Here is a 228,476-nt window from a genome sequence, read left to right as displayed (position 1 = left end):
CTCGAGCATGACGAGAGCGAGCAGCCATTGCGCAATCCGCAGGTTTACCAGATCTTCGAACCGCGTGACGGTGGCCAGTTCAAGCCGAAGATGATCCTGGCTCACTGAACCTTCTGCAGCCTGAATAGAACAAAAGCCCGGCATGACCGGGCTTTTTTGATAGCCGCATATCGCAGCCAGCGGCAGGAAAACGGCTTGCCGCTTATGCGATTTACTGGCCGAAGATTTCCCGGCTAAGGAGCTTCCAGCTTTCCTCGTCGGTTGCCAGTAGCAGGCCGCCTTCAACATGGTGAGGGAGATAGGCGGAGCCATCCAGCCTGCGGATGTAACCGCCCGCTTCCGTACCAATCAATGTCCCTGCAAGGTGATCCCAGGGCATCAGCTTGTTATAGATTGCGAACTGGACGTGCCCGCCTGCAAAGGTGCGGTATTCATGGGCGGCGCAACGATAGCTGGCAAACAGGCGAACTTTGGCGAGATTGGCCAGAACCTTCTCACGCTCATGGCCGAAGAAATAACCGGCCGATGCCATTCCGATCATCTCGCCGAGCGGCTGGGGTGCTGCGACCGAAAGCTTTATCGCTTCGCCATCCGGGCGACGCAGGAAGGCGCCTGCCCCCTTTTCCGCCATGACCCAGTCGTCACCCATCGGATCATAGATGATGCCGGCAACCGTTTCACCCTTATAGACCACCGCCGCCATGACACCGAAGGCTGGAATGCCGGAAGCGAAATTGAAGGTGCCGTCGATCGGATCGACGACGACGGCCAGTTCCGCATCGGCCAGTTTTCCCAGCAGAGACGGATCAGCAGCAACGGATTCTTCGCCGACAAACAGCGCGCCCGGCACAACATTGTCGATTTCCCGGCGGATCATGCGTTCTGCCGCTTCGTCCGCCTCCGTCACCAGATCCGACGGTTCGCTCTTGGAGCGAATGTCATCGCCGCCCAAGCGACGGAATCGCGGCAATATTTCGGCTTTTGCGGCAGCTTTCAGGAGGTCAGCAAGCTTCAGGACGTCGAGCGGCAAAGTCATTTGAAATCCAATCTGCGTTTTAAGATGGCAAGATCAGTCGCCGGCCGAGGCCGACAGGCCGGTAAAGTCAAAAAGTTTCGGGTCGAGAAGGTGGGACGGGTTCACATGGGCAAGCGCGCGCAGCATCGTGTCCTTGCGGCCCGGCATGCGCGTCTCGATATCGGCAAGCATCTGCTTCATCGCATTGCGCTGCAAGCCATCCTGCGAGCCGCAAAGGTCGCAGGGGATGATCGGGAACTGCATCGCCGCCGAAAACTTCGCCAGATCGTCCTCGGCGCAATAGGCCAGAGGCCGCAGCACCATAAGGTCACCCTCGTCGTTCAAAAGCTTGGCCGGCATGCCGGCAAGACGGCCACCGTGAAAGAAGTTCATGAAAAAGGTTTCAAGAATGTCCTCGCGGTGATGACCAAGGACCAGAGCCTGACAGCCCTCCTCCCTCGCCACGCGGTAGAGATTGCCGCGGCGCAGCCTGGAACAGAGCGAACAATAGGTGGCGCCCGAAGGCACCTTTTCCTTCACGATCGAATAGGTATCGCGATATTCGATGCGATGTTTCACACCGATCGAGGTCAGATAATCCGGCAGAATGTGTTTGGGAAAATTCGGCTGTCCCTGATCGAGATTGCAGGCGATCAGTTCGACCGGCAACAGTCCACGCCACTGCAGATCGAGCAGAACGGCGAGCAGCGCATAACTGTCCTTGCCGCCGGACAACCCAACCAGCCAGCGCTGCTGATCCTTCAGCATGCCAAAATCTTCGAATGCCTGGCGAACCTGGCGCAGCAAGCGCTTACGCAGCTTGTTGAACGAAACCGAGTTCGGCGCATCGCGAAACAATGCAGGCGCAAGACCGGTTACGGCCTCGTCCATCTCGTCTTCGATGACAGCGTTCAATCCCATGGCAAACCTCATGCAAGACGGGCGGCCAGAAGCCGCCCGGTCGTTTCTTTCAATCAGGCGCCAAGTGCGGCCGCAACCGCCTCGATCGCCTCGTCTGCCTTGGCGCCATCCGGGCCACCAGCCTGGGCCATGTCCGGGCGACCACCGCCACCCTTGCCGCCGAGAGCGGCGGACGCGATGCGGACCAGATCGACTGCGCTGAACCGGCCAACCAGATCTTCGGTCACAGCGACAACCGCGCTTGCCTTGCCGTCTTCGGACACGCCGATCAGCGTGACGACGCCTGAACCGAGCGATGCCTTGCCTTCGTCGGCCAGGCCCTTCAGGTCCTTGGCGTCGATACCGGCCAGCACGCGGCCCATGAACTTGGTGCCGGCGATTTCGCGGGCATCCGAGCCAGTGCCGCCTTCACCTCCGCCCATGGCGAGACGACGCTTGGCATCGGCCAGTTCCTTTTCGAGCTTGCGGCGCTCCTCGAGTAGAGCCTCGACGCGAGACACGACGTCCGAAGGCTGAACCTTCAGCGCGCCGGCCAGAGTCTTCACACGATCGTCCTGTTCCGACAGATAGGCGCGGGCCGCTTCACCGGTTACGGCTTCGACACGGCGAACGCCGGCGCCGACGGCGCTTTCCGACAGAACGCGGACCAGACCGATATCGCCGGTCGCATTGACATGTGTGCCGCCGCAAAGCTCGATCGAATAAGGCTTGCCGGCCTTCGGTCCATCGATTGCCGTTCCCATGGAGACGACGCGAACTTCATCGCCGTATTTTTCGCCGAACAGCGCCATCGCGCCTTCGGTAATCGCGTCATCGACGCTCATCAGGCGGGTGGTGACCTTGGCATTTTGGATGATGATGGCATTGGCCATTTCTTCAACGCGCTGCAGTTCCTCCGCCGACATCGGCTTCGGATGCGATACGTCGAACCGCAGGCGCTCGGGCGCTACCAGCGAGCCCTTCTGGGCGACATGGGTGCCGAGCACTTCACGCAGCGCCTCATGTAGCAGATGGGTTGCCGAGTGGTTGGAGCGCAGGCGCGAACGGCGGGCGTGATCCACTGTCAGTATGACGGCGTCACCGACCTTCAGCTTGCCTTCCGAAACCTTGGCAATGTGAACAAACAGTCCCTCGCCCTTCTTCTGCGTGTCAGAAACAGCAACCTTGCCATTATCGCTGAAGATGACACCTGCATCGCCCATCTGACCACCGGATTCGCCGTAGAACGGCGTCTGGCTAACGACGATCTGGACGTCTTCGCCGGCAGCAGCGGTATCAACCGCCTTGCCGTCCCTGACGATCGCCTGGATTACACCTTCGGCCTTCTCGGTGTCGTAACCGAGGAATTCGGTAGCACCGTGCTTTTCCTTCAGCTCGAACCAGATCGTTTCGGTCGCCTTGTCGCCGGAGCCTGCCCAGTGCGACCGGGCTTCCGCCTTTTGGCGCTCCATTGCATCGGTAAAGCCGGCGATATCGACGCCGATTTCGCGGGCGCGCAATGCGTCCTGTGTCAGATCGAGCGGGAAGCCGTAGGTGTCGTAAAGCTTGAAAGCGGTCTCGCCGTCGAGCATGTCGCCCTTATCGAGATCGGTCGTCGCATCGGAAAGGAGCGTAAGGCCGCGCTCCAGCGTCTTGCGGAAGCGGGTTTCTTCCAGCTTCAGCGTTTCGGACGTGAGCGCCTCGGCACGAACCAGCTCCGGATAGGCGCGTCCCATTTCCTGGATGAGCGTCGGCAAGAGCTTGTACATGACCGGCTCCTTCGCACCCAGAAGCTGGGCGTGACGCATGGCGCGGCGCATAATGCGGCGAAGGACGTAACCGCGACCTTCATTCGACGGCAGGACACCATCGGCAATCAGGAAGGCTGAAGAGCGAAGATGATCGGCGATGACGCGGTGGCTGGCGCTACCTTCCGCCTTGACGCCCATGACATCCTCGATCGTGCCGATCAGGGTGCGGAACAGGTCAGTGTCGAAAACGCTTTGCTTGCCCTGCAGCACGCAGGCCATACGCTCGAGGCCCATGCCGGTATCGATCGACGGACGCGGCAACAACGAGCGCTCGCCCGGTGCGGTCTGCTCGAACTGCATGAAAACGAGGTTCCAGAATTCAAGGAAACGATCGCCATCCTCTTCCGGCGAACCGGGAGGACCGCCCCAGACGTTTTCGCCCTGGTCGATGAAGATTTCCGAGCACGGACCGCAGGGACCGGTATCGCCCATCTGCCAGAAATTGTCGGAGGTCGGGATGCGGATGATCTTGTCGTCGGAGAAACCGGCGATCTTCTTCCACAGGGTCGCAGCTTCCTCGTCCTCGGAATAGACGGTTACCAACAGCCGGTTCTTCGGCAGGTCAAAACCTTCGGTGACGAGCTTCCAGGCAAGCTCGATCGCATTCTCCTTGAAATAGTCGCCGAAGGAGAAGTTGCCGAGCATTTCGAAGAAGGTCAGGTGGCGGGCGGTATAACCGACATTGTCGAGGTCGTTGTGCTTGCCGCCGGCGCGCACGCATTTCTGTGAGGTGGTCGCGGTGGAATAAGGCCGCTTTTCAAGACCGGTGAAGACGTTCTTGAACTGCACCATGCCGGCATTGGTGAACATCAGCGTCGGGTCGTTGCGCGGAACGAGCGGGCTCGAATCCACAACCTCGTGGCCGTTCTTCTTAAAGTAGTCGAGGAAGGTCGACCGGATGTCATTCACGCCGCTCATGCTACGCCCTTTTCAACCGCCGATGCGGTACCAGTATTTGAAGTCAAAAGGCTTGTATCGTCCACATAAGCGACTGTCCAGCCGAACAGAAAACCGGCCGCACATCTTGCGATGGCGGCCGGTAAAAAGTGACATCAGGTAAACAGAAGAGGTGTCCTGCCTGCGGCGGAATGCCCCTCACCCAATCAAATCAGTCATCGGCGGATCCGTCACCGTCATTGGCGTCCGGACCACCGTTCTGCAGGAAACGATCTGCGATCAGGCCGGCATTCTGGCGCAGCGAAGTTTCGATCTCGCGCGCAAGTTCCGGATTTTCGCGCAGGAAGGTTTTGGCGTTTTCGCGCCCCTGGCCGAGACGCTGGCTGTTATAGGAGAACCAGGCGCCCGACTTCTCGACAATACCGGCCTTGACTCCAAGATCGACAAGTTCGCCGGTCTTCGAAACACCTTCGCCATACATAATGTCGAACTCGACCTGCTTGAAGGGAGGCGCCATCTTGTTCTTGACGACCTTGACGCGGGTCTGGTTGCCCACGACTTCCTCGCGCTCCTTCACCTGGCCGATACGACGGATATCGAGACGAACAGAGGCGTAGAATTTCAGGGCGTTACCGCCGGTCGTCGTTTCCGGCGAACCAAACATCACGCCGATCTTCATACGGATCTGGTTGATGAAGATCACCATCGTGTTCGACTTGGAGATCGACGCGGTCAGCTTGCGCAGCGCCTGGCTCATCAGACGAGCCTGAAGACCCGGCAGGCTGTCCCCCATCTCGCCTTCGATTTCGGCGCGCGGCGTCAGCGCCGCAACCGAGTCAACGACCAGAACATCGACAGCGCCGGAACGAACCAGTGTGTCGGTGATTTCCAAAGCCTGCTCACCGGTATCCGGCTGCGAAATCAGGAGGTTCTGCAGGTCGACACCGAGCTTGCGGGCATAGACCGGATCAAGCGCGTGTTCAGCATCGACGAAGGCGCAGATGCCGCCCTTCTTCTGGGCTTCTGCAATCGTCTGCAGCGCGAGTGTCGTCTTACCCGAACTTTCCGGGCCGTAAATTTCGATGATACGGCCCTTGGGGAGGCCGCCAATGCCGAGCGCAATATCGAGGCTGAGAGAGCCGGTAGAAACCGTCTCGATCTCGACGATATTTTCGTTCGAACCGAGCTTCATGATCGAGCCTTTGCCGAAGGATCGTTCAATCTGCGAGAGTGCTGCTTCGAGCGCCTTACTCTTGTCCACGCCTTTTTCCTCTACGAGCCGCAATGTGTTCTGTGCCATGAGATCCCACCTTTAGGTTATTGCCGCCGCGCAAGCAATGAAGCAGCCGATGGGATATTCGTACTCATTTTGTTCTCATTTTGCAAGCCCCGCCCAAGTGCCTGCAACAAAAACATTATTTCACCTTTGTTCCATTAATGTTCACGCCATCCTCCGGCTGTGGAAATATCGATTGGAATCAACAGCTTCGGCAACCGGATACCAAGGTCGATCCGCTCTCGGAAAGACCGTTGGGCACTATTCCGAATCAAGCATCTCGCGCACGGCGACAGCCAGTTGCTTGAGCGAAAACGGCTTCGGCAGAAAGCCGAATTTCGCATCCGCTGGCAGGTTGCGGGCAAAGGCGTCTTCCGCATATCCAGATACGAAGATGAACTTCAGGTCGGGATAGGTCTTGCGCAATTCGCCGAGCAGCGTCGGGCCGTCCATCTCGGGCATCACGACGTCGGACACCACGATATCCACCTTGCCTTCAAGCTCTTCCATGATGTCGAGCGCTTCAGTGCCTGAGCCGGCCTCGTGGACAGTGTAGCCACGTGTCTCCAGCATGCGCTTGCCGCCGCGACGGACTGCTTCCTCATCTTCTACAAGAAGAACGACGGCAGATTTTCCCGTCAAATCCACATGCTCGGCGGTGGCTGCTGCGGTCGTCTCGGCCTTCACAACATTATCAGTCACCCCTGCGATAGCGGCCGGCGCATGAGAGACCTGCTGAACTTCAGGGATATGGCGTGGCAGGAACATACGGAAGCTCGTTCCTTTGCCCATCTCCGATTCCGGATAGATATAGCCGCCGGACTGCTTGACGATGCCATAGACCATCGCCAGGCCGAGGCCTGTTCCCTTGCCCACTTCCTTGGTGGTGAAGAACGGTTCGAAGATCTTGTCCATGATTTCCGGCGCAATACCCGTGCCGCTGTCGGAGACCTCGATCATGACGAAATCTTCGGACGGCAGATCAGCCTGCTGGAAGCTTGCGGCATCGCTGGCCGTCACGTTGCGAGTTTTGATCAGAATGGTGCCGCCGCTGGGCATCGCATCGCGCGCGTTGACGCAGAGATTGATCAGTACCTGCTCGAACTGCGAGAGGTCCGTGCGCACCGGCCAGAGATCCCGACCATAGTCGACCTCCAGTTTGACATTGGTGCCGGAAATCAGGCGATCGACCAGCATGCGCAGGTCGCCCACCACATCGGTCAGGTTGAGCACAGCCGGGCGCATCGTCTGCTTGCGCGAGAAGGCCAGCAGCTGGCGCACCAGCACGGCCGCCCTGTTGGCGTTGCGCTTGATCTCCATCAGATCGGCAAAGCTGGCATCGGAAGGCCGCGCCTGCAACAGGAGGTGATCGGAAGACAGCAGGATCGCCGTCAGCACATTGTTGAAATCGTGCGCGATACCACCCGCCAGCGTGCCGACCGCATTCAGCTTCTGTGTCTGCGCCATCTGTGTTTCGAGCGCCTTCTGCTCGGTCGTCTCGACAGCATAGACGATCGCCACTTCCTCGGGTGCCTCGTCGCTTTCGTCGATCACCGCATTGACGTAAAAGCGCACATAGCGGTTTTCGTCACCCGGATGCCGCGATTCGAGCGGCAAGATATCGCCCTGCCTGTCCTTGGCAGCGGCAAGCGCCTCCATCAATGTTTCCCGGGCGCTCTCGTGGACGATGCGCTCCAGTTCTGCGGCACCGGCATCAACGTCGTCGCGAGACACGACGCCGGCGAAAAGCCTCAGGAACGGCGCATTGATGCGCAGTATCTTGCCATTCCCGTCCACCGAGGCGATCGCCATCGGCGTGTTGTTGAAAAACCGGGTAAATCGCATGGCGGAGGCGGACTGGTCGGTTTCCGTGCCTTTCGCCCGCATCAGAACGACAGTGCGGCTTTCGCCCGGCGCTCCATCGCGCATGGCGCTGACATTGTGAACCAGTTTCGCCGGAAGACTCTGACCGTTTGCGCGGCGAAGGTCGAGTTCCAGTGTTTCCGTGCGCTTCAGCCCGGGCGCTGCCTGCACGGATTGGATGAGAGCCATACCCTCACCTGCAACCAGATCCGAAATCCTCATGGATTGCGGCGTGAACTTGGTCAGGTCCAGCCCAAGCCACTCGGCAAGCGTCGCGTTCAGATAGAAGATCTCGCCCTTCCTGCCGGCAGAGAAGAACCCTACAGGCGCGTGATCGAGATAGTCGATCGCATTCTGCAATTCGCGGAAGAAGCGCTCCTGATCGTCCCGCTCCGAGGTGATGTCGGTTATTTCCCATATGTCGAGCGCGTTACGACCGCCCGTGCCGAGCAGACGGGCCTTGAGGCGATACCAGTGCGCATCCGAACCGTTGCCAGTCAGCCGGCCGAGCGGCTGCAACAAGCGAAATTCCTCGTGTCCCTCCCGCCCTTCGCGAAGGGCGGCCGTCAGGCGATAAAGAGCTTCGGTCGATTCGCGCGTTTTCGACAGCAGGGTTTCCAGCGATTGGACGTTGTGGCTGCCCGAAGCACCAGTCATCCGCCCATAGGCGGCGTTGGCATAAACAATCCGCCCCTTGGCATCGGTCACGACAATTCCATCGGGATGACTGGCCAGAAAGCTGCGGGCCAGTTCATCGGAGCGCGACTGCGGCATGACCTCGACAAGGCCGATCAGTGACGAAACGATGAAGAAGATTCCCACCATCGCCAGGATGCCCAGAATGCCGAGAACGACCTCGTTATCCAGCGCCCGCTGAAACACGATAAACGCGATGGCGACTCCCAGAAGCACCATCGCCAGAAGCACGATCCTGACAGCCGTACCACCGCGGCTGCCGCGATCAACCAATGGCGCTTCGTCGTTGCCGGCTTTCGGCGAACTGGTCATCGATACCTCTTGCTCCGATGCATGCACCGGCGTCACAAATGCACCCCGTGGCGCTTGCGATTCTCTCTTAGCAATTTGAAGATGAAGCAAAAAGCTCCTGAAAGCCACAAAAGGCGGGACAGCGCAGCACCCTGCCCTATGTGAGATGCGAATGAGACACATTTTAGCGTTGACGGGCAGGCCCGACACTTGCCTCGCGGGGCAAAAAATCGTCTGTGTCAGAAGCATAGATCGCATAAGGAGTTACATAAATGGTCGCAGAACTGTGGGGCGAATACGGTCGCAACCTCCTCGTGGCGGTCATTGGCGTAGGTTTGGCCCTTGTCTGCCTCGTCGGAATTCTGTGGATAGTGCGCGGACGCCGGGGGCCATCGCCTTTCGTGCGTGGCGGGCGCAACCGTCAACCGCGATTGCAGGTGCTCGACGCAGCCGCCGTCGATGCGCGACGTCGGCTGGTTCTTGTCAGACGTGACGATGTCGAACATCTGATCATGATCGGTGGACCGACCGACGTGGTCATCGAAAGCCGGATTGTCAGTTCAAGCCAAAGCGCCGAACCTTCGGAACAGGAAGTGCAGCCTGCTCCACGGTCAGCCATCCCTGTGTCCGCCACCGCAAGACCATCCGCAGCCGAGCCGGCAAGACGACCGGTCCCGGCCTCCGCTCAAAGGGTGGAAATGATCAACGCGCGTGACACCAATATTCACTCGCGAGAAAACCGAGGCGCAGTATCACCGCCGCAACCTGCCGCCACTGTCGCGGCAAACACCATTCCGGCGCAGCGCCTGGAGCCAGTTGCGGCAACTCCAACCGTCAATCCGGCTCGCATTGACAATTTGCCTTCTGAGCCGCGCGTGGAACCAAAGGCGTCCGCGCAGCCGTCGCTCGACGATGCCGCCCGTTTTCTTGACAGTCAGCGCGAGCGCGTATTTGTCGATCGCAATCCGCCAGCATCCGCTTCGGCACCTGCAGTACAGGCGATATCTCAGCCCGCCCCGGCTGCTGTTGCGAAGCCCACAGGCCTCGGAAGCGATTTCGAGAAAATTCTTGAAGAGGAAATGGCGCAGAACATGGCTGCCCGCGAACCATCCCTCGCCAATCGGTCAAATCGCCCGTCGCAGCCAGCAGGCTCGGCCATCGCCGTGCCGGTCGTCGCTGCGCCCGGCAACGTCTCGCGGGACGAGCCGTCGCTGCAAAGCGAGGTTGCCCGCATATTCGGTGAAATGTCCGCCAGCCGCGAAAAGTAACGGCGCTCACGAACAGTAAGATGCAAACAAAAAAGGCACGTCAAAACGTGCCTTTTTTGTTTTCTATACTGACCCGGCGAACATTATTCGTCGCGATAGACCTTTTCACGTCGCTCGTGACGCTCCTGCGCCTCGATCGACAACGTTGCGATGGGACGGGCGTCCAGTCGCTTCAGGCCGATCGGTTCGCCGGTTTCTTCGCAATAGCCATAAGTCCCATCATCGATACGCTGCATGGCGGCATCGATCTTGGATATAAGCTTGCGCTGCCGGTCACGAGCGCGCAATTCGATTGCACGGTCCGTTTCCGATGAAGCGCGGTCTGCGAGGTCCGGATGGTTTGCACTCTCCTCAGCCAAGTGCCCGAGCGTTTCTCGCGCCTCTCTGAGGATGTCATTCTTCCATGCGATCAGTTTGGCCCTGAAGTATGCCTTCTGATTTGCATTCATGAACTCTTCGTTTTCCGAGAGCACATAGTTACTAAGATCGATCTTCTCACTCAACGCGATTCTCCTGAAGAACATCTCATGAGGCCCCTATACTCCATTAACCAGTCCTCATTCAAGCCTTTCGCCCAGATTTGCAGCAGTTTTAAATTTGTCACAAAATTCGGCTAAGTGACTAATTTTTATGCTTTTCCCATAATCGCATGGGTAGCCGGCTTCAAAACACCTCAACCGGCGGCACATGATCCGGTTGACCAATCGACCAAAGCAACGTTACGCCTTTTACTCAGCGTTTCATTTTGGCGAGCCGAAGATGATCGAACCTGAACCATTCCGTATTTATCTGATGCGCCATGCTCAGGCGGCCTCGGCAGTGCCGGGCGGACGGGATTTCGACCGTGTGCTCGACGAACGCGGTTATGCACAGGCTGAGATGGTGGCCGATCGCGCGGCAGACCTCGGATATGTGCCGGATCGCCTTATCAGCTCGACGGCAGAGCGCTGCCGGCAGACTGCGGAAATCGTGCGCAGGGCGGTTCGGGAAACGCTGGAGATCACGTTCGTCGACGAACTCTATAACGGCACGCCGGATCTTTATGCGACGATAATTGCCGGGCAGCGCCCTGCCCGATCCGTCATGCTGATCGGGCACAACCCGAGCATAGACCTGTTGCTGGAAGGACTGATAGGCAAGGCAGAGCGGCGGGCCGCCATGCCGGGAGGATATCCGACGGCGGGACTTGCCGTGCTCGACTATGGCGCGCAGGCAGATTCCGGCGGTTGGACGCTGACCAACCTGCTCAGCATCTGATCCGGTCGACATTGCGGGCCGGCATCCCACGCCTATATAGGGGAAAACACTTTTTCGGGATCCCGCCTTGGCGCCTTCGCTGACCAGTTTTACCGACGACGCTCGAATTGCCCTCGACAACATCGCCGACCGCGCGTCGGGGCTCGTCAACCCGACGATACGACTCGGCGTGACCGGCCTTTCCCGCGCCGGCAAGACGGTGCTGATTTCGTCGATCGTGCAGAATTTGCTGAATGGGGGTCGTTTGCCACTGTTCGAAGCGGTTCGCTCCGGCCGGGTTTCGGGTATCCGGCTCGAAGAGCAGCCGGACGACGCCATTCCGCGGTTTCAATACGAAGATCACATCCAGGCGCTCGTTCGCGATCGCATATGGCCTGATTCGACGCGCGCCATTTCCGAATTACGGCTGACAATCGACTATCAGAGCGCCAGCGGCTGGAACCGCCTGTTTTCGCCCGGCAGGCTTTCCCTCGATATCGTCGATTATCCGGGCGAGTGGCTCCTCGATCTGCCACTTCTTGCGCAGGATTATCGCGAATTCAGCAATACCACTGCGGAGCTGGCGCAGACGGGCATCCGCAAGGAACTCGCCCAAGACTGGATGCAGCTTGCAACCACGATCGATATGGACGCGCCAGCCGACGAAATGAAGGCTCGGCGTCTTTTTGAGGTGTTTTCCGCCTATCTCAAAGCCTGCAAGTCCGACGAGCGGTCGCTATCGACGCTGCCTCCGGGGCGTTTCCTGATGCCCGGAGATCTCGAAGGCTCGCCGGCGCTGACATTCGCGCCGTTGCCCGGCATTGCCGAGACATCTGCGATAAAGGGTTCATTGCGGGCAATGATGGAGCGCCGCTTCGAGGCTTACAAGACCGTGGTCGTGAAACCTTTCTTCCGGCATCACTTTGCGCGGCTAGACCGGCAGATCGTGCTCGTCGATGCGCTTCAGGCGATCAATCGCGGTCCGGAAGCGCTTGAGGATCTCGAACGGGCGCTTGGCGATGTTCTCGGCTGTTTCCGCCCGGGACATAACAGCTTCTTCTCATCGTTCGTCACACGCCGGATCGACAAGGTTCTGATCGCTGCCACCAAGGCAGACCATTTGCACCACGAGAGCCATGACCGGCTTGAGCGGCTGACCGGTCGCCTGGTGGACCGCGCCATTCAGCGCATCGGTTTGTCGGGTGCCGGTTTCGAGGTTATGGCGATTGCCTCGGTGCGCGCCACACGCGAAGCCAGTATCAAGGAAGGCAATCACATGCTTCCGGTGATCGTCGGCACGCCGATGGCGGGCGAAACGATCAATGGCGAGCGATTTGACGGCACGAAGACGACGGCGATTTTTCCCGGCGACCTGCCGGCAGATCCGACTCATATGTTTAACACGCTTGATAGCGACAGCCCTGATCTGCCGGACATCAACTTTGTCCGTTTCCGGCCTCCAGCGCTGGAGGGGCGTCCGGGCAGCCTCAATCTCGCAGTGCCGCATATCCGGCTCGACCGTGCCCTGCAGTTCCTGCTCGGAGACCGCCTCGCATGAGACCGCCCTACACCAACGATCCGTCCCGACGCCGTCCGGCTGCATTTCAGGTGGAGGATGATGCCTCACGGGAGACCGAAACGCCTTCCTCCGTGCGCCGTCCCAAAAGTTTCAACCAGCCCGTTACCGTGGTGCCGGACGAAGACGATCCGTTTTCCGGTGCGGATCTCGATGCAGCAAGCCTTCCGGTTGCGGAACCACGCCCGCGCAGAGGTTTCTCGTTTGTCGGATTGGCTACGGCGGCACTCGGCACATTCCTGTCGCTCGCCTTCGGGCTCTGGGCGGATCAGATCGTTCGCGATCTTTTCGCGCGCGCAGATTGGCTCGGTTATGCTGCGATCACGGCGCTGGCGCTGACACTTTTCGGATTGCTGGTCGTTGTCGGGCGCGAGATCATGGGGATAGCCCGGCTCGCCGCCGTGCAGAGCCTGAAGACCGAAGCGGAAGAGGCGGCAGCGTCCGTGCCGGCCCATCCTGCGCGCAAGGTGGTGGAACGCCTGACATCTCTCCTCAGCCATCGGGCAGAGACGGCTAAGGGACGTAGTGTTCTCGAAGGCACCAAGGACGATATTATCGACGGCCCGCACCTTCTCGATCTGGCCGAGCGCGAATTGCTGACGCCGCTCGACCGTAAAGCCCGCGGCCTCATCCTGAACTCCTCGAAACGAGTCGCGGTCGTTACCGCCATCAGCCCTCGCGCGATCGTCGACCTTGCCTATGTGCTGTTCGAGGTCACCCGCCTTGTCCGCGCCATGGCGGAACTTTATGGCGCAAGGCCCGGAAAATTTGGGCTTTTGCGGCTGATCCGCGATGTCATCGCGCATCTGGCAGTCACAGGCTCCATCGCCGTCGGCGACGGTCTGGCCCAGCAGGTTCTCGGTCACGGACTTGCCTCGCGATTGTCGCGGCGGCTTGGTGAAGGCGTCATCAACGGGCTGCTCACAGCTCGTATCGGGATCGCCGCCATGGACCTGTGCAGACCGCTGCCGTTCCGTGCCTTGCCCCGGCCGGGGATCGGCGATTTCATGTCCGATATCGTTGCGGCGGGTCGCACCGACGAGAAAGATTAGCCCCCTTCCGGGACGCCCTGCGGACACCGAAAGATACGAAGCGTTAACCATTCTCGCTTAATTTCAGCCCCACTAAACATTGCCGCTGACAGCGGAACGTCCCAAGGGGAAAGCCTCATGTATTCGCGCTTCTTTTCGCTTTTCGGCGGGCTTGCCGCTTTGACTTTGGTCACCGCGGTCCCGGCATTTGCCCCGCAGGCAGAAGCGGCCTCCAGGGATCAGGTCTTTTTCCAGTCCGTTGCAGGCGCATGGAAGGGACCGGGCGAAATCGTTGCCGGCAAGTACAAGGGCACAAAGTTCAACTGCAGCCTCACGGGATCGCCATCTCCCGAAGGCGACACAGGCATCAAGCTCGACGGCACCTGCCGGGTCGGTGTATTTCAGCAGCCAATGACTGCGGTCATCACCCAGAGCGGACGTGGTTATACAGGCAAATTCCTTGATGGCGCCGAAGGCAAAGGCCTGGATATCGTTTCCGGCTCGGTCAACGGCGACAAGGTCGTGATGGGCATCAACCGCGCCAAACTCAACGGCGCAATGGTTGCAAGCCTGCGTGGTGACAACAAGATGAACATCACCATTTCGGTGAAGGTAGAAGACCAGATGGTACCCGTGATCGGCCTGTCGCTTGATCGTGATGTCGATTCGATCGCCGTAGGCGCGATCAAGGAATAATCAAGACCTCAGGCATCCAAGCCAATATTCTGCATTAATTTTGCTAAGTATATCGTTGCCTGAAAACGTATTTTCGTTTTCAGGCAAAAATGTTTATTCAACCGTGGAAATCTGCCGCCACCAGAGGCCGTCAGGTTTTGCTATGCTGATCCCGGTCGAATTCAGGCTCCCCGCCCAGCTTTCTGCCTTGCGTCCATTGATGATCATATGCGGCGCGAGGTCTGCAAGCGGCAACATCACAAAGGCGCGTTCCGTCATGCGCGGATGCGGTAATTCCAGCGCCGGCGTCTTCTCAACGCGGTCGCCATAAGTCAATATATCGATGTCCAGCGTTCTCGGCCCCCAACGCTCCGCCCTCACGCGCTTGCTTTCTCGCTCAAGGGCAAGACAGAGATCAAGCAGTTCCTCCGGCTCAAGCTCGGTGTCGATCAGCGCGCAGCAATTGAAGAAATCGGCCTGGTTCGTATTGCCCCATGGCGGGGTAAGGTAAAGCCGCGAAACAGCCAGAACCCGACAATCTTTTCGCGCATCAAGCGCCTGCAACGCGTGCGCCATGGCAGCGGCCGGATCGCCGATATTGCCGCCAAGTCCGAGTGCAGCGGTTTCCCAAGGACGATCAATTCCGATGCTCAACACGCACCTCCACATAATCCAGAATGCCGGCGATCGGTGCGCTCGGCTTTCTGATCGCCACCTCGACCCGGCGGATCATCGGCGACCATGCGACGAGGCCGAGAGCCACGTCATTGGCAAGTGTTTCGATCAGGTTACGACGGCTACCCGTCACGATGTTTTCGACCAGTTCATAGGCCAGCCCGTAGTGAACGGTCTGCTCGATATCATCGGACACGAGGGCATCCCCCGCCTCGACATCCATGACGACGTCGACGAAAAAGCGCTGACCAAGCGCCTTTTCCTGCTCGAAAACCCCATGATGCGCGTAAAAGGCACAGTTCTTGAGCGTGACCTGAAAGATCGTCATCAGTGTGCGTCTCCTGCCTGTCGAGTTGACCGTCGCGCCTCCAGAACTGCGTCAGCCATGCGCAACGCATCCAGATTTGCCGCCACATTATGAACCCTGAAGATCGACGCACCGGCCAGCCGCAGCATTGCGGTTGTTGCAGCGGTGGCGAAATCTCGCTCCGTCGCCGCGTCACGCGAGGTTATCGCGCCGACGAAACGTTTTCTCGATGTCCCGACAAGCAACGGAAAACCGAGCGAGTGGAGCTCACCGCTGCGCGCCATCAATTCATTGTCCTGTTCTCGCTTCTGAACGAAACCGAACCCGGGATCGAGCACGATTGCATCGTCTGCAATGCCAGAAACCTTCGCCCTATCCAGTGATTGGCCGAAAAACATCACCTCGTCTTCGATAATGTCTTCAAGAAGGTCGTCACGCCCACGTGCGGTATACATGATGCAGAGCCCGGCTCCGCTTTCGGAAACGACATCGGCCATCTGGCGATCGTGCCGCAAACCGTAAACATCGTTGACGATATGGGCGCCGGCAGAAATGGCGAGCCTTGCGGTCTCGGCGCGGTATGTGTCTACGGAAATCAACGTATCCGTTTCCCGCGCCAGCCTTTCGATGACCGGCAGGATGCGATCCTGCTCCTCGGCAGCTGTCACCATTGCGGCGCCCGGCCGCGTGGATTCACCACCGACGTCAAGGATGGACGCACCGTCGGAGATACACGAAAGCCCATGCCTCACAGCACTTTCGACATCGATGTAACAACCGCCATCGGAAAAACTGTCGGGCGTCACATTCAAGATCGCCATGATGTGACCGCCTGCATCAAGCGCAAGACTGCGTCCATGGGCAAGACGCCAGACGTTGTTGCACGACGATGTCACAGGTGATCCATCTTTTTGAAAGTAACGCAAATTTTCATGCCTTCGTGTTGCACTTGCGTTGGCTATGCCCCAAGCTCGTTTCAACTTCAACGTACCAGGCCAGAGAATGTTTTTGATGCGCAGAGTCCACCGGCTTTTCGGTGCAGCCTTCCTCCTCTGCGTGATCTCTATCCCGGCGCGGGCGGAACCTGTCATCTCAAAATCCTATTCCTATTTCCGCATCGGCGGCCGTACCGCCGAGGACCTCGACAAGGAACTGGAGCGCCATGGCCCGGTCACCAGGACCAGCGGACACCGGCATCCCGGCGCGACCGAGATCAAGTTCGGCGGAGAGGTGACCTATGTGGAGCGCGGCGGCCGCTGCTCCGTCGGCGGCGCCAAGGTGACGCTGCGGACCCACATCATCCTGCCGCGATGGAATAATGGCGGTAAGGCCGAGAAAGATCTGCGCTTCATCTGGGCGACCCTGTCGGCAGATATCAAGCGGCACGAAGAACGGCACGCAGAAATCGCCCGAAATTATGCCCGCATGCTGCAGAATGAGCTGCTTGCCCTGCCTGCCCGCAAAACCTGCGACGGTGTTGAGGCTCTCGTCACGGAAACCACGCGGCGCGTGCTTGCCGAACACGACAAGCAGCAAGCCCTTTTCGACCGCGTCGAAGCCAAAAATTTCGACGCTCGCATGACGAGGCTTCTGCAATACCGCATCGACCAGCGTCAGCGATAGATACGATCATAAACGAGCCGTTACCCGGCCTTGCGCCAGGCTTGCGGAGACACTGGTGAATAAAGGGTAATTTATTGCGGTGGCTTGGTGAAAGCCATTCCTGTATATTAGGCAGCAATTACCTATATATGTATCGGACAAGCATCCAACATTATTCGCTGCATGAAGCATGGCCTACTTCAACTCAATCCGAGAGCAAGGTCGTCGGTCAGCGTCCATTTTCGTGTTGTTTCAGTTTTCCGTGTTCCCTGGCGCGTAACCGAGCCGCAGGTGTCACCTCCCTCGCCTGCCGGCCTTGCGCCCACCTCGCCTCGCTCGACTCTGTGGAGCGAGGCTATTTTTTGGCGCCGCAAACTGTCTTTTTTCAGGCCTGACGCTCAGGAATATTGACGATGAGGCCGTCGAAATCAGCCTTCATCTTGATCTGACAGGAAAGACGTGAAGTCGGGCGAACATCGAAGGCAAAGTCCAGCATGTCTTCTTCCATCGGCGCTGGCGCGCCAACCTTTTCCGTCCATTCCTCGTCGACATAGACATGACAGGTGGCGCAGGCGCAGGCGCCGCCGCATTCCGCATCGATGCCGGGAACAGAATTGCGTACAGCATTCTCCATCACCGTCGAACCGTTGTCCGCGTCGATCTCGAAGCGTGTGCCGTCGAAGGCTACGATGGTCAATTTCGTCATTTTTGGAAGATCCGGGTTTTCGGGCATTGCCCTTTGGAAGCCTTGGGTAGACCCCGTCTGTGCCACCAAACTGCCGGTTCAGTCAATCTCACGGACGACGCCGGCTTTGCTGCCGGCGTCCACGTGATGCAAGGTAGTGTCAGCGGCAGAGGCCGGTGATGAAGTTTTCAGCCTCTATGACCGCCGCGTAAAGCGAGGCCAACGCCGCCGCCTCGCCGGGCTCTGCTTCCAGACGTGCGGCTGCAACCGATACACCGAAGGCGCCGACGGCATTTGCTGACCCCTTGAGCCGGTGCGCAAGCGCGGTCACCGTTGCAGCCTCGGCACTAGCGATTTCCTGTACAAGCGCGCGTGCCTGTCGTGCGAACATCTGCAGGATTTCGGCCTCTAGCGCCTTATCGCCCATCGTCTGTTTCGCCAGATGGACTAGGTCAACCGGACGATCCTTCGACGGGCATGCCGTCTTGTGATTGTCGGGAGATTCAAAAGCGATACGCGCGGCCGTTGCCATCTGCTTGGTTCCTTGCTTTATAATGATCTCAACTCCGGATTGTCCGTCGGAGCCATGGCTATCCCGTTAAATTTCGGCACAAACGCGGCGCAAATCTTCGCAAATGGTTAATTTGCATTAAAGTGCCGTGATTGCAGGGGTTTCACTCTGAGACGTGGTTTAAATCCTGTTAACAAGACGATGATGCCGGTATCATGATGACGCGTTTCGTTTGTGCGAAAAGGCTGATTGTGCCACTACAATACGGTTCAATGGCTCACTGGAACATTGCAGTGACCGATGTGGGACGGTCGGTAAGCTTTCATTATCATCCATTTGAAAGAACGGCCGTCGAATGAATTTGTAATAGGCGATCCAAAGCTCTAGGGCTGGCGATCTCCGGCATGAGTATTCCGCTCATCGATCTGCAGGCGGCAGCAAGTCGAGTGGGATGCCGGGCGTGTATGTAACGAGGCGTAACCGCATGGCGAAGAACACTAATAATGAATCCATCGATGAAACGGCATTCCAGGCATTGGAAGATGCGCTGAAGATCGACTTCAACGATGAACCGCCCCGCGATAAGCCCGCCTCGGAGGCCAGAGTGTCAGACAAGCCGCGATCCCGCCCTGCCCCGTCTCAATCAGCGTCGCCCCGCCGCGAGGCGACCGCGGAAGCACCGCGCCAATCTTCGAATGAGACGTCGCCGCGCCAACCCGCCTTTGAGCCTGCCAACGATGCCGGACGCAGGAACACGGCGTCTATTATGCGCGCGCTGGACGGCGGCTCTGTTCGTGGCGCAATCCGCAATGCTCTGATCGTCTCCGTTCTCTGGGCGGTGGCCGGTATCGGCCTTGGTCAATTAATCTATGGTGGAGCGCTGTGGGAGATCACATCGGTTGCCGGCGTTCTGGCCGCTCCGGGTCTGGTCGCGCTTGCCGTCGGCATCCTGGTCCCCATCCTCCTTTTCTTCGCTTTCGCCATTATGATGGCCCGTGCGCAGGATCTCAGGAACGCTGCCCGCTCCATGGCTGAGGTCGCCCTGCGCCTGTCCGAGCCGGAAACCATCGCATCTGAACGGATCATGAGCGTCGGCCAGGCCGTACGCCGCGAAGTCTCGGCCATGAACGAGGGCATCGAGCGTACGATCGCGCGTGCAGCCGAGCTGGAAGTGCTCGTCCACTCGGAAGTCAACGCACTCGAACGCAGCTACAGCGACAACGAGATGCGTGTTCGCGGCCTCGTTCAGGAACTGGGTTCCGAGCGCGAAGCGATCGTCAATCACGCAGAGCGCATTCGCTCCTCTATGGTCGGAGCGCACGACCAGCTCAAGGAAGAACTGGCGCTCGCGACCGAGGAAATCTCTATCCGTCTCGCGACATCCGGCGAAGCCTTCGCCTCGATGATCGATACGCGGGCCGCAGCCCTGATGGAGAAGTCGGATGCAGCCGGCGAAGCACTCGCCTCATTGCTCGCAACCAAGACCGAAAATCTGATCGACACGCTGACGACCTCAGGCATTGCGCTGTCGACCGAGTTCGATATCCGTCTGGAAATGCTCAGCTCGACCTTGTCAGACAAGGGCGATGCGATCCTGTCCAATTTCGAAACCCGCGCATCGAGCCTCGATGCCAATACCGAAAAGCTCAACGCAGCACTTGCCGACCGCACGCGACAGCTGAACGAAACCCTGATCGCCCGCACGCGGGAAATTACCGAAGGGCTGACGAACAGCGAAAAGACGATCACCGGTTCGCTCGACGGCGTGCTCACGGCCCTCAATCGTTCACTTGACGACAAGAGCAGCTCCTTCCGCCAGAGCCTGCAGTCCGCGGCAGACGATGCGGTCATGGATTTGGACCTGCGCACCGGCTTCTTCGAGGAACGCCTTCACACCACGATCGGCCACCTCAGCACCTCTTTCGACGAGGGCCTGTCGCAGTTCACCACGGCCTTTGACCAGCGTGCCGGTAGCCTCGACAGCAAGCTGATGGACAGCCTTGCACGCATTAACGAGACCGTTGCCGGTGGCCACGAGGCGATCGACGGCATCCTGTCGTCGAGCATCGAACGGATCGGCAATGCGCTGACCGACCAGCAGCTGGCGCTCGCCACGACGCTTGGAACGGGTCAGGAAGTTCTTGATTCGATGTTGGAAAGCCGCTCGAAGGAGTTTTCCGACGCACTCGCCGCACGCAGCAGCGAGATCAGCGGCGCCTTTGGCGATGCACACAACAAGATAGACATGATCATGGCAGCGCGTGGCGGGGAAATTTCCGCCAGCCTTGCCGATAGCCAGAAGCGGTTCGAAGACAGCATTTCCAGCCGCACCTCCGCGATCATCGAATCGGTCACGGAAAGCCACGAGCGCTTCGCTGGTGCTGTCGACGAAAAGGCTGGTGCATTGCAGGCGCTGATGGCGGAAACGCCGGATCGCCTTGCCTCCATTCTCGACCAGAAGAGCGAAGCGATCACGCGCGCACTGTCTGAAAGCGAATTGCGCCTGACCGACGAGATGGACAAGCGGGCGGCTGCGCTCGACACCACGCTCGCCTCCAGCCGCGATCGCATGTCGGAAATGCTCGACGACAAGTCCATGGAAATCGCAACCTCGCTGTCGCTGCACGAGGATCGCCTGACGACTACTCTGACAGACCATACGTCGAATGTCGTCAACAGCGTTGCAGATGCGGATATCCGCCTCGAACAGGCGTTTGCAAAGCGCGCCGAGGCCATCCGCGAGGCGTTTGCCGACAACCAGCTCAATCTCGACATCTCGCTGGAAAGCCGCACGTCCGAGCTTGCCAGCCTTCTACAGAGCGGCAGCGATCGTCTCGAACAGACTGTCGGCGGCGCGGCAGGCCGGATCGAAACGGCTTTGTCCGAAGGCACGGGGCGCTTCGATGCGACGATGAGCGATGGACTGCAGCGCATGGATACGTCGCTTGCCGCATCCCACGAACAGCTCACCACCTCGTTCACCGCTGCGCATGAACAGATTACATCGTCTCTTGGAAACGCCCATGAGCAGATGGCGTCTTCTCTTGGAAGCGCCCATGAGCAGATGAAGTCTTCTCTGGGCACCGCTCACGAACGGATGGCCTCATCGCTCGACGCCGGCCATGAACGGATTTCCGGAACGCTCGATACGGCTGCGCGCCAGATCGGCGATACGCTTTCTATCAGCGGCGACCAGCTTACCGATGCCGTCGGTTCCGCTCATCTGCGCATGGCGGATGTGCTCGGCCAGGCGAGCCGTGACATGTCGGACGCACTTGACTCCGGCCATGACCGCCTGCGCACGACGCTTGACGAACGTGCAGCAACGATCGCCGGCACGCTGACCGACGCCCGCGACCAGATCGACAACCTGATGATGGATCAGGCGACCTCGATCGGCACAACGATTGCCACCAGCGCCGGCATGCTCGAAATGTCGCTCGAAAGCCAGCAGGAAGCCCTGCGCGCTGCGATCGATACCGCAGGTGAAACACTGGACACCCGCCTTCGCGAGAATGTCGGCTCGATTGCCGGCCAGATCAGCGATGCGGCTCGCGAAATCAGCCAGTCTACCGACGCCTTCACATCACGCGTAGAACAGACTGTCGGCGGTGTTTCGACCGCGCTGGATAGTGCCGGAAGCCGCATCGAAGTGACCTTCGGCGGACTGGAAGACCGTATCCGCAACGAAGTCTTGAGTGTCAGCTCGATCGTCGACACGGCCGGCAGCAGCCTGGCGGATGCTCTCGGTGCCCGTACAGCCGAGCTCGAGCGTATTTCGAACGCTGCCGCTGACCGGGTCTCCGATGCAGTCAACAGCCGCGGTATCGAAATTGAACGTGCGACAGGTGAAGCAGCCGAACGCATCGCCCGCACCATCGACGAGCGCACCATCGCACTCGAACAGACAAGCACCGATGCCGCCGCCCGTATCGCCGAAACACTTGATGGTCGCACAGCCCATATCGAGGAACGTTTCGGCACCATGGACCGGGCACTGTCCTATGGTCTTGAAAACGTCGCCAAGACGATCGAAGGCAAGGCCGTAGGTTTCGCCTCCTCGCTTCGCGAAGCAGTCGTTGAAGCCGGTCAGGGCATGAATGACGAAGCCAGCCGGTCGGCAGAAACGCTGTCTCGCGCCGGCTCCGAATTCACCCAGGAACTCAGCAGTCGCAACGAGGAATTCACTCGCTCGATCGAGGAGCGCTCCAACGAAATCGTCGGACGCATCTCCGAGACGCAGAGCCGTCTCGCCGGCCAGGCTGCGACTGTCGCCCAGGCGTTCTCCGATGCCGGCAGCGCGATCGTCAACAAGGTGGCCGAAGCCGACAAGCTGGTAAAACAGCAAGTCGAGGCGATTTCGACCGCGCTCGGCGACGCCGAACAAGCGCTCGATAGCCGTGGCCAGTCTATCCGCTCGACCCTGTCGGACGCGGCAGGCGAGCTCGATGTCGCACTGGATGCCGTCGATCGCGCACTGGCCGCTCGTGGTGATGCCATCCGCACCGCGCTCGACACCCGTTCCCGCGACCTCAACTCGATGCTTGCAAGTCGTTCGGAGGAACTGTCCCGCCTGCTCGACGAGAAGGCAAAACCGATGGTGGAGGCCTATGCCGAAACCGGCAGGACCGCAGCCGAGCGCATGGAAGCGGCAGCGCAGCAGAGCGCAGAACGCCTGACCTCTGCCACGCAGCAGAGTGCCGAGTGGTTGACATCTGCGTCCCAGCAGAGCGCCGAACGTCTCGCCTCCGCTGCCAAGGAAACCAGCGCCCGTATCCGCGAAGAGAACGCCGCCCTGGTCGACGCCATCGCAGCCCGTACCAACGAGACGCTTGCGGCACTCAATCAGCGGACGGAAGCTGCCGCCCATGTTGTTCGTGGTGCCGAGCAGAGCCTGCTTGCGAATGTCGAAGGCATTATCGAGCGGCTGTCGAGCAGCAATGTCAACATAGCCTCTCTCGTCGAAACTGCAGCCGAGCAGCTGGCCGCAACGGACCAGAAGCTTGACCAGACTGCTTCGCGCTTCGCCCATTCGGCGGGTTCGGCGGCTGATCTGGTTGCAGGCTCCACCCGCCTGCTCGAAAACAACATCGACCGCCTCGTCAACATCTCCGGCCAGACGCTGAGCCAGGTCGGCGGCATTGTCGGTCGGTTCGAGGATCACTCCAAGGTTCTCGCCCAGGCTTCGGAGCTTCTTGGTGCAGCCCAGTCGAACCTCGTCAGCACGCTCGACGAACGCCAGGATGCTCTGCGCAACCTGTCCGTCGGCCTGGTAAAGCGCTCGGATGAGATCGAAGCAACGCTTCGCAACCTCACCGCGCTCGTCGACGGCGCCTTCGAACGTGCCGAGGAGCGGACAGCCCATGTCGGCGACAAGCTGCGCGAAGGCCTGCATGCCTCGTTTGTTGATATCGGTCGTCGTCTTGGCGAGACCCAGCAGCGTGCCGAGCAGACAGCGCAGGTCATGCGCGCCGCCCTTCTCGACGCAGGCGAGGAAGCCAACCGCACGATCGAAACGACACTCTCCGACGCCGAAAAGCGTGCCCGCGAACTGGCCGAGCAGATGCGCGGCAATATTTCCGGTTCGCTCACCGATGTCGAACGCCTGATGGGTGAAGCCTCGCAACGATCCGATACAGCTGCCAAGCACCTGCGTGAGACGCTGCGCCAGTCTGTCGAGGAAGCTGTCGGCCGCTTCTCCGGTGCCACCGACGAAATCCGCCGCTCGGCGCAGGATATCCGTCAGGAACTCGATGCCACCCGCTCGGAACTGAAGCGCGGTGCCTTCGACCTGCCGGAAGAAGCCAAGGAAAGCGCGGCAGCCATGCGACGCGCCGTATCCGAGCAGATCAAGGCGCTTCAGGAGATCTCCCAGCTCGTCGGCCGCTCGTCGCAGCAGCTCGAAGTCGCCGAGGCTGGTCAGCCCAAGGTATCGCTAGCACAGAGCGGGCCGACGGCTCCGATCCGGCCGCAGCAGCAGATCACTCAGCAGCCGGCTCCAGCGCCGGTCTCGGCCCCGGCAACACCGCGCAACGATGCCTATTCAGCTGGCGTGCTTCGAGGCAGCCTGCCCGCGAGCAAGCCGGCTCCGGCGGCAGCACCCGCTGCGCGTCAGGCAGACACTTCGGCCCCTGCCGGCCAGGGTGGCTGGATCAGCGACCTCCTGCGTGGCGCGTCCCGCGATGAAACCGTGGGACCGGCCCCGGCGCGTGCGCCTGCTGCCCGTCCGGCAGAACCGGCCCAGGCGCCGCGGACCGCCAATGGTGACAATCGAAACCCGCGCCACATGGTGGAATCGCTCAACTCGCTGTCCGTCGATATCGCCCGCGCTATCGATCATGATGCCTCTGTCGATCTGTGGCGTCGTTACCAGCGCGGCGAGCGCGATGTCTTCACCCGCAGACTCTACACGCTGAAGGGCCAGCAGACATTCGACGATATCAAGCGCAAGTATGATCGCGAGCCGGAATTCCGCACCGCCGTCGACCGCTACATATCGGACTTCGAAAAGCTTCTTGCAGACGTCGCCCGCACCGATCGCGACCGCACGGTTACCCAGAGCTATCTGACTTCGGATACCGGCAAGGTCTACACGATGCTGGCCCATGCTGCCGGTCGTTTCGGCTGAGCCGGAGCGTAATCGACGAGACGAACAAAAAAGGCCGCCTTATCTGGGCGGCCTTTTGTTTGATAGAGCCGGTAAGGCTTACGGCTCTTCCTGAACCGCGATAAAATCCTGATCGATCTGCAATGCCGAGATCAAATCTACAACGGTCTGCTCCGGCGATCTGCCAGCTGTATCGATGACCAGCGGCTCGGTCTCCCAGTCCTCGAAAATACGCGCCTCGGTGGAGGTCCAGCCTGGCTTGATCAGACCTGGAACATCACTCACGCGTGTCTCGACACGATGGCGATGTTCGACCTTGTCCGAACACTTGACCCAGATTTCAGAGGCCGGCACACCTTGCCGTTCCGCGACGGCCCGCCATGCCCTGCGAGTTATTGTCAGGCTGTTCACCGAATCCGCGATAACGATATGTCCGAGCGATAGATTATCCTCTGCCACACCATAGGCTACCATATATCCAGCAGGGCCGACTTCGACCCCGGCATTGCGGATATTCTGCTCGATTGTATCGACGCGCACATGAACGGCGCCAAGACGGCGCGCCAAAGCTTTTGCGAGGGTCGTCTTTCCGCTACCGGGCAAGCCAGCAAGAATAATCAGCATCGGCATCTTTCCCCAATTGTCGCGAACGATTCGGACCTGAGAAAGTTTACCGCGCCGGCTGCAAAATCACATCGATTTCAAAGCCCAGTCGACGATCTCGCCACCGACCTTCGCATAGGCCCGGTCAAGCGCTTCGATAAAGTCGCTATTCTCTGTCCCGCGAACCGGCGAGCTTCCCTTGAACACTGACTGAGCTCGGACGCTGCCATTTCTATCGTTGAGAATCTTTGCCGAAATCTCGACATTGGCAACTCGGCTGCCGCCTGTCGTAACCTCGAAAGCCCGGATATCGGTGACGACCTGATAATCAATCGCCAGCCCCTGCCCCGGTTTGCCGACGCCGCCGACTCGGCCTGAGTTTTCAAAAGCCTCGACCAGCTTCGACTGAACCAGCCGCGGCAGGCGATCACCCCAGCGGGAATTGGCAAGATACTGCACCTCGGACGGAGACACGCGGACCACGACCTGCTCGCTATCCAGCATTTTTACCGCAGTCGGTTCCGGTACGAGGATCTGCCGGTTCTTCACCGAAGGACCATCGGTTGCAGGTGTCAGCGACAGATCGAAGGTGTCGTTGTTCGCCTTTGTGCCGCAACCGCTGACCAGGACGGCCAGCAAGGGCAAGGTCAACAGCAAGGAACGATGCGGAAACTTGGATGCACTCATAAACGTCCTACCCTTGGCCTTTTGCCTTAGCGTCTCGTTCTGCCGTCATATTCCTTGACGGTCTCGCCGCCGAAGATAAGCCGTTGCGGATTCTGATCAAAATTGGTGATGGTCTGGTTGAGCGAATTCACCGTACGGCGCGTATCATCCACGAGAGCCTTCACGTCACCGAGGCCGCTAGACGAAAAACGCTGCAGGTTATCCGCAATAGGCCCCACGCGCGCATTGATGTTGTCAGCCACGGTGCGGAAGGATTCGAGCGTCTTGCGTGCCTCTGCAAACAGGCCTTGCGAGTCGTCGCTCGACACGAGGCCATCAACCTTTGCGAGGATGCCATCGACGCGGCTGGACGCGTTGTTGAGCTTGGTCGCCAGTTCGGTGAAATCGGTGATCGCCTTGTTGATGTCTTCGGAGCGGTGCGAAACATCGTCGACAACGCTGCGAGCCGAAGCCAGCGTCTGGCGGGCATCTTCCGAGGCCGCCGAGATGTTCTGGATCGCCGTACCCACCTGGCTCGGATCGACGGCCGCAAGCAGGCTGTCAGCCCGTGACAGAACCCCCTGTGCGTCGTTGCCGACCTGCGCAAAGCTCGTCGCTGCCGTCCTTACGGTCTCGACGAGCGGGCCGAAATTGTCGGACGCATTGGCGACGTTGCGCGTCACCCGCTCGGTATTGCCGACGATCTGGTTGATGCGTTCGGCATCGATTGCGCGGACCAGCTGGTCGGCCGCCTCAAGCGTCGAATTGAGCGTGCCGGACACACGATCGACGGTCGCAGACAGGGTCGAAAGGCTGTGCAAAAACTCGTCGATATTGCCGGAATTGTTGCTGAGCGCGGCCGTAAACGTCTCGACGTTGCGGATCGTTTGCGTCAATGGCCCACGCGCATCACCGACGAATCCCTGGATGTCGCCGATTGCCTGATCAGCTCGCTCAAGAATCTTGTCGGCCGTTGCCAGAAGGTTTGTCACGCTCGACTGGTCTGCGATCAGCACGGCGGGTCGCCCCGCCTCCATCGACTTCTGAAGGATGTTTTCCTCGCCCTTGGCGCCGCCGGAAAGCTCGATATAGGCAGCACCCGTCAGGCCCTGCACTTCCAGCACCGCCTTCGTAGACTGGTAGACCGGCGCATCGGCGCGCACTTCGGTAAAGGCGATCGAATAACGCGGATCGTCCGGATCGATCGTCAGGCCGCGCACAGAACCGACCGCAATACCGTTGAAACGCACCGGAGATCCGACCGAAAGACCGTTTGCAGAGCCGGGAATGCGAATCGCAAGCTCGGCCATAGGCCCGCCGCGACCGGATTGCGCCATCCAGTAGACGAAACCGAAGGCGGCCGCGATGACCAGCAGTGTGAAGAAACCCACCAGGGCGTAATTTGCTTTGGTTTCCATGGGTTGGATCACTTCCCTGCGTCTGTCGGGCCTGCGTCTGCCGGCGGCTGGTTTTCATTGGTCACGACGGTGCGCGCACGCTTGCCGCGGAAATAGGACTGGACCCACGGATCATCGAACTCGAACATATCCTGCAGCGTACCTTCCACCAATACCCGTTTCTGTCCGAGCACGGCAATACGGTCACAGACCGAAAACAGGCTGTCCAGATCGTGGGTGACCATATAGACGGTCAGGCCGAGCGCGTCGCGAAGCTTGGCGATCAGCGCGTCGAAATCAGCGGCACCAATCGGATCGAGACCCGATGTCGGTTCGTCAAGGAAGACGAGATCGGGATCGAGCGCCAGAGCGCGTGCAAGTGCTGCACGCTTGATCATGCCGCCGGAAAGCTCCGACGGATACTTGTCTGCAGCATCTGGCGGCAGACCAACCATTTCGAGCTTCACGTAGGCGAGCTCATCCATCAGCGACTGCGGAAGATCGAGATATTCCCGCATCGGCAGCTGGATGTTTTCCTTCACCGTCAGAGCAGAAAACAGTGCGCCGTGCTGGAAAAGCACACCCAGCCGGGTGTCGAGCGCCATACGCTCCTCGTCCGACGCCTCCTCGTAATTGGCGCCCAGGATTTCGATCGTGCCGGAGCGGTGCGGGAGAAGGCGCAGCACGGTGCGCATCAGCACCGACTTGCCGGTACCGGATGCTCCAACGAATCCGAGAATTTCGCCGCGATAGATATCGAGGTTGAGATTGTCGAGCACGATCTTGTCGCCGAAGCCGACGGTCAGATCCCGCACGGAAAGTACGACCCGCCGGTCGTCCTTTGCTGTCCTCTCCATGGTCTGCTGCTGGTCTGACAAATCCATGCCCCTTAGAAATCGATCGCGGAGTAGAAGATGGCAAAAAGCGCATCGATGAGAATGACGGCGAAGATGGCTTTGACGACCGATGCGGTGACATGTTGGCCAAGAGATTCAGCGCTGCCGCCGACCTTCATGCCCTCAACAGCAGCAACGATACCGATGGCCAGCGCCATGAACGGCGCCTTGATCATGCCCGACGCGATCGAGGTATGGTCGATCGCCTCATGCAGGCGAGAAAGATAAGTGTCGAAGGTAATGCCGGAATAGAGCAGCGCGACGATCGCCGCACCATAAAGAGCGGCAAAATTGGCGATGATGGTCAGCAGCGGCAGCGCGATGGTCAGCGCCACGAGACGCGGAAAAATGAGAACGCCGATCGGATTGAGGCCGATCACGGTCAACGCATCGATCTCCTCACGCATCTTCATCGAGCCGATTTCCGCCGTAATCGCACTGCCCGAGCGGCCGGCGATCATGATCGCAGTCAAAAGCACCCCGATTTCGCGAAGCTGCAGGATACCGACAAGATCGACGACGAAGATTTCCGCCCCGAAATAGCGCAGCTGGAAGGCCCCCTGCTGCGCGATTATCGCGCCGATCAGGAAAGACATCAGCACGATGATCGGCACGGCACGTACGCCCATGCGGTCGATATGGGTAACAACGGAAGCCGGAGAGACACCGGCGCCGCGACCGAATTTAAGCTGGGCGCCACGGACCGCCGAGCCGAGAATGTTCATCGCGGCGTAAAAATCGCGGCCGACTTCATAGACAAGCTTTCCGGGCGGCGTGAAAACGCGCTCGAAAAAACTGCGCTTGTCGGCGGCGGGAGCAGGCGGCGCAGGTGTTGTCTCGGGCAGCGCACCGATCAGTTCCTCGATCGTGCCATTGCCGCCGGAAAGCGATGCCTCTCGCCCCTCGCCGCTTTTCGCCGTCATCAGACGACGAATCAGCCAGGCGCCTGCAGTGTCGATTTCGGAGATGCCGGAGAGGTCGATTTCGACCTTGCCCTGTCCTCCGGACTTCTCGAACTGGTCGAGATCCTTGAGCACCGGGGCCACGGAATGATTGCGCCAATCACCCGTCAGAACATACCGTTCACCGCCATCCGGCAAGGCTTCACTATTGATTTTTGCCAGATTGGAACTCACGGGGTGCGGGTGCTCGCTTCAAATGGTCTCTGCCGCAATGCATTGATTGCGCTTCGGGAAAACGCAATATAGCCGCATCGGCCGGATTTGCCACAACAGGACGCTTAAAACCATGCCCCGTCACCTTGAAGCAACAATCGAGGCTTTCCCGATCGCAGGCACATTCACCATTTCGCGCGGGTCAAAGACCGAGGCGGATGTCATCGTCTGCACCATTTCGAAAGACGGAGTTTCCGGCCGCGGCGAATGTGTTCCCTATCGCCGTTACGGCGAGACGATGGACGGCGTGATGGCCGATATACTGGCGGTTTCAAAGGCGATCGAGGCTGGGCTGACGCGGAATGAACTGCAATCTGCGATGAAACCCGGCGCTGCCCGCAACGCCGTTGACTGTGCTTTGTGGGACCTCGAAGCGAAGCAATCCGGCCGCAGCGTCGCAGCATCGATCGGCGCAACAGGTCAGGATCCGATCGTCACCGCCTTCACATTATCGCTATCGGATGCGGCGGCGATGGGTGCGGATGCCAGGAGGAACCGCGAACGACCGCTCCTGAAGATAAAGCTCGGCACGGCGGACGACGAATCGAGGTTGCGAGCCGTGCGCGATTCGGCCCCGGATGCGCGGATCATCGTCGATGCCAATGAGGGCTGGACCGGGGATAACATAGAGCGGCATCTGACCATTGCCGCCGAGTTGGACATATCACTGATCGAGCAGCCGCTTCCCGCCGGCAAGGACGAGATGCTTTCTCGGATAAAGCGGCTCGTACCGATCTGCGCCGACGAGAGCGTCCACTCGACTGCCGATCTATCCTCCCTGCGCGACCGGTATGACGCAGTAAACATCAAACTCGACAAGACCGGCGGACTGACGGAAGCGCTGGTGATGAAGGCGGAAGCCCAACGGTTGGGGTTTCAGATCATGGTCGGCTGCATGGTTGGAACATCGCTTGCCATGGCGCCAGCCGTGCTTCTTGCGCAGGATACAAATTATGCCGATCTCGACGGGCCGCTGCTTCTTGCCCGCGACCGTCCGGGCGGGCTTCGTTATGAAGGCTCGCTCGTCTATCCTCCGCTTGCCGAACTCTGGGGCTGAGAACGGGTCGCGAGCACCAGAACGACAAGGCCCATCACGGCCAGTAGAGCCATGGCGAAATAACCATAGATTTCCAGCTGCCGGTAGATGACGCCGGCAAGCAGGGTCGAGATCGCCAGAAATGCCCCGTTATAGGCGACATAGACGCCCTGCGCCGATGCCTGCTGATCCTCCGCCACCATTTCAGACAGACGGTATTGCAGCCCCAAATGAACGCAGGCGAAGCTGAATGCGTGAAAGATCTGCAGTATCCCGTAATACCAGACATCCGAGCCGAACGGAAAGAAGACCCAGCGCAGGATCGCCATCAGGCAACCGAAACGCAGTAGCCCCAAGGGTGTCAGGCGTCTTGCAAGGCTGCCGGAGATGAAAAAGATACCGATCTCGGCAATCACGCCGATACACCAGAGAGCGGAGATCACGGCATTCGAAAAGCCCATGCCCTGCCACTGGATCGTGCTGAAACCGTAAAACATCCCGTGGCTCGACTGGATGAGCGATGCACCGATCAAGAGGAGATGGACGGAGGCGCCGAGCGGACGACGTGATGCCCGTGGAGACGCTGCGACCGTGCGCCTGCCGATCTCCTGGTCGAGCCGGGGCGCGATGAAGGCGACGGCAAATGAGGTCAGGAGGACCGCAACCAGCATGAGCGGGATCGCGATATTGCCGATGGCCGTCGAGAGACTTCCGGCGATCAGCGTCGTCACCACAAACCCGACCGATCCCCAGACCCGCATCTTTCCGTAATGAAATCCCCAGCGCTTGACGCCGGAGATCGAGATCGATTCGACGATTGGCGTATAGGGGGCAAACAACGCTGCCTGTACGGCCACGGCGGCGAGCACGACCCAGAAATCGCCGCTGACGATCAGGCCGAGGATGGAGAATATCGATGTCGCCGCGGACCATGCGAGAATATGGCGTGGATCGCGAGCACGGGCACTGAGAGAGCCCGTCCCCATGGCGACAAAAACGCGAAACACCACCTGGGCCGCGAGGATCGCGCCGATCTGCATTGCGCTGAAGTTCAGGCCATGAAGCCATACGGGCAGATAAGGCACGAGAATGCCGTTGAGCGACATCGGTGCGGCATAGGCGAGCGAGCAGCGAAGCTGAAACTGCGGCGGAGCGGCAGACGATTTTGCGGCAATATTCACGGAATCACAAACGGCGATGAAAGTCTGCGAAGACTATCATCGCCGTTTGCAATGAAAACCGGATTACACGTTTTATGCGAAAACAAAGTGTATCGGTCGTGAAGATTTCGTCAGGTCAGGCAGCCTGCATGTTCTTCGTCTTCGCCGGTGCCGGCAGGGCATGCAACTCGGCTGTCACCTTGATGTCGCGCCAGGTAATCAGTTCCAGCGTTCCGTCATGATGTTCGGCAATTGCCGTGCAGCTTTCCACCCAGTCACCGGTATTGACGTAATGGATGCCGTCGATATCGGTCATCACCGCGTGGTGAATATGACCGCAGATGACGCCATCGACCTTGTTGCGCCTTGCCTCGTCGGCGACGACCTTCTGGAACTCACCGATGAAATTGACCGCATGCTTGACCTGCAGCTTCGCCCAGGCAGAAAAAGACCAGTAAGGCATGCCGAGACGACGGCGGGCCGCCGCCAGCACGACGTTGATGGCGATTGCCGCGTCATAGGCCCAGTCGCCCAGATAGGCGAGAAGGCGAGCGTTGCGCACGACCACGTCGAATTCGTCGCCGTGAAGCACGAGATATTTCTTGCCGTCAGCCATTTCGTGGATGGCGCGATCCGCAACTTCGATGCCGCCGAAATGGGTGCCGGGAAAATCCCGCAGGAACTCATCGTGATTGCCGGGGATATAGACGATGCGGGCGCCCTTGCGCGCCTTGCGCAACAACTTCTGAACCACGTCGTTGCAGCCTTGCGGCCAGAACCAGCTGCGCTTCAGTCGCCAGCCGTCGACAATGTCACCGACTAGGAACACCGTATCCGCTTCATGATATTTGAGAAAATCCAGCAGGAGTTCCGTCCGCGCCGCCTTCGAGCCGAGATGCACGTCGGAGATGAACAAGGTCCTGAAATTCCTGGTCTCACCTGTCGCTGTCACGGAAATCGTCCTTTCATAGCCAGCCCCGCCGCCTGAAAACCAGAGTCTTGTTTCAGGATGATGACAGGAGGTCTTTTCGGTGTGACAGCTGCCCTCGCGAATTCCTTACATCGATCAAATTAGCTGCTGTTACGCGCCGCTGTTTGATGTAATGAGGGGCCGCATTCTCCCCATATGGACCGGGAAAACAGACTAAAGCAGGAGCGAGCATGGACGCGCAGGATAAATCAAAGTCGGCCCCACCGAGCAGTGCGGATCTTGACGAACAGGCGCTGTTCTTCCACCGACATCCGCGTCCGGGCAAGCTGGAAATCCAGGCGACCAAGCCGCTCGGAAACCAGCGCGACCTGGCGCTCGCCTATTCTCCGGGTGTTGCAGCCCCCTGCCTCGCAATCCGCGACAATCCGGAAGCCGCTGCCGATTATACGGCGCGCGCCAATCTCGTCGCCGTCATTTCCAACGGCACGGCAGTCCTCGGTCTCGGCAATATCGGCCCGCTTGCATCCAAGCCGGTGATGGAGGGCAAGGCTGTCCTGTTCAAGAAGTTCGCTGGCATCGACGTGTTCGACATCGAGATCGATGCCGCCGGCATCGACGAGATGGTCTCGACCGTCTCTGCGCTCGAGCCGACCTTCGGCGGCATCAACCTTGAAGACATCAAGGCGCCGGAATGTTTCGAAGTCGAGCGCCAGCTGCGCGAGAAGATGAATATCCCGGTCTTCCATGACGACCAGCACGGTACCGCGATCATCGTTGCAGCCGCGATCCTGAATGGCCTGGAGCTGGCCGGCAAGTCGATCACCAACGTCAAGATCGTCACGTCGGGCGCCGGCGCGGCAGCGCTTGCCTGCCTCAATCTCCTCGTATCGCTCGGCGCGAAGAAGGAGAACATCTGGGTCCACGATATCGAAGGCCTCGTCTATGAGGGCCGTACAGAGCTGATGGACGAGTGGAAATCCGTCTACGTGCAGAAGAGTGACAATCGGGTTCTGGCCGACAGCATTGACGGCGCCGACGTCTTCCTCGGCCTCTCTGCTCCGGGCGTCCTGAAGCCGGAACTGCTTGTGCGCATGGCGGAAAAGCCGTTGATCATGGCGCTTGCCAATCCGACGCCGGAAATCATGCCGGAACTCGCCCGCCAGGCGCGCCCCGACGCGATGATCTGCACCGGTCGGTCCGACTTCCCGAACCAGGTGAACAACGTTCTCTGTTTCCCGTATATCTTCCGCGGTGCGCTCGATTGCGGCGCGAGCACGATCAACGAGGAAATGAAGATGGCCGCAGTCAAGGCCATCGCAGCGCTTGCCCGTGAAGAAGTATCGGACGTTGCAGCAAAGGCCTATTCCGGCGAGACGCCGATCTTCGGCCCGACCTATCTTATCCCGTCACCCTTCGATCCGCGCCTCATCCTGCGCATTGCCCCGGCAGTGGCGCGTGCCGCTGCCGAAAGCGGTGTTGCTGCCCGTCCGATCCAGGATTTCGAAGCCTATCTCGACCAGCTGAACCGTTTCGTCTGGCGTTCAGGCTTTGTGATGAAGCCGATCTTCGCGACAGCCAAGGCGTCTGAAAAGAAGCGCGTGATCTTTGCCGAAGGCGAAGACGAGCGTGTACTGCGCGCGGCCCAGGTTCTGCTCGAGGAAGAGATTGCCCGCCCAATCCTGATCGGCCGTCCTTCCGTCATCGAAGCGCGTCTGGAACGCTTCGGCATCCGCATCCGCCCGAATGTCGATTTCGGCGTGGTTAATCCGGAAGACGATCCGCGTTACCGCGAATATGTCGAGGATTATTTTGCACTGGTTGGCCGGAACGGCATCAATCCGGAAGCCGCCCGCACGATCGTGCGTACCAACAACACCGTGATCGGCGCGCTGTCGGTCAAGCGTGGCGAAGCCGATGCGCTGATCTGTGGCGTTGAAGGCCGTTATGATCGCCACCTGCGCGACGTCAACCAGATCATCGGCAAGCGCGCCGGTGCCTGCACCAATGCCGGCCTCAGCCTCCTGATCTCCCAGCGTGGCGCGATGTTCTTCACCGACACGTTCGTGAACTACAATCCGACCGCCGAGGAGATTGCTGAAATCACCATCCTCGCCGCTCAGGAAGTTCGCCGCTTCGGCATCGTGCCGAAGGCCGCGCTGATCTGCCATTCGAATTTCGGTTCCCGCGATTCGGAAAGCGCCCGCAAGATGCGTGCGGCTCTGGAAATCATCCGCAAGGATGCGCCGGAACTCGAAGTCGATGGCGAAATGCAGGGTGGTTCAGCGCTGGACGAGGCGCTGCGCAAGCGCGCCATGCCGAACAGCACACTAACCGGCGAAGCCAATCTTCTGGTCTTCCCGAACCTCGATGCTGCCAGCATTTCGCTCGGTCTCGTGCGGACGATGATGGACGGACTGCATGTCGGTCCGATCCTGCTCGGCACAGCCAAACCGGCGCATATCCTGTCGCAGACCGTAACATCCCGCGGCGTCGTCAACATGGCGGCCCTGGCCGTCGTCGAGGCGTCCCAGGCGGAACCGCTTGCGCTGGTGAAATGACAAGAGATGCGGGAAGCTTCAAGGCAAGCTTCCCGCATGCTCGACATGCCAGGTTGATCCCCGCAGAGCCATGCGACAGGTGAGACATGACATTTTCCAAGCCGCAGATGCTGACATCGCTGATGCTTGCCTCGCTGCTTGCGCCTCAGGCGGCCTTTTCGCGCGATGTCGAGGTCTGCGCCAATCTCTATCGCCGCCTCAACAGCACCCCGCAGATCATCGGCACGAGCAGCAATGTGCGTCGCTACGCTCAGGATCTGAGCGCGCTCAACGCGGATATCCGGCAACTCAGGATCGACATGCGCAGGCAAGGTTGCGACAGCGGCAGCATCGTGACGTTTGGAGCGCCTTCCGACGGCGATGATGAATGCGGTTACATGCAGGACACGCTGCAACGGCTGGAAGACGAGCGCGCGGCAATCACCGAGCAACGCAACAATACCCGCTCGCTACTGCAGCCATCGGAAGAGCGCGTTGCGATCTTGTCGGCGATCCGCTCCAACAATTGCACGCCCACTGACCTCGATACCCAGACGGAACTTGACGATAAAGAACGCCTGCGGATCCGGGGGCTGGCACTGCCAAGGCCGGGAGAGGAGACGCAGACTGGGCCAAAGGTGGACGATCCGAATTCCAGCATCACCCATCTCGGCAGCGCCTCACCTGCGCCAGCAAGAGAAGCACCCGTCCAGTTCCCGCCGGATCGTCCCTATGATCCCGGCAAAAAGATTCGCTCCGTCGGGCCGCAATTCTTCCCCGAAGAAGACATCGACCTCGCCAATCCGAAATCCAGCGGCCCCCAGCAGCTGCAGCCTTGATTATTTCTGACCCCAACCGTCCTGAAAGACGAGATCTTCCAGAGGCAGACGCTGGCGCCAGCCCTTTATCGCCAGTTCGGGTTCTCCATACAACTGATCGACATAACCGAGGCACAGCCAGGCTACGATCTCGACGCGGTCCGGAATGCCGAGGAGCGCTCGAACATCTTCATCATGAAAGATACTGACCCAGCCGACGCCGATCCCTTCCGCGCGGGCTGCGAGCCAGAGGTTCTGGATGGCACAGACGGTCGAATAGCTGTCCATGCGGCTGTTGTGTGTACGCCCCAGAACCACCGGACCGGCACGATCCGGATCGCTGGTGACGCAGATCGACAGCGGCGCCTTTCTGATGCCTTCGAGCTTAAGGCTCCTGTAGGTGCTGCGCTTCTCTTCCGGAAACATCGCCTCGGCTTCTTCATTGGCGCGCGAAAACGCCTCCCAAGCGGACTGGCGAACCGCCTCGTCACGGATGAGGATAAAGTTCCACGGCTGCATGAAACCAACCGACGGGGCGGCATGGGCGGCGTCCAGTAGTCTGCGCAGCACATCATCCGGGATCGTATTGGAGAGAAACTGATCGCGCACGTCGCGGCGCGTTTCGATGGCGCGATAAACGGCGGCACGCTCGTCATCGGTAAAAGCTTCGGCGGCCACCAGGCCATTGTTCAAATCATCAGGTCGCATCGTCTTTCCCCAACAACGCCTGCGGATTGCTGCCGCCGTCACGGCGTGGCGCAATCCACCCAACCTGCCCGCCGTCCGCGCGGATCGGTCCATCTCGTCAGGCCGGTCTTCTGACTGGGCTTCATCCGCTCATCGCCGCCTTCCCGGAGAAATCCAGTGGCATGAATAGGATAAGCGTCAGCCTCACAGCGTTGGGCACGTGCCGGAATTTCACCGGCTTCCCGATTCTCCCATCAAGGATGGGCACCTGACGGAGGCTCTTATGCTGACTGAACCCGGCCGAAGCAAGGCCGTTCACGCCGCAGGGAAATAACGCACATAGGTAAATTCATCACCATCCGGTGACCAGTTGGGCGAGTTCATCGTGCCCTGCCCGCCAAAAAGCTCGAATAGCGTTTCGACATTGCCCCCATCGGCATCCATAAGCCGGATGCGAACATTCTGATCACGCGGATGATCGAAGACTTCGGCGTCATAGGATACGAAAACGACCTTGTCACCTTTGGGTGACGGATGCGGAAACCAGTCGCCATAGTTACTGTCGGTGATGCGTTCGGCAGCGCCGCCGGTCGCCGGAACACGCCAGATCTGCATCAGCCCTGTGCGGCTGGAGTTGAAATAGATCCAACGACCGTCCGGCGAATAATCCGGCCCGTCATTGCGGCCCTCGCCGAAGGTCAGCCGGGTCTCGTTCTTTCCGTCGATGCCGATCGTATAGATATCGAAGACCTGATCACGGATACCGCAATAAGCGAACGTCTTTCCGTCCGGCGACCAGCCATGCCAGTAGGATGGCAGGCTTTCGGTGACGAGCTTCGGCGTGCCGCCCCTGGCCGGCAGAACATAGATCGCCGACTTACCGAACTCGACCTTGTCGGAGATCGCAATCAGCGCGCCGTCTGGCGAGATGCCATGGTCGTTGTTGCAGAGTGTCGCGAAGTCCGTATCGACCCGAATAGGACCGGAATCACCATCCGGAGACAAACGATAGATCAGACCATCGGCATTGAGCATCAGATAGTCACCGTCCGGCGACCAGTTCGGCGCTTCGAACAATTCCTCCGTCTGCCAGACAACTCGGTTCTGGCGGGTTCGAACATTGTAGATCTCGATGGAGCTTCGCAGTGCCAAGGGCGCCTCCCTCTCAACGATCCCGGAAACGGTTGGTGATCGGGTAACGGCGATCGCGGCCAAAATTCTTCTTGGTGATCTTCACGCCAGGAGCCGATTGACGCCGCTTGTATTCGGCGAGATAGAGCAGATGCTCGATGCGGTGGACGGTTGCGACGTCGTGGCCGCGGGCCACTATGTCTTCGGTGCCCATTTCCATTTCGACGAGGCATTCGAGGATATCGTCCAGCACCGGATAGGGCGGTAGCGAATCCTGGTCCTTCTGGTCTGGCCGAAGCTCGGCCGAAGGGGCCTTGGAAATGATGTTTTTCGGGATTACCTCGCCGGACGGGCCGAGAGCGCCTGCCGGCACATTTTCATTGCGCCATTCGGCCAGCGCATAGACCTGCATCTTGTAGAGGTCCTTGATCGGGTTGAAGCCGCCGTTCATGTCGCCATAAAGCGTCGCGTAGCCGACCGACATTTCCGACTTGTTGCCGGTCGTCACAACCATCGAGCCGAACTTGTTGGAGATCGCCATCAGGATAGTGCCGCGCGTACGGCTCTGCAGGTTCTCTTCGGTAATGCCCTGGTCGGTGCCTTCGAACATGTCGGACAACGATGCCAGGAACCCTTCGACCGGATCGGAAATCGGCACGATATCGTAGCGGCAGCCGAGCGCCTTCGCGCAGTCCGCGGCGTCCTTGAACGAGTCTTCGGACGTGTAGCGATAGGGCAGCATGATGGTGCGCACCCTCTCCTCGCCGAGCGCATCAACGGCGATCGCGGCGCAGACAGCCGAATCGATGCCACCGGAGAGGCCCAGCACGACCGACTTGAAACCGTTCTTGTTCACATAATCGCGGAAGCCGAGCAGGCAGGCGTGGTAATCGGCCTCTTCCTTTTCGGGAATACGGACCATCGGGCCGGGCTGGCAGCGCCAGCCATCCTCTTCACGTCTCCATTCGGTGACGACGAACGCCGTCTCGAATTGCGAAAGCTGGAAGGCCAGCGACTTGTCGGCGTTGAAGGCGAAGCTTGCGCCGTCAAAGACAAGCTCATCCTGGCCACCGAGCTGGTTTGCAAAGATCAGCGGCAGACCGCTTTCGATGACCTGGCGCAAGGCCACCTGATAACGGACATCCAGCTTGCCGCGATAATAAGGCGAACCGTTCGGCACGAGCAGGATTTCCGCACCACTCTCGGCCAGGGTCTCGCAGACGCCCATGTCGTTCCAGATTTCCTCGCAGATCGGAACGCCGATGCGAATCCCTCTGAAATTGTAGGGGCCTGAAATCGATCCTTCGGTAAAGACGCGCTTTTCGTCGAACTCACCGTAGTTCGGCAGATCGATCTTGTCGCGGATGGCGATGATCTTGCCGGCATCGAGCAGCGCGACGGAATTATGCCGTCCGGTCTCGCCCTGGCGCGGAAAACCGATCAGCACACCCGGCCCACCATCCGCCGTCTCTGCCGCCAGCGTCTCCACAGCCTTGAGGCAGGCCTTGAGGAAGGAAGGCTTGAGCACCAGGTCTTCCGGTGGATAGCCAGAAATGAAAAGCTCCGTCAGCATCAGCAGATCGGCACCCTCGCGGGCGGCGTCACGGCGAGCCTCGCGGGCCAGGGCAAGATTGCCGGCGACATCGCCGACCGTCGGATTGAGCTGGGCAACAGCGATACGCAATGTCTTGGGATCGGTCTGGGTCATGACCGAGATTTAATGCGGTGACGCAAATGCCGCAACGGTCTTTGGCGGCAATTTTCCACAAGGATTGCCAGCTTGTACTCGATCGTCGAATCCTGTCGTCACAACTTCAGGTCACTTTACTATATTCAATGCATCTATTTTAGTGATGCCTTAATTGATGATGCCGATAATCCGACAAAAAAGCTCGGAGGAGACGGATGCGTATCCGGCGGTTCATCACCAACAGTTCAGGTGCGGCGGCGGTCGAATTCGCCATCGTCTCACCTCTTTTCTTTATCGCCCTGCTCAGCATGATCGCCTACGGCATCTACCTGTCCGCTGCCCATTCAGTTCAGCAACTGGCGGCGGACGCTGCGCGCACCGCCGTTGCCGGTCTGAGCGATACAGAGCGCAAAACCCTCGCTACCGATTTTATCAATCGCTCGATGATAGACAGCACGCTGCTCGACAAATCAAAGCTGACACTGATCGCACAGGCCGACCCCGGCAATCCGAACCAGTTCACCGTCGCCCTCACCTATGACGCCAGCAACCTGCCGATTTTCAATCTGTTCACCTATGCGATGCCGAGCAACCAGATAAAACGGTTCGCAACGGTTCGTGTCGGAGGCATCTGATGCAACAGATCAAACGATGGTTCGGTGACCGTCGCGGCAACGTCGCCATCACGGCCGCCTTGTCCCTGCCGATCATGATCAGCGCACTGGCACTCGGCGTCGACTATGGCTACCTGACGCTGCAACAGCGCGAGTTGCAGACGACTGCCGACCTTTCGGCAATTTCAGCCGCGGCGAACCCCAGCAGCCCTGAAACCGGGGTCGTGGACTATATGGCCCTCAACAACAAGAACGTCGCCGTCCTGAAGAACGGCCAGTTATTGAACAAGGGGGCACCGGTCGCCTTCAGCCTGGAAACCGTGTTCGACAAGTTCGAGGCTTATGCCGAAGTGATCGCCGGAAAATATCAGGCCGATTCCTCCGTTGCCGTCGGCACCCGATTCCAGTCCGGTGTCGCCCCCTATGACGCGGTCCGCGTCACCGTCTATCAGAAGGGGGGCCTCTTCTTTGGCGGTTCACTGGCGAAGGCGCCTATGCTGAACGCCAGCGGAACGGCCGCGATCGACAAGATGGCGGCATTTTCTGTCGGCTCGCGGCTTGCGAGCCTCAATGGCGGCGTGGTCAACGCCTTGCTCGGCAATCTCCTCGGCACCACCTTGTCGTTGTCGGTTATGGACTATCAATCGCTGGCCAGTGCCAATGTCGACCTGCTCAAGGTCTTTGATCAGCTGGCGATCAAGCTGAACCTGACGGCCGGCACCTATAATGATCTGCTCAACACCGACATTTCTTACGGTACCCTTCTGAATGCCATCGGCCAGACGACGGGAGTGACGCCTGCCGTCGCAGCGACCGTCAAGTCGCTGGAGAAGACGCTCGGCACCACCAAACTTACCGTCAAGCTAAAGGACATCATGGATATCGGTCCGCTCGGATCCCGGCTGATCGGCAAGAGCGATGGCCTGGCGGTTCAGACCGACATATTCAACGTTATCAGCGCCACGGCAAACGCCGCAAACGGCGGCACCAACCAGATCGATCTCGATCTCGGCGCTACAATTCCCGGCCTCGGCGGCCTGACCTTGTCGGTTGCGATCGGCGAGCCGCCGGTCGGATCCAAGGCTTTGGGAATAGGCCGGACCGGCTCGATCGTAAGAACTGCCCAGACCCGCATCTCGCTGACGACCACGGTCGACGGCATTACCGGCCTGCTGGGCATCAGGATCAAGGTGCCGCTTTATCTCGAAGTCGCGCATGCGGAAGGTCGCATGGCGTCGATCAGTTGCCCCAGCGGATCGACAGGCGCGACGGTGAATGTGGAAGCGGTTCCCGGAGTGCTGGAACTGTCGCTCGGCGATGTGGACAAATCCGCCTTCGCCAATTTCGGCAAGGACCCGCGAGTGACCAAGACCAAGATGGTTGCCACGCCTGCACTAAACCTGACGGCGCTTGCTTATGCCAATGCAACGAATGTCAACGCAACGCAGCTGTCTTTCTCTCCGTCTGACATATCGAGTCAGAAGATAAAACAGGCATCGACGAAAAATACCGTCTCTACGCTTGTGGATTCGTTGCTCAAGAACCTGCAGCTCGAAGTCGAAATCCTGGGACTGAGGGTCGAGGTGCCATCCGCATTGCTCGGTGGCCTCGCAGATACGTTGAGGCTGCTGACCACGCCACTCGATCAGGTTCTCTACAGCGTGTTGTCCACCATCGGCGTCAAGGTCGGGGAAGTCGACGTGCGGGTCGGTGGTGCCTCATGCCGCAACCCGGTCCTCGTCCAGTAGGTCAGTCGCTGAACCTTATCCCAATTCGCTTGCGTCATATTTCGCACGTGCAGCCTTTACGGCAGCGTGGTTTTCTCCGGCCCAGGCGAGCACTTTCGATAAGGGCGCAAACAACGAATGGCCGAGGTCGGTCATGCGATATTCGACGCTCGGCGGTTTGGTCGGAAAAACCTGCCGATCAATATAACCGTCGCGCTGGAGATCGCGTAAAGTCTGTGTCAGCATTCTCTGGGAAATATCCGGCACAAGCCGTCGCAACTCTCCGAACCTGTATGGCCGCTGCGCAAGTGCCTCAAGAAGAAGGGTCGACCACTTGCCGGCAATCTGGTTCATCACGTCGCGAACCGGACAGTTGCCCGCATCCCAGGTGGACATATCACACGGCTCGCCCGCAAGCGTGTTCACTCGTGCTATGTTGTCCATTCTGGTAGTTCCCTTTTGGTAACGATCTCCCGGAAATGTGCCTCCTTTACAGAGGCGCGTCAATTCCTATTCTAGTGCTAGTCTCTTTTTGAGACCAACAATTATGCCGGGATAATCCGGCGGCATTGCAAGAGGAAACGACATGACCAAACTTCTCGTCACCGGCGCCGCAGGCCAGCTCGGCCGCGCAGTCCTCAATCACCTTCTGGAGACATCGAAGGTTTCGCCAGGCGACATCGTCGCGGCAAGCCGCGACACGTCCAAGCTGGCCGATCTTGCCGCCAAGGGCGTCGAAACCCGCAAAGCGGATTTCACCGATGAGGCGGGCCTTGCAGCAGCCTTCGCCGGCATCGATCGCGTCCTGATCATCTCCACCGATGACCTCGCCACCCCGGGCAATCGCCTGAAGCAGCACAAGACGGCAGTCGCCGCCGCCACCAAGGCCGGCGTCAAGCACATCCTCTACACGTCCATGCCGAACCCGGACAAGTCGCTGGTAAGTTTCGCACCCGATCACCTGGGCACCGAAGAAGCCATTAAGGCAACCGGCATTGCCTACACGATCCTGCGCAACGCCTGGTATGACGACAACTATCTGATGTCGATGCCGCACAATCTGGAAACCGGCACCTGGTACACGGCCTATGGCGCAGGCAAGGTCTCCAATATCAGCCGTGACGATTGCGCCCGCGCCGCAGCCGCCGCCCTTGCAAATCCGCCGGCCGGTAGCACCACCCTCACCCTGACAGGATCAGAAAGCCTGAATGCCGAAGAGATCGCGGCGCTTGTCTCCAAGGCCTCTGGCAAGCAGCTCAATGTCGTGCATGTGACCGACGAACAACTGGCTGGCGGATTGACCTCGGCCGGCCTGCCTGATTTTCTGGTCAAGATGCTGGTATCTGCCGACGCCAACATCCGGGCCGGAAATTTCGATCTGGTAACGAGCGATTTTGAAAAGCTCACGGGCAGCAAGCCGCAGCCTCTCTCCGGTTATCTTGCCAATAACAAGGATGCGCTTCTGAGCGCACACTGAGCATAACAAGGGCATAAAAACAGCAACGCCGGCAAGCAATCTCACGCCCTGCCGGTGTTGCGGGATCTACGCCTCCGATCCGCTTAATGAGCAGCGACCGCAAACGTATGATCGGAGACGACTTGATTGCGGCCGGACATTTTTGCCATGAACAGAAACTGTTCCGCCGCATTGAGATAATTATCGAACGTTTCAGGCCCGTAGACTTCGGCAACGCCGACCGAAACGGTGACATTGATCATCTCGCCCTTCCAGCCGATGGGCCGTAGCGACAGCTCATACCGCAGGCGATCAAACGCCTCCGTCGCCCTATCGGAGTTCAACCCGACGAGAAGAAGGCCGAACTGGTCCTGCCCGAGATGGGCGACGGATATGTCTAAATCAGAGGAGAGCTGGATAAGATTGCTGCCGAATTCCTGAAGCACGTAATCGGCACAATCTGGACCGTGCTGCTCGGAAATCCTGAACAGCCGGTCTATGTCGATGATCGCGATAGAGCACGCCCGCTCCCCCTCGATGCAATCGGACACGATCGGCGCCCCCAGCCGATAGAAGTCCTCTATAGACAACATTGTACGACCTGCAGCAACGTTAGGGCGATACGCTCCGTCAATCGCTTCGATGGCGCCTTGCACCGTAAAGCTATTAGGATCTGACCGTTGACGTTTTTGGCTTACAATGTAGGGCATGCGGCACCTGTCTCAGCGTTCAGGCGACATTCTTGATATCGCCGACGCTTCGAGCCGACCGCATCGAACGGATCTGTATGAGCGTGTCGAGGTTCTGGTTGACACGGCAATAGAACTCTTCGTCGATGAACGGTCGCAACATGAAATCGTTGCCGCCAGCTTTCAGGAAGCGGGCGGACAGATGCCGGTCGGAAGACGACGACACGCCGATGATCCGCAACTCGTGTGAGCCGCGAACCGACCGAATGCGGCGGGTGAGTTCGAAGCCGTCGATATCGGGCATGTTGTAATCGGTGATGACCAGGCCGATATCGCTGTTCTTCTTGAGTATTTCGAGCGCCTTGGCACCGTTTTCGGCTGTGCTGACGCGGAAATTGTACCGCTTCAGGCGGCTGGAAAGAAGCGCCCGCGCAGTTGGACTGTCATCGACGATCAATACATGATGGCGATGATTGGTAAGGAACCTGCATACGGACTCGGCCAGCATCTCGACGGCGAACACGTTGTCCTTGAGAATGTAGTCGACAATGTCCTTTGTGAGCAGCTTGTCGCGCGTTTCCTGATGAAACGTACCGGTGAATACGATCGTCGGAATAGATAGATCGATCAGGTATTCCAGCGCCTCTCCGTTTTCCGCTCCGGGCAGATTGATATTGGAGATCGCAAGCATGATCGGATCGGTCGACCGATCATATGCGAGCTGAAGATCCTCGAAATTACGACATATCTCGATGTCGATGTCGAACAGCTCCTTGAGCCGCATGCCGATCATCGAAGTGAAGACATTGGAGTCCTCGGCCAGAAGAATGCGGGATTTACCAAGCGATTCACCGGAATACTGCATCCCGGAAATACCAAGGAATGTCATTGTCGACCCTTACAAATAAAATCATGCCCCTAAACACGGTTTTATTCGGCGTGATTTGCGGAACGGTTAACTCGCCGGCTCAATTCAAAACAAATCGAGCCGGGAGAACGATCTCGTTATCAATTAGGTCAATGAATCATGGCGATGTATGCTTAACCGGAAGAAAAGTCGGTGGTTAAAGCAAACTCTCGTTACGCTCCGCCCCGTACGTCAGGCTCATCCGGAAGAATAGGAAGACCGCGGTGATAGACGACTTCCGACCGAGGGAACGGTATCTCCACGCCCTGCTCGCGGAAGCGTTTTAATATCTCGATGCGTATAGCGTTGCGAATACGCAGCCCTTCGGACATGTCGGCCAGATGGAAGCGCAGTTCGAAATCCAGCGACGATCCGCCAAATGCCAGAAACTCGACATGCGGCCCAGGATTCCGAAGGATCTCCGGCACTTCCGAAACGATATCCAGCAGAATCGCCATTACCTTTTCCGGGTCGCTTTCGTAGCTGGTCGAAACCTTGATTTCGGATCTTTGTATCCGGTTCTTCAGCGTCCAGTTGCCCACGGCCGCATTGATGAGGTCGGAATTCGGAACGATGATAGCCTGCTGGCGAAACGTCTCGATTTCCGTGGCGCGAACGGAAATTCGTTTCACGATGCCTTCCGTTGTTCCCGTCACGACATGGTCACCGACCTTGAAAGGTCGTTCGACCAGCAGGATCAGGCCGGACACGAAGTTCGACACGATGTTCTGCAAGCCGAAACCGATACCGACGGAAAGCGCCGAAGCAACGAGAGCGAGGTTTGAAAGGTTGATACCGGCCGCCGAAACGCCGACGATTACCGCGAGCCCGACACCCAGATAACCGATACCCGTCTTTACCGAGTTCCGGACGCCTATATCGACATGGCTGCGGGCAAGAACGTTTCCGTCGATCCATTTCTGCGCCCAACGGGTAAGGATGTAGCCCAGCGCGAACAGAAGCAAGCCGCCGAATATGCCGACGATCGAAATCGAGATGCTGCCGATCCGGAATTCCGTGAAGAAGCTGACGACCCAGGACTCGATATCCGTGATCTGGAAACCCCAGGTAATCAGGATCAGCGGAATGCCGAGCGCCAACGCGATGGCGTAGATTCCGAGACCGACCAGCAGCCCCGCCTGGTCAAGCCCGACGTCACCGAAGCGATGCCGCTCCACCAGCCGCCGTCCAAGGGCAGTATCATTGAATGCGCCGCGCTTCGAAATCGCCTTGCCTGACAGAAGACCGATATAGATGAGCGCAAGCACCGCTCCGGTTAGAACGATCTGCGTTGAGGCGAAGCGCGCAAGCCCGACATATCCCGCAATCACGCATAACAGCAGCAGCCCGCCCATGACACGCAAGGTGACCGAGAAATAACGAGGCCAGGGACGCCCCTGCCCCGTAGCATCCTCGCCCTCGGCCATGACCGGGCGGATGAACGATATTGCGATAAGAATGAAACCGATAACGACCGAGGCGATCAGGCTTTTTGCGATCGTCAGCACCAGCGGCGAACCGAGCGCCACGCTGACGGCACCCAACAGGTAGTCCAGTCCGTTTGTCACCGCCATGGCGATGATCGCCAGACTGAGCAGGCGCGCGCCCCTGTCCGTGATCCTGACCAGCCTCCAGCCCGTCTCGTGCGGAGCAAGCGCCGCATAGGTCAGCTTCCAGACGAAATGCACGAACCAGATAAAGCCGAAGAATGTCGCGATCATGGGCGCCACATCCGGGCGCAGCACGTTGAATCCTTCAAGGAAAAGATAGGAGGTTACCAGAAATGCCGCGAAGGTGATGCTGTGCATGACCGTCGACCAGAACGTATAGGAAAGGCGCTTGATATAAGCGGGGTTATCGCTGTTGCTGCGCTGAAGAAAACGGCCGAAGAGCCGATATCCGCCAGCGAGGAAAAGGAACGCCGCCCCGACGGAGAGTGCGATCGCACCAAGCAGCGAAAAAGCCTTGAACCTGAAGACGAAACTTCCCCAGCTTCCGATTGTCGAATAAAAATTTCGCATTTCGGTGACGAACGCATTGCCCGCATCGACAAAAGCGTCGGGCGTCAACTCCGTATGCCGGAACAATGTCTGCGCAAATAGCGTTCGGCGCAGATTGGTGATCATGTTGGCGAGTTGCGTCGCGCTGTTTGACAGGCTGCCCGCATCATCGACGATCAGGTTGAGCTGAGACCGCTCGTTCTCCAGTTTGCTTCTCTCCTCCGCGACTGCCGGCGCTTCTGCCGGCTGACCCGCGGCAGGCGGCTCCCCGAGGCTGGTCAGGCGCCCCTGGATCTGTTCGACGCGCACCTTCATCGCATCCGAAGCGACGCGCATCTCCTCGACGATCGCTTCCGCCTTCACTCTTATGTCCGCAAGCTTTGCATCGTCATCCGGCGTGCTTTGCACGCTTTCGCGAAACGCGTTGAGCTGCTGCCTCAAGCCATCCAGCTTGTCCTTCATCTCGATATTGATGGAGTCACTCGTGACATCGGTCGGCGTGGACTGATCCCCTTGGGCCTGCACCGATGACTGCGCCTCAGGCGAAGACTGAGCCGCTGCATTGTGAACAGAGATCGAAGAAACGGCGAGCAACAGGGTCAGGACAATCGGCAGGCGCCCGTGGCGGCGATCAAAAGCTGTGCCGAAAAGGCGTCCGAGGAAAAAGGATGGGGTCACTGGTCTCTCGTCTTGCTAACCGAATCGGCTGGCAAAATAGGGGCTGTTCAAGGCGAAGAAAAGGAATGTTGCCTTTCAAAAAAAGCGAATGGGAACTCTGGAACATTTTGGCGCGTTACCTGCCGCACCCCAAGGACAGGATTAAAGAAAGGGTAAGGACATGGAAGACGCAGGTATCGGCTGGATCGCAGCCATTATCATCGGCGGCATCGCCGGCTGGCTCGCCGAAAAATTCATGAAGAGCGACATGGGCATCTTCATGAACATCATACTGGGCATTGTTGGTGCAATTGTTGCGAATGCCATCCTTAGCGTGTTCGGCGTCGTCCTGGGCGGATGGATCGGATATCTGATCGCCGGCTTTATCGGCGCCTGCATTCTGATCGCCATTGCCCGCGTCTTCAGACGCTGAGAAGCGCAATCGCCATGTCGGCCGGCATTACCCCCGGCCGACAGAGGCCTTTCAGGCCGCAAGAGCGATTTTCAACGCATCGTGACCCAGTATCTCGGCGAGAACCTCGACCACGAGATTATGATCCTCCCGTTGCGGCAAGCCCGAGACAGTTACCGCGCCAATACAGCCGGTACCGGCAACGGTAATCGGAAAACTCCCCCCATGGGCGGCATAATCCGTATCTGAGAGACTGAACTTGTCTTCCAGTGTCGCACCCTGCAGCTCGAGCTTGCGTCCGACAGAGTAGCTCGAACGGAGAAAATGCAAGGCGACATTTCGCTTGCGGCGTATCCAGCGTGCATTGTCGGCAGTCGATCCCGCCAGGGCGCTGTAAAACAGGGGCATGGCATGCAGCGTGACATCGATCGCAACCGGCAGAGCACGTTCGCTTGCGACAAGCCTCAACCGCTCCCCAAGCCTCCAGCCGGCATCACAATCGAACCTGTCGAACACCAGCAGTCTTTCCTGCTCGGCGATTGCCCTTATGTCGTTTTCCAATGACATTTCGTTCCCTCCCTGACCTGCCTGATAATTGAGGTCGAATAGCGCTCTGGTGCAGAGCTAATCGCCTATCGGCCCGCTCTTACGGGAAACGAAGGCCGCGAGTTCGTCGATAGCAAAACCGATCCGTTCCAGCAGCGCGGAGGAGACGATCTCATGACCGGAAAAATCCCGGTTGGATGCATAGATCGCCGTCGGGATGGTGTGCGCCATGAAAAATCCGAACAACGGGCGCAGTTGATGTTCGACCATCAGTGCATGCCGCTCACCACCACCCGTGGCAGCAATGAGAACTGGCTTGCCGCGCAATTGCTCGGGATCGATCAGATCTATGAAATGTTTGAACATCCCGGGATAGCTGCCCTTGTATGTCGGCGAACCGATGACAAGCAGGTCAGACTCGACGACCGCCTTCAGAACAGCCGCGGCATCTGCGTCGAGATCATTCTGTGATTTCGCCAGACCCAGCGTATCCCCGACATCCGTAAGATCGAAGACGGATCTGGTGAGGTTGTACCGATCGCAAGCAAGGTCGGCGATATACTCCACAAGTGCAGATGTCTTGGACGGCCGACCGTAACTTCCCGAGAACCCAACAAGTTTCAACTGCGTCATTCAATTATCCAGTTACAAATCTCCGCAAGGACAGGACATATCACCCGACCTACCCTTTCAACAACCATCCGCAAGAGTGAGATGCTGTTGTAGCCCTGACACCTCGTTTCCGGGATGATTGTTACCCCATCGTCCCGTGAAGGAACCGGAAAAATTGACTTAACCGGGAGGACTTTGGGACAAAATTATAGTCGCGGGCGGCAGGCAGCAAGCCACTGAAGTTGATGTAGACACTCGTTTGGCCGCCAAAAGCTCTCGGGTTCGTTAGCACCTCGCAGCGTCGGCACATCATCAGCAAGCTTGTCCGGGAAAGCGAAGGTTACAAATCGAATCATCGGCCTGCCGTGAATGATGACACAAACGACAGTTAAGCCCCCTCCGCCTCCTCTAACGGCTCTAAAGTGCGACAAATTATGAAATCTTCACATCGAAAATTCGAAATATCCGAGCCGATAGAAAGGGCAGCTCCATGATCAAAAAAGCAGATCGGCAACCAGCACGTTATCTGGATAGGGAAAACGCGCGCCGAGTCCGATCATCACAACCATAAGGAGAATTAGCCATTGGAAACCTGAGCATAAATCACCCTAAGGTGCGACGGGTAATGCGCTTGCCATGCCCTCATTAGGCGAATAATTGCCGATGTCGTTGACGAGCACTCGCTATTCGCTTGCCGGGAGCCCATCCGACACTCCTGCTGCAATCTCATGTCAAAACGATAACGGGCATAAAAGGTAACGCCTCATGATGGAACTGTTCACGGCCGCCGGATTCATGGCGCTACTAGAAGTCATCGCGATCAATCTTGTTCTTTCCGGTGACAACGCAATCGTTATCGGGCTTGCCGCCGCCGGGCTTCCTGCACATCTGCGGCAGAAGGCTATTCTCTTCGGCATTATCGCTGCCACCGTCTTGCGGCTCATCTTCGCGGTCATCACCACATATCTGCTCGGCATTCCGGGGCTGCAGCTCATCGGCGGCCTTCTCCTCGGTTGGGTGTGCTGGAAGATGTGGTCGGAACTTCGCGTCGCGCAGCACGACGGCTCTCCCGAAACCGCAGATGGAGCCGCATCGCGCGCGCCGGAAAAGACATTTTTCCAGGCAGCCATGCAGATCGTGCTCGCCGACGTCTCGATGTCGCTGGACAACGTCCTCGCTGTGGCGGGCGCTGCACAGGGCCACTCCACGGTCCTGGTCATCGGCCTGATCGTGTCGATCGCGCTGATGGGCGTCGCCGCGAATTTTGTCGCAAAGCTTCTCTCCCGTTACCGCTGGATCGCCTATCTCGGCCTGATCATCATCGTCTACGTGGCCCTGAGCATGATTTATCACGGTTTCGACGAGGTTCTGCCGATGGTCTACAGCTACGTTTCCGGCGCCTGAACACGTCGCCTGAAAAGTTGGCCCGGCAGTTCTTGCCGGGCCAATTTGCGTTACAACGCCTTCACCGCCGCCAGAACATCTTCTGCGTGACCGGCAACTTTCACCTTCGGCCAGATCCGGGCAACCTTGCCTGCAGGATCGATCAGGAAGGTTGTACGTTCGATCCCCATATACGTCTTTCCGTACATGCTCTTCTCTTTCCACACGCCATAAGCCTGCGAGACCGCCGTGTCCTCGTCGGATCCCAACGCGATGGTCAATTCGCGTTTGCTGACGAAATTGTCATGCTTCTTCACGCTGTCGGCGGATACCCCGACAATCGCCGCGCCAGCTTTGTCGAACTCTGGCAGGAGTTGCGAAAACGAGATCGCTTCGGTCGTGCAGGCCGTTGTGTCATCCTTGGGGTAAAAATAGAGCACCAGCCGCTTGCCGCGAAAACTCGCCAGAGAAATGGTCTGGGCGCCATTTCCGGGCAGCGTGAAATCCGGTGCATCATCGCCGATATTCAGGTTCGCCATGGTTTTCCTTTCTTTTGCCAGCATCTTGAGTGAATGTTGCGGCCATGGGTATATACAGCCCGAAGAGGCGTCCAGATCAGCTTGGATGTGAAAAGAACGAGTTCTTCACTGAATGGCGGAAATACGTGGCGAGAAGATCGATTTCAGCAGGAAGGACATTGTCCCGCTGCATGAGCTTCCGTCCGCCCAGGCTGAAGACCCGATCATCGTTCACTGCCCTCCGCACAGCACGAGAACCTGGCGTTTCTGCAAGTCCATAGTGCTTTTCGCCGTCTTGATTATGGTCGCCATCGGCAGCGCTGTGTTTGCCATCGAAGGTGGCATAGTCGACGGTACGCTGACCAGCCGCGCTCAGTCTGCCCTGAACAATGCGATCGGTCCCCGCTACGTTTCCAACGTCGGCTCCGCGGCGATCCGTTTTGATTCGGATTTCCGTCTGGCGATCGAAGCACGCGACGTCGACATCGTTGAACGCGCAACCGGTCAGCACTTGAGCCGTGCAGGCGCCCTGCGAATGGCCGTGGATCCACTCGCGCTGCTCGGGGGGCGCATATCGATCAACAGCATATCGGCGCAGTCGATCCGCCTCGAAACGGCGCAGCTGCCGGAAGGCGACCCAATCGCGCTCGCCAAGGTTCGGGTCGACGCGGTTCCGCAGCTGCTTGAGCAAGCATTCCAGAGGCTCGATGAGGCACGGGGCCTGATCGAGCGAACGGGTACCGCCTCCATCCGCCTCGCAGGCATCGAGATCGTCCTTCCGGCAGCCCCCGGCCGCAAACCAACGGTCGTCAAGGTCAACGATCTCGAGCTTGCGCGCAATGCAACGGGCGAGATCGGTATTGACGGCACCGTCAGCATCAACGACCGGGAAGCGAAGCTCACGGCCGCATCAAAGACGGTCGATGGCGTAACTGCCGCCCTGTCCGCGCGCCTGTCCGGGCTGGAGGTAACCCCATTCCTGTTGCAGCGAACAGAAGATGGTCAGCCGCGTGAAGGCCTCGAGAGCTCAGTCGATTTCGACATGTCCGCAGAGCGCTCCCGCGGTGATGCCCAAAAGCCGGCGATGACGGCAACCTTGACCAATTCGCCAGGCAATTTCTACTTCGATGGCATCCAGCAGACATTCAGCGGCGCCACCATCAATGTCGCCTATGACTTCGCCAAGAACTCGATCGAAATCATGAATTCGGAGGCAAGTTTCGGTCCGACTGTCGTGCCGTTCACTGGTGCGGTTATAGATCTTAATCGCTTGAATGAGAGCGACAAGCGTTTCGGCTTCGGCCTCGATCTCCTCGTTCGCGGAGGTAGAGCGATCGGCGCTTCTCAGGGAGAGAAGCCGGCCGATTTCGACCTTAAGGCAACCGGGCGTTATCTGTCTGCCGACCGCCAGCTTGAATTCGACGAGATGACAGTGGCAAGCCCACTCGGTCATATGGCCGCCGCCCTCAAGGTCCGCTTTGGCAAACAGTCTCCCGAGATCAGCTTTGGGGGCCAGATCCCCCAGATGCAGGTGACAGGCGTAAAACAGCTCTGGCCCTTCTGGATGGCGCGCAAGCCGCGCGACTGGGTTATGGCGAATATGTTTGGCGGTAACGTCACGAATGGCACGATCGCTGTCTTCATCCCCGCGGGGCGCATGAAGGGTCCGGGTATTCCCATGGAGCTCGATGCGAACGAATTGCAGATCGGATTCGGGGTTACCGACACACGTCTCAACCTGCCGGGTGAAGTCCCGCCTCTGCGCGATCTTGCGGGAAAATTCTCTCTGAAAGGCCAGGAGATGCTCGTCGATGTCAGCAAGGCGGCATCCTATGCGCCTTCCGGTCGGGTCGTCACCGTCGAGAGCGGACGCTTCGCCATCCCGTCAACATATGCCAAGCCATTGATGGCAGATCTGACGCTGAAGATTTCTGGACAGGCTGACGCGATCACCGAGCTTGCCAACTTCAAGCCGATGAATGCCTTGAAGGGCACCAGCTTCAAGCCTGAAGATTTTTCGGGAAATGCCAAGGCAGATATTCATGCTCGTTTCGGACTGATCTCGGATCATAATCCGCCCAAACCTACCTGGAATGCCCAAATCCGCCTTGATGGAGTTAATCTCGCGACACAGATGGAAGGGCACAAGATCGGCGCACTGACCGGGCTTTTGACCGTAGACAACCAGTCTGCAAAACTGACCGCGAACGGGACCGTGGACGACATTCCAGCCGAATTCGCCGTTACCGAACCTGTCGATCAGAACTCTGGCGTAAAGCGCGAGCGCGTTATCAAGGCGACGCTCAATAATGCCCAGCGCGATAAGCTCGTGCCCGGCCTCTCGGACATGGTAGAAGGCCAGATCGTTGCCGAACTCACGCGCATCGATGAAAAGCATCAAGCAGTTACGCTCGATCTCAGCCGCGCCGAGCTAACTGTGCCATGGATTGGCTGGACCAAGGGTAGCGGCATCGGCGCCAAGGCCCAGTTCGAGGTATCCAGTGATGCCGGAAAGCAGACGACCTTAAGCGGCTTTCAGCTCACCGGTGAGAGTTTTGGCGTCAGGGGCGACGTGCAACTGGCCGATGGGGCCTTGACGACGGCATCGTTCTCCCACGTGCAGCTGTCGCCGGCTGATAATTACAGCCTTAGCGTCAAGCGCTCGAAAGGTGCCTACGAAATCTCGATCGGCGGAAACGCCGTAGACATGCGGCCAATCATCACCATGATGCGCGCCAACAATGGCAATGCAGCGGCCGGCAGCAATGAGGGCAGCAGCACAATCTTGCGCGCACAGGTTGATCGCGTTGTCGGTTTCAACGATGAGCAGCTTTCGAATGTCGCATTGAATTTCTCCTCACGGGGGTCAAACATCGTCCGTGCTGATTTGAGCGCCATAACAGGAAGCGGACAAGCACTCGTCAGCCAGATGTCCCGCGGCGATACCATCTCGGTCACGAGCGGCGATGCAGGTTCGGTAGCACGCTTTGCCGACCTCTATGACAACATGAGCGCGGGATTGCTTAATCTGAAACTGAAAGCGCGAGGAAGCGATTGGGTTGGCTCGCTGGACATCCGCAATTTCCAGCTGCGCAATGAAGAGCGCCTGCAGTCCCTCGTGTCGACACCCGTCGGCGAAGATGGCCAGAGCCTCAACTCCGCGGTAAAAAAGGATATTGACGTCAGTTCGGCACGTTTCCAGCGCGGCTTCGCTGCATTGGTCTACCGCGACGGCGCGTTATCAGTCGCCAATGGCGTTGTGCGCGGAGAACAGATCGGTGCCACTTTCCAGGGCAAATTGCGGGACGCCAATGGCAATATGGAGATGACCGGTACGTTCATGCCTGCTTACGGCTTGAACAGGCTTTTCGGTGAACTTCCGCTGATTGGCGCGATCCTTGGAAATGGCCGGGATCGCGGCCTTCTGGGCATCACCTTCAAGCTCGAAGGTGCGTTCGACAAGCCGCGACTGACGATAAACCCACTTTCGCTCATAGCCCCCGGCGTGTTCCGCCAGATCTTCGAATTCCAGTGACGAAAAAGGCCGCTCGAAAGCGGCCTTTGATCTTCTGTTTCCGAGGTCTATCTCAGGCCGGACGAACCAGGATATGCTTCTTCTTGCCGAGCGACAGCTTGATCACGCCATCGGCAGTCACTTCGCCGGAACCGATCACCTTGCGCTCGTCGGAAACCGCCACGTCATTGATCCGCACCGCACCGCCCTGAACGTGACGACGGGCTTCACCGTTCGATGCGGCAAGACCAGCCTTGACGATCAGCGCCAGCAGGCCGACCCCGGCTTCCAGCTCGCCCTTTGCAACATCGATCGACGGCAGATTGTCGGCAAGCGCACCCTCCTCGAAGGTCTTGCGAGCCGTTTCTGCCGCCTGCTCGGCATTTTCGCGACCGTGCAGCATGGCCGTCACTTCGGTCGCGAGAATCTTCTTGACTTCGTTGATCTCAGAACCAGCCAGCGCCGAAAGCCGTGCGATCTCGTCCATCGGCAACGTCGTGTAAAGCTTGAGGAAGCGCGAAACGTCGGCATCCTCGGTATTGCGCCAGTACTGCCAGAAATCATAGGCCGACAACATGTCGGGATTCAGCCAGACAGCGCCGTTCAGCGACTTGCCCATCTTGGCGCCTGAAGCGGTCGTCAGAAGTGGCGAGGTCAGCGCGTAGAGCTGCGGCGTGCCCATCCGGTGACCGAGATCGATGCCGTTGACGATATTGCCCCACTGATCCGAGCCGCCCATCTGCAGACGGCAGTCGTAACGCTTGTTCAACTCTACGAAGTCGTAAGCCTGCAGGATCATGTAGTTGAATTCGAGGAAGGACAGCGACTGCTCCCGGTCAAGGCGCGTCTTGACGCTGTCGAAGGACAGCATGCGGTTGACCGAGAAATGGCGACCGACATCCCGCAGGAATTCAAGGTAGTTGATCTCGCGCAGCCAGTCGCCGTTGTTGATCATCATGGCATCCTTCGCGCCCTCCCCGTAGGAAAGGTAATTGGCGAAGACGCGCTTGATCGAGGCGATGTTGCTTTCGATCGTGTCGATCGTCATCAGCTGGCGGGCATCGTCCTTGAACGACGGATCGCCGACCATGCCGGTGCCGCCGCCCATCAGCGAGATCGGCCGGTGACCGGTCTGCTGCATCCAGTGCAGCATCATGATCTGGATAAGTCCGCCGGCATGAAGAGAAGGCGCTGTCGGGTCAAAGCCGATATAGGCCGTCACGGTTTCCTTGGCGAACAGTTCGTCGAGACCTGCCTCGTCGGAGATCTGGTGAATGAAGCCGCGCTCATCGAGCGTGCGAAGGAAATCGGACTTGAACCTGGACATCTCTCTACTCTGTGGATGTGTTTTTAAGTTGCGAAACGGCATCTAGCACCGTTCTTTGGCATAATCACTTTAAAAGTGATCCCCTTGCCCCAACGGCATCGCGCGATCGCTAACCAATTCCCGATACACAAGACTTCATTAACCTTAAGGATGTGTAATCCCCTCAAGCAAGCATCGGATTTGATTCAGCCTTTTCAGGAGCAATACGTGACGCACCGAGCCGAAAACAAGGTTTTTGGAAAACGGGCAGCGAATCATGTCCTCATTCTCGCAAGTGGCGAGAAAATCCGTCATATGACCATCCGCCCCTGGATGATCGCCTTGACCGTATGTTTTGCAAGCATTCTGACGATAGGTTACCTCGGGGCTACATCTTATCTGGTAATCCGCGATGACCTGATCGGAGCAACGATCGCCCGCCAGGCCCGCATGCAGCATGACTATGAAGACCGTATTGCAGCCCTGCGTGCGCAGCTGGACCGCATTACCTCGCGCCAGCTGCTCGATCAGCAAGTCGTGGAAAAGAAAGTCGAAAAACTGCTTGAGCAACAGGACGCGCTGTTCTCCCGCCACACCAAGCTCGGCTCACTTCTGGATCGCGCCGAAGAAACAGGCCTTCAGCCGGGGGCAGAGCCCCCTGCCGCTGAAATCCCTGCCTTCGCTCCCACCGGTGACGGACGCAGGGCTTCCTTGTCCGGAGGCTCTGCCGCAATCGCCAAGATACTGCAAGGCGGCGAAACTGAAACCAGACTGGCAGTCCTCTCCCCCGTGACCGGCACCGGCTTGCGTGAAGGCGCAGCCGATCGTGCCGACCGGATTTTTTCCAAGGTCACTCTGTCCCTCAAGACGCTCGAAAGCCAACAGCTGACGAAGATCGCGAGCCTGACGACGGGAGCCTCCAAAGCGGCAAATGCCATCACCACAATCCTGCTGCGAAGCGGCGTTGATCTGGATCCGTCAACAGTTAGACAAAATGGCATCGGCGGGCCATATGTCGAACCTCGCCTTCCCGGCAATCGCTTCGACGCGTCGCTAGACGATCTTGATGCGGCGCTGACGCGGCTGGAAAGCGTGCGCGAAACAGCGCGCGACCTTCCGTTTTCCAGTCCGGCCCCCGGACAACCGGTCACCAGCCGGTTTGGAAACAGGGTCGATCCTTTCCTTGGTCGTCTCGCATTGCATGCAGGTATAGATTTTGCTGCCCAGACCGGCGACGAAGTGAAGAGCACCGGCGCCGGCAAGGTCGTCGCAGCAGGCGCCGCTGGTGGTTACGGCAACATGGTCGAGATTGACCATGGTTACGGCATTTCGACCCGTTTCGGCCACCTTTCGAAAATCCTGGTCAATGTCGGAGACGAGATAAAGACGGGCGATGTAATCGGTCGCGCCGGGTCGACCGGACGTTCGACCGGTCCCCATGTTCACTACGAAGTGCGCCGAAATGGACAGGCAGTTGATCCGATGCATTTCCTCAATGCCGGCATGAAGCTCACAACGTATCTCGAGTAGCAAGGTCAGCCATTCACGCGGCGTATCGCCGCGCGGTTGCTTTCATTCACCAAAACCACTGCCACCCTGGCGGGTTTTCTTGACTTTCCAGCATTTTGGTCATATGTCGCGCCCTGTTGTCGCCCCATTTGAGCGTAGCGACGGATCATGTTCTTCTTGAACGGAACGGAATAGTATTTCCATTGACCACTTTTGCTGATCTTGGCCTGAGCCAGAAAGTTCTTAACGCCGTCACCGACGCCGGCTACACGATACCCACGCCTATCCAAGCCGGAGCCATCCCGCATGCGCTGCAGCGCAGGGACATTTGCGGTATCGCACAGACAGGAACGGGCAAGACAGCTTCCTTCGTCCTGCCGATGCTGACGCTTCTGGAAAAGGGTCGGGCACGGGCTCGCATGCCGCGAACCCTCATTCTGGAGCCGACCCGGGAACTCGCAGCCCAGGTTGCGGAAAACTTCGAAAAATACGGCAAGAATCACAAACTCAACGTCGCCCTGCTGATCGGCGGCGTTTCCTTCGAGGAACAGGATCGCAAGCTTGAGCGCGGCGCCGATGTTCTGATCTGCACGCCCGGCCGCCTGCTCGACCATTGCGAGCGCGGCAAGCTGCTGATGACCGGCGTCGAAATCCTCGTCATCGACGAAGCCGACCGTATGCTCGACATGGGCTTCATCCCGGATATCGAACGGATCGCAAAGATGATCCCGTTCACCCGCCAGACGCTGTTCTTCTCGGCCACGATGCCGCCGGAAATTCAGAAACTGGCAGATCGTTTCCTGCAGAACCCGGAACGTATCGAAGTCGCCAAGCCGTCTTCGACTGCCAAGACCGTGACGCAGCGCCTCGTTGCTGCACACAACAAGGATTACGAGAAGCGCGCCGTCTTGCGCGAACTCATCAAGGCTCAGGACGACCTGAAGAACGCGATCATCTTCTGCAACCGCAAGAAGGACGTCGCCGACCTGTTCCGCTCGCTGGAGCGCCACGGCTTCTCGGTGGGCGCTCTGCATGGCGACATGGACCAGCGCTCGCGCACGACGATGCTGGCAGGCTTCAAGGACAACCAGATCACCCTGCTCGTCGCATCCGACGTGGCCGCCCGTGGGCTGGATATTCCTGATGTCAGCCACGTCTTCAATTTCGACGTTCCGATCCATTCGGAAGACTACGTTCACCGCATCGGCCGTACCGGCCGTGCTGGCCGTTCGGGTCGCGCGTTCACCATCGTCACCAAATCCGACTCGAAATATCTCGATGCGATCGAAAAGCTGATCGGCGAAAAGATCGAGTGGGAGAACGGTGATCTTTCCGCACTGCCAGCCGCCATGGAAAGCCATGACAGCGATCGCGGCGGACGCAAGGGCGGCCGGGATCGCGGTGGTAAAGACCGCAACCGTGGCAGCCGTCACGAACAACCGGCAGCCGTTGCAGCAGCACCGCAACAGCAGGAAAAGCAAATCGTCACTGAAGAGGCAAGCGTGGAAGCAGTTCTGGAAAATACGAAGTCGGAACGTCGTTCTGACAAGAAAAATCAGCCTGCGAACAACCGCGGCCGCGAGCGCCGTGTCAATCCTGCCAATGACGACAACCGTGATCGCCGCCGTTATCGCGACCATGATGACGGCCCGACCCCGGTCGGCTTCGGCGACGATATCCCAGCCTTCATGCTGATCGTCGCAAACGCAGCGAAGTAATGTCCGCCTTAGCAAAACCGGGCCAGGATTTTCCTGGCCTTGGAGTAGGCCTGGTGATCCGCCGCGCCGATGGGAAAGTGCTGGTCTGTCGTCGCCTGAAGGCGCCCGAAGCGGGTCACTGGAACATCGTCGGCGGCAAGGTCGACATGATGGAACAGGCAGAAGACGCTGCGCGTCGGGAAGCCGAGGAAGAGACCGGGCTGAAGATCGGAAAGATCAGCTTTCTCTGCGTGATCGAAGGCATTCTTGAAGAGGAAGGTCAGCACTGGCTCTCGCTGATCTACGTGACTGACGATTTTTCCGGCGAGCCGGTTCTCACCGAACCTGAAAAACATGAGGATCTGATGTGGATCGACATGAATGAGCCACCGGCGCCTCTGTCGATATTCTCCTCACAAGCCTTTGCGCTGCTCAAATCTCACTAAAAAAGCCGTCCCGGTTGTCCAGGACGGCTCTCTTGATTGAAAATTTTGCAGTATCATCGGATGCTGTCGTCGGCTCGGGCTTGCCCGAACCACATCCCCCATTACCCGACAAGAATATCCTCTGGGTCTTGCAAGCCGCAATACGTTAATTCTCGCACTTGCGAAGAAAATACGATCACGTATCGCGATTGGCTCGAAGCGCTGCTTCAAAGGCCATACGCACCCAGTCTCGCAGCTCGTCAGGATCGTCCAGCGCCGCATTCGGTATGGACCAATAGGGCATGAGAACGGGTTTCCCCTTTTTACCTTCATAGGACCATTGGACCGCACCTGCAGCTCGGAAAGCCGGAGCGCTCGTCTCATCCGCCTTTAACAGTATTTCATCTCGCAGATCGAGGGCGATGATCAGACCCTGATGATAGATCCCCTTGCCGCCGAACATGCGTCGGATGGAAACCGGTCCGAGACCCTCGAACATTTCCTCGATCGCTGCATTGTCCATGCCCCACCCTTCCTTTTGGCTCGGTACAGTCGAAAGACCGTGCCGGCCAGACGACGCCGATGTCCTGTCACACGAATAGCAAGATTCCACTCACGATCATGCTAGATTTCGCCCGTGAACTGCCAAAAACGGGAAAAAGCTTGGACGCTCATGCCCTTGCGGGTTAAAGCTGCAGCGAACACGGACTTAAGGAAAAGCATGCCTTCCCTGCGTTTCGATATCGCGATCCTGCTGACTGCAGCGGCTTTCGGATATGTTGCCACGGCAACGACGGTCTCGGCCGCCACCATCGGTGTCGTCGCGCCAAAGACGGGACCTTATGCGTTGCTCGGCATGCAGGTTTTTGAAGGGGCCAGAGCCGCCGCACAAGTCACAGGCGACAGACTTGTCGAAATCGACGAGACCTGCAACGAGACCGGCGGCGTGGAAGCAGCAAAGACGCTTGCCGACGCCAAGGCCTCTATCGCGATCGGGTTTCTATGCGTCGAAACGCTGGCCTCCGCCTTGCCGGCGCTGGCCGACAGCAAGATTGCAGCAATCACCATTTCCGTCCGTTCCCGGATCCTGATGGAAGACGCCTTGCGCAATGGCTGGCCGCTTTTCCGCATGGCTCCATCGGAAACTGCCGAGTCCGATCAGATCGCGGCGGTGATCGTCGATCGCTGGAAAGCCGAGCCGATTGCCCTTGTCGACGACGGCACCATCTACGGGCGCGAACTCGTCAGCGCTGTCCGCCAGAAACTCGAACCGATCGGCATCGCGCCGGTGTTCACCGATACGCTTCGGCCGGGCCAGGAGCAGCAGATAGCCCTCATCAGACGGCTGCAGAAAGCCGGCGCAACCCATATACTCGTCGGCGCGGACCGTAACGATGTCGCCGTCATTGCCCGCGATGCCGAAAGAGAAAACATTCCCCTCACCATACTCGGCGGCGATGTCATGAAGGCTGCCAACCGGCCAGTCGCGCTTCGCGACGGCACGCTGGCTGTCACGCTGCCACCTTACCGGACACTCCAGACTGCCGCCAACGCTGCAACATCGCTCGAAAGCCGCCAGATCGAGCCTGAAGGCAACACGCTTCCCGCCTATGCCGCAACCCAACTGGCCAGCCAGACAGCAGCATCCGCAGGCAATGACTGGGGAAAACTCCTGTCCTCCCTAAAAACCGGCACCTTCCAGACCGCAATCGGACAGATCCGCTTCGATTCTGCGCACGAACTGGCGGACAATCCCTATCGTCTTCTGGAATGGCGCAGCAGCGAGTTTTTGCCGCCCGCCTCCGCGACCGAGTAACGATTGCGGCAATCGCCCCGGAATGCTAGTCGGCAGACGACACAGGAGATCCGTCCATGACCTTGCCGCTTCGCATCGCCCCCTCCATTCTAGCTTCCGATTTTTCGAAACTCGGCCAGGAGGTCGCAGACGTCGTCGAGGCAGGCGCAGACTGGGTTCACCTCGATGTCATGGACGGCCATTTCGTCCCCAATATCTCCTTCGGTCCCGATGTCATCAAGTCTCTGCGCCGCTATACGGACGCCTTCTTCGATTGCCATCTGATGATTGCCCCGGTCGACCCCTATCTCGAAGCCTTCGCCAAGGCCGGATGCGACGGCATTACCGTCCATGCCGAGGCCGGCCCGCATCTGCACCGTTCGCTGCAGACGATCCGGTCGCTGGGCAAGAAGGTTGGCGTGACGCTCAATCCAGCTACTCCGGTCTCGGTGCTTGAAGACGTTCTGGACGACGTCGACCTCATCCTCGTCATGAGCGTCAACCCCGGCTTTGGCGGTCAAAAGCTAATTCCATCCGCGCTCGACAAGATCTCCCGTATCAAGTCTCTGATCGGTGACAGACCTATCGAGATTGAAGTCGACGGAGGCATCACGGCTGAAACCATCGGCGCAGCCCGCAAGGCAGGCGCCAATGTCTTCGTCGCCGGATCGGCGGTCTACAAGGGCGCGAACAAGAATGCGTATCGCGACAACATCTCGGCGCTTTTGAAGGCCGCCGAGGCCTGAAAAGCCTTAAACACGGGGCAACGCCCCAAAAAGATTGAGCTTCGCCGTTCTTCTTGATAGAGCGGCGGCAATTCTATCCAAGCAAGCGAGCTGCCCATGATCCCCCGTTATTCCCGACCGGAAATGGTCGCCATCTGGTCGCCGGAAACAAAGTTTCGCATCTGGTTCGAAATCGAGGCCCACGCCTGCGACGCGCTCGCGGCAATCGGCGTCATTCCGAAATCCGCGGCAGAAACGATCTGGGAAAAGGGCGGCAAGGCCGAATTCGATGTCGCCCGCATCGATGAGATCGAAGCCGTCACCAAACATGACGTCATCGCCTTCCTCACTCATCTGGCGGAATTCGTCGGCCCGGATAGCCGCTTCATCCACCAGGGCATGACATCTTCGGACGTGCTCGACACGACGCTCAACGTCCAGCTAGTGCGCGCCACCGACATTCTGCTTGCAGACATAGATCGTGTTCTGGCTGCTCTCAAGGCTCGCGCCTTCGAACACAAGGATACGGTCCGCATCGGCCGCAGCCACGGCATCCATGCCGAACCGACGACGATGGGCCTGACCTTTGCCCGCTTCTACGCCGAAATGAACCGCAACAAGACACGCCTTCTCGAAGCCCGCGAAGAGATCGCCACCTGCGCCATCTCCGGCGCCGTCGGCACCTTCGCCAACATCGACCCGCGCGTCGAGGAACATGTCGCAGCAGCCCTGGGCCTGAAGCCGGAGCCGGTCTCCACCCAGGTCATTCCGCGCGATCGCCACGCGATGTATTTCGCCATCCTCGGCGTCATTGCCTCTTCGATCGAAAACGTTGCGATCGAAATCCGCCACATGCAGCGCACTGAAGTTCTGGAAGCGGAAGAGTTCTTCTCGCCGGGCCAGAAGGGTTCGTCAGCCATGCCGCACAAGCGCAACCCGGTGCTTACCGAGAACCTCACCGGCCTTTCCCGTCTCGTGCGCATGTCAGTCGTTCCGGCAATGGAAAACGTTGCCCTCTGGCACGAACGCGACATCAGCCATTCCAGCGTCGAGCGCGCCATTGGCCCGGACACGACCGTTACTCTCGATTTCGCCCTCAACCGCTTGGCCGGCGTCATCGAAAAGCTCGTCATCTACCCTGAGAACATGTTGAAGAACATGAACAAGTTCAAAGGTCTGGTCATGAGCCAGCGGGTACTTCTGGCACTCACCCAGGCGGGCGTTTCGCGCGAGGACTCCTATCGTCTCGTTCAGCGCAATGCGATGAAGGTCTGGGAGCGCGGTGCAGACTTCCTTGAAGAACTGCTTGCTGACGAAGAAGTCCGCACAGCGCTCTCCGAGGAGGAGATCCGCGAAAAATTCGATCTCGGTTATCACACCAAGCATGTCGACACGATTTTCAATCGTGTCTTCGGCGAAGCTTGATATAGAAATCGGGAAGGCCCAGATAGGCGGCATGAAAGCATCAGAAGCCGATATCCTCATCATCCCCGGTTACACCAATTCCGGTCCTGACCATTGGCAGACCCGTTGGGAGCAGAAGCTCGCGACGGCCCGCCGGGTGGAACAGGCCGAATGGTCGAAGCCGGTAAAGGAAGACTGGATCCAGCGTCTCGTCGAGGAGGTCAACGCCTCGACGAAACCGGTTGTGCTGGTCGCTCATTCGCTCGGCGTTCCGACGGCGATCCATGCCATCCCGCATTTCAAAAAGCCGGTGGCCGGCGCATTCTTCGTGGCGCCGCCGGATGTGCAGAACCCGAAGATCAGGCCGAAACACCTGATGACATTCGGCCCTTATCCGCGTGATCCGCTTCCTTTTCCCGCCGTTACGATTGCCAGCCGAAACGACCCCTTCGGCTCCTATGATCACGCCGGCGACATTACCAACGCCTGGGGTTCGCTCCTGATCGACGCAGGCGAATCTGGCCACATCAATTCCGAGTCGGGCCACGGCCCGTGGCCTGAAGGCACAATGGTGTTTGCCCAGTTCCTGAGCCGACTGAAAGCCTGACCTCTGGCGATGTGCAGCGCACAACCCGACGTCGTAATTTCGCTTTCGATAAACAATTTTAAAGTTGCCTTAATTCGAATTCACTAACATTGCGCAATTCCTGCGAATGTAGGCGAACAGATGTCATCCAAACCAGTCTTCTATGCCGGCCCGACGATATCACCTTCGAGAGACGCCGGCTCGCTGACCGACCTCTTTGACGCCATTCCCCTTCCCGTAGCACTGCTCGATTGGCAGGCGCGACTGCACCATGCGAACAAGGCCCTCAAGGCGAACTGGTGCCCCTTCGAGGTGGAGTTTTTCACCGATCTGATCGATATCGAAGACCGTTCGGATTTTCTCGCCGGGCTTCGCCGCTGCAAGGCTGCCGCTGATGGTCAGATGGAACTGCGCCTGCCGCAGCCGGACGGTACGCTGCGATGGGCTCTCGTCCATCTTGCTCCGGCACCGACAGGGCTGGACACGCCTTATCTCGTCGCAGCCTCGTTCGTCGACATAACGGCTTTGAAGACAAGGCTTGCGAATCTCGACATCTGGGAAAGCCGCTGGAACAAGGCGCTCGTCGGGTCGTCGACAGGCGTCTGGGACCATGATTGGAAACGCGGAGAGAAATACTATTCGCCGACATGGCGGCGGATCCGTGGCATGACCGAGGATGATCCTCTTCCCGAAAGCACTCAGGCGTGGCTCGATCTCCTCCATCCGGATGATCGGGATCACGTAATCCACTGCATCGACCGGCAGAATGAAGGCGATCCGGACTATACGGTGTTTGAATATCGCGAGCGCCACAAAGACGGCCATTGGGTCTGGATCGAGTGCCGCGGCGATTGCGTCGAATGGGACGCCGACGGCAAGCCGACGCGCATCGTTGGGACGGACACGGATATCACGGCCCGCAAGCAGGCCGAGGAAGCCACGGCGCGCATGGCAAGACGCCTGGACATGGCTCTCGAAATATCAGGCATCGGCACTTACGAATGTGACCTCACAACCGGTGTCGTCGACTGGGATGACCGCATGTATCGCATCTATGGAGTCGGTCGGCGCGAAGATGTCAGGGTCGGCGGATTGTGGGAAACCTTTTTGCATCCGGCCGATCGCGAACGTGTCTTGAAAAACGTCGATGAACATATGCGAAACGGCGACCGCTTTTCGGATCAGTACCGCGCCGTTCTCCGCGATGGCTCCGATCGCATCATTCGCGCGCGCACCATGACCTTTCAGGACGGGAACGGCCACAAGATGACGGTTGGTGCGAACTGGGATGTCACCGATGATGTCGGGCTGCATCACGAACTGGAGCGTGCCAGAATTCTGGCCGAAGCCAGAAACATCGAACTGGAGGCAGCCAAGGACCGGATCGAGCACAGTGCCATGCATGATTACCTGACCGAACTCCCGAACCGCCGTTATCTTGACGAGGTGCTCGACCGGATGGCAACGCAATACAGCGGCAGCGAGGCAGGCATCGCGATCCTCCATGTCGACCTTGATCGCTTCAAGCAGATCAATGACCGGCTCGGTCACGACGCGGGAGATGCGATGCTGGTCCATACTGCTCGCACGCTGCGCAGAACACTGAGCGAAGATGACTTCATTGCCCGTGTCGGCGGCGACGAATTCGTCGTTGTGTCGCAGCTGAGCGCCGTCGAGGAGCCGGCATCATCTGTGGCCACCCGCATGATCGACGCCCTGCGCGAGCCGATGATCTATGAGGGGCATCGCTGCCGTGTTGGCGCCAGTATCGGCATCGCCTCCCAGCGCGGCGACGCAATCGACGTACGCCAGTTGCTGCGCAACTCCGATATCGCGCTTTATGAAGCCAAGCGGCAGGGGCGAAACCGCTACGTCTGGTTCACGGCCGTCGCCTGATGCGCTACTGGTTCTCCACCTGGGCAGAAGCTTCAGTCAGCAGATCGAGCATCTTCATGCGTATCTCCGCATCCGACACCGCAATCCCGGCTGCATCAAAATCCTGCCTCAGCTTGCGAAAGACGTCCTCATGTCCGGCTTCCGCAAAATCCGCAACGATCACTTCCCTTGCATAGGCATCCCGGTCCGGCCTTCCGAGCATTTCCGCCGCCCAGAGCCCGGCCAGTTTGTTACGCCGCGACAATGCCCTGAATTTCAACTCCTCATCGTGCGCGAACTTGTTTTCGAACGCCTTTTCACGATCACTCATGCCACTCATGTTTTCCTCCCACGGCAACATTAGAATAGTTAAATAAGAGCATTCCCCCCTTTTGCAATCGGTAGCCCTGGAGTCCCCGCAGGACGCTTGATTGGAACCCAACCGATTGCAGCGCTATGGAAAGATGGAGTTCGACAACCTATCTGCCGTGGAAAGTCGGTGGTGCCAGAAAAAAGCCGGTCAAACCGATATAGTATGTTGGCAGTGATTCTTCGCATGCCGAATACAGGGCAAATCGCCTGCCAGCGGACGTCTGCATTGTGAAAAGGAAACTTTTCCGATATGGGACCGCTTCAAATATGATTGCAGCCGCTCAGGCCGCCTTAGAACGAGATAAGAATACCATGAATCGTCGCCGCCGTATTTACGAGGGCAAGGCCAAGATCCTTTATGAAGGACCCGAGCCCGGCACGCTGATCCAGTTCTTCAAAGACGACGCCACAGCCTTCAACAAGAAGAAGCATGATGTCATCGACGGCAAGGGCGTGCTCAACAACCGCATTTCCGAATACCTGTTCACCCACCTGAACAAGATCGGCATCCCGACCCATTTCATCCGCCGGATGAACATGCGCGAGCAGCTGATCAAGGAAGTCGAGATGATCCCGCTTGAGATCGTCGTGCGCAATGTCGCCGCCGGCTCGCTGTCGGAGCGCCTTGGTATCGAGGAAGGCACCGTACTGCCCCGCTCGATCATCGAGTTCTATTACAAGTCTGACCAGCTCGCCGACCCGATGGTTTCCGAGGAGCATATCACCGCCTTCGGATGGGCCAATCCGGCCGAGCTTGACGACATCATGGCGCTCGCCATCCGCGTCAACGACTTCCTCTCGGGCCTCTTCCTCGGCGTTGGTATCCAGCTCGTCGATTTCAAGATCGAATGCGGCCGCCTTTACGAGGGCGATATGATGCGCATCATCCTTGCCGACGAGATTTCCCCCGATAGCTGCCGCCTCTGGGACATCGAGACGAAGGAAAAGATGGACAAGGATCGTTTCCGCCGCGATCTCGGCGGCCTTCTCGAAGCCTATTCCGAAGTCGCCCGCCGTCTGGGCATCATCAATGAAAACGAACCGATCCGCGGAACGGGTCCGGTTCTGGTCAAGTAATCAGGGGTATTTTGCAGTGATCAAGGCACGTGTAACAGTCACGCTCAAGAACGGCGTTCTCGACCCCCAGGGCAAGGCCATCGAAGGTGCCCTCGGCAGCCTCGGCTTCGAAGGCGTTCACCAGGCCCGCCAGGGCAAGGTCTTCGATCTTGAGCTGGACACAGCCGACAAGGCCAAGGCGGAAGCCGACCTCAAGGCCATGTGCGAAAAGCTTCTGGCTAACACGGTGATTGAGAACTACACTATCGCAATCGACTAAAGGTTGCGGAGCGTGTGATGGCCGAAGTCACCAGTGAACTCATGTATGAACTTATGAAGCGCATTCATGCAGACCTGGGTGATCTCAAGCTAGGCCAGCGAGAGTTGAAAGCAGAGATAAATGCGATGCGGGGAACGATGGTTCCGCTGCATCAGGATATTCTCAACATAAATACAACTTTGGCGCGGCATGAGTTGCGCCTCGACCGTATCGAAAACCGCCTGGAACTGCGGGAGTTCCAGGAAGCCCAAGCAAGGTTTGAACCACAGCCATGAAGTCAGCCGTCGTCCAGCTCCCAGGCCTCAACCGCGATCGCGACATGATCGCCGCCCTCACCAAGATTTCCGGCAAGGCGCCGATCACCGTCTGGCAGACGGAGACGAGCATTCCCGATGACGTCGACCTGATCGTCATTCCGGGTGGTTTCTCCTACGGCGACTATCTGCGCTGCGGCGCAATCGCTGCCCGTATGCCGGTCATGCAGGCGATCAAGGAAAAGGCGGAAAAGGGCATCAAGGTTCTCGGCGTCTGCAACGGCTTCCAGATCCTCGTCGAGGCAGGCCTGCTTCCCGGCGCGCTGATGATGAATTCCTCGCTGAAATTCGTCTGCAAAGAAGTGAAGCTCGAAATCATCAATGCCGAGACCGACTTCACCCGCGCCTATGAAAAGGGCCAGGTCATCCGCTGCCCTGTCGCGCACCATGAGGGCAATTATTTCGTCGATCAGGAAACTCTGAAGTCGATGAACGGCAATGGCCAGGTCGTCTTCCGCTACGCCGAAGGCACAAACCCCAACGGCGCGATCGAAGATATTGCCGGTGTCGTCAATGCCCGCGGCAACGTTCTCGGCATGATGCCCCATCCGGAAAACCTGATCGAAGCCGCCCATGGCGGCAGCGACGGTCGCGGTATCTTCGCATCCGCGCTGGACGTCATCGCAGCCTGATCCTTACACGGGCGTCGGCAAAAAAGGCCGACGCTTGCTTTATCAGCCATTTTTGGGAACGCACGCAGATGGCCTGCCGCATTTCGACTGCAATTTCTGTAACCGTTCTCGCCGCAGCGCTGGCTGCGTGTCAGGCCAAGCCCGTTGTGCAATCCAGCCCTTCGGCGCTGGACATCATGGAAAAGGTTGCTGTTGCCGCAAACCGCTGCTGGTTCAAGTCAGGTGACGCTGCCTTCAAGTCCTACGCCTTCGCGCCGGAACTGTCGTCCTTCTCGGGACGTCCGCGCATCCTCCTGACCCGCAAGGGCTCATCCGACATTCGCCCGCTCCTCGTCGTCCAGGCGGAGGGCAAACCTGCGCGCCTCAGCGCCTTCGGCCCTGTAATGAACGAACAGCTCGGTACACGCGTTGGTGCCGACGTCAAGCGTTGGGCGGCCGGCAACAGCAATTGCTGACGTAAAAAGGCCCGTCCGGCGGTTGGGATGCCGGACAGGCCGCTTGCACCTGCTACAGGTGCCCGGTGCAATTCGCGCGAATGAGGGGACCAAGTTCGCGTTCGAAATTGCACTGAATATTTCAAGCCCGCATTCTCAGCCCAGGAACCAGGATTTCCCGGCTTCGCGCTTGGCTGCAATCCGCGTCACGCCGATATCCCGTAGCTGGCTTTCGTCCATATCAAGGAGAGCCGCCCGTCCTGAGCGCCGCGTCAACGCATTCTTCAGCGCATCGATCAATCCGGCAATGACACCCAATCGAACCGTCATGGTCGCTTCCGGTAGCAGATCCTTGGCGACATAGAAGGCCGCCTCGCGTTCGTAGCGATCGGGATAAATTGTATCTATTGTAACGAGATATTCGTCATACTTGCGCATTTCGCACCTGTTGGCGTTTCGTTGCATTGCCTGCATTGTGGATACATTGACTCAAAAAGCACCGCAATGTAATCATTGTCACTATGACAAAATGGCTTCCAGATCTTCAGGAGGGCTCCGGCCCGCTCTACACCCGATTGGCCGACCAGATGGAAAAGGCCATCGAAACCGGTGACTTGCCGTCGGGCAGCAAGCTTCCGCCACAACGAAACCTCGCCTACGATGTTGGGGTGACAATCGGCACGGTCAGCCGCGCCTATTCGCTTCTGCATGAACGCGGGCTGGTCAATGGCGAGGTCGGGCGCGGCACCTACGTCTTGAAGCGCGACGATGAAGGCGCGCAGGATGATCAATATCCCGTATCCACAAGCATTGCCGGCACACGGCCGCTGCAGGCTCCGTCGGGCAAGATCCGTTTCGACAGCACGGCCGCCCCCGATCTCGGCCAAAGCGAGACAATCGCGGAGATAACATCAGAAATCATGCGCGAGTGCCCGCACGACGTTGCCGGCTACACCCGCACCTCCCCGGATCATTGGCAGCAGGCCGGCGTTCGCTGGCTGAGCTATGGTGACTGGGCTCCCGCGCCAGACTCAATTGTCCCGACACTGGGCGCTCATGCCGGGATCATGTCGATCATTGCCGTCCTGACCAACCCGGGAGACAGGATCGCTTTCGAGCACCATACATATTCCCAGGTAAGCCGCGCCGCCGGCCTCGTCGGTCGACGAATATCGCTGGTCAATTCGGACGCACACGGCGTCATTCCGGACGATTTCGAGCGAGCCTGCGTGCAGGAGCATCCGAAGATCGCCTTCTTCATGTCCTCGGTGCAGAACCCGACCTTGGCAACCATGCCGCTCGAGCGGAGAGAAGCCATCGCTGCCATCGCACGCAAATACAATGTCTGGCTGATCGAGGACAATCTTTACGGCGCCATGGACAAGGGAGACATTCCACTGATCGCGACGCTCGCACCGGAGCGGACATTCGTTGTTGATGGCCTGTCGAAATCGGTATCCGCCGGCATCCGTGGCGGGTGGGTCGCCTGCCCGCCTCACTTAGCCCAGCGTGTACGGGTCGCGCACAAAATGACGACGGGCGGCATGCCTTTCCTCCTCGCCGAACTGAGTGCCCGCCTCGTGCTCAGCGGCGCGGCCGATGTGATCTGGGAGCGCTGTCGCGCGGAGATCAACGTCCGTGAAGCCATGGCCCGCGAAATTCTCGCCGGTTACGACCTCAACTCCAATCCCGACATTCCCTTCTTCTGGCTTAAGCTGCCGGATCCCTGGCTTTCCGCCACATTCAAGAATGCCGCTTATGCCGACGGCCTGTTGCTCGACGACGAAGCGGAATTCAAGGCAGGCAGGTCGGAAAAGATAATCCATCGCGTCCGCATCGGCTTTTCCTCGCCAAGCTCCAGGCAGGAAGTCAATGATGGCCTCAGGATCGTGCGAAGCCTGCTGGACAATGGCTCCGGCGGTTATGACAGCCTCGCCTAGAAGCAACCATCTGCGATTTCGAAACATAGCACGTAGCAATCCCCGGCCTTCATCCGGCCGGGCCGATTTTCCTGTCGCACTCGCGCGATAGTTAGGTTAAAGAGGCGCCAAAAGCCCCCGACCGGCAGCCATTCCAGGATAAAAGATGACGATCTCCAATTCCCGCCAGATCACCCCGGAACTCATCGCCTCTCACGGCCTCAAGCCGGATGAGTACCAGCGCATCCTTGATCTGATCGGACGCGAACCGAGCTTCACCGAGCTTGGCATTTTCTCTGCCATGTGGAACGAGCACTGCTCCTACAAGTCTTCCAAGAAGTGGCTGCGCACGCTGCCCACCAAGGGCCGTCGCGTCATCCAGGGACCGGGCGAAAACGCCGGTGTCGTCGATATCGATGATGGCGATGTCGTCGTCTTCAAGATGGAGAGCCACAACCACCCGTCCTATATCGAACCCTATCAGGGTGCGGCGACCGGCGTCGGCGGCATCCTGCGCGACGTCTTCACCATGGGCGCGCGTCCGATTGCAGCGATGAACGCCCTACGTTTCGGCGCTCCCGACCATGCCAAGACCAAGCATCTCGTCTCGGGCGTTGTTGCCGGTGTGGGCGGTTACGGCAATTCCTTCGGCGTACCGACCGTTGGCGGTGAAGTCGAGTTCGATCCGCGCTACAACGGCAACATCCTCGTCAACGCCTTTGCGGCAGGCCTTGCAAAGTCCGACGGCATCTTCCTCTCCGAAGCCAAGGGCGTCGGCCTGCCGGTCGTTTATCTCGGTGCAAAGACCGGCCGCGACGGCGTCGGCGGAGCCACCATGGCATCGGCCGAATTCGACGAGTCGATCGAAGAAAAGCGCCCGACGGTTCAGGTCGGCGACCCATTCACCGAAAAGTGCCTGCTCGAAGCCTGCCTCGAACTGATGAAGACCGGCGCGGTCATCGCCATCCAGGATATGGGTGCCGCCGGCCTCACCTGCTCGGCCGTCGAAATGGGCGCCAAGGGCGACCTCGGCATCGAGCTCTACCTCGACAAGGTCCCGGTCCGCGAAGAGCAGATGACCGCCTATGAAATGATGCTCTCGGAAAGCCAGGAGCGCATGCTCATGGTTCTCGAGCCGTCCAAGGAAGAAGTCGCCAAGGCGATCTTCGTTAAGTGGGGTCTCGACTTCGCAATCGTCGGCAAAACCACCGACGACCTGCGTTTCCGCGTCATTCATCAGGGCGAAGAAGTTGCCGACTTGCCGATCAAGGATCTCGGCGATCAGGCACCGGAATATGACCGTCCATGGATCCAGCACACCGTCCGCGACGCCCTGCCCGCTTCGCAGGTCGCAGAACCTTCCGATTACAACGACACACTCCTCAAGCTCGTCGGCTCGCCGAACCAGTCCAGCCGTCGCTGGGTCTGGGAACAGTATGACACGCTGATCCAGGGCAACTCGCTGCAGCTTCCGGGCGGCGATGCCGGTGTCGTGCGCGTCGAAGGCCATGCGTCGAAGGCGCTCGCCTTCTCCTCCGACGTTACCCCGCGTTACGTCGAAGCCGATCCGTATGAAGGCGGCAAGCAGGCGGTTGCCGAATGCTGGCGCAACATCGTTGCCACCGGCGCAGAGCCGCTGGCGGCCACCGACAACCTCAATTTCGGCAATCCTGAAAAGCCGGAAATCATGGGCCAGCTCGTCGGCGCCATCAAGGGCATCGGCGAAGCCTGCACCGCGCTCGACTTCCCGATCGTCTCCGGCAACGTCTCGCTCTACAACGAGACCAACGGCGTTGCCATTCTTCCGACCCCGACCATTGCCGGCGTCGGCCTGATGGGCGACTGGCAGAAGATGGCCCGTGTCGGTTCGGCAAAGGATGGCGACGTGCTGATCATGATCGGCACCGACGGCAGCCACCTCGGCTCGTCGATCTACCTGCGCGACGTGCTCGATTCGACTGATGGCCCTGCCCCGACGGTCGATCTCGTCGCCGAACGCCGCAACGGCGAATTCGTCCGTGCCGTCATCCGCAATGCTCAGGTCACCGCCTGCCACGACATTTCCTCGGGCGGCCTTGGCCTCGCTCTTGCCGAAATGGCAATGGCGTCGAACAAGGGCATGACGGTAAGCCTCGCCGACCAGCAGGGACCGGCACATGCGCTTCTCTTCGGCGAAGACCAGGCTCGTTATGTCATCGCCGTTTCGGCCGACCTTGCAAACTTCGTCCAGGCCAGCGCCGAAAGCGCCGGTGTTCCGTTCCGCACGCTCGGCAAGGTCGGCGGTGAAGCGCTGGTTGTCGAAGGCGTCGTCAACGTCGCCGTCAGCGACCTGACCGCAGCGCACGAAAAGTGGTTCCCATCCTTCATGGCCTAAACGCCTTCATGGCATAATTGCCTCGCAAGGTTCTGTGAATTGATGACAATGCCGGCGAAGAGTAATCTTCGCCGGCATTGTCGCTTTGACCGGGCCGAAAGTTTGAGGCAGTGTTCAAACGGACAAGCACCCGGCAGCGATTCCGGGAGAAACAAGAAGGACATAACTGCATGCCCATGCGACCCGGCGAAATCGAAGACATGATCAAGGCGGGCATTCCCGGCGCCAAGGTCACCATCAGGGATCTTGCAGGCGACGGTGATCATTACGCAGCCGAAGTCGTGGCGGAAGCCTTCCGCGGCAAGAGCCGTGTGCAGCAGCACCAGATGGTCTACGATGCGCTGAAGGGCAATATGGGCGGCGTGCTGCACGCGCTCGCGCTTCAAACCTCGGCTCCTGCGGATTGACGTCATGAACAGCCTCGTCAACCAGATCGTCACCGGCGTCGTCGAAAGCCTGGTCAAGGAACTGCTCGGCAAGTCGCACGGGAAGACGGCAAGCAAGCGCAAGAAACGCGCCGCAAAGCCAGCATCGACGACGACGAGTGCGACCAAGCGGAAGGCGGCAACCACGCGCAACGCCAAACCCGCTCGCAAGCAGGTTAGCAAACGCCGGACGACGGCCAGCCGTAGCAGGCAACGCAGCCGCTAGGTTTGCATCTTTTGCGCCGGGCATTTGGCATTCAGCGCTGGAATTAATAAGGCTGCCTTGCTATTTAAGGGCAACGCGCAGCGCAGCGGTCCTTGAAACCGCATGTGAAAGGATATGATATGAGCGGCATTAACGATCTCATCGACAACGAAATCAAGACCAACGACGTCGTGCTTTTCATGAAGGGCACACCGCAGTTTCCCCAGTGTGGTTTTTCCGGCCAGGTCGTCCAGATCCTCGACTACCTCGGCGTCGACTACAAGGGCATCAACGTTCTTGCAGACGCGGAAATCCGTCAGGGCATCAAGGACTATTCCAACTGGCCGACCATTCCGCAGCTCTACGTCAAGGGTGAGTTCATCGGCGGCTGCGATATCGTCCGCGAAATGTTCCAGTCCGGCGAACTCAAGAGCCATTTTGAAGGCCAGGGCGTAAACGTACGCGCAGCCTGAACGGTCAATCCGGACGACCAAGATTTTTAGGAAGGCGCCGCCCCCGCGGCGCCTTTCCCATTCTTAAGGAAATGGTTGTGACAAATCCTTCACAAAATCCGTCTGCGCGCCTTCAAGGCGTCGTCAAAACTGAATTCATTGCAATGATGGCGGCGCTGATGGCGCTGAATGCACTCGCCATCGACATCATGCTTCCCGGCCTGCAGCAGATCGGCGAATCGCTCGGCGTCGAAGACCCCAACCATCGCCAGTATGTGGTCTCTGCCTATCTGTTCGGCTTCGGCGTCGCACAACTGCTCTACGGGCCGCTTTCCGACCGGTTCGGTCGCCGCAAGCCGCTCCTGGCGGGCCTCGGGATCTATATCGTCTCCGCCATCGCCGTCGTTTTTATCCCAAGCTTTGCCGGCCTGCTGATCCTTCGCTTCATCCAGGGCCTCGGATCGGCCGCCACACGCGTGATTTCGGTTTCCATCGTTCGCGACGTCTATGGCGGCCGCGCCATGGCCGAAGTCATGTCGCTGATCATGATGGTCTTCATGATCGTCCCCATCATTGCCCCGGGAACCGGCCAGGTCGTCCTGTTCTTCGGCAACTGGCACCTGATCTTCGCGTTTATCGCCGTGGTCGGCATTATCGTCACCTGGTGGGTGGCAAGGCGGTTGCCCGAAACGCTGCATGAGGATGATGTGCGCCCGTTCACCGCTTCATCCGTGCTGGCCGGCTTCATCATCGTGCTGACCAACCGGGTGGCGCTCTGCTACACGCTCGCAAGCACGTTTATTTTGGGCGCCCTTTTCGGCTTCATCAACTCCGCAGAGCAGGTCTACAATCAAATCTACGGTCTTGGCGTCTGGTTCCCCGTGGCATTTGCAGCCGTCGCGGTCTTCATGTCCCTGTCGGCATTCCTCAACTCGCGGCTTGTCGGGCGCTTCGGCATGCGCCGCCTGTCGCATGGCGCGCTGATCGGCTTCATCACCACCACACTGATCTGGCTTCTCATCCAGATTTTTGGCCCGCAGCCCATGCCCTTCCCTCTGTTCCTGCTGCTTTTCGCGCTCACCATGTTCCAGTTCGGCTGGATAGCCTCGAACTTCAACTCGCTGGCAATGGAACCTTTGGGACATGTCGCCGGCACGGCATCGTCGGTGCTCGGCTTCATGGGAACCGTCGGCGGTGCTGCAATCGGCGCCTTGATCGGCCAGTCCTTCAACGATACGGCGCTGCCGATGGTCGCGGGCTTTTTCACCGTCTCGATTATCGGTCTCGTCTTCGTGCTGATCGGCGAAAAGGGCAAGCTGTTCCATCCGCACAATCCCAAGGTCTGAACAAGCTCAGCTCGCCTTTCCTGATGAACGGAGCGATTTTAGGACACACCGACAATTGAAAAGACCGCGGCGCTGATGGTGCCGCGGTCTTTTGCTGTTCACGGCTCGCCACGAAAAGGGAGCAGGCATCAGCACAAACAGAAAGGGCGCCCCGAAGGAGCGCCCTTTCCTTGAAAAATCGTCTGTCAAAAAGGTCTTACTGACCCTGCTTGGCGGCAGACTGAGCTTCTTCCAGCTTCTTGCGGGCTTCTTCAGCCTTCTTCTGCATGCCTTCTTCCAGCGAACGCTGGCTTTCAGCCAGCTGCGACTGGGTGATTGCCGGGCCGTCGAACGCGCCGGTAAAGCCACCGAGCGAAACCTTGATCGGATTCGGAGCGCGACGGAAGTTCATCGAGGTGAAGACGACCTCGTTGCCCTTCTTCAGGCTGGCGATCATGGCGTCGGTCAGCGGAACTTCAGCCGTGCACTTGTCCGGCAGGCAGACGGTGTAGTCGAGCTTCTGGCCCTTGCCGCCATCGATCTGCATGACGACGCCAGGAGGAACGAGACGCGCGGTCGGTACAGACACCTGAAGGATCTTGCGGTTGACCTTGCCTTCGAGCGTGATCAGGCCGACAGCGGTGATCAGCTGGCCGTTCTGTGCAAGGATAACGTTCTGCACCACGCAAAGGTCGCTATCTTCCTGCTTGGTGCAGGTCTTGAACCAACCGAGCGGAGGAGCGCCAGGCGCCGCCGGTGCTGCGGCCTGCTGCGCCGATGCCGCGAACGGCATGGCAGCCGTGCCAACGGTAAGAGCCAGAGCGGACATAGCCGTCCGCAGAACTTTGGTAGCCTTAAGATTCATAACGAGATCCGTCTCCTGAAAACCCTAGGACGCGGCAAAGCCTTCAATCCCTCGGGGCGTCGTTCTGATGTGTCACCTGAGGTTCAAATGAGGCTTTTGAATGACCCCATCTCTTGTGCCTCTGTTACATCGCGGCCGCTCCGATATCCAGCCCCTGCCGTGATTTTTGAACACACGTAAGCGGTAAACACCGCTGTTTTATGGAATGCACGAGGTTGGTCGCAGGGCAAGACTGGTCTATTTTGCGGCGAATCGGCGATACCTATCGGGGTTCTTATGCGGCACTATCTTATATTGTTGATTGCGGTCTTTCTGCCGTTACCGCTGGCAGCAGCCCCGGTTCACGGTATTGCCATGCACGGCGCGCCGAACCTGCCCGCAGACTATCGCAATTTCGACTACGTCAACCCCGAGGTAAAGAAGGGCGGTTCGGTTCGTTATGGCGTGGTCGGCACCTATGACAGCCTCAATCCCTTCAACCTCAAGAGCATCCGCACCACGGCCCGTGGCATCTGGGATCCGGCTTTCGGCAACCTGATTTACGAAACGCTGATGACCCGCTCGGGCAACGAACCCTTCACGCTTTACGGCTTGCTGGCGGAATCGGTCGAATGGGACGATCAGCGCACATTCATCCAGTTCAACCTGAACCCCAAGGCCCGCTGGTCGGACGGCCAGCCGGTAACGCCGGATGATGTGATCTTCTCGCTCGAAGTGCTGCGCGACAAGGGTCGCGTTCCCTTCTCATCGCGGCTCGACCGGATTTCAAAAATGGAAAAGGTCGGAGAGCACGGCGTGCGCTTCACCTTCAACGAAAAGGCCGACCGCGAATTTCCGCTGATCCTTGCAAGTTCCACCCCTATCCTGCCGAAACACGCGATCGACGCCGATTCGTTCGACCAGTCGACGCTGAAGCCGCCGATCGGTTCCGGCCCTTATCTGATCAGGACCGTCGCCCCCGGCGAACGCATCGTTTACGGGCGCAATCCGGATTACTGGGGAAAGGATATTCCGTCCAAGGTTGGCTTCGATAATTACGACCGGATCTCGGTCGAATATTTCCTGCAGGAATCGACAATGTTCGAAGCCTTCAAGAAAGGCGCAGTCGACGTCTACCTCGAAGGCAGCCCCACCCACTGGGAGCGCGCCTATGATTTCCCGGCCGCCCATAACGGTGACGTCATCAAGGATACGTTCACCCCGCAGCTGCCGACCGGCATGCTCGGCTTCGTCTTTAATACGCGGAGAGTTCTTTTTTCCGACGTTAATGTCCGCGCCGGCCTCTCTCTCGTCTTCGATTTCGAATGGGCAAACCGCAACCTGTTCGAAAATGCCTATACCCGCACCGAAAGCTTCTGGCAGGGCTCGCCGCTCTCCTCGCTCGGCAGACCGGCCGATGAGCGCGAACTGAACATCCTCGGTGCCGCGAAAGACCGAATCGAACAGGAAATGCTCGACGGCACCTATCACCTGCCGAAAACCGACGGCTCCGGCGCCGACCGCGTCATTCTCAAAAAGGCGGTCGATCTCCTGGCAATGGGCGGCTACACGATCAAGGACGGCAGGATGTCGGATGAGCGCGGCCGTCAGCTCTCCTTCGAAGTCATGGCGCAGACCGTGGACCAGGAAAAGCTCGCCATCACCTACCAGCGCAGTCTCAGGCTGATCGGTATCGACATGCGCATCCGCACCGTCGATGATTCGCAATATCAGGCCCGCTCGTCGAGCTTCGACTACGACGTGATCATCAAGTCCTATCCGTCCTCCCTGTCCCCCGGTATCGAGCAGATCGGCCGCTGGGGATCAACTGCGCGCGACGCTCAGGGCAGCTTCAATTTCGCTGGAACGGCAGACCCGGACATCGACCGCCTGATCGAGGCCATGCTGACGGCCCGCTCGAAGGAGGATTTCCAGGCATCGGTGCGGGCCTATGACCGGCTGCTGCTTTCCGGTCACTATATCGTGCCGCTCTATCATGTACCCAATCAATGGGTAGCGCGACGCAAGCATATAAGTTATCCCGAAATCTTGCCGCTCTATGGCTACCAGCTCAACACCTGGTGGGATAACCGGGCGCAATAAGTTTTCATATTTAGAGGATAGCGCCATGGAGCGTGTCACAATCGACCTCGTCTCGGATGTCGTCTGCCCCTGGTGTTATCTGGGCAAGGCGAGGCTCGAACTCGCCATCGCCGAAGTGCAGGGCGAAGTCGGCATTGACATCAACTGGCGCCCCTACCGGCTGAACCCGGACATCCCGCCGGAAGGCGTTGACCAGAAGGCCTATCTCGAAGCAAAACTCGGCGGCGCGGAAGCAGTCGCCCGTGGCCACGAGATGCTCACCAAGCTCGGCCTGGAAGTGGGCATTCGTTATAATTTCGAAGCGATAAAAATCGGACCGAATACGCTCGATGCCCATCGCCTGATCCATTGGGCCTCACTGGAAAGCCGAGAAATTCAGGATCGCGTTGTCACCGCTCTGTTCAAGGCGAATTTCGAAGACGGAAGAAATGTCGGTGACCACACCGTTCTTGCCGAAATCGCCGAAAGCTGCAGCATGAACCGCAAGCTCATCGAAAACCTGCTGGAGTCCGATGCAGACAAGGATGTCATTCTCGGCGAAATTGATGCAGCACAGAAGATGGGCGTCAATGGCGTTCCTTTCTTCATCATGGACGGGCAATATGCCATCAGCGGCGCCCAGACGCCCGACGTGCTTGCAGACGCGTTCCGCGACATCGCGAGACTCAAGGCCGAAGCCCGCAAGGGCATGATCTGATTTTCGAGAAAGACACGTTCGTGCAGAAAGATCAGACCCTCAAGGGTGTCCTCCTCGCCTTTGCGGCATTCGCCGCCTATGCCTTTAGCGACGCCAGCGTCAAGCTGATCGAGGGGCAGCTCAGCCCCTATCAGTCGTCGTTCCTCGGAGCGGCGTTCTGCCTGGTAGGCCTGCCCTTCATCATGAAGAAGGGAGATCGCTGGGCCGATATCTTCAATACGACCAACCGACCGCTCTGGTTCTTGCGCTTTGTTGCACAGGCTGGCGGCACCATCGGCAGCGTCACCGCATTCACCCATCTTTCGATGGCGGAAGCCTTTGCGCTGATCTTCCTCCTTCCTTCCTTCGTCACCATCATGTCGGTAATCTTTTTGAAGGAGAAGGTCGGCGTAAAACGTTGGTCCGCCGTCGTCATCGGCTTTATCGGCGTCATGGTGGTCCTTCGTCCAGGCTTCCGCGAATTGTCGATCGGCCATCTCGGCGCCGTCTTCGGCGGATTGAGCGGCGCCATCTCGATCGTCGTTTTCCGCGCCATGGGCCCGTCGGAAAAGAACATATCGCTTTACGGCGCAGGCGTGCTCGGAACGCTGGTCGTCTGCGGCGCCCTTGCCGTCCCCGGTTTTATGGCTCCGACCGCGATACAATGGCTCTGGCTCGCCGGTTACGGCCTGCTCGCAGCGCTTGCCGCCATCCTTCTCATGTATGCGGCAAATTACGCCCCTGCCACGCTGATCGGACCGACCCAATATAGTCAGATGATCTGGGCCGTAATCTTCGGCTATCTTGTCTTCGGCGACCATATCGATCTGCCCATGGTCATCGGCATCGTCCTGATCATCGGCTCTGGTCTTTTGACCCTGATGCGCGAGAAAGTCCGCGGCACGCCGCTTCCGCCCGCCGTTGCCCCCAACGCTCAGGCTGCAGCAATGATTGCGCCGGATGGCGGAGACAAGAAGTCCTGACGAGGCCGGGGATGATCCCGGCCCCGCTTCACGGTATTTCAGTCACTTAGCCATTTTTCCATCCCCGCCCTCTCGCCTCATGCCTACAATCCCCCCGTTCCGTCACGGATACACCGGCAGGCGTGCCGGCGAGGCGGGATCGGCGCTGGTGGTGAAGAGACGACGTAAATCTCCACCACCGGGGTCCGCGGAAAATGGTCCCCCTCCGGCGACACGGGGGAAGCGGCAAGGTTTTCGGACCGGCCTGCCGCTTCCGATGCCCGAACGGCGCGTCGGACGTGCCTGTGCGGCACACATGGTGGCCTAAAGGATGGTTTCGCCGGGCGTTCAAGTCCGCTCGTGAAAGCGGGAAACCCGGCGGCGGCGACATGGAGGGTTGGCGATAAGTCGTTTCGCCCGTTTTCCATCAAGCCAGACGAACACCATCCGGCAAGGCAACGGCAGAGGGACCGGAGTCGTGGATAAAAACTGCCGAACGGGACGCTGAGAGGTGTCACTTACAAACTAACCTACGAGGCAGCTTTCAGCGCCCCGTCCGTTCAATCACTCGTCCTCCTCGGGCGAACGAAGTGAGACCCGAGGATCGCCAAGGGAGTATAGTGTCAATACCGGGGCAGATGTCTTCAGCCCCGGCACAGGCTCACCCCTTCGCCAGCTCCGCAAACTGCGTCATGATCTGCGCCGCAGCCGTCAGGCGCTTGGTCGGCGTCGGCAGGTCGCGGTTGAGGAAGATGCTCTGGTCGGGCCTGATCTTGGCGAGCGAACCCTGCTTGGCGATATAACCGACGAGATTTGCCGGGTTGGGGAACTGCTTGTCGCGGAAGACGATGACAACGCCCTTCGGACCGGCATCCACCTTCTCGACATTCGCCTTGCGGCAGAGCGTCTTGATATAGACGACCTTCAAGAGGTTCTGCACCTCGGGCGGCATTGGTCCAAACCGGTCGACCATTTCCGCGCCGAAACCATCGATTTCAGACAGATCCTGCACTTCGCCGAGACGACGATAGAGACCCATGCGCAGATGCAGGTCCGGCACGTAGTTTTCGGGGATCATCGTGGTGATGCCGACGGAAATCTGCGGCGACCAACCGGTATCGACGATCTCGTCCTCACCCTTCACCTCAGCGACCGCCTCCTCCAGCATCTGCTGGTAAAGCTCGAAACCGACCTCCTTGATATGGCCGGACTGTTCCTCGCCGAGCAGATTGCCCGCGCCGCGAATATCCAGATCGTGGCTCGCCAGCTGGAAGCCCGCGCCAAGCGTGTCGAGCGACTGCAGCACCTTGAGGCGGCGATCCGCCATCTGCGTCAGCGTCTTGTTGACCGGCAGGGTGAACAGCGCAAACGCCCTCACCTTCGAGCGTCCGACACGGCCACGCAGCTGGTAGAGCTGCGCCAGACCGAACATGTCGGCGCGGTGGACGATCAGCGTATTGGCCGTCGGCACGTCGAGACCGGATTCGACGATCGTCGTCGACAGAAGCACATCATATTTGCCGTCATAGAAAGCATTCATGATGTCTTCCAGCTCACCCGCCGCCATCTGGCCATGCGCCACCGCAACCTTGAGCTCCGGTACGTCCGACTGCAGGAAGGCCTGGATATCGGCGAGATCCGCCAAACGCGGGCAGACGTAAAAACTCTGGCCACCGCGATAATGCTCGCGCATCAGCGTCTCGCGGATCACCAGCGGATCGAACGGCGAGATGAAAGTGCGCACCGCCATGCGGTCGACCGGCGGCGTCGTGATCAGCGACAGTTCGCGAACACCGGTCATCGCCAGCTGCAGCGTGCGCGGGATCGGCGTGGCAGACAGCGTCAGCACATGCACGTCGGTCTTCAGGTCCTTCAGCCGCTCCTTGTGCTTGACGCCAAAATGCTGCTCCTCGTCGATGATGAGCAGGGAAAGGTTGGCGAACTGGATACCCGCGCCAAGCAGCGCATGAGTGCCGACAACGATATCGACCTTGCCCTCTGCGATGTCCTTCTTCGTTTGCGCCAGTTCCTTGGCCGAGACGAGGCGAGACGCCTGTGCGATCCTTATCGGCAACCCGCGGAACCGTTCGGAAAACGTCTTGAAATGCTGGCGCGACAGAAGCGTCGTCGGCACGACCACGGCCACCTGCGCCCCGTTCATCGCCGCGAAGAAAGCGGCGCGCAAGGCCACTTCCGTCTTGCCGAAACCGACATCGCCGCAGACGAGGCGATCCATCGGACGACCGGCCGCCAGATCCTCGCGCACGGATTCGATCGCGTTTTCCTGATCTTCCGTCTCGTCATAGGGGAAGCGGGCGGCGAACTCGTCATAAAGCCCTTCGGGCGTTGCCAGAACCGGCGCCCGGCGCACCATGCGGGTGGCGGCGATGCGGATCAGATCACCCGCCATGTCGAGCAGGCGTTTCTTGAGTTTCGCCTTGCGCGCCTGCCATGCTCCACCGCCGAGACGATCGAGATTGGCTTCCGCCGCATCAGAACCATAGCGAGAAAGCAGGTCGATATTTTCGACCGGCAGGAACAGCTTTGCCTGATCGGCATAATGCAGTTCGAGACACGCACGCGGCGCACCGGCCGCTTCGATAGTAACCAGCCCGACGAACTTGCCGATACCATGTTCGGCATGAACGACGAGCGAGCCTTCGTCGAGGCCGGCGACTTCGGTGAGGAAATCCGCACCACGTTTGCGCCTCTTGCCGCGGCGAACCATGCGGTCGCCGAGAATATCCTGCTCGCCGATCACGGCAATATCGCCCGTCTCGAAACCGGCCTCGAGGCTCATCACGGCAGATGCCGCCTCGCCCTTTTCGAGCCTGTCGAGATCGGCAAGTTTCTCGATCTGCTTGATCCGCTTCAGCCCGCGCTCGTCCAGCACCTGCAAAAGACGATCGAGCGAACCTGCCGACCAGCCGGTGACGAGAACCTTCGTGCCCTCGGCCCGCTTGTCTGCGATATGCTTGACGACGAGGTCGAAGACATTGACGCGGCCTTCGTCATTGGCATCACGGTCCTGCGTCTCGGAACTCGCTTCCGCCTGACTTTTTGCCCAGCGCGGACCGGTATGCGCATCAAGTGTCACCACCGGGCGACCCGACGCATCCATCTCGTTGAACGGCGTCAGGCGAAGCGCTGCAACCTCGTCCAGAGCCGAGGCAAACGCCTTGCCGTCGAGATAAAGCTGGCCGGGCGAAACCGGCTTGTAGGGCGTGGAATGCGCTGCCGCACCCTTGCCCTGAGATCCCTGATCACGGCGAGCCTCAAAGTAGTCGATGACCAGCTTCGAACGTTCCGCCGCCGCCTCACGCGCCGTGTGGTCGGTGACGATGCGGAAGCCTGCGAGATAATCGAAAGCCGTTTCCAACTTCTCGTAAAACAGCGGCAGCCAGTGTTCCATGCCGGCATAACGGCGGCCTTCCGAGACAGCCTGATAAAGCGCGTCATCACGGGTCGCAGCGCCGAACAGCGACAGGTAATTGGTGCGGAACCGGCTGATTGTATCAGGCGTCAGCGTCACCTCGCTCATCGGGTTGAGATCGAGCGAGCGCGCCTGCCCGGTCGTACGCTGGCTTGCCGGATCGAACGAGCGGATGCTTTCCAAGGTATCGCCGAAGAAATCGAGCCGCACCGGCTCTTCCGTTCCCGGCACGAAGACGTCGAGAATGCCGCCGCGCACCGCAAATTCACCGACTTCACGCACGGTCGACACGCGGTCGAAGCCATTACGCTCAAGACGAGCCGCAATATCGTCCATGCGGATCTGGTTGCCGGGTTTTGCCGAGAATGCAAGGCTTTCGATGATCTCCGCCGGCGCGATCTTCTGCAGCATCGCATTGACGGTGACGAGCACGATCGCCGGATGCGGCTTCTTCGCGTGCGCAATCAGACCCGACAGCGCCGCCAGTCTCCGTGCGGAGACATCGGCGCTAGGAGAAACGCGGTCGTAAGGCAGGCAGTCCCAGGCCGGCAGGGTCAGGACGGGAATTTCCGGCGCGACGAAGGAGAGCATCTGCTCCAGATCCGGCATGCGCTGACCATCGGACAGCACATAGGCCACCGACTGGCCGGAACGTGCCAGTTCCGCCAGCACCATCGGCTCCATGCCGGGCGGCACATTACCGATCGTCAGCGGCTGGGAAGCGGCCGCGATCTTCTTCGCGTCAAAACCGGAAATCATTGGCCGAGTTTCTCTTTCAGCGACTCTTTCGTGACGGGATCGAAATCCGGCTTGTAGGCGGCGACACGCGCAAACAGCGGCGTGTTGCGATCTTCGGGAAGAACCATAGCCCCGGTGATCCAGGCATGCAGGTCGTGATCGTCCTCGCCCATGATCTGTTCGAACTCGTCGAGTTCCGTGTCCGAAAGCTTGGCTATCTCCGCCTCGGCAAAAGAGCCGAAAACGAGATCCATCTCGCGAATACCTCGATGCCAGCAACGATAGAGAATACGCCTGCGGCGCGGGTCGAGGTCGGCGCTCGTGCGTGCCAATCCGGTCATGTGCAAATCCCTGTTTTGCGGTTCATATAGGATCAAAATGCGCGCGCGTCACCTTGCCAAATGGCCAAAACTTGCCCCATTTAACCGCCCATGCGCCCAGCCATACTCGATCCCCTCTTTGCTTCCGCCTCGTCGCTGCCCGGTGTCGGGCCGAAGATCGCCGACCTGATCGCCAAAGTGACGGGCCGCGAGGACGCCGAAGACTGCCGCGTCGTCGATCTTCTTTTCCACGCACCCTTCTCGCTGATCGACCGGCGCAACCGCCCGGGCATCGCGCTTGCACCGCAGGGAACGATTGTCACCATCGAGGGACGTGTAGACCGTCACCAGCCGCCGGCCCGCGGCACCAACCAGCCCTACCGTGTGTTTCTTCACGACGATACCGGCGAACTGGCGCTGACCTTCTTCCGCGCCAAGGGCGACTGGTTGTCGAAGTCACTGCCCATAGACGAACAGGTCATGGTCAGCGGCAAGGTTGACTGGTTCAACGGCCGCGCTTCGATGGTGCACCCGGATTTCATGGTGAAAGTCTCGGAAGCGCAGAACCTGGCTCTGGTCGAGCCGGTCTATCCACTGACGGCCGGCCTGTCACCGAAAACGCTGCGCAAAGTGATCGAAGGCGCAGTCGAGCGCCTGCCGGCCTTTCCCGAATGGGTCGATGCGCCACTGACGCAAAAACAGAATTTTCCGGATGTCGCAGATGCCTTCCGCAACCTGCATCACCCGGAGGACGAAAAGGACATAGACCCCAACGCACCGGCCCGTCGGCGTCTGGCCTATGACGAATTCCTCGCCGGACAGGTCTCGCTCGCTCTGGTGCGCCAGAAGATACGCAAGGTGCCGGGCCAACCGATCCGCGTGAAGGGCGATCTCGCCGCAAAAATCGTCCACGCCCTGCCCTTCTCGCTGACCCCGAGCCAGAAGGCGGCGGTCGACGACATCATCAGGGATATGGCCGGCGAAGACCGGATGCTGCGCCTGCTGCAGGGCGATGTCGGCGCCGGCAAGACGCTGGTGGCGCTTCTTTCCATGGCGGCCGCCATCGAGGCCGGCGGTCAGGCCGTGTTGATGGCCCCGACCGAAATCCTCGCCCGCCAGCATTTTGCCACCATCTCGAAACTCGCAGGTTCTGCCGGTGTCACCGTCGAACTTTTGACCGGCCGCACCAAGGGCCGCGAGCGCGACGCGATCGTCGAGCGCATAGCATCGGGCGAAGCACAGATCGTCATCGGCACCCATGCGCTGTTTCAGGATACGGTGAGCTACGCCAACCTGATGATGGCTGTGGTCGACGAACAGCACCGTTTCGGCGTCCACCAGCGCCTGCGCCTCACCGCCAAGGGCATTTCACCCCATATGCTGGTGATGACGGCCACGCCCATTCCCCGCACGCTGGTGCTTGCCGCCTTCGGCGATATGGACGTCTCGAAACTCACCGAAAAACCCGCTGGCCGCAAACCGATTCAGACCGTCACCGTGCCCACCGAACGTATCGCAGATGTGGTCGGACGACTGAAAAGCGCGATTGCCGAGGGCAAGAAAGCCTACTGGATCTGCCCGCTGGTGGAAGAATCCGATGTCTCCGAACTGATGTCGGCGGAGGAACGCCACGCCGTTCTCGCCCGTGAGCTCGGCGCAAAAAATGTCGGCCTCGTCCATGGCCGCATGGCGGGTCCGGAAAAAGACGCCGTGATGGCCGCTTTCAAGGCCGGCGAGATCCGCGTGCTGGTGGCAACCACGGTGGTCGAAGTGGGCGTCGATGTCCCAGATGCGACGATCATGGTCATCGAACATGCCGAGCGTTTCGGCCTGGCCCAGCTTCACCAGCTGCGCGGCCGTGTCGGCCGAGGCGACGAGGCCTCCACCTGCATTCTACTCTACAAGGGACCCTTGAGCGAAACCGGCCACGCACGCCTGTCGATCCTGCGCGACAGCGAGGACGGGTTCCTGATCGCCGAGGAGGACCTGAAACTGCGTGGCGAAGGTGAGCTTCTCGGCACCCGCCAGTCCGGCACGCCGGGTTTCCGCATTGCCAGCCTTGCGGCCCATGCCGATCTTCTGGAAATCGCCCGCAAGGACGCGACCTATCTGCTCGATCGCGACCCGGACCTGACCAGCGAACGCGGTGAGGCCGTGCGGGTGCTGCTCTACCTGCATCGCCGCGACGAGGCGATCAGGTTTCTGCGGGCGGGATAACGGTGGTTTCTTCGCCACCCTTGCGGCGCGCCTTGGCTGCCTTCTTGCGCGGTGCAGGCAATGCCGGAACCACAGCTCCATCCGGATTATAATCCGGAGCGATCAGGCCGCCGGAAATCAGCAGCTTGGCGCCCTCTTCCGGCGTCATGTCGAGCATGACGATCTTGCTTTTCGGCACGAACATGAGGAAGCCTGCAGTCGGAACCGGCGTTGGCGGCATGAACACCGCGACCATCTCTTCGCCATTCTCGTTCAGCTTCGCCGCGATTTCACCTTGTGCGTCGCCCGCGATGAACACCAGCGCCCACATGCCGGGGCTGGGAAACTCGATCAGTCCGCATTTCTTGAACGAGGTGGACTGTTCGCGCAGGACCGTCTCGAAGATCTGCTTGATGCTCTTGTAGACACTGCGGATCAGCGGCATTCGCTGCAGGATCGACTCACCGAAATTGACGATCGATCGGCCGATCAGGTTCTTGCCGAGAAAACCGACAATGGTGATGAACAGGACGGCGATCAGCAGCCCGGTGCCGGGGATCGTCACATCGAAATAATACTGCGGATTGTAGCGCTGCGGCAGATAGGGCGTCACCCAGCTGTCGGCCCAGTCGATGAAGGTGAAAGTCAGCCAGACGGTGATGGCAAGCGGCGCGCAGATGATCAGACCGGTAAGGAAATTATTCCTGAGCCGACCCGCCATCGAAATGCGCTCGGGGCTTTCACTCATCTGATCTTCCTAGGAAATTTCGGCCCGAATCATGATTGGGCATTGCCGCATCGATATGACGCGACAATGCAGGATGGTTTGCTGCGATGCAAGGAAACCCTTAAATCACCGACATCACTCAACTGTGACGGACTTGGCAAGGTTCCGCGGCTGGTCCACATCGGTGCCCATGAACACGGCCGTGTGATAGGCGAGCAACTGGATCGGCAGCGAGAAGATCATCGGCGCGATAATCTCGTCGACATTCGGCAGCGTGATCGTCGCCATGGTTTCGAGCTTGGAGGCGGCCGCCCCCTTCTCGTCGGTGATGAAGATGATCTTGCCGCCGCGGGCCGCCACTTCCTGCATGTTCGATACGGTCTTTTCGAAGAACCGGTCATGCGGAGCAATGACGATGACCGGCATGTTCTCGTCGATCAGCGCGATCGGCCCGTGCTTCAATTCGCCCGCTGCATAACCCTCGGCATGGATATAGGAGATTTCCTTGAGCTTCAGCGCGCCTTCCATGGCGAGCGGATAGCTGGTGCCGCGGCCGAGATAAAGCACGTCCTTGAAGCGCGACAGATCACGCGACAGGGCTTCAATCTGCGGCTGGATCTCGTTCAAGACCTTGCTCATGATCCGCGGCATCTCGGCAAGATGTTTGACCATCGCCTTTTCGTCCGCCTCGGAGACCGTCCCGCGCGCACGACCGGCGGCGATCGAAAGGCTCGCGAGCACCGCCAGCTGGCAGGTGAATGCCTTGGTCGAGGCAACACCGATTTCAGGACCGGCAAGGATCGGGAAGATCGCGTCGGATTCCCGTGCAATCGTCGATTCCTTCACATTGACGATCGCGCCGATCTTCAGCCCCTCATCTTTGCAATAGCGCAGCGAGGCGAGCGTATCGGCCGTCTCGCCCGATTGCGAGATAAACAGCGCGGCCTGCGTCGGCGACAGCGGCAGTTCGCGATAGCGGAACTCGGATGCCACGTCGATCTCGACCGGCAGTCGGGCATAACGCTCGAACCAGTATTTGCCGACGAGGCCGGCGAGATAGGCCGTGCCGCAGGCGGAAATCGCAAGGCCCGACAGTTTTGAGAAGTCGATCGCCTTATCCGTGGACTTCACCGTGTGGCTGGCGAAATCGATGTAATGACCGAGCGCATGGGAAATGATCTCCGGCTGCTCGTAGATTTCCTTCTCCATGAAGTGGCGGTGATTGCCCTTGTCGACCATGAAGGCAGTCGCCTGGGAAATCTGGCTTTTGCGCGTAACCGGCTTGCCTTCATAATCCATCACCTCGAGACCCTTGTGGGTGATGATGGCGCAGTCGCCATCGACCAGATAGGTGATCTCGTTGGTGAACGGCGACAGCGCGATCGCGTCGGAGCCCAAAAACATCTCGCCCTTGCCGTGGCCGATGGCGAGCGGCGGTCCGAAACGGGCAGACAGGATCGTGCCCGGATCATCCTGGAACATCACCACCAGCGCATAGGCGCCGGAGACACGGTTGAGCATGGCGAGCATCGCCTCGCGATGGTTCTTGCCCTCACGAGTGTAGTTGGCCAAGAGATGGGCGACGACTTCCGTATCCGTCTGGCTGGTAAAAACCGCGCCGTCAGCAATCAGCTCGTCCTTCAGTTCGGAAAAGTTCTCGATAATGCCGTTATGAACGACCGCCACACCATCGACGAAATGTGGGTGGGCATTGGTCTCGTTCGGCACGCCATGGGTCGCCCAGCGCGTGTGTGCGATACCGATTGTGCCCGGTAATGGTTCGCCATCGAGCTTCTTTTCCAGATTGAACAGCTTGCCTTCCGCGCGACGACGGTCGAGCCTGCCTTCATGGATCGTCGCAACACCGGCGGAATCATAACCGCGATATTCAAGCCTGCGCAGCGCATCCACCAGACGCGCAGCCACCGGCTCTCGACCAACGATCCCAACAATTCCGCACATGCAAAAAACCTTTCGATAAATCAGCTGGACGCAAGTCCTAGACGATTGCTGCACTTGCGCAATCGCCGCATTCGTCACTTTCGGTATCGGCGCGTAACGCGCCGCAATCTCTATTTTGCAGGCTTCCTGGCAGCCTTTATCGCCAGCGCCCGTTCACGAATCAGCTTTGCCCGCTCAGGCTTCACTTCTTGCCTAGCTCGCCCCAATGCCAAAGCATCGGCCGGCACATTTTCCGTGATGACACTGCCCGACGCGACATAGGCGCCGTCGCCAATCGAAACCGGTGCCACAAGCGACGAATTGGAACCGACAAAACTGTTTGCGCCGATTACCGTCTGGTGCTTGTTCACGCCGTCATAATTGCAGGTGATCGTGCCCGCGCCGATATTGGCATGCGCACCGACCACTGCATCACCGATATAGGTCAGATGGTTGACCTTCGCGCCCTCGCCGATCTTGCCGTTTTTTACCTCGCAGAAATTGCCAACCTTGGAACCTTCGGCCAGGTCAGCGCCCGGACGAAGCCGCGCAAATGGGCCGACGGTTGCGCCGGCGCTCACATGGGCGCCCTCGATATGCGAGAAGGCATGGATGACCGCGCCGCCATCGATCGTCACGCCGGGGCCGAAAACGACATTCGGCTCGATCAGCGCATCCTGGCCGATCTCGGTATCAAACGAGAGGAACACGGTTTCCGGCGCAATCATCGAAACGCCCGAAACCATCAGCTCATGACGGCGACGCTCCTGCCAGAGCTTTTCGATGACTGCGAGTTCGGCGCGGTTGTTGCAGCCGGTCAGTTCCGTTTCCGGCGCATCGACCGCGACCACTTTGCCGCCTTCGGCGCGGGCGATCTCGACGAGGTCGGTGAGGTAATATTCGCCCTTGGCATTGCTGTTACCGATCTTGTCGAGCAGCGCGAGCGCCTTCTTCCCATTGATCGCCATCAGCCCGCTATTGCACCATGTGACCTTGCGCTCTTCGTCGGTAGCATCCTTTTCTTCGCGGATGGCGACGAGTTCGCCGTTCTCGACCAGCAACCGGCCGTAGCCGAAAGGCTTGTCGGTGTGGAAACCGATGACGACGACATCGGCGCCCTCGGCCAGTTTTTCACGCGCGGCAGCAAAGGGAGCGGCGGTGATCAGCGGCACATCGCCATAGGCCACCAGCACATCGTCAAAACCTTCGGCAATCGCCTCACGCGCGGCAAGCACTGCATGCCCGGTCCCGAGCCGTTCAGTCTGCAGAAAGCTCTTCACCGAAATCCCCTCGAGCGATCCGGCCTTGGCGACCTTTTCGGCATCACGGCCGACGACCAGCGCAGCGTCGGTCATTCCCGCAGAAGCCACCGCCGCCATAACATGCGCGATCATCGGGCGGTTTGCGACCGGATGCAGCACTTTCGACATCGACGACTTCATCCGCGTGCTGTCGCCCGCAGCGAGAATGACGGCAAGGCAGGAACGGCTCATTTAGGGAATCTCCTTCGGCATTTGCTCGCTATCTAGCAGCAACAATCTTGCAGGGCGATAAACGGCTTGTGTCTCAACGACATAAAAAGAAAGGGCGCCCGAAGACGCCCTTTCGATCTGTAACGCGGAAAAGGTCACTTCGGCAGCTTGTCGTCCACGCCTTCGATGTAGAAGTTCATGCCGAGCAGAACGCCGTCTTCGGCCTTTTCGCCGGCCTTCAGCCATTCCGAACCGTCCTGCTTGTTGATCGGGCCGGTGAACGGATGCAACTCGCCCGACTTGATCTTGGCTTCGGTCTCTTCCGCCATCGCCTTCACGTCGTCCGGCATGTTGGTGTAGGGCGCCATGGTCAGGATGCCGTCCTTCAGGCCGTCCCAGATCTGTTCAGACTTCCACGAGCCGTCGAGAACCGCCTTGGTGCGCTTGATGTAATAAGCGCCCCAGGTGTCGACGATTGCCGTCAGCTGCGTCTTCGGGCCGGCCGCGATCATATCGGAGGCTTGACCGAAGGCGAGAATGCCGCGCTCGGCAGCAACCTGCATCGGAGCCGTGGTGTCGGTATGCTGGGTGAGGATATCAACGCCCTGGTCGATCAGCGCCTTGGCGGCATCGGCTTCCTTGCCCGGGTCGAACCAGGTATTGGCCCAGACAACCTTCAGCTTGAAGTTCGGATTGACAGACTTCGCGCCGAGTTCGAAGGCGTTGATGCCCATGACGACTTCAGGAATCGGGAAGGATGCGATGTAGCCGGCGACGCCCTTCTTCGACATCTTGGCGGCGATCTGGCCCTGGATGTAGCGGCCTTCGTAGAAGCGCGAATTGTAGGTCGCGAGGTTTTCGGCGGACTTAAAACCGGTTGCGTGCTCGAACTTCACGTTCGGGAATTTCGCGGCAACCTTGACCGTTGCGTCCATGAAGCCAAACGAGGTCGTGTAGATCAGGGCGCAGCCAGAGCGAGCCATGCGCTCGATGGCGCGCTCGGCATCCGGGCCTTCCGGCACGCTTTCCAGGAACGGCGTCTCGATCTTGTCGTCGAGAGCCTTCTGCAGCGCCTGGCGACCGATGTCGTGCGCCTGGGTCCAGCCACCGTCGGTCTTGGAACCGACATAGATGAAGCAGATCTTCTTCTTTTCCTGAGCCGACGCGCTACCGGCAAAACCGCCGAGCACGGCAGCAGTAGCAGCCAGCGCAATGATGAGTTTTTTCATTTTCCAACCTCTGATGGAGTATGACATGAACGTTAACGTGGTCACCGATCGGGGACAAATGGTTTTCCGAGGGATGCCGGCGTATTGATGAGCGTCGTGCGGCGATTATGCGAAATGATGATCAGCACGACAATAGTTGCGACATAAGGCAATGCGGATAGAAGCTGCGACGGAATGGCTATCCCGCCACTTTGCGCCAGCAACTGCGCATGCAATTGTCCGATGCCGACGGCACCGAAGAGATAACCGCCGGCGAGAACCCTGAGCGGCCGCCAGGATGCGAAGACGACGAGCGCCAGCGCGATCCAGCCACGGCCGGCCGTCATGTTCTCCACCCATTGCGGCGTGTAGACGAGCGAAAGCTGTGCGCCTGCAAGACCGGCACAGGCCCCGCCGAACAGGACGGCGAGATAACGTGTGCGAACCACGTTGATCCCGAGCGCGTGCGCCGACCCGTGACTGTCGCCGATCGCCCGCATCTTCAGGCCTGCGCGGCTCTTGAACAGGAACCAGCTGATACCGAAGACCAAAGCCACCGACATGTAGAAGATCAGGTCCTGGGAAAACAGCACGCGCCCGAAGAACGGGATATCGGACAGGAGCGGAATGACGATTGGCTGCAGTCGAACGCCCGGCATACCGACAAAGGCTTCACCAAGCTGTCCCGACAGACCGAGGCCGAGGATTGTCAGCGCCAGACCGGTCGCCACCTGATTGGCAACGAGCGTCAGCGTCAGGAAACCGAAGAGCAGCGAGAAAATGCCGCCGCCGATGATGCCGCCGAGAATACCCAGATAGGCGGAACCGGTCAGCTGCGCCGTGGCAAACGCGGCAACCGCACCCATGATCATCATGCCTTCGACGCCGAGATTGAGCACGCCCGATCGCTCGGTCACCAGTTCGCCGAGAGCGGCAATGACCAGCGGTGTCGATGCGGTGATGACGGTCAGAAGGATAGCTTCGAACATCAGCTTTTTCCTTCCTGAGCGGCGGATGGATTGACGATCAGACGGATCCGATAATGGATCAGCGTATCGCAGGACAGTACGAAGAACAGGATGAGCCCCTGGAAAACACGGCTGACCTTGTCGGAAATGCCGAGAGAAAGCTGCGCCGCCTCCCCACCGAGATAGGTGAGCGCCAGCACGAAACCCGAGGCGATGATACCGAGCGGATTGAGCCTTCCGAGAAACGCGACGATGATCGCGGTAAAGCCGTAGCCCGGCGAAATCACCGGCTGCACATGGCCGATCGAACCGGAGACTTCCGAAATCCCGGCAAGCCCGGCGAGTGCGCCGGAAAGCAGCATCGAGAACCACACCATCCGGCGCGCCGAAAAACCGGCGAACCGCCCTGCCCGCTCCGACTGCCCGAGCACCGAGACCTGAAAGCCTTTCAGCATGAAGCGCATCATGAACCACAGCGCCACGGCAGCGATCAGCGCGAAGACGATGCCGAGATGCGCGCGACCCGAATCGAGGATTTCCGGCAGAACCGCTTCCGGCTGGAAGCTTTTGGTCTGAGGGAAATTATAACCCTGCGGATCGCGCCACGGACCACGCACCAGCCAGTCTAGAAACAGTTGCGCAATATAGACCAGCATAAGACTGGTCAGGATCTCGTTGGTATTAAACCGGGTCTTCAGAAGCGCCGGAATACCCGCGTAAAGCGCCCCGCCGATCATTCCCATGATCAACATCAGCGGCAGGATCAGCGGCGAATGCCATTCGGGGTTCAGCACCGGCAGGATCGAACCGGTGATCGCACCGATGGTGAACTGCCCTTCCGCGCCGATATTCCAGTTGTTCGACCGGAAGCAGACCGACAGACCGACCGCGATCAAAATCAGCGGTGCCGCCTTGATCGCCAGTTCATGTAGCGACCAGACGTCGAGCAGCGGCTCGACAAAATAGATGTAGAGCGAATTGAGCGGGCTTTTGCCCAGAAGACCGAACATGATTGCGCCGGCAATCAGCGTCAGCGCCAGCGCCAGAAGCGGCGACAGGATCGAAAACAGCACGGATGTGTTGGCGCGTTTCTGAAGTTCAATGCGCATGCGCAGCCTCCATTCCGGCCCGGTCTTCTCCAGAAGACTTTTCCCCGGAATGACTGTCATGAATACCGCCCATCAGCAGGCCGATCTGTTCAAGTGTAAGCTCTCCCGCAGGATAGGGTTCTGAAAGCCTGCCATCCGAAATCACGGCAATTGTTGTGGCAATCTCGAAAATCTCGTCGAGATCCTGGCTGATGACGATGACGGCGGATCCCGCTTTTGCCAGATCGACTAGCGCCTGACGAATGCGGCTCGCAGCGCCCGCATCGACACCCCAGGTCGGCTGGTTGACGACCAGCACGGAAGGCTGGCGATCAAGTTCACGGCCAACGATGAATTTCTGCAGGTTTCCACCCGAAAGCGAGCCGGCCGCAGGGTCTTCGCCACTCTTGCGCACATCCATCATCGAACAGATGCGCCGTGCGGCAGACAGGATCGCATCCCGCTTGACGATGGCGAGAGGTCCGCCGGCCAGAAATGCCTTTTTATCGGACCGGCTTCGCGCCAGAAGCAGATTGTCGGAAAGCGAAAGCGCCGAGACCGCTGCGTGGCCATGCCGCTCTTCCGGCACGAACCCCGCTCCGAGCAGACGGCGCCCGTTGATCCTAAGACGACCAACAGGTTTTCCGCGCAGGACAATGCCATCATTGTCAGCAATCGGATATTCGCCGGAAATGGCATCAAACAGTTCCGACTGGCCATTGCCGGCGATGCCGGCAATGGCAAGCACCTCGCCCGCCCGAACCTTCAGCGAGATATCCTTGAGCGCAACCGCAAACGGCGTACGCGAGGCGACCGAAACCTTGTTCACCTGCAGCAGAATATCGCCAAGCGTGTTGGCGCTATCGCGTTTCACCTCAGCCACTTCGGTCCCGACCATCATCCGTGCAAGCGAGGCAGGCGTTTCATGCTTGGGGTCGCAAGCACCGGTAACCTTGCCGTGGCGCAGAACGGTGGCGCGATCACAGATGCGCTGCACCTCTTCCAGCCGGTGACTGATATAAAGAACCGAACGGCCTTCGGCCTTCAGCCGCATCAGCGTCTCGAACAGCCGCTCGGCCTCCTGCGGCGTCAGAACCGATGTCGGCTCGTCGAGAATGATCAACTTGGGGTTCTGCAACAGCGCCCGGACGATCTCGATGCGCTGGCGTTCACCGACGGAAAGATCGGCGACATGGGCTGACGGATCGAGCGGCAGGCCATAAGCCTTGGAGATGGTTGCGGTCTCTTCCGCGATCTTCGCCAAAGGCGTCCTCGGGTCGAGCGACAGTGCGATGTTCTCCGCCACCGTCAACGCTTCGAACAGAGAGAAATGCTGGAAAACCATGCCTATGCCGAGACGGCGCGCCTCGCCGGGTGATGGAATCACCACCGGCTTTCCTTCCAGTGAAACGGTCCCGGAACTCGGCTGCAACACGCCGAAGAGCATCTTCACCAGCGTCGATTTACCAGCGCCGTTTTCGCCCAGCAGCGCATGGATTTCCCCATGGCCGATATCGAGATCGATGGCATCGCACGCTGCGAAACTGCCGAAGAGCTTTGTCAGCCCCCGGACAGACAGAAGCGGGCCTGCCTCAACGCCCTCGGAAGAAGTCACGGAACCCCCTTTTATCATGCAGAGCCGTCCGTTGAACCGCTGCATCGTTTACGTCTTTAAAAATGAAGTGGCCACCTTCCGCAGTCAGAAGGCAGCCGCCTGATATTGATACCGGTTTTGCAGACTTCCACAACATGAAAGAACGGCTCGCCGGTCACCTTGGCCTATTTTCCAAGGTTCGGAAAAAGCTGCAATATTCCACCGATGCAATAGAGGTAAATGCCGCTGATCACCACACCCCAGACAACCCAGTCCGGCGACTGGAAATGTAGGAGCAGCGAATAGCCTCCAAGCGCGCACCAGATGGCCCCCACAGTCAGATTGAGCGAGCGCAAGCGCTTGACGCGCACCGGATGCAGAAAGTTGATCGGCAGGAAAGTCAGTACGACCGAAACCGTCACCACGATCATTGCGGTCGTCGCACTCGCATCGATGACGAAGAGCGTGAATACCACCATGTTCCAGACGACCGGGAAGCCGGAGAAGAAATACTCATCCGTCTTCATACCCATATCGGCATAATAGATCGCGCTCGAAACCACGATCATGCCTGCCGCCACGAAGGACCACGGTTCGCCGATCATGCCGCTCTGGTAGAGCGCAAAGGCCGGCAGGAGAACATAGGTCACGTAGTCGATCACATTGTCCAGCATGTCGCCGGACCAGTTCGGCAGCACTTCCTTGACGTTCAGTTTGCGGGCAATCGGTCCGTCGACGCCATCGACAAGCAACGCCAGACCGAGCCACCAGAACATGTCGATGAAACGGTGCTCAGCCGCAGCAACAACACCGAGAAAGGCGAGAAAGGAACCGGAAGCGGTAAAGATATGGACGCAGAAGGCGCGAATTTCCGCATAGGGCACTGCACGATAATTGAAGATTCGTCTGAACACGCGCGCCCCGTTTTCTTACTTCCCGTCTCTAGCTTTATCTTCGGGTATGCTGCCAATTCAGGCGCATTGCAACCGCCAGCCGCCTTTATCATGGGTTTTACACCACTTAGCGCCGATGAGAGAGCAATCGTCGATACCCCATGGATTGAAGCCTCCAGAAGCTCTACATAGAGCGCGACAGAGAATTGGAAGCGGACAATGCAGCATTACGAGATCGCGATCGTCGGTGGCGGCCTGGCAGGCCAGGTGGCAGCTCTAGCGCTCGGGCGCGCGGGTCGAAAAGTCTGCCTCGTCGCCGCAGCGCCGAAACACGACGATGGACGCACGACTGCGTTGATGGACCAGTCCGTGCGCTATCTTGAGCGTCTCGGCGTATGGGAGAAAATCGCGACCGCCGCGGCCGCACTCTCCGTGATGCAGATCCTCGACGGCACCAACCGCCTGCTGCGCGCGCCGCCGGCGCAATTCCGCGCCAGCGATATCGGTCTTCATGCCTTCGGCTACAATATCCCCAACAAGGCGCTGGCCGAGGTTCTCGACGGCGCCCTGGCTGCAGAACCGAACCTGACCCGCATAGAAACGAATGTCGAGACTGTCGCTATAACGGCTGACAAGGTGACGATCGCGATCGATGGCGGCGAGGTCATCGAGGCCGACTTTGTCATCGGCGCCGACGGCCGCAAGTCGATCACCCGCGAAGCGGCGGGCATTGATGTGCGCAAATGGTCTTACCGGCAGTCCGCCGTGGTGCTGAATTTCGCCCACACCCTGCCGCATGGCTATGTATCGACCGAATTTCACACCGAAAGCGGGCCGTTCACTCAGGTTCCGCTGCCCGGCTCGCGCTCCAGCCTCGTCTGGGTCGTTCGGCCGGAAGAAGCCGCCCATTTGACGAACCTGCCGACGGAAGAGCTGTCGACGATCGTCGAAGCGCGCATGCAGTCGATCCTCGGAAAGGTGACCGTCGAAGGCAAGGCACAGGCCTGGCCGCTGTCGAGCATGATGGCCGAGCGTTTTGGCGCCGGGCGCGTCGCGTTGATCGGTGAAGCCGCTCACGCCTTTCCGCCCATCGGCGCACAAGGGCTGAACCTGTCGCTGCGCGATAGCATGACGCTGGCGGATCTGTTGTCCGCCCAGCACGACCAGCCGATCCCGGCCGATGCCGGGGACCGCTACCATCGACGCCGGCGCCCGGACGTGATGAGCCGCACTGTCAGCGTCGACCTTCTCAACCGCTCACTGCTGACCGATCTGATACCGGTCCAGATGGTGCGGGCAGCCGGCATGCACGTGCTCAACGCCGTCTCTCCCCTGCGCAACGCACTGATGCAGGAAGGTGTAGAGCCGGGACGCAGCCTAAAGAATTTCGTTCGCGAATTAGGGAAACAGATCCGGCGGTAAAATCCCGCTGGAGATGATATATAGCCATATCGGCAGCGTCACGATCGATCCGACGGTGATGAGCAGGATGCTTGCAGAAGCTCTCTCCTGCCACACGCCATATTGCTGGCTGATGACGAAGACATTGGCAGCTGTTGGAAGTGCCGCCAGCAGCATTGCCGCATGCATCCACACCGGATCGAAGTCACCGACCAGCGACAGCACCACATAGACGCTGAGCGGCAGAAACACGAGCTTCAATACTGCGAGATAACCGAGCTCGGCCGGAACGCGTTTTACCGGCCGCAAGGCCAGCGTCACGCCCATGGCAAACAGCGCGCAGGGAGCAGCGGCCTGCGCCAGGTAATCGACGAGTTTCAAGGCCGGTTCGGGCAATTGATGGCCGGAAGCTGCCGCAGCAAAGCCGAGCGCCGTGGACAGGATGAACGGATGCAGCGCGACCTTCTTTGCGATCGAGCCGACGATCAGGTGTAGCTGCCGCTTGTCGTCTCCGGCCAACGCCATCATGGCCGGCGCCATGATGAAATGGGCAGCGTTTTCCAGGCAGACGATCAGCGCCACCGGCACCGCGGCTTTGTCCCCGAAGGCAAGCAGCGCCAGCCCCGGCCCCATATAACCGATATTGCCATAGGCGGCAGTAAACCCCTGGATCGTGCAGTCCTCGAACGAATTGCGGCGAACCACATACCCGACCACAAAGGCGACTGTAAAAACGAGGTAGACGGCCGCGATCTCCCCCAGGATAAAGTCGATGCGCGTGAGTTCCTCGATCGGCGTGCGCGACACGAGCTTGAAGAAAAGCGCCGGCAGCGCCGCATAGATGATGAATGTATTGAGCCAGCCGAGCGCTTCGAGTGGCTGTCCCGTTACTCTCGCCGCCACATAGCCGATCAGGATCAGGCCGAAGAAGGGCAGAAGCAGCGCTACGACATCGACCATGATTGATCCGCTATTTCAGCAGATCGATCAGCCGATCTGCATCAGGATTGGAAACGTTTCCTGGAACCAGATCGCCGCCGAGCTGACGAAGCCGAAGATGAAGGCAAGGCCAGTGACGATCAGGAACACGCCCATCGCTTTCTCGACCAATCCGAGATGGCGACGAAAACGGGTCATAAAACGCATGAAAACGCCTGAAAAGGCCGCCGCGATCCAGAACGGTACGGCAAGCCCGAGCGAATAGATGCCGAGCAGCGCCGCGCCCTCACCAACCGTATCGCGCGATGCCGCCACGCCGAGGATGGCGCCGAGAACCGGACCGATACAGGGCGTCCAGCCGAAGGCGAACGCGAGCCCCATCAGATAGGCGCCCGAAAGCGTCGCAGGCTGACCTGATGCCTGGAACCGCGCCTCACGCGACAGAAAACCTATCCGCAGCACACCGAGAAAATTCAGCCCCATGATGATGATGATCAGCCCGCCGATCTTCGACAAAAGGTCCAGATGCTGGCGCAAAAGCACGCCGACCGTGGACGCACCGGCCCCGAGCATGACGAAAACGGTGGCAAAACCGAGCGTGAAAAAGAAAGCTGACGTGAGCACCGCCTTGCGTGCCGGCGATGCGGCCTGAGAATCCTGGTCGCGGAACTGATCGACAGAAATGCCGGCCATGTAACAGAGATAGGGCGGAACCAGCGGCAGGACGCAGGGCGAAAGGAATGACAGTGTCCCGGCCAGAAGCGCGGTAAAGATGGATATTTCGGCAATGGACACTGGATTGCTCCGCTTATCAGATGTGGCAGAGGCGCTACCGCCGATTGCCGCTTAATGCCAATCACCTTTTATGCATCGACAGAAATCGATGGAAAAAGCGTCGAACAGCGATTTTTTTGAACGTTTTGCGGGTTGACCGCAAGATGTGACCTGCATATGTATCGCGCACTTTCGAAAGGCGCTGAGGCGCAATGGTGAGAGAGCATAGCTCAGCCGGTAGAGCAACTGACTTTTAATCAGTAGGTCCAGGGTTCGAATCCCTGTGCTCTCACCACTCGAAAGACTTCCATTGCCCTGTCTTTGGTAACATTCCCACCGTTCGCGATACAATTCTTCAATACGATATGCCGCCTTCCGGCCTTACTCGACGGAACAAGTCTTTCGTTGTGGTGTTATTGCCGCCGAAGGAGACTTCCATGCGGATTATTTTCGTCGTTCTTATTGCCTCTGTTCTGAGCATCCTCGGTTTCAAGTATATGGATCGCTCGATCGGCGAGCAGCAGATCATGGCAACGCCGGCCGAAATGTCGGCAAGCAGCTAGCAGGCAGATCGAAAGCCGCCAGGAACAGGACCGACAGCACGTAATCATCCGCAAGGCATCTCTTTCCTCCCGATCCCGGACGCAGCCGCCAATCTGCTTTGTCGTGAGGGAGCTATATTTCGATGCCTCGTTTTCCTTTTGACCAAGGAGAAATCCAGATGAGACGCAGCACCGAGTTGATCGTCCTGGCGACCCTTATTGCCGGCAGCCTGGCGATCTTCTCTGCGTTGATACCGCCCCGGCCCGGAAATCCGGTAAAAACCGACCGGCTGAGCGGAGAACAGACGCAGACGGCATTCCTGCCCGAACGTTTTGGCGTAGCGAGCAGCAGGCAATAGACATGCACAAAGAAAGACTATGGCCGGCGCTCCGCAAGAGCCCGGCCATAGTGATTCTGGACCAGCCTGATCCAGGTCATTTGAGCGACACCAACCGACAACTTACGGTTATTTAATTTCTCCCGAAGCGTGTTTCATGGCATGGAGCGCGTAAGATTCTGCGCCCGCAGGTAGGTCACACGGCTCGCCCGTCGCAGATGAAACAGACAGACCGATGAAAAACGAGGCCCACGAGTGAACGCCCCTACCGATCCCCTCACCTCCGGCAAGCCGGACGCTCTGGATCTCGCCGCGATCCTCGCAACCTCTGGCCAGAAACAAAAACGCGGGCGTGGCAAGTGGCTGCTTGTGCTCTGTCTTCTGCTGATAGGCGGTGGCCTCGGTTTCTATCTTTACGGCTCCGGCGACGGCCAGCAGTTCGACTACACGACGCAAGCTGCAAAGACCGGTGACCTGCAGGTGATCGTCACCGCCACAGGCTCGATCCAGCCGACCGACCAGGTCGACATATCGAGCGAACTGTCTGGCACGGTGCGCAAGGTCAATGTCAGCTATAACAGCCCCGTCAAGGCGGGCGAGGTGCTGCTGGAACTCGATACCAACAGGCAGGAAGCCGATGTCCAGAGCGCGAGAGCCCAGCTTGCCTCCGCAAGGGCCAACGTTCTGAAGGCCAAGGCCGAGGCCGCCTCCGCAAAGATCAGCTTCGATCGGCTGACCTCGCTGGTCAGCAACCGAATCTCCAGCCAGCAGGATCTCGACGCCGCCAAATATGCCTATGATTCCGCGGTCGCATCGACGGATATCAACGAGGCAGCCGTCCTTTCCGCGGAAGCCAGCCTGCGCTTGGCCGAAATCAATCTCTCCAAGCTCAAGATCGTCTCGCCGATCGACGGCGTCGTTCTCACCCGCGACGTCGATCCGGGCGCGACCGTTGCCTCTTCGCTCAATGCACCGGTGCTCTTTACCATAGCGGGCGACCTGAAACACATGGAGCTGCAGGTCGCCGTCGACGAGGCCGATGTCGGCCAGGTCCGCGAAGGGCAGGAAGCGCGTTTTTCGGTCGATGCTTATCCCAACCGGCATTTCCCGGCAAAGATCGAATCCGTCCGCTTCGCCTCCGAAACCGTCAACAATGTCGTGACCTACAAGGCGATCCTGACGGTCGATAACGAGGACCTGCTCCTGCGCCCCGGCATGACGGCAACTTCGGATATCACCGTGCAATCGGTGACCGGCGCGTTGCTCGTGCCCAATGCGGCTTTGCGCTATTCGCCGCCGTCGACCATGCAGCCGCGCGGCAGCTTTCTGTCGCGCCTGTTCTCCCCGCCCCGCCCACGCGGCAATCGCGGCGCCCGCAACGATGCCTCTGCCGCAAGCCGTTCCGTCTGGGTTCTGCGCAACGGCTCACCTGAGCGCGTCTCCGTCGAAATGGGCGCAACCGATGGCCAGTTCACCGTCGTCAAATCACCGGACCTGAAGGACGGCGACCTGTTGATCACCGAAGCAACGGCGCGTGGCCGCTGACGGGAGATCGACGATGACTGCACCCCTCATCGCATTCAGGCAGGTCTCGAAGGTCTATGGCCGAGGCGAAGCGACCATCCGCGCGCTCGACAACATAGACCTGACCATTGCACAGGGTGAATTCGTCTCGATCATGGGCCCGTCCGGCTCCGGCAAGTCGACGGCGATGAACATCATCGGCGGCCTCGATCTGCCGTCTTCTGGCGAATACCTCTTCCAGGGCATCCCGACGAGCGGCTTCAGCCGCGCGCAACTGACTTTGCTACGCCGGCACATGCTTGGTTTCGTCTTCCAGGGTTTCAATCTTCTCGCCCGCACCTCGGCCGTAGAAAATGTCGAACTGCCGCTGGTCTATCGCGGCATGGACCATGCGGAACGCCGACGCCGAGCAATGGCGGCGCTGGAACAGGTCGGCCTGCGCGGACGCGAGGGCCACACGACCCAGGAGCTTTCCGGTGGCCAGCAACAGCGCGTCGCAATCGCCAGAGCCATCGTCACCGACCCGGCCGTGCTCCTCGCCGACGAGCCGACCGGCAATCTGGACACAAAGACCAGCGGCGAGATCATGGATCTCATCACCAGGCTCAATCGCGAAAACGGCATCACTGTGATCATGGTCACCCATGAAGAGGATATCGCCGCCTATGCGAGACGCCTGCTGCGCTTCGTCGACGGCCATCTCGTCAGCGACGAAATCCAGGCAAGGGAGCAAGCTCATGTGGTTTGAGACGGCAAAACTTGCCTGGCGCGCCATCAGCCGCAACATGCTGCGCTCCTTCCTCACCGTGCTCGGCGTCGTCATCGGCGTTGCCGCCGTCATCGCCATGGTCACGATCGGAAATGGCACGACCGCCAAGGTGCGCGACGAACTCTCGAGGCTCGGCACCAATACGCTTTTCGTCCGCCCTGGCCAATGGGGACCGGGCCGGGCAAGCACCGAGGCCAAGCGCTTCACCGATGGCGATATCGCGGCAATCCGCGATCAGGTGAGCGGCCTGCGCGCCGTGGCACCGGTCAATCGCGGCACCGCGACCGTGATCGCCGGCGGCGCCAACCGCTCCACCAGCGTCATCGGCACGACCGCCGATTATCTGATTGCGCAGGATTGGGAACTGGCGCTCGGTCGGGATTTCTCAGCCACCGAAGATCGTGGCAGCCAGGCCGCCTGCATCATAGGCGAGACGACACGCCGGGAACTGTTCGGCGCGGCAGACCCCGTCGGTCAGAGCATCCGCGTCAGCAATGTCTCCTGCCCGGTCGTCGGTGTTCTTGCCGTCAAGGGCCAGTCGGGCATGGGCGACGATCAGGACGACACGGTAATAATGCCGTTGAAGCTGCATCAACGCCGGATCGGCGGCACGACGACCATATCGAGCATCGTTCTTTCCGCCCAGGATGGCGTATCGACGGCAAAGGTCCAAGTGGATGTGGAAAGCCTGCTGAGAGAGCGCCGCCGCATCGCGATCGGCCGCGACGACGATTTTTCCGTCAACGACATGTCGCAGATCGCCGCCGCCATGACCGGCACGACGATGCTTCTCACCGGTCTTCTCGGCGCGGTCGCCGCCGTCAGCCTGCTTGTCGGCGGCATCGGCATCATGAATATCATGCTCGTCTCGGTCACCGAGCGCACCCGCGAAATCGGCATCAGGCTTGCGATCGGCGCGCTGGAAAAGCAGGTGCTCACGCAGTTTCTCGTGGAGGCCGTGATGTTGTCGATCTTCGGTGGCGTCACCGGCATCGTCACCGGTCTGGCGCTGGCCTATGGCGTCGTCAGTTTTCTGGAAGTGCCGTTTGTCGCGAGCCCGACAATCATCCTGCTCGCATTCCTGTTTTCAGCGGCGATCGGCATGATCTTCGGATATTTTCCGGCAAGGCGAGCAGCACAACTCAACCCGATCGACGCACTTCGCCACGAATAATGGCATCAATTGCCGACAAAAACCGGCAATTCCTCAGTATGCAGAAGCGTCGCGCTCGTCTTCGGCAAAGGCCATCTGCAATTCCATCTGCACGGCATGCATGAAGATCGCGGCCTGATGGCGGATTTCTTCTTCCTCGACCCCCTGAGCCCGAAACCCCTTGGCGAACTGTGCCATTTCAGTGCGCCAGAAACGATTTGCTTCCTCACCGTGAAGACGCTGAAGAGCGTCAGCGCATCGTCTTACGTCGGCGGTCCGCCGGTCGGCGGGGAACTGCAGCAGTGTCATGCCATCTCCATACTCGATGGGCCGAATCGCCCGTACATGAAGGCACTTTCGCCGCCAGACCTTCACAAAAAGTGAACCGGTCAAAAACCTTTTGGTTCCGATTCAAGGCCTTGCCGTCCCATTTTCGGACAATATGTTAGGATCGAGTTAGGCTTAACGCCCTGCTTCGAGGGGCGCTCAGGCGATTGATAACCAGCCCGGCGCAAGGCGAAGCACTGAAAGATGTCCCCACACACGTCATGAGGACAGATGAAAGGGACATGAATGTCTAAGGAACTTGATCACGTGAACCAACCGTCGGACCAGTCTATCGCGCTCTTCTTGCAAGAAAACGACATGGACGGCCTGACTGACATTCTCGTCGAGGCATTGTTCCAGGCGCTCAGCATCATGGATAACGAAAAACCCGTCATGGAAACCCTGCATTAAAAGCAGGTCCGGCAACACAGGATGCGGTTCCGCATCCGTAATTGCTTCAAGGCTCTAGTCGGATACCGGCGGCTGATCATCTTCGGGCATCATCCGCTGGTAATATACCGCCAGTTCGGGAACCTCCTGCGCCAGCATCCCTATAAGATCGACCGGCGGCATTCTGCCCTCGTAATGAAGAGACAGAGCGTCTTTGTGCCGCTCAGTCAACGAAGTGTCCCGGTTTCGGGTGGCAGCAAAGACGCGCGTTTCCTCCTGTTTGCCCTTGACGGCAATCCTGTCGAGTTCAAAGACGCCAAAAATCCCGCCGATTTCATCCGCCGCCTTTTCGCCGATCAGCAGTGAAACGCCATAGGCTTTCGATGCCGATTCCAGCCTGGCCGCAAGGTTGACCGCATCGCCGAGCGCCGAATAATCGAAGCGCTGCTCTGACCCCATATTGCCGACGACGCATTCGCCGGTGTTCACGCCGATGCCGATCCTCAACGGAAAGAACCGTCGCCCGTCAGCCTCCGCCTCATGCTGCAGTTCGTCATTCAGCGTCTGCATCGAGGCAAGCATGTCGAGCGCCGCAGACACGGCATGGACCGCATGATCAGGGTCGTCGAGCGGCGCATTCCAGAACGCCATCAGGCAATCGCCGATATATTTGTCGATCGTCCCGCCATGGGACAACACGATCTGCGAAAGCGGCGTCAGAAGCCGGTTGATCAGTGCAGTCAACTGCTCCGGGTCGTCCTTCAGCTGCTCTGATATGGTTGTGAACCCGCGCACGTCGCAGAACAGGATGGACAGGAACCGTTTCTCGCCACCGAGTTTCAGCTTGCTCGGATCCTTGGCCAGTTGCGCCACCAGCGCCGGCGCCAGATATTGGGAAAATGCCCGCGTGATCTGTCGGCGGCTCTTGCGCTCCTGTGCATAATCGAGTGTCGCCTGGGCCGCGGCGACGCCGGCAAAGGCGAAGGATGGCGCAAGCGGCGACACGAACAGCCCGGCCCAGTGAAGCGCAAGATAACTTCCGCCGGCAAGAAGCAGAACCGCGGCAGCTACGCCGATTATGGTCTTCCACCCGGTACGCCGGCGCACAAGCAGATAGGCACAAAGCGCCGACAGCAGGACTGTCGCCTGCGTCAACGATCCGCGTAGTTCGGTAACGGACCGGCCGAAACGAAGATTGTCGAGGATCGTCGCCTGTATTTCGGCACCGGCTGTCAGGCGTCCGTCATGAACCGTATGCGAGGTGGCAAAGGCATCGGCCCCTCCGCTGGCGATGGAAGGCGCATTCTGCAGGCTCAGGCCGACAATAACCGTCTTGCCCTTGAAAAAACCCGGCGGCAGAAAATTGACGGGATCGAGCGCCTGATAATAGGAAACCGTCCTGTATGTTCTCGCCCCCCCGAAGACCTGCACCAGCCTCCCCTCGTCCGGGACCTCGACAGCATTACCGCCCGCAACGGCAATGGTGGCCGCAAACCCGTCGACAATCGCCGGTACACGTCGAAATGCACCGTCGCGATCGAGCGATATCGAGGCTATTCCGGCAGCGGCTCCCCTTGATGTAAAAATCTCGAGCGGCATCACCCGGATATATTGGTCGGCCTGCTCCGCGGTAACGATCGTCTCGTCGGCCGCCAGAACCACGTCGGGTCCCATGACATCGGCCAGCGCCTGATCATTCACGGATGACGAAGGTTCGGAAAAGATGATGTCCAGCCCGATAACCTTTGCGCCCGCATCTCGAAGTTGCGTGACAAGCCGGGCATGAAGACTTCGCGGCCACGGCCATTGCATGTTGATGTCGGCAAGCGACGGTTCATCGATCGCGACGATCACGATATCGTCCGAAGGCACACCCGGTCCGCGGATCGTCGACAGATAATCGAAAGCCCGATAGTCCATCAGCGCCCAGCCCGGCAGGCGAGAAAGCAAAGCCACCGCGCCGAAGGCGAATACCGACAGAAGCAGCACCTGCAGGGAGCGCGCAGCCATCAATCGGCGCGCAAATCGCCATCGTGAGCCGGATTGCATCAGAACCGGACCCTGAACGTGCCTTTGAACGAACGCCCCCAGCCGGGTATGTCGTTGTTCAGTTCGATATCCTCGTCCAGCAGGTTGTAGGCAGCCAGTTCAAACTCGAAGCGCTTGTCGAACGGTTCCCAGACAAGATTGGCATCGAGCGTCCAGTAGTCATCGAGCGACACGCCGGCCTCGTTGACACGGTCGCCGATGTAATTGGCGGCAAGCGTCGTCTTGACATGCGCCTGATTGACCCAGGTCAGTGCCACCTGCCCCGCCCATTCCGGCACGAAGGGTAGCGGCCCGCCCGATGTCGGCGTGCCCGAACCCTGATCCTCGGAATCCGTATAGGCGGCGGTCGAGGACAGGCCGAAACCCGCCCCGAGCACCGCATTGGCCGTCAGGCTCGCCCGGTCGAGCCGCCCTTCGCTCGTGGTAAACGGTGTCGAGACCAAGGGAATCGGAATGCGCGGATGATCCATCTCCTGGTGTTGATATTGCAGCGCCGTGAAGAAATCAGGCGTCCATTCGGCATCCCATCGCAGGGCATAGGTATCGACATACCCTTCCGTCCCGACCGAGATCGCATTCGGCTGGATGCCGACGATACCGATCGGCGACAAGGTCGGTGTCGTGAGGTCGATGCTGCTTCGCATGAACCCTGCCCGCAGCCACTGACCGTCCGTCGGTGACCATGCAAGCCCGATCCGCGGCTCGATGCGCGCCACATCCGACGTATCGCCGTCGATATAGCTGCCGAACAGGGCATATTCCGCCTTCAGACTGTCGCTGATTTCATGCAGAAGATCGATATAGATACGACCGACGTTGCTTTTATCTTCGGCTCGGTCAAACGTGTCTACGTCATTGAACGGAAACGGTCGCAGATCGGTAAACGCCTCAGTCTGCCGCAAGTTTATTCGCCCACCTTCTATCCCGTAACGCCAGGTCAGATTGTCGACGCCAACCATGTGGTTGATTGCAGCGATGTAGGTTTTCTGATCGAACTCTTCGCGGGTCCGGCCAAGCGGGACAGGAATGCCGAAAAGACCTGCTTCAAGATATTGAGTGTCCCGGCTGTTGAGGCCGCTATAGAGCAAGGCGGCGTTCACAACGTTTTTATAGCCAATAGTATGGCTCCACCCCAAGCCAGCTGTCGTTGAGCGTGCAGAAACATCCTGCTCGGTCGTCAACGTCCCACCCGGAAACGTGCCCGGCAGCTCTCCGAAAAGCAAAGACAGATCGGGAACAGCCACTTTCAGATCGCGTGAAATCTCGCTCTTCGAATGGTTCGCGTAGAATACCAGCCGGTCGTAAGCAGTCGGACTTGCCGTCAGATAGGCATTGCCCCCGACCAGCTTGTTTTCGGTCTCGATATCCGAGAGCGCGCCGATATCGCGCGCATCCGGCACTTTCTGCCATTGCAGGTTCGCATAGAGGCTGACCGGGAACGGCAGGTTTCGATAGGCCTGTACCTCGCCTTCCGCCGTATATCCCGTCTCGCCCCCTGCCGTGGTGAAGCCGCCTCCGAGTTCGACCTCGAAGAAAGGCTGCTTCAACAGGTTCGCCTCGCGCGAACGGCCCGAGATGATATGCGGATCAAGCAACAGGCCCTGCAACAGAGAGGAAAACGCCTGGCTGTTGCCTTCGTTGGTAATGACATTGTCGCCATAGAAATAATTGTCGACGAAAGGATCGCTGCTGCCGCGCAAACTCTGGTCAACATAGGCCGTCGCCTGGAACGGGTCGAAGGCCGCATCGCCATAATATTCGCCCCAGGCATCCAGCCCCTGCAAACGAAACGCATCGTTGAGTGTAGACCCCGCCTCGTGATTGGCGCCGACGGAGGTGAACTCGCCACCCCGCGCCTTCGACCGTCGCAGATATTCCTGCGCATGCCGGATCGCCCCGATAGAATCGTAATCGTCGATCGCCATCGCGGTCCTGACTGCCGCGATAACGGGATCGTTGTCATCCAGCCGGTCGGCATTGTCGAGCGCCTGATTTGCCGCGAGCCGATCGCCCTTTTCGTAATGCGCGGCAGCCAGCATCAGCTGCCCTTGAGAATAGGCGGGATTGGCGACCGTGCCGGCCAGCAGGTCCTCGACCGCCTTGTCCACCTCGCCCGTCTGCAGATAATAGCGCCCGCGGGCAACGAGCGCGAGATCGAAGGCCGGGTCGACGGCCATCGCCTTGTCGATCTCCGCCTTGGCCTTTTCGATTCGGCCCGTATCGAGATAGAAGATCGCAAGATTGGCATGCGGGATGGGATCCTGCGGATCGAGTTCGATCGCCTTCAGGAATGCCGCCTCGGCTTCGCGGTTGGCGTCGCGGGAGGATTGCACATTGCCGATCACGTTCCAGGTCGAGCTGCTGCCGGGTGTCACCCGGGCTGCAGCCTCCAGATCCTCCATGGCGCCGCTATTGTCGCCCTGGAAACCCGCCCTGTAGAGCGCCCGCGCCTCAAGCGCCGTCGGCTCGCTCGGATCGAGCGACAGTGAGCGATCGACCGCCTGCTGATATTCCGGACGATCGTTGAGAAGAAGCGCCAGCATCGCCCGGTAGGCCGGAAGTTGCGGATCGTCAGGATATTGCCGCTCGGCATCCTTCAATACGCCCATTGCCGCGCGCAGATCCTGCAGGAAGCCGACCGCATAGGCCCGCAGGAACGCCGCATCCGGCCCTTGGACGCTCCGCGGCATCTTTTCCACCCGGGTCGGATCGGCAAGACTGCGGGCGTAATAACCGCCATAAAGCGCCACACCCCGTCGCCTCGCATCGAGCCCGCGCTGGGCCTTGTCGAACAGCTTTGCCGCCTCGGCATAATGTTTGTCTTCGGCCAGCATGATCGCCTCGATCAGCGAGATCCGAGCCTTCTGGTTCGCCGTCAGTGAGCGCCCTTTGAGAGTACTAAGCGTCCGTTGCGCGGCGGGGCGTCCTTCGAGCGTCAGCTCGGTTTCGGCCAGCGTCACCCATTCCTCCGTCGTGCGCTCACCAGCCGGCTTGGCGACGATCCGGTCGGCCTGCCTGCGCATCTGCGCCACCGGTTGGTTCGATGCAGGCATCCGCCTGAAAGCCTCCCGTGCCGGCAGGTAGAACAGCATCTGCTCGCGATCATCGCTATCGACGATCACCACCTTCTGCGGCGCCTGGCCGATCGAGGCGACGGCACCTTCGCCCTCACGCACATCGACGCTGCCCTGCGGATTGCTGAGCCGGACCTCGCCTTCGAGCACACTGAGCGAGGTCCGTGAGCCCTCGACCGTCATCGTCCAGTCGGTACCTCGAATGGCGGCGGCCGCTGCCGGTGTCTGCACCTCGACGCCCGGCCCGCCACGCTCCGCACGCGCCCAGATCGTTCCGGCCTGCAGTTCCAGCACCGTATCGGCACCCGAACCTGACGTAACCTGCTTCACTACCAGCGTCGCATTGCGGCCCATACGGATCTGCGTCCGGTCGGAAAACAGGATGGCAAGCTGCCCGGTCGCATTCGTCCGCAGCACATCTCCGCCGACGAGATCCTGCCTCAAATCCACGAATTGCCAGTTCGAAACGTCGATAAAACGGACTTCCTCGCCCGTCTTGCGTGCAATCACCGCGCCGGCAACTGAGCCATCACGCGGCACGGGCTCACTGCGCGCGGGAAGACCACCCCCGGCACCAAGCAGCGTCAAAGAAACCGCAAATAAAAATCGATTGAGCACCCCGCGCATGCCGCAACCTGTGGACACAAACATATAAACTGTCAAGTTTTCGAGCCGATGTCACCTTGCTTTAAGAGTAAGGTGTATTAACACGGAGACACTTGAACGAGGGATCTCAAGAGTAATGAGCGATTTCGACAGCGCACCGACAGAAATGCTGGAAATGCCGATGGCGACAGGCGTCGTCACGGAAGAATACATCAATCATATCCGCAAGGTGAACGATGTCTTTTACGATCAGATCAAGATCTCCGATCAGAAGGCTGCCTATATCTTCACCTTCATGCTTGCCTTTCTGATCTCGTCGGCAGAAGGACGCGGCGTATTCACCTTTGCCCGCTACACAGAGGGCAGCTGGCTGGTCGTCATCGTCTCCGGCGCGCTTGCGATTACGTCCGTATCGTCAATCATCTCGGCCATCATGGTCGTATTGCCGCGTCACATCGACAAATCCACCTCGCTTTTCTGGGGAACCTGGCCCCAGCACCGGCCGATTTTCGAACAGGCCGCCCAGCACAGCGATGTCAGCTATCTGTTCAACCAGTATCTCGACAATGCCGATGTCCTGTCGCTGATCGCCCGGCAGAAATACCGCTTTGTGGCCTATGCATTCCGCGGCCTTGTTTTCACCGTTTTGGCCTATGTAATTCTGCTTCTTGCAACCTGACGCGAATCCCTCTCTTTCCCGGCCTCCCCTTCTGGCCCCGCCCATGGACCCCCCGCCAATGAATGCTGCCCTGACACCCTTCCTGACCATCGGCCTGCTCATTCTCTCCAACGTCTTCATGACATTTGCCTGGTACGGTCACCTGAAGTTCGAAAACAAGCCGCTCTATCTTGTCATTCTCGCCAGCTGGGCGATCGCCTTTTTCGAATATTGCGCCCAGGTCCCGGCAAACCGCATCGGCTACGGTTATTTCAATGCCGCCCAGTTGAAGACGATCCAGGAGATCATCACGCTCTCTGTCTTCGTCATCTTCTCGGTCTTCTATCTGGGCGAATCGTTCCACTGGAAACAGGCGATCGGTTTCGGGTTCATCGCGCTCGGCGCCTTCTTCATCTTCACCAAATAACGGGGACGTTGCCGGCCTCGTTGGAAAACAATCCGCTGGCGTCGCGGCAACTTAGATTTTGTCGCAGTGCCGTTTCATCCCCGCAACCGCCGTATGCGCGACAATCGGCCTGTCATCGGATGGGAAACCGGGTACGCGAACCGGCCTCCTCAACGGATTTCGGATCGGTTTTCCGGTGATGGTCGAAAGATCGGGGCAAACGGGAACTGACACGTCTCGAAAACCCGGATGATTTGGCCGGGGCAGGCAGATCGATTATCTACCAACCCACCAAATGCCACTGCCTGCTCCATTCCCGTTTCCACCATGCCGGCTTTGCCTTGCGTGGTTCTTCTCGCTGCACGGGATTTCACAAGAGAACGTAGCGGCCGTGCCGACGCTCGCGGCCTTTTCATCGGCAGTACCTTCTATTCCGCCGAAGTTTGTTCTAGAGACAGTGCTTCATCCGCCACAACTGGGCGGCAGACTGTCTTTAGGTATGTTGATCGATGCTTGATTCTCTCAGAAACGCCGCTCGCTCCTGGGTCGCGAAGTCTCTGCTTCTGCTCTTGGTTGCCTCTTTCGCCATCTGGGGCGGCAGCCAGTCGCTGATCGCCTCGAATGCGAACACCGTGATGACGGTCGGCGACCAGGAAATCTCCACCGAGCAGTTCCGGCTTGCCTATCAGCGTCAGATCGCCAATCTGAGCCGCCAGTTCGGCACCCAGCTGACGGCCCAGCAGGCCCGCTCCTTCGGCATAGACCGTGAGGTTCTGACCCAGCTTTCGGCAGGAGCAGCCCTCGACCAGCTTTCCGATGACATGAATCTCGGTCTTTCCGAAGAGCGTCTGGCAAACCTGATTGCCGAAGACCCGGCCTTCAAGGGTACCAACGGCCAGTTCGACCGTGACCTGTTCTCCTCGCGCCTGCGCAATGCCGGCCTGCGCGAAAACGACTATATTGCCGAACGCAGCAAGGTCGCTGTCCGCAGCCAGGTCGTGGAAGCCGTTTCAGACGGCTTCAAGCCGCCGCAGGTCATGCTCGACGCACTGAAACAGTATCGCGACGAGGCGCGCACAGTCGATTATCTGCTTCTGTCGAACGCCAATATCGATCCGGTCAAGGCACCGGCGGATGACGTTCTGACCACGTGGTTCGACGCCAACAAGGCCAAGTACCGCGCACCGGAATACCGCAACTTCGCCTATGTTAAACTCGAGCCGAGTGACATCGCCGACGCCTCCTCCATTACCGATGACGAGCTGCGCGCCGAATACGACAAGCGCAAGGACGGCTACAAGACACCCGAAACCCGCACGATCGAACAGCTGACCTTCCCGAACAAGGAAATGGCGGATGCAGCAGCAACGCAGCTGCGCGACGGCACCACCACGTTCGACCAGATCATCAAGGATCAGGGCAAGACCCCGACCGACGTCCATCTCGGTGACTTTACCAAGCAGAGCATCCCGGACCCTGCCTGGGCCGAACCGGCATTCAAGGTTTCGGCCAATGGTGGCACCACCCCTGTCATCAAGGGCACGTTCGGCTCGGTCATCCTGCGCGTCTCCAACATCCGCCCGGAAAGCACGCGCGGCTTCGACAAAGTGAAGGAAGAACTGCGTCAGCAGATGGCGGTTGCAGCCGCCTCGCGTGAAATCGCCAGCGCCCATGACCGTTTCGAGGATCTGCGCGGCGGTGGCGCGACACTCGATGACGCTGCCAAGGAACTAAACCTCAAGCTCGTCACCGTGACGGCCGATGCCTCCGGCCAGGACGAAAAGGAACAGCCGATCGCAAATCTTCCGGCTGCCAGCAACCTGATCGCCGAAGTGTTCCGCACAGAACCTGGCCAGGACACGATCCCGGTCAGCCTCGGCAATGTCGGTTACATCTGGTTCGAAGTTCGCAACGTAACGCCGGAACGCGAGCGTTCGCTTGATGAAGTACGTGAAAAGGTCGTGGTTGACTGGACCGCCGAGCAGCAGCGCGAAGCCCTCACCGCCAAGGCAACCGAGCTGAAGGCTCGTCTCGACAAGGGCGAAACTCTGGCCGCGATTGCCGCGGACCTCGGCATCGCCGTCGAAACGAAGACCGGCCTGCGCCGCAACGCCGAGGATGCGATCTTCGGCGCGGAAGCGATCACGACCGCCTTCTCCGGTCCCGTCGACACGACAGGCACCGCCCTTGCAGCAGATCGCGAAAGCCGCATGCTGATGAAGGTCACCGCTGTCGAGCAGGCTCCGTCTGATGAACTGGCCAATGACCCGCAGCTTCAGCGCCTCGCGGAATCAGCAGGCGACGACATGCTTGATCAGATGGTCAACAGCCTGAAGGATCGCTATGGCGTCTCGATCAACCAGACTGTCCTCGATCAGTCCGCATCCACCGTTCAATAATTGAGGCAAATGCCGAAAATGCCTGACTTGAAGCCATTCCTCGCCAAGGTCGCCACCGGCGAATCGTTGACCCGCGAAGAGGCGCATGACGCCTTCGGAATTCTCATGTCCGGCGAAGCGACACCCTCGCAGATCGGTGGCTTCCTGATGGCACTCCGGGTGCGGGGCGAAACGGTTGCGGAAATGACCGGCGCCGTCTCGACCATGCGTGCCAAAATGCTGCGGGTCGAGGCTCCGGCGGATGCCGTCGATATCGTCGGCACCGGCGGCGACGGCGCCGGAACCTACAACATCTCCACGCTCGCCTCGATCATCGCCGCAGGCGCAGGCCTCTCGGTCGCCAAGCATGGCAACCGTGCGCTCAGCTCGAAATCCGGCACGGCCGATGCGCTCTCGGCGCTCGGCGTCAACCTGGAGATCGGCCCGAACCAGATCGCACGCTGTATCCGTGAGGCTGGCATCGGCTTCATGTTCGCTTCCATGCATCATGCAGCCATGCGCCATGTCGGCCCGAGCCGCGTTGAACTCGGTACGCGGACGATCTTCAACCTGCTTGGCCCGCTCTCCAATCCGGCCGGTGCAAAACGCCAGCTGCTCGGTGTCTATTCGCCGCAATGGCTGATGCCGATTGCCGAAACCCTACGGGAAATGGGATCCGAAACTGTCTGGGTCGTGCACGGCCAGGGTCTCGACGAGATCACCACGACAGGCACAACGCAGGTTGTGGCACTGGAAGATGGCAAGATCCGTAAATTCGAACTGAGCCCGGCCGATTTCGGCGTCGCACCCGCAACGCTCGCCGACCTGAAGGGCGGTGACGGCATCGCCAATGCCGCGGCGCTTCGTGCCGTCCTCGGCGGCGCGAAAAATGCCTATCGTGATATCTCGCTCTGCAACACAGCGGCCGCTCTGGTCGTGGCCGGCAAGGCAGAAACACTCAAGGATGCTATGCTGCTCGCCACCGCCTCGCTTGAGAGCGGTCAGGCCTCTGCAGCACTGGACCGGCTCGTGGCGGTCTCCAACGAGAAGGAATAGGATCATGGCCGATATCCTGCAGAAGATCGAAGCCTACAAGCGCGTCGAGATCGAAGCGGCCAAGACGGCGGTGCCGCTTGCAGAGATCAAGGCCCGCGCTGCCGACCAGTCTGCCCCGCGCGGCTTATTGAAGGCGCTGCAGGCGAAGAAGCAGGCCGGCCAGTTCGGCCTGATCGCCGAGATCAAGAAGGCAAGCCCGTCCAAGGGCCTGATCCGCCCGGATTTCGATCCGCCGGCGCTGGCAGCAGCCTATGAGGCAGGCGGCGCTGCCTGCCTTTCGGTTCTCACCGATACCCCGAGCTTCCAGGGCGCACCGGAATTCCTCGTTGCTGCCCGCAATGCCTGTGCACTGCCGGCCTTGCGCAAGGATTTCATGTTCGAGCCCTACCAAGTCTACGAGGCCCGCGCCTGGGGTGCCGACTGCATCCTGATCATCATGGCATCGCTCACCGACGACGAGGCGCTGGCGCTTTACGAGACCGCAACCGAACTCGGCATGGACAGCCTCATCGAGGTGCATGACGAAGCCGAGATGGAGCGGGCGCTGAAGCTCCCCTCGCCGCTGGTCGGCATCAACAATCGCAACCTGAGAACGTTCGAGGTCAGCCTTTCGACCAGCGAACGCCTGTCGGCGATGGTAACCGGCGAGGACCGTCTGCTCGTCGGCGAAAGCGGCATCTTCACCCATGAGGACTGCCTGCGCCTGCAAAAGGTCGATATCAGCACCTTCCTCGTCGGCGAAAGCCTGATGCGCAAGGACGATGTCTCAGCGGCCACGCGGCTGCTTCTGACCGGGCAAGCAGGCACGCTGGCGGCCGAGTGATGGCCGATCAACCGAACAAGCTCACCCACATAGATCAGGCCGGCGAGGCCCATATGGTCGATGTCGGCGACAAGGCCGAGACCGCTCGTTCGGCAACCGCCGAAGGTTTTGTCCGCATGTTGCCGGAGACCCTGGCGCTGATCCGTGAAGGCAATGCCAAAAAGGGTGATGTCATCGGCACCGCCCGCCTTGCCGGCATCATGGCCGCCAAGAAGACATCCGACCTCATTCCACTCTGCCACCCGCTGATGCTGACCAAGGTTTCAGTCGAGATCTCGGAAGACGACAGCCTGCCCGGCCTGCGCGTCACAGCGACAGCAAAGCTCACCGGCAGGACCGGCGTGGAAATGGAAGCCTTGACCGCCGTCTCCGTCACCTGCCTGACCATCTACGACATGGCCAAAGCTGCCGACAAGGCGATGGAAATCGGTGGCATAAGGCTGCTCGAAAAGACTGGCGGCAAGTCCGGCCATTATAAAGCGTAAAGCCCGAGGAGATTTCGCCATGGCGCTTTTGCCCGTTCCAGACGCCAAGGCCCGTCTGCTTGCCAGCGCCCGCCCGGTCGACGGCATCGAGACGCTCCCTCTGGCCGATACAGCGGCTCGCGTGCTTGCTTTTGACATTAAGGCCAAGCTGACCCAGCCCCCATTCAATTCCTCTGCCATGGATGGCTATGCGCTGAGAGCGGTCGATGCGCCGCAGATCGGTTCAGAACTCACAGTCATCGGCACTGCCGCCGCGGGGCGTGCCTTTGAAGGCCCTCTCGGCCCCGGCGAAACCGTTCGCATATTCACCGGCGCGCCGGTGCCGGAAGGCGCCGATACGATCCTCATCCAGGAGGACGCCGAAAAGATCGGTGACGACAGCATCCGCACGACATTTCAGGTCACCGGCGGGCGACACATCCGTCCTCGTGGTCAGGATTTTGCCGAAGGCGAAACGGTGCTGAAGGCCGGCACGCTTATCGATTTCTCGCATCTGACCGTCGCAGCCGCGATGAACCACCCGACGCTTCCCGTATTCCGTAAGCCGAAAGTGGCGATCCTCGCCACGGGTGACGAACTGATTGAGCCGGGCGGCAATCCCGGCCCCGCTCAGATCATCGCTTCCAACACGTTCGGGATTGCCGCTCTCGTGCGCGACAATGGCGGTGAGGTTCTCGATCTCGGCATTGCGCCGGATCGGCAGGACGCCATCTCCGCTGCGATCAAGCGCGCTCGTGATGCCGGAGCCGATATCCTCGTCACCCTCGGCGGCGCTTCCGTTGGCGACCACGATCTGGTGCAGGCGACACTGAAGGCTTCCGGAATGGAGCTTGATTTCTGGCGGATCGCCATGCGCCCCGGCAAGCCGCTTATGGTCGGCTCGCTCGACGGCATGCATGTTCTGGGCCTGCCCGGAAACCCGGTCGCCAGCATGGTTACGGGCATGCTGTTTCTCGAACCGCTGCTGCGCCGCCTTGCTCATCTGCCGGAGCGCAGACGCGAAGTCGATGGCATCACTGCAAGGCCGCTTCGCCCCAATGACCAGCGGCAGGATTATCTGCGTGCAAAGATCACCCGTGACGAACTGGGCAATCTGGTCGCCGAGGCCAATCCGAAGCAGGATTCGTCGATGATGAAGATCTTTGCCCATGCCGACGGTCTCATCGTCCGTGCGCCGCATGCACCGGAATTGGCAGCAGGCGAACCCTGCCGCATCCTGCTTATCCGTGCCTTCGACTGATCCGGTTGGCGAGGAAATCCGTAGGCTTGGGCATATTTGCCCAAACGGAGTAGATCGTGCCTGACACCGCACCCGCCATCCTCTGGTTCCGCCGCGACCTGCGTCTCGACGACAATGCCGCACTCCATGCCGCGATCGATGCAGGTGGCCCGGTCATCCCCGTCTATATCCGCGAACCGGTACAGCCCGATATCGGTCCGCTTGGGGCCGCACAGGCATGGTGGCTTCATCATTCCCTGGCAGCGCTCAAGGACAAGCTGAAGTCACTGGGCAGCGACCTGATGTTTGCGACGGGCAAGGCCGATGACATCATCATCGATATTGCCCGCAAGACCGGCGCAAAGACGGTCTACGTCAATCGCGCCTATGAGCGAACCACGGTCGACCGCGAGATTGCCATCGCGCTCAAGGATGCAGGCATCGCCATCCGCGCCTTTCACGGCCAGTTGCTGCATGATCCGAAATTGATCCGCACCGGTTCCGGTAACGCCTTCAAGGTCTACACGCCGTTCTGGAACGCCATGCAGAAGCTTCACGAGCCGCATGGCCCCATTGCCCCACCCAACTCCATCCCGTCGCCCGAGAGCCATCCCCGTTCCGAAGCGCTCGATAGCTGGAACCTTTTGCCGACCAAACCGAACTGGGCCGCAGGTTTTTCCGGACACTGGACGCCCGGCGAGGCCGGTGCGCAGGAAAAGCTCGAAGACCTGATCGACGCCGACCTGCATGATTACAAACGCGGTCGCGATTTCCCGGCGATCGACGCGACCTCCAGACTGTCTCCGCATCTGGCGCTCGGCGAAATATCCCCTGCCCGTATCTGGCACGCCACAAACGGGCTGGCTGACAAACATCGCGACGATCTGGTCCATTACCGCAAGGAACTGGCCTGGCGCGATTTCTGCTACAATCTACTGGTCGAGTTTCCCGATCTGCGCACAAAAAACTGGGACGACAAGTTCGATGCCTTCGAATGGGAGTTCAACGCGGCCGATTTCAGCGCCTGGACCAAGGGACAGACCGGTTATCCGATCGTCGATGCCGGCATGCGCGAGCTCTGGCAGACCGGTTACATGCACAACCGCGTTCGCATGATCACCGCATCCTTCCTGATCAAGGACCTTCTGATCGACTGGCGGCGCGGCGAGGAATGGTTCCGCGATACGCTGCTCGATGCCGATCCGGCCAGCAACACCGCCAACTGGCAATGGGTGGCCGGCTCGGGCGCGGACGCCTCCCCCTTCTTCCGCATCTTCAACCCGATCCTGCAGGGCGAGAAATTCGATCCCGACGGCGATTACGTCCGCCACTTCGTGCCTGAACTGAAAGACCTGCCGAAGAAATACATTCACAAGCCCTTCGAAGCGCCGAACCATGTTTTGGCCGGCGCCGGCGTGGAACTCGGAAAGACTTATCCGAAACCGATCGTTAATCACGGCATGGCTCGTGACCGGGCGCTTGAAGCCTACAAGGGCCTGAAAGGCTGACGCAGTACCGCTTGCAGCAGGATTGACGTTTCAACCGGTTCCATCCGCGATTAATCTCCTTTTTCTGCAAGAGGAGAGATCAGAATGACGGGACGGAAGATCGCAGTCGTCGGACTTGGCGGAATCGGCGGCGTTGCCGCGGCCTGCCTCAGCTTGTCACCGGACAATGACGTGACGGTCTGCGCCCGCAGGCGGATCGACACGCTTACCTTCGATCACCACGAAGAGAGCAAAAGGATACCGCTAAAGACACTGACGGAGCCAAGTCGCGCCGAACCGGTCGACTGGGTGATCCTTTGCACCAAGGCACAGGATGTGGCCTCTGCCGCCTCTTGGCTGGAACGCCTCTGCACGCCGAAGACGACGGTTGCCGTCCTGCAGAACGGCATTGCCCATGAGGAGCGCGTAGCCCCGCATGCGAAGGGCGCGACCGTGGTTCCGGCAATCGTCTATTACAATGGCGAACGTTTCGCCCCCGACCATGTCCGCCTGCGCCACATCCGCGGTCACGATCTGCTTGTCCCTGCAGGAGCGCAAGCGGAAGCCTTTGCGGCGCTTTTTGAAGGCACACCCATCGATGTCGGGATCAGTGCGGAATTCATCACCTATCAATGGCGCAAACTGCTGGTCAACGTCATCGCCAACCCGATCACGGCGCTTACCCGCCAGCGGCTTGGCGTCTTCCAGCGCGAGGATATCCAGCAGCTATCTCTTGGCATTCTTGACGAAGCAGTGGCGGTCGGTCGCGCCGAGGGCGCGCAACTTGCAGGCAATGAAGCAGAAATGATCCTTGAGACGTTTCTGGCCTATCCGCCGGAAGCAGGCACCTCCATGTATTTCGACTGCCTCGCAGGACGTCCGCTGGAAATCGAGGCGCTGAATGGTGCGGTCGTTGCCGCAGGCCTGCGTCACGGCCTTGCGACGCCCTTGAACACCGCAATGCTGACCTTGCTGAAGACCGTCAGCGACGCCAACGCCAAAACCCCATAACAAAAGACCCGGCCGAAGCCGGGTCTTTCTTTTCTTATACGAGGCGGCTCTGTTCCAGCGCCGCTTCGATGAAGCTTGCAAACAGCGGATGCGGATCGAGCGGGCGGCTCTTCAGTTCCGGGTGGTACTGGACGCCGATGAACCACGGGTGATCCGGATATTCGACCGTTTCCGGCAGAACGCCGTCCGGCGACATGCCGGAGAACACCAGGCCGCAGCTTTCGAGGCGGTCCTTATAGTCGACATTGACTTCGTAACGGTGACGGTGACGTTCCGAAATCTCGGTCGAACCATAGATCTCGGCAATCTTCGTGTCCTTCTTCAGCGCCGCATTATAGGCGCCGAGACGCATCGTGCCGCCAAGGTCGCCGGCTGCCGCGCGCTTCTCAAGCGCATTGCCCTTGACCCATTCGGTCATAAGACCAACGACCGGTTCCGAGGTCGAGCCGAATTCGGTGGACGAGGCCTTTTCGATGCCGGCCAGATGACGGGCGGCTTCCACCACCGCCATCTGCATGCCGAAGCAGATCCCGAAATACGGCACCTTGCGTTCGCGGGCGAACTGGGCGGCAAGGATCTTGCCTTCCGAACCGCGCTCGCCGAAACCGCCGGGAACCAGAATGCCGTGGACCTTTTCGAGGTAAGGCGTCGGGTCTTCCTTTTCGAAGACTTCCGACTCGATCCACTCGAGCTTGACCTTGACGTGGTTGGCGATACCGCCGTGGTGCAGCGCCTCGATCAGCGACTTATAGGCATCCTTCAGACCCGTATACTTGCCGACGATCGCGATCGTGACTTCGCCTTCCGGCGTCCTGATGCGGCTGCAGACGTCTTCCCAAGGGTCAAGGCGCGGCTTCGGAGCCGGCTCGATGCCGAATGCGGCCAGAACCTCGTTGTCGAGGCCTTCCTTGTGATAGGCGATCGGAACGTCATAGATATTGGCAACGTCGAGCGCCTGGATGACGGCGCTTTCGCGCACGTTGCAGAACAGCGAAAGCTTGCGGCGTTCAGCTTCCGGGATTTCCCGGTCGGCACGAACGAGCAGGATGTCGGGATGGATACCGAGCGCCTGCAGTTCCTTGACCGAATGCTGCGTCGGCTTGGTCTTCAACTCGCCAGCCGCGGAAATATACGGCATCAGCGTCAGGTGAACATAAATCACGGTGCCGCGCGGCAGGTCGTTGTTGACCTGGCGGATGGCTTCCATGAACGGCATCGCCTCGATATCGCCGACCGTACCGCCGACTTCGCACAGAACGAAATCATAGTCGTCATTGCCCTCGGTGACGAAATCCTTGATCTCGTTCGTCACGTGGGGAATGACCTGAACGGTTGCACCGAGGTAATCGCCGCGGCGTTCCTTGTCGATGATGTTCTTGTAGATCCGGCCGGTGGTGATGTTGTCGGTCTTGGTCGCCGAACGCCCTGTAAAGCGCTCGTAGTGACCGAGATCAAGATCCGTCTCAGCGCCGTCGTCGGTCACAAAGACCTCGCCGTGCTGGGTCGGGCTCATCGTGCCCGGATCAACGTTGAGATAAGGATCGAGCTTCTTCAGCCGAACCCGGTAACCCCTCGCTTGGAGCAATGCTCCGAGGGCCGCGGCCGCAATACCCTTCCCAAGGGAAGAGACCACGCCGCCAGTGATGAATACATATCGCGCCATGGGAGTCACCGGTTACCTTTTCACACACGATTCCGCCAGCAGAAATTTTGCCAATCGCTAAAACGGCTGTGGAATCTTCACAAAATAAAACCGGCAGGCTTTTGGCCTGCCGGAGCTTGAAGTCTCAACCGGGGCCTTACTGGCCGGTCGGTACGCTGTTCGACGGCGCAGCGGGCGCAGCCGGAGCGGCAGCAGGTGCCTGACCCGCGGCCGGAGCGGCAGCGCCGGTTTCGGACGGAACGCCGTTTCCTGCGGGAGCCTGTGCTGGCGGTGCAGCCGGTGCCGGGCCGAGCTGGTCGAGAATGCCGTTGCCCGTGCCCTGCTGGCTTTGCGGGATACGGTTCAGGATATCGGTCGGCTTCGAGTCGTAACGGGCAAGAATGCCGAGCGCCAGCGAAGTGACGAAGAACAGCGCCGCCAGGATCGCCGTCGTGCGGGTCAGCGCATTGGCCGTGCCGCGTGCCGACATGAAGCCGCAGCCGCCGCCAATGCCAAGTCCGCCGCCTTCCGAGCGCTGGATGAGCACTACGCCGACAAGCGCAAGCACGATCATGAGATGGATGACGATCAAAACGGTCTGCATGTATCGGGTCCCTGCCCTACGCGGGCAACAATCAAGAGTTTTGCGGCTCTTTACATGAGCCTATCGCTCTTTCCAAGCCTTGATTACAAGGTTTCGGCGATCAGCCCTTCATAGACGGAGTAGATGGCGAGGAAGTCGGCTGCTTTCAAGCTCGCCCCGCCGATCAATGCACCGTCGACATTGGCAATGCCCATCAGCACCTCGGCATTGCCCGGTTTGACCGAACCACCATAAAGGATCCGCATCTTCGCGCCTTCGTCGCCGAAGCGCTTGGCGAGTTCGGACCGCATGAAGGCATGCGCAACGGCAATGTCCTCGTTCGTCGGGGTCAGCCCTGATCCGATCGCCCAGACAGGCTCATAGGCAATAACGGTATTTTCAGCCGTGGCGCCATCCGGGATGGAGCCGTCCAGCTGCCGCTTCAGCACGTCCAGCGTCTGGTAGCTGTCGCGTTCGCCGGCAGTCTCGCCGATGCAGATGATCGCGGTCAGATCGGCCTGATGGGCAGCCACAGCCTTGTCGCGAACCAGATGGTCCGTTTCAGCGTGATCCGTGCGGCGCTCGGAATGGCCAAGAATGACATGAGTTCCGAAGCAGTCGGCAATCATCTCGGCCGAAATATCGCCCGTATGCGCGCCCGAAACCTTCTGATGGCAATCCTGCGCGCCGATCATCAGCGGGCTGTCGGTGCACAGCGCCGTTGCGACATAAAGAAGCGTCGCGGGCGGGCAGATCAATGCGTCGACACGATCAGCCAATGGGCCGACTACGCCCTCCGCCATCGCCTTGATTTCACCGAGCGCATCACGTGTGCCGTTCATCTTCCAGTTTCCGGCCACAAGCGGGCGAACGTCTGGGGTCATCGGGCAGTTTCCTCCTCAATTTATCGGCAAACCTCGAAACGAGATCGCAGTCATCGTGTTCAAAATCCGGTCATCCGGACAATCCGGCATCTTTCGTACGCTGAAAAATGACCGTGATTCAAGCGCTTGCTTCAAAAGCCGCCGCCTTCCAGTCGCGCGAAGTGACAAAAGCGGGAAGCCCTTGATGAAATTCAATCGGTTGAGCGCCGCTACAGATCGATTTAACTGGGCGTCGCACCTAATTTCGAGCAGTCAGCACGAAATTGAGCACCTTGCGCCAGTCGACCATCCGGATCGGTGTTCCATGCCCTCCGGTCTGAAAAAGACTGAATCGCGCGGGATAGTTTGATGCGCGTAATCCGCGAAAAATCTTTTCCTGGTCTTCCGCCTTGTAGACGCTGTCGGCGCTGCCATGGCCGAAATAGATCGGCAGCTTGAGCTTTGCGTAAGGCGTTCCTGCTAGCCCCGCATCCGGCGGGCCGCCGAGCAGAACCATGCCGCCGAGATAACGGACGGTATCCCTGTCTCGCACGATGTTCTGGCAGATGATCCCGCCCATCGAGGCGCAGGCGAGAATGACCGGACGCCCTCCCGATTGTTCGAAAGCGTAGCGCGTCAATGCGCCGACATCGGCAGCCCCCTTGTCATCGAAGGATTTCACGCTGACCGAATAATAGGTGCCGCCATTGCGGGCGCTAAGGTTCTTCAGCCGGTTGAAATTGCCCCCGAACGAGTAGTCGTTGACGCCTAAACGGCGATCTCCGCCACGCCCATGGATAAAGATCACGGCAAAGCGTTCGCCGGAAGACGGTCCGACCCGCGTCACGTCCACATTGCGACCGCCAAGCGTCAGCGTCTCGTTTTCCTGTTGGCTGCGAACGGAGAGATCGACATAGGCGCCGCGCACCCGGCGCTCGGCCTCCTGGTCGCGTTCGTTGATGTCGCGAAGCTCGTTATAGTCCATCACCTCGTAAGCGCCGCCATCGTCGCTCTTCAGCACCTTGTGGCTGGAAAACAGGTTATCCTTGAAAGGCGGGATCGGCCCTTCCTGCGCCATAACGACGTCACCGGTCGATGATATCAAGATCGCAAGAAGCGTGGCGAAAATGAAATGAACTGTGGACATGCGGGGTTTCATTGAGGTCCTTCGGTCTTGAAAGCTTGCCATGGCAGGGTCTAGCTAGCATTGCTGGCAGCAAAGGTCGCGCGCGCGGCATCGCGAAAAAGCCGGCTTTCTGGCAGAATCGCAAGTGATTCGAAACAATATGAGACGGGTATGGCTTCCTCCTCGGCACCTCGGCAGGCAGCAGTGAAAGACCAGATGGACGACAATAACAACGATCTTTTCGGTGATCCCTCGACGAATGCCCAACCGGTGACGACCCAGCCGGCGACCGCAAAACCGGTCGCGGCTGCGCCGGCACCCGCCATTGCCGCCGAACCGTCCACGCCACGCCCAGCCCCGCTCAAGAGCGGCGGCGAAGACTACGGCGCCTCGTCGATCCGTGTTCTCGAAGGTCTCGAACCGGTGCGCATGCGTCCGGGCATGTATATCGGCGGCACCGACGAAAAGGCGCTGCACCACCTCTTCGCGGAAGTCATCGACAACTCGATGGACGAAGCGGTGGCCGGTCACGCCAATTTCATCGAAGTCCATCTCGATGCCGAAGGTTTCCTGACCGTTTCCGACAACGGCCGCGGCATTCCGGTAGAGAACCATCCGCAGGTTCCCGGTAAGTCGACGCTCGAAGTCATCATGACCAAGCTGCATGCCGGCGGCAAATTCGACGGCGATGCCTATGAAACTTCCGGCGGCCTTCACGGCGTCGGCGTCTCCGTCGTCAACGCGCTGTCTGATGTGCTCGAAGTAGAGGTCGCCCGCAATCGCAAGCTCTATCGCCAGACATTTTCCCGCGGCGTGCCGCAGGGTGGCCTGCAGGAACTCGGCGACGTGCATAACCGCCGCGGCACCCGCGTGCGTTTCCATCCCGACCCACAGATTTTTGGCGAGCGCGCCAAGTTTGAAGCCGGCCGCATTTTCCGTATGGCCCGTTCCAAGGCCTATCTTTTCGGTGGTGTCGAGATCCGCTGGAGCTGCGATCCGGGCGTCGTGCCGGAAGGCGGCGAGATCCCGGACAAGGCCGTCTTCCACTTCCCGGGTGGCCTGAAGGATTATCTGGCCGCAACGCTCGGCAAGGATTTCACCGTTACCCGCGAGATTTTTTCCGGCCGCACGGAAAAGACCGGCGGTCATGGCGCTATGGAATGGGCGATTACCTGGTACGGCGGCGATCCGCAGCTGCATTCCTACTGCAACACCATTCCGACCCAGGAAGGCGGCACGCACGAGGCGGGTCTGCGCATCGCGTTGACCAAGGGCCTGAAGAACTACGCCGAACTGACACAGAACAAGCGCGCCAAGGAGATCACCACCGACGACGTGATGATCTCGGCCGTCGGCATGCTCTCGGTCTTCATCCGCGAGCCTGAATTCGTCGGCCAGACCAAGGACAAGCTCGCCACCGTCGAGGCTCAGCGGCTTGTCGAAAACGTGCTGCGCGATCCGTTCGACCATTATCTCGCCGGCAATCCCAACGAAGCGGCAAAGCTGCTCGACTGGGTGATCGAACGCGCCGAAGAGCGCCTTCGCCGCCGCAAGGAAAAAGAAGTCAACCGCAAGACGGCGGTGCGCAAGTTGCGCCTGCCCGGCAAGCTTGCCGACTGCTCGCAGAATACGGCCGAGGGTGCCGAACTGTTCATTGTCGAGGGCGACTCGGCTGGTGGCTCTGCAAAGCAGGGCCGCAACCGAACCAATCAGGCCATTCTTCCGTTGCGCGGCAAAATCCTCAACGTCGGTTCGGCAAGCCGCGAAAAGCTCTCCGCCAACCAGCAGATTGCCGATCTCATTCAGGCGCTCGGCTGCGGCACGCGGTCGAAATACCGTGAGGAAGATCTTCGCTACGAGCGCGTCATCATCATGACCGATGCCGACGTCGATGGCGCTCACATCGCCTCACTGCTGATCACCTTCTTCTATCAGGAAATGCCCGAGCTGATCCGCGGCAACCATCTCTATCTGGCGGTGCCGCCGCTCTACGTCATCCGCCAGGGCGGCAAGACGGTCTATGCCCGCGACGACGCCCACCGCGCCGAGCTGATGGAGACGGTCTTCAAGGGCAAGAAGGTCGAGATCGGGCGCTTCAAAGGTCTGGGCGAAATGATGGCCGCGCAACTGAAGGAAACCACCATGGATCCGGCCAAGCGCACGCTGCTGCGGGTCGATATCGACGAGGTGGATTTCGAAGGCACCCGCGAGGCGGTCGACAACCTGATGGGCACCAAGGCCGATGCACGCTTCCGCTTCATCCAGGAACGCGCCGCATTTGCCGAAAATCTCGATATCTGACAGCTGGGCAGCAAGATAGGATTGCGTGACGGGGCGCGGCATGCTTCACCGGAAAGATCGTTTTTCGATCACCTGAACAAAGCACCCCGCCATGAAGCAGATCCTCTCCATCCAGTCCCATGTCGCCTATGGTTACGTGGGAAATCGCGCTGCCACGCTTCCCCTGCAGCGCCTCGGCCATGAAGTCACCGTCATCAACACGGTGCAGTTCTCCAACCATACCGGCTACCTGAAATGGACCGGTGAAGTGTTTTCCGCCGACCATATCGAGAGCATTCTCGACGGGCTGGAAAGCCTTGGCGCACTTGAGAAGATGGATGCGCTTCTGACCGGTTATCTCGGTGACCCGGCGATCGGCGAAATCATCCTCTCGGTTCTCGACCGACTGCCTGAAGGAACGCGCTGGCTCTGTGATCCCGTCATGGGCGATGTCGGCCGCGGCTTTTTCGTCCGCCCCGGCATTCCCGACTATTTTCGCCAGAAGGCGCTCGCCCGTGCCTCGATCATCACCCCGAACCAGTTTGAACTGGAATATCTCGCTGGCCGCCAGATCCTGACACTCGAAGATGCGCGCAAGGCCTGCCTGATGATCCACGAGATGGGGCCTGAAACGGTGCTCCTCACCTCGCTCATCCATGACGGCACGCGCGACGACGAAATCCAGATGCTGGCTTCGTCGAAATCGGGCAAACAATTCCTCGTCACCACGCCGCGCCTGCAATTCGACCCGGCACCCAACGGTGCGGGTGACTGCACCTCGGCGCTTTTCCTCGGCCACATCCTGTCCGGCGCACCGCTCGATCAGGCGCTGTCGAAAACAGCCTCCAGCATTTTCGCGCTGTTCGAAAAGACGCTTGCCGCCGGAAGGCGCGAACTCAACATGATTGCCGCACAGGATGATTTCGCCCGTCCTGCGCCTTTGGCTGTGATGACGCTTTAGAGCCTTTCCTGGTTAAATTGAGGCGTTCTGCCGGAGCAGGTTTTCGTCAGGGCAAAGGCGATTGGCGAAGGGCATACCCCAAGGTACGTCCGAGCCGATCGCCTTTGATCCTGGCGGAAAGATGCCCGGCCCTTCGGGTTGGCTGAAACGGGCCGTCTGATCGTCCGGCCGGCTTGGCCGTATGCTTTGGCTACGACGCGCGCCTGCCGGACCGACCATCCGACTCCGTTTGAGCCAACAGAACGTTTCAATTTAACCAGGAAAGGCTCTAACGCGTCTCAAGCAGCTTGGTGACGGCGGAGATCAAGGCCTCCGCCTCATACGGCTTGCGAACGATCGGCGCGGTCAGGTTGGCCGGAATGATCGAACGGTCGCTATATCCGGTGGCGAACACGAAGGGCACCCCTCGCCGCACCAGTTCCTCGGCGATCGGAAGCGATGTGCCCGATCCGAGATTGACGTCGAGGATCGCAACGTCGGGAGTAAAGCCTCTCAACCTGCGCAGCGCTTCCGATACGGATGGCGCCGTCGTCACCTTGTTGATCCCGTGCTCGGCCAGCATGGATTCGACATCAGCCGCAATCAACATCTGGTCCTCGACCAGCAGGAATTCCTTCTCCGCCAGATGAGGCGTCTCGAGCCTTTCCGTTTCAGCTGCCTCCACATCGCCGATGCGAACGGTCGTTACGTCATCGTCACCATGCAGATGCTTCGACGGCACAACGAAGCGTGCCTCGATGCCGGCCTCGGGATAGTTGACCTCCGCCTCGCCATCGAGTTCGTAAGGGATGCTGCGGCCGATGAGGACGCTGCCGAAGCCGCTTCGGCTTGGTGGCTTTACCGCAGGTCCGCCGCTTTCGATCCAGCTCATCTCACAAGCACCCATTTCGAGCCTCTTCCACCGAACATCGAGCCTGCCGCCCGGCACCGAAAGCGATCCGTATTTGGCGGCATTGGTCGACATTTCATGCAGGACCAGAGCCATGACCGAAAAGGCCCGGCTGTCCAGCCAGACGCGCGGTCCCTCCAGCGCCACGGACCGGGTGCCCTCCATATAGGGGCGCAGTTCCGCCTCCAGGAGATCCAGCAACGAACCGCCGTCGCCGCCGCGCACCACCTGGTCATGCGCGAAAGCCAGCGCCTGGATGCGCCCCTTCAGCGAACCGACATAATCGGTCAAGCTGCGGCCGCTTTCCACCGGATGCCCCACCAGAGCCTTGATGATCGACAGGATGTTCTTGACCCGGTGATTGAGCTCCTCGTTGAGCATCCGCTGGCGCACGTCCGCCTTGCCGCGCTCCTCGGCCAGCATTTCGTTGTGATGCAACACGATCTCGACGAGAACCGCGCGAATAGCTTCGCCAATCTCCCGGTCGCTGTCGGTCCAGGGCTGTGCCTGTAACCTGACGGTTTCCTTCCAGATGGCGAAGCTCTTGCGCGGTGTCAGCCGATCTCCCATCGGGCCGGTCATATAGGACTTGTCAGGATTGCCCGCCCAGTCCAACGTCTGCACCACTTCCTTGCGGAAGAAGAAGAGATAGTCCTTCGGTCGCTGCGAAAGCGGTATGGCGAGCACGCCACAGGCATCGTCCGGTGAAATGCCGGATTGTGGAATGGCTTGCGAAAGCTGAAAGGTCGACCAGACCTTGCCGCCAGTCAGCCCGCCGATCTCGTCCGCCAATTCTCCGATCATCTCGAGTGGCGGTGTGTTCCCCTGGCTTGACCAGACGCCATCCAGCCACAGGCCGACCCCGTCGCAAGGCAGCATGGTCGAGAAAGCCTCCAGCGACCCTCGCAGCAGCAGGCTGATGTCGCGATGATGCGAAGCTTCCTGCAGGAACCGGTCGAGCGACCGACGTGCAACGCTTGCGGTCTCGTGCAGCTCCTTCTGCTTGAGCGCAGAAAGATGCAGCGAGAAGAACTCGCCGAACGTTTCCGCTGCCACCCGCTGCGGCATGGACAGGATTTTCGGCGAATAGTGATGGCATGCGATCAGCCCCCAGAGTTCGCCATCGACGACGATCGAGATTGACATCGAAGCGCCGACGCCCATGTTGCGCAGATATTCGCAATGAATCGGCGAAACGCTGCGCAAATGCGCGAAGGACAGATCGAGAGGCTGGTTGTCCTCATCCAGTTCAGGCACGATCGGCACACGCTGATAATTGGCGTCACAGATCACCCTGATCGTGTTCTTGATATAGAGCGCCCGCGCCTGGACCGGGATATCGCCGGCCGGAAAATACTGGCCGCGAAAACTCTCCAGATCGCGTCTCTTGTATTCGCTGATGACCTTCCCGGAGCCATCCTGCTCGAAACGGTAGACCATGACCCGATCATAACCGAGCATCGCATACATCAGCCTTGTAGCGCTCTGCACCAGCCGGTCGAGGCTGGAGACGTTGCGGATCCGGCTGATCAGCATGCGGGCAACTTCGAGTGGCTGGTCGGTATCGTTGGATGCCGGCTCGAATTCGAGGATCACTTTTTCGCCATTGCGGTGAAGCGCAATATCCATGACAGGACCCGAAGCAAGGCGCAAAGCATGCCGCAGGGCGGGCCGGGCAGGATCATCGGATGTCGCCAGCGCGTTGCGCAGCGTATGGGCAACATCGCCCCCCAAGACGGTTTCTAGCCTTTCGCCGATCACGGAAGATGTGAGTCCCAACATCTCTGCCAGATTCGCGGAATGCTGCAGGATGACGGAACCGACGCCGTCACAGACCATCAGGCAACCATGCGGCTGAATGGAGCCGGGGATATGAATTGGTTCACGGTCGCAATTGGTGAGGTTGACCGCTTCAGTCTGACGCATCAATTTTCCCTTGAAGCTCCCGTCCTGCCAATGGCACACATGGCTCCTGTTTTCCGGCGCGCCCATCAAAGACCCGCAAGCTGTTTAAAACATACCCGTGTTAAATGGAGCGGTATCGCCAATAGGCAATTTCATATTTCTATCGCATCTAAGCGTTACCGCAAGTAAGGAAGTAGCGTTTTAATGAATCGGTGCGAAGCTTGTTTTCACGACCTTCTCTGGCCATATAGGAGCCAGATTTAGACAGGAATTGATGGTGAACCGCAGCAGCAATCGAAAAGGCAGCGCCGAGCCGCGTTGGCTTGGCCCCGTTAGCCCCAACAGGGTTGCCCTGATCTCACCGATTTCGGCTGCGCGCTGGCTGTTGATCATTGTAGCTGCCGCCGCCATTTATTTCTTTCACGGCTTCATGGTTCCAGTACTTGCTGCCTTGGTGATCGGCTTTGCCAGCTGGCCACTCTACCGGCGCCTGCTGACCCATGTCGGTGGCAACACCACAATCGGCGCAACGCTGGCGATTATCTTCATCGTTCTCTTCATCGTCATCCCGATCAGCATCGGCGCATCCTATGCCGCCGGGGAAATCGCTGATTGGTTCCGCTGGGCCGTCGAGGTCAACCGCAACGGCGCGCCTCCACCAGCCTGGATTATCGGTCTGCCTTTTGCCGGAGAATGGCTCGGCACTCAGTGGACCCGCCATATCGGCGCGCCTGGTGCTGTAGGGGAACTTGCGCAGCTAATCAGCGGCGCCAATATCGGCGCAATCTATCATGGCGTGCTTGTGGCCGGAAACAGTGCCTTCCACATCATGCTGACATTGCTGTTCATGCTGATCGCGCTGTTTTTCGTTTATCGCGACGGCGCTTCGTTCAGCGGCCAGATCGACCTTCTGGGCGAGCGGATTTTTCCGACACGCTGGGAACGGATCTCTCGCGTCGTACCTGCCACGATAAGCTCCACCGTCACCGGCATGACGCTGATCGCCATCGGTGAAGGCATCGTGCTCGGCATCGCCTACTGGATCGCCGGCGTTCCCTCACCCGTCACATTCGGCGTGCTTACCGGCATCATGGCTCTCATTCCGGGTGGCGCCCCGCTCTCCTTCACGCTGGTATCGGCTTATCTCGTCGCCAATGGCTCCTATGTTGCAGGCGCCGGCCTGTTCATATGGGGTAGTGTCGAACTTTTCATCGTCGACAAGACATTGCGCCCCCGCCTTGTCGGAGGCCCGATCAAACTGCCCTTCCTGCCGACATTTTTCGGCCTTGTCGGCGGCGTCAAGACGATGGGTTTTCTCGGCCTGTTCATCGGACCGGTTCTCATGGCCCTCGTCGTATCGATCTGGCGGGAGTGGATTCGCGAGGTCAAGATCGCCGATGTAATAGAGGCGGAACAGCCCTCTGATCCCGAGGTCGTGCTTTCAGAGGAAGACTTGCCGCCGGTACGCAAGGTTTCCGGCCCTTAAGCCAATATCGGACAGCCCAGCCTTCATCGGGCCATGATCTTCATCATAAAGCTCGGTTGAACGTGTTGGAGATATGAATGAACGCTGCCCTTGTTGTCATGACCATTCTCGGCTGTAACGACAGCGGGACAGACTGCAAGTACATAGCGACAGCCCAGGAACGCTGGCCGTCTGTGGCGATGTGCGATTCCGTCTCGGAAGATCACCTTCCGACCTATGCGAACCAGCCCTATCCGGTCCTGATCGCCGTTTGCCAGGACCCGGAAATCGCCGGCATACCAAATGTCGGGCCTATCCCGGTAACGCGCCCTTCTGCCTCACAGGAAACACAACCGGCCGAGACGAACACGTCTGACACGTCGGTGGACACAAATGCGCAGAAGGTCGAAGTCGCCGAAGTAACGCCGGAAGAAGCGGAAACACTGGCCGGACGGGCCATACAGCGTGTGAAGACCGTACTACCGACAACAGAAGGCGTCAAAACGCTGATGACGAAGCCGGTGCGTCTTGTGGAAGGCGGCTATTCCTGGGTCGCACGCAAGTTCGATCACTGACGCCATAATCTGCGACCTTACAGTCGATCACGCGACGAGTGAAACATCTGCAGCGTAAGAGCGTGCGCTGCGACGCAGCTCGCCGCGTTGGAGCAGGTCTACCATATCCAGCAATTGTCCGACCGCACCACCATCTCCACGTAAGCCCTCGAACCGCTCGAGCAGCGCGAGATAACAGGTATCAAGACCTCCGCCAGCGGCTGCGCGACGCCACAAGAATACCGCCTCGACAAAGACGGTGACGATATCACGCCCTATCCCAGCCGCTTCGAACAAGGCTCGCACCGCATGAACCCTGCCGGTCGCGAGGATCGCACGGACGCGGCGCTCTTCCAGATGAACGAGCGAGACGATGGCCGATGCAAAGAAATCCACCTTGCCGCTGCAAAGTGCGTGAATGAGAAGTGCCGGGGTGAGCCGCCCGCTCGTCTTCAGATGCTCGACCAGCAAGGGGATTTCATCCTGCAAGATCGATCCGGCAATCGCGACGATCGCCTCGTCACCGGCTTCGCGTGTCATGACGTCGATGCGCTTGGCACCGATCGTTCTGGTGACCAGGTCCGAACCGGCAAGCGCGGCCGCCACATGGGCGACCAGCATGTGTCGCACATCGGCAGGAAGGTTGCCGCGCTCGAGCAGCAGATGCCGCACATCGGCCAGATGACCGAAGCGCTGCGCCATGCGGCGCAGGGTAATGCGACTGACAGAGGCGGTATCGTTTTCCAAAAGGAGGACGATCTCGGCGCCGTCACCCACCTCGGCAACCGCGGCAGCAGCACTGCAGCCGAGCCCAGGCCGTGTTGCGACCAGAGACCGCGTGAACGAATCGCCACGTCCGGCCAGTTCGACGAGATCGGCGTCGCTTAGGACGGGAGAGCAGGCAATCACCGTGCAGGCAATCTCCGGCTGGTCTTCGGCAAGCGACATGATGATCGCGCGGGGTGCTGCGTCCGAAGAAGCGAGAGCCTCGGCCAGCGCCAGACGCACTTTCGGCGAAGGATCGTCCAGAAGATAGGTCATTGCCATTATCGCGGCGCGATGCTCGTCCGGGCCTAGCGACGACTTGATGAACGCATCGGCAAGCGCGCTTGCAGCCCTTGCCCGATCGCCGGTCCTCGCCGTTTCAGCCCAACGTAGAAATGCCTGTACGATCACAATGCGCCTCGGAAATCTGGCCGCGGCTTCAACGGCCCGACTTGCCGAACGCTAGTTTGAAAAGGTTAATATTGGTTCACCACGTTTATTAACCTCGACATCCAGGCAAGCCTTATCAGGCAGTTATCGGGTCGGTCGGGCGATCTGGAACACATCCGTACCGCCATCCGCATAATCCATATATCCCATGCGCGCGATCGGCCGGGCGAGATCCATGGCGATTCGCCCGTCGCGAATGATTTCCTCGCTGATATGGATGCCGACGACCTGACCGAAGACCATGAAGGATTGCGAAGTCTCGCCGTTGAGCCCCTTCGGCTGGATGATCTCGGTCAGCCGGCATTCCAGCACCGTGTAGGCCTCGGCCACATAAGGCGCATCGACAACCTGCCCCATCGCCGCAGTAAGCCCCGCCAGCTCGAACTCGTCGACACCGTAATCGACGGGTGCCGAGGATGCGTTGACGTGATCCGCAAGATGCCGGCTCGCCAGGCTCGCGGTAAACACGCCGGTCTCCTCCGCATTCTTGAGGCTGTGCTTGCGCCCCGATGACGAGAACATCACCAGTTTCGGTGCATCGGAGACGATGTTGAAGAAGGAGTAGGGCGAGAGGTTGAACGACCCGTCCCTGCCCTTGGTGCCGATCCAGCCGATCGGTCGCGGCGCCACGATCGCCTTGAAGGGATCGTGCGCCATGCCGTGATCATTCGTGTCCGTACGGTAAAACATGTTGGTCTCGCCTCAGGCGTAGGTGACGACATCTGCAAGCTGCGGCCGCGGACGATCCGGCATCGGGAAATCGCTGGAACCGACATGGATGAAACCGGCAACCTTTTCGCCTTCCTTCACGCCAAGCGCGGTCAGGGCTTTTGCATCATAAGCAACCCATTCGGTGCGCCAGTTGGCGACATAACCGCGTGCCTCGCAAGCCATCAACATGTTGAGGCACACGGCACCGGCAGACAGGACCTGCTCCCATTCGGGGATCTTCGCATGCGGCGCCGCCGTGCTGATCACGCCGACGACCAGCGGCGCGCGGGTGAAGCGCACCCGCTCGGCTTCCTTCGCCGCATCGGTCATCTCGCCGTTCTGCGCGCAAGCGATTTCAAGGAAAGTTTCGCCGAGCGAGACGCAGACATCGCCGCGATAGACGACAATCCGCCAGGGAGCGATCTTTCCATGGTCAGGCACGCGCACGGCTGACGTGAGAATCTCATCCAGTTCCGCCGCATCCGGAGCCGGCCCCTTGATCTGCGCAACCGGTGTCGAGTGGCGTTCACGCAGATAGTCGATCAGCTTTACGTCATTGGTCATGTCCGAAACTTCCATTTGGTGGGGTGTGCCCGAGGTGCGGTAGTCCATTTGGTGGGATGTGGTAGAATGAGGCCTTGAATTTGCCTTTCCCATGGTCTTCAAGTGGCCAGTCAGAAAACAAGAGTCAACCGGTCATCGAATGTCAGGCATCTCCATTGTTCGCCATATCTTCCTTGCAGAAGCATTGCTGCTTCTCCTCGTGACAGGCGTTCAAGCGCAGGAAGGTGACGCATTCAAGAGCTTCAAGCAGCTCGACAGCTCAGCCAAGATGCCGAAGCTGAACGCGTTTTCCCCATCATCCATCCTGCCTCAAAGCGCCGTTGCCAAGGATGTGCGCTTCAACGCCAAACTGACCAGTAACGGCGACGTGATGAAGGATGGTCTCGCCTGGCGGGTGTTCAGCCCGATTGCCGGCGAAGACGGCAAGCTGCCGCTGGTGGCAAGCTCGAATGGCGGCTCCGCCGATTTTCAGCTGGCGCCCGGCGATTACTTCGTCAACTGCGCCTTCGGGCGCGCCGGTATCACCAAAAAGCTGACGGTTCCGGCGGAGGGCAATGTCGCCGAACAAACGCTCGTGCTGGATGCAGGCGGCTTTGTGCTGAATGCCGTTGCAGGAACCGACCAGCGCATCCCCCCAGGCCAGCTCAGCTTTTCCATCTATTCTTCCGAGGTTCGCGAAAACGGCGACCGCGCTCTGGTCATGTCTGATGTCAAACCGAATACCATCGTTCGGTTGAATGCCGGGACCTACCATGTCGTCTCCGAATATGGCGACATCAACGCGGTCGTGCGCGCCGATATTCAGGTCGAGGCAGGCAAGCTCACCCAGGCGGTGCTGCAGCACAAGGCTGCCCAGATAACCCTCAAACTGGTTTCCCAGCCCGGTGGCGAGGCTATTGCCGATACCGCATGGTCTGTGCTGACCGCCGCCGGTGACGTCGTCAACGAAAGCGTCAGCGCGTTTTCAACCATGGTCTTGTCGGAAGGCGATTATCTGGCCGTCGCCCGCAACAAGGACAAGACCTATCAGCGCGAGTTCAGCGTCAAGGCCGGCCGCAACACGGATGTCGAGGTCCTGATGCGCAATCCGCGCAACAGCGGCGAAACGGCAGCGGTCGAACCGCAGGATTGAGTTTAGGCGACTGATCGTCGCCTCCCTCTGACCGGTCCAATCTTGAACATTTACACTACAGCGCAATGCATCGCCGCTGATCGATTTTATTCTTGAAGACTCTCTCTGGAGCCTAGTTTTTCCCAGTGGCTTAAAACCTCCGTGATGTAGGAGACGGCGACATGTTCGATCAACCTGACGGCTGGAGAGCAACAAAACCGAACGAACGCGCACTTTTGATGCATCTGCTGCGGGGCGATTTTCAAGGAAAGGCAGAAATTCTCCAGCAGATGGCGTCGCTGCAAGTGATGTCCATCGACCAGAAAGGAAGCCTGAAGCTTAGCACTGACGGGCCTCTGGCTGACGTGAAGGACAATGATGCCCCGTCGCCGCGCGCAAACGACTTCATACCCGTTGAAGGCTTCTATGATGATGGCACTTCAGATGGTTGGAGCCCCATTCGCATGGCAAGATTAGTCAGACTGGCACTGCATGTGACGAATGGTAGAATATCCGAACTCGAAATCTACAAAGAGGACGGGAGCCCGTTCATAATGGATCCATACGAAGTCGACCTTAAGAAGGTACATTTCTACTGACGCGCTTGTCACGTTTGACGACACCTAGTTCATGCACCTAGTCTGACGCCAGGGAGAGACGTGATGATCCGCAGAGACTTCGATCCTGACACCGTCATGCCCGATGGCAGACCGCCCGCCAAAGGCATGGTTTTCGATCCCAAGGCAGAGGGCGCGTGGCGCGGTTCGTTGCACGGCGAAGTGATCAACGGTCCGGTTACCGTTCTCGCCTATGGCAATGATACGCCCGGACAGGGGCCGAAGCTGCATGTCCACCCCTATGACGAAACCTTCATCGTCATCGCCGGGAGAGCGAGGTTCTTTGTCGGTGACGACGTGATCGAGGCTGGCGCGGGAGAAGCAGTTCTCGGCCCGGCGGGCATTCCGCACAGGTTCGAAAATCTCGGCCCCGGACGCCTGCAGACGATCGACATTCATCATTCGCCCAGATGGATCCAGACGGACCTGGATTGAGAAATCAGGCCGCTTCCTTGCGAATCGCTTCTTGCGCAGCCTGCCTTTTCTCCTGAAACCTAGCCAGACGCGAGCGCTTGACCGGACGCATCGAAAACACCGCGTCATGGAGCACCGTCAGCAGGTCCTTGCGTTCCTTGATGCTGGAAAGTTCTTCCCAGGTCATCATCGCCCCGACACGCGCCCGGATCGAGCTGCCGGAAAGCCGCTTGAACTCGCGGATCAGCAATGACAGCCTGAGCGTCAGCGACAGCTTGCTCGCAATGTGGAAGAGCGGGCCGTTCTGGCCTTCGAAATAGATCGGCACGACATTGGCCTTGGCGGTCTGCACCAGCTTTGCCGCAAAAATCTTCCAGGGAAGATCCTGCGCCATGCCGAAACCCTTCTTCGCGGTGGCGACGCCGCCGGCTGGAAAGATGATGATCGTCACGCCTTCCTTCAGAAGCTTCAGCGCTTCGTGGCGGGTCTGCATGTTGATCGCCAGCGCTTCCTTCGTTTCCTCGAAGGAGACAGGCAGCGAATAGGGCGCCATTTCCGGCACCTTCAGCAGTTCGTCATTGATCAGGACACGGAACGGTCGGCCAAGCTGTTCGGCCATGGCCAGAACAGCAATTCCGTCGCCGATGCCGAACGGATGGTTGGCGACGATGACGAGCGGACGCCCGTGCTCGACAACAGGCAGCCACTCCCCCTGCACGTCGAGTTCGACATCGATGAGATCGAGCATCTTGCCGAACACGCGATCGGTCTTGCCGACGATGTCCTTGCGCCAGATGTCATAGAGGCGGGCATAACGGTCGCGGCCGGATAGTCCCTCGATGGAGCGGATAAACCAACGCTTGAGGCGCGGATCGCGCTCGTTGGCGTAAGAGAGTTCCTTGAAGCGCATTCTGTCTCCGCGGAAGCTCCGCCCATTCATCACGAGCTTATAATATTTCAGTCCGATGACAATATTCTGACAGCGCCCGTGCATGACGGGCGCTGTCGATGTTTCAAAGATCAGGCAGCCTTGACCTTGGCAGCCTTGCGGCGCTTGACGTCCGGCGGCGTAGCTTCATCGACCAGCGAGGCAAGTGCCTCGTCGAGCGACATGGCCGTCTGCGCTTGCGAGCCGAGGCGACGGATGTTGACCGAACGCTGCTCTGCTTCCTGACGGCCGCAGACGATGATCACCGGAACCTTGGCAACTGAATGCTCTCGGACCTTGTAGTTGATCTTTTCGTTGCGGAAGTCGGTTTCGACCTGCAGGCCGGCCTCGCGCAGCGCTTCCGCAACCTCGCGACCGTAGTCGTCGGCATCAGACGTGATGGTTGCAACGACGACCTGCGTCGGCGCGAACCACAGCGGCATATGGCCCGCGAAGTTTTCGATCAGGATGCCGAGGAAACGTTCCATCGAGCCGCAGATGGCGCGGTGGATCATCACCGGCTGCGTCTTTTCCGAGTTCTGGTCGATATAGAAGGCGCCGAAACGTTCCGGCAGGTTGAAGTCGACCTGCGTCGTGCCGCACTGCCATTCACGGCCAATCGCGTCCTTCAGCGTATATTCGAACTTCGGACCGTAGAACGCGCCCTCGCCCGGCAGGATGCCGGTTTTGATGCGGCCGCCCGACTGTTCCTCGATCGTCTTCAACACATCCGTCATCACGCTTTCGGCGCGATCCCACAGAGCGTCGGTGCCGACGCGCTTTTCAGGACGCATGGACAGTTTGACGACGACTTCCTCGAAGCCGAAATCTTCATAGACCGACAGGATCAGCGCGTTGATGCGCAGGCATTCCGCCGCCAGCTGTTCGTCGGTGCAGAAGACGTGCGCATCGTCCTGCGTGAAGCCGCGCACGCGCATCAGGCCGTGAAGCGCGCCCGAAGCTTCGTAGCGATGCACGAGACCGAATTCCGCAAGACGGATCGGCAGTTCGCGGTAAGACTTCAGACCATGCTTGAAGATCTGCACGTGACCCGGGCAGTTCATCGGCTTCAGCGCGAAGACGCGGTTATCCGCCTCCTCGTCCTTCGGGTGAGTGAAGGCGTAGGCGGATTTTACCGCGAACATGTTTTCCTGGTACCAGCCCCAGTGACCCGAGGTTTCCCAAAGCGAGGCGTCAAGCACCTGCGGTGCATTGACCTCTTCATAGGTGCCGGCCAGACGGCGGCGCATATAGGCCGTCAGCGTCTGGAACATGCGCCAGCCCTTGCCGTGCCAGAACACCACGCCCGGACCTTCTTCCTGGAAATGGAAGAGATCCATTTCGCGGCCGAGCTTGCGGTGATCGCGCTTTTCGGCTTCGGCGAGAACGTGGAGATACTGGTCCAGTTCTTCCTGGGTCGCCCAGGCCGTACCGTAGATGCGCGTCAGCATGGGCTTGGTGGAATCGCCGCGCCAGTATGCGCCGGCAACCTTCATCAGCTTGAAGGCAGTGCCGATCTGGCCAGTCGAGGCCATGTGCGGACCACGGCAGAGGTCGAACCAGCCGCCCTGATTGTAGATCTTCAGCTCCTGGCCTTCCGGGATCATGTCGACCAGCTCGACCTTGTAGGCCTCGCCCTTGTCGGCAAACACGTCCTTCGCCTTTTCGCGCGACCAGATCTCCTTGGTGAAGGCGGCATTCTTCTGAATGATCTCCTTCATCTTCTTTTCGATCTTCGGCAGATCTTCGGGCGTGAAGGGCCAGTCTTCGCGGCTGTCCGGGTGGACGCGCTTGAAGTCGTAGTAGAAACCGTTCTCGATAACCGGGCCGATCGTCACCTGGGTGCCAGGCCACAGGTCCTGCACGGCCTCGGCCATGACGTGAGCGGCATCGTGGCGGATGAGTTCCAGCGCGCGCGGATCGGTGCGCGTGACGATCTCGATCTTGCCATCGGTGACGGGATCGGAGAGATCGCGCAACTCGCCATCGAGCGCGATTGCGACGGCCTTCTTGGCCAGCGACTTGGAAATGGATTCGGCAACGGCAAAACCGGTCGTGCCCGCGTCGAACGCGCGAACGGAGCCATCGGGAAATGTAAGGGAAACGGACATCTGAATTCTCCTGTCCAGTCCCGCCAACGAATGCGGGTGGTCAAAAAAGGACCGCGGCGGCTTTGGCCGAAGCGGCATCGAACGCGTGCGTGATAGTCAAAAATCGCGGCGGAGTAAAGATTACGAGGCCTTTCGGCCCCAGCGCCAAAGCCGCCACGGCATCCATTGCCGATAACCGGCTTCAAGCGCTTCCGGCACCGGATCGAGCCCGCTCGTGCCGCCTGGCCCGCAACGCGCGACGCGAAACAGCGTCAACCAGAAACCGGACCAGAAACCATGTCTGGCGAAGGCTTCGTAGCCGTATTCGGAACAGGTCGGGATATGCCGGCAGGAATTGCCGATGAAGCCGGAGAGCGTCAGCTGGTAGAGACGGATGAAACCCATTCCGAACAGCCGCCCGGGCGTCTTGCGGAACGGGCCTTGCCAGTTGCGAGAGAAGCGTGGTGCGGGCTTTTCGTGGTTGCAGTCGGGGGAGTTGCACATCAGGCGTCGTCGCCGGAGGCGTTTGCCTTGCGTCCTTCGTTTGCGCGCGTATGCCCCCCTCTGGCCTGCCGGCCATCTCCCCCACAGGTGGGGAGATCAGCTGGGCGCGTGCGCTCGACCTTCCGCAAACCTTGCTTGACTGCGAGTAGGAGCGCTTTGTTTGGCAAGACGCCTGCAGCGAGTCGATCTCCCCCCTTGTGGGGGAGATGGCCGGCAGGCCAGAGGGGGGCGGCCACGGCAACCAACCTCAAGCCTCCAGCCTGTCCGCCTGCCTCGCCTCGATCTGATCGATTGCATCCACGACAGCATCGAAAGTCAGCATGGTCGAAGCGTGGCGGGCCTTGTAGTCTTTCACCGGCTTCAGATACCGCATATCCTCGAAACGGCCGGAAGGCCCCTCGCCTCCATCCTTCAGCATCGCCAGCATGTCGAGGCGCGCCTGACGCAATTCACCGGCTGTCGCGCCGACAACATGCAGCGCCATGATTGCCGAAGAAGCCTGCCCGAGCGCGCAGGCCCGCACCTCGTGGGAAAAATCCGTCACCACACCGCCATCGAGCTTGAGATGGACCCGCACTTTCGAGCCACAGAGCTTGGAATGCTTCTCGGATGTCGCATCAGCGTCAGCAATCACACCGGCGCGCGTGATATTTCCGGCGAACTCGAGGATCTTCTGATTGTAGATGTCGTCCATGCGATGCGTCCGTTTCGTCTCAGTTCGCTGTGGTGATCCGGTGAACGGATCGTCACGTAAAGGCTCTTGGGAATGGGCCTGTATCTGACTATATGTGATGCCTCGAAGCGATGATCAATAAAACAGGATTTTGCCAATTTTGCGCGTCAGCGGAAGAGAATACCTTGTCAAAAGCCCCGCCAGCGATCAGATACGGGCTTTGAGACCGGCTTGAACGGCGCAAACTCGCGTAGGCGAGCCGTCGGAATGCTGATGATGACACACCCGAATGTATGTCGGATGCGGCCTTGAACCGCATCGGGAGACAATAGATGGATGCGATTGTGAAGAATTTTCCGGCCGGCGGCCAGGAACAGGTGAAGGACAAGGCACAGCAGCCGATTCGTCCAACCCAGCAGGAAGCCGAAGAGGCAGTCCGCACGCTGTTGCGCTGGGCAGGTGACGATCCCGCCCGCGAAGGCCTGCTGGACACGCCGACGCGCGTTGCAAAAGCCTATCGCGAACTGTTTGCCGGCTACGAGCAGTCCTACCAGGAAGTGCTCGGCCGCACATTCGAGGAAATGTCGGGCTTCGACGATATCGTTCTGGTGCGCGACATTCCCTTCTTTTCCCATTGCGAACACCACATGCTGCCTATCAAGGGCATGGCGACGGTCGCCTATCTGCCGAACGGCCCGGTCCTCGGCCTGTCGAAGATCGCTCGCGTGATCGAAATTTTCGGTCGCCGGCTGCAGACCCAGGAAAACATGACGGCGCAGATCGCCAATGCGATCCAGGACACCCTGAAGCCGCGCGGCGTTGCCGTGCTCATCGAAGCCGAGCACATGTGCATGGAAATGCGCGGAGTGCAGAAGCAGGGCTCACGTACGCTGACCACCACGTTCACCGGCGAGTTCAAGACCAATCCGACCGAGCAGGCACGTTTCTTCACGCTTGCCCGCAACCGGTGATCCGCACAGGTATCTGCCATGAACATTTCAGAATTCCCTGCCCCCTCCGCCGACAAGGCCGAGCTTGAGGGGGCGGGCCTCTTCACGCCGCGTTTCGACGATAACGGCTTGATCACCGCCGTCGTCACCGATGCGCGCGACGGCGAACTTCTGATGGTCGCACACATGAATGCCGAGGCATTGAAGCTGACGGTTGATACCGGCATCGCCCATTATTACAGCCGCTCGCGCAAATCGCTTTGGAAGAAGGGCGAAACCTCCGGAAACCTGCAGACCGTCCACGAGATCCGTACCGATTGTGATCAGGATGCAATCTGGCTGAAAGTCTCCGTTGCAGGCCATGACGCGACCTGCCACACCGGTCGCCGCTCTTGTTTCTATCGGGCGGTAACAAAAGATGACGACCGTACCATCCTTGAAATCAGGGACGATGCGCGTCATTTTGATCCTGAAGCCGTGTATTCCAGCAAGCCGACCGAATAGGTAACCCGTCCCGTTCTGATCCAGCTGCCGCCAGAGTAAACGCTTTCGAAACCATCCGATGCGTTAATTAGCGATTACGCAGTGATCGGCTCAGGAGGGTATGGATCAATGCTGAACTGGACTTGGAACCGTTCGGACCGTCAGGCCGCGTCGCAGGACACTGTTACGGCTGGCGTCGAAAACCCTTCGCCCCCGGTTGTGATTGCCCCTCCCCGTAAAGCAAAACTTTCGCTTGCGCTTGGCGGCGGTGCAGCCCGCGGCTGGGCGCATATCGGCGTCCTGCGGGCGCTGGACGAAGCAGGCATCGAGGTCGGCATGATCGCCGGCACCTCGATCGGCGCACTGGTCGGCGGCTGTTATCTCTCCGGCAAGCTCGACGAACTGGAAGCATTCGCCCGTTCGCTCACCATGCGCCGCATCGCAGCGCTTCTCGATCTTACCATCGGCGGCGGCGGGTTGTTCGGTGGCATGCGGCTCACAAAGCGAATGCAGGAACATCTCGAAGGCTTGGCAATCGAAGATCTCGATCGCCCATTTGTGGCGGTTGCGACCGAACTTCTGACCGGACACGAGATCTGGATCTCCAGCGGCTCGCTGATCACCGGCCTGCGCGCATCCTATGCGCTTCCCGGCATCTTCGAACCGGTCAAATGCAACAATCGGACACTGGTCGATGGCGCATTGGTCAATCCGGTGCCGACCTCCGTCTGCCGGGCCTATGAGCAGCCGCTCGTCGTCGCCGTGAACCTGAACTACGACGTCTTCGGCCGCTCGGCCGTGGTCAAGCACAACGCGAGCGTCCAGACCTTCGACGAAGTGATCCGCGAACGATCCGACGAGGCGAAGGTCGGCGTCACCGGCACGATGGTACAGGCTTTCAACATAATCCAGGAACGCATTTCGCGCGCCCGCCTGGCCGGAGACCCGCCGGATCTAGCACTTCATCCGCGCCTGAATGATATCGGCCTGTCGGAATTCCACCGCGCGGGTGAAGCGATCGAGCGCGGTTATGAAGAAACCATGGCGCAGATCGGCGCCTTGAAGCGCATGCAGGAGGTCTTCGCCCGCTAGAAACGGGCGAAGCAGTTTTCAATGAACAAAGCCGCGCCTCAGCTGGCGATATAGGCCTTCATCTGCTCGGCCTCGAGCTCGACTTCGCGCATGCGCGCCTTCACCACGTCGCCGATGGAGATAATTCCGGCAAGCTTTCCATCGGTTTCGACCGGTACGTGACGGAAGCGGCCGGCAGTCATCATTTCCATGACCTCTTCCACCGTCTGCTCTTCACGACAGCGCGTCACGCCTGTTGTCATCATTGTCTGAACCGGCTTTTCGAGCGCGGCAACACCGTGGGTCGCAATCGTCCTGACCAGATCACGTTCTGTGAAGATACCGGCGATACGTCCCTCCAGACCGGCCACCACGACGGCACCGATCTTCTTTTCGTTCAGAACCGACGCAACCTCCAGCAGCTTCCGGTCTGGTTCGACCGTCTGAACTGCGCGCCCTTTGGCATCAAGCATCATCTTCACGGTAGTCGACATGCCTTCTCCTTACCAATCCACATGGCCAATCACCGTGCCGAACATCTCCTCCTCCGAGACTTCCGGCACTTTCTCCATACATCTGGAATTGTAGATCGGCCCCGAGGCGAGTTCAAGCCGTGGCAGTTACAGCTCACGGTAGCGAATTGGATCAAAAAGCGAGAACAGCAGAAAGCCGAAAAGAAAACCGCCTATATGGGCGTCCCAGGCGATATCACCCGCATTGCTGCCAATCAGCGGCAGACCGACGGCTACGAGAATATTTCCCAAGAACCACATGGCCGTGAAAATAACCACCGTGCGATTCGAAAACGCACCGAGGATCGATTGGCGAGGATAAAGATGCCCATGGGTGCGATCGTAGCCGCCGCCATCGGGAAAGGCGAAACGGCAGGAGGCCCCCATCAGCGCCGAGACCACACCGGACGCACCGATCAACAGGGTTTCCTCACCCCAGTGAAGGCCGGCATGAAAGAAAGCAGCTGCGGCTGCGGATAAAACCCAGAAGATCACGTAACGAACGGCACCTATGCGCCGAACGACAGGCGTGCCGAACGCCGCGAGCCATAATGCATTGAAGGCAATATGCTCCACACTACCGTGAAGAAGCGAATAGGTGACCGGCGTCCAGAGCCATTCATATCCCTGCTCCGACAACGGAAAGATGTAGCGGATAGGGGTAAACGCCAGCGTGACGATAAACTCGGCCTGCGCGTCTGCGCTCAGCAGATACTCCTGGACGATATAAAGCGTGGCCAGCAGAACCATGCTGGCGAGAAGAATGCCCGGCATATTGAAGACAGGCTGCCTCTCACGCCTACCATTCTGCGCGAATGCATCCTCTTCGGGGGCCATGTCGGGCCTATCGTCCATGGCCAATCCTTCCGTCATCAGCAGTGAATCAGGAATACAGCAGCGTTCGGGGCTTGAAAAGCCGCGCATACGGGCATGCGACACGCCGCATGGGTTCGCCGTTACACCACCCATGCCAACTGGCACGATTTTCGCTGGGTAAAGCCTATCCACACGGTTCCGAGGGGCATTCTGGATCATAATCGAACAGGACTGACGCATGCTACATACGGCAACACAAGAAATCTTTAACTACTGGAACGGCTTAAGAGGCAGCCGGCCGGCCCCCTTGCGTTCCCAGATCGATCCGTCGGCTTTGCGCCGTTTTCTGCCACATCTGTTCATCGTCAATTCGACCGTCTCCGACAGGCCGACTTTCGCGCTTGCCGGGACACGCATCTGCGAACTTTTCGATCGAGAACTGCGTGGCCTCGACTACACGTTCATGTGGCTCGGTGCGCAAGACGATGAGCCGACGACAATCCTCAAACATGTCCTGTTCTACGAACGCCCCGCTTTGCTCGACATCAGATTGTCGCATGACGGGCAAGATTACGCCCATGACCTGCTTCTGATGCCTATCCGTTCACAGGGATATCGAAGCGATCGTGCGCTCGGGGCGCTCGTGCCGCATGAAACCCCGCTCCCTTTCACCGCCGTGCCGGTACGGGGCCTGGCTTTTGAAAGCTGGGGCTTTGTCAAACCGGACGGGACGCGACCAACCATCAGCGCCGACAGCAATGTTTCGACAGCAATGCCGATCACCTTTTTTCGCCGACTGGTCGGGCAGAAAGCCGCCCAACCCGGACGATAAGTCCGGGCGCCGGGACAACCATCTGTTAACTGCCTAATGTTATCTATCTGGTTCAGCATCAGCTCAGAGCCAGACATACTAACATGTATTCCTTCCAGCCGGCACAGACCCAGCAGACGCACGCGATCGCTGCCCAGCGCTCGTTTCAGCGCGTCGCGGTCAACGTCGAAGGACGTCTCATGCTGGCTGATCATGAAGAATACCCCTGCACGGTTATAGACATGTCGCCCGGCGACGTGAACTTTGTCTGCACCGGACAGCCGCGCCTGAACGAGCGCGTCATAGCCTATCTCGACCATCTTGGACGACTTGAAGGCAATGTGATCAGCCTCACCAACGATGGCTTTGTATTGTCAATCAACGCCACCGAGCGAAAGCGCGAGAAGCTGGCAGCCCAGCTGACCTGGATTGCCAACAAGCACGAGCTTGGCCTGCCGGAAGATCGTCGACACGATCGCCTGATGCCGCGCAACACGCTGACTGAACTGACTCTCGAAGATGGCAGCCGCTATTCCTGCCGCCTAATGGACCTTTCCTTGTCGGGCGCAGCTGTCGATGTCGAGATCAGGCCGGTCATCGGAACCCCGGTGCGACTTGGCAATATGCGCGGCCGCGTCGTCCGCCATTTCATGGAAGGCGTCGCGATCGAATTCGCGTCGGTCCAGTCGCGCGAAGCCCTGACGGAATTCCTCTGACGCGTTTCGCGAGCATCCAGTTTGGCTCGCCCCATCTCAACTCTTCGCTTTAAAACTTAAAGCACCTCACCACAGCAAGGCTGCCGCCCATCTGCGCGACAGCGCCTTAATCTCCCGATATCATTTTCAGCCAATCGGTCGTTCGTTTCCACGTCCGAAATCGACACGAAAACGGCGGCTCCCCACGCACTGCCGTCCGAAAATCGGTCAGTATCAAAAAAATGTATCTTTTCGGGATTTTTTTCCAGGCAATTTTGAAGGCCTAGAAGGGCGTTTTTGCGCGCCGTCAGAGCAATTTGAACTGCATTTTCGAAGCCGGTCGGAGCATACACATCCCAACCGCCTTACGATTGGCGAGAGCACGAACAGACTGACGTGATGAGACTCCAGAGACTTACGAGAAGGTCGGCCGGATTCGAGTAGAATTTTAGCTAAATTTGCCGCGAATTTTCGTCGTCTTTTATTCAAAAACAACGCGTGTTTTATTCGGTTTTTCGTCAATATCTATTACAATAAGCGATTGATTTTACGTCGCTATTTTGCGTTCACTCAAAGGCTTTCCGGCATTGTCTCACCAACCACGGGGAGACAGAAAAATGACGCTTCCGAAAAGACTTGCACAGGTATTCCTGACCGCCGCCATCGCACTCGCAGCTGCCGCACCATCGCTTGCAATGCCGGCCGGTGCCATGCGCGTCATCGGCAAAGCGAGCCCGCCGATCGGTCATTACGAATTCTGCAAGACCTATGTCAGCGAATGCAAGCCGCTTAAGGGCGATGCCGGCCCCGTTGCGCTGACGGAAGACAATTGGCGCACGCTGCTTGACGTCAACTACACGGTCAACACAGACATCACCCCGATGACCGACCAGGAACTTTACGGCGTCGAGGAGTTCTGGACCTACCCAACGACGGCAGGCGATTGCGAGGACTTCGTTCTCCTGAAGCGCAAGATGCTGATGCAGAAGGGCTTTGATGCATCGGACCTGCTCATCACCGTCGTGCTGCAGCCGAACGGCGAAGGCCATGCCGTCCTCACCGTCCGCACCGATCGCGGCGACTACATCCTCGACAACATGCGCAACAAGGTTCTGCCCTGGATGGACACGGAATACACCTACCTGAAGCGTCAGGACACGGTTGATCCGTCGCGCTGGGTCAAGCTCCAAGATGGCCGCGCCATCGCCGTGGGCAGCGTCAGCCAGTAAACCGACCTCAACGAATTCACCGAAAATTAACCCTGCCCGCGAGACTATCGCGGGCAGAGGCGTTTGGACCCCGTATCCTGTTCCGGTCCCGCAAAATCACATCTGGACACGGGACCGACCATGACACGCCGCGCCTCAGCGCAGCCGCAGGAAGACCTGCCACTCATTTCCGATCGATTTCTGCAGCGGCTGACGCTGGCCACGATCCTGCTTGTTGCAATAACCCTTGCGATCAGCATCGGTGGCCGCTGGCTTGGTCAGCGCATGGCGTTGGGCGGCCACTCGGAAAGCAGCGCCATGCTGGCCGTCACCATCGGTGAAGACACGCTGCAGGTTCCTGAAAACACGATACGCTTCGCCGAACAGCGTCGATCCGGACTGGCAGAGCGCATCGACCTCTACCTCACATGGCCGGGCATGATGGGATACGGCCATGATCGGCGAGACAGTTTTGACAATGTCGAGCGCTCCGACCTGCTTATCTTTCTGCAGATTTCCCAAAGCACCATGTCGAAGGACATGTCCGGACGCCTGGAGCCTATCTACACCCAGCTGTTTGATGGGCCGCCGATCGCTTACGGCCATGGACTGACGCTTCATCGCCTCAAGAACACGAGCGGCTACGGGGAAGAGGTTCTTCTGACGGCGGAACGCCCTGGCAAACAGCCCTTCGTCGTACGGTGCCTTTTACCGTCTGCCACCGGGCACGCCACCAGCGGCGATTGCCAACGGGATGTACATATCGGCAGCGACCTGACCACTCTTTATCGATTCTCGAGCAGCCTTTTGAAGGACTGGGATCACATTGATGCCGCAGTTCACTCGTTTGTCGACGCGCGGCTTGACGCCACCGGCAGCAACTCCGCTTCGAAAGGCGACTAAAATGCTTCAAATCGAAGTAAGTGGCCGTTCATCATAAACCTCTTGGTAACGCTGTTCTCCTAGATTGCTTCACTAGCAATCCGGGGTGGGGGCACGTCCGGATCTATTGAAAAATGACAGAATCGATGAGTGCGGCAGTGTTGAAAACCATGTTCCCGGCGTCTCTTCCCAAGGGTGCAGTGAAAGCGCAGGCAAAACGCCTCGGATACTTCATCGCAATTGCGTTGTCGTTATCCGCAGTTGCGCAGCCGGCGCATGCGGATCCTAAATATGCGGGCATCGTTGTCGACGCGAAGTCGGGCAAGGTGCTTTACGGTGAAGATCCGGATGGCCTGCGCTATCCGGCATCGCTCACGAAGATGATGACCCTCTATCTTACATTCGAGGCACTTGAAGCGGGTCGATTCTCGATTGATTCGAGAGTCCCTGTTTCGGCCAATGCCGCCAAAGAACCCCCGTCCAAGCTCGGCGTGCGCGCCGGTGGCTCGATCACCGTAGACCAGGCGATCCGTGCCCTTGTAACTCGCTCCGCCAATGACATGGCAACGGCACTCGGCGAGTATGTCGGCGGCTCGGAAGAACGTTTCGCGCAGCTGATGACCAACAAGGCCCGCGCGCTCGGCATGACCCGAACAACTTACCGCAATGCAAACGGCCTGCCGAACACGGCACAGATGACCACCGCCCGCGACCAGGCCCGCCTTGGAATCGCACTGCGTCAGCATTTCCCGCAGTATTACGGCTATTTCAGCATCCGCACCTTCCAGTTCGGCAAGCAGACGATCGGCAATCACAATCGCCTCGTCGGTACGGTTAAGGGCGTAGACGGCATCAAGACGGGCTACACCCGGGCTGCTGGCAGCAACCTTGCCACTTCAGCACAGCTCGACGGACGCTCTATCGTTGCCGTCGTGCTCGGCGGCCGCTCCAGCGCCGCCCGCGATGCGACAATGCGCAAGCTGGTTGCAGAATATCTGCCCAAGGCTTCCCGCGGCGGCAGTTCCAACCTGATCGCGCAGACCGCTCCCTCCGTCCCCGCGACACCGGTTCCGCGCACCCCCGCAGTAATGGCCGAGGTATCGGAAAGCCGCCAGGTGGCTGCACTCGACCTGCCCAATAGCGGCCCGATGCCCGATGCCCGTTACGAACAGCGCGAGCAGCGTCCGACCGCACCACTTGCCGTGCCGAAAGTAGCAGCTTCCGCCTCAGCCTATGCTGGCGAAAGCGCGCAGAGCAAGTCCGCCACCCAGGCCCTCGCGGCAGTCACTCCTCAGGCATCGCTGCCGAAGCGCGAAGCCGCCGCAACCAGGCGTGACCAGCCTTCGGAACCTGTCGATCAGGTCACCACGGCTTCGACCCGCACTAGTGCATCGGCTTCCGCCATGTCCGGCTGGGTTATTCAGATTGGCGTTTCTCCGAGTGAGAAGATGGCTCTCGATCTCCTGCAGAATGCGCAGGATAAAGGCGGCAAGGTATTGCGTTCCGCCAAACCCTTTACGGTCGCCTTCAGCAACAAGGGCGAACAAATTTACCGCGCCCGCTTTGGTGGTTTCGACGATCAGAAGACCGCGGTGGATGCCTGCAACGTCTTGAAGAAGAAGGGCGTGAGCTGCTGGGCGTCCATGCAGTAACGGTGAGGGCCTATGGCCCTCGCCTCAACACCGGGCCGCAAATGGCCCGGCGAAATCTCGAAATGTAATGTGTAAACGGGGTTTCCGATGGGAATGAATGAAAACAGCGCCAATCTCGGAACGGCTCATTTGTCCAGGGCCAGGGGCGTGGCACTCAATCCGCTTCACGAAGCGGCTATGCGGCTGGCCGGTCTCGGCCTGACCCGCTCGAAGGAAAAGACCCGGGATCTGGTCTCTCTTCTCCTGAGCCATGGCGCACGTGCCTGGCGCCAGTCGCAGCCGGAAGCAGGTATCCACCTGCATGTGGCAGCACATTCCGGCCGTGTACCGGTCAGAATGAGGCTTCCGGCTAAAACTGAAGTTTAAAGCAACCCCAGATCAGACAGTTCGCGGCGCAGGTCTTCTGGAAGCGCCGCGACATCGTCGCCCAGCGCACCGAGATCGCGCGGCTTTTCCTCATCCTTCAGATAACGCCAGCCCTGAAACGGTCGCTTCGGCTGCGACGCGGTCTCTATCACTTCCGGGCCGAGAACCAACTCGCATCTCTGAATGCCGTCGCCACCGGTAAAGGTGCGCAGGTCGAGCAGATTTTGCCGCGCGGAAACCTGCCCCTTGATCACCCAATAGAGAGAGCCACCGTCGAGCAGCTCTTCCACGCGCTTGGGAACCATGCGGGTCGTATGGATGCTGTGCGGCTCGAGGCCGGCAGCCATCGCGGTCAGGGATCGCTCGGAAACCCAGTCTCTCAGATCCTGGATACTGTCGGCGCCGACGCAGAGCTTGATGAGATGAAGAGCCATAATTGGCTTGAAGACCCGCCAAGGCCGCCAGTCAAGTCAAATCCCGACCGGGTCCACAGCGATAAGCGCGTTCAGCACTCCACCACATTGACGGCAAGGCCGCCGGTGGAGGTCTCCTTGTACTTCTCGCTCATGTCGTTGCCGGTCTGGCGCATCGTCTCGATACAGGCATCGAGTGGCACGAAATGCGTGCCGTCGCCCTTGATGGCAAGCGAAGCGGCGGTCACGGCCTTGACCGCACCCAGCGCGTTTCGCTCGATACAGGGAACCTGGACAAGACCGGCGATCGGATCGCATGTCATGCCGAGATGGTGCTCGAGCGCGATCTCGGCGGCGTTCTCGATCTGCTCCGGAGAGCCACCCATAACGGCGGCAAGCCCCGCTGCGGCCATGGCCGCCGCAGACCCCACCTCGCCCTGACAGCCGACTTCGGCGCCGGAGATCGAGGCATTATGCTTGATGATGCCGCCGATCGCAGCAGCCGTCAGCAGGAATTCGCGGATATCGTCTTTCGTCGCATCCTCGTGGAAATGCAGGAAATATTTGAGCGTTGCGGGAATGACGCCGGCAGCGCCATTGGTCGGCGCCGTCACGACGCGACCGCCGCCGGCATTTTCCTCGTTCACCGCCATGGCGTAAACCGAGAGCCAGTCATTGGCGAGGAGGGGATTGGGCCTGTTGCTGCGCCATTCCTCGTTGAGACGATCATGGATCGCCCTCGCCCGCCGCTTGACCTTGAGCCCGCCCGGCATGATGCCATCGACCTTGAGGCCACGATCGATACAGCCGTTCATTGCCTCCCAGATCGCGTCTATACCCTCGTCCAGCGCCTGCGCGCTCGTGTGGGTCAATTCGTTGGCCCGCTTCATCTGCGCGATCGAAAGACCCGCGCCGTGGGACATCTCGAGCATTTGCCGGGCAGTCGCGAACGGATAGGGCACGTGATCGCCGCCGCCTGCGTCCTTCGTTGCGCGCATTGCCTCAAGCTCGGTATCGGTAACCACGAAACCGCCGCCGATCGAGTAATAGATCCGCTTGAGAAGCAACCGGCCATCCTTGTCGAGCGCCGAAAAGCTCATGCCGTTGGCGTGTCCTGGCAGAGCCTGCTTCTTGTCGAAGATCAGGTCTGTCTTCGGTTGGAAGTAATAGGCCGGATGACCGGGTGGCGTCACGCGGCCTGTCCGCTCCACCTCTTCGATGATCGCGTCCATCCGGTCCGGATCGACAGTATTCGGCGCTTCGCCCATCAGGCCGAGAATGACCGCCCTGCCCGTTCCATGCCCGATGCCGGTGAAGGCGAGCGAGCCATGGAGCGAAGCCTGAAGGGCGGCAACATGGGCACCGGCGGGACGCGGCCAGTCGTCGGACAGGATGAGGTCGAGAAACCGGTTGGCCGCCGACATCGGCCCCATCGTGTGGGAACTCGACGGGCCGATGCCGATCTTGAAAACGTCGAAGACGGAGAGAAACATGGAAGTCTACAATCCAGATACTGGCCAGATACTGGCTGCCCGATCAAACTCGGTCTCAGCCTATGTCATATGAGTGTGCCGTCATGTTGGCGATCCGACACACTATTGGACATCAACGACATGAGGCGCAGATCACATATGCTGTCTTGTCCTCAGATGCGCAAGTCCACATAAACTCTTGGCAGCGATTGATCGCTCCCCTTGCCGCGACGGATGAAACAACGCAAAAGTCGGATGATACGATTTCGGCTTCCGGCAGTTTTCCATGATTCTGGCAGATTACATTGCGCTCGCCCTCTTCGCCTTTCTGTGGGCGGCTTACTCCTGGTTTTCAGCGGGTTCGGGAGGAAAATATCTTCCACGGCAGAGCCTCAACCAGGCCATGGTCGAGCGAAGGCATCGCTGGATATACAATTCCCTGAAGCGTGAATTGCGGATGATCGATACGCAGATCTTCGCCGGATTGCAGAACGGAACTGCATTTTTCGCCACCTCGTCGATCTTCGCGTTGGGCAGCTGTTTCGCCCTTCTCGGCTCGACCGAGAAAGTCAATGCGGTCTTCTCTCACCTGCCCTTTGTCCCCTATGGCGGACAGGCCGTCTTCGAAATGAAGGTTGGCGGACTGGCATTTCTTCTCGGCCACGCCTTCTTCAAGTTCGGCTGGGCCTACCGGCTTTTCAATTACTGCACGATCCTTTTCGGCGGCCTGCCTATGACAAGGGAGGCCGAAGCCGACCCCGAGACGGCGCGCCGGGCCGCCGATCATGTCATCAGAATGAACATGATTGCAGCTAAGCACTTCAATTCCGGCCTCAGGACACTTTTTCTGTCGATCGGCTATCTCGGTTGGTTCGCCGGACCCTATGTGTTCATGGCAACAACGGTGATCATCATCGTGGCATTGGTCCGCCGCCAGTATTTTTCCGAGGCGCGGCTCGCCATCATGGAAGACGACTGAGGGATTTGAGAAGAGTGACTGCAGCAGACACCCCACCGCAGCCGACAAGCGAGCGAGCGCCTCGTATCCTGCTGATCGATACGCTTCGCGGCATAGCGCTGATCGCAATGGCGACCTATCACTTCACATGGGACATCGAGTTCTTCGGCTATGTCGATCCCGGCACGGCAACCCAGGGGTTCTTCCGGCTCTATGCCCGCGCGATTGCCAGCTCGTTCCTGTTTCTCGCCGGTGTGAGCCTGGTTCTGGCGCATGGTCGCGACATACGCTGGCCTTCCTTCTGGAAACGCCTCACCATCGTGGCAGGCGCGGCCATCGCGATCAGCATCGCCACGTTCTTCATCTTCCCGCAGGAATGGATCTTTTTCGGCATATTGCACAATATCGCCCTGTCGAGCCTGATCGGCCTGGCCTTCCTGCAATTGCCACTCGCCATCGCTTTCGCGGTACCGGTCGTGATCGTCGCCGCCATGATTGTCGATGCCGTTGTCATGCCCGGCATGCTGCAGTCATCGCTGTTTGAAACGCGCTGGCTGGCCTGGATCGGCTTTGCCGATTTCCCGCCGCGCTCGAACGATTACGTGCCGCTATTCCCTTGGCTGGCGGCGCTTCTGATGGGCATCGCAGTTACCCGGCTCGCCATTGTCCGCGGCTGGACCGGACGACTGGCAAAACTGCAGTCCACCGATACGATGCTTGCAAAGGCCGGCCGCCACAGCCTGATCGTCTATCTGGTCCACCAGCCGATCCTGCTTGCGCTCGTCTATCTCTTCTCGCTTGTTTCGCCGGCTCCGGCCCCTGATCCGCGGCTCGTCTATATGAACAGCTGCCAGCCTAGCTGCCTGCGAGAGACGGGCGATCCCGCTCTCTGCCAGCGTTTTTGCGGCTGCACAGCCGACAAGTTGATCGCGGAACAGTTGATGACACCGCTGCAGAACGGCACGATCAACGCGCAGGATAACCGGGTTCAGATCATGGCGCAGGAATGCTCGATCGACGCGCAGCAGCCCTGAGGCAATAAAGCCTCAGGTGCCGACGCCGATTTCGGCGAGACGCGTAAGGCAGGCTTCTTCGACATTGTCGAGTTCGGCCAGCGTTTCGTCGATATCCTTGCGCTTCTGGCGCAATTCGTCACGCTTCTCATCGACGCGTTTCATCAACAGCTTGAGCTGGCCCATTTCGCCGGGAGGTTCACGGTAAACCTGGATGATCTCGCGGATTTCGGAGATCGTGAAGCCGATGCGACGTCCACGCAATATCTCCAGAAGCAGGCGACGATCCGCCGCCCGGAACAGACGTGTCCGGCCGCGACGTTCGGGATGAAGCAGGCCTTCGTCCTCGTAGAATCGCAATGTGCGTGTCGATACGCCGAATTCGCGGGTCAGTTCGGTTATGCTGTAATATTTGTCCACGTAACTTCCTTGCTGTGACCCGCGAAAATAATTGACTTTTACGTAACAGTCAAACCGTGCCTATTTCAGCAACCATAGTGTTGCAAGGCCGAGGAAACTCATGAAACCGGTCATATCCGTGATTGCGGTCACGAACACCGCGGACGAAACCGCCGGGTCGGTCCCTGCCTTGTCGAGCAGCAGCGGTATCATCATGCCCGCCATCGCAGCAGCAAACATGTTTATCATCATCGCCGACGCAATCACCATTCCGAGGTGAGGATCGGCGAACCACCAGCCGGCCACAGAACCGACGACGGTGCCGAACAGCATGCCGTTGATCAGACCGACGCCCGCCTCGCGGCGCACGACACGCCAGGCATTATGGATGTCGAGATCGCGGGTGGCGAGCGCCCGAACCGTCACCGTCATTGTCTGAGAGCCGGCGTTGCCGCCCATGCCGGCGACGATCGGCATCAGGATGGCGAGCGCCACGATCTCTTCGATCGTCGCCTCGAACAGCCCGATGACGGATGCCGACAGGAAAGCGGTGACGAGATTGACCATCAGCCACGGCACGCGTGAGCGCGAGGTATCCTTCACCGAGTCGGACAGTTCTTCGTCGCCGACACCGGAAAGGCGGCGAATATCCTCTTCCGCCTCTTCCTGGATCACATCGACCACGTCATCGATGGTCAGCACACCGACGAGGCGGCCATTGTCATCGACAACGGCGGCAGACAGAAGGTCGTACTGCTCGAAGATCTGGGCCGCCTCTTCCTGGTCCATGTCGGCCGGGATCGGGTGGTTGGTTTCCCGCATGATCGTTTCGATCCGGATCTGCCGATTGCAGCGCAGGATACGGTCGAGATCGATGATACCGAGCAGCCGGAACGTCGGATCGATGACGAAGATCTGCGAAAAGCTGTCCGGCAGATTTTCCTCGTCGCGCAGATAGTCGATCGTCTGGCCGACGGTCCAGAACGGCGGCACGGCGACGAATTCGGTCTGCATGCGCCGGCCGGCGGAGCTTTCGGGATAATCCAGCGCACGCCGCAACCGCACCCGCTCGGTAAAAGGCAACTGCGCGAGAATTTCTTCGCGGTCCTGATGGTCGAGGTCTTCGAGAATATAGACGGCATCGTCCGAATCGAGATCGCCGATCGCAGCCGCGATCTGCTCGTTCGGCATCTGGTCGACGATCTCCATACGGATGGCTTCGTCAACTTCGGTAAGAGCCGTAAGGTCGAAATCCTTGCCGAGCAGTTTGACCAGCGCCAGGCGCTGGTCCGGCAGGATCGATTCGAGCAGGTCACCGAGTTCGGATTCATGCAGCTTCGCGACATTCTGGCGAAGGAAAAGCACATCGCGGTCAGCAATAGCTGCGCCGACGCGCGCCAGAAAGTCCGAGCGGATAGAACCGTCTTCGGAATAGATATCATGCTCCTCGCTGCCGGCTTTCCGGCTGATGAGCGTGTCGTTCTGGATATCACTCATCAACCGCCCTCGCCGTGCACGATTGCCACTGCCGGTACAGCGACGGAAAACATATAGTCAACAATCAGATAGCATGAAAGACTGAAGCAATTTTATCGACAGCCGCGAAACGGCTTTTTATCTGCATTTCATCATGGAGTGGCAGATCTGCCGCCATGTCACAACAAGAGAAACGACATGACCGTCCGCACCATTCTGAGCTATCCCGATCCGGGCCTTTCCATGATCTGCGAGCCGGTTTCAAGCTTCGACGAGACCCTGTCGAACCTCGCACAGGATTTGCTGGAGACGATGCGCGACGCCCCCGGCGTCGGCATCACGGCCGCGCATATCGGCGTATTCCAGCGCCTTTTCGTGCTGGAACTCTCTGCAAGCCAGGGACCGCTTTATTACGTCAACCCGGAGATCCTGTGGGCGAGCGACGAGACAATCAGGCATATGGAAGGCAGCGTTTCCATGCCGGGAGCGACCGATGAGGTGGAGCGCCCGCGCCACGTCAGGTTTCGTTACCAGGATCTGTCCGGCAATCCCCATGAAGAAGAGGCGAAGGATTTTCATGCGGTCTGCATCCAGCACGAGATCGATCAGCTTGATGGCATTTTCTGGCTGAAGCGGCTGTCGCGACTGAAGCGCGAGCGGCTGGTGAAAAAGTGGCAGAAGGAAAAATAGAATTTTCCCGCGAACCCGGCGAGGCTTCGCGCGTTACCCGCTCATGGTTGAACGAGGAGAAAGACCATGACGGAAACATCCAAGATCGAAGACAGCAAGATCGGTAGTGATGTTGCGGCACGCATTGCCTCATTGCCGGATATCGACACATCCGCGGTCGAACCTCATGTGAAGGGCACGACCGTCGTGCTGGAAGGCGCTGTCGACACAATCATGACGGCGCGCAAGGTGATTCTCGCGGCCGAAACGGTCGATGGCGTCCACGACGTGGAGAATCATTTGACCCTGACCGGCAACAGGGCAGGTCTACCGAACTAGAAACGAGCTCCGCGGTGCGCCGCAGGAACGAGACAGGGCACGGAGGCACCATGTCACCGAAAAAAGACATAAACGACATTTCCCGCGAAGAGGATTTTCGCGATTTCGACGACCGAAACCTGGATGACGGGTGGCCCTATGCCGACAAGCCCGGCCAGGCTGCCGGTCCAGTCGACAATGCCGCCTATGGCAGCACAAGTCCCGACGTGGAGACAGGCCGCAATCCCGGCTTTCTGATCGACGAGGCGGGTTTCGACGGGCTTGAAGAACCTCAGCGTGACAGCCTGCGGCCCGGCACGACAGGCCTTGAGAACTGGGATGACCTTGAGGAACGTGTCACCGACGCCATCGATGCGCTGGGGATCGTCGAAATGGACCTGATCGACATCCACGTGGATCGGAACAACGTTACGATAGAAGGTCAGGTCGATGATGCTGCGACTTCACATGGCATCATTGGCGCGACCCGGAATGTCGCTGGTGTAGGCAGGATCATCAACCACCTGCGTCTCGCCGGCGTCGACAGCCGCATTCCAGATGAGGACTGAACCAGTCAGCCGACCGAAAGCGAAATTTCCGGGCGCGTCTTCAGCGTATTGCTGACCGTGCATATTTCTTCGGCCATATGAACGATCTGGTGGCGCTCTTCTTGGGTGAAATCGCCATCGATCGTGATCGCAACGATGAAGCGCTCGATCCGATAAGGTTCTTCGGCTGACTTTTCACCCGTCACATCAGCCGAAGCTCCGTCAAACCGGTCGAGGACGGAGAGTTTGCTGGCCGCGATCCGTGCGCTCAGAACCAGGCAGGCGGAAAGCGACGCAAACATCAGATCGAGCGGATTGAACCCCTCTTCGGATGCGCCGGTCACGACACCGATCTCGCCGCCGGTTCGGCTCGTCACCTGCGGGTGACCATTTCGCTGAACCCTTGCCACAGCCCCGATCGGGCGCTTCTTGATTTTCAGATCGACCATTGTCTGCTTATGCCTTTTCGATGACCGTCGGCCCAAAAATCTCTTCGAAGGCCTCGCGGAGCCGAATATCCACATCCTCCATCAGCACAAGCATGCCGAGATCGACAAGGCTCGTCACGCCGTAGGATGTCACGCCACAGGGCACGATGCCGGAAAAATGCGAAAGATCCGGATCGACATTCAATGAAAGGCCGTGAAAACTCACCCAACGGCGCAGGCGAATGCCGAAAGCTGCGATCTTGTCTTCCGCCATGCTTCCATCCGGCAGGCGAGGCTTTTCAGGCCGCTGAACCCAGACGCCGACTCGGTCTTCGCGTCGTTCCCCGCGAACATTCATCAACTCTAGGGTCTGGATGACCAGCTGCTCAAGTGCCGCGACATAGGCGCGTACATCCTGACGGCGGCGCTTGAGGTCGAGCATCACATAGGCCACCCGCTGGCCGGGACCATGATAGGTATATTCCCCACCGCGACCGGTATCATAAACCGGGAATCGGTTCGGCTCGATCAGATCGGCGGAGTTGGCGCTGGTGCCTGCCGTATAAAGCGGCGGGTGCTCAAGCAGCCAGACGAGTTCGTCCGCCTTGCCGTCGGCAATTGCGGCGACTTCGCGCTCCATCGTCTGAAGCGCTTCTTCATAGGGCACGGGACAGTCCGAGATGCGCCAGCGCACCGGCGGACAGTGCGCGGCAGGGAACATCTGGTGGTCGAGATCGGTACGTGTCTGCATGACAAGCCTTCTGACAAGAAGATTGTAAATTTGCAATGCGCCTCTGAGGCCCGCAAAACAAGGGGTTCATATCAACCGCAAAAGGCGGCGGCTGTGGACATTGTTTTTTCTTTCAAAAAACTGTCACGGCACACTTGTGCAGCCGGAATCCATTTGCTAGATGCTGCCTCGCCGAAGCAATTCGGCCTACCACGATGCGGTCGTGGCGGAATTGGTAGACGCGCAGCGTTGAGGTCGCTGTGGGGCAACCCGTGGAAGTTCGAGTCTTCTCGACCGCACCAAATCAACCCGGCTTCGGCCGGGTTTTTTGTTTTCTGGCAATGAGTTACCTGATGCGGCGTCCCGCAAGCGGAATCATTGCGGGACACCCGACCGGCTCGCCTATTTGCGACAGAGACGACGCGAAATCAGGCGTTGCGAGAGCCTTCGACAGCCAGTGACTGGATCACCAGACGGCAGTTCTCATTGCCCTGCGGAAGCAGTGTCATAGGGTCGACAAGGCCGGCGCTGACGCCAATCGCATTGGCCGCAGCCCAGCCCCAGTTTTCCTGCGCATAGCGCAACAGTTCCGGTGCCTCGACGGAAATGCAGGCCTTGCCCGCCTCCACGAGTTCCTGCGAAGGCACGCCCTGCAGGCGTTGCGACAACTCAGCCTGAAGCGGTGTGACGACAAAGATGGCGAATAGATAGCTGATGAATTCCGACAACGAAGATCTCCTGATTTCGACAGGGAGATAGGTATGCTGGCGATGTTGGCCAAGTCCATAAAACCAATATGCCGGCGCAGTAAGCACGCTGCCCGCGACGGCGACGGCGACAGCGACAGCGACAGCGACAGACGCGAAAAGCCTACATCTCTCACCAGCGCATCTCTGCACAACCAAAAATTTACAGACTCGTGAACAAATCGCGGGCGGTTCAAGGATTAGACTGCAACTCATATTGGAAGAGCGATTATGCCATCGGCACGGAAATGCATATTTTGCGGTAAGCTGTTTACTGGCCAGGAAACCAATTTCGAACACGTCATCCCACAATGGCTTGTAGATGAAGCAGATCTACAAAACCGCACAGCACCCGTATCCATGGGCGGCCGAACGTTTGATGCTCCTTTGAAGAAAATCGGGAGCAAGGTCTGCAAGAAGTGCAACGAGGAGCGCTCCAAACTGGAGTCAATGGCGAAGGCCGTTTATGTAAAAATTCGTGACGACGTTGCTCTGACCCAGCAAGACGGAATCACCCTGCTGGACTGGCTGGACAAGGTCCGCGTGGGCATGTGGCTTTGGGCAAACGGCGCCTCTCCTGCAAACCGCAGGCTGACCCCTAAATTCCATATCAATGATCGCATGGCCTATGCGGACCGGATCGCGCTGATAGCAAAATTTCCCGCGGACAAGGTAGGCAAAGGAATTCTCTTCTACGGATTCGACAAATCGTTCATGTGGGGACCGAGCGTCATGGGGATGCTGACAAACAACATCGCCTTCTTCAGTCTTTCGTCAGAATTCTTGCTCCTGCGGCATCTTCGAAACGTCACCATAAGACGAACTCTGCTGGACAATGACCATCAGCAAGTCTCTCTCGATCTGACATCAATTCCGCAAGAAAAACTTCACCTCCCCGGGAGTTCATTCGCGATCGGTCAGTGCGTAATGGACCAGAACCTTTTCGATGAAATGTCGGTTCCACTGAGCACGATCGGTACCAAAAACAGGCGGGGTCACAGCAAGGTACTGAGGTTGAACCAGTCCCTTGCCGAGACTAGCGACGTATTGGGTATCGTCCCTACTACCGAGCGCAATTCGCACGCGACGCTGACCCTGCTCGAACTCAGTGCAGCCAAAGTTAGCGAACTTCTTATGCGGGACTATCTCAAGATGGATTTTTCAAAGGTGTTGAACCCCAGACATCGCCATACAGCGCTGGGTAATGCCCGTGTTTTCCATTTTGCTAAGACTCAGGAAATTCGTGAGTTGACCATGAAGTACCAGTCACTAACGGGCATCCGTTTGCTAAAACAGGTTTGAATCATATTAACTGCCTTGTCAGCGGCTCCCATCGTCAAGGTGGCCGCCAACAAGCTTCGGAACGATCGGCACTTGCCACTATTTTCGAACGAATTGTGCGACCGGAATATCTAAGAGTGCTGCCATGTCCGATTCTCATCCGCAAAATCCGATCAAGGGCATGGCCATCATGGCGGCCTGCATGGTCGTCCTGCCGATGATGGATGCGATCGCCAAATACATGGCGACTTTCGAGACCATGTCGCCGGGCCAGGTGACCTTCTACCGGTTCTTTTTCCAGTTTCTGGCGCTGCTGCCGATCGCGTTTTTTGTGCCCGGCGCGATCCGTGGCGGCAAGCGACCCTGGATGAACCTTCTGCGCGGCGCGCTGCATGCCGCAGCCAGCCTGATGTTCTTCATGGCGGTCAAATACATGCCGCTGGCGGACGTTTTCGCCATCTATTTCGTCGAGCCCTTCATGCTGACGATGATGTCGGCGCTGTTTCTCGGCGAGAAGGTCGGCTGGCGAAGGTGGCTCGCCATTGCCATAGGCTTTGGCGGCGCGATGATCGTCATTCAGCCAAGTTACGAGATCTTTGGCTGGACGGCTCTACTGCCCGTCCTCTGCGCCTTTCTCTACACGCTCTACCTTTTTCTCAATCGCGCGATCGGCGATGCCGACTCACCGCTGACCATGCAGTTCGTCGCCGGCGTCGGCGGAACATTGTTCATGACTGTTGGGCTGCTGGCGGGCCATTTCATCTATCCCGTAGAGTTCGAAGCGTCCCTACCCTCATCCGGCCTTGGGCTCGTTCTGCTAATCATCCTCGGCAGCCTGTCCGGTTATGTTCACCTTCTGGTGGTCCGGGCCTTCCGCATGGCGCCGCTGTCGCTTCTGGCACCGTTCCAGTATTTTGAGATCATTTCGGCGACTGTGCTTGGATACCTGCTGTTTGCCGACTTTCCGACGGCGTCGAAATGGCTCGGCATCGCCATCATCGTCGCCTCCGGCCTGTTCATCATCTGGCGCGAGCGTGTCAGGGTGAGACAGATTTCGGCCGAACCGCCGCTTGGCTAGTTTTCGTTAACTGCCCTTATTGTCGGCCTCTCAACTTCTCCAACTTAAGAGCAATATCCAGTTTCATGATGAAACGGAGAAAGAGATGAGCGGCATACGCTTTTCTTTTCCGGCATGTGTCATCGCCGGAAAGGGCCGCATTGACAGGCATGACCTGTTGATTCTGCGAAAATACGCCTTCACGAACGGAATCCGTGGTTACGACGACGCGCTCCTGCTTCTCGCCTTGAACGACATGTGTCCGGTTCATTGCGAGGAATGGCCGAGCTATTTCGTCGAACAACTGGCGGCATTCATCGTCGACACAGCACCACCTCGCGGACGCCTGGACGCCGCGAAAGCCGCATGGCTGATCCGTGCATTGGCGCTTGAGGGCCGGATCGATCATCCGTTGCAGCTCGAAACGCTTCTTCACGCGATCGAACGTGCAGAAAGCTGTCCGGATATCCTGTCGGCCTTCGCGCTCGACCAGTTGCGACACAAGCTTCTGGCTCCCCCGGAGTTATCCTATGGCGTACCGGCACCTCGTCATGCGGGGATCACTGCCGATGACATGGCCTATGTCTGGCGGCTCTTGCGGTGCCGGGTCGATGGCGGTCGCCTCTTCATTTCGGCGCTGGAAGCATCCAGCCTCGCGATGATCGACGACGTCATAAGGCATCGGGACAACCATCCCGGCTGGCAGGAAGTGATGAACTATGTGGCAGGCGAAGAGCGCCATATAGAGAGCCTTCGCTCCCATCCCTGGCTTCTGACCGATGACGACATCGCGACCTGGAACGAACGCGTGGCTTGAAGCTGATTTTTCCTTGGCAACGGTTGACATGCGCCAGGCAAAACAGTCCAAGGGCGCATGCAAACGTCGAACCCTACGCTCCCCTTCGGCTACTCTCCCGTCCCTGCGGGAAAGCTTGCCAACATGGTCACCTGCCTCGAAATGTTCGAGCGCCCGGCCGCCCGGCCTTTGCCGCCGGAAACCGGTCTGCGGGTCGAACGTTGGGCAGAACCTTCGGTCAGTGACTATCGCGACCTGTATCGTCGTGTCGGCGAGGATTGGCTGTGGGTATCGCGTATCGTCATGCCGGATGCGGAACTGCAAGCGATCATCACCGATCCGCTGATCGAGATCCATGTCCTGACCGACGGAAAACGTCGACTGGGACTTCTGGAGCTCGATTTCCGCGAAGAGGGCGAATGCGAGATCGCCTTCTTCGGCGTCGTGCCGGAAGCGATAGGCAACGGCGCAGGCCGCATCATGATGAATGCCGCGATCGACAACGCATGGTCGCGGCCAATCAGCCGTTTCTGGGTCCATACCTGCAATTTCGATCATCCGGCGGCGCTGGCCTTCTATCAGCGCTCCGGCTTCACGCCTTATGCCTTCATGGTCGAAATCTGCGACGATCCACGGCTCGATGGCCGCATGTCGCGCGATCTTGCCCCTCACGTTCCGATCATCGAACCTCGCTGATCAAAGCGTGATCGACACCTGTTGTTTTTGCGGCAAGCCACGTCCGGTTCCGGCTTGAGCCGGATCGCTTCAGCGTGCAAAAGTCCGCGCAGATTCTAATTCAGTAACAAGACTTTTAAATTTCAAACCAAGGGAGTGACACGATGGATGTCCGCGCCGCTGTAGCCGTTCAGGCAGGTAAACCGCTGGAAGTGATGACGGTTCAGCTCGACGGCCCGAAGGCCGGCGAAGTGCTGGTCGAGATCAAGGCCACCGGGATCTGCCACACCGACGATTTCACCCTCTCGGGCGCAGACCCGGAAGGCCTGTTTCCCGCTATTCTCGGCCATGAAGGCGCCGGTATCGTCGTCGATGTCGGCCCCGGCGTCACCTCGCTGAAGAAGGGCGATCACGTCATTCCGCTCTACACGCCGGAATGCCGCGAGTGCTATTCCTGCACCAGCCGCAAGACCAACCTCTGCACCTCGATCCGCTCGACCCAGGGCCAGGGCGTGATGCCGGACGGCACCTCGCGCTTCTCGATCGGCAAGGACAAGATCCACCACTATATGGGCTGCTCGACCTTCGCGAACTTCACCGTTCTGCCGGAGATCGCGCTTGCCAAGATCAATCCTGACGCGCCGTTCGACAAGGTCTGCTATATCGGCTGCGGCGTGACCACCGGTATCGGCGCCGTCATCAACACCGCCAAGGTCGAGATCGGTTCCACCGCGATCGTCTTCGGCCTCGGCGGCATCGGCCTCAACGTGCTGCAGGGCCTGCGTCTTGCCGGTGCCGACATGATCATCGGCGTCGACATCAACCCGGACCGCAAGGAATGGGGCGAAAAATTCGGCATGACCCACTTCGTCAACCCGAAGGAAGTCGGCGAGGATATCGTTCCTTATCTGGTCAACATGACCAAGCGTCATGGTGACCTGATCGGCGGTGCCGACTACACGTTCGACTGCACCGGCAACACCAAGGTCATGCGCCAGGCGCTGGAATCGTCGCATCGCGGCTGGGGCAAGTCGGTCATCATCGGCGTTGCCGGTGCCGGCCAGGAAATCTCCACCCGTCCGTTCCAGCTGGTCACCGGCCGCAACTGGATGGGCACGGCCTTCGGCGGCGCCCGCGGTCGCACCGACGTGCCGAAGATCGTCGACTGGTACATGGAAGGCAAGATCCAGATCGACCCGATGATCACCCATACCATGCCGCTTGAAGACATCAACAAGGGCTTCGACCTGATGCACAAGGGTGAATCGATCCGTGGCGTGGTGGTCTATTGATCGCCTTGTCCAAATATACGGTTGATGTGCGGAGGCTCGACGAGTTCTCCGCACTCGATCTCTACGCCATGCTGAAAATGCGCGTCGACGTCTTCGTCGTCGAGCAGACATGCCCCTATCCCGAGCTTGACGGCAACGATCCCGACTGCCTGCACCTGCGGCTGATCGATGGCGAAGACCTGCTCGCCTGCGCCCGTCTGTGGCGACCGACAACAGATCACCTGCCCCGTATCGGCCGCGTGGCCGTATCGCCGAACCACCGCGGAAAAGGTCTCGGTGACGCGCTGATGCGCGAGGCGATCATCGAATGCGAAAAGGCCTATCCCGGCGAGGCGATCGAGATTTCCGCCCAGGCGCATCTGCAGAAATTCTACGCTTCGTTCGGCTTTGAACGGACATCCGAGGAATATCTGGAAGACGGCATTCCGCATGTGGATATGATACGGCCATTGCGATAGTTTGGCCCTTTCAAAAGTTGATTGGGTATCGCTTTGGAAGCTGAGAAGAATTGGAAGCTCAAGCTAAGATACGGGAAACTGCAAACGCCTTTCCAGCATTTCACGATGATGGCGGAAGGCGAAATAGTCGAGACTAATGCGGACTTCGATATCCAAGTTGGTACGCCAGCATTTTTCAGAATGAATGTATGGGCGCTGGACGCAGAGCAAGCGGTCGACATGATCATCACAATCGGTCGACATATCGGATTCGAGACGACAGGTCGGGTATACACATATTCGACGGAGGCCAAAGAGCCCCCGAATGAAAATCCAAGAGCGTATGACTTGAATTTCACGCCGTTTGAAAAGGACTAGGTCAAAGCTCTGAGACTAGCTCGCAATCCTATGACGCAGAACTACTGTCGATATTGCCAGGATTGATTACGTCCATATACCTCATAGTCGATCTGCAGTGCTTGCTTTTCCTTTGCCCCGATCTATCATCCATGACGGGAAGAAGAGAGAGGAAGCAACCATGTACAAATTCGAAGTCTACAAGGATAAGGCAGGCGAGTTTCGTTTCCGTTTCAAGGCCTCCAACGGCCAGAGCATGTTTTCCTCAGAAGGTTATGCAGCCAAGGCCTCTGCCATAGCCGCAATCGAATCCATCAAGAAAAACGCGCCCGGCGCAACCGTCGACGACCAGACGACAGCGGTGGCGTGATCTGCTAAGTCGCTTCTTTGTTGAATCTGTCTACGAGGAAGCGAATAGCCTTGATCTATGTCGATGCCGATGCCTGCCCGGTGAAGCCGGAAATTCTGAAGGTCGCAGAGCGCCACGGCCTTGAGGTGACGTTTGTCGCCAATTCCGGCCTGCGCCCGTCCCGTGATCCGATGGTCAAGAACGTCATCGTTTCGGGAGCCTTCGATGCCGCCGATGACTGGATCGCCGAACGCGCCACGACTGGCGACATCGTGGTGACCGCAGACGTGCCGCTTGCGGGGCGGTGCGTTGCCGCAGGTGCATTGGTGACCGGCCCGACCGGACGCCTGTTCGACAAGAGCAATATCGGCATGGCGACCGCGATGCGCGACCTCGGCGCTCATCTGCGCGAGACGGGTGAAAGCAAAGGATACAATGCCGCCTTCTCGCCGCGGGATCGCTCGGCATTTCTGGAAACCCTCGACAGGCTCTGCCGCAGGGCAAAATCGGCCGGCTGAACGATACGGGTGAATTGGGGATGGCAAGAAGCGAGGGCGGCAAAGTCAAACGGCATTGGCGCCACCGCCGCCATGGCCCCTTCTTTGCGGCGGCAATTACTGCAATCATTGCCCTGCCCGTCCTGATCTTGCTGCTGCCTGAACTCGCGGCAGCCCTGACCGCGATCGTCTTCTTCGTGGTCTATCTGACCCTGATCGGCTTGCGAATCCGCCATCTCGATGCAGACCGGCTGCAGGCAAGCGGCCAGAATACCGATGAACCCGCGCCGATCATCCTTGCCGTTACCCTGCTCGCAGCCGTCGTGGCACTCGTCACGCTCTTCGAAGCCTTGAACCAGAAACAACCGTTGGGACTGGTGGACGTGGCAGTCGGCTTTGCAGCGGTCATTCTTGGATGGTTCTCCATCCATACGATGTTCTCGCTGCACTACGCTCATCTCTACTGGCGACCGGGTGACAAGCAAGACGGAAAATCGGTCGGCGGACTGGATTTCCCTCAGACGGATCGTCCGGGTGCCTGGGATTTCCTTTATTTCGGTTACGTCATCGGCATGACTGCACAGACCTCCGATGTGGCGATCACGGCGACCGACATGCGCAAAATCAACCTGCTTCATGCCGTCGTATCTTTCTTTTTCAACACGATACTGGTAGCCGCAGCAGTCAATGCCGTCGTCTCGCTGGCGACCTGAAGACGCCGGCCCCGCAAGCCCGAAAGGACCATTTCCATGAAGATCATTTCGCAAAACACCGCCTTTGGCGGCATGCAGGGCGTTTTCAGCCATGAATCGGATGCTTGCAAATGCGAGATGACCTTTGCGGTCTTCGTGCCGCCGCAGGCCATAGAAGAGCCGCGCCCGGTGCTCTGGTATCTTTCGGGCCTGACCTGCACCCATGCCAATGTCATGGAAAAGGGCGAGTATCGCCGTCTTGCAGCGGAACTCGGCCTGATCATCGTATGCCCGGATGTCAGCCCGCGCGGCAATGACGTGCCCGACGAACTGACCAATTGGCAAATGGGCAAGGGCGCGGGCTTCTATCTCGATGCAACCGAAAAGCCCTGGGCTGAAAACTACCAGATGTACACCTACATCACGCAGGAACTACCGAAACTCATCAGCGAGCAGTTCCGCGTCGACATGGCAAGGCAGGGTATCTTCGGCCATTCGATGGGCGGCCACGGCGCTATGACCATCGCGCTGAAAAGTCCGGATCGCTTCAAGAGCTGCTCAGCCTTCGCGCCAATCGTCGAGCCGTCGACAGCAGACTGGTCGGCACCGGCTTATGAAAAATATCTCGGCGCAGACAAGGCCCAGTGGCGCCAGTATGATGCCTGCGCGCTGGTCGCCGATGGCGCACGCTTCCCCGAATTCCTGATCGACCAGGGCAAGGCGGACGGCTTTCTGGAAAACGGCCTGCGGCCATGGCTGTTCGAGGAAGCAGTGAAGGGCACCGATATCGCCCTGACGCTCAGGATGCACGAGCGTTACGACCATTCCTACTACTTCATCTCGACCTTTATGGACGATCACCTGCGCTGGCATGCCGAGCGGCTTGGCTGATTTCTCCAAGAATTGCGAAGATGAAGGAAGCCGGCAACTTCGCCGGCTTCAATGTTTTCGGGGTCAAATCTTCTTGCGGTTATCGACCGAAAACGCGCCAGCGCCTGCGAAGAACAGGTAGATGAAGATGAACGAGAACAGGATGGCTGCCTCGCCATTGTTCAGCGCAGGCCAGAAGCCTCTGGACGCATGCGCCATGAAATAGGCGACAGCCATCTGTCCGGAAAGAATGAATGCGACCGGACGAGTGAGGAAGCCGACGGTGATGAGGATGCCGCCGATAAATTCCAGGAGTGCCGCAGTCAGCATCAGCGGTGACAGATGATCACCGCCCTGAGCTGCCGGGAAGGAAAAGAGTTTCATGGTCCCGTGCTCAAGGAACAGTAAACCAGTCATGATTCTTAGGGCAGCGAGACCTTGCTCTCTATAGACTGCCAAACGATCGAAAAGCGCCATCGGATATCTCCCCGGATGAATAAAGCGGCACAGCGTTAGTTCACGGCCATTTTTGCCAGAAATCAATTTTCCGACACCATCCTTAGAAGTTGCAAATCCGATTTAAGCAAGCGGTTATGGAGTGCCGCCACTCGCAAGGGATGTAAGCAGTCCGGCACGATGCGGCCGCCCGAGCTGGAATTCCGAGGCGATTCTAGTGGCAATCTTTTCCGCGAGAGGACTGTCGGCTGGCTCCTTGCCGAAGCTCATGACCGATGTCTCGAATTCGCCCTCGGCAACCGGTTCACCCGATCCGACCGAGATGACCTTGACCGTAACTCTTGCGGAATAACGCTGGCCAAAAAGAAAAGGTGATCGACGCGTATCGGACAACCTCACCGTCAGAATGGTCCGCGGCAGCATCATCGAACGCGATGTGGCGCGGATCGCGGAATCAACCAGAATATCGGTGCCAGTGATCAGATCGCGGGGAACATCCGGCTGGGCCGTCACGAAAGCGCCTCGCACGTCATAGAGCATGCGCTCCGCCTGCTCTTCTGCCGCCGGCATGCGAAAGCCGGCCAGCATCAGCACGGCAAGCGGAATAGCGATGATACGGACAGATTTCAGGAACATGCTGGCATCCGGAATGACGAGCCCGCATGTTCCCCGTTTAGGGTTAGTGAAGCCTTAAACCGAAGGCTTCAGAGCCTCAAAAACCGCCACGGCAGCCTGAAATTCCGCGTGGCGCTTTTCGCGACGGTTCTGCGCTTCCGCATCCTCGCCCCAATGCTCGGCCGTCCAGTCCTCTTCGAGATGGGCAAGCTTCCAGATATCCTCGGCCGCAAGGTGGCCCTCGGCAAAGGCAAGCGCCAGAATGGCGGAGCCGGTCAGCGTTGTTACCGTATGGAGAACCGCGAGCTCGATCGGTGCGTCGTATTTTCTCAATACAGCGGAAAACGCCGCAGTTGCATCACGCGGCTGCTCCCTGGGCATCACGCCTTCGATCAGTTCGAAACACGCGCCGTGCTGGTTTGCCGCCCAGTCGAGGACCGGATCCCATTGTTGCTGCTGGCGAAGAACGAGGTTCTCCGGGCTTTCGGCCCGGTAGCAGAGCATGTCGCTGGACGAGAAGCGGAGAATATCCTCGAACACGGCCTGGGCCTCGACGGCGACACCATCGATGGCGGTATTGATCAGGCGCGTCACCGGCATGGTCCGCGGATCGATGACCTCCACCTGGTTCGCCCATTCGTCACGCAGCAATTCCGCAAGCAGGGACGTCGGCACGGCGAGTGCGGCCTTGGCCGGCGTCTTCACCGGGCGACCATCGAGATGCACGGCATGCCCGCCCTCGCCTTCGACGATCGAGACCTCGGTGTAGAAACGCTTCGGCAGCGGCTTCTGCATCTGGATCTGCGCCCGCCGTGTCGGGTCCGGATGGCTCATCGCTTCTGAAGGATCGGGGAAAAGTTCGCGCATGTCTTGTTCCTCAGCCGATATGGGCCAGTATCTCGCTCGGGTGGCTGACGATCACGTCGGCACCGGCCTCCTTGAGTTCCGTGACGGAAGCGTAACCCCAAGAAACACCGATCGCGGTCACACCGGCAGCCTTTGCCATCTGCATATCGTAGATGGCATCGCCAATCACAAGCGTGTCGGCCGGCCGCATGCCGGTCTCGTCGCAGCATTCCGTCACCATCGCCGGATGCGGTTTGGACGGGCAATCGTCGGCCGTGCGCGATGCGACGAACTTGAAGCCGTGCGTCTCCCTGACAGAATCCAGCCCCCGGCGAGATTTGCCGGTGACGGCACCGAGAATGATTTCGTCACGACCCTGAAGCGTATTCATCAGTTCGAGAATGCCGGGAAACAGCGGCTCGCGGTAATCCATATCGCTGCGAACGACGGAAAACAGCGACTTGTAATAGGCCATCATGTCGATGTCCTCCTGATCCGCATGCTGCTTGCCCTGCATTCGCGCAATCGCGATATCGAGCGTCAGCCCGATGATCGATTTCGTATCCTCGAAAGATGGCTCGGGCTTGCCGAAATGCAGGAACGTACGGCGCATGGTTTCATGGATCAGGCCAGCGCTATCGATCAGCGTGCCGTCGCAATCAAACAGAACCAGTTTCATTCGTCGTCGTCCCTTGCGCCATTTTCCATGTCGAAGCCGAGCAGGTTCCAGCTCTGAACCATATGCGGCGGCAGCGGCGCGGTAACCTTCAGGCGACCGCCATTCGGATGTGGAATGTCGATATGGCGTGCGTGCAGATGCAGCTTCTTCTGGATGCCACCCGGGAAAGGCCAGTTGACATCGTCGTCGTAATATTTCGGATCGCCGATGATCGGATGGCCCATGGAAAGCGCGTGGACGCGCAACTGGTGGGTACGGCCTGTATAGGGCTCCATCTCCAGCCATGCGAGCGATTGCGCCGCGGTTTCAAGCACGCGGTAATAGGAGATGGCGTGATCGGCGCCCTCCTCGCCGTGCTTGGCGATCCGCATCTTGTCACCATCCGGTGTCTGGATCTTCACCAGCCAGGACGACAGCTTGTCCTCGCGCTTGCGCGGCACGCCCTTCACCAGTGACCAGTAGGTCTTCTTGGTATCGCGCTCGCGAAATGCTGCGGTCAGTTTCTGGGCGGCACCGCGGGTACGGGCAATCACCAGGACGCCGGACGTATCGCGGTCGAGACGATGCACAAGACGTGGCTTCTCACCCTTGGGGCTGATCCAGGATTCAAGCATCTGGTCGATATGGCGCGTCACGCCGGAACCACCCTGCACGGCAAGGCCAGCCGGCTTGTTGAGGACAATCACCTTGTCGTCTTCATGCAGAACCATACGCTGCAGCAGCTCGTAATCGCCGGCGTGCTTCAGGTCCTTGGAGGCGATAGGGCCCTTCTTGGAATCCGTATCCATGGGCGGCACGCGGACCGTCTGGCCGGGCTCGACGCGCGTGTCGGTCTTGACGCGACCACCATCGACGCGCACCTGACCGGAGCGCAGCAATTTCTGCAACGGGCCGAAACCTAGACCCGGATAGTGAATCTTGAACCAACGGTCGAGGCGCATGCCTGCCTCGTCCGCCTCGACGCGGATATGCTCGATGCCTGCCATCAACGCTCTTTCTTATATCTTCTTGAGGGCCGCTCTTTAGAGCATTGCCCGCCCGAGCGCCAGCCCGGCAAAGACGGCGGCGAACGAAACCACGAGGCTGCCGATCACATAAGCGGCGGCAGCAGTGATCGCGCCGCGCTCGAAAAGGACCATCGTATCGAGAGAAAAGGACGACCAGGTGGTAAAGCCGCCGATAATTCCGGTGACGATGAACACGCGCAATTCCATCGAAGCGTCGAAACGGCGCGCGATCATTTCCACTGACAAGCCGATGATGAAGGATCCGACCACGTTTACAGTAAGGGTTCCCCAGGGAAAGCCTGGCCCGAACCAGCGGACAGAAAACACACCCACCAGATAACGAAGAACTGAACCGATTGCCCCGCCCAATGCGGCCAATAGAATATTCGTCATGACTTCAACCCTTGACTGCGTGACTAAAAGCCCACATCGTTAAAAAGCAGTGGTTCGGCTTAAGCATCGAAGAACACCCCTTCTCGTAAGGGTGGAAGATCGAAGGTGAGGCAAATGACCCAGATCGTGACCATTTCTGCAAATACGGCGGCTTTGAATATCGAAGCGCTCCGCACGCCACGCCGCGTTTCCGTGAAGGACCAGGTGGCCGATGTCAAGGCTGACGCTGATCGGAACGCCAAGGCTCTGGAGAATGTCAGCGATCCGGAAGCCATTGATAACATGATCCCCGCGATAAAAGTCGGCATCGACGTCCTGACCACCGGCAAACAGCCGCAGCAGCAATATTCCCTGCAGCAGGTCGAAGCGGCCTATCGCGACCTCGAGGACTGAGTATTTTGAACTGAACGGCTAGTCTGCTGCACGCGCGCTGAACTCCCGCTTCGACATTCCAATGCCTCCTTCAGACAGACAAGATCGCCGAATAGCGAACCCGGTGCGGGTCTCCGCCGGAGCAGGTTGTCATTGAACCAGATCAATCCATACAGATCATGCGACAGAAATCGTGCTGGTTTCGACATGCGGCCCTTGCCAAAAGGTATGCCGCAACGATAATGAGCGCGACCCGTAGGGAGAAGCCGCTTGAATGCGGTGCCGAAGGAGCAACCGCCCCGGAAACTCTCAGGCAAAAGGACCACGGGTAGACTGCAGGAACTCTGGAGAGTAGCAGCCGATTTTCGGAGGCTCGCCGAAGGGATAACAATCTCAGGCGAAAGGGACAGAGGGGGCTCGAAACCGACATGGGCAAACCCGTGTCCTAATCTGAGCCGGCGTGCGACCTGTTTTCAGGCGTGCCCAAACCTGGAGACGTCTTTTGGACGATCAAGCAGCTCTTCGCACTACTCCGCTCCACGCATTGCACATCTCGCTCGGCGCAAAAATGGTGCCGTTCGCCGGTTATGACATGCCGGTGCAATATCCGCTCGGCGTGATGAAGGAACACCTTCATACCCGCGCGGAGGCCGGTCTGTTCGACGTGTCTCATATGGGCCAGGTGATCGTGAAGGCGAAATCCGGCGAATATGCCGACGCGGCGCTGGCGCTCGAAAAGCTCGTCCCGGTCGACATTCTGGGCCTCAAGGAAGGCCGCCAGCGTTACGGCTTCTTCACAGATGCAAATGGTGGCATCCTCGACGACCTGATGATCACCAATCGCGGTGACCATCTTCTTGTTGTCGTCAACGCCGCCTGCAAGGATCAGGACGTCGCCCATATGAAGGCGAACCTCGCCGACTGCGACGTCACACTTCTGGAAGACCGTGCACTGATCGCCCTTCAGGGTCCCCGAGCGCAGGCGGTTCTGGCGGAACTCTGGGCAGGCGTATCGGCCATGAAGTTCATGGACGTGCGCGAAGTGCCGCTTCACGACGTGCCCTGCATTATCTCCCGCTCCGGTTATTCCGGCGAGGATGGCTTTGAGATTTCCGTACCCGAAGCCCATGCCGTCGAAGTCGCCAAGGCTCTGCTCGAACACCCGGACTGCGAAGCCATCGGCCTCGGCGCGCGCGACAGTCTTCGTCTCGAAGCCGGCCTGTGCCTTTATGGAAACGATATCGACACCACCACCTCCCCGATCGAAGCCTCGCTCGAATGGGCGTTGCAAAAGGCCCGCAAGGCCGGCGGCGACCGCGAAGGCGGTTTTCCGGGCGCAGAACGCATCCTCGGCGAACTGGCCAATGGCACGACCCGCCGCCGCGTTGGCCTGAAGCCCGAAGGCAAGGCACCGGTTCGCTCGCATGCAAAACTCTACGCCGATGCGGAAGGCAGGACCGAGCTCGGCGAAGTCACATCCGGCACATTCGGCCCGAGCGTCGAAGGCCCGGTTGCCATGGGTTACCTGCCGATTAGCCACACCGATGCTGGCACACAGGTCTATGCGGAAGTCCGCGGCAAATACTTGCCCATGACCGTCACCGCCCTTCCCTTCATCACCCCCACCTATAAACGCTAAGAAATCCTCCGGAGAGAACTAAAATGTTGAAATTCACCGCTGAACACGAATGGCTGAAGCTTGAGGGCGATGTCGCCACTGTTGGCATCACCCAGCACGCCGCCGACCAGCTTGGCGACCTCGTTTTTGTCGAGCTTCCGGAAGTCGGCGCAGAACTCGTCAAGGACGGCAATGCCGCCACCGTCGAGAGCGTCAAGGCTGCGTCTGACGTCTACTCCCCGCTCGATGGCGAAGTCACCGAAGTCAACCAGGCGATCGTCGACGACCCGTCGCTCGTTAATTCCGATCCGCAGGGCGCCGCCTGGTTCTTCAAGCTGAAGCTGAAGAACGTTTCCGACGTCGATGGCCTGATGGACGAAGCCGCCTACAAGGACCTGATCGGATGACCGAGAATACCGATTTCCACTTCACCGACTATAATCCGTATGACTTCGCCAATCGGCGTCATATCGGCCCCTCGCCGGCTGAAATGACCGAAATGCTGAAGGTCATCGGTTATAAGTCGCTCGACGCGCTGATCGATGCCACCGTGCCCTCCTCGATCCGCCAGCAGGCCCCGCTTACCTGGGGTGCGGCGCTCTCGGAGCGCGAGGCGCTCGACAAGCTGCGCGAGACCGCCAACAAGAACCAGGTCCTGACTTCGCTGATCGGTCAGGGCTATTACGGCACCATCACCCCGCCGGTCATCCAGCGCAACATTCTGGAAAATCCGGCCTGGTACACGGCCTATACGCCTTACCAGCCGGAAATCAGCCAAGGCCGTCTCGAGGCGCTGCTGAACTTCCAGACGATGATCGCCGACCTGACCGGTCTCGACGTCGCCAACGCCTCGCTGCTCGATGAAGCGACCGCTGCTGCCGAAGCCATGGCGCTCTGCCAGCGCCAGGCAAAGACCAAGGCGAGCGCTTTCTTCGTCGATAAGGCCTGCCACCCGCAGACCATCGCGCTGATCGAAACCCGCGCCGCCCCGCTCGGCTGGAGCGTCATCATCGGCGATCCGATGACCGATCTCGACCCGGTCGACGTTTTTGGTGCGATCTTCCAGTATCCGGGCACCAATGGCGAAGTTCGTGACTTCACCGGCCTGATCTCCCGCCTGCACCAGACCGGTGCGCTTGCTGCAGTCGCCGCCGACCTTCTGGCCCTGACGCTTTTGAAGTCTCCCGGTGAGATGGGCGCCGATATCGCCATCGGTTCCTCGCAACGCTTCGGCGTTCCGGTCGGCTACGGCGGTCCGCACGCAGCCTACATGGCCGTCAAGGATGCCCACAAGCGCGCCATGCCCGGCCGTCTTGTCGGCGTTTCGGTCGATGCCCGCGGCAACCGCGCCTATCGCCTGTCGCTGCAGACCCGCGAACAGCATATCCGCCGCGAAAAGGCGACGTCGAACATCTGCACCGCGCAGGTTCTGCTCGCCGTCATGGCCTCGATGTACGGCGTCTTCCACGGCCCGCAGGGCCTGAAGGCAATTGCCCAGCAGGTTCACAAGAAGGCCGTGCTGATGGCAAAGGGCCTGGAAAAGCTCGGCTACAAAATCGAGCCGGAAACCTTCTTCGACACGATCACGGTCGAGGTCGGCCACATGCAGGGCCTGATCCTGCGGGCAGCCGTTGCCGAAGGCGTCAACCTGCGCAAGGTCGGCGAGACCAAGATCGGCATGTCGCTCGATGAGCGTACCCGTCCGGTCACGCTCGAAGCCGTCTGGCGTGCATTCGGCGGCAATTTCAAGGTCTCCGACTTCGAGGTCGAATACCGCCTGCCGACCGCGCTGCTCAGAAAATCGGATTACATGACCCATCCGATCTTCCACATGAACCGCGCCGAAAGCGAGATGACCCGCTACATCCGCCGACTGTCGGACCGCGACCTCGCGCTCGACCGTGCGATGATCCCGCTCGGCTCCTGCACGATGAAACTCAATGCGACAGCGGAAATGCTGCCGATCACCTGGCCGGAATTTTCGGATATCCATCCGTTCGTTCCTGTCGACCAGGCGCTCGGCTACAAGGAAATGATCGACGACCTGTCGGAAAAGCTTTGCCAGGTTACCGGTTACGACGCCTTCTCCATGCAGCCGAATTCGGGCGCGCAGGGCGAATATGCGGGCCTGCTCACCATCCGCAATTACCACATTGCCAATGGCGACACGCATCGCAACGTCTGCCTGATCCCGACATCCGCGCACGGCACTAACCCCGCCTCGGCACAGATGGTCGGCATGAAGGTCGTAGTCGTCAAGGTTCGTGACAATGGCGATATCGATCTCGACGATTTCCGCGCCAAGGCCGAAGAACATGCCGCAAATCTTTCGGCTTGCATGATCACATACCCGTCCACGCATGGCGTGTTCGAGGAAACGGTCAAGGAAATCTGCGACATCACCCACAAGCACGGCGGCCAGGTCTATCTCGACGGCGCCAACATGAACGCCATGGTCGGCCTTGCCCGCCCCGGCGACATCGGCTCCGACGTGTCGCACTTGAACCTGCACAAGACCTTCTGCATCCCGCATGGCGGCGGTGGTCCCGGCATGGGGCCGATCGGCGTCAAGGCGCATCTGGCAGCTTATCTGCCCGGTCACCCGCAATCGGATGGTCGTGAAGGTGCGGTTTCGGCTGCTCCGTTCGGCTCGCCGTCGATCCTGCCTATCTCCTGGTCCTACTGCCTGATGATGGGCGGCGAAGGCCTGATGCAGGCAACCAAGGTTGCGATCCTCAACGCCAACTATATCGCAGCCCGCCTCAAGGGTGCCTATGACGTGCTCTACAAGTCGGAAACCGGCCGCGTGGCGCATGAATGCATCATCGACACCCGCCCGCTCAACGCCTCTGCCGGCGTGACGGTGGACGACGTGGCCAAGCGCCTGATCGACTGCGGTTTCCACGCACCGACCATGAGCTGGCCGGTTGCCGGCACACTGATGATCGAGCCGACAGAGTCGGAAACCAAGGCCGAACTCGACCGCTTCTGCGAAGCGATGCTGGCGATCCGCGAGGAAGCCCGCGACATAGAGGAAGGCCGTTCAGACAAGCTCAACAACCCGCTGAAGAACGCTCCGCATACGGTGGAAGACCTCGTCGGCGAGTGGGATCGTCCCTATTCCCGCGAACAGGCCTGCTTCCCGCCCGGCTCGTTCCGAGTCGACAAATACTGGTCCTCGGTCAACCGTATCGACAACGTCTATGGTGACCGCAACCTCGTATGCTCCTGCCCTCCGCTGGAGGATTATGCAGAAGCTGCCGAGTAATCGACCCGGTACAAAACGATTGGAAAAGGCGGCCTCTGGCCGCCTTTTCTGTATCAAAATGAACCATTTGCGCCGTCGTGCATTATAGGCCTAAGGCCGGATGCATTGAGGATGATCAGATGTATCCGATGGGTGCCATGTCCTAAAGGCACTCTCCTGCTTCCGAACCAGCAGCAAAACATGCTCTTTCGGAAACTCCAGCATGGTTGTGAGGACAGAAATGTTTAGGGATAAGGTTTCGTCTAGCATCGTACTCGGATCGGATGATCTCGAGCTTTTGCAGCGGTTTCTGGAAGCCTGGTGCGAGGAAAACGATGTCTCGCCGGAAAGCCAGGAAGCGCAGGCGATCGCCTCGGGCCTGATGAACTGGTACCAGTTCGAACTCGGTGACCGCAACAACCTGAAATCCGGCCCTTCGACGCCGCTTCCCGAGTCAGAGGAACTAGAAACTCTGCTGCGGAAACTGAAGGCGGCCTGAAGACTTCACCGTCAGGCCTGCCTCACCCGCGGCGTTCTCCATCCCACCAGCATGTTGACGAGCGATGTGATCCGCGCCTGCATCCATTTCACGGCAGCCGCCAGCGTGCCGCCCCGCCGCACCTCCCGATCGAACAGGTAGCTGAGCAGCATGATCGCGATACTGATCAGAACCACCTGGAATACGGCAGATTGCAGAGTATCCGGCTCACCGGGCCAGCCGTAGAGGATCATGTTGCCGAAGGCGAAGGTGAAGAGACTGGTGCGCCCAAAGAAGACCGGTTTCTCCAGCCGCTGCTTCACCTCCGGCGAAAGGCGCTGGGTGAGAAGCACCGCAAGGCTCGTCATGGCAATGGCACCGCAGAGGCCGGCGGCGAAATAGAGCGGATCGCTATCCATCCGCAGCGACATGTCGCCGAGTTCCGCCAGGGACTTTTCATCATAGAACAGGACCCCGAGAGCGATCACCAAAGCCGAGCCGGCCAGCAGGTAGGACGCCCGTGTAACGACTCCAATGGGTGGCTTCTCTGATTGAACGGTCCTGTCTCCCGCAATCAGCCGACCGAATGCCATTCCTGCGATGATCAGGCTTGTCCCATGCAGAATCGACGGACCGCCAAGCTTGGCATCGCCGACACCGAAGAGGAAGGTCACCACCCGCTCGGCATACATGCTCAGATGGAAATCGAGCGGGCTAGGAAGCCCGCGAATGACCGGATGGGCGGCATGAACGATAAGCGCCATGACCACAAGCGGCAGCAAGCCGACCCTGCAGCGCAGCCACAACAGGAATGGCGCCAGGAATAGGACGACGGCATAGAATTTGAGGATATCGGTGAAGGGAGTGACACCGATCAGCATCATGGTCGCCAACGAAAATTTCAGCGAATAGCCATCGGCAAACAGGTAGAGAACGAAGACCGAGACGCAGTAGAGAAGCCAGCACTGTATCGCGCGGGAAAACAGCCGGACAGCGACCCGCTCCTGCTCACCGGCAACGAATCTCGGACGATAGACGATCTCGAGCATCGTGCCGAACAACAGGATGAATGTCGGGGTGGCGAGCGCCATCAATGCCCGCAGGAAATCCGCCGAAGCACCGCTCCAGAACGTGTCCATATTGGTGACGACCCAGACATGGCTGAGCATGGCGAAAAAGATAGCGACCGACCGGGTCAGATCTATTCCGATAATTCTCGGAATTGCTGCTTTACCCGCCATGAACAGCTCCTTCAGCCGGCATCGGAAATATTGCAGTGCAATACCGACATAGGCTCATGCGTTTTTAGGGCAATCCCTAAATCTGACACTTCTCCCGATTTCCGATCGAACCATGTGGTCGATCGGATCGGCATGAGCTGGATGTTTTGGCCAGGAATGCGGCCATTATGGGGACCTCTCCTCATCGGGAACAAGTGACCATGAGACGGATGTCCCTGATCGACACAGGAAACGGGGTAAACGATGACGGGACTTAACCCTGTCCCTTCACCCTTCATTCGCGCCTGTCCTTCATAACGATGGCGAACGATGAGAAGGTAGGGCAATGACGATTTCGGCAGCAATGAGCATTTCCGTCACCGGCATGCAGACGCAATCACAGCGCCTGAATACGGCTGCGAATAATATCGCCAATGCCTCAACGCCCGGATACGACGTCGATCAGGCAGGGGAAATGATCGATGTGATGACAGCCGAACAAGGTTATGCCGCCAACGCTGCCGTCTTCGAAACCGGTGCGGACATGTGGGATCTGCTGCTGACGATCAAGCGGGACTAACGCTGCGAGAGATTTCGACCTGATCGCACGCGATCAAAATCGCGTCAGCCGGTCGGTCTGGGCGGTTGAGTTGGGCGGCGAACTCGAAGAAGAGAGGGTTCCTTATCCCAAGACCCAGAGCATCCCGCCTTGTTTCATCTCTTCAAAGCCATCCTTTGCTTCTATGTAGTTGCCCGTTTCATCTATCCGCTGCCCTGGCCGAACTGGCTGAAGGGCTTTCTCGCCGTCATCCTGATGGTGGTGTTCCAGCACAGCCTGATCAGCCTTCTCGTCTTCGGTACGATGTTCTCGCCGGAAGTGCCGAGGTTAGCGATGATCATGGCGAACTGGCTGTCAGGCTTCATACTGCTGACTGCCGTCTGCCAGCTCGCAATCGACATCGTTGCATCGGTGATCGCGGCCTTGAAACGCCGGCGCATCTCGATCGCACCGAAACTGCGCTACAGCGTCGGCATCGTCACCATGTCGCTGGCGGCCTTTGCCGTTTCCCAGGCAATCCGCGTTCCGCCGGTGAAGGAAGTCGAGATCAGGATCCGCAATCTCCCGGCGGAATTCGACGGCTACCGGATGATCCAGCTCACCGATCTGCATATCAGCCGCCTGTTCCAAGCGCCCTGGGTCGAAGAGACGGTTGCAAAGGCCAATGCCCAGAATGCCGACCTGATCGTCATCACCGGCGACCTGATCGACGGCGACCTGCAAGCTCGCATGCGGGACGTTGCGCCGCTGGCAAAGCTGAAAGCCACCGATGGCGTCTACACCATCCCGGGCAATCACGAATATTACTTCGGCCATGACGGCTGGATGGCGAAATACCAGGAGCTTGGCCTCAAGACGATTTCCAACGGCCATGTTCTGTTGTCGCGCGGAGATGCGAGGCTGACGCTGGCAGGCGTCAACGATGTCAACGCGACCCGTTTCGGCCTCGAAGGGCCGGATGTCGCGAAGGCATTGGCCGGCGCGCCGCCGGAAGCCCCCATCATCCTCCTGGACCACCAGCCGCGCAATGCACGGGTATCAGCACAAGCCGGTGCCGATCTGCAGCTTTCCGGCCATACACATGGCGGCATGATCCTTGGTATGGACCGGTTGGTCGCACGCTTCAACAACGGCTTTGTGTCCGGCCGTTACGACGTCGGCGACATGCAGCTTTACGTCAACAACGGCACGGCTTTGTGGATCGGTTTTGCGCTGCGGCTTGGCGTGCCATCGGAGCTGACCGTCATCACGCTTCGGCCCGCCTGAAACGGCGCCTAAAGCTCCTCGAGTCCGATGCGCTTTATCGGGCTGAGGAAATCGCCTGTGACCAGCCGGCTGACAAGCTGCCGCACCAGCGGCATTCGCGTCGTCGGGCCGATCGCGATATCGCGCATGGCCGGCAGGATGCGGCTGTCGGACTGATAAAAAGGCGTTAGCACGACGCTGAGCGTCTGGTAGAGCCAGACATGCGGCCCGCGCTGGCGCAGATGCAGCGCAAAGGCCTCATCAATCGACGGTGCGCGGGCAAGAGCCAAGAACAGCGAGGCGGCATCGATCATCGCCATGTTCGCACCCTGGCCCAATTGCGGGCTTGTCGCATGCCATGCATCGCCAATGCGGATCACACCGCACCCGGCCACCGGCTTTCGTGTATGGTGACGATAGCGGGCATGGACTGGCTCGGCGACTTCGGCAAGCGGCACGGCTTGCGGCCACAGCGCGTTCACCCGTTCCAGCCACGCATCCCGGCCGGCATTGCGCCACGCTTCGATCTCGCGGTTACGCAGGCTCCAGAAGAAGGTCGCCATCGGCGCCGCGCCGTCCCTCGCCGTCCCGACCGGCAGGACGCCGGCCATATGGCTCGCCCGCTCGTAACGCTGCTCCAGCTCGTGGGGATGAAACGGTCCGTTCTCCGGCCACGGCACCGTCGCCCAGAGCGCGCCATAGTTCAGCTCCTTCGCCGGATCGTGGCCGATCGGTGAGCTGGCGCCCATCGCGTCGACGACGAGATCTGCCGAAGGCGTTGCACGACCGCCATCGAGCGTCAGCGCCGGTCTTTTGCCTTCTATGATGCCAGTCGTTCTTGCATTCGTCTCAAACCGGACGCCTGAGGCAATTGCCGCGGATAGCAAAAGATCGAACAAGGCCACGCGCTGGATGGCGATGCCGTGACCATCAACCGGATAACTGATCTCCAGCACCGTCTTGCCCGGCCCGGACGATCCGCCGGCCAATGCTCCGTGCATGCGGGTAATGACCTGTCCGCGAGCTGCGATCGCATCGAACAGGCCCATCGCCTTTAGGATTGCCAGACCCGTCGGCTGCAGCACGAAACCCGAGCCGACAGGCTGCGGCGCTTCCATCTGGTCGTAGACCACGACTTTCGCGCCACCACGGGCGAGCATGGTTGCCAGCGACAACCCGCCGATGCCGGCACCGGCGATTGCGACTTCCAGCCCATCGATCTTCATGGCACGGTCCTGTCGGTGGCGTTCACGCGCTCAACCCAGCTGCCGCTCGATGGCTTTGGCTGCCTGCCACAGGTCTTCCATTCGCTCGAGAGATGCGGCCTCCAGGCTCTCGCCTGATTTTTTAAGTTCCGTCTCCATATGATTGAACCGACGCCGGAATTTCGTATTCGTTCCGCGCAGCGCATTTTCCGGATCCGTGCCGACATGACGGCCGATATTGACCATCGCGAAGATCAGATCACCAAGCTCATCGGACACTTTTTCCGGATGGCCTGCCTGCAGCGCCTCACGCAACTCCCGCACTTCTTCCTCGATCTTGTCGAGGATCGGTTCCGGCTGCGACCAGTCGAAACCGACCTTGGCAGCGCACTCCTGCAGTTTCAACGCTTCGGTCAGCGCCGGCTGGCTGCGATGCACGGATCCGAGAAAACCGGCCTTGAAGTCCTCGGTGATGCCGCGGCTCAAGCGCCGTTCGGCCCGCTCGCGTTTCTCCTCCTGCTTGATCTCGTCCCACTGGATTTTCACCGCACCGGGCGTATCGGCATCGGAGCGGGCCCCAAGGGGAACAAAGACATGCGGATGGCGGCGGATCATCTTTCTCGTCACCACTTCCACCACGTCACCAAAGGCAAAGTCGCCCGCCTCTTCCGCCATGCGGGCGTGAAAAACCACCTGCAGCAGCAGGTCACCCAACTCCTCGCAGAGATCGTCCATGTCCTTGCGTTCGATCGCGTCGGCAACCTCATAGGCCTCCTCGATCGTATAGGGCTTGATCGACGCGAAATCCTGCTCCAGATCCCAGGGGCAGCCGGTGACAGGCGTGCGCAGCGCCGCCATGATCTCGATCAGCCGCGAAATATCCTTTGAAGCTTCCATCATGAAATATCCTTGGACGCTCAGTTGAGCGGTATGTCGTTTTCGCCCTTGCCGGACTGGTAGCTATCCGAAAGGCGCTGATAGGTCTGTTTGATCCGGGCGGTCTGTTCGCGCAATTGCTGTCGCAGCGGGTCCTGCTCCGTCTCCACCAGATCTGCAATGAAGTAGGAATTCCAGAACGCATTCGACCGGCGATAACCGCCGGGCTCCAGCCCGAATACCTCCTTGAGGATTTTCAGGTCATGCGGAATGGCAAACGCATCGCGCGAATCCTCATGGCTGAAGAAGGAATAGAAATTGTCGAAACCTGCCCATGTAATCGCCGACATGCACATCGTGCAGGGTTCATGAGTTGACAGGAAAATCAAATCCTTGGTGGAAAGTCCTGAAGCTTTTTCATAAAAACGCTTCAGCGTGTGGACTTCACCGTGCCAGAGCGGATTTTCCAGTTCGTTATTGGTCTCGGCAATCACCAGCGAAAGATCGGACTTTTTCAGGATCGCTGCGCCGAAGACCTTGTTGCCGGCAGCGACACCCGCTTGGGTAAGCGGCAGGATATCGTGTTCGATGACGTCGAGAAGCCGTGGGGCGAGTGTGGCGGCAGTGGTCATGGAGGCTCTTTATGGCTGGTATGTCTAGGCAATTTATAACGAGGATCGGACCGATCGAGGTAAAAACCTGGTAATCTACAGAAATACTGGAGAAATATCCTCTGCGGTGGCTTTTGCTCAAGAACAGGTTGATTGAGAAACAGAAATACCCGCGGCCAATCCACTTCGCATATCCATTTCTTCAAAACCTGCGTCAGATTGTGGATATTCCTGTCATATGTTTCAGGATAACCGCATGTCAGCCAGCCATCAACGCCTGTCAGCCTTCCCGGCCTTTTTCCGTGTGCATGGAAAGACCGTGGCAATCTTTGGCAACGGCGACGAAGCCTATGCCAAAGCTCGTCTCTTGAGGAATACCGATGCCGGGATCATCGCTTATGCCGACGAGCCGGAATCGGATTATGCCGCTTGGCTCGATGCGCAGGGGGTCGAGGTCATCCGCGCCGAATTCTCCGCCGATCAGGTAAAGGGTGCCGTACTGGTTTTTGCCGCAACCGGTGAAGCCGAGCAGGATCAGGCAATCGTCACCGCCGCGCGTGCGCAAAAAATCCCGGCCAATGCCGTGGACCAGCCCGACTATTGCGATTTCTTCACCCCGGCTCTCGTCAACCGTGCACCGGTCGCCATAGCTATCGGCACGGAGGGTGCAGGCCCGGTTCTGGCGCAGATGATCCGCGCCCGCATCGACCAGATGCTGTCGCCGTCTCTCGGCCGCCTCGCAAGCCTTGCCGCCGATTACCGCGATGCCGCCGAACGGCTTGTTCCGCGCGGTGTTTCCCGTCGCATTTTCTGGCGCCGCTTCTTCTCGGGCGATGTCGCCGATGCGATTGAAGCAAACGACCACGCCTCCGCCCGTCGCGCCGCCAATGTGCTTCTGTCGACCTCTGGACAGGCCGAGGGCAAGATCTGGCTGGTCGGTGCCGGCCCCGGCGCAGAAGACCTGCTGACGTTACGGGCACAGCGTGTGCTGATGGAAGCCGACGCGATCGTTTATGACGCGCTTGTACCGCAGGCGATCGTCGACATGGGCCGCCGCGATGCCGAACGTCTTTCCGTCGGGAAGCGCAAGAACTGTCACTCCAAGAGCCAGGACGAGATCAACCGCCTGCTGGTCGATCTCGGACGCCAGGGCAAGCGCGTCGTAAGACTGAAATCCGGTGATCCGCTGATCTACGGTCGTGCCGGTGAGGAAATGGCAGCCCTTCGGGAAGCCGGCATCGCTTACGAGATCGTGCCCGGTATCACGTCGGCTTTCGCTGCAGCCGCTGATTTCGATCTGCCGCTGACCTTGCGCGGTGTTGCCTCCTCGCTGATCTTCACCACTGGCCACGACCTGACCGGCGATGTATTGCCGGACTGGGCAAGCCTTGCCATCTCCGGCGCCACCATCGCCGTTTATATGGGCCGCACGGTCGCCGCCTCGGTCTCCGAACGCCTGATGGATGCAGGTTTGAGCCGCGACACGACGGTTGCCGTGATCGAAAATGCCAGCCGCATCGACCGCAAGCTCTTCCATGGCGTGCTGAGCGAGCTGCCGTCACTGGAAGCGCGTGACGACCTCGATGGTCCGGTCATGGTGATCATCGGCGAGGCCGTCGCCGGCGCGAATTTCGACAAATCCGAACCGCTCTCCGCCTTCAGAAAATCTGTCCGTAGCCACGAATATGCGGGCCAAGAACAAGGCCAGGAAAAAGGAATGCAGCAATGACCGACAAGGTTCTGACCGCCAACCGCCTTTCCGATGGTATCGCCGTCTGGCTGGATGCCGCAGGCCACTGGACGGAAAACCTGCAGGATGCGCTGGTCGCTCGTCATGCGGAAGCCGCAGCCTCGCTGGAAGCGATCGGCAAGCGGGATTTCGCCGACAACAAGGTTGTCGATGTCGCAGTGATCGATGTCGAGGAAACCAATGGCGTGCTGTGGCCGACCCGCCTTCGCGAGCGTATCCGCGCCGCCGGCCCCACAATGAATTACGCGAGCGGCTACGGCAAAGCCGACGCAGCCTTCATCGCAGTCTGACACCTAAGAGTTCCGGGACACCCATGTATCGTTACGATGAATTCGACCACGCCTTTGTTTCGAGCCGCGTGGAACAGTTTCGCGATCAGGTCGAGCGCCGGCTTTCCGGCGAACTCGCCGAGGATGCTTTCAAGCCGCTGCGCCTGATGAACGGCGTCTATCTGCAGCTTCATGCCTATATGCTTCGCGTCGCAATCCCTTATGGCACGCTGAACTCTAGGCAGATGCGGATGCTGGCGCATATCGCCCGCAAATATGACCGCGGTTACGGCCATTTCACCACCCGCCAGAACATCCAGTACAACTGGCCGAAGCTTTCCGACACGCCCGATATCCTGGCGGAACTGGCAAGTGTCGAAATGCATGCGCTGCAGACCTCGGGCAACTGCATTCGCAATGTCACGGCCGACCATTTTGCCGGTGCGGCAGCAGACGAAGTGGCCGACCCCCGTCCCTATGCTGAAATTCTGCGCCAGTGGTCTTCCGTCCACCCGGAATTCTCCTTCCTGCCGCGCAAGTTTAAGATTGCGGTGACGGGTGCAGAACGCGACCGCGCGGCAATACAGGTCCACGATATCGGCCTGCATCTGAAGAAGAACGAAAAGGGTGAGATCGGTTTTGCCGTCTATGTCGGCGGCGGACAGGGCCGCACGCCTCTGATCGCCAAGAAGATCAAGGATTTTCTGCCCGAGCGGGACCTGCTCTCCTACATCACCGCGATCATGCGCGTGTACAACCTGCATGGCCGTCGTGACAACAAATACAAGGCGCGCATCAAGATCCTCGTGCATGAAACGGGCGTCGAGGAACTGACCCGTCAGGTAGAGGAGGAATTTTCCCATCTGCAGGAAAGCGAACTGAAGCTACCGGAGGCTGATGTCGCGGCAATCACCGCCTATTTCGCACCGCCGGCCCTGCCCAACCGTGGCGAAGGCTGGGCGCAGCTTGCCGGCTGGAAAAAGCAGGACGAGGCCTTTGCCCGCTGGGTGAACCAGAATGTCCAGCCGCACAAGCATCCCGATTACGGCATGGTGACGATTTCGCTGAAACCCATCGGCGGCATTCCGGGGGATGCATCCGACGTCCAGATGGATGTGATTGCCGATCTGGCGGAAGAATTCGCCCATGATGAGATCCGCATCAGCCATGAGCAGAACGTCATCTTCCCGCATGTGGCGCTGGCCGATCTGGAGCCGCTCTATCGTGCCCTGACGGCGCACGGGCTGGAAACGGCGAATTCCAACCTGATCACCGATATCATTGCCTGTCCCGGCCTGGACTATTGCGCACTCGCGAACGCCCGTTCGATCCCGGTAGCCCAGGAAATTTCTTCACGCTTCGGCGCGCCTGAAAGACAGGCCGAGATTGGTGAGCTCAAGATAAAAATCTCCGGCTGCATTAATGCCTGTGGCCACCACCATGTCGGCCATATCGGCCTTCTGGGCGTGGAAAAGAAAGGCGCCGAGCTCTATCAGATCACGCTCGGCGGTTCCGGCGACGAACATACATCAATCGGCGAAATCATCGGCCGTGGCTTCGAGCCGGCCAAGGTGACGGACGCGATCGAAACCATCGTCGATACCTATCTCGGTCTGCGTACGGGCAAGGAAGAAACCTTCTTGGCCGCCTATCGCCGTGTCGGGCCGCAGCCTTTCAAGGATGCGCTCTATGGTGAAGCCAAGGCGGAGGCCGCGTGATGACGAAGATCTGGAGAGAAACCGGTTTCGTCGAGAACGATCCGTGGGTGATCGAAACAGACGAGGCGAAGGCCGAAGGCGAGCAGAAGGCGCTTCTGCCGCTCGATCAGTTTATCGAGAAAGCGGAGGCCAGCAACGATGTCGGCCTCGGCGTGCTGATCAAGCCCGCCGACGACGTCACCAGGCTGGAGCCCTATCTCTATCGCATCGAGATCGTTGCGGTGGATTTCCCGGCCTTCAACGACGGTCGCGCCTTCAGCCATGCCTCGCTGCTGCGCGACCGGCTTGCCTATCGCAACGAATTGCGGGCAGTCGGTGATGTGCTGATCGATCAGGTGCCACTGATGCTTCGCTGCGGTATCGACAGCTTTGCCGTCACTAACGCAACGGCGCTGAAGCGACTTTCGGAGGACCGTCTGCCCGGTATTGCCGTGCATTACCAGCCGACATCCCGTCATGCGGAAGCCGGCGAAGGTTACAGCTGGCGCCGCCGCTCGGCCTGACACTCCCCCGAATTGGGAGAGTTAAAGGTGACTTTCGTACACATATTTTCTATGCTTTCCGCGACAATGGGCGGGGATGCCTTCAAATGCGCAGCTTGATAGTATATCTCGCTGTCAGAACGATGAGACTGGAAGACCGATCGCGATGAATGCTCCCACGAAGACCGAAGACTTTGCCGTAAAGATCCCGGATGGCGTCTATGCCGAGACAGTGCTGGATGTGCAGCACTATACCGACCGGCTGTTCCGTTTCCGCATGACGCGCCCGGCTGGCTTCCGTTTCCGCTCGGGCGAATTTGCCATGATCGGCCTGATGGTCGGCGAAAAGCCGATCTACCGCGCCTATTCGATCGCAAGCCCGGCCTGGGACGAGGAACTGGAATTCTTCTCGATCAAGGTGCCGGATGGCCCGCTGACCTCGCACCTGCAGAAGATCAAGCCGGGCGATACCGTTCTTATGCGCAAGAAGCCGACCGGCACGCTGGTGCTCGATGCGCTCACCCCCGGCAAGCGTCTCTATATGTTCTCGACCGGCACCGGCATTGCGCCCTTCGCCAGCCTGATCCGCGATCCGGAAACCTACGAAAAATTCGAGGAAGTCATCCTCACCCATACCTGCCGCGAAGTGTCCGAGCTGAAATACGGCCAGGACCTGATCGACGAGATCAAGAACCACGAGTTCCTCTCCGAACTAGTCGGCGACAAGCTAAAACTCTATTCCACCGTCACCCGCGAAGACTACCCGTTTAAGGGCCGCATCACCGACCTGATCGAGAACGGCAAGATGTTCTCCGACCTCGGCGTTCCCCCGCTCGACCCGGCCGTCGACCGCGGCATGATCTGCGGCTCGGCTGCGATGCTGAAGGACACCAAGGAACTGCTCGAAAAGGCAGGATTGACCGAAGGCGCCAATAATAAGCCGAGCGAGTTCGTCATCGAACGGGCGTTTGTAGGGTGAGGAACGGTCGGGCGGAGCCCGAGCAATCGATCCAGTGAATCGATTGCAGTGACGAACGCCACGAGCCATAGCGAGCGGCAGGGCAGCCGCGAACTCTGGGCGGCAGATGAGCGCCACGTTTATACGTTTCGACTGCCAGTCCGCTACTTAAACCAAAGGGCCAGAGCTAGAGCCAGAGCCAGAGGCGGACGGTCCTAACGCCAGACCGATACATTTTCCAGCGTCGTGACTGCACGCTCGTTGATCGACCTCTGACGATAGCTGAACGAGCTGAACCGGATACCGAATTCTTGGTCCTTGGTTTTGCGTCGCGTTTTCTGCACAAGCAGAAACTGGTGTAAGAACCCGTTACCTTCGACCGAAAACTCGTCATACAAGATCTCGGATCGGCGATCATCGAGAGCATTGCTCAGGACTTTCCGCCCGTTGATTTCGGCGTCGACGTAGTTGATCTCTGTCGACCAATAGCCAACCTGCAAGTCTCCGGTTATCAGGAAGAGCTGCAGGCTCTTTTGCACGCTGTCATAAACGGCGCGATCCAAAATCGCGTCGTTGAGATTGACAGACATCACGAATTGATGGACCGGACTAGCCGGATCAAGCGTATCGAGGAACCGTTGATATTGAGCGACCGGATCGTGGTCGTGGTCTTCTCCACGTGCCCATTCTGACGTGAAGAACCGCATGGCTACCTACCGCTCCCAGTCTTCCTTCTCGCGCTTAGGCCCATTGCCCAAACGACGCTCAATCTCGGTCGCCTGTGCTTCCGACATGCGCACATCCATCGTCACCGAACCGTCCTCGTTGTCCTCGCGGCCATCGACGATCGAATTGCCGTAGACCCAGGAGACCAGCGAGAGCTTGTCGGCGGGAATGGTGATCGAGGTTTCGGTGAGAACGCCGGAAAGCCGCTTGGCAATCTCGTCCATCAGCGGGTCGAGGCCCTCGCCCGTGATTGCCGACAGCGCCATGATGTTGTCGCGGCCCTTGGCGCGTTCAAACAACGCGTCGTGAGTTTCCGGGTCGAGCCGGTCGATCTTGTTCCAGACCTCGATGATGCGCTCGGAGCTTTCCTTCTCGTCGATCCCGAGATCGGCAAGAATGCGCAGCACGTCATGCGACTGGGCGGCATTGTCCGGATCGGACATGTCGCGCACATGCAGGATGAGATCGGCTTCCAGCACCTCTTCCAGCGTCGCACGGAAGGCGGCGACCAGATGGGTCGGCAGGTCGGAGATGAAACCGACGGTGTCCGAGAGGATGACCGTGCGGCCATGCGGCAGCTTCATTCGGCGCAATGTCGGGTCAAGCGTTGCAAACAGCATGTCTTCGGCGAGAACGCCGGCGCCGGTAATGCGGTTGAACAGCGTCGACTTGCCGGCATTGGTATAACCGACCAGCGCCACGATCGGATGTGGCACCTTGCGGCGCTTGGCGCGATGAAGCTGGCGAGTGCGAACCACCTGTTCAAGCTCGCGCTCGAGCTTGACGATACGGTCCTGCAATAGACGACGGTCGGCTTCGATCTGGGTTTCACCCGGACCGCCCATGAACCCGCCACCGCCACGCTGGCGTTCAAGGTGAGTCCAGGACCGGACCAGACGACCCTTCTGGTAATTCAGATGCGCCAGATCGACCTGCAGCGTGCCTTCCTTGGTGGAGGCACGGCGGCCGAAAATCTCGAGGATCAGGCCAGTACGGTCGATGACCTTGGCGTTCAGTTCTTTTTCGAGATTGCGCTGCTGCACCGGCGTCAGCGGATGATCGACGATGACGAGGCCGGCATCCTTCTCGTCGAGAAGCGCCTTGATTTCCTCGATCTTGCCGGTTCCCATCAGGGTCGCTGGACGCGGCTGATTGACGGGAACGATCAGTCCCTGAACCACGTCGAGATCGATGGCGCGGGCAAGCCCGGTCGCCTCTTCCAGTCGTGCCTCGTTGGATCTCTTGGGAGCGGCGACGATCGGTGCGTCGCTCTGGCTACCGCGGGCGCGCGTCTGCTTGAGCACCGGCACGACGACCACGGCGCGCATATCGTCCCGGTGCTTTTCGGCTTCCGGGACGAGCGATTCGTTAGACGTATCTCGTGTAGAAATCTGTCTCTGTCCTTAGGCTGCGTTTTCTTCGGTCTCGAACATCTGCATGGGCTGGCCCGGCATGATGGTCGAGATCGCGTGCTTATACACGAGCTGGGAGTGCCCGTCACGACGAAGAAGCACGCAGAAATTGTCGAAGGAGGTTACGACTCCCGTGAGCTTGACCCCGTTGATGAGGAATATAGTCAGGGAAATCTTCTGCTTTCGGACTGTATTGAGAAATAAATCCTGCAGGTTCTGAGAACGTTCCGCCATAGCGCCGATTCTTTCTTTCTTGCCGGCAATCTGCCGGGATAATGATCTCACGTGATAAGAGATGATGGAGAAACGCCCCGTGTTTCCCTTCCCCCACAAGTCTGGTTACCAAATCGGCGTCTTTTCCGCAATCTCGAAAAAGGCGTCGCGCATATTCGATGCGACACTGCCCTTATGTCCGCCGGCGCTGTCTTCCATCGATTGAAACGATTGGAATGCAGATTTCGGCACTCTGCGTGAAGCCGTAGTCAAAGATACATGGGACCGCACGAATGCGACCCCGGTAGCTAGGCAAAGGCCTCAGACGCCGAGCGATTTCAGCTTGCGGTGCAGCGCCGAGCGCTCCATGCCGACAAATTCTGCGGTGCGGGAAATATTGCCGCCGAAGCGGTTGATCTGCGCGATAAGATAATCACGCTCGAACATTTCACGCGCCTCTCTCAGCGGAAGCGTCATGATGTGGACATCCCCCTTCGACGAGACCTTTGGCAGCATGTCACCGAGGTCGGTCGGCAGCATATCGGCGGAGATCGCCGTATCCGGGCCATCCGTGCGCGCGAGAATCATCAGCCGCTCGATATTGTTGCGCAACTGGCGGATATTGCCCGGCCAGTCATGCGCCTGCAGGACGGCCATGGCATCGTCGCCAATCTTGCGCGGGCGGATACCCGCCTGTTCGGAAACCTGCCTCATGAACATGTCGACGAGGAAGGGAATGTCTTCGCGACGCTCTGCCAAGGCCGGAACCTTGACCGGTACGACCGCGAGACGATGATAGAGATCCTCGCGGAAGGCACCTTCGGAGATCAGGCTCTCCAGATTGTAAGCGGTGGAGGAAATGATGCGGACATCCACCTTCACCCGCTTCGAACCACCGACGCGCTCGAATTGCTGGTCGACGAGCACACGCAGGATCTTGTTCTGTGTCTCGCGCGGCATCTCGCCGATCTCGTCGAGATAGAGGATGCCGCGATGCGCCTCTTCAAGCGCGCCAATCTTGCGCGGCTGGCCAGGCGTCCCCTCGGTGCCGAAAAGTGCCACCTCCATCCGGTCGGGCGTGATAGTTGCCGCATTGAGCGCCACGAAAGGACCAGTCGCGCGCGACGACTTGCGATGGATCATCCGGGCAACGAGTTCCTTGCCTGAGCCGGAAGGGCCAAGGATCATGATGCGGCTGTTGGTCGGCGCGACCTTTTCGATCGTCTGACGAAGCTGGGAGACGGCAACCGAAGTTCCGACCAGTTCGGCCGCATCACCGGTGCGCTTCTTGAGTTCGGACACTTCGCGCTTGAGCTTGGAGTTTTCGAGTGCCCGCTCGGCGATCAGGATCAGGCGGTCGGCCTTGAACGGCTTTTCAATAAAATCGAAGGCGCCGCGCTTGATAGCCGAGACGGCCGTCTCGACATTGCCGTGACCGGAGATCATCACCACCGGCAGGTCGGGATGGCGGCTCTTGATCTCGTCCAGCAACGCCAGGCCATCGAGCTTCGACCCCTGCATCCAGATATCGAGGAAAACCAGCCGCGGCACGCGGTCGGAAATCGCCGCCAGAGCACTGTCGCTGTCATACGCCATCCGTGTCTCGTGGCCCTCGTCGGAGAGAATGCCCGAAACGATCTCGCGGATATCCGCCTCGTCATCGACGACCAGAATGTCAGACGCCATAAGCTACTTCCTTGTCTTCATCTTTCACGGGCGCGCCGACCGCATCGACATGCGGCAAAAGCACCCTGATCATGGCGCCCTTGCCATGATCGAAGTCGGCAGGGGCATCATGCAATTCGAGCTGCCCCCCATGTTCTTCAATAATCTTCTTGACGATGGCGAGGCCGAGCCCTGTGCCCTTTTCGCGCATCGTCATATAGGGTTCGAGTATCCGGTGGCGGTTCTCGGTCGGCAGTCCGATGCCGTTGTCGATCACATCCACCACGAACAGATCGCGTGCCTTGTCAAAACCGGAGCGCACCATCACCTTGCGCCCGTCACGCTCCTCGTCGGCCGGCACCATCTCGATCGCCTCGACGGCATTCTTCACGAGATTGCCGAAAGCCTGACCGAGCATCCGTCCATCGAACAGGCCGTTGAGAGGTTCGTCACCGAGTTCGCGAATGAAATCGACATGGGTCGTGCCCATTTCGCGCAGGAAGATCGAATCCTTCAGGATGCCCCTGAGATCGGTGATTTCCTTCGACGGCTTGGGCATGCGGGCAAACGAAGAGAATTCGTCGACCATGCGGCCGATATCGCCGACCTGCCGGACGATCGTGTCCGTGCACTGATCGAAGACCGCCCGATCATTCTCATCGATCTGCTTGCCGTAACGGCGCTTCAGCCGCTCCGCCGACAATTGGATAGGCGTCAGCGGGTTCTTGATCTCATGGGCGATGCGGCGCGCCACATCCGCCCATGCCGTTGAACGCTGTGCAATCACTAGATCGGTAATATCATCGAGCGTGATGACATAGGAATCGTTCGACGTGCGCTGTTCTTCGCGCGTGACCTGAACTGACAATGTCCGTTCCTTGCCGTTGCGCATCAGGTTGACTTCCTTGCGGAAATCCCCGCGGGATCGTGTTGTGGCTTCGGTCAGCACGTGGTCAATCTCGGGTGCGATCTCCTGCAATGTTCTACCGATAAGGCCCTGCTGCTCAACGCCGAGCATCTCTTCGGCGGACGGATTGACGATGCTGATCCTCCGGTCGTCGACGCCGATGACGGCCGCCGTTACACCGGAAAGCACGGCTTCGATGAAGCGGCGACGATCATCGACTTCGTCCTTGGCCTCCAGGATCTCGTCCTGCTGCGTGCGGATTTCGGAGATCATCTTGTTGAATGTGCGTGACAGGCTGCCGACGTCGCCATCGGCAGCACGAACGGGAACGACAACATTGAGGTTACCACTGCCGACAGCATCAGCAGCACTGATCAGCAGCCGGATCGGCCGCACGATACGGTCGGCAACCGCGATTGCTGCCCAGATTGCCGCCAGAAGAACGATAAGTGCGAACCCGAGATAGAGCACGGCAAAGGCAAACTGGAGCGACGAGCGGCCCGCTTCCATCGCCTTGTACTCGGCAGTGTTTTCCTCCATCAGCCGCATGGCGTTCATGACCTTCGGGTCGACGGCGCGGATCGTGTAGAGGAATGTTCCCGATATAGCCTCCGTCTTCATCACCGCTCCCACAAGATTGGTGATGCCGGGCGGAATTAGTGTCGGCTGGCCGCCCGCGGCGGACTTCAGCGCATCGGCTGGGATAGCAGGCAGCGGTCGCTCGGTCTTTATATCGGCCTGCGCAATCGCCTGACCATCCTCCTGAACCAGGAAAGCTCCGAGCATGCCGCGCCCACGCGCCTGACGGGTCATCAGGTCCAGAAAGCCGGTGCGATCGAGATAGAACATCGCACGATTGCGTTCGAGGTCGTTAGACATCGAAACCGTCTGGCCCTGCAGATAGCTCGCATTCTCCATCATGTAGGCGCGGGCGATATCCTGCGACGACTGTACGATCGACTGCGTGCGCAGTGAAAACCAGCGGTCAAGGCCGACATTCAGCGTCAGGCTGGCAAAGATCGCCACCAGCACCGCCGGCGTTATGGCTACGATGGAAAACAGAACGACGATTCGCACGTGGAGGCGCGCCGCGGCCCTGCCCCGGTTGCGGGCACGCAGCAGCCGCGTCACCTCGCGCCCAATGAGATACATCAGGCCGATGATGAACAGCGAATTGATGACGGCCGACGCAATCACTACGTTTCCGGTCGGCGCAATCGGCGTCAGTCCGAGGAGAACAAGCAGGGTTAGAATGGCGCAGACCAGCGCACCACCCGCCAGAAGAATACCCGGCAAGGCAAAGGAAGCGCGACGATCCTGAATGAAGGTCGCTGATTGAGCGTCGGCAAGGGGTGCCGTCCCGCCGTCCACCATCATATCCCTCCCGCTCTGGGACCAACCACATTGTCGCCTGACCAAATATGGAAAGACGCTTCAAAATCACCGAATTTGGATGTCCGGGTGTTTGACCGAAAAATGCCGCCGGTCTCACTAGGCCACCTGCGTGACCTCTAAGCAACGCATTGTGGCGAAAATGCAACGATCATCTCCAACTGTCAAGCAGCCAGTGATTTGGGCACATCACAATGAGTGGATGTCCACGGAAATAGCCAACCGCAAAAGTGGTATTTCAGTACACTCAAGGAAAAGACGCCTCTTGCTGATAGAGGCGAAGCGCGGAGGCGCGACCCGCACAATTTGATCGCACCGGTGACTTTATCTTCGGCCTGTGGCATGGAGATATCATGAAGGCGATCCGGCAAATCCTATCGGACAGGATTCTGGCTACAGCACTGGCCGTAGCCCTTGGCTACCTGTTGGCATTTCAGGGCTTCACCGGAAATATGGCAAGGGCGTCGACAGCGATCGTCGCTCAAGATCAGCTTCACGTCCTTTGCGGCTCCAATGGCGTTTTTGACGCACAGCCTGACAGTTCAGATAAACCGCTGAAACGAAGTGCAGACTGCCCCTGCGCAAGCCTGTGCCGACTGACACATTCTGTCACATCCGCGATCCTGTCTGCCGGCCTTGCCTTGCAAGTATCTTTGGCACAGGCGCCGGCGAATATCGTTTTCGCAGTCCTCCCGACACCGGAACCAACGCGTCGGGGTCTATTGCCTGACGCCAGAGCACCTCCCTCGCTCGCCTGATCGTCCGCCGATACGGCAGGAACATCAATCTATCATTTCAAAGCAGTTTTAACCGCTTTGCCCTTCATCATTAGTTGGCCGTCACCGGAGCGCGCTTTCTCCTTCGGTAGGCAAAAGCCAACAGGAACACTCCCTCGGAGACACTCATGTTCATCAGGAACATCGCCACCTATGCCGTGCTCGGCACCATGCTCGCATTCGGCTCTGCCCAGGCGCATGGCTTCAAGCTCGGCCAGATCGAAATCGGTCACCCCTATTCCCGGGCAATGTTGCCCATGGCAAAGGTTGGCGGTGGCTATTTCAAGATTACAAATAACGGACCGGCAGACCGCCTCGTCAGCGTCACATCCGATCGCGCCGGCAGTGTTGAGCTGCACGAGATGAAGATGAACGGCGCCGTGATGCAGATGCGCGAACTTGAAGCAGGCATCGCAATTCCGGCCAACACCACGGTCGAACTCAAGCCCGGCAGCTACCACCTGATGTTCATCAACGTGCCGCAGCCCTTCAAGGAAGGTGAGATGATCAAGGCGACGCTGGTGTTTGAGAAAGCAGGGTCCGTCGATGTCGAATTTGCTGTTGGCCCGGGAGCAGGCGACAAGGGCAGTGATGCACACGCTGAACACGGGAAATGACGATGAAAAATCCGTTCATGCTGATCGCCACGACGATCTGCGCGGCCTTCTTCTGTGTGCTGGTCGGCATCCTGTTCTTCACCTTCAAGGATGAGCCGCGAAACAGCAAGTTCGGCACCGCCTTCTCCCTGGTTAACGACAAGGGTGAAACGGTCGACCAGTCGATCTTCAAGGGCAATCCGTCACTGGTCTATTTCGGCTATACGCATTGCCCCGAGGTTTGCCCGACAACGCTTTTCGAGGTTGCGGGATATCTGAACCAGCTCGGAGAAGAAGGTGCTCCGATCAAGAGCTACCTGTTCACGGTCGATCCGGAACGGGATACGCCCGAGATCATGAACGGATATGTCACCGCGTTTTCAGACCGGATCACCGGCGTGACCGGTACGCCTGAAGAAATGAAGCGGGTAATAGCCGGCTGGAAGGCATTTGCGGAAAAGGTGCCGAACAAGAGCGGCGGCTATTCCATGAGCCATACAATGGATCTTTTCCTCATCGGCGCCGATGGCCGCCTGAAAGGCCTTATCCCATATGGTGCGGACTCCGACGATGCGGTTGAAAAAATCCGCAGCAGACTCCTGTAACAACGCAGAGCGTTACTGGATCGGACGCCGGACAGTAATCCGGCGTCCGCAAAGGATCATGCTGAACGCGAACTGCGATAGACCGACACGCCGAGTTCGCGGATCTTCTTGCGAAGCGTGTTACGGTTGAGACCGAGCAGGTCAGCCGCCTTGATCTGGTTGCCACGGGTTGCAGTCAGCGCAGCAAGGATCAGTGGATATTCCATTTCGGTCAGGACACGATCGTAAAGGCCAGGCGGCGGCAGGTTGTCGCCGAACCCTGCAAAATAGGTCCGCATGTTTTCTTCCACCGCCTGAGCGATGGTCAGTGAACCGCCGCGTGGACTTACCTTGTCGATGGGGCTGTCGGGCACGTCCGACCGCAATTCCGTATCGATGATCTCCCTCGTGATCACCTCTTGCGGATAAAGCGCCATCAGGCGGCGCACCAGGTTTTCCAGTTCGCGCACGTTGCCCGGCCAGGCATAGGACTTCATCACGTCCAGCGCCTCGCTGTCGAAACGCTTGCCGTCAAGCCCTTCCTTTTCCGCCATCTGCATGAAGTGTCGGACGAGATCGGGAATATCTTCCGCGCGGTCGCGCAACGGCGGCAGGCGCAGCGGCACGACATTGAGGCGATAATAAAGATCTTCGCGGAACAGGCCCTGATTGATCAGGTGCTTCAGATCCTTGTTGGTGGCAGCAACGATGCGCACGTCGGTGCGGATCGGCGTGCGCCCGCCGACCGTCGTATATTCGCCCTGCTGCAGTACGCGTAAGAGACGCGTCTGGGCATCCATCGGCATGTCGCCGATTTCGTCGAGGAACAGCGTGCCACCCTCGGCCTGTTCGAAACGACCGGTCGAGCGGTTTTGCGCACCGGTAAAGGCGCCCTTCTCGTGACCGAACAATTCCGATTCGATCAGGTCGCGCGGAATGGCGGCCATGTTGATCGCCACGAACGGACCGTTACGGCGCTTGCCGTAATCGTGCAGCGCGCGCGCAACGAGTTCCTTGCCGGTACCCGATTCACCGGTGATCATCAGCGTCAGGTCCGTCTGCATCAGACGGGCGAGAACGCGGTAGATTTCCTGCATCGCGGCAGAGCGACCAACCAGGGGCATGCCGTCCTGCATGTCGTCATCGAGACGGGCAGGCTTGCGCTTCGGCTCGGCCAGCGCCCGGCCGATGATGGCAATCAGTTCCGTGAGGTCGAAGGGCTTCGGAAGATAATCATAGGCACCCTTTTCCGATGCCCGGATCGCCGTCATGAACGTATTCTGCGCGCTCATGACGAGCACCGGCAGATCGGGGCGAGCCTTCTTGATCCGCGGCAGAAGGTCGAAGGCGTTTTCGTCCGGCATGACGACGTCGGTCACGACGAGGTCACCCTCTCCAGCCGAAACCCATCGCCACAGCGTGGCGGCATTCGACGTGATGCGTACCTCGTAACCGGCCCGGGTCAGGGCCTGGTTCAGGACGGTACGTATGGCCGCGTCGTCGTCGGCGACAAGGATCGTGGCAGTCATTTTTCGCTTCCTGTGGAGTTCAAGGCGCGGCCGTCACCGGCTTCTTCCTTGTGCATGGGCATCAGAACACGGAATATGGTCCGGCGCGCCTGGCTGTCGCATTCGACTATGCCGCCATGGCCGCCGATGATCTTGGCGACCAGCGCCAGCCCGAGGCCGGAACCGTTGGTCTTTGTGGTGATGAACGGGTCGAAAAGGTTGGGAACAAGGTCCGCCGGTACGCCGGGACCATTGTCGATAACGCAAAATTCCAGCGGCAGAGAAATCTTCTCACGCGTGCCGGCGACAGAGAGACGGATACCGGGGCGATAGGCCGTCGTCAGCATGATTTCTGCGTCAGCCTGGCCATCCACAGCTTCGGCCGCATTCTTGATCAGGTTGAGAAACACCTGAACCAGTTGATCGCGGTTGGCATAGACCGGCGGCAGCGACGGATCGTACATCTCCGAAATCTTGATTTCGCGGGCAAAGCCGGCCTTGGCGACAGCCTTAACATGATCGAGCACGGAGTGAATGTTGAGCGGCACACGATCGACCGGGCGCTCGTCGGAGAACACTTCCATACGATCGACCAGAGATACGATCCGGTCGGTCTCGTCGCAGATCAGCCGCGTCAGCGGGCGGTCGTCATCCGGCACGACCGATTCGAGCAACTGCGCCGCACCGCGAATGCCTGACAGCGGGTTCTTGATCTCGTGCGCCAGCATCGAGGCAAGTCCCGTGACCGAGCGGGCTGCCGCGCGATGGGTCAGCTGGCGATCAATCTTGTCCGCCATCGAGCGTTCCTGGAACACCACGACGACAGAACCGGGTTCGCTCACCACCGGTGCGACATACAAATCGACCAGCTTTTCCTGACCGAGTTTTGGCGAGGACAGGTCGACGCGATACTCGTTGACCGGCGCTTTGCGCTCCCGCACCTGATCGATCAGCGCCAGAAGCGGGCTGCCGAACGGAATGAAGCTCGAAATCTTGTATTTGGCCAGATGCGCTGCGCTTGCCCCGAAAAAGGCTTCCGCCTCCCAGTTGGCAAACGCGATCTTCCCCGCCTGATCGACCAGAATGACCGGGTTCTGCACGGAATTGAGGACGGCCATGGCCAGCGCCTGCCCATGGGCAGCATCCTGAACGGCGGACTTTGTCATGCAGCCTCCTTGCGGGCCGGTATTGATGCGCCGTTTTCGAAAACGGATGTAAGGCGGCGGATAACATCAGCCGGATCACGAGACATCATGATGGCAGCCTTGTCCTCTGCCGAAATGTCGCAATCCTGACGTTCGATATACCAGCCGAGTTGTTTGCGGGCGTGCCTGAGCCCGGCCTCGACGCCGTAAAACTCGAGCATCGCCTCATAGTGTTCTATGACGATGGCGCAGATTTCGTTTGCCGCCGGTGCCGCATGGCCTGCGAGCCAGCCGACATGCCAGGGGCGCCCCTGCGCGCCGCGACCGACCATGACTGCATCCGCACCCGACCGGCGCAGGATTTCCGTCGCATCCTCAGGCGTCTGCACGTCACCATTGGCAATCAGCGGAATGGAGAGCACGTCGCGCACGGCGTAAATAGCGTCCCAATCCGCCTTGCCTTCGTAGAACTGCATACGGGTGCGTCCATGCACGGTGACAAGCTGAACACCCGCCTCCTGCGCGCGGCGCGCAATCAGTGGAGCGTTGAGACTGTCATGATCCCAGCCCAGCCGCATCTTCACCGTGACCGGGACGGAAACGGCCTTCACCGTTGCCTCGATCATCGACAACGCATGGTCCGGATCCCGCATCAGGGCCGATCCGGAATAACCGCCGGTTACCTTCTTGGCGGGACACCCCATATTGATATCGATGATGTCGGCGCCATTGTCGGCGGAAATCTTCGCAGCCTCAGCCATCCAATAGGCTTCGCGACCTGCCAGTTGCACCATATGCGGCGTCATGCCGGCATTCTTCAGTCGCGCCCAGGATTCACCCTTGTTCATCGCAAGCTCGCGGCTCGCCACCATTTCGGTAACGACAAGGCCCGCCCCGAAGCGCCATGCAAGCTTACGGAAAGCAAGGTCGGTTACTCCCGACATCGGCGCAAGCACCGCCCGATTGCGGACAGTGACCGATCCGATCTGAAATGGTCTGGCGAGGTCGCTGCAATGCAATTGATGATCTTTCAGGCAAGTCCGCATTATGCACTATTTTTATTCAGCTCTTGAGCGTTTGCCAAGAGCAATTCCGGAACTGCGTTATTTTTAAGCGACGTGCTGGAAATACGGCTTTTGAGGCTATAGTTCTCGCCCTGTCAATCCAAATCGATATTGAAGAAATCCACTACAGGACGGGAACAGCAACTCCATGACAATCGGCATCGTCATCGTCGCGGCAGGACGAGGGGAAAGAGTTGGCTCACCGGACGAGGGGCCGAAGCAATATCGTCCGATCGGCGGCCGGCCGGTTATCGCCCATACGCTCGACACCTTTCTGAGCTGGCAAAGACGCGGACCGATCGTCGTCGTCATCCATCCGGATGACGAGGAACTGTATGCGGCGGCGACAGTCGGGCTTGCGGCGTCAGACATCACTCTCGCCTTCGGCGGAAACACGCGGCAACGCTCTGTTTATGAGGGCCTCAAAGCTCTTTCCGCCACCGAAGCAACCCATGTAATGATCCATGATGCAGCACGCCCCTTCGTCGATCACGCAATGCTCGATCGAATTGCTGAAGCATTCGACAACGGCGTCGATGCCGTCCTGCCGGCCGTCGCCGTCACCGACACATTGAAACGCAGCGGCAGTGATGGCCTCGTGCACGAAACGGTTCCGCGCTCAGGACTTTATGCCGCCCAGACGCCTCAAAGTTTCCTGCTGTCGGAAATCCGCTCTGCGCATGAAAAGGCTGCGGCGCTTCGCCGCGACGATTTTACCGATGACGCAGCAATCGCCGAATGGTCCGGACTGTCGGTTTCAATCGTCGAAGGCTCCGTCGACAATATCAAGCTTACCGTGAAACGGGACATGACCATGGCCGATGAAAGGCTTACAGCAAACGCCCTCCTCCCTGACGTCCGAACAGGCAACGGCTATGACGTGCACCAGCTCGTACCGGGTGATGGCGTGACGCTTTGCGGCGTCTTCATTCCCCATGACCAGAAACTGTCCGGCCATTCGGATGCGGACGTCGCGCTGCACGCCCTGACCGACGCGCTGCTCGCCACATGCGGCGCCGGCGATATCGGCGACCATTTCCCGCCCTCCGACATGCAGTGGAAAGGAGCACCTTCAAAGATCTTCCTCGACCACGCGGCAAAAATCGTGCGCGAAAAAGGCGGCACAATCATGAATGCCGACGTATCGTTGATTGCCGAGGCACCGAAAGTCGGCCCTCACCGCGACAAGATGCGCGAGAACATGGCGGCAATTCTCGGTATTTCGCTCGACCGTTGCTCGGTAAAGGCAACGACCAACGAGACGATCGGCTTTGTCGGCCGCCGCGAAGGAATAGCCGCCATCGCAACCGCGACCGTCGTTTATCGCGGATCGCAGGCATGAGCCTTTTTCCGATAGACATAGAGGATGATGCACGCCGGATCGTCTGGGCATTTTCCGAACGCGGATTGATGATCTCCACAGCCGAATCCTGCACAGGCGGCCTCATTGTCGGCGCGTTGACGGATATCAGCGGCTCCTCCGCCGTGGTCGACCGCGGCTTCGTCACCTATACCAACGAAGCCAAGATGGATCTGCTGGGTGTCAATGCCGCGACGTTGAAGGCTTATGGCGCCGTATCGGAGCAGACCGCGCTTCAGATGGTTCAGGGAGCCCTCTTCCGCTCACGCGCCGATATTGCGGTCGCCGTGACAGGAATCGCCGGACCCGGTGGCGGATCGGCGGAAAAGCCTGTCGGCCTCGTACACATCGCGGCGCGCAGCCGCGCTGGTACGATCCTGCATCGGGAAATGCGCTACGGCGATATAGGCCGCAACGAAGTGCGCCTTGCAACCCTGCGCACGGCCTTTGAGATGCTGATCGAAGTGGCAGGCGTTTGAGCGGCTCTCAGGCCGCGGCATAAATCTTGTCTGCGCGGCTCTCGAAAGCATCGGTAAACATGCGAAAAGCACGATCGAACATCGAGCCCATCAGCGCGCCGAGAATTATGCTTTTGAACTCGTAGTCTATGTAGAAATGCACGACACAACCGTCACCGCCATCGGTCGGCGGCTCGAAACGCCAGCGGTTGTCGAGATACTTGAACGGCCCCTCGATATACTTGACGTCGATCGCCTGTTCGGCCGGATTGAGGAGCACCTGGGTGGTGAAGGTTTCCTTGATCGCCTTGTAGCCCACCGTCATGTCGGCCAGGAGCAGGGTCTTGCCGTCCCGCTCCTTGGAACTGCGAATGCTGAGCGCCTCGCATAGCGGCAGGAATTCCGGATAGCGTTCGATATCCGCAACGAGGGCGTACATCTTTTCGGGGCTGTGCTTGACCGGGCGGCGAATGTCGAACTTTGGCATGACGTGGAGTTAAGCTGAGGTCTTTGGAAGATCAAGCCCCGACAAGGGAGAGAAGCTGCCGCATCTGACCGCGGGAGGTCAGGATCAATACGGGACAGTCAGGACTGAAACGCCGAACCCCGTCCACGATCCTCGGTGACGTCTGCCGCTCGAAATTCCAGATGAAGGATAGGAATTCGCGATCGAACAGTCTCTCCGGACATCCCGGCGCCATGTCCGGCCGCGTTTGCCCCAGATGGCGAAGGCTGCGGGAAATTACACCCCATAGGCAAAGCCAGCGCGGCATCCGCACCCAGATGATCGCATTTGCGCGCGGCATTCTCAGTTCGAAACTGGATGAACCCGTGCCATCCATGATCCAGCGATCTCGGGACACCGCTTCCGAAATCAAGGCCCGCGTCGTCTCACGATCCCGCTTCACCCAGCCCGGCAGCCAGTAAAAATCTCGGTCCATCGAGATATAGGGCAGCCGCAATCTATCGCTCAGCTTCCGCGAAAGCGTCGACTTACCGCCTCCCGAACAGCCGATCACAAGCACGCGCTCGCAAGCATGAAGCACTCGTGCCGCGTCCTCCGGATTGACAATATGCAACTGATTTCCCACCTGTTATGTGTCCGCTGCAACGCACATCTTCGGTTTGACGATTTTCAAGTTAAAGAAAATTAATGTAGCTTGAGGGGAGTTGTAATATTCCCTCGTCGCAATCCCGCCTATATTGGTGCATTGCAACATTCTAAAATCTATCGATCCGAAAGACGCATACCCATGGACGATTTCGCACAGATGATAAAGCTGCTCGAATCCGCTAAGCAGCTTGCGGATATGAACGGCATGCCGATGCTCGCCTATTTCATCGAAATGGCAAAAGGTGAAGCACGCGGACAGAAGGGCACACTGCGTGAACGCAGGCACGGCCAGGACAAGCGCCCCAAGATCGAGGCCGCTGAATAACCAGTGAGAGAGGTTGCCGCCTTATTCGGCGGCAGCCAGTAGCTTCTTTTCACGCGCAGCTCGCAACCGGGCAAAGTCGTCACCAGCATGATGCGACGAACGCGTGAGCGGGCTCGAAGCGACCATCAGGAAGCCCTTCGTATAAGCCACTGTCTCGTAAGACTTGAACTCTTCCGGTGTAACGAATTTCTCGACCTTGTGATGCTTGCGCGTCGGCTGCAGATACTGGCCGATTGTCAGGAAGTCGACATCCGCGGTTCTCAGATCATCCATCAGCTGCAGAACTTCATTACGCTCTTCACCGAGGCCAACCATGATGCCGGACTTGGTGAACATCGTCGGGTCGAGTTCCTTCACCCGTTGCAACAGCCGGATCGAGTGGAAATACCGGGCGCCTGGGCGAACCGTGAGATAATTGCCGGGAACGGTTTCCATATTATGGTTGAAGACGTCCGGCTTGGCGGCGACGACGCGCTCCAGCGCACCGGGCTTCTTCAAAAAGTCCGGCGTCAGGATTTCGATCGTTGTCAGCGGTGATGCGGCACGGATTGCCCAGATCACCTTTTCGAAATGTTCCGCACCACCATCGTCCAGATCGTCACGGTCGACGGAGGTAATGACGACGTGTTGCAGCCCCATTTCCTTGACGGCGCGTGCCACGCTTTCCGGTTCGGACATGTCGAGCGGGTTCGGCTTGCCTGTCGCGACATTGCAGAACGCGCAGGCGCGGGTACAGATTTCGCCCATGATCATGAAGGTGGCGTGCTTCTTGTCCCAGCACTCACCTATGTTGGGACAGCCCGCCTCTTCGCAGACTGTCACCAGCTTGTTCTCACGGACGATCGCACGAGTTTCTTGGTAGCCTTTCGATACCGGCGCCTTGACGCGGATCCAGTCCGGCTTGCGCATCACTTCGGTATCGGGCCGATGCGCCTTTTCCGGATGGCGGACGCGCTTCTCTTCGGAGAGATTGGTCCTGTCGAGAATGGTGACCATGAAATCCTGCCTTCAACTCCGCATTGATGTCGGAGCATGTTGTCGTTCGGAGATTCTCTATGCATGAACCGCGGCAAATGTTTGCGCGGCATAACCTGCCAGATCGCTACTTTAGCGCCTGACGATTTTGGCGACGAATAGCAAAAGGCTCGCGCCAAGGAAAGCCGTGACGAAATAGCCGAGACGGCTATCCTTTACCGGGACGTCGAACGTTCCCAGCACGGCGATCGCGACCACGGAACCGACGATACCAAGGATGATGTTCATGAAGATGCCGAAGCGCATGTCCATCAGCTTGCCGGCAAGCCAGCCCGCCAGTCCGCCGATGATGATCGCTCCGATCCAGCCAACGCTTTCCATCATTCCTCCTCCAAGACCCAGATAGTCGTTCGGCGCTCCCCATCATGAATGGGAAGCGCCTCTTGTTCGTATAGGGGAGCCGTATCAGGCGTTCAGAACGCGCCCATAAGCATCCAGCACACTTTCCTTCATCGATTCCGAAATGGTCGGATGCGGGAAGATGGTGTGCATCAGATCTTCTTCGGTCGTCTCAAGGTTCATCGCGACGACAAAGCCCTGGATCAGTTCGGTAACTTCCGCACCGACCATGTGGGCACCCAGCAGTTCGCCGGTCTTCTTGTCGAAGATCGTCTTGACCATGCCCTGGTCTTCGCCGAGCGCCACGGCCTTGCCGTTTGCGGCAAAGGAGAAGCGGCCGACGCGGATGTCGCGGCCCTGTTCCTTGGCCTTGGCTTCCGTCAGGCCAACCGAGGCGACCTGCGGGTTGCAATAGGTGCAGCCCGGGATCTTGCCCTTGTCGGTAGCATGGACGTTCGGCAGCCCAGCGATCTTCTCGACGCAGACAACGGCTTCATGCTCGGCCTTGTGAGCGAGAAGCGGGCCACCGGCAACGTCACCGATTGCGTAGATGCCGGGAACGTTGGTCTTGCCGTAACCATCGATGACGATGAAGCCGCGGTCGGTCTTCACGCCGGCGGCCTCGAGGCCGATGTTTTCGATATTGGCCTGAACGCCGACAGCCGAGATCATCCGGTCAGCCGTGATCTTTTCAGACGTTCCGTCCTTCTTTTCGATCGTGGCAGTGATCGAGTTTGCACCCTTCTCCACCTTGGCGACCTTGGCTTCCAGATGGATCTTGATGCCCTGCTTTTCGAACTGCTTCTTGGCAAAGGCGGAGATTTCCGCGTCTTCGACCGGCATGACCTGGCTCATGATTTCGACGACGGTCACGTCTACGCCCATCGTGCGGTAGAAGGAGGCGAATTCGATGCCGATCGCGCCCGAGCCCATGACCAGCAGCGATTTCGGCAGTTCTTCCGGCTTCATCGCTTCGAAATAGGTCCAGATCAGCTTGCCATCAGGCTCGATACCCGGCAGCGCGCGCGGACGGGCGCCGGTGGCAACGATGATGTGCTTGGCGGTATAGGTGCCCTCACCCAGCGTGTTCTTCGGCACCGGACCCTGCGGCTGAACGACCGGCTTGGTCGACTTGCCAACGACGATCTCGCCAGGCTTGGTGAGCTTGGCTTCACCCCAGATGATATCGACCTTGTTCTTCTTGAACAGGAAGCCGACGCCGTTGTTCATGCGGGCGGCAATGCCGCGCGAACGGGCAACGATCGCCTTGACGTCCGGCTTGATAGAGCCTTCAAGCGTCAGGCCGTAATCCTTGGCATGGGTGGCGGTGTGCAACACGTCGGCGGTGCGAAGCAGAGCCTTGGTCGGGATGCAGCCCCAGTTGGAGCAAATGCCGGCAAGGTGTTCGCGTTCGACGACCGCGACCTTCATGCCGAGCTGCGAGGCCCTGATCGCAGCGATATAACCACCAGGGCCGGAGCCGATTACAATAACGTCATAAGCGTTGGACATGAGCGCTTCCAATCCTCTTCTGTCGAGACCCCGGCGAAACACCTTGGGTCTTCACGGGATGGAAGCGCCTGACGGTCAGACCGCCAGCTTGATCGCTTCTGCTTCCGGTTCAGGCTGAACCAGCATCCCGTAGATTTCTTCCTTGAGCTGCCTGCGCTGCTTGCACATGTCGATGAGCATTGCATCGCCTGCGGGCTCGTTGCGTCTCTCGGCCAGTTGGACCCTCCGGCTCAGGTCTTCATAACTCCGGCACAGTCGGGCAAAATGCCCATCCGTTTCCTGGAGATGGCGCACAAGCGCCCTGAAATCCGGAAATTCTGCGGCCAGTTCATGCAGCGTGCCAGACATGGAACAAATCCCTTTATTAGTGAGGAAGTGTCCACGCTAGGTCCGCCTAAAATTACCTCCGTTGATCCAGATCAAAGGCCAAGCATCATTCGAACGATCGGCTCCAGACCGCGACCAATTGCCCGAGTTCCCTCAGGCGTCAAGTGTACACCGTCGACCGGGCTGGTACGGGCAACCGAACCTGCATCGAAGAAACCGCAGCCAAGATCATCGGCAAGATCACGGTAAAGCGATGCAAGCATCGCCGATTCCTCGACGCCATTACGGAAGATCGCCGAAAACACTGGATCGGCCGTTTCACAGAGTGGCGGCGGCGAAACGATCAGGATTTCCGGCGCATCATAATCGAACGAATACTCGTGGTGGCGGATCAGCCCTACGAGCCTCTGCAAGCCGGCGCGGGCCGCATAAGCGGTCCCGGCAATCGCCGGCTTCATATCGTTGGTACCGAGCATTATGACGACGAGATCAAGCGGCATATGGGTGTGAAGCGCCGTTGGAAGGTTCTTCACACCGTTGCGATCACAATCGGCCAGGTGATCGTCATAGCCGGTCGTGCGGCCGTTCAACCCTTCGGCAATCACGGTCACACCGGGCCCGAGGGCTGCACCGAGGACGCTTGGCCAGCGATCCTCGAAAGCATGCCGTCCCGGCCCTTCGGGGTCATACCCCCAGGTGAGACTGTCGCCGAAGCAGAGAACGGTCCTCATCCCGCCGTCCTTTTGCCGTTAAACCAGCATCGACATCGGATTTTCGATGTAGCGCTTGAAGGCGGACGCGAGTTCCGCACCGAGCGCACCATCGATGACGCGGTGGTCGAAGGCGAAGGTCGCCGACATCACCGTACCGACTTCAATCTTGCCGTTACGGACGACCGGCTTCTCGACGCCGGCACCGATCGACACGATCGAGGCCTGCGGCAGATTGACGATCGAAGTGAACGAAGAGACGCCGAACATGCCGAGGTTGGACACCGAGGTCGTGCCACCCTGGTATTCTTCAGGCTTCAACTTCTTGTCGCGGGCGCGCTTGGCCATGTCCTTCACCTCGTTGGAGATGACCGACAGGGCCTTGGTTTCGGCCTTGCGAACGATCGGCGTGATCAGACCGTCCGGGATAGAAACGGCGACACCGACGTCGGAATGCTTGTGCAGCACGCGTGCGGTCGAAGTCCAGGAGGCGTTTGCCATCGGAAAGTCGCGCAGCGCCAGCGCCATCGCCTTGATGATGAAGTCGTTGACGGAGAGCTTGAAGGCCGGAACCTCGCCCTTCTCGGTCTTGTTCACCGGAGCCGACTTGTTGATCTCGGCACGCAGAGCCAGGAGCGCGTCGAGTTCGCAATCCATCGATACCGTGTAGGACGGAACCGTCTGGGTGGACTCGGTCAGGCGTGCGGCGATCGTCTTGCGCATGCCGTCATGCGGCAGAAGCTCGTAGGAGCCTTCCGCAAACAGCTTGAGCGTGCTTTCGTCCGACGGACCCTTTGCGGCAGCCGGTGCCGGGGCGGCAGCGGATTGTGCAGCAGCCGGAGCAGATTTTGCACCGCCGGCGGCAGCCTTTTCGACGTCTGCCTTGACCACACGGCCATGCGGGCCGGTGCCGGTGACGGCAGAAAGATCGAGACCAGCTTCCTTGGCGAGACGACGGGCGAGCGGCGACGAGAAGACGCGCTTGCCATCGGCAACCGGAGCAGGCGTCGACGGTGCCGGCGCAGCGTCGGTGACCGGAACGGCGGCCTTCGAAGCTTCAGCGGTCTTTTCGGCCGGAGCAGCCTCCGCCTTCGAGGCGGAACCCGCACCGGCAGCAGCGGCCGCAACGTCTTCGCCTTCTTCGGCAATGATGGCGATCAGTGCATTGACCTTGACCGATTCAGTGCCGGCCGGAACAACGATCTTGGCGATCGTGCCCTCGTCGACAGCTTCGACTTCCATCGTCGCTTTGTCGGTTTCGATCTCGGCGATCACGTCACCGGACTTGATCTTGTCGCCTTCCTTGACCAGCCACTTAGCGAGGTTGCCCTCTTCCATGGTCGGAGAAAGGGCAGGCATGGTGATGTTGATAGGCATCCTATCACCCTTCCCTTACTTGTAGCAGACGGTTTTGACCGCCTGAACGACTTCGCCGACAGTCGGCAGAGCCAGCTTTTCGAGGTTGGCGGCGTAAGGCATCGGAACGTCCTTGCCGGCGATCGTCAGAACCGGGGCATCGAGATAGTCGAAGGCCTGCTGCATGACGCGGGTGGCGATTTCGGTGCCGACCGAGTTCTGCGGGTAACCTTCCTCGACAGTGACGAGGCGACCGGTCTTCTTGACGGATTCGATGACGGTCGGCAGGTCCATCGGACGGATCGTGCGAAGGTCGATCAGTTCGACATCGATGCCTTCCTTCTCGAGTTTGGCAACCGCCTTAACGGCGTAGGTCATGCCGATACCGAAGGAAACGATCGTTGCGTCCTTGCCCTTGCGGTGGATGCGCGCCTTGCCGATCGGCAGAACGAAATCATCCAGCTTCGGCACATCGAAATGCTGACCGTAGAGGATTTCGTTTTCGAGGAAGACGACCGGGTTCGGATCGCGGATAGCAGCCTTCAAGAGACCCTTTGCGTCGGCAGCCGTGTAAGGCATGACGACCTTGAGGCCGGGGATCTGGCTGTACCACGAGGAGAAGTCCTGGCTGTGCTGTGCGCCAACGCGGGCAGCAGCGCCGTTCGGACCGCGGAACACGATCGGAGCACCCATCTGACCACCCGACATGTAGAGCGTCTTGGCAGCAGAGTTGATGATCTGGTCAATCGCCTGCATGGCGAAGTTGAACGTCATGAACTCGACGATCGGCTTCAGGCCGGACATGGCTGCACCGACGCCGATACCGGCAAAACCGTGTTCGGTGATCGGAGTATCGACAACGCGCTTGGCACCGAATTCCTGCAGCAACCCTTGCGTGATCTTGTAGGCGCCCTGATATTCGGCGACTTCTTCACCCATGACGAATACGTCGCCATCGCGGCGCATTTCTTCAGCCATTGCGTCGCGCAGAGCTTCGCGAACGGTCGTCGAAACCATTTCGGTGCCGGCAGGGATATCCGGATCAGCAGCGACTTCGACCTTCGGCTGAGCCGGGACCGAAGCGGATGCGGGCTTTGCTTCTTCAGCGGCAGGTGCCTCGGCCTTCGGAGCTTCGGCTGCCGGAGCGGAAGAACCGATCGCATCGGCGCTTTCGCCTTCGGCAAGCAGGATCGCGATCTTGGTGTTGACCTTGACGTTTTCGGTGCCGGCTTCGACCAGCAGCTTGCCGATCACGCCTTCATCGACGGCTTCCACTTCCATGGTCGCCTTGTCGGTCTCGATTTCAGCAATGACATCGCCGGACTTGACGGTGTCGCCTTCCTTCTTGACCCATTTGGAAAGCGTGCCTTCCTCCATCGTCGGAGAAAGTGCAGGCATCAGGATATCGATAGGCATAGGTTCTTTCCTCCCCGCGCTTAGAGCAGGATATCGGTGTAGAGCTCGGATGCATCCGGCTCCGGATCGTTCTGAGCGAAGTCGGCGCTATCCGTAACGATGTCGCGGATATCCTTGTCGATCGCCTTCAGTTCGTCCTCGGACGCCCAGCCCTTTTCGAGCAGACGGTTGCGAACCTGTTCGATCGGATCCTGCTCCGAGCGCATCTTCTGCACTTCTTCCTTGGAGCGGTACTTTGCCGGGTCGGACATGGAGTGACCGCGGTAACGGTAGGTCAGCATTTCGAGAATGATCGGACCCTTGCCGGAGCGGCAATGGGCGAGCGCCTCGTCAGCCGCAGCCTTGACGGCGCGCACATCCATGCCATCCACCTGGATACCCGGAATGCCGAAGCCGACGCCGCGCATCGAATAGTTCGACTGTGCGGTTGCGCGCGCGGTCGAGGTGCCCATGGCATAACGGTTGTTCTCGACGATGTAGATGATCGGCAGTTTCCACAGAGCAGCCATATTGAAGCTCTCGTAGACCTGACCCTGGTTGGCAGCGCCATCGCCGAAATAGGCAACAGATACGCTGTCATTGTTGCGATAGGCATTGGCGAAGGCGAGACCGGTGCCGAGCGACACCTGCGCACCGACGATACCGTGACCGCCGTAGAAATGCTTCTCCTTGGAGAACATGTGCATCGAGCCGCCCTTGCCCTTGGACAAGCCACCGCGACGACCGGTAAGCTCGGCCATGACGCCACGCGGGCTCATGCCGCAAGCAAGCATGTGGCCGTGGTCGCGATAGGCGGTGATGACCTGATCGCCTTCCTGCTGCGCCATCTGCATGCCGACGACGACAGCTTCCTGGCCGATATAGAGATGGCAGAAACCGCCGATGAAGCCCATGCCATAGAGCTGGCCGGCCTTCTCTTCGAAGCGACGGATCAGCAGCATCTCTCGATACGCGTGCAGATCGTCGTCCTTGCCGAATTCCGGCGTATTCTTGCCGGTAAATTCCTTCGAGGCTGTTTTGCTGGCAGATTTTGCCGCTGGCTTGCGGCCGGATGCAGACGCGGATTTGGTTTGCGCCATCGATCCCTCCCTATGTGCTGCATTGAAAGAGCGGCATCGAGACGAGCACATGCACGCCGCAACCCACTCCGGTTTCTGCAGCTAACATAGGGAAGAAAGCGCGCCCCAGCAATGACATATTTGCATGGCTCTCATTCCGCATAAGCCACTGAAATAAATCACGAAAATCAAGTTAACCGAAATTAGGTTAACTCAGAAATAATTGTTAAATATGACTATTTCGTCCGAGCGGGATACATTTAATTGATAACGCGCAATTTCATCAAGCATGTCTTTATCGAGTGAGCCATCACTCATCAGATGGACCTGACGCTCCAATGCTTCGCGCTTGGAGGTGAGCGCCGCAAGCTCGCTGCTACGCGCGATGCGCTGCTTCTCGAACTCCTCGGTCGCGATAAGACCAAGATCACCGTGGATAGAATGATAGCCGAAATAGGAAAGAAACGCGACGGTGATTGCAGGCAGGATGAAACGGCCAAACTTTCTTTGTTTGTGATGTCTTGTCCACATGCCTGTTCTTAAACCTTGAGCTTACGCGGCGGGAGCGATTCATCGTCCCAGGATAGGATCTGAAAATCGCAGAACTTGCTTAAGCATTCGTTTCGTTTGCCGCGCTGCAGCGCAGATATGAAAAAGCCCGCGTCGAGGACGCGGGCTTTTCGAATGTCATTCTGCCTTCAGGAGAGCGGCCTTCCGGCCGACCATTCCTTAGCCCTTCAGGATCGAGCGGCCTGCATAAACGGCCTGCGGGCCGAGCATTTCCTCGATACGGATCAGCTGATTGTACTTGGCCAGACGGTCCGAACGCGAAAGCGAACCGGTCTTGATCTGACCGCAATTGGTGGCAACGGCGAGATCGGCAATCGTCGAATCTTCCGTTTCACCCGAGCGGTGCGACATGACGGCGGTGTATGCAGCCTTGTGGGCAGTCTCGACGGCATCGAGCGTTTCCGTCAGCGAGCCGATCTGGTTGACCTTGACCAGGATGGAGTTGGCAACGCCCATCTTGATACCGTCGCGCAGGCGGGCGGAATTGGTGACGAACAGATCGTCGCCGACCAGCTGAACCTTGGAGCCGATCTTGTCGGTCAGGATCTTCCAGCCTTCCCAGTCGTCTTCGGCCATGCCGTCTTCGATCGAGATGATCGGATACTTGCCAGCAAGTTCGGCCAGGTATTCAGCCATGGCAGCCGATTCCAGCGTGCGGCCTTCACCTTCTAGAACGTAATTGCCATCCTTGAAGAATTCGGTCGAGGCGCAATCGAGGCCGAGGAATACGTCTTCACCCGGCTTGTAGCCGGCCTTTTCGATCGACTTGACGATGAAATCAAGGGCTTCCGGCGCACTCTTCAGACCCGGCGCAAAGCCGCCTTCGTCACCAACGTTGGTGTTATGACCCTGTGCGCCCAGTTCCTTCTTCAGGACGTGGAAGATTTCCGAACCAACCCGCACGGCATCCTTCAGCGTTTCGGCGCCGACCGGCATGATCATGAATTCCTGGAAATCGATCGGGTTGTCGGCATGTGCGCCGCCATTGATGATGTTCATCATCGGAACCGGCAGAACATGTGCGCCAGCGCCGCCGACATAACGGTAAAGCGGCAGGCCAGCCGATTCGGCGGCAGCCTTGGCAACGGCCAGCGACACGCCGAGAATGGCGTTTGCGCCGAGACGCGACTTGTTCGGCGTGCCGTCGAGCGCGATCATCGTCTTGTCGATATGGATCTGGCTTTCGGCATCGAAACCGCCGATGGCATCGAAGATTTCCGTATTGACCGCTTCAACGGCCTTCTCGACACCCTTGCCGCCAAAGCGCTTGCCGCCATCGCGCAATTCGACAGCTTCGTGGGCACCCGTCGATGCGCCCGACGGAACAGCGGCGCGGCCCATCGAGCCGTCTTCCAGATAGACGTCAACTTCGACGGTCGGGTTGCCACGGCTATCGAGGATCTCGCGAGCGATAATATCGGTAATAGCAGTCAAGGGTCTCTCCTCAGAGTTAAGTCCATGCAGTCATTGAAAATGTATCACGTTCAATGACACGCCAATTACAGTGTTGGCGCTTTCTGCGCTTTGACAACGCTCAAGCGCTTTTTTGAAGTTCAGGCAGCCTTGGCCACCGCATCGAAAGCCATCAGCTTTTCCAGAAGCCGAGGCATGTCTTTCAGATGCACCATGTTCGGACCATCCGACGGGGCGTTGTCCGGATCTTCATGGGTTTCGATGAATACACCGGCAATACCCACTGCGACGGCCGCACGCGCCAGCGTTTCAACGAATTCGCGCTGGCCACCGCTGGAGCCACCCTGCCCGCCCGGCTGCTGCACCGAGTGCGTGGCGTCAAAGATCACCGGCGATCCGAGCGAAGCCATGATCGGCAACGAACGCATGTCGGAGACGAGCGTGTTGTAACCGAAGGAGGCGCCGCGTTCGCACAGCATCACGTTAGGATTACCGCTCTCGGTAAATTTCGCCTGGACGTTCTTCATGTCCCAGGGGGCCAGGAACTGGCCTTTCTTGACGTTGATCGCCCGGCCGGTCTTGGCGGCTGCGACCAGAAGATCGGTCTGACGCGACAGAAAGGCCGGGATCTGCAGGATGTCGACGGTTGGCGCAACAAGCCCGCACTGCTCTTCCGTATGGATGTCGCTCAGGACCGGGAAGCCGAATTCCTTCTTCAGGTCGGCAAAAATCTCCATCGCATTTTCAAGTCCGATGCCGCGCTTGCCGGAGATCGACGTACGGTTGGCCTTGTCAAAGGAGGACTTGTAGACCAGCCCGATGCCGAGCTTGCCGCAGAGCTCGCTCATCGTGCCGGCGATCATGAAGGCATGATCACGGCTTTCCATCTGGCAAGGCCCCGCGATCAGCGAAAGCCGGCCTGCATTGGAGAATACGACCTTTTTGTCGCCTTCGCCGACCGAAACTTCTGAATTGGGGGAGACTGCCATTCTACTATTCCTCGAAGCCGAACAAAACGCCTTGGCCGGGCGACGGCGACACGAGAACGCGACCATCCCGGCGAATGAATGCGACGTCATTAGCAGCAAGGATGATCTCTGTCACGGCCAGATCAAGACTGCGAAAGATCACGGCCTCCCCTACCAACCCGGCTGCCACCCCTTCGATAGGAAGACCGAAGTCATGCGCAATTTGCTCGCGCCTGAGAACGCGCACGGCTCCCGTTTCAGCCTGGAACACCAGTCCACCTTCAACTTCGATACCCGGCGCTCGCAGCACATTGTCAAAAAAGGCAACCGAAGCATGCGGATCATCACTTGCCAAAATGACTTCCTTCAAACCGGCAACCGAATTGGCATGGATACGCAATTCAGCCATATCCTGAGGGAAAGATACCAGCCGCTGGCAGGAGAAAGTAAAGAAATCAGCCGCACCATCCATCGCGGCAAAAGCAAGCTGGAAACGAGCTTCGACCTCGTCACCGTCCGGAGACTTTACAGCTCTGCCGAATTCGAGGGGCTCACCGCCGGAAATTCCGGCCGCGACATAATGCCGATGATCGTTCGACGCGTCTTCACTGGAGACCACGATGGCCGACAAGCCTTCACGTCCGCGGCGACCGCGATAAGCCAGATCGCGCTCGACAAAGACATTGCCTTTCTTGGCATGAGCCCCCGCCTTGCGCCTGTCCGCAACAGCCAGTGGCTCCAGATAGGTACCGTCTTCAAAAAAAACACAGGCATTGGCCGTACCGAAGGGATGCACGCCGTCAGGCGCGACAGTGAAACCCAAAGACGACAGCCGCTCGCGTGCCTTGCCGAGATTTCCAACAGGCAAAACGAGATGATCGATATTCCTAGCAGTCACACATGTCCCCCAGACTTCTGATCCGCTAGGCGTAGATTGGGCAGACCGCCGGGGAGCGCAAGTAGATTCCGACTGAGAACGTCATTCGGCATCCAAGAAACTGATTATATTGTCACGAAAATTTAAGGACTTGCGGAACACATATGGAACATATAGTGTTCGTTCTGCATTTGTTTCAAATCTGAAGGTGCGCCTCACATGCTGACTCGCAAGCAACAGGAACTGCTTTTGTTCATTCACGAACGGATGAAGGAGTCGGGCGTACCTCCGTCTTTCGATGAAATGAAGGACGCTCTCGACCTTGCGTCGAAGTCGGGCATCCATCGGCTCATCACGGCACTTGAAGAGCGCGGTTTCATTCGCCGTCTCCCCAACAGAGCGCGCGCACTCGAGGTCATCAAGCTTCCCGAAGCCTATGTTCCCACGCTGCAGCCGAAACGCGGTTTTTCACCGAGCGTGATCGAGGGAAGCCTTGGCAAGAAGCCGGCGACGCCTGCTGCCCCGCCTGTCTCCGCCAATGACAGCGCGTCTGCAAGCGTGCCGGTCATGGGCCGCATCGCCGCCGGCGTACCGATCTCGGCAATTCAGAATAATACCCACGACATTTCCGTCCCCGTAGAGATGTTGGGATCCGGCGAGCATTATGCGCTTGAAGTCAAGGGCGACTCGATGATCGAGGCCGGAATTCTGGATGGCGACACCGTCATCATTCGCAACGGCAACACCGCCAATCCGGGCGATATCGTCGTTGCACTCGTGGATGATGAAGAGGCCACACTCAAGCGCTTCCGCCGCAAGGGTGGCTCGATTGCGCTGGAAGCGGCAAACCCGGCTTACGAGACACGAATTTTTCCACCGGATCGGGTCAAGGTCCAGGGCAGGCTCGTCGGCCTCATTCGCCGTTATCACTGACACCGGAATTGTTGCCAACATCAGTTGGCGCTTCTGATCGATAATCCGTTCCTGCTTGATCTGAGACAGCAAACTGCGCCTCAAGACGGCCACTCGATTTTGGTTTGGAAATCCATTCCGGCAGATACGGGTCATAGAGATTGCGTCGCCAGTCGTATTGGCGATGAATGGTCCATGGGCGAACCGTGCCAGCCATTGCTGTCGTGACACTCCATTTTCCGGCTGCCGCCGCCCCGGAAAGATCGATTTCAATTGACCCTGTCTTGCGCAGGCTGGCGCCGCTCAGCATCGGGGTACCAGACCGACAGGAATGGAAACGCGCACGCGGCGCGATAACAAGGCCGGCAACGTCGCAAGCCGCTCCGGCATAACGGCCATCATCAACAACAACGACCAAAACACCTTCCGGTGACATGAATGCGCACCAGGCCTTGAGCTGACATGAGAATCTGACACTCCCTGCCTCCTTCATCAGTCGCTGCGCTTCGATCAGAACGTGTTCCGGAAGTCTTTCACTGGAAGAACCCGGCATATTTTTTAGAATTTCACTTTCCAACATCTCCGGCATAGCCAGCACTGGAAGCTGTCGCGCATACATCCACTGCCCATAGACGAACTCGGAGGGACGTTTCCTGTTGGCGGCAGCACGTTCTGCATCTCGATAAGCAACGAGGTTCCCATCTTCAGCGATGAGAAGACTTGATTGGGCGTGTTGCACCCCCACCCAGAACAGGGCCGCAGCGGTAAACAGGAAAGGTAAGCCCGAATAGCGAAGCCGTGTCCTGAGGAGCGTCAGTAGCAGAAAACCGCAGACCCCAAGCGGCAAAAACCAGGGGTGCTGTTCTCCGACGACAATGTCCCCGCCCCATCCCGCTACATGCTTCGCGATCAAGATGACCCATTCGAGGCTCCAGGCCATGATCCCGATGAAGGGAGCATCGAGGCCGAAGGGCATCAACAACATCGCAGCAAGCCCGGCCGGCATCACCAGGAAGCTGATGATCGGCATGGCAGCCAGGTTCGCGGCAAGCCCATAGGTGGCGACGCGATGGAAATGCTCGACGGAAAACATCGTCGTCGCAAGACTACCAATCAGCGATGTCGCGATAATGCCGGCGATAAAGCGCCAGCCAACGGCAGCCAATGTCACCAGAGGATGACGGATGGGAAATCGCTCCCGCTCTTCCGTTTCAGGGCGTCGCGACCAGGCCGCATAACCGGCCACGAGCGCAACCGTGGCAGCAAACGACATCTGGAAACTTGGCCCCAGAATTTCCGAAGGCGTCCAGATGAGGATGATCAGCGCAGACAAGGCTACATTTCGCAAACTTATCGAGGGCCGGTCCAAAAGCACGGCAACAAGTATCACCGCCATCATGATATAGGCGCGCTGGGCGGATACACCGAAGCCCGATACCAGATAATAGGCCGTAACCATTGCAAGCGCCCCGCCGGCGGCAATCTTCTTGATTGGCAGGGCCTGTGCGAGGCCAGGGAAAAGAGCAAAGACGCTACGCAATCCCACGAAGAAAATCCCGGCGGCAAGCGCCATATTCAATCCGGAAATGGCAACGATGTGAGCGAGGCCGGAGACCCGTAGCGCCTCGACTGTATCTTCGGAAATTGCCCGTCTCTCATCGGTGACAATGGCGGCGGCGAAGGCACCGGCATCACCCGGCGCAATCTCGCGAATACGATTGCCGATCTGCCTGCGCAGATCGAAGAGCCAGCGTAAGGCGAGCTGTGGCCAGCCGGTCGCCACATCCGACCCTCCAGCCTGCTGCGGAGCGCTATAGAAATACCCCACCGCACCAATGCCATCGAAATATGCCGAGAAGGCAAAGTCGTGCAGACCGGGCAAGGCCGGCCCGGAAGGCGGTGACAGCCTTGCGCGTCCGGAAATAGCTGCCCCGTTGTCAAACGGCTGATGCTGCGCCCTTGCCAGCAGCGAAACCCGGACAGGCGGGCGCCGAAGAATGGGGTTTGCTGTCTGTCGCACAGCCACGATATAACGCAGTCGCCCGGGACCGGCAGCCTCACTACGCTCGACAACGCCCATGACATCCGTTGTTACCGGTGAATCGAGAATGACCGTCGATTGCCGCCACGCTTCGATCTCGGCCAGCGCCATGCCACAAAAGCCCAGACACGCAAATGTGAAAAAGACACGCGCGCAACCATCTCTTGTTATCAACGCCAGAGCCGCCAGCACGGCAAGAGCAAGGAACGGCACCCATGCCAACGGCTCCACCGGGCTGAGGAACCACACTGCCGAACCGATGCCAATTGCAACAGGCATGAACAGAAAGCCGTGACCATGGAGGCGCTCCTCGCGGAGCGAAATTGAAAGAAATGCTCGCGCCTCCGCGAATGGCGCACCAATTCGCCTTCCGTAAGAAACCGGCGCTATCGCTGCAGTATATCGATGGGCTGCAGTTCTGATGGCCAAATCATCAGGCGCCGGTTGAAAATGCGATATCGGCTCGGCAGCAGCATTAGAGCGCCGGCTCAACGTTTTGGTATCTATCTTCTCGAAACCTTCAGCCCGCATTGAACCAGCCTGCCCCGATCATAAAATACAACCTGAGCGTTCTTTTTGAGTGCGTCAACCTGACGCATATGGGCTTGCCACCAGAACCGATTTTCTGATTGCAACAAGGGGTTGGCCACAGGGTCAAATGTCGATGCCCAATATCGTATCGCGCTGCACAATTTGCCGTCAGAACAGCTTGGCATCTGCTAAAGGATCATATAGCTAAACGTGGAACGCTTAATGCTTATGGCGCTTTTGAGGCGTCATGCCGCCAACCGGTTGGAGGATCAGAATGACGGAAACAAGCGCAACTCTCGCTCTCGGTGACAAGAAGGTCGACCTGTCGGTCAAGTCCGGTACGATCGGTCCTGACGTTATCGATATCGGCGCGCTCTATAAACATACCGGGGCCTTCACCTACGACCCCGGGTTTACCTCGACCGCTTCGTGTGAATCGAAAATCACCTATATCGACGGCGACGAAGGCGTGCTTCTTCATCGCGGCTATCCGATCGAGCAGCTTGCCGAACAGGGTGACTTCCTCGAAACCTGCTATTTGCTTCTTTACGGGGAACTGCCGACCGCAGCTCAGAAGAAGGACTTCGATCATCGCGTGACGCACCACACCATGGTGCACGAGCAGATGAGCCGCTTCTTCACCGGTTTCCGCCGCGATGCGCATCCGATGGCCGTCATGTGTGGCTGCGTCGGCGCTCTGTCGGCCTTCTATCATGACTCGACCGATATCACCGATCCGCACCAGCGCATGGTCGCTTCGCTGCGCATGATCGCCAAGATGCCGACGATAGCGGCCATGGCCTACAAGTACCATATCGGCCAGCCGTTCGTATATCCGCAGAACCACCTCGACTATTCGTCGAACTTCCTGCGCATGTGCTTTGCCGTTCCTTGCGAAGAGTACAAGGTGAATCCGGTTCTGGCCCGTGCCATGGACCGCATCTTCATTCTGCATGCCGACCATGAGCAGAACGCTTCCACATCGACGGTTCGCCTTGCCGGTTCTTCCGGTGCAAATCCGTTTGCCTGTATCGCCGCCGGCATTGCCTGCCTGTGGGGTCCAGCGCACGGTGGTGCCAACGAAGCAGCGCTCAACATGCTTCAGGAAATCGGTTCGGTCGACAAGATCCCGGAATACATCGCACGCGCCAAGGATAAGAACGATCCGTTCCGCCTGATGGGCTTCGGTCACCGCGTCTACAAGAACTACGACCCGCGCGCCAAGATCATGCAGAAGACCACGCATGAGGTTCTGGCCGAACTCGGTCACAAGGACGACCCGCTCCTGCAGGTTGCCATGGAACTCGAAAAGATCGCGCTCACGGACGAATACTTCATCGAGAAGAAGCTCTATCCGAACATCGACTTCTATTCGGGTATCACGCTGAAGGCGATGGGCTTCCCCACCACCATGTTCACCGTGCTCTTCGCACTCGCCCGCACCGTCGGCTGGATCGCCCAATGGGCCGAGATGATCGAAGATCCGCAGCAGCGTATCGGCCGCCCGCGCCAGCTCTACACGGGCGAAGCCAAGCGTGACTACCTGCCGATTTCGAAGCGCTAAGCGCCATCTGGATAAAAACAAAAAACCCGGTCGTATGACCGGGTTTTTTATTGGACGAAGAGACCTTCATCGGCAGCTCCACACGAACAGCCGGTGAAGCTAGCTGCGGTTCAATAGATCCAGGACAGCTGTCGCGGCCGCCTCGCCCGGAGGAACCGGCACCTGCAGCCGCTGCCATGCGAGATCAAATCCTTCCAGCATTGCCCGGCGCTGTACGGTATCGTTCGACAGCCGCTCCGACCAACGGCACAGGCTGCCGGGTCGAACCACCTCGTTGATATACTCTGGCACGACGGGATAATCGGCGATGAGGTTGGGCAAGGCTCCTGTCCAGATCTTGATCCGACCCGCGAGCAGCTTGATCAGCCAATCCGTCTTGTAAGCGGAAACGACCGGAACGGTCGCAAGACCAAGTTCAAGGATGACCGTACCGGAGGCTGCCATCGCAGTATCGGCCTCGATGAAGGCACCCCACTTCGCCTCGGCACCCGAAACCACCTCCACGGCAACCGGAAGACTGGCAGCGATTTCCCGCACCAGCGCTTCACGACGCGGAACGGTCGGCAGCAGAAAACGCGTGGCCCCGTTACGCTCCGAAAACTCCTTTGCCGCCTCACCGAAGACAGGCAAAAGGCTTTTGATTTCCGCGGACCGGGAGCCGGGCAAAAGCAGGATCGTTTTTTTCTCGCTGACCGCCTTGGTCGGTCGCGCCGCTCGTTGGCGCCGGACCTCAAGAAGGTCCGGATCATTGGTCAGACGATGACCAACGAAAATCGTCTCCGGTCCGCCAAGCCTTTGCATCGCCTCCGGTTCGAACGGCAGGACTGCAAGCACGCGATCGACATAAGCGAGCATTGCCTTGGCTCGATATTCTTTCCATGCCCACACGCTCGGGCAGACATAGTTGACGATCGGCAGCCGTGGTAGTGCCGCCCTCACCTTCTTCGCCACGCGATGTGTAAAGTCCGGGCTGTCGATGATGACGAGCACATCCGGCCTCGCCGCGATTACCGCACTTGCCGTCTGGTTGATGCGCTTGATCAGGTTCGGCAACCTGGACAGAACCTGCGTCAAGCCCATGATCGACAGCTCGGAAAAGTCGAAAAGCGAACGCAGACCCTGCGCCGCCAGCGCATCTCCGCCCACGCCGACGAGTTCCACCGGCCCGTCATGAGCAGCCTTGAGCGCCGTGATCAGATCGCCACCCAGAAGATCACCGGATACCTCGCCTGCGATAACGCCAACCTTCAGGACACGGCTCATGAAAGCCCTCCGTTTTCAAGCGTGGGGTCGATCCCGCAAACGAAAATACCCGCCGCATCCGCCGCCGAGATCAGTGCCGCTTCCTCAAGCACAAGCGCCCTGCCAGCCTCCACGGCTATACCGGCCAGGCCTGCCCGCGCCGCATTTTCGACGGTTGACGGCCCGATCGTCGGAAGATCTGCGCGCATGTCCTGCTGCGGCTTGCAAAGCTTGACCAGCACGCCACGCCGACGCGCCGAAATTCTGCCGCCGATGCGCAGTTCCGCAACTCGCTGAAGCATGGCATCGGTGCCTTCGACGCCTTCCATGGCGACAACGCGGCCACCGACGGAAACAGCGCCCTGCCCTATATCCAGATGACCGAGAGCCAGCGCGGCCTCGACCCCTATGGCAATATCCCGCAAATCATCACCGGTCGGAGACATGTGTCCTAACGGTCCCAGGCGCGCAAGCAGGCCGGGCGCAATTTCGTGGGCGCCGATCACCGTGCAACCCATCCCCTCGATGAGCTTGATCACCATTTGCAGGACCGTGTCATCACCATGTGACATCAGCGTGCGCACGACGGACGGCATGCTGAGTATGGTCTTTAACGTCGGCCGGATATCGCGCCATTCAGGCCGACGGGCAACGCCGCCGGACATGACGACGCGGCCGATCTTCAACTCACGGAAAGACTTTTCAATCGCTGCAAGATTGCCGACGCCGACGGAGATGATTTCGAAACCATCGAAACGGTGATCGGCTTCATCCTTGAGAGCGACGATGAAAGGATTTTCCCCTTCAGCTCTGGCAGCCTGCGCCAGATAGAGCGGTAACAATCCACGGCCTGCGATAATAGCCAGGCGACCATCGGAATGACCTTCTTGCGCCATGCCGGACGTGCCGGGCATGGACCTCATCCCTTCCTGCGGAAGGGAGAGGAAATTGCACGATCACTGTCGGCAGTGATGAAATCGATGATTTCCATCGCTTCCGCGCAATCAACATAGGCATCGCGAACGGCGGCCGCATTCGCCCGAACATTGCCCTCACCTTCGAAGATATCCTTGTAGGCGCGGCGCACACGATGGATCGTCTGCTTATCCATGCCGGCGCGCGTCATTCCGACCACGTTCAGCCCGCCCAGAACACCCGGGTTACCGTTCAGCATGCCATAAGGAATGACATCATAGTTGACCGCCGAAAGACCGCCGATAAAGGCTTGGCGACCGATGCGAGAAAACTGATGAACAGCACAGCCGCCACCCAGAATGGCGCGGTCTGCGACATGAACATGCCCGGCCAGCATCACATTGTTGGACATGATGATGTCGCTGCCAAGCTGGCAGTCATGCGCCACATGGCTGTTGGCAAGGAACAGGCAGTTGTTACCGACAACTGTCTCGCCACCACCGCCAACCGTGCCGGTATTCATTGTTACGCCTTCGCGCATGACGCAGTTGGAGCCGACCGTCAGCGTGGATTCTTCTCCGGCCTCATGCAGGCTCTGAGATACGCCGCCGATAACGGCCATCGAGAAGACGCGGCAGCCCCTGCCTATCTCGGTCTTGCCGGTGACCACGACATGCGATGCCAGTTCAACATCGTCCTTGAGAACGACGCGAGGTCCGACATGGCTGAATGGTCCGACGATGACATTCTCACCGATGACCGCGCCATCCTCGACAATCGCCGTCGGATGAATGCGGGCGCTGGCTGCAATCGTGCTCATTCGCCTTCCTTACGGACGATCATTGCGCCGATATCCGCCTCTGCCACAAGTGCGCCCTCGACCTTGGCATCACAATGGAACTTCCAGATATTACCGCGCTGCTTCTGCTTCACGACATGGAATTCTACGCGATCACCCGGCACAACCGGCTTGCGGAAGCGGGCATTATCGATCGTCATGAAATAGACGAGATTGCCGCCTTCGCCTTCCTTGCGCGCACAGATCGCACCGGCGGTCTGCGCCATCGCCTCGACCAGAAGGACTCCCGGCATAATCGGACGTTCAGGAAAATGTCCCTGAAATTGCGGCTCGTTCGCCGTCACGTTCTTGATACCGATAGCTGAATTGTCACCATCGATGTCGATGATTTTGTCAACGAGCAGAAAAGGATAGCGATGAGGCAGAAGCTTCATGATTTCCTGAATGTCGGCCGCGCCGAGTTCCGGCTTGGTCTCATCAGTCATTGTTTTTCTCTCCTCTGCGTTTTGCCCTATCATCCACCTGGCTCATCTTTTCGGCCATCTCGCGGAGAAAGTCTTTCATTGGTCGCGCCGGTATTCCACCATACCTGAGGCCGGGCGGAATATCTGCCACGACGCCGCTCATTGCGGCGATCTGAACGCCATCTCCGATCGAGATATGACCATTTATGCCAGAAGCACCGCCGATCAAGACGCCGTTGCCGATCTTTGTCGAACCGGCGATTCCAGCCCCTGAAGCAATGCCGCAATGGCGTCCGATATGGACGTTATGGGCGATCTGGACCTGATTGTCGATTTTCGTACCTTCACCAATGACGGTATCGTCCATGGCGCCGCGGTCGATCGTGGTATTCGCACCGATCTCGACATTATCCTGAATGATCACGCGCCCGATCTGCACGATTTTCAGCATGCCGCGCGGTCCGGGCGCAAAACCGAAACCATCTTGGCCGATTCGCGCTCCGTTATGGATGATGACATTGTTGCCGATCAGAGCCGCCACCACACTCGCGCCGGCAGCGATGCTGCAATTACGGCCGATCTGGACATCCGCGCCGACAACAGCACCGGCTCCGATACGAGTACCCGAGCCGATATGCGCATGCGCGCCAACGACCGCCATGGGCTCAACCGTCACGCCATCTTCCAGACGCGCAGTCGGATCGACATAGGCAGCCGGTGACACACCCCCACCTTCCGATGTTACAGGGCTTGGCCGCATCGCAAGCGGATGCAAAAAGGCCCCCGCCATTGCGAAAGCTGAGTGCGGCATTTTTGTCTGGAGAACGGCTATGTGACCCGGCACGATGCTGGCCAGACCGGGATCGCACAGGATCGCCGAAGCCATGCAGGTCTCAAGTTCCTTACGGTTCTTGCGCGACAGGATATAACAAACCTGACCTTCCTGAGCGCGCACAACCGGGGCCACCGAACGGATCACGCGATCCCCGGCAGTATCATCCAAAAGCTCTGCCCCAAGATGGACCGCAAGCTCACGAAGGCTCACGCCATGATGGGGCGGAAAGAAATTATTTTGATCCATAAAGCTAAAGCTCCAGAACAGGCTTCCGGCCGCTTTCGCGGCCGGAAACGATCAGAACTGGTTTGCCATGCTGAAACGGAATTCCTGGGTCTCGTCGAAGTCTTCCTTGAGAACCGGGATTGCGTAATCCATCCGGATATTACCGAAAGGCGAAGCCCACATGACGCCGACACCGACGGATGCACGCCAAGACATGCCAGTGCCTTCGATATCGGTTCCAGATGTCTTGACATCGTTACCGTAAAGCGTGCCTGCGTCTGCAAAGGCAGCCAGACGCAGACCGATGTCTTCCGGAACAGCCGGCATCGGCATGGACGCATCGGCCGAAACCGTGAAGTAGGTCGTGCCGCCCAGTGCGTCGCCGTCGTCCTTCGTGCGCGGACCGATACCGTTATTGTCGAAGCCGCGAACCTGACGGCCACCCAGCGTGAATTGGTCGAAGACGTTCAGGTTGTCGCCGGTAGCGAAAACATGACCTGCACCGACTGCGATCGAACCGATGAGATCGGCCTCGGTCGACAGCGTATGGAAGTAACGTGCACGGCCGGAGATCTTATAGAATTCCGAATCGCCGCCCAAGCCAGCGAACTCATGCGTGAAGGTCGCATAGATACCTTCACGAGCCATGGTCTGGCTGTCGAGCGTATTATACGTCAGCGTCTGAGCGACCGAAGACTGTGTATACTTTCCGTGATCAACGAGATCCTGATAAATAGGCGACAGATCGGCATAGTCGCTGCCGTCGCTCTCGTACTTGATCTCCTTGTAGGTATAACGGAAGGTGGTCGCCAAATCTTCGGTGATCGGCGCAGTCACGCGCAGCGTGAAACCCGTTTCCGAATAATCATAATTATCATTCGATGACGTTTCACTGCGGAAGACGTCGAAACCAGCAGCAAGACGATAACCGAGGAAATAAGGCTCGGTGAATGACAGCGTGTAAGTACGCGAGTCATTCAGGCCGCCACCGGCAGCGATACGAACATACTGGCCGCGACCGAGGAAGTTCTTTTCTTCAACCGAAGCTTCAAGGATAAAGCCGTCACCACCAGCGGAATAACCGGCGCCGATACCGAACGAGCCGGTCGACTGGTCTTCGACGTCCACGACGATAACGACGCGGTCTGCAGCACTGCCCTGCGTGGTCGAGATATTGACCGACGTAAAGTAGCCGAGAGCTTCGAGGCGGCGCTTTGCGCGCGAGATCATTTCCTGGTTGAAGGCATCGCCTTCACTGAAATCGAACTCGCGGCGAATTACGTAGTCACGGGTACGCGTGTTACCGCGGATCTCGATACGCTCGACATAGGCGCGCTCGCCCTGATCGACCATGTAAGAAACGCCGATCGTATTCGTCTGAAGGTTACGGTCGCCGCGCGGGGTTACACGAGCGAAAGGATATCCCTTCGACGCAACCTGCTTGGATATGGCTTCCATAGACTTCTGAATTTCTCGGGCATCGTAAACAGCGCCGGACTTGGTCTCGACCAGGCCCTTGAGTTCATCGCCGCTAACGCCTTCGACGCTGGATTCGACGTTGATATCGCCGAACTGGTAGCGAGCACCTTCTTCGACCGTGAAGTTGATCGTGTACTTGTTGGTCGTTGTATCGAGCTGCGCATCGGAGGAAACGATGCGGAAATCCGGATAACCGTGATTGTAGTAGAACTGGCGCAGCGCATCTTCGTCGGCGCGCAGCTTGTCCTGGCTGTAAACGTCCTTGCGGGTAAGGAACGAGAGCGGACCGGATTCCTTGGTGGCGATAACGGCCTTCAGGCGACCGTCGCCGTAAGCCTGATTACCGACGAAATTGATATCGGCGATCTTCGTGCGGTCACCTTCGTTAATAACGAAAGCGATATTGACGCGACCCTGACCGACATTGACCGTCTGGGTCGTAATTTCGACGTCGCTGCGACCGATCTGCGAATAGGCGGTACGAATGCGCTCGATATCGGCATTGACCATCGCCTGGCTGTAAGGACCAAGCGGCTGCGTCTGCACGACGCCTGCCAGCTTGTCGTCCTTGATCTTGCGATTGCCGTTGAAGACGACCTGATTAACCAGCTCGTTTTCAGCGACAGTCACCACAAGCGAGCTGCCGGAAACACTGATCTTCACATCCGAAAAATAACCGGTCGCGTAAAGACGCTTGACCGATTCGTCGATATCAGCGCCGGAAAAGGCAACACCGGGCTGAATCGTCAGGTTGGACCGAACAGCTTCCTCGCCGGCGCGCTGGGCGCCACGCACCTGAACGCTGCGGATGACAGCAGCTTCGGCACTCGCAGCACTGGCAAGCACCATGACGCCCGAACCCGACGCAACAACACTAGCAGACAGCGCAAACGCCGACACTGCGTTCAAAAACTTTGAACCAGCCTTCATTTTCAATTCTTACCTTTTCCCGTTGTCCCTCGGCGGGTGGAGCCCGACTCCGGCCACGTGTGTCGTTTTACCTTCTTTTGCCCTACAAGCAAGCTATCGCGTTAATTTCTATTTACTTCCTTTTGAAGCGTGGCTCTCGCGCCACGCAACATTGTAAACATGGTGAATAATTGGTTTATTCACCCGCAGCTCGCTTAGCCAATAAGGTTGGTGATATCGTTGAAGGTGGCAAACACCATCAGACTGAGTACCATCGCAAGACCGATACGGAATGCGATCTCCTGAGCTCCCGCACCCAGAGGCTTCCCCCTCACAGCTTCTATTGCGTAGAAAACCAAATGGCCGCCGTCAAGCACCGGAACAGGCATAAGGTTCAAAAGTCCAATGGAAACGGAAAGGACTGCGGCAAGCTGGATCACCGCGGCGAAGCCGAGCGTGGCCATCTGCCCCGAAGCCTGGGCAACGCGAACCGGGCCACCCAGCTGGTCAGCCTTCATACGGCCGGTCACCAGATTGCCGATATAGCGGAATGTGCCGGTGATAATGTTGCCGGTCTCTTTCACGCCCTCGCCGACAGCCTCAAGCGGAGTGAACGTCTCCAGCCGGAAATTGCCGCGCTCTTCATTGGTGACGACACCGATAAGCCCGAGTTCCACCTTGTTTCCGAACTGGTCGTTGATCTCCGTGCGCTTCGGCACCATCGGCAGATCAAGATCCTGACCGTCCCTT

General features: G+C 59.1%; 216 protein-coding genes, 2 tRNA genes and 2 riboswitches (2 of these 220 cut by a window edge). Of the genes, 109 read left to right on the top strand and 109 right to left on the bottom strand.

Annotated elements, in window-relative coordinates; genetic code table 11:
• Positions 1–108: the 3' portion of a heat shock protein HspQ gene (gene hspQ, locus GGE33_RS06700; protein ID WP_148144349.1), read on the top strand. Its footprint begins 222 nt before the window's first position; only the last 108 of its 330 coding nucleotides appear in the window; its start codon lies beyond the left edge, outside the window; the stop codon is at positions 106–108.
• Positions 109–211: 103 nt separating this feature from the next.
• Here hspQ and GGE33_RS06695 read toward each other — a convergent pair whose 3' ends face one another.
• The 5 genes from GGE33_RS06695 to cckA form a co-directional block, all read right to left on the bottom strand.
• Positions 212–1,036, bottom strand: a complete 825-nt coding sequence (locus tag GGE33_RS06695) for an inositol monophosphatase family protein (RefSeq protein ID WP_183821667.1) — start codon at positions 1,034–1,036, stop codon at positions 212–214.
• Between the two features lie 33 nt (positions 1,037–1,069).
• Positions 1,070–1,936, bottom strand: a complete 867-nt coding sequence (gene ttcA, locus GGE33_RS06690) for a tRNA 2-thiocytidine(32) synthetase TtcA (protein ID WP_183821666.1) — start codon at positions 1,934–1,936, stop codon at positions 1,070–1,072.
• A gap of 53 nt (positions 1,937–1,989) precedes the next feature.
• Positions 1,990–4,644 (bottom strand): alanine--tRNA ligase, encoded by a 2,655-nt coding sequence (gene alaS / locus GGE33_RS06685; RefSeq protein WP_183821665.1) that lies wholly within the window; start codon positions 4,642–4,644, stop codon positions 1,990–1,992.
• A 190-nt stretch (positions 4,645–4,834) separates the two neighbouring features.
• A complete protein-coding gene (recA, locus tag GGE33_RS06680; protein WP_183821664.1) occupies positions 4,835–5,923 on the bottom strand; it encodes a recombinase RecA in 1,089 nt (362 codons plus the stop codon).
• Between the two features lie 237 nt (positions 5,924–6,160).
• On the bottom strand, positions 6,161–8,770 hold the full coding sequence (cckA, locus tag GGE33_RS06675) for a cell cycle histidine kinase CckA (RefSeq protein WP_183821663.1): 2,610 nt from the start codon (positions 8,768–8,770) through the stop codon (positions 6,161–6,163).
• Positions 8,771–9,021: 251 nt separating this feature from the next.
• Between cckA and GGE33_RS06670 the strand changes: the two genes are divergently transcribed.
• Complete coding sequence (locus GGE33_RS06670; protein ID WP_183821662.1) at positions 9,022–10,017, top strand: flagellar biosynthetic protein FliO; 996 nt, start codon at positions 9,022–9,024, stop codon at positions 10,015–10,017.
• Between the two features lie 83 nt (positions 10,018–10,100).
• On the opposite strand, the gene dksA is transcribed toward GGE33_RS06670, so the two are convergent.
• Positions 10,101–10,520, bottom strand: a complete 420-nt coding sequence (dksA, locus tag GGE33_RS06665; RefSeq protein WP_148144342.1) for an RNA polymerase-binding protein DksA — start codon at positions 10,518–10,520, stop codon at positions 10,101–10,103.
• Between the two features lie 256 nt (positions 10,521–10,776).
• On the opposite strand from dksA, the gene GGE33_RS06660 reads away from it, so the two are divergent.
• From GGE33_RS06660 to GGE33_RS06645, 4 genes are all read left to right on the top strand, one after another.
• On the top strand, positions 10,777–11,274 hold the full coding sequence (locus tag GGE33_RS06660; protein WP_148144341.1) for a SixA phosphatase family protein: 498 nt from the start codon (positions 10,777–10,779) through the stop codon (positions 11,272–11,274).
• Positions 11,275–11,341: 67 nt separating this feature from the next.
• Complete coding sequence (locus tag GGE33_RS06655) at positions 11,342–12,811, top strand: YcjX family GTP-binding protein (RefSeq protein ID WP_183821661.1); 1,470 nt, start codon at positions 11,342–11,344, stop codon at positions 12,809–12,811.
• Positions 12,808–13,881 (top strand): YcjF family protein, encoded by a 1,074-nt coding sequence (locus GGE33_RS06650; protein ID WP_183821660.1) that lies wholly within the window; start codon positions 12,808–12,810, stop codon positions 13,879–13,881. The genes GGE33_RS06655 and GGE33_RS06650 overlap by 4 nt, the downstream gene beginning before the upstream one ends.
• A gap of 117 nt (positions 13,882–13,998) precedes the next feature.
• Entirely contained in the window at positions 13,999–14,556 is a 558-nt protein-coding gene (locus GGE33_RS06645) for a hypothetical protein (RefSeq protein ID WP_183821659.1), read from the top strand.
• Between the two features lie 93 nt (positions 14,557–14,649).
• On the opposite strand, the gene folK is transcribed toward GGE33_RS06645, so the two are convergent.
• The 3 genes from folK to folP are packed head-to-tail and all read right to left on the bottom strand — an operon-like array spanning position 14,650 to position 16,338.
• Entirely contained in the window at positions 14,650–15,204 is a 555-nt protein-coding gene (folK, locus tag GGE33_RS06640) for a 2-amino-4-hydroxy-6-hydroxymethyldihydropteridine diphosphokinase (protein ID WP_183821658.1), read from the bottom strand.
• Positions 15,173–15,532, bottom strand: a complete 360-nt coding sequence (folB, locus tag GGE33_RS06635; protein ID WP_183822424.1) for a dihydroneopterin aldolase — start codon at positions 15,530–15,532, stop codon at positions 15,173–15,175. Before folB ends, folK begins: the two co-directional genes overlap by 32 nt.
• Before the next feature lie 5 nt (positions 15,533–15,537).
• On the bottom strand, positions 15,538–16,338 hold the full coding sequence (gene folP, locus GGE33_RS06630) for a dihydropteroate synthase (protein ID WP_183821657.1): 801 nt from the start codon (positions 16,336–16,338) through the stop codon (positions 15,538–15,540).
• Positions 16,339–16,528: 190 nt separating this feature from the next.
• On the opposite strand from folP, the gene GGE33_RS06625 reads away from it, so the two are divergent.
• Positions 16,529–17,140, top strand: coding sequence for a DUF922 domain-containing Zn-dependent protease (locus tag GGE33_RS06625; RefSeq protein ID WP_183821656.1), 612 nt, complete (start codon positions 16,529–16,531; stop codon positions 17,138–17,140).
• A gap of 364 nt (positions 17,141–17,504) precedes the next feature.
• On the opposite strand, the gene GGE33_RS06620 is transcribed toward GGE33_RS06625, so the two are convergent.
• Entirely contained in the window at positions 17,505–17,825 is a 321-nt protein-coding gene (locus GGE33_RS06620) for a 2Fe-2S iron-sulfur cluster-binding protein (RefSeq protein ID WP_148144334.1), read from the bottom strand.
• 139 nt (positions 17,826–17,964) lie between these two features.
• Positions 17,965–18,336, bottom strand: a complete 372-nt coding sequence (locus GGE33_RS06615; RefSeq protein WP_148144333.1) for an Hpt domain-containing protein — start codon at positions 18,334–18,336, stop codon at positions 17,965–17,967.
• 463 nt (positions 18,337–18,799) lie between these two features.
• On the opposite strand from GGE33_RS06615, the gene GGE33_RS06610 reads away from it, so the two are divergent.
• A complete protein-coding gene (locus GGE33_RS06610; RefSeq protein WP_183821655.1) occupies positions 18,800–24,943 on the top strand; it encodes an apolipoprotein A-IV repeat region-like domain-containing protein in 6,144 nt (2,047 codons plus the stop codon).
• A gap of 78 nt (positions 24,944–25,021) precedes the next feature.
• Here GGE33_RS06610 and GGE33_RS06605 read toward each other — a convergent pair whose 3' ends face one another.
• The 5 genes from GGE33_RS06605 to GGE33_RS06585 form a co-directional block, all read right to left on the bottom strand.
• Positions 25,022–25,546, bottom strand: a complete 525-nt coding sequence (locus tag GGE33_RS06605; protein WP_183821654.1) for a P-loop nucleotide/nucleoside kinase family protein — start codon at positions 25,544–25,546, stop codon at positions 25,022–25,024.
• Between the two features lie 66 nt (positions 25,547–25,612).
• Complete coding sequence (locus tag GGE33_RS06600; protein WP_148144330.1) at positions 25,613–26,212, bottom strand: ABC-type transport auxiliary lipoprotein family protein; 600 nt, start codon at positions 26,210–26,212, stop codon at positions 25,613–25,615.
• A gap of 26 nt (positions 26,213–26,238) precedes the next feature.
• Positions 26,239–27,609, bottom strand: a complete 1,371-nt coding sequence (locus GGE33_RS06595) for an MlaD family protein (protein ID WP_148144329.1) — start codon at positions 27,607–27,609, stop codon at positions 26,239–26,241.
• 8 nt (positions 27,610–27,617) lie between these two features.
• Positions 27,618–28,445 (bottom strand): ABC transporter ATP-binding protein, encoded by an 828-nt coding sequence (locus GGE33_RS06590; protein WP_394353613.1) that lies wholly within the window; start codon positions 28,443–28,445, stop codon positions 27,618–27,620.
• 32 nt (positions 28,446–28,477) lie between these two features.
• Positions 28,478–29,620 (bottom strand): MlaE family lipid ABC transporter permease subunit, encoded by a 1,143-nt coding sequence (locus GGE33_RS06585; RefSeq protein WP_183821652.1) that lies wholly within the window; start codon positions 29,618–29,620, stop codon positions 28,478–28,480.
• Positions 29,621–29,732: 112 nt separating this feature from the next.
• Between GGE33_RS06585 and dgcA the strand changes: the two genes are divergently transcribed.
• Positions 29,733–30,716, top strand: coding sequence for an N-acetyl-D-Glu racemase DgcA (dgcA, locus tag GGE33_RS06580; protein WP_183821651.1), 984 nt, complete (start codon positions 29,733–29,735; stop codon positions 30,714–30,716).
• Here dgcA and GGE33_RS06575 read toward each other — a convergent pair.
• Together GGE33_RS06575 and GGE33_RS06570 are read right to left on the bottom strand one after the other, a co-directional pair.
• Complete coding sequence (locus GGE33_RS06575) at positions 30,686–31,876, bottom strand: MFS transporter (protein ID WP_343062311.1); 1,191 nt, start codon at positions 31,874–31,876, stop codon at positions 30,686–30,688. The genes dgcA and GGE33_RS06575 overlap by 31 nt on opposite strands.
• A gap of 115 nt (positions 31,877–31,991) precedes the next feature.
• On the bottom strand, positions 31,992–32,813 hold the full coding sequence (locus GGE33_RS06570; protein ID WP_394353628.1) for a UDP-2,3-diacylglucosamine diphosphatase: 822 nt from the start codon (positions 32,811–32,813) through the stop codon (positions 31,992–31,994).
• 203 nt (positions 32,814–33,016) lie between these two features.
• Between GGE33_RS06570 and GGE33_RS06565 the strand changes: the two genes are divergently transcribed.
• Together GGE33_RS06565 and GGE33_RS06560 are read left to right on the top strand one after the other, a co-directional pair.
• Entirely contained in the window at positions 33,017–35,344 is a 2,328-nt protein-coding gene (locus tag GGE33_RS06565) for an NADP-dependent malic enzyme (protein ID WP_183821649.1), read from the top strand.
• A gap of 86 nt (positions 35,345–35,430) precedes the next feature.
• Complete coding sequence (locus GGE33_RS06560; RefSeq protein ID WP_183821648.1) at positions 35,431–36,162, top strand: hypothetical protein; 732 nt, start codon at positions 35,431–35,433, stop codon at positions 36,160–36,162.
• Here the strand turns inward: GGE33_RS06560 and bluB are convergent, their stop codons facing one another.
• The 3 genes from bluB to GGE33_RS06545 form a co-directional block, all read right to left on the bottom strand.
• Complete coding sequence (bluB, locus tag GGE33_RS06555; protein WP_183821647.1) at positions 36,163–36,849, bottom strand: 5,6-dimethylbenzimidazole synthase; 687 nt, start codon at positions 36,847–36,849, stop codon at positions 36,163–36,165.
• An 83-nt stretch (positions 36,850–36,932) separates the two neighbouring features.
• Positions 36,933–37,115, bottom strand: a riboswitch (cobalamin riboswitch).
• 28 nt (positions 37,116–37,143) lie between these two features.
• The gene (locus tag GGE33_RS06550; RefSeq protein ID WP_183822420.1) at positions 37,144–37,974 is read right to left on the bottom strand and encodes a TolB family protein; all 831 of its coding nucleotides are present in this window, start codon (positions 37,972–37,974) and stop codon (positions 37,144–37,146) included.
• A 19-nt stretch (positions 37,975–37,993) separates the two neighbouring features.
• Complete coding sequence (locus tag GGE33_RS06545) at positions 37,994–39,667, bottom strand: NAD+ synthase (protein WP_183821646.1); 1,674 nt, start codon at positions 39,665–39,667, stop codon at positions 37,994–37,996.
• A gap of 197 nt (positions 39,668–39,864) precedes the next feature.
• Here GGE33_RS06545 and GGE33_RS06540 point away from each other — a divergent pair, with 197 nt between their 5' ends.
• Together GGE33_RS06540 and GGE33_RS06535 are read left to right on the top strand one after the other, a co-directional pair.
• A complete protein-coding gene (locus GGE33_RS06540; RefSeq protein WP_183821645.1) occupies positions 39,865–40,284 on the top strand; it encodes a TadE/TadG family type IV pilus assembly protein in 420 nt (139 codons plus the stop codon).
• Entirely contained in the window at positions 40,284–42,011 is a 1,728-nt protein-coding gene (locus tag GGE33_RS06535) for a pilus assembly protein TadG-related protein (protein WP_148144320.1), read from the top strand. The genes GGE33_RS06540 and GGE33_RS06535 overlap by 1 nt, the downstream gene beginning before the upstream one ends.
• A gap of 15 nt (positions 42,012–42,026) precedes the next feature.
• On the opposite strand, the gene GGE33_RS06530 is transcribed toward GGE33_RS06535, so the two are convergent.
• On the bottom strand, positions 42,027–42,434 hold the full coding sequence (locus GGE33_RS06530; protein WP_148144319.1) for a winged helix-turn-helix transcriptional regulator: 408 nt from the start codon (positions 42,432–42,434) through the stop codon (positions 42,027–42,029).
• Positions 42,435–42,576: 142 nt separating this feature from the next.
• Between GGE33_RS06530 and GGE33_RS06525 the strand changes: the two genes are divergently transcribed.
• A complete protein-coding gene (locus GGE33_RS06525; protein WP_183821644.1) occupies positions 42,577–43,467 on the top strand; it encodes an SDR family oxidoreductase in 891 nt (296 codons plus the stop codon).
• A gap of 83 nt (positions 43,468–43,550) precedes the next feature.
• Here GGE33_RS06525 and GGE33_RS06520 read toward each other — a convergent pair whose 3' ends face one another.
• From GGE33_RS06520 to GGE33_RS06510, 3 genes are all read right to left on the bottom strand, one after another.
• Entirely contained in the window at positions 43,551–44,039 is a 489-nt protein-coding gene (locus GGE33_RS06520) for a GGDEF domain-containing protein (RefSeq protein WP_183821643.1), read from the bottom strand.
• A gap of 136 nt (positions 44,040–44,175) precedes the next feature.
• The gene (locus tag GGE33_RS06515; RefSeq protein WP_148144316.1) at positions 44,176–45,024 is read right to left on the bottom strand and encodes a response regulator; all 849 of its coding nucleotides are present in this window, start codon (positions 45,022–45,024) and stop codon (positions 44,176–44,178) included.
• A gap of 191 nt (positions 45,025–45,215) precedes the next feature.
• On the bottom strand, positions 45,216–47,720 hold the full coding sequence (locus GGE33_RS06510) for a mechanosensitive ion channel domain-containing protein (RefSeq protein WP_343062305.1): 2,505 nt from the start codon (positions 47,718–47,720) through the stop codon (positions 45,216–45,218).
• A 160-nt stretch (positions 47,721–47,880) separates the two neighbouring features.
• Here GGE33_RS06510 and GGE33_RS06505 point away from each other — a divergent pair, with 160 nt between their 5' ends.
• The gene (locus tag GGE33_RS06505; protein ID WP_148144315.1) at positions 47,881–48,132 is read left to right on the top strand and encodes a GlsB/YeaQ/YmgE family stress response membrane protein; all 252 of its coding nucleotides are present in this window, start codon (positions 47,881–47,883) and stop codon (positions 48,130–48,132) included.
• Between the two features lie 51 nt (positions 48,133–48,183).
• Here the strand turns inward: GGE33_RS06505 and GGE33_RS06500 are convergent, their stop codons facing one another.
• Entirely contained in the window at positions 48,184–48,678 is a 495-nt protein-coding gene (locus GGE33_RS06500; RefSeq protein WP_183821642.1) for a heme-degrading domain-containing protein, read from the bottom strand.
• Positions 48,679–48,735: 57 nt separating this feature from the next.
• On the bottom strand, positions 48,736–49,290 hold the full coding sequence (msuE, locus tag GGE33_RS06495; RefSeq protein WP_183821641.1) for an FMN reductase: 555 nt from the start codon (positions 49,288–49,290) through the stop codon (positions 48,736–48,738).
• A gap of 747 nt (positions 49,291–50,037) precedes the next feature.
• Here msuE and GGE33_RS06490 point away from each other — a divergent pair.
• Positions 50,038–50,673: a TerC family protein gene (locus GGE33_RS06490; protein WP_183822418.1), complete on the top strand. Its 636-nt coding sequence runs from the start codon at positions 50,038–50,040 to the stop codon at positions 50,671–50,673.
• 50 nt (positions 50,674–50,723) lie between these two features.
• Here GGE33_RS06490 and bcp read toward each other — a convergent pair whose 3' ends face one another.
• The gene (gene bcp / locus GGE33_RS06485; protein ID WP_183821640.1) at positions 50,724–51,191 is read right to left on the bottom strand and encodes a thioredoxin-dependent thiol peroxidase; all 468 of its coding nucleotides are present in this window, start codon (positions 51,189–51,191) and stop codon (positions 50,724–50,726) included.
• A 112-nt stretch (positions 51,192–51,303) separates the two neighbouring features.
• Between bcp and GGE33_RS06480 the strand changes: the two genes are divergently transcribed.
• Positions 51,304–54,705 carry a YhdP family protein gene (locus tag GGE33_RS06480; RefSeq protein ID WP_183821639.1) on the top strand — a complete coding sequence of 1,134 codons (3,402 nt, stop codon included), beginning with the start codon at positions 51,304–51,306 and terminating at the stop codon, positions 54,703–54,705.
• A 52-nt stretch (positions 54,706–54,757) separates the two neighbouring features.
• On the opposite strand, the gene tyrS is transcribed toward GGE33_RS06480, so the two are convergent.
• Positions 54,758–56,011, bottom strand: coding sequence for a tyrosine--tRNA ligase (tyrS, locus tag GGE33_RS06475; protein WP_183821638.1), 1,254 nt, complete (start codon positions 56,009–56,011; stop codon positions 54,758–54,760).
• Between the two features lie 207 nt (positions 56,012–56,218).
• Between tyrS and GGE33_RS06470 the strand changes: the two genes are divergently transcribed.
• From GGE33_RS06470 to GGE33_RS06460, 3 genes are all read left to right on the top strand, one after another.
• Positions 56,219–57,520: a peptidoglycan DD-metalloendopeptidase family protein gene (locus tag GGE33_RS06470; RefSeq protein ID WP_183821637.1), complete on the top strand. Its 1,302-nt coding sequence runs from the start codon at positions 56,219–56,221 to the stop codon at positions 57,518–57,520.
• A gap of 182 nt (positions 57,521–57,702) precedes the next feature.
• Complete coding sequence (locus tag GGE33_RS06465) at positions 57,703–59,217, top strand: DEAD/DEAH box helicase (RefSeq protein WP_148144308.1); 1,515 nt, start codon at positions 57,703–57,705, stop codon at positions 59,215–59,217.
• Positions 59,217–59,642 carry an NUDIX domain-containing protein gene (locus GGE33_RS06460; protein WP_148144307.1) on the top strand — a complete coding sequence of 142 codons (426 nt, stop codon included), beginning with the start codon at positions 59,217–59,219 and terminating at the stop codon, positions 59,640–59,642. Before GGE33_RS06465 ends, GGE33_RS06460 begins: the two co-directional genes overlap by 1 nt.
• A 175-nt stretch (positions 59,643–59,817) precedes the next feature.
• Here GGE33_RS06460 and GGE33_RS06455 read toward each other — a convergent pair whose 3' ends face one another.
• Positions 59,818–60,144 (bottom strand): TfoX/Sxy family protein, encoded by a 327-nt coding sequence (locus tag GGE33_RS06455; protein ID WP_148144306.1) that lies wholly within the window; start codon positions 60,142–60,144, stop codon positions 59,818–59,820.
• Positions 60,145–60,342: 198 nt separating this feature from the next.
• Between GGE33_RS06455 and GGE33_RS06450 the strand changes: the two genes are divergently transcribed.
• The 5 genes from GGE33_RS06450 (at position 60,343) to GGE33_RS06430 (ending at position 66,027) form a co-directional block, all read left to right on the top strand.
• Positions 60,343–61,437: a branched-chain amino acid ABC transporter substrate-binding protein gene (locus GGE33_RS06450; RefSeq protein ID WP_183821636.1), complete on the top strand. Its 1,095-nt coding sequence runs from the start codon at positions 60,343–60,345 to the stop codon at positions 61,435–61,437.
• A gap of 56 nt (positions 61,438–61,493) precedes the next feature.
• Positions 61,494–62,162, top strand: coding sequence for a ribulose-phosphate 3-epimerase (rpe, locus tag GGE33_RS06445; protein ID WP_183821635.1), 669 nt, complete (start codon positions 61,494–61,496; stop codon positions 62,160–62,162).
• Positions 62,163–62,258: 96 nt separating this feature from the next.
• A complete protein-coding gene (gene purB, locus GGE33_RS06440; protein ID WP_183821634.1) occupies positions 62,259–63,566 on the top strand; it encodes an adenylosuccinate lyase in 1,308 nt (435 codons plus the stop codon).
• A gap of 31 nt (positions 63,567–63,597) precedes the next feature.
• Positions 63,598–64,152: an RBBP9/YdeN family alpha/beta hydrolase gene (locus GGE33_RS06435; protein WP_148144302.1), complete on the top strand. Its 555-nt coding sequence runs from the start codon at positions 63,598–63,600 to the stop codon at positions 64,150–64,152.
• Positions 64,153–64,272: 120 nt separating this feature from the next.
• Positions 64,273–66,027 carry a diguanylate cyclase gene (locus tag GGE33_RS06430; protein WP_183821633.1) on the top strand — a complete coding sequence of 585 codons (1,755 nt, stop codon included), beginning with the start codon at positions 64,273–64,275 and terminating at the stop codon, positions 66,025–66,027.
• Positions 66,028–66,031: 4 nt separating this feature from the next.
• On the opposite strand, the gene GGE33_RS06425 is transcribed toward GGE33_RS06430, so the two are convergent.
• A complete protein-coding gene (locus GGE33_RS06425) occupies positions 66,032–66,346 on the bottom strand; it encodes a DUF1476 domain-containing protein (protein WP_148144300.1) in 315 nt (104 codons plus the stop codon).
• Positions 66,347–66,690: 344 nt separating this feature from the next.
• Between GGE33_RS06425 and purC the strand changes: the two genes are divergently transcribed.
• The 5 genes from purC to GGE33_RS06400 all read left to right on the top strand — a co-directional run bounded on the left by purC (position 66,691) and on the right by GGE33_RS06400 (position 69,115).
• Positions 66,691–67,455 carry a phosphoribosylaminoimidazolesuccinocarboxamide synthase gene (gene purC / locus GGE33_RS06420; protein WP_148144299.1) on the top strand — a complete coding sequence of 255 codons (765 nt, stop codon included), beginning with the start codon at positions 66,691–66,693 and terminating at the stop codon, positions 67,453–67,455.
• 16 nt (positions 67,456–67,471) lie between these two features.
• Positions 67,472–67,714, top strand: coding sequence for a phosphoribosylformylglycinamidine synthase subunit PurS (gene purS, locus GGE33_RS06415; protein WP_112459135.1), 243 nt, complete (start codon positions 67,472–67,474; stop codon positions 67,712–67,714).
• Between the two features lie 17 nt (positions 67,715–67,731).
• On the top strand, positions 67,732–67,989 hold the full coding sequence (locus GGE33_RS06410) for a hypothetical protein (protein ID WP_183821632.1): 258 nt from the start codon (positions 67,732–67,734) through the stop codon (positions 67,987–67,989).
• Complete coding sequence (gene purQ / locus GGE33_RS06405) at positions 67,986–68,660, top strand: phosphoribosylformylglycinamidine synthase subunit PurQ (RefSeq protein WP_183821631.1); 675 nt, start codon at positions 67,986–67,988, stop codon at positions 68,658–68,660. Before GGE33_RS06410 ends, purQ begins: the two co-directional genes overlap by 4 nt.
• A 68-nt stretch (positions 68,661–68,728) precedes the next feature.
• Positions 68,729–69,115 carry a hypothetical protein gene (locus GGE33_RS06400; protein WP_183821630.1) on the top strand — a complete coding sequence of 129 codons (387 nt, stop codon included), beginning with the start codon at positions 68,729–68,731 and terminating at the stop codon, positions 69,113–69,115.
• A 135-nt stretch (positions 69,116–69,250) separates the two neighbouring features.
• Here GGE33_RS06400 and GGE33_RS06395 read toward each other — a convergent pair whose 3' ends face one another.
• Complete coding sequence (locus GGE33_RS06395) at positions 69,251–69,532, bottom strand: DUF1127 domain-containing protein (protein WP_183686070.1); 282 nt, start codon at positions 69,530–69,532, stop codon at positions 69,251–69,253.
• Positions 69,533–69,615: 83 nt separating this feature from the next.
• Between GGE33_RS06395 and GGE33_RS06390 the strand changes: the two genes are divergently transcribed.
• The 6 genes from GGE33_RS06390 (at position 69,616) to GGE33_RS06365 (ending at position 75,815) form a co-directional block, all read left to right on the top strand.
• On the top strand, positions 69,616–71,034 hold the full coding sequence (locus tag GGE33_RS06390; RefSeq protein ID WP_183821629.1) for an aminotransferase-like domain-containing protein: 1,419 nt from the start codon (positions 69,616–69,618) through the stop codon (positions 71,032–71,034).
• A gap of 145 nt (positions 71,035–71,179) precedes the next feature.
• A complete protein-coding gene (gene purL, locus GGE33_RS06385) occupies positions 71,180–73,387 on the top strand; it encodes a phosphoribosylformylglycinamidine synthase subunit PurL (RefSeq protein WP_148144293.1) in 2,208 nt (735 codons plus the stop codon).
• Positions 73,388–73,557: 170 nt separating this feature from the next.
• Entirely contained in the window at positions 73,558–73,794 is a 237-nt protein-coding gene (locus GGE33_RS06380; protein ID WP_148144292.1) for a BolA family protein, read from the top strand.
• Positions 73,795–73,798: 4 nt separating this feature from the next.
• A complete protein-coding gene (locus GGE33_RS06375) occupies positions 73,799–74,038 on the top strand; it encodes a hypothetical protein (RefSeq protein ID WP_148144291.1) in 240 nt (79 codons plus the stop codon).
• Between the two features lie 119 nt (positions 74,039–74,157).
• Positions 74,158–74,490 carry a Grx4 family monothiol glutaredoxin gene (gene grxD, locus GGE33_RS06370; protein WP_183821628.1) on the top strand — a complete coding sequence of 111 codons (333 nt, stop codon included), beginning with the start codon at positions 74,158–74,160 and terminating at the stop codon, positions 74,488–74,490.
• A 71-nt stretch (positions 74,491–74,561) separates the two neighbouring features.
• Positions 74,562–75,815, top strand: coding sequence for a multidrug effflux MFS transporter (locus tag GGE33_RS06365; RefSeq protein ID WP_183821627.1), 1,254 nt, complete (start codon positions 74,562–74,564; stop codon positions 75,813–75,815).
• Positions 75,816–76,011: 196 nt separating this feature from the next.
• On the opposite strand, the gene GGE33_RS06360 is transcribed toward GGE33_RS06365, so the two are convergent.
• On the bottom strand, positions 76,012–76,659 hold the full coding sequence (locus GGE33_RS06360) for an invasion associated locus B family protein (RefSeq protein ID WP_148144288.1): 648 nt from the start codon (positions 76,657–76,659) through the stop codon (positions 76,012–76,014).
• 276 nt (positions 76,660–76,935) lie between these two features.
• Here GGE33_RS06360 and GGE33_RS06355 point away from each other — a divergent pair, with 276 nt between their 5' ends.
• Genes GGE33_RS06355 through GGE33_RS06345 form a run of 3 tightly spaced genes read left to right on the top strand, consistent with a single transcriptional unit; the run spans position 76,936 to position 80,400 of the window.
• Positions 76,936–78,741 carry an extracellular solute-binding protein gene (locus GGE33_RS06355; protein WP_183821626.1) on the top strand — a complete coding sequence of 602 codons (1,806 nt, stop codon included), beginning with the start codon at positions 76,936–76,938 and terminating at the stop codon, positions 78,739–78,741.
• A 25-nt stretch (positions 78,742–78,766) separates the two neighbouring features.
• A complete protein-coding gene (locus tag GGE33_RS06350) occupies positions 78,767–79,438 on the top strand; it encodes a DsbA family oxidoreductase (RefSeq protein WP_183821625.1) in 672 nt (223 codons plus the stop codon).
• Positions 79,439–79,458: 20 nt separating this feature from the next.
• On the top strand, positions 79,459–80,400 hold the full coding sequence (locus GGE33_RS06345) for an EamA family transporter (protein WP_148144285.1): 942 nt from the start codon (positions 79,459–79,461) through the stop codon (positions 80,398–80,400).
• Positions 80,401–81,040: 640 nt separating this feature from the next.
• On the opposite strand, the gene mfd is transcribed toward GGE33_RS06345, so the two are convergent.
• Positions 81,041–84,571 (bottom strand): transcription-repair coupling factor, encoded by a 3,531-nt coding sequence (gene mfd, locus GGE33_RS06340; protein ID WP_183821624.1) that lies wholly within the window; start codon positions 84,569–84,571, stop codon positions 81,041–81,043.
• Positions 84,568–84,891 (bottom strand): succinate dehydrogenase assembly factor 2, encoded by a 324-nt coding sequence (locus GGE33_RS06335; RefSeq protein ID WP_148144773.1) that lies wholly within the window; start codon positions 84,889–84,891, stop codon positions 84,568–84,570. Before GGE33_RS06335 ends, mfd begins: the two co-directional genes overlap by 4 nt.
• A 90-nt stretch (positions 84,892–84,981) precedes the next feature.
• Here GGE33_RS06335 and recG point away from each other — a divergent pair, with 90 nt between their 5' ends.
• Entirely contained in the window at positions 84,982–87,087 is a 2,106-nt protein-coding gene (gene recG, locus GGE33_RS06330; protein ID WP_183821623.1) for an ATP-dependent DNA helicase RecG, read from the top strand.
• On the opposite strand, the gene GGE33_RS06325 is transcribed toward recG, so the two are convergent.
• The 8 genes from GGE33_RS06325 to pcsA form a co-directional block, all read right to left on the bottom strand.
• On the bottom strand, positions 87,065–87,814 hold the full coding sequence (locus GGE33_RS06325; protein ID WP_183821622.1) for a DUF502 domain-containing protein: 750 nt from the start codon (positions 87,812–87,814) through the stop codon (positions 87,065–87,067). The two genes, recG and GGE33_RS06325, sit on opposite strands and share 23 nt — an antisense overlap.
• A 114-nt stretch (positions 87,815–87,928) precedes the next feature.
• Positions 87,929–89,755: a glutamine--fructose-6-phosphate transaminase (isomerizing) gene (gene glmS, locus GGE33_RS06320; protein WP_183821621.1), complete on the bottom strand. Its 1,827-nt coding sequence runs from the start codon at positions 89,753–89,755 to the stop codon at positions 87,929–87,931.
• 110 nt (positions 89,756–89,865) lie between these two features.
• Positions 89,866–91,227 carry a bifunctional UDP-N-acetylglucosamine diphosphorylase/glucosamine-1-phosphate N-acetyltransferase GlmU gene (gene glmU, locus GGE33_RS06315; protein WP_183821620.1) on the bottom strand — a complete coding sequence of 454 codons (1,362 nt, stop codon included), beginning with the start codon at positions 91,225–91,227 and terminating at the stop codon, positions 89,866–89,868.
• Positions 91,228–91,361: 134 nt separating this feature from the next.
• Positions 91,362–92,435, bottom strand: coding sequence for a BMP family ABC transporter substrate-binding protein (locus GGE33_RS06310; protein WP_183821619.1), 1,074 nt, complete (start codon positions 92,433–92,435; stop codon positions 91,362–91,364).
• A gap of 41 nt (positions 92,436–92,476) precedes the next feature.
• Entirely contained in the window at positions 92,477–93,403 is a 927-nt protein-coding gene (locus GGE33_RS06305) for an ABC transporter permease (RefSeq protein ID WP_148144779.1), read from the bottom strand.
• Positions 93,403–94,491: an ABC transporter permease gene (locus GGE33_RS06300; RefSeq protein WP_183821618.1), complete on the bottom strand. Its 1,089-nt coding sequence runs from the start codon at positions 94,489–94,491 to the stop codon at positions 93,403–93,405. The genes GGE33_RS06305 and GGE33_RS06300 overlap by 1 nt, the downstream gene beginning before the upstream one ends.
• Positions 94,481–96,103, bottom strand: coding sequence for an ABC transporter ATP-binding protein (locus GGE33_RS06295; protein ID WP_183821617.1), 1,623 nt, complete (start codon positions 96,101–96,103; stop codon positions 94,481–94,483). Before GGE33_RS06295 ends, GGE33_RS06300 begins: the two co-directional genes overlap by 11 nt.
• 146 nt (positions 96,104–96,249) lie before the next feature.
• On the bottom strand, positions 96,250–96,978 hold the full coding sequence (gene pcsA / locus GGE33_RS06290) for a phosphatidylcholine synthase (RefSeq protein ID WP_183821616.1): 729 nt from the start codon (positions 96,976–96,978) through the stop codon (positions 96,250–96,252).
• Positions 96,979–97,176: 198 nt separating this feature from the next.
• Here pcsA and GGE33_RS06285 point away from each other — a divergent pair, with 198 nt between their 5' ends.
• On the top strand, positions 97,177–98,379 hold the full coding sequence (locus GGE33_RS06285) for a UbiH/UbiF family hydroxylase (RefSeq protein ID WP_183821615.1): 1,203 nt from the start codon (positions 97,177–97,179) through the stop codon (positions 98,377–98,379).
• Here GGE33_RS06285 and GGE33_RS06280 read toward each other — a convergent pair.
• Together GGE33_RS06280 and GGE33_RS06275 are read right to left on the bottom strand one after the other, a co-directional pair.
• Positions 98,356–99,318, bottom strand: coding sequence for an AEC family transporter (locus tag GGE33_RS06280; RefSeq protein ID WP_183821614.1), 963 nt, complete (start codon positions 99,316–99,318; stop codon positions 98,356–98,358). The two genes, GGE33_RS06285 and GGE33_RS06280, sit on opposite strands and share 24 nt — an antisense overlap.
• Before the next feature lie 27 nt (positions 99,319–99,345).
• A complete protein-coding gene (locus GGE33_RS06275) occupies positions 99,346–100,092 on the bottom strand; it encodes a cytochrome c biogenesis protein CcdA (protein ID WP_148144785.1) in 747 nt (248 codons plus the stop codon).
• A 198-nt stretch (positions 100,093–100,290) separates the two neighbouring features.
• Between GGE33_RS06275 and GGE33_RS06270 the strand changes: the two genes are divergently transcribed.
• The 6 genes from GGE33_RS06270 (at position 100,291) to GGE33_RS06250 (ending at position 104,418) form a co-directional block, all read left to right on the top strand.
• Positions 100,291–100,366: transfer RNA gene (locus tag GGE33_RS06270), tRNA-Lys, on the top strand.
• Between the two features lie 142 nt (positions 100,367–100,508).
• Positions 100,509–100,634, top strand: a complete 126-nt coding sequence (locus GGE33_RS27695; protein ID WP_280518256.1) for a hypothetical protein — start codon at positions 100,509–100,511, stop codon at positions 100,632–100,634.
• 158 nt (positions 100,635–100,792) lie between these two features.
• Complete coding sequence (locus GGE33_RS06265; RefSeq protein WP_183821613.1) at positions 100,793–100,972, top strand: hypothetical protein; 180 nt, start codon at positions 100,793–100,795, stop codon at positions 100,970–100,972.
• Between the two features lie 234 nt (positions 100,973–101,206).
• Positions 101,207–102,496, top strand: a complete 1,290-nt coding sequence (locus GGE33_RS06260; protein ID WP_183821612.1) for an efflux RND transporter periplasmic adaptor subunit — start codon at positions 101,207–101,209, stop codon at positions 102,494–102,496.
• A gap of 13 nt (positions 102,497–102,509) precedes the next feature.
• On the top strand, positions 102,510–103,223 hold the full coding sequence (locus GGE33_RS06255) for an ABC transporter ATP-binding protein (protein WP_183821611.1): 714 nt from the start codon (positions 102,510–102,512) through the stop codon (positions 103,221–103,223).
• Positions 103,213–104,418, top strand: a complete 1,206-nt coding sequence (locus GGE33_RS06250) for an ABC transporter permease (RefSeq protein ID WP_183821610.1) — start codon at positions 103,213–103,215, stop codon at positions 104,416–104,418. The genes GGE33_RS06255 and GGE33_RS06250 overlap by 11 nt, the downstream gene beginning before the upstream one ends.
• 33 nt (positions 104,419–104,451) lie before the next feature.
• Here GGE33_RS06250 and GGE33_RS06245 read toward each other — a convergent pair whose 3' ends face one another.
• Positions 104,452–104,706 carry a DUF6074 family protein gene (locus tag GGE33_RS06245; RefSeq protein WP_183821609.1) on the bottom strand — a complete coding sequence of 85 codons (255 nt, stop codon included), beginning with the start codon at positions 104,704–104,706 and terminating at the stop codon, positions 104,452–104,454.
• A gap of 264 nt (positions 104,707–104,970) precedes the next feature.
• Here GGE33_RS06245 and GGE33_RS06240 point away from each other — a divergent pair, with 264 nt between their 5' ends.
• Positions 104,971–105,135: a hypothetical protein gene (locus tag GGE33_RS06240; RefSeq protein ID WP_183686066.1), complete on the top strand. Its 165-nt coding sequence runs from the start codon at positions 104,971–104,973 to the stop codon at positions 105,133–105,135.
• A 54-nt stretch (positions 105,136–105,189) separates the two neighbouring features.
• Here GGE33_RS06240 and GGE33_RS06235 read toward each other — a convergent pair whose 3' ends face one another.
• Positions 105,190–107,124, bottom strand: a complete 1,935-nt coding sequence (locus GGE33_RS06235; protein WP_246435743.1) for a CHASE2 domain-containing protein — start codon at positions 107,122–107,124, stop codon at positions 105,190–105,192.
• A 38-nt stretch (positions 107,125–107,162) separates the two neighbouring features.
• The gene (locus GGE33_RS06230) at positions 107,163–110,888 is read right to left on the bottom strand and encodes a FecR domain-containing protein (RefSeq protein WP_246435742.1); all 3,726 of its coding nucleotides are present in this window, start codon (positions 110,886–110,888) and stop codon (positions 107,163–107,165) included.
• A 91-nt stretch (positions 110,889–110,979) separates the two neighbouring features.
• Here GGE33_RS06230 and GGE33_RS06225 point away from each other — a divergent pair, with 91 nt between their 5' ends.
• The 9 genes from GGE33_RS06225 to GGE33_RS06185 all read left to right on the top strand — a co-directional run bounded on the left by GGE33_RS06225 (position 110,980) and on the right by GGE33_RS06185 (position 120,366).
• Positions 110,980–111,522, top strand: a complete 543-nt coding sequence (locus GGE33_RS06225; RefSeq protein WP_148144792.1) for a Pycsar system effector family protein — start codon at positions 110,980–110,982, stop codon at positions 111,520–111,522.
• 58 nt (positions 111,523–111,580) lie between these two features.
• Positions 111,581–111,928, top strand: a complete 348-nt coding sequence (locus GGE33_RS06220; protein ID WP_148144793.1) for a DMT family protein — start codon at positions 111,581–111,583, stop codon at positions 111,926–111,928.
• Positions 111,929–112,416: 488 nt separating this feature from the next.
• Positions 112,417–114,306 (top strand): peptidylprolyl isomerase, encoded by a 1,890-nt coding sequence (locus GGE33_RS06215; protein WP_183821607.1) that lies wholly within the window; start codon positions 112,417–112,419, stop codon positions 114,304–114,306.
• A gap of 18 nt (positions 114,307–114,324) precedes the next feature.
• Complete coding sequence (trpD, locus tag GGE33_RS06210) at positions 114,325–115,341, top strand: anthranilate phosphoribosyltransferase (protein ID WP_183821606.1); 1,017 nt, start codon at positions 114,325–114,327, stop codon at positions 115,339–115,341.
• Between the two features lie 4 nt (positions 115,342–115,345).
• Complete coding sequence (trpC, locus tag GGE33_RS06205) at positions 115,346–116,164, top strand: indole-3-glycerol phosphate synthase TrpC (RefSeq protein WP_183821605.1); 819 nt, start codon at positions 115,346–115,348, stop codon at positions 116,162–116,164.
• On the top strand, positions 116,164–116,649 hold the full coding sequence (moaC, locus tag GGE33_RS06200; RefSeq protein ID WP_183821604.1) for a cyclic pyranopterin monophosphate synthase MoaC: 486 nt from the start codon (positions 116,164–116,166) through the stop codon (positions 116,647–116,649). Before trpC ends, moaC begins: the two co-directional genes overlap by 1 nt.
• A gap of 19 nt (positions 116,650–116,668) precedes the next feature.
• Entirely contained in the window at positions 116,669–117,889 is a 1,221-nt protein-coding gene (locus tag GGE33_RS06195) for a molybdopterin molybdotransferase MoeA (protein ID WP_183821603.1), read from the top strand.
• 53 nt (positions 117,890–117,942) lie between these two features.
• Positions 117,943–119,376: an FAD-binding domain-containing protein gene (locus GGE33_RS06190; RefSeq protein ID WP_183822414.1), complete on the top strand. Its 1,434-nt coding sequence runs from the start codon at positions 117,943–117,945 to the stop codon at positions 119,374–119,376.
• A gap of 84 nt (positions 119,377–119,460) precedes the next feature.
• Positions 119,461–120,366, top strand: coding sequence for a 2-dehydropantoate 2-reductase (locus GGE33_RS06185; RefSeq protein WP_183821602.1), 906 nt, complete (start codon positions 119,461–119,463; stop codon positions 120,364–120,366).
• A 34-nt stretch (positions 120,367–120,400) separates the two neighbouring features.
• Here GGE33_RS06185 and pyrG read toward each other — a convergent pair whose 3' ends face one another.
• The 4 genes from pyrG to GGE33_RS06165 all read right to left on the bottom strand — a co-directional run bounded on the left by pyrG (position 120,401) and on the right by GGE33_RS06165 (position 124,601).
• Positions 120,401–122,029 (bottom strand): CTP synthase, encoded by a 1,629-nt coding sequence (pyrG, locus tag GGE33_RS06180; protein WP_183821601.1) that lies wholly within the window; start codon positions 122,027–122,029, stop codon positions 120,401–120,403.
• A gap of 136 nt (positions 122,030–122,165) precedes the next feature.
• Entirely contained in the window at positions 122,166–122,612 is a 447-nt protein-coding gene (secG, locus tag GGE33_RS06175; protein ID WP_183821600.1) for a preprotein translocase subunit SecG, read from the bottom strand.
• 83 nt (positions 122,613–122,695) lie between these two features.
• Complete coding sequence (tpiA, locus tag GGE33_RS06170) at positions 122,696–123,475, bottom strand: triose-phosphate isomerase (RefSeq protein WP_148144803.1); 780 nt, start codon at positions 123,473–123,475, stop codon at positions 122,696–122,698.
• Between the two features lie 238 nt (positions 123,476–123,713).
• Positions 123,714–124,601 (bottom strand): alpha/beta hydrolase family protein, encoded by an 888-nt coding sequence (locus GGE33_RS06165; RefSeq protein ID WP_183821599.1) that lies wholly within the window; start codon positions 124,599–124,601, stop codon positions 123,714–123,716.
• Between the two features lie 195 nt (positions 124,602–124,796).
• On the opposite strand from GGE33_RS06165, the gene parE reads away from it, so the two are divergent.
• Both parE and pdxY read left to right on the top strand, forming a co-directional pair.
• The gene (gene parE / locus GGE33_RS06160; RefSeq protein WP_183822412.1) at positions 124,797–126,881 is read left to right on the top strand and encodes a DNA topoisomerase IV subunit B; all 2,085 of its coding nucleotides are present in this window, start codon (positions 124,797–124,799) and stop codon (positions 126,879–126,881) included.
• A gap of 91 nt (positions 126,882–126,972) precedes the next feature.
• The gene (pdxY, locus tag GGE33_RS06155; protein WP_148144805.1) at positions 126,973–127,821 is read left to right on the top strand and encodes a pyridoxal kinase PdxY; all 849 of its coding nucleotides are present in this window, start codon (positions 126,973–126,975) and stop codon (positions 127,819–127,821) included.
• A gap of 268 nt (positions 127,822–128,089) precedes the next feature.
• On the opposite strand, the gene GGE33_RS06150 is transcribed toward pdxY, so the two are convergent.
• Entirely contained in the window at positions 128,090–130,636 is a 2,547-nt protein-coding gene (locus tag GGE33_RS06150; RefSeq protein ID WP_183821598.1) for an HWE histidine kinase domain-containing protein, read from the bottom strand.
• A 253-nt stretch (positions 130,637–130,889) separates the two neighbouring features.
• Here GGE33_RS06150 and GGE33_RS06145 point away from each other — a divergent pair, with 253 nt between their 5' ends.
• A complete protein-coding gene (locus tag GGE33_RS06145) occupies positions 130,890–132,101 on the top strand; it encodes an AI-2E family transporter (protein WP_210297922.1) in 1,212 nt (403 codons plus the stop codon).
• Positions 132,102–132,178: 77 nt separating this feature from the next.
• On the top strand, positions 132,179–132,655 hold the full coding sequence (locus GGE33_RS06140) for a hypothetical protein (RefSeq protein WP_148144808.1): 477 nt from the start codon (positions 132,179–132,181) through the stop codon (positions 132,653–132,655).
• Between the two features lie 27 nt (positions 132,656–132,682).
• On the opposite strand, the gene GGE33_RS06135 is transcribed toward GGE33_RS06140, so the two are convergent.
• The 3 genes from GGE33_RS06135 to GGE33_RS06125 all read right to left on the bottom strand — a co-directional run bounded on the left by GGE33_RS06135 (position 132,683) and on the right by GGE33_RS06125 (position 135,124).
• Positions 132,683–133,810, bottom strand: coding sequence for a DUF2336 domain-containing protein (locus GGE33_RS06135; RefSeq protein ID WP_183821597.1), 1,128 nt, complete (start codon positions 133,808–133,810; stop codon positions 132,683–132,685).
• Positions 133,811–133,933: 123 nt separating this feature from the next.
• Positions 133,934–134,539 carry a flavin reductase family protein gene (locus tag GGE33_RS06130; RefSeq protein WP_183821596.1) on the bottom strand — a complete coding sequence of 202 codons (606 nt, stop codon included), beginning with the start codon at positions 134,537–134,539 and terminating at the stop codon, positions 133,934–133,936.
• A 12-nt stretch (positions 134,540–134,551) separates the two neighbouring features.
• Entirely contained in the window at positions 134,552–135,124 is a 573-nt protein-coding gene (locus GGE33_RS06125; RefSeq protein ID WP_183821595.1) for a nitroreductase family protein, read from the bottom strand.
• A 139-nt stretch (positions 135,125–135,263) separates the two neighbouring features.
• Between GGE33_RS06125 and GGE33_RS06120 the strand changes: the two genes are divergently transcribed.
• From GGE33_RS06120 to GGE33_RS06110, 3 genes are all read left to right on the top strand, one after another.
• Positions 135,264–136,256, top strand: coding sequence for a hypothetical protein (locus GGE33_RS06120; RefSeq protein ID WP_183821594.1), 993 nt, complete (start codon positions 135,264–135,266; stop codon positions 136,254–136,256).
• Positions 136,257–136,417: 161 nt separating this feature from the next.
• Positions 136,418–136,834, top strand: a complete 417-nt coding sequence (locus GGE33_RS06115; RefSeq protein ID WP_183821593.1) for a hypothetical protein — start codon at positions 136,418–136,420, stop codon at positions 136,832–136,834.
• Between the two features lie 63 nt (positions 136,835–136,897).
• Entirely contained in the window at positions 136,898–137,287 is a 390-nt protein-coding gene (locus GGE33_RS06110; RefSeq protein ID WP_183821592.1) for a cupin domain-containing protein, read from the top strand.
• A 4-nt stretch (positions 137,288–137,291) separates the two neighbouring features.
• Here the strand turns inward: GGE33_RS06110 and GGE33_RS06105 are convergent, their stop codons facing one another.
• The 4 genes from GGE33_RS06105 to GGE33_RS06090 form a co-directional block, all read right to left on the bottom strand.
• A complete protein-coding gene (locus GGE33_RS06105) occupies positions 137,292–138,176 on the bottom strand; it encodes a 1-acyl-sn-glycerol-3-phosphate acyltransferase (RefSeq protein WP_183821591.1) in 885 nt (294 codons plus the stop codon).
• A 110-nt stretch (positions 138,177–138,286) separates the two neighbouring features.
• The gene (gene thrS, locus GGE33_RS06100) at positions 138,287–140,305 is read right to left on the bottom strand and encodes a threonine--tRNA ligase (RefSeq protein WP_210303573.1); all 2,019 of its coding nucleotides are present in this window, start codon (positions 140,303–140,305) and stop codon (positions 138,287–138,289) included.
• A 120-nt stretch (positions 140,306–140,425) separates the two neighbouring features.
• The gene (gene yidD, locus GGE33_RS06095; protein ID WP_183821590.1) at positions 140,426–140,788 is read right to left on the bottom strand and encodes a membrane protein insertion efficiency factor YidD; all 363 of its coding nucleotides are present in this window, start codon (positions 140,786–140,788) and stop codon (positions 140,426–140,428) included.
• A gap of 247 nt (positions 140,789–141,035) precedes the next feature.
• Positions 141,036–141,482, bottom strand: a complete 447-nt coding sequence (locus GGE33_RS06090) for an iron-sulfur cluster assembly scaffold protein (protein ID WP_148144817.1) — start codon at positions 141,480–141,482, stop codon at positions 141,036–141,038.
• Between the two features lie 311 nt (positions 141,483–141,793).
• Here GGE33_RS06090 and folE point away from each other — a divergent pair, with 311 nt between their 5' ends.
• The 3 genes from folE to GGE33_RS06075 all read left to right on the top strand — a co-directional run bounded on the left by folE (position 141,794) and on the right by GGE33_RS06075 (position 143,986).
• Entirely contained in the window at positions 141,794–142,432 is a 639-nt protein-coding gene (gene folE / locus GGE33_RS06085) for a GTP cyclohydrolase I FolE (protein ID WP_183821589.1), read from the top strand.
• 18 nt (positions 142,433–142,450) lie between these two features.
• Positions 142,451–142,915 (top strand): phosphoribosyl-AMP cyclohydrolase, encoded by a 465-nt coding sequence (hisI, locus tag GGE33_RS06080; protein ID WP_183821588.1) that lies wholly within the window; start codon positions 142,451–142,453, stop codon positions 142,913–142,915.
• 108 nt (positions 142,916–143,023) lie between these two features.
• Positions 143,024–143,986 (top strand): patatin-like phospholipase family protein, encoded by a 963-nt coding sequence (locus GGE33_RS06075; protein ID WP_148144820.1) that lies wholly within the window; start codon positions 143,024–143,026, stop codon positions 143,984–143,986.
• A 38-nt stretch (positions 143,987–144,024) separates the two neighbouring features.
• Here GGE33_RS06075 and GGE33_RS06070 read toward each other — a convergent pair whose 3' ends face one another.
• Both GGE33_RS06070 and GGE33_RS06065 read right to left on the bottom strand, forming a co-directional pair.
• The gene (locus GGE33_RS06070) at positions 144,025–144,459 is read right to left on the bottom strand and encodes a CBS domain-containing protein (RefSeq protein ID WP_148144821.1); all 435 of its coding nucleotides are present in this window, start codon (positions 144,457–144,459) and stop codon (positions 144,025–144,027) included.
• Positions 144,460–144,585: 126 nt separating this feature from the next.
• Positions 144,586–145,314 carry a rhomboid family intramembrane serine protease gene (locus GGE33_RS06065; RefSeq protein WP_246435837.1) on the bottom strand — a complete coding sequence of 243 codons (729 nt, stop codon included), beginning with the start codon at positions 145,312–145,314 and terminating at the stop codon, positions 144,586–144,588.
• Between the two features lie 217 nt (positions 145,315–145,531).
• On the opposite strand from GGE33_RS06065, the gene GGE33_RS06060 reads away from it, so the two are divergent.
• From GGE33_RS06060 to GGE33_RS06035, 6 genes are all read left to right on the top strand, one after another.
• On the top strand, positions 145,532–146,125 hold the full coding sequence (locus GGE33_RS06060) for a PAS domain-containing protein (RefSeq protein ID WP_183821587.1): 594 nt from the start codon (positions 145,532–145,534) through the stop codon (positions 146,123–146,125).
• 83 nt (positions 146,126–146,208) lie between these two features.
• A complete protein-coding gene (locus GGE33_RS06055; protein ID WP_183821586.1) occupies positions 146,209–146,820 on the top strand; it encodes a PilZ domain-containing protein in 612 nt (203 codons plus the stop codon).
• A 596-nt stretch (positions 146,821–147,416) separates the two neighbouring features.
• Positions 147,417–148,028 carry a transglutaminase-like cysteine peptidase gene (locus GGE33_RS06050; protein WP_148144824.1) on the top strand — a complete coding sequence of 204 codons (612 nt, stop codon included), beginning with the start codon at positions 147,417–147,419 and terminating at the stop codon, positions 148,026–148,028.
• A gap of 120 nt (positions 148,029–148,148) precedes the next feature.
• Positions 148,149–148,910 carry a hypothetical protein gene (locus GGE33_RS06045; protein WP_183821585.1) on the top strand — a complete coding sequence of 254 codons (762 nt, stop codon included), beginning with the start codon at positions 148,149–148,151 and terminating at the stop codon, positions 148,908–148,910.
• A gap of 149 nt (positions 148,911–149,059) precedes the next feature.
• On the top strand, positions 149,060–150,541 hold the full coding sequence (locus GGE33_RS06040) for a D-alanyl-D-alanine carboxypeptidase (RefSeq protein WP_246435834.1): 1,482 nt from the start codon (positions 149,060–149,062) through the stop codon (positions 150,539–150,541).
• A gap of 87 nt (positions 150,542–150,628) precedes the next feature.
• Entirely contained in the window at positions 150,629–150,907 is a 279-nt protein-coding gene (locus GGE33_RS06035) for a hypothetical protein (RefSeq protein ID WP_183821584.1), read from the top strand.
• Here GGE33_RS06035 and GGE33_RS06030 read toward each other — a convergent pair.
• Together GGE33_RS06030 and GGE33_RS06025 are read right to left on the bottom strand one after the other, a co-directional pair.
• Positions 150,904–151,341: a DUF1489 family protein gene (locus tag GGE33_RS06030; protein ID WP_148144827.1), complete on the bottom strand. Its 438-nt coding sequence runs from the start codon at positions 151,339–151,341 to the stop codon at positions 150,904–150,906. The two genes, GGE33_RS06035 and GGE33_RS06030, sit on opposite strands and share 4 nt — an antisense overlap.
• 71 nt (positions 151,342–151,412) lie before the next feature.
• On the bottom strand, positions 151,413–152,813 hold the full coding sequence (locus GGE33_RS06025; protein ID WP_183821583.1) for an L-serine ammonia-lyase: 1,401 nt from the start codon (positions 152,811–152,813) through the stop codon (positions 151,413–151,415).
• A 265-nt stretch (positions 152,814–153,078) separates the two neighbouring features.
• Here GGE33_RS06025 and GGE33_RS06020 point away from each other — a divergent pair, with 265 nt between their 5' ends.
• A complete protein-coding gene (locus GGE33_RS06020) occupies positions 153,079–153,771 on the top strand; it encodes a DUF599 domain-containing protein (protein ID WP_148144829.1) in 693 nt (230 codons plus the stop codon).
• Positions 153,772–153,785: 14 nt separating this feature from the next.
• Positions 153,786–154,784 (top strand): acetyltransferase domain-containing protein, encoded by a 999-nt coding sequence (locus tag GGE33_RS06015; protein WP_343062254.1) that lies wholly within the window; start codon positions 153,786–153,788, stop codon positions 154,782–154,784.
• Positions 154,785–154,796: 12 nt separating this feature from the next.
• Here the strand turns inward: GGE33_RS06015 and GGE33_RS06010 are convergent, their stop codons facing one another.
• Together GGE33_RS06010 and mgtE are read right to left on the bottom strand one after the other, a co-directional pair.
• Complete coding sequence (locus tag GGE33_RS06010) at positions 154,797–155,183, bottom strand: MerR family transcriptional regulator (RefSeq protein WP_148144831.1); 387 nt, start codon at positions 155,181–155,183, stop codon at positions 154,797–154,799.
• A gap of 60 nt (positions 155,184–155,243) precedes the next feature.
• Entirely contained in the window at positions 155,244–156,659 is a 1,416-nt protein-coding gene (gene mgtE / locus GGE33_RS06005; protein ID WP_148144832.1) for a magnesium transporter, read from the bottom strand.
• A 177-nt stretch (positions 156,660–156,836) separates the two neighbouring features.
• Between mgtE and GGE33_RS06000 the strand changes: the two genes are divergently transcribed.
• From GGE33_RS06000 to GGE33_RS05990, 3 genes are all read left to right on the top strand, one after another.
• Positions 156,837–157,328, top strand: a complete 492-nt coding sequence (locus tag GGE33_RS06000) for a peptide deformylase (RefSeq protein ID WP_183821582.1) — start codon at positions 156,837–156,839, stop codon at positions 157,326–157,328.
• 66 nt (positions 157,329–157,394) lie between these two features.
• Positions 157,395–157,646 (top strand): BON domain-containing protein, encoded by a 252-nt coding sequence (locus tag GGE33_RS05995; protein WP_183821581.1) that lies wholly within the window; start codon positions 157,395–157,397, stop codon positions 157,644–157,646.
• Positions 157,647–157,696: 50 nt separating this feature from the next.
• On the top strand, positions 157,697–158,194 hold the full coding sequence (locus tag GGE33_RS05990; protein WP_183821580.1) for a BON domain-containing protein: 498 nt from the start codon (positions 157,697–157,699) through the stop codon (positions 158,192–158,194).
• Positions 158,195–158,199: 5 nt separating this feature from the next.
• On the opposite strand, the gene GGE33_RS05985 is transcribed toward GGE33_RS05990, so the two are convergent.
• Both GGE33_RS05985 and lipB read right to left on the bottom strand, forming a co-directional pair.
• Positions 158,200–158,622 carry an OsmC family protein gene (locus tag GGE33_RS05985; RefSeq protein WP_183821579.1) on the bottom strand — a complete coding sequence of 141 codons (423 nt, stop codon included), beginning with the start codon at positions 158,620–158,622 and terminating at the stop codon, positions 158,200–158,202.
• Positions 158,623–158,629: 7 nt separating this feature from the next.
• Positions 158,630–159,352: a lipoyl(octanoyl) transferase LipB gene (gene lipB, locus GGE33_RS05980; protein ID WP_183821578.1), complete on the bottom strand. Its 723-nt coding sequence runs from the start codon at positions 159,350–159,352 to the stop codon at positions 158,630–158,632.
• A 196-nt stretch (positions 159,353–159,548) separates the two neighbouring features.
• On the opposite strand from lipB, the gene GGE33_RS05975 reads away from it, so the two are divergent.
• A tRNA-Leu gene (locus GGE33_RS05975) sits at positions 159,549–159,633 on the top strand.
• 126 nt (positions 159,634–159,759) lie between these two features.
• On the opposite strand, the gene GGE33_RS05970 is transcribed toward GGE33_RS05975, so the two are convergent.
• Positions 159,760–160,059 (bottom strand): hypothetical protein, encoded by a 300-nt coding sequence (locus tag GGE33_RS05970; RefSeq protein WP_148144838.1) that lies wholly within the window; start codon positions 160,057–160,059, stop codon positions 159,760–159,762.
• Between the two features lie 249 nt (positions 160,060–160,308).
• On the opposite strand from GGE33_RS05970, the gene GGE33_RS05965 reads away from it, so the two are divergent.
• The 11 genes from GGE33_RS05965 to fghA all read left to right on the top strand — a co-directional run bounded on the left by GGE33_RS05965 (position 160,309) and on the right by fghA (position 168,401).
• On the top strand, positions 160,309–161,379 hold the full coding sequence (locus GGE33_RS05965) for a hypothetical protein (protein ID WP_183821577.1): 1,071 nt from the start codon (positions 160,309–160,311) through the stop codon (positions 161,377–161,379).
• A 124-nt stretch (positions 161,380–161,503) separates the two neighbouring features.
• A complete protein-coding gene (locus GGE33_RS05960) occupies positions 161,504–162,436 on the top strand; it encodes a DMT family transporter (protein WP_183821576.1) in 933 nt (310 codons plus the stop codon).
• 85 nt (positions 162,437–162,521) lie between these two features.
• Entirely contained in the window at positions 162,522–163,232 is a 711-nt protein-coding gene (locus GGE33_RS05955) for a hypothetical protein (protein WP_183821575.1), read from the top strand.
• 57 nt (positions 163,233–163,289) lie between these two features.
• Positions 163,290–163,907: a GNAT family N-acetyltransferase gene (locus GGE33_RS05950; RefSeq protein WP_183821574.1), complete on the top strand. Its 618-nt coding sequence runs from the start codon at positions 163,290–163,292 to the stop codon at positions 163,905–163,907.
• Positions 163,908–164,050: 143 nt separating this feature from the next.
• Positions 164,051–165,178, top strand: a complete 1,128-nt coding sequence (locus tag GGE33_RS05945) for an S-(hydroxymethyl)glutathione dehydrogenase/class III alcohol dehydrogenase (RefSeq protein WP_148144843.1) — start codon at positions 164,051–164,053, stop codon at positions 165,176–165,178.
• Positions 165,178–165,636: a GNAT family N-acetyltransferase gene (locus tag GGE33_RS05940; RefSeq protein ID WP_183822404.1), complete on the top strand. Its 459-nt coding sequence runs from the start codon at positions 165,178–165,180 to the stop codon at positions 165,634–165,636. The genes GGE33_RS05945 and GGE33_RS05940 overlap by 1 nt, the downstream gene beginning before the upstream one ends.
• 21 nt (positions 165,637–165,657) lie before the next feature.
• Positions 165,658–165,993, top strand: a complete 336-nt coding sequence (locus GGE33_RS05935) for a hypothetical protein (RefSeq protein ID WP_206825835.1) — start codon at positions 165,658–165,660, stop codon at positions 165,991–165,993.
• A 160-nt stretch (positions 165,994–166,153) separates the two neighbouring features.
• Positions 166,154–166,342 carry a YegP family protein gene (locus GGE33_RS05930; protein WP_183821573.1) on the top strand — a complete coding sequence of 63 codons (189 nt, stop codon included), beginning with the start codon at positions 166,154–166,156 and terminating at the stop codon, positions 166,340–166,342.
• Between the two features lie 50 nt (positions 166,343–166,392).
• Complete coding sequence (locus tag GGE33_RS05925) at positions 166,393–166,839, top strand: YaiI/YqxD family protein (RefSeq protein ID WP_183821572.1); 447 nt, start codon at positions 166,393–166,395, stop codon at positions 166,837–166,839.
• Between the two features lie 20 nt (positions 166,840–166,859).
• Positions 166,860–167,531 carry a DUF1345 domain-containing protein gene (locus GGE33_RS05920; RefSeq protein ID WP_183821571.1) on the top strand — a complete coding sequence of 224 codons (672 nt, stop codon included), beginning with the start codon at positions 166,860–166,862 and terminating at the stop codon, positions 167,529–167,531.
• A 36-nt stretch (positions 167,532–167,567) separates the two neighbouring features.
• Positions 167,568–168,401, top strand: a complete 834-nt coding sequence (fghA, locus tag GGE33_RS05915; protein WP_183821570.1) for an S-formylglutathione hydrolase — start codon at positions 167,568–167,570, stop codon at positions 168,399–168,401.
• A 63-nt stretch (positions 168,402–168,464) separates the two neighbouring features.
• Here the strand turns inward: fghA and GGE33_RS05910 are convergent, their stop codons facing one another.
• The 6 genes from GGE33_RS05910 to crcB form a co-directional block, all read right to left on the bottom strand.
• Entirely contained in the window at positions 168,465–168,857 is a 393-nt protein-coding gene (locus GGE33_RS05910; RefSeq protein WP_183821569.1) for a DoxX family protein, read from the bottom strand.
• A gap of 114 nt (positions 168,858–168,971) precedes the next feature.
• Positions 168,972–169,472: a hypothetical protein gene (locus tag GGE33_RS05905; RefSeq protein WP_183821568.1), complete on the bottom strand. Its 501-nt coding sequence runs from the start codon at positions 169,470–169,472 to the stop codon at positions 168,972–168,974.
• Positions 169,473–169,526: 54 nt separating this feature from the next.
• On the bottom strand, positions 169,527–170,318 hold the full coding sequence (locus GGE33_RS05900; RefSeq protein WP_183821567.1) for an ATP12 family chaperone protein: 792 nt from the start codon (positions 170,316–170,318) through the stop codon (positions 169,527–169,529).
• Between the two features lie 10 nt (positions 170,319–170,328).
• The gene (locus GGE33_RS05895) at positions 170,329–170,976 is read right to left on the bottom strand and encodes an HAD-IA family hydrolase (protein WP_183821566.1); all 648 of its coding nucleotides are present in this window, start codon (positions 170,974–170,976) and stop codon (positions 170,329–170,331) included.
• A complete protein-coding gene (locus tag GGE33_RS05890; RefSeq protein ID WP_183821565.1) occupies positions 170,973–171,962 on the bottom strand; it encodes an RluA family pseudouridine synthase in 990 nt (329 codons plus the stop codon). Before GGE33_RS05890 ends, GGE33_RS05895 begins: the two co-directional genes overlap by 4 nt.
• Positions 171,963–171,998: 36 nt before the next feature.
• Positions 171,999–172,376 carry a fluoride efflux transporter CrcB gene (gene crcB / locus GGE33_RS05885; RefSeq protein WP_183821564.1) on the bottom strand — a complete coding sequence of 126 codons (378 nt, stop codon included), beginning with the start codon at positions 172,374–172,376 and terminating at the stop codon, positions 171,999–172,001.
• Positions 172,377–172,490: 114 nt separating this feature from the next.
• Here crcB and GGE33_RS05880 point away from each other — a divergent pair, with 114 nt between their 5' ends.
• The 5 genes from GGE33_RS05880 (at position 172,491) to GGE33_RS05860 (ending at position 178,112) form a co-directional block, all read left to right on the top strand.
• On the top strand, positions 172,491–172,769 hold the full coding sequence (locus tag GGE33_RS05880; RefSeq protein WP_148144856.1) for a hypothetical protein: 279 nt from the start codon (positions 172,491–172,493) through the stop codon (positions 172,767–172,769).
• Positions 172,770–172,994: 225 nt separating this feature from the next.
• Positions 172,995–173,083, top strand: a riboswitch (glycine riboswitch).
• Between the two features lie 167 nt (positions 173,084–173,250).
• Positions 173,251–174,387, top strand: coding sequence for a glycine cleavage system aminomethyltransferase GcvT (gene gcvT, locus GGE33_RS05875; protein WP_148144857.1), 1,137 nt, complete (start codon positions 173,251–173,253; stop codon positions 174,385–174,387).
• Positions 174,388–174,410: 23 nt separating this feature from the next.
• Complete coding sequence (gcvH, locus tag GGE33_RS05870; RefSeq protein ID WP_148144858.1) at positions 174,411–174,773, top strand: glycine cleavage system protein GcvH; 363 nt, start codon at positions 174,411–174,413, stop codon at positions 174,771–174,773.
• Positions 174,770–177,634 (top strand): aminomethyl-transferring glycine dehydrogenase, encoded by a 2,865-nt coding sequence (gene gcvP, locus GGE33_RS05865; protein WP_148144859.1) that lies wholly within the window; start codon positions 174,770–174,772, stop codon positions 177,632–177,634. Before gcvH ends, gcvP begins: the two co-directional genes overlap by 4 nt.
• Before the next feature lie 202 nt (positions 177,635–177,836).
• Positions 177,837–178,112, top strand: a complete 276-nt coding sequence (locus GGE33_RS05860; RefSeq protein WP_183821563.1) for a hypothetical protein — start codon at positions 177,837–177,839, stop codon at positions 178,110–178,112.
• Between the two features lie 11 nt (positions 178,113–178,123).
• Here the strand turns inward: GGE33_RS05860 and GGE33_RS05855 are convergent, their stop codons facing one another.
• Positions 178,124–179,332 carry a DUF418 domain-containing protein gene (locus tag GGE33_RS05855; RefSeq protein WP_183821562.1) on the bottom strand — a complete coding sequence of 403 codons (1,209 nt, stop codon included), beginning with the start codon at positions 179,330–179,332 and terminating at the stop codon, positions 178,124–178,126.
• 325 nt (positions 179,333–179,657) lie between these two features.
• Between GGE33_RS05855 and GGE33_RS05850 the strand changes: the two genes are divergently transcribed.
• Both GGE33_RS05850 and GGE33_RS05845 read left to right on the top strand, forming a co-directional pair.
• Positions 179,658–179,891 carry a flagellar basal body protein gene (locus GGE33_RS05850; RefSeq protein WP_183821561.1) on the top strand — a complete coding sequence of 78 codons (234 nt, stop codon included), beginning with the start codon at positions 179,658–179,660 and terminating at the stop codon, positions 179,889–179,891.
• A gap of 129 nt (positions 179,892–180,020) precedes the next feature.
• Positions 180,021–181,136 (top strand): metallophosphoesterase, encoded by a 1,116-nt coding sequence (locus GGE33_RS05845; protein WP_183821560.1) that lies wholly within the window; start codon positions 180,021–180,023, stop codon positions 181,134–181,136.
• A gap of 8 nt (positions 181,137–181,144) precedes the next feature.
• Here the strand turns inward: GGE33_RS05845 and GGE33_RS05840 are convergent, their stop codons facing one another.
• From GGE33_RS05840 to GGE33_RS05830, 3 genes are read right to left on the bottom strand one after another with little or no spacing between them, the layout of a single operon-like run.
• Complete coding sequence (locus tag GGE33_RS05840; protein ID WP_183821559.1) at positions 181,145–182,341, bottom strand: FAD-dependent oxidoreductase; 1,197 nt, start codon at positions 182,339–182,341, stop codon at positions 181,145–181,147.
• Between the two features lie 30 nt (positions 182,342–182,371).
• Entirely contained in the window at positions 182,372–183,217 is an 846-nt protein-coding gene (gene mazG / locus GGE33_RS05835) for a nucleoside triphosphate pyrophosphohydrolase (RefSeq protein ID WP_183822397.1), read from the bottom strand.
• A gap of 20 nt (positions 183,218–183,237) precedes the next feature.
• Positions 183,238–183,828, bottom strand: a complete 591-nt coding sequence (locus GGE33_RS05830) for a deaminase (protein ID WP_183821558.1) — start codon at positions 183,826–183,828, stop codon at positions 183,238–183,240.
• A 235-nt stretch (positions 183,829–184,063) separates the two neighbouring features.
• On the opposite strand from GGE33_RS05830, the gene cysG reads away from it, so the two are divergent.
• The 5 genes from cysG to GGE33_RS05805 all read left to right on the top strand — a co-directional run bounded on the left by cysG (position 184,064) and on the right by GGE33_RS05805 (position 189,005).
• Positions 184,064–185,536, top strand: a complete 1,473-nt coding sequence (cysG, locus tag GGE33_RS05825) for a siroheme synthase CysG (RefSeq protein ID WP_183821557.1) — start codon at positions 184,064–184,066, stop codon at positions 185,534–185,536.
• Entirely contained in the window at positions 185,533–185,847 is a 315-nt protein-coding gene (locus tag GGE33_RS05820) for a DUF2849 domain-containing protein (RefSeq protein ID WP_148144867.1), read from the top strand. Before cysG ends, GGE33_RS05820 begins: the two co-directional genes overlap by 4 nt.
• 23 nt (positions 185,848–185,870) lie before the next feature.
• Positions 185,871–187,544 carry a nitrite/sulfite reductase gene (locus GGE33_RS05815; protein ID WP_148144868.1) on the top strand — a complete coding sequence of 558 codons (1,674 nt, stop codon included), beginning with the start codon at positions 185,871–185,873 and terminating at the stop codon, positions 187,542–187,544.
• Positions 187,544–188,047: a DUF934 domain-containing protein gene (locus GGE33_RS05810; protein ID WP_183821556.1), complete on the top strand. Its 504-nt coding sequence runs from the start codon at positions 187,544–187,546 to the stop codon at positions 188,045–188,047. The genes GGE33_RS05815 and GGE33_RS05810 overlap by 1 nt, the downstream gene beginning before the upstream one ends.
• A gap of 145 nt (positions 188,048–188,192) precedes the next feature.
• Positions 188,193–189,005: a ferredoxin--NADP reductase gene (locus GGE33_RS05805; protein ID WP_183821555.1), complete on the top strand. Its 813-nt coding sequence runs from the start codon at positions 188,193–188,195 to the stop codon at positions 189,003–189,005.
• Between the two features lie 194 nt (positions 189,006–189,199).
• On the opposite strand, the gene GGE33_RS05800 is transcribed toward GGE33_RS05805, so the two are convergent.
• From GGE33_RS05800 to GGE33_RS05780, 5 genes are all read right to left on the bottom strand, one after another.
• Positions 189,200–189,691 (bottom strand): hypothetical protein, encoded by a 492-nt coding sequence (locus tag GGE33_RS05800; protein WP_183821554.1) that lies wholly within the window; start codon positions 189,689–189,691, stop codon positions 189,200–189,202.
• A 6-nt stretch (positions 189,692–189,697) separates the two neighbouring features.
• A complete protein-coding gene (gene hflX, locus GGE33_RS05795) occupies positions 189,698–191,038 on the bottom strand; it encodes a GTPase HflX (protein ID WP_210303571.1) in 1,341 nt (446 codons plus the stop codon).
• Positions 191,039–191,113: 75 nt separating this feature from the next.
• Positions 191,114–191,356 (bottom strand): RNA chaperone Hfq, encoded by a 243-nt coding sequence (gene hfq, locus GGE33_RS05790; RefSeq protein WP_007757453.1) that lies wholly within the window; start codon positions 191,354–191,356, stop codon positions 191,114–191,116.
• A gap of 300 nt (positions 191,357–191,656) precedes the next feature.
• Entirely contained in the window at positions 191,657–193,021 is a 1,365-nt protein-coding gene (gene ntrX, locus GGE33_RS05785) for a nitrogen assimilation response regulator NtrX (RefSeq protein ID WP_183821553.1), read from the bottom strand.
• Positions 193,011–195,281: a sensor histidine kinase NtrY-like gene (locus GGE33_RS05780; RefSeq protein WP_183821552.1), complete on the bottom strand. Its 2,271-nt coding sequence runs from the start codon at positions 195,279–195,281 to the stop codon at positions 193,011–193,013. The genes ntrX and GGE33_RS05780 overlap by 11 nt, the downstream gene beginning before the upstream one ends.
• Before the next feature lie 922 nt (positions 195,282–196,203).
• On the opposite strand from GGE33_RS05780, the gene GGE33_RS05775 reads away from it, so the two are divergent.
• A complete protein-coding gene (locus tag GGE33_RS05775; protein WP_183821551.1) occupies positions 196,204–196,692 on the top strand; it encodes a copper chaperone PCu(A)C in 489 nt (162 codons plus the stop codon).
• 2 nt (positions 196,693–196,694) lie between these two features.
• Positions 196,695–197,276 carry an SCO family protein gene (locus tag GGE33_RS05770; protein ID WP_148144875.1) on the top strand — a complete coding sequence of 194 codons (582 nt, stop codon included), beginning with the start codon at positions 196,695–196,697 and terminating at the stop codon, positions 197,274–197,276.
• A gap of 56 nt (positions 197,277–197,332) precedes the next feature.
• Here the strand turns inward: GGE33_RS05770 and ntrC are convergent, their stop codons facing one another.
• The 3 genes from ntrC to dusB are packed head-to-tail and all read right to left on the bottom strand — an operon-like array spanning position 197,333 to position 200,954.
• Entirely contained in the window at positions 197,333–198,784 is a 1,452-nt protein-coding gene (gene ntrC / locus GGE33_RS05765) for a nitrogen regulation protein NR(I) (protein WP_148144876.1), read from the bottom strand.
• Positions 198,781–199,929 (bottom strand): two-component system sensor histidine kinase NtrB, encoded by a 1,149-nt coding sequence (locus GGE33_RS05760; RefSeq protein ID WP_183821550.1) that lies wholly within the window; start codon positions 199,927–199,929, stop codon positions 198,781–198,783. Before GGE33_RS05760 ends, ntrC begins: the two co-directional genes overlap by 4 nt.
• Positions 199,926–200,954, bottom strand: coding sequence for a tRNA dihydrouridine synthase DusB (gene dusB / locus GGE33_RS05755; protein WP_183821549.1), 1,029 nt, complete (start codon positions 200,952–200,954; stop codon positions 199,926–199,928). The genes GGE33_RS05760 and dusB overlap by 4 nt, the downstream gene beginning before the upstream one ends.
• Positions 200,955–201,120: 166 nt before the next feature.
• Between dusB and GGE33_RS05750 the strand changes: the two genes are divergently transcribed.
• Both GGE33_RS05750 and GGE33_RS05745 read left to right on the top strand, forming a co-directional pair.
• A complete protein-coding gene (locus GGE33_RS05750) occupies positions 201,121–202,314 on the top strand; it encodes a bifunctional 2-C-methyl-D-erythritol 4-phosphate cytidylyltransferase/2-C-methyl-D-erythritol 2,4-cyclodiphosphate synthase (protein ID WP_183821548.1) in 1,194 nt (397 codons plus the stop codon).
• Entirely contained in the window at positions 202,311–202,811 is a 501-nt protein-coding gene (locus GGE33_RS05745; protein WP_183821547.1) for a CinA family protein, read from the top strand. The genes GGE33_RS05750 and GGE33_RS05745 overlap by 4 nt, the downstream gene beginning before the upstream one ends.
• 7 nt (positions 202,812–202,818) lie before the next feature.
• On the opposite strand, the gene GGE33_RS05740 is transcribed toward GGE33_RS05745, so the two are convergent.
• Both GGE33_RS05740 and GGE33_RS05735 read right to left on the bottom strand, forming a co-directional pair.
• Positions 202,819–203,277 (bottom strand): type II toxin-antitoxin system RatA family toxin, encoded by a 459-nt coding sequence (locus GGE33_RS05740; protein WP_183821546.1) that lies wholly within the window; start codon positions 203,275–203,277, stop codon positions 202,819–202,821.
• A gap of 31 nt (positions 203,278–203,308) precedes the next feature.
• Complete coding sequence (locus tag GGE33_RS05735) at positions 203,309–203,869, bottom strand: P-loop NTPase family protein (RefSeq protein ID WP_183821545.1); 561 nt, start codon at positions 203,867–203,869, stop codon at positions 203,309–203,311.
• A gap of 174 nt (positions 203,870–204,043) precedes the next feature.
• On the opposite strand from GGE33_RS05735, the gene GGE33_RS05730 reads away from it, so the two are divergent.
• On the top strand, positions 204,044–204,229 hold the full coding sequence (locus tag GGE33_RS05730; protein ID WP_148144882.1) for a hypothetical protein: 186 nt from the start codon (positions 204,044–204,046) through the stop codon (positions 204,227–204,229).
• Between the two features lie 21 nt (positions 204,230–204,250).
• On the opposite strand, the gene lipA is transcribed toward GGE33_RS05730, so the two are convergent.
• The 12 genes from lipA to GGE33_RS05670 form a co-directional block, all read right to left on the bottom strand.
• Complete coding sequence (gene lipA, locus GGE33_RS05725) at positions 204,251–205,225, bottom strand: lipoyl synthase (RefSeq protein ID WP_183821544.1); 975 nt, start codon at positions 205,223–205,225, stop codon at positions 204,251–204,253.
• Positions 205,226–205,336: 111 nt separating this feature from the next.
• Entirely contained in the window at positions 205,337–205,585 is a 249-nt protein-coding gene (locus GGE33_RS05720) for a GlsB/YeaQ/YmgE family stress response membrane protein (RefSeq protein WP_139677981.1), read from the bottom strand.
• Between the two features lie 84 nt (positions 205,586–205,669).
• Complete coding sequence (gene lpdA, locus GGE33_RS05715) at positions 205,670–207,115, bottom strand: dihydrolipoyl dehydrogenase (RefSeq protein ID WP_183821543.1); 1,446 nt, start codon at positions 207,113–207,115, stop codon at positions 205,670–205,672.
• 75 nt (positions 207,116–207,190) lie between these two features.
• Positions 207,191–207,463 carry an HP1242/YdcH family protein gene (locus tag GGE33_RS05710; protein ID WP_183821542.1) on the bottom strand — a complete coding sequence of 91 codons (273 nt, stop codon included), beginning with the start codon at positions 207,461–207,463 and terminating at the stop codon, positions 207,191–207,193.
• A 71-nt stretch (positions 207,464–207,534) separates the two neighbouring features.
• The gene (locus GGE33_RS05705; protein ID WP_183821541.1) at positions 207,535–208,173 is read right to left on the bottom strand and encodes an SGNH/GDSL hydrolase family protein; all 639 of its coding nucleotides are present in this window, start codon (positions 208,171–208,173) and stop codon (positions 207,535–207,537) included.
• Between the two features lie 18 nt (positions 208,174–208,191).
• Positions 208,192–209,529: a pyruvate dehydrogenase complex dihydrolipoamide acetyltransferase gene (locus tag GGE33_RS05700; protein WP_183821540.1), complete on the bottom strand. Its 1,338-nt coding sequence runs from the start codon at positions 209,527–209,529 to the stop codon at positions 208,192–208,194.
• Between the two features lie 15 nt (positions 209,530–209,544).
• The gene (locus GGE33_RS05695; protein ID WP_183821539.1) at positions 209,545–210,924 is read right to left on the bottom strand and encodes a pyruvate dehydrogenase complex E1 component subunit beta; all 1,380 of its coding nucleotides are present in this window, start codon (positions 210,922–210,924) and stop codon (positions 209,545–209,547) included.
• Positions 210,925–210,944: 20 nt separating this feature from the next.
• On the bottom strand, positions 210,945–212,003 hold the full coding sequence (gene pdhA, locus GGE33_RS05690) for a pyruvate dehydrogenase (acetyl-transferring) E1 component subunit alpha (protein ID WP_183821538.1): 1,059 nt from the start codon (positions 212,001–212,003) through the stop codon (positions 210,945–210,947).
• Between the two features lie 192 nt (positions 212,004–212,195).
• The gene (locus GGE33_RS05685; protein WP_183821537.1) at positions 212,196–212,513 is read right to left on the bottom strand and encodes an FtsB family cell division protein; all 318 of its coding nucleotides are present in this window, start codon (positions 212,511–212,513) and stop codon (positions 212,196–212,198) included.
• 198 nt (positions 212,514–212,711) lie between these two features.
• Entirely contained in the window at positions 212,712–213,986 is a 1,275-nt protein-coding gene (gene eno, locus GGE33_RS05680) for a phosphopyruvate hydratase (protein ID WP_183821536.1), read from the bottom strand.
• A 119-nt stretch (positions 213,987–214,105) separates the two neighbouring features.
• The gene (gene kdsA, locus GGE33_RS05675) at positions 214,106–214,954 is read right to left on the bottom strand and encodes a 3-deoxy-8-phosphooctulonate synthase (RefSeq protein WP_183821535.1); all 849 of its coding nucleotides are present in this window, start codon (positions 214,952–214,954) and stop codon (positions 214,106–214,108) included.
• Between the two features lie 4 nt (positions 214,955–214,958).
• Positions 214,959–215,831: a VOC family protein gene (locus tag GGE33_RS05670; RefSeq protein WP_183821534.1), complete on the bottom strand. Its 873-nt coding sequence runs from the start codon at positions 215,829–215,831 to the stop codon at positions 214,959–214,961.
• 198 nt (positions 215,832–216,029) lie between these two features.
• Between GGE33_RS05670 and lexA the strand changes: the two genes are divergently transcribed.
• Positions 216,030–216,743, top strand: coding sequence for a transcriptional repressor LexA (gene lexA / locus GGE33_RS05665; protein WP_148148069.1), 714 nt, complete (start codon positions 216,030–216,032; stop codon positions 216,741–216,743).
• Here the strand turns inward: lexA and GGE33_RS05660 are convergent.
• Entirely contained in the window at positions 216,724–219,042 is a 2,319-nt protein-coding gene (locus GGE33_RS05660) for a ComEC/Rec2 family competence protein (protein ID WP_183821533.1), read from the bottom strand. The genes lexA and GGE33_RS05660 overlap by 20 nt on opposite strands.
• Positions 219,043–219,568: 526 nt before the next feature.
• Here GGE33_RS05660 and gltA point away from each other — a divergent pair.
• Positions 219,569–220,858 (top strand): citrate synthase, encoded by a 1,290-nt coding sequence (gltA, locus tag GGE33_RS05655; RefSeq protein WP_148148067.1) that lies wholly within the window; start codon positions 219,569–219,571, stop codon positions 220,856–220,858.
• Between the two features lie 99 nt (positions 220,859–220,957).
• On the opposite strand, the gene lpxB is transcribed toward gltA, so the two are convergent.
• The 7 genes from lpxB to rseP all read right to left on the bottom strand — a co-directional run.
• Positions 220,958–222,121 (bottom strand): lipid-A-disaccharide synthase, encoded by a 1,164-nt coding sequence (gene lpxB, locus GGE33_RS05650; RefSeq protein WP_183821532.1) that lies wholly within the window; start codon positions 222,119–222,121, stop codon positions 220,958–220,960.
• Positions 222,118–223,014 (bottom strand): LpxI family protein, encoded by an 897-nt coding sequence (locus GGE33_RS05645; RefSeq protein WP_394353614.1) that lies wholly within the window; start codon positions 223,012–223,014, stop codon positions 222,118–222,120. Before GGE33_RS05645 ends, lpxB begins: the two co-directional genes overlap by 4 nt.
• 5 nt (positions 223,015–223,019) lie before the next feature.
• Positions 223,020–223,835: an acyl-ACP--UDP-N-acetylglucosamine O-acyltransferase gene (gene lpxA, locus GGE33_RS05640; RefSeq protein ID WP_183821531.1), complete on the bottom strand. Its 816-nt coding sequence runs from the start codon at positions 223,833–223,835 to the stop codon at positions 223,020–223,022.
• Complete coding sequence (gene fabZ / locus GGE33_RS05635) at positions 223,832–224,299, bottom strand: 3-hydroxyacyl-ACP dehydratase FabZ (protein ID WP_148148064.1); 468 nt, start codon at positions 224,297–224,299, stop codon at positions 223,832–223,834. Before fabZ ends, lpxA begins: the two co-directional genes overlap by 4 nt.
• Positions 224,292–225,359, bottom strand: coding sequence for a UDP-3-O-(3-hydroxymyristoyl)glucosamine N-acyltransferase (lpxD, locus tag GGE33_RS05630; protein WP_183821530.1), 1,068 nt, complete (start codon positions 225,357–225,359; stop codon positions 224,292–224,294). Before lpxD ends, fabZ begins: the two co-directional genes overlap by 8 nt.
• A gap of 51 nt (positions 225,360–225,410) precedes the next feature.
• The gene (bamA, locus tag GGE33_RS05625; protein ID WP_148148062.1) at positions 225,411–227,747 is read right to left on the bottom strand and encodes an outer membrane protein assembly factor BamA; all 2,337 of its coding nucleotides are present in this window, start codon (positions 227,745–227,747) and stop codon (positions 225,411–225,413) included.
• A gap of 194 nt (positions 227,748–227,941) precedes the next feature.
• Positions 227,942–228,476: the 3' end of an RIP metalloprotease RseP gene (gene rseP, locus GGE33_RS05620; RefSeq protein ID WP_148148061.1), read on the bottom strand. Its footprint extends 587 nt past the window's final position; 535 of the gene's 1,122 nt are visible here — the last part of the coding sequence; its start codon lies beyond the right edge, outside the window — the gene reads right to left on this strand; it ends in the stop codon at positions 227,942–227,944.

The organism is Aliirhizobium cellulosilyticum (assembly GCF_014198105.1).
Classification (GTDB): Bacteria; Pseudomonadota; Alphaproteobacteria; order Rhizobiales; family Rhizobiaceae; genus Neorhizobium; species Neorhizobium cellulosilyticum.
The sequence above is the reverse complement of the archived record's forward strand: the minus strand, read 5'-3'. Positions and strand labels throughout refer to the sequence as shown.

Excerpts from the sequence above, each read along its gene's own strand:
- GGE33_RS06110 (WP_183821592.1), top strand. The coding sequence starts at position 136,898 with ATGATCCGCAGAGACTTCGATCCTGACACCGTCATGCCCGATGGCAGA.
- GGE33_RS06250 (WP_183821610.1), top strand. The coding sequence starts at position 103,213 with ATGTGGTTTGAGACGGCAAAACTTGCCTGGCGCGCCATCAGCCGCAAC.
- grxD (WP_183821628.1), top strand. The coding sequence starts at position 74,158 with ATGAGCGGCATTAACGATCTCATCGACAACGAAATCAAGACCAACGAC.
- GGE33_RS05710 (WP_183821542.1), bottom strand. The coding sequence starts at position 207,463 with ATGTCTGGCACGCTGCATGAACTGGCCGCAGAATTTCCGGATTTCAGG.
- GGE33_RS06325 (WP_183821622.1), bottom strand. The coding sequence starts at position 87,814 with ATGAGTGAAAGCCCCGAGCGCATTTCGATGGCGGGTCGGCTCAGGAAT.
- secG (WP_183821600.1), bottom strand. The coding sequence starts at position 122,612 with ATGCAGACCGTTTTGATCGTCATCCATCTCATGATCGTGCTTGCGCTT.
- GGE33_RS06060 (WP_183821587.1), top strand. The coding sequence starts at position 145,532 with ATGCTACATACGGCAACACAAGAAATCTTTAACTACTGGAACGGCTTA.
- lpxD (WP_183821530.1), bottom strand. The coding sequence starts at position 225,359 with ATGGATCAAAATAATTTCTTTCCGCCCCATCATGGCGTGAGCCTTCGT.
- mgtE (WP_148144832.1), bottom strand. The coding sequence starts at position 156,659 with ATGAGTGATATCCAGAACGACACGCTCATCAGCCGGAAAGCCGGCAGC.
- GGE33_RS05955 (WP_183821575.1), top strand. The coding sequence starts at position 162,522 with ATGAGCGGCATACGCTTTTCTTTTCCGGCATGTGTCATCGCCGGAAAG.
- GGE33_RS06430 (WP_183821633.1), top strand. The coding sequence starts at position 64,273 with ATGTCATCCAAACCAGTCTTCTATGCCGGCCCGACGATATCACCTTCG.
- GGE33_RS05815 (WP_148144868.1), top strand. The coding sequence starts at position 185,871 with ATGTATCGTTACGATGAATTCGACCACGCCTTTGTTTCGAGCCGCGTG.
- GGE33_RS05695 (WP_183821539.1), bottom strand. The coding sequence starts at position 210,924 with ATGCCTATCGATATCCTGATGCCTGCACTTTCTCCGACGATGGAGGAA.
- GGE33_RS06540 (WP_183821645.1), top strand. The coding sequence starts at position 39,865 with ATGCGTATCCGGCGGTTCATCACCAACAGTTCAGGTGCGGCGGCGGTC.
- GGE33_RS06195 (WP_183821603.1), top strand. The coding sequence starts at position 116,669 with ATGGCGCTTTTGCCCGTTCCAGACGCCAAGGCCCGTCTGCTTGCCAGC.
- trpC (WP_183821605.1), top strand. The coding sequence starts at position 115,346 with ATGGCCGATATCCTGCAGAAGATCGAAGCCTACAAGCGCGTCGAGATC.
- fghA (WP_183821570.1), top strand. The coding sequence starts at position 167,568 with ATGAAGATCATTTCGCAAAACACCGCCTTTGGCGGCATGCAGGGCGTT.
- lpxA (WP_183821531.1), bottom strand. The coding sequence starts at position 223,835 with ATGAGCACGATTGCAGCCAGCGCCCGCATTCATCCGACGGCGATTGTC.
- GGE33_RS06395 (WP_183686070.1), bottom strand. The coding sequence starts at position 69,532 with ATGCGCAAGTATGACGAATATCTCGTTACAATAGATACAATTTATCCC.
- GGE33_RS06285 (WP_183821615.1), top strand. The coding sequence starts at position 97,177 with ATGCAGCATTACGAGATCGCGATCGTCGGTGGCGGCCTGGCAGGCCAG.
- GGE33_RS06670 (WP_183821662.1), top strand. The coding sequence starts at position 9,022 with ATGGTCGCAGAACTGTGGGGCGAATACGGTCGCAACCTCCTCGTGGCG.
- GGE33_RS06600 (WP_148144330.1), bottom strand. The coding sequence starts at position 26,212 with ATGAGTGCATCCAAGTTTCCGCATCGTTCCTTGCTGTTGACCTTGCCC.
- GGE33_RS06265 (WP_183821613.1), top strand. The coding sequence starts at position 100,793 with ATGAGACGCAGCACCGAGTTGATCGTCCTGGCGACCCTTATTGCCGGC.
- lpxB (WP_183821532.1), bottom strand. The coding sequence starts at position 222,121 with ATGAGCCGTGTCCTGAAGGTTGGCGTTATCGCAGGCGAGGTATCCGGT.
- GGE33_RS06525 (WP_183821644.1), top strand. The coding sequence starts at position 42,577 with ATGACCAAACTTCTCGTCACCGGCGCCGCAGGCCAGCTCGGCCGCGCA.
- GGE33_RS06515 (WP_148144316.1), bottom strand. The coding sequence starts at position 45,024 with ATGACATTCCTTGGTATTTCCGGGATGCAGTATTCCGGTGAATCGCTT.
- purQ (WP_183821631.1), top strand. The coding sequence starts at position 67,986 with ATGAAGTCAGCCGTCGTCCAGCTCCCAGGCCTCAACCGCGATCGCGAC.
- bluB (WP_183821647.1), bottom strand. The coding sequence starts at position 36,849 with ATGCGACCTGATGATTTGAACAATGGCCTGGTGGCCGCCGAAGCTTTT.
- GGE33_RS05895 (WP_183821566.1), bottom strand. The coding sequence starts at position 170,976 with ATGAAACTGGTTCTGTTTGATTGCGACGGCACGCTGATCGATAGCGCT.
- GGE33_RS05745 (WP_183821547.1), top strand. The coding sequence starts at position 202,311 with ATGAGCCTTTTTCCGATAGACATAGAGGATGATGCACGCCGGATCGTC.
- GGE33_RS05930 (WP_183821573.1), top strand. The coding sequence starts at position 166,154 with ATGTACAAATTCGAAGTCTACAAGGATAAGGCAGGCGAGTTTCGTTTC.
- GGE33_RS06255 (WP_183821611.1), top strand. The coding sequence starts at position 102,510 with ATGACTGCACCCCTCATCGCATTCAGGCAGGTCTCGAAGGTCTATGGC.
- folE (WP_183821589.1), top strand. The coding sequence starts at position 141,794 with ATGGATGCGATTGTGAAGAATTTTCCGGCCGGCGGCCAGGAACAGGTG.
- GGE33_RS05820 (WP_148144867.1), top strand. The coding sequence starts at position 185,533 with ATGACCGACAAGGTTCTGACCGCCAACCGCCTTTCCGATGGTATCGCC.
- GGE33_RS06090 (WP_148144817.1), bottom strand. The coding sequence starts at position 141,482 with ATGGACGACATCTACAATCAGAAGATCCTCGAGTTCGCCGGAAATATC.
- GGE33_RS06480 (WP_183821639.1), top strand. The coding sequence starts at position 51,304 with ATGGCGGAAATACGTGGCGAGAAGATCGATTTCAGCAGGAAGGACATT.
- tpiA (WP_148144803.1), bottom strand. The coding sequence starts at position 123,475 with ATGACCCCAGACGTTCGCCCGCTTGTGGCCGGAAACTGGAAGATGAAC.
- GGE33_RS06560 (WP_183821648.1), top strand. The coding sequence starts at position 35,431 with ATGACATTTTCCAAGCCGCAGATGCTGACATCGCTGATGCTTGCCTCG.
- rpe (WP_183821635.1), top strand. The coding sequence starts at position 61,494 with ATGACCTTGCCGCTTCGCATCGCCCCCTCCATTCTAGCTTCCGATTTT.
- GGE33_RS06490 (WP_183822418.1), top strand. The coding sequence starts at position 50,038 with ATGGAACTGTTCACGGCCGCCGGATTCATGGCGCTACTAGAAGTCATC.
- fabZ (WP_148148064.1), bottom strand. The coding sequence starts at position 224,299 with ATGACTGATGAGACCAAGCCGGAACTCGGCGCGGCCGACATTCAGGAA.
- GGE33_RS05775 (WP_183821551.1), top strand. The coding sequence starts at position 196,204 with ATGTTCATCAGGAACATCGCCACCTATGCCGTGCTCGGCACCATGCTC.
- GGE33_RS06295 (WP_183821617.1), bottom strand. The coding sequence starts at position 96,103 with ATGATAAAAGGGGGTTCCGTGACTTCTTCCGAGGGCGTTGAGGCAGGC.
- GGE33_RS05660 (WP_183821533.1), bottom strand. The coding sequence starts at position 219,042 with ATGCCTGTTGCAATTGGCATCGGTTCGGCAGTGTGGTTCCTCAGCCCG.
- folP (WP_183821657.1), bottom strand. The coding sequence starts at position 16,338 with ATGGCGATCTTGAATGTGACGCCCGACAGTTTTTCCGATGGCGGTTGT.
- GGE33_RS06375 (WP_148144291.1), top strand. The coding sequence starts at position 73,799 with ATGAACAGCCTCGTCAACCAGATCGTCACCGGCGTCGTCGAAAGCCTG.
- GGE33_RS06380 (WP_148144292.1), top strand. The coding sequence starts at position 73,558 with ATGCCCATGCGACCCGGCGAAATCGAAGACATGATCAAGGCGGGCATT.
- GGE33_RS05995 (WP_183821581.1), top strand. The coding sequence starts at position 157,395 with ATGACGGAAACATCCAAGATCGAAGACAGCAAGATCGGTAGTGATGTT.
- hisI (WP_183821588.1), top strand. The coding sequence starts at position 142,451 with ATGAACATTTCAGAATTCCCTGCCCCCTCCGCCGACAAGGCCGAGCTT.
- GGE33_RS06240 (WP_183686066.1), top strand. The coding sequence starts at position 104,971 with ATGTCTAAGGAACTTGATCACGTGAACCAACCGTCGGACCAGTCTATC.
- GGE33_RS05905 (WP_183821568.1), bottom strand. The coding sequence starts at position 169,472 with ATGTTCCTGAAATCTGTCCGTATCATCGCTATTCCGCTTGCCGTGCTG.
- GGE33_RS05760 (WP_183821550.1), bottom strand. The coding sequence starts at position 199,929 with ATGACAAAGTCCGCCGTTCAGGATGCTGCCCATGGGCAGGCGCTGGCC.
- GGE33_RS06650 (WP_183821660.1), top strand. The coding sequence starts at position 12,808 with ATGAGACCGCCCTACACCAACGATCCGTCCCGACGCCGTCCGGCTGCA.
- GGE33_RS05945 (WP_148144843.1), top strand. The coding sequence starts at position 164,051 with ATGGATGTCCGCGCCGCTGTAGCCGTTCAGGCAGGTAAACCGCTGGAA.
- recG (WP_183821623.1), top strand. The coding sequence starts at position 84,982 with ATGCGCCCAGCCATACTCGATCCCCTCTTTGCTTCCGCCTCGTCGCTG.
- purC (WP_148144299.1), top strand. The coding sequence starts at position 66,691 with ATGAATCGTCGCCGCCGTATTTACGAGGGCAAGGCCAAGATCCTTTAT.
- GGE33_RS05985 (WP_183821579.1), bottom strand. The coding sequence starts at position 158,622 with ATGGTCGATCTGAAAATCAAGAAGCGCCCGATCGGGGCTGTGGCAAGG.
- gltA (WP_148148067.1), top strand. The coding sequence starts at position 219,569 with ATGACGGAAACAAGCGCAACTCTCGCTCTCGGTGACAAGAAGGTCGAC.
- parE (WP_183822412.1), top strand. The coding sequence starts at position 124,797 with ATGGACGACAATAACAACGATCTTTTCGGTGATCCCTCGACGAATGCC.
- GGE33_RS06365 (WP_183821627.1), top strand. The coding sequence starts at position 74,562 with ATGGTTGTGACAAATCCTTCACAAAATCCGTCTGCGCGCCTTCAAGGC.
- pyrG (WP_183821601.1), bottom strand. The coding sequence starts at position 122,029 with ATGGCGCGATATGTATTCATCACTGGCGGCGTGGTCTCTTCCCTTGGG.
- glmS (WP_183821621.1), bottom strand. The coding sequence starts at position 89,755 with ATGTGCGGAATTGTTGGGATCGTTGGTCGAGAGCCGGTGGCTGCGCGT.
- GGE33_RS06435 (WP_148144302.1), top strand. The coding sequence starts at position 63,598 with ATGAAAGCATCAGAAGCCGATATCCTCATCATCCCCGGTTACACCAAT.
- GGE33_RS05960 (WP_183821576.1), top strand. The coding sequence starts at position 161,504 with ATGTCCGATTCTCATCCGCAAAATCCGATCAAGGGCATGGCCATCATG.
- glmU (WP_183821620.1), bottom strand. The coding sequence starts at position 91,227 with ATGAGCCGTTCCTGCCTTGCCGTCATTCTCGCTGCGGGCGACAGCACG.
- GGE33_RS06115 (WP_183821593.1), top strand. The coding sequence starts at position 136,418 with ATGTTCGATCAACCTGACGGCTGGAGAGCAACAAAACCGAACGAACGC.
- gcvH (WP_148144858.1), top strand. The coding sequence starts at position 174,411 with ATGTTGAAATTCACCGCTGAACACGAATGGCTGAAGCTTGAGGGCGAT.
- GGE33_RS06235 (WP_246435743.1), bottom strand. The coding sequence starts at position 107,124 with ATGGCTGCGCGCTCCCTGCAGGTGCTGCTTCTGTCGGTATTCGCCTTC.
- GGE33_RS06545 (WP_183821646.1), bottom strand. The coding sequence starts at position 39,667 with ATGACCCAGACCGATCCCAAGACATTGCGTATCGCTGTTGCCCAGCTC.
- GGE33_RS06105 (WP_183821591.1), bottom strand. The coding sequence starts at position 138,176 with ATGCGCTTCAAGGAACTCTCTTACGCCAACGAGCGCGATCCGCGCCTC.
- GGE33_RS06625 (WP_183821656.1), top strand. The coding sequence starts at position 16,529 with ATGCGCAGAGTCCACCGGCTTTTCGGTGCAGCCTTCCTCCTCTGCGTG.
- GGE33_RS05830 (WP_183821558.1), bottom strand. The coding sequence starts at position 183,828 with ATGACCACTGCCGCCACACTCGCCCCACGGCTTCTCGACGTCATCGAA.
- bcp (WP_183821640.1), bottom strand. The coding sequence starts at position 51,191 with ATGGCGAACCTGAATATCGGCGATGATGCACCGGATTTCACGCTGCCC.
- GGE33_RS06020 (WP_148144829.1), top strand. The coding sequence starts at position 153,079 with ATGATTCTGGCAGATTACATTGCGCTCGCCCTCTTCGCCTTTCTGTGG.
- GGE33_RS06310 (WP_183821619.1), bottom strand. The coding sequence starts at position 92,435 with ATGAAAAAACTCATCATTGCGCTGGCTGCTACTGCTGCCGTGCTCGGC.
- recA (WP_183821664.1), bottom strand. The coding sequence starts at position 5,923 with ATGGCACAGAACACATTGCGGCTCGTAGAGGAAAAAGGCGTGGACAAG.
- GGE33_RS06055 (WP_183821586.1), top strand. The coding sequence starts at position 146,209 with ATGTATTCCTTCCAGCCGGCACAGACCCAGCAGACGCACGCGATCGCT.
- cysG (WP_183821557.1), top strand. The coding sequence starts at position 184,064 with ATGTCAGCCAGCCATCAACGCCTGTCAGCCTTCCCGGCCTTTTTCCGT.
- GGE33_RS06530 (WP_148144319.1), bottom strand. The coding sequence starts at position 42,434 with ATGGACAACATAGCACGAGTGAACACGCTTGCGGGCGAGCCGTGTGAT.
- GGE33_RS06130 (WP_183821596.1), bottom strand. The coding sequence starts at position 134,539 with ATGTTTTACCGTACGGACACGAATGATCACGGCATGGCGCACGATCCC.
- GGE33_RS06070 (WP_148144821.1), bottom strand. The coding sequence starts at position 144,459 with ATGTCGACTACCGTGAAGATGATGCTTGATGCCAAAGGGCGCGCAGTT.
- GGE33_RS05850 (WP_183821561.1), top strand. The coding sequence starts at position 179,658 with ATGACGATTTCGGCAGCAATGAGCATTTCCGTCACCGGCATGCAGACG.
- bamA (WP_148148062.1), bottom strand. The coding sequence starts at position 227,747 with ATGAAGGCTGGTTCAAAGTTTTTGAACGCAGTGTCGGCGTTTGCGCTG.
- GGE33_RS06450 (WP_183821636.1), top strand. The coding sequence starts at position 60,343 with ATGCCTTCCCTGCGTTTCGATATCGCGATCCTGCTGACTGCAGCGGCT.
- GGE33_RS06000 (WP_183821582.1), top strand. The coding sequence starts at position 156,837 with ATGACCGTCCGCACCATTCTGAGCTATCCCGATCCGGGCCTTTCCATG.
- kdsA (WP_183821535.1), bottom strand. The coding sequence starts at position 214,954 with ATGGCAGTCTCCCCCAATTCAGAAGTTTCGGTCGGCGAAGGCGACAAA.
- GGE33_RS05720 (WP_139677981.1), bottom strand. The coding sequence starts at position 205,585 with ATGGAAAGCGTTGGCTGGATCGGAGCGATCATCATCGGCGGACTGGCG.
- GGE33_RS05860 (WP_183821563.1), top strand. The coding sequence starts at position 177,837 with ATGGTTGTGAGGACAGAAATGTTTAGGGATAAGGTTTCGTCTAGCATC.
- GGE33_RS06660 (WP_148144341.1), top strand. The coding sequence starts at position 10,777 with ATGATCGAACCTGAACCATTCCGTATTTATCTGATGCGCCATGCTCAG.
- GGE33_RS06520 (WP_183821643.1), bottom strand. The coding sequence starts at position 44,039 with ATGTTGTCTATAGAGGACTTCTATCGGCTGGGGGCGCCGATCGTGTCC.
- GGE33_RS05750 (WP_183821548.1), top strand. The coding sequence starts at position 201,121 with ATGACAATCGGCATCGTCATCGTCGCGGCAGGACGAGGGGAAAGAGTT.
- GGE33_RS05730 (WP_148144882.1), top strand. The coding sequence starts at position 204,044 with ATGGACGATTTCGCACAGATGATAAAGCTGCTCGAATCCGCTAAGCAG.
- alaS (WP_183821665.1), bottom strand. The coding sequence starts at position 4,644 with ATGAGCGGCGTGAATGACATCCGGTCGACCTTCCTCGACTACTTTAAG.
- ntrC (WP_148144876.1), bottom strand. The coding sequence starts at position 198,784 with ATGACTGCCACGATCCTTGTCGCCGACGACGACGCGGCCATACGTACC.
- GGE33_RS06030 (WP_148144827.1), bottom strand. The coding sequence starts at position 151,341 with ATGGCTCTTCATCTCATCAAGCTCTGCGTCGGCGCCGACAGTATCCAG.
- dusB (WP_183821549.1), bottom strand. The coding sequence starts at position 200,954 with ATGCGGACTTGCCTGAAAGATCATCAATTGCATTGCAGCGACCTCGCC.
- GGE33_RS06615 (WP_148144333.1), bottom strand. The coding sequence starts at position 18,336 with ATGGCAACGGCCGCGCGTATCGCTTTTGAATCTCCCGACAATCACAAG.
- GGE33_RS06620 (WP_148144334.1), bottom strand. The coding sequence starts at position 17,825 with ATGACGAAATTGACCATCGTAGCCTTCGACGGCACACGCTTCGAGATC.
- ntrX (WP_183821553.1), bottom strand. The coding sequence starts at position 193,021 with ATGGCGTCTGACATTCTGGTCGTCGATGACGAGGCGGATATCCGCGAG.
- GGE33_RS05900 (WP_183821567.1), bottom strand. The coding sequence starts at position 170,318 with ATGCGCGAACTTTTCCCCGATCCTTCAGAAGCGATGAGCCATCCGGAC.
- lipB (WP_183821578.1), bottom strand. The coding sequence starts at position 159,352 with ATGCAGACACGTACCGATCTCGACCACCAGATGTTCCCTGCCGCGCAC.
- GGE33_RS05920 (WP_183821571.1), top strand. The coding sequence starts at position 166,860 with ATGGCAAGAAGCGAGGGCGGCAAAGTCAAACGGCATTGGCGCCACCGC.
- GGE33_RS06220 (WP_148144793.1), top strand. The coding sequence starts at position 111,581 with ATGAATGCTGCCCTGACACCCTTCCTGACCATCGGCCTGCTCATTCTC.
- GGE33_RS05780 (WP_183821552.1), bottom strand. The coding sequence starts at position 195,281 with ATGGTGGACGGCGGGACGGCACCCCTTGCCGACGCTCAATCAGCGACC.
- GGE33_RS06145 (WP_210297922.1), top strand. The coding sequence starts at position 130,890 with ATGGTGAACCGCAGCAGCAATCGAAAAGGCAGCGCCGAGCCGCGTTGG.
- trpD (WP_183821606.1), top strand. The coding sequence starts at position 114,325 with ATGCCTGACTTGAAGCCATTCCTCGCCAAGGTCGCCACCGGCGAATCG.
- GGE33_RS05705 (WP_183821541.1), bottom strand. The coding sequence starts at position 208,173 with ATGAGGACCGTTCTCTGCTTCGGCGACAGTCTCACCTGGGGGTATGAC.
- GGE33_RS06245 (WP_183821609.1), bottom strand. The coding sequence starts at position 104,706 with ATGACACTGCTGCAGTTCCCCGCCGACCGGCGGACCGCCGACGTAAGA.
- ttcA (WP_183821666.1), bottom strand. The coding sequence starts at position 1,936 with ATGGGATTGAACGCTGTCATCGAAGACGAGATGGACGAGGCCGTAACC.
- GGE33_RS06410 (WP_183821632.1), top strand. The coding sequence starts at position 67,732 with ATGGCCGAAGTCACCAGTGAACTCATGTATGAACTTATGAAGCGCATT.
- moaC (WP_183821604.1), top strand. The coding sequence starts at position 116,164 with ATGGCCGATCAACCGAACAAGCTCACCCACATAGATCAGGCCGGCGAG.
- pdxY (WP_148144805.1), top strand. The coding sequence starts at position 126,973 with ATGAAGCAGATCCTCTCCATCCAGTCCCATGTCGCCTATGGTTACGTG.
- GGE33_RS05800 (WP_183821554.1), bottom strand. The coding sequence starts at position 189,691 with ATGCGGTTCTTCACGTCAGAATGGGCACGTGGAGAAGACCACGACCAC.
- lpdA (WP_183821543.1), bottom strand. The coding sequence starts at position 207,115 with ATGTCCAACGCTTATGACGTTATTGTAATCGGCTCCGGCCCTGGTGGT.
- GGE33_RS06040 (WP_246435834.1), top strand. The coding sequence starts at position 149,060 with ATGTTCCCGGCGTCTCTTCCCAAGGGTGCAGTGAAAGCGCAGGCAAAA.
- GGE33_RS06035 (WP_183821584.1), top strand. The coding sequence starts at position 150,629 with ATGGGAATGAATGAAAACAGCGCCAATCTCGGAACGGCTCATTTGTCC.
- crcB (WP_183821564.1), bottom strand. The coding sequence starts at position 172,376 with ATGACGAATATTCTATTGGCCGCATTGGGCGGGGCAATCGGTTCAGTT.
- hflX (WP_210303571.1), bottom strand. The coding sequence starts at position 191,038 with ATGCGCGCCGTGGTCGTCGTGCCGGTGCTCAAGCAGACGCGCGCCCGC.
- GGE33_RS05700 (WP_183821540.1), bottom strand. The coding sequence starts at position 209,529 with ATGCCTATCAACATCACCATGCCTGCCCTTTCTCCGACCATGGAAGAG.
- GGE33_RS06695 (WP_183821667.1), bottom strand. The coding sequence starts at position 1,036 with ATGACTTTGCCGCTCGACGTCCTGAAGCTTGCTGACCTCCTGAAAGCT.
- GGE33_RS05990 (WP_183821580.1), top strand. The coding sequence starts at position 157,697 with ATGTCACCGAAAAAAGACATAAACGACATTTCCCGCGAAGAGGATTTT.
- GGE33_RS06505 (WP_148144315.1), top strand. The coding sequence starts at position 47,881 with ATGGAAGACGCAGGTATCGGCTGGATCGCAGCCATTATCATCGGCGGC.
- lipA (WP_183821544.1), bottom strand. The coding sequence starts at position 205,225 with ATGGTCACCATTCTCGACAGGACCAATCTCTCCGAAGAGAAGCGCGTC.
- GGE33_RS06355 (WP_183821626.1), top strand. The coding sequence starts at position 76,936 with ATGCGGCACTATCTTATATTGTTGATTGCGGTCTTTCTGCCGTTACCG.
- GGE33_RS05685 (WP_183821537.1), bottom strand. The coding sequence starts at position 212,513 with ATGTGGACAAGACATCACAAACAAAGAAAGTTTGGCCGTTTCATCCTG.
- GGE33_RS06300 (WP_183821618.1), bottom strand. The coding sequence starts at position 94,491 with ATGCGCATTGAACTTCAGAAACGCGCCAACACATCCGTGCTGTTTTCG.
- mfd (WP_183821624.1), bottom strand. The coding sequence starts at position 84,571 with ATGATTTCCGGTTTTGACGCGAAGAAGATCGCGGCCGCTTCCCAGCCG.
- tyrS (WP_183821638.1), bottom strand. The coding sequence starts at position 56,011 with ATGTCCAGGTTCAAGTCCGATTTCCTTCGCACGCTCGATGAGCGCGGC.
- GGE33_RS06280 (WP_183821614.1), bottom strand. The coding sequence starts at position 99,318 with ATGGTCGATGTCGTAGCGCTGCTTCTGCCCTTCTTCGGCCTGATCCTG.
- purB (WP_183821634.1), top strand. The coding sequence starts at position 62,259 with ATGATCCCCCGTTATTCCCGACCGGAAATGGTCGCCATCTGGTCGCCG.
- GGE33_RS05855 (WP_183821562.1), bottom strand. The coding sequence starts at position 179,332 with ATGGCGGGTAAAGCAGCAATTCCGAGAATTATCGGAATAGATCTGACC.
- GGE33_RS06065 (WP_246435837.1), bottom strand. The coding sequence starts at position 145,314 with ATGGCCCCCGAAGAGGATGCATTCGCGCAGAATGGTAGGCGTGAGAGG.
- GGE33_RS05740 (WP_183821546.1), bottom strand. The coding sequence starts at position 203,277 with ATGCCAAAGTTCGACATTCGCCGCCCGGTCAAGCACAGCCCCGAAAAG.
- GGE33_RS06025 (WP_183821583.1), bottom strand. The coding sequence starts at position 152,813 with ATGTTTCTCTCCGTCTTCGACGTTTTCAAGATCGGCATCGGCCCGTCG.
- GGE33_RS06455 (WP_148144306.1), bottom strand. The coding sequence starts at position 60,144 with ATGGACAATGCAGCGATCGAGGAAATGTTCGAGGGTCTCGGACCGGTT.
- GGE33_RS06605 (WP_183821654.1), bottom strand. The coding sequence starts at position 25,546 with ATGCTGATTATTCTTGCTGGCTTGCCCGGTAGCGGAAAGACGACCCTC.
- GGE33_RS06045 (WP_183821585.1), top strand. The coding sequence starts at position 148,149 with ATGACACGCCGCGCCTCAGCGCAGCCGCAGGAAGACCTGCCACTCATT.
- dgcA (WP_183821651.1), top strand. The coding sequence starts at position 29,733 with ATGCCCCGTCACCTTGAAGCAACAATCGAGGCTTTCCCGATCGCAGGC.
- mazG (WP_183822397.1), bottom strand. The coding sequence starts at position 183,217 with ATGGAAGCTTCAAAGGATATTTCGCGGCTGATCGAGATCATGGCGGCG.
- GGE33_RS06565 (WP_183821649.1), top strand. The coding sequence starts at position 33,017 with ATGGACGCGCAGGATAAATCAAAGTCGGCCCCACCGAGCAGTGCGGAT.
- GGE33_RS06390 (WP_183821629.1), top strand. The coding sequence starts at position 69,616 with ATGACAAAATGGCTTCCAGATCTTCAGGAGGGCTCCGGCCCGCTCTAC.
- cckA (WP_183821663.1), bottom strand. The coding sequence starts at position 8,770 with ATGACCAGTTCGCCGAAAGCCGGCAACGACGAAGCGCCATTGGTTGAT.
- GGE33_RS05910 (WP_183821569.1), bottom strand. The coding sequence starts at position 168,857 with ATGGCGCTTTTCGATCGTTTGGCAGTCTATAGAGAGCAAGGTCTCGCT.
- GGE33_RS06360 (WP_148144288.1), bottom strand. The coding sequence starts at position 76,659 with ATGAATCTTAAGGCTACCAAAGTTCTGCGGACGGCTATGTCCGCTCTG.
- GGE33_RS06425 (WP_148144300.1), bottom strand. The coding sequence starts at position 66,346 with ATGAGTGGCATGAGTGATCGTGAAAAGGCGTTCGAAAACAAGTTCGCG.
- GGE33_RS05950 (WP_183821574.1), top strand. The coding sequence starts at position 163,290 with ATGCAAACGTCGAACCCTACGCTCCCCTTCGGCTACTCTCCCGTCCCT.
- GGE33_RS06230 (WP_246435742.1), bottom strand. The coding sequence starts at position 110,888 with ATGTTTGTGTCCACAGGTTGCGGCATGCGCGGGGTGCTCAATCGATTT.
- hfq (WP_007757453.1), bottom strand. The coding sequence starts at position 191,356 with ATGGCGGAACGTTCTCAGAACCTGCAGGATTTATTTCTCAATACAGTC.
- yidD (WP_183821590.1), bottom strand. The coding sequence starts at position 140,788 with ATGTGCAACTCCCCCGACTGCAACCACGAAAAGCCCGCACCACGCTTC.
- GGE33_RS06140 (WP_148144808.1), top strand. The coding sequence starts at position 132,179 with ATGAACGCTGCCCTTGTTGTCATGACCATTCTCGGCTGTAACGACAGC.
- GGE33_RS06050 (WP_148144824.1), top strand. The coding sequence starts at position 147,417 with ATGACGCTTCCGAAAAGACTTGCACAGGTATTCCTGACCGCCGCCATC.
- GGE33_RS06075 (WP_148144820.1), top strand. The coding sequence starts at position 143,024 with ATGCTGAACTGGACTTGGAACCGTTCGGACCGTCAGGCCGCGTCGCAG.
- GGE33_RS05890 (WP_183821565.1), bottom strand. The coding sequence starts at position 171,962 with ATGGCAGGCATCGAGCATATCCGCGTCGAGGCGGACGAGGCAGGCATG.
- GGE33_RS06590 (WP_394353613.1), bottom strand. The coding sequence starts at position 28,445 with ATGGAGAGGACAGCAAAGGACGACCGGCGGGTCGTACTTTCCGTGCGG.
- GGE33_RS05805 (WP_183821555.1), top strand. The coding sequence starts at position 188,193 with ATGAATGCTCCCACGAAGACCGAAGACTTTGCCGTAAAGATCCCGGAT.
- GGE33_RS06125 (WP_183821595.1), bottom strand. The coding sequence starts at position 135,124 with ATGACCAATGACGTAAAGCTGATCGACTATCTGCGTGAACGCCACTCG.
- gcvP (WP_148144859.1), top strand. The coding sequence starts at position 174,770 with ATGACCGAGAATACCGATTTCCACTTCACCGACTATAATCCGTATGAC.
- GGE33_RS06610 (WP_183821655.1), top strand. The coding sequence starts at position 18,800 with ATGGCGAAGAACACTAATAATGAATCCATCGATGAAACGGCATTCCAG.
- GGE33_RS06535 (WP_148144320.1), top strand. The coding sequence starts at position 40,284 with ATGCAACAGATCAAACGATGGTTCGGTGACCGTCGCGGCAACGTCGCC.
- pdhA (WP_183821538.1), bottom strand. The coding sequence starts at position 212,003 with ATGGCGCAAACCAAATCCGCGTCTGCATCCGGCCGCAAGCCAGCGGCA.
- msuE (WP_183821641.1), bottom strand. The coding sequence starts at position 49,290 with ATGACGCAGTTGAAACTTGTTGGGTTCTCGGGAAGTTACGGTCGGCCG.
- GGE33_RS05840 (WP_183821559.1), bottom strand. The coding sequence starts at position 182,341 with ATGAAGATCGATGGGCTGGAAGTCGCAATCGCCGGTGCCGGCATCGGC.
- GGE33_RS06185 (WP_183821602.1), top strand. The coding sequence starts at position 119,461 with ATGACGGGACGGAAGATCGCAGTCGTCGGACTTGGCGGAATCGGCGGC.
- GGE33_RS06350 (WP_183821625.1), top strand. The coding sequence starts at position 78,767 with ATGGAGCGTGTCACAATCGACCTCGTCTCGGATGTCGTCTGCCCCTGG.
- GGE33_RS06335 (WP_148144773.1), bottom strand. The coding sequence starts at position 84,891 with ATGACCGGATTGGCACGCACGAGCGCCGACCTCGACCCGCGCCGCAGG.
- GGE33_RS06500 (WP_183821642.1), bottom strand. The coding sequence starts at position 48,678 with ATGTCATTGGAAAACGACATAAGGGCAATCGCCGAGCAGGAAAGACTG.
- GGE33_RS06595 (WP_148144329.1), bottom strand. The coding sequence starts at position 27,609 with ATGGAAACCAAAGCAAATTACGCCCTGGTGGGTTTCTTCACACTGCTG.
- GGE33_RS06215 (WP_183821607.1), top strand. The coding sequence starts at position 112,417 with ATGCTTGATTCTCTCAGAAACGCCGCTCGCTCCTGGGTCGCGAAGTCT.
- GGE33_RS05880 (WP_148144856.1), top strand. The coding sequence starts at position 172,491 with ATGACCCAGATCGTGACCATTTCTGCAAATACGGCGGCTTTGAATATC.
- GGE33_RS06645 (WP_183821659.1), top strand. The coding sequence starts at position 13,999 with ATGTATTCGCGCTTCTTTTCGCTTTTCGGCGGGCTTGCCGCTTTGACT.
- purL (WP_148144293.1), top strand. The coding sequence starts at position 71,180 with ATGACGATCTCCAATTCCCGCCAGATCACCCCGGAACTCATCGCCTCT.
- GGE33_RS05965 (WP_183821577.1), top strand. The coding sequence starts at position 160,309 with ATGCCATCGGCACGGAAATGCATATTTTGCGGTAAGCTGTTTACTGGC.
- GGE33_RS05770 (WP_148144875.1), top strand. The coding sequence starts at position 196,695 with ATGAAAAATCCGTTCATGCTGATCGCCACGACGATCTGCGCGGCCTTC.
- GGE33_RS06120 (WP_183821594.1), top strand. The coding sequence starts at position 135,264 with ATGTCAGGCATCTCCATTGTTCGCCATATCTTCCTTGCAGAAGCATTG.
- GGE33_RS06400 (WP_183821630.1), top strand. The coding sequence starts at position 68,729 with ATGGCCTGCCGCATTTCGACTGCAATTTCTGTAACCGTTCTCGCCGCA.
- GGE33_RS06165 (WP_183821599.1), bottom strand. The coding sequence starts at position 124,601 with ATGTCCACAGTTCATTTCATTTTCGCCACGCTTCTTGCGATCTTGATA.
- GGE33_RS06150 (WP_183821598.1), bottom strand. The coding sequence starts at position 130,636 with ATGCGTCAGACTGAAGCGGTCAACCTCACCAATTGCGACCGTGAACCA.
- GGE33_RS05645 (WP_394353614.1), bottom strand. The coding sequence starts at position 223,014 with ATGCCCGGCACGTCCGGCATGGCGCAAGAAGGTCATTCCGATGGTCGC.
- GGE33_RS05810 (WP_183821556.1), top strand. The coding sequence starts at position 187,544 with ATGACGAAGATCTGGAGAGAAACCGGTTTCGTCGAGAACGATCCGTGG.
- GGE33_RS27695 (WP_280518256.1), top strand. The coding sequence starts at position 100,509 with ATGCGGATTATTTTCGTCGTTCTTATTGCCTCTGTTCTGAGCATCCTC.
- folK (WP_183821658.1), bottom strand. The coding sequence starts at position 15,204 with ATGTGGAGGTGCGTGTTGAGCATCGGAATTGATCGTCCTTGGGAAACC.
- GGE33_RS06305 (WP_148144779.1), bottom strand. The coding sequence starts at position 93,403 with ATGTTCGAAGCTATCCTTCTGACCGTCATCACCGCATCGACACCGCTG.
- GGE33_RS06225 (WP_148144792.1), top strand. The coding sequence starts at position 110,980 with ATGAGCGATTTCGACAGCGCACCGACAGAAATGCTGGAAATGCCGATG.
- thrS (WP_210303573.1), bottom strand. The coding sequence starts at position 140,305 with ATGTCCGTTTCCCTTACATTTCCCGATGGCTCCGTTCGCGCGTTCGAC.
- GGE33_RS06460 (WP_148144307.1), top strand. The coding sequence starts at position 59,217 with ATGTCCGCCTTAGCAAAACCGGGCCAGGATTTTCCTGGCCTTGGAGTA.
- lexA (WP_148148069.1), top strand. The coding sequence starts at position 216,030 with ATGCTGACTCGCAAGCAACAGGAACTGCTTTTGTTCATTCACGAACGG.